The organism is Oceaniglobus indicus, assembly GCF_002751875.1.
Classification (GTDB): Bacteria; Pseudomonadota; Alphaproteobacteria; order Rhodobacterales; family Rhodobacteraceae; genus Oceaniglobus; species Oceaniglobus indicus.
This window is the reverse complement of the sequence record NZ_NMZM01000004.1, coordinates 54,679-280,958: the sequence shown is the minus strand read 5'-3', so window position 1 is coordinate 280,958 and position 226,280 is coordinate 54,679. Positions and strand designations below refer to the sequence as shown.

218 protein-coding genes, 2 tRNA genes, 1 other RNA gene and 1 pseudogene (2 of these 222 only partly in view) are annotated in these 226,280 nt (G+C 64.7%); 117 read left to right on the top strand and 105 right to left on the bottom strand.

Annotated features, from left to right (window positions below; translation table 11 throughout):
- Positions 1-757, bottom strand: partial view of a LysR family transcriptional regulator gene (locus CFP68_RS08460; RefSeq protein WP_158234147.1) — the 5' portion only. Its footprint begins 185 nt before the window's first position; only the first 757 of its 942 coding nucleotides appear in the window; the start codon lies at positions 755-757; its stop codon lies off the left edge, out of view.
- A gap of 153 nt (positions 758-910) precedes the next feature.
- Between CFP68_RS08460 and cuyA the strand changes: the two genes are divergently transcribed.
- From cuyA to CFP68_RS08425, 7 genes are all read left to right on the top strand, one after another.
- Complete coding sequence (gene cuyA, locus CFP68_RS08455) at positions 911-1,933, top strand: D-cysteate sulfo-lyase (RefSeq protein WP_099826471.1); 1,023 nt, start codon at positions 911-913, stop codon at positions 1,931-1,933.
- Between the two features lie 76 nt (positions 1,934-2,009).
- Positions 2,010-3,065: a TRAP transporter substrate-binding protein gene (locus CFP68_RS08450; protein WP_099826470.1), complete on the top strand. Its 1,056-nt coding sequence runs from the start codon at positions 2,010-2,012 to the stop codon at positions 3,063-3,065.
- 75 nt (positions 3,066-3,140) lie between these two features.
- A complete protein-coding gene (locus CFP68_RS08445) occupies positions 3,141-3,647 on the top strand; it encodes a TRAP transporter small permease subunit (RefSeq protein ID WP_158234146.1) in 507 nt (168 codons plus the stop codon).
- 2 nt (positions 3,648-3,649) lie between these two features.
- A complete protein-coding gene (locus tag CFP68_RS08440) occupies positions 3,650-4,972 on the top strand; it encodes a TRAP transporter large permease (RefSeq protein ID WP_099826468.1) in 1,323 nt (440 codons plus the stop codon).
- 14 nt (positions 4,973-4,986) lie between these two features.
- The gene (locus CFP68_RS08435) at positions 4,987-6,411 is read left to right on the top strand and encodes an amidohydrolase family protein (protein WP_099826467.1); all 1,425 of its coding nucleotides are present in this window, start codon (positions 4,987-4,989) and stop codon (positions 6,409-6,411) included.
- On the top strand, positions 6,408-7,193 hold the full coding sequence (locus tag CFP68_RS08430) for an alpha/beta fold hydrolase (protein WP_099826466.1): 786 nt from the start codon (positions 6,408-6,410) through the stop codon (positions 7,191-7,193). Before CFP68_RS08435 ends, CFP68_RS08430 begins: the two co-directional genes overlap by 4 nt.
- 69 nt (positions 7,194-7,262) lie before the next feature.
- Complete coding sequence (locus tag CFP68_RS08425; RefSeq protein WP_099826465.1) at positions 7,263-8,300, top strand: four-carbon acid sugar kinase family protein; 1,038 nt, start codon at positions 7,263-7,265, stop codon at positions 8,298-8,300.
- 21 nt (positions 8,301-8,321) lie between these two features.
- Here the strand turns inward: CFP68_RS08425 and pdxA are convergent, their stop codons facing one another.
- The 6 genes from pdxA to tgt all read right to left on the bottom strand — a co-directional run bounded on the left by pdxA (position 8,322) and on the right by tgt (position 15,165).
- A complete protein-coding gene (gene pdxA, locus CFP68_RS08420; RefSeq protein ID WP_099826464.1) occupies positions 8,322-9,302 on the bottom strand; it encodes a 4-hydroxythreonine-4-phosphate dehydrogenase PdxA in 981 nt (326 codons plus the stop codon).
- A gap of 206 nt (positions 9,303-9,508) precedes the next feature.
- Positions 9,509-10,096 carry a Stf0 family sulfotransferase gene (locus CFP68_RS08415; RefSeq protein WP_158234145.1) on the bottom strand — a complete coding sequence of 196 codons (588 nt, stop codon included), beginning with the start codon at positions 10,094-10,096 and terminating at the stop codon, positions 9,509-9,511.
- 634 nt (positions 10,097-10,730) lie between these two features.
- Positions 10,731-10,805 (bottom strand) — tRNA-Val (locus tag CFP68_RS08410).
- A gap of 12 nt (positions 10,806-10,817) precedes the next feature.
- Positions 10,818-11,174 (bottom strand): HU family DNA-binding protein, encoded by a 357-nt coding sequence (locus tag CFP68_RS08405; RefSeq protein WP_241524003.1) that lies wholly within the window; start codon positions 11,172-11,174, stop codon positions 10,818-10,820.
- Between the two features lie 203 nt (positions 11,175-11,377).
- On the bottom strand, positions 11,378-13,792 hold the full coding sequence (gene lon / locus CFP68_RS08400) for an endopeptidase La (RefSeq protein ID WP_099826462.1): 2,415 nt from the start codon (positions 13,790-13,792) through the stop codon (positions 11,378-11,380).
- Between the two features lie 242 nt (positions 13,793-14,034).
- Positions 14,035-15,165 (bottom strand): tRNA guanosine(34) transglycosylase Tgt, encoded by a 1,131-nt coding sequence (tgt, locus tag CFP68_RS08395; RefSeq protein ID WP_099826461.1) that lies wholly within the window; start codon positions 15,163-15,165, stop codon positions 14,035-14,037.
- A 113-nt stretch (positions 15,166-15,278) separates the two neighbouring features.
- On the opposite strand from tgt, the gene CFP68_RS08390 reads away from it, so the two are divergent.
- The 4 genes from CFP68_RS08390 to CFP68_RS08375 all read left to right on the top strand — a co-directional run bounded on the left by CFP68_RS08390 (position 15,279) and on the right by CFP68_RS08375 (position 19,219).
- Positions 15,279-16,646: a RimK family alpha-L-glutamate ligase gene (locus tag CFP68_RS08390; RefSeq protein ID WP_099826460.1), complete on the top strand. Its 1,368-nt coding sequence runs from the start codon at positions 15,279-15,281 to the stop codon at positions 16,644-16,646.
- Positions 16,643-18,289, top strand: a complete 1,647-nt coding sequence (locus CFP68_RS08385; RefSeq protein ID WP_099826459.1) for a mechanosensitive ion channel family protein — start codon at positions 16,643-16,645, stop codon at positions 18,287-18,289. Before CFP68_RS08390 ends, CFP68_RS08385 begins: the two co-directional genes overlap by 4 nt.
- A 65-nt stretch (positions 18,290-18,354) precedes the next feature.
- Positions 18,355-18,720 (top strand): SUF system Fe-S cluster assembly protein, encoded by a 366-nt coding sequence (locus tag CFP68_RS08380; RefSeq protein WP_099826458.1) that lies wholly within the window; start codon positions 18,355-18,357, stop codon positions 18,718-18,720.
- Between the two features lie 118 nt (positions 18,721-18,838).
- Complete coding sequence (locus CFP68_RS08375) at positions 18,839-19,219, top strand: HesB/IscA family protein (protein ID WP_099826457.1); 381 nt, start codon at positions 18,839-18,841, stop codon at positions 19,217-19,219.
- A 9-nt stretch (positions 19,220-19,228) separates the two neighbouring features.
- Here the strand turns inward: CFP68_RS08375 and pssA are convergent, their stop codons facing one another.
- Complete coding sequence (pssA, locus tag CFP68_RS08370; RefSeq protein WP_241524002.1) at positions 19,229-19,984, bottom strand: CDP-diacylglycerol--serine O-phosphatidyltransferase; 756 nt, start codon at positions 19,982-19,984, stop codon at positions 19,229-19,231.
- Positions 19,981-20,781, bottom strand: coding sequence for a phosphatidylserine decarboxylase (locus tag CFP68_RS08365; RefSeq protein WP_099826456.1), 801 nt, complete (start codon positions 20,779-20,781; stop codon positions 19,981-19,983). Before CFP68_RS08365 ends, pssA begins: the two co-directional genes overlap by 4 nt.
- Positions 20,782-20,840: 59 nt before the next feature.
- On the opposite strand from CFP68_RS08365, the gene tpiA reads away from it, so the two are divergent.
- Complete coding sequence (tpiA, locus tag CFP68_RS08360; RefSeq protein WP_099826455.1) at positions 20,841-21,593, top strand: triose-phosphate isomerase; 753 nt, start codon at positions 20,841-20,843, stop codon at positions 21,591-21,593.
- A 3-nt stretch (positions 21,594-21,596) separates the two neighbouring features.
- On the opposite strand, the gene CFP68_RS08355 is transcribed toward tpiA, so the two are convergent.
- Both CFP68_RS08355 and dksA read right to left on the bottom strand, forming a co-directional pair.
- On the bottom strand, positions 21,597-22,754 hold the full coding sequence (locus tag CFP68_RS08355; protein WP_099826454.1) for an FAD-dependent oxidoreductase: 1,158 nt from the start codon (positions 22,752-22,754) through the stop codon (positions 21,597-21,599).
- A gap of 110 nt (positions 22,755-22,864) precedes the next feature.
- Complete coding sequence (dksA, locus tag CFP68_RS08350) at positions 22,865-23,287, bottom strand: RNA polymerase-binding protein DksA (protein WP_099826453.1); 423 nt, start codon at positions 23,285-23,287, stop codon at positions 22,865-22,867.
- A gap of 170 nt (positions 23,288-23,457) precedes the next feature.
- On the opposite strand from dksA, the gene CFP68_RS08345 reads away from it, so the two are divergent.
- From CFP68_RS08345 to CFP68_RS08320, 6 genes are all read left to right on the top strand, one after another.
- The gene (locus tag CFP68_RS08345; RefSeq protein WP_099826452.1) at positions 23,458-24,297 is read left to right on the top strand and encodes an AAA family ATPase; all 840 of its coding nucleotides are present in this window, start codon (positions 23,458-23,460) and stop codon (positions 24,295-24,297) included.
- Positions 24,298-24,400: 103 nt separating this feature from the next.
- A complete protein-coding gene (locus CFP68_RS08340) occupies positions 24,401-25,300 on the top strand; it encodes an AEC family transporter (protein ID WP_099826451.1) in 900 nt (299 codons plus the stop codon).
- Complete coding sequence (locus tag CFP68_RS08335; RefSeq protein WP_099826450.1) at positions 25,297-25,743, top strand: GNAT family N-acetyltransferase; 447 nt, start codon at positions 25,297-25,299, stop codon at positions 25,741-25,743. Before CFP68_RS08340 ends, CFP68_RS08335 begins: the two co-directional genes overlap by 4 nt.
- Positions 25,740-27,113 carry a DUF2927 domain-containing protein gene (locus CFP68_RS08330; RefSeq protein ID WP_099826449.1) on the top strand — a complete coding sequence of 458 codons (1,374 nt, stop codon included), beginning with the start codon at positions 25,740-25,742 and terminating at the stop codon, positions 27,111-27,113. Before CFP68_RS08335 ends, CFP68_RS08330 begins: the two co-directional genes overlap by 4 nt.
- On the top strand, positions 27,110-27,274 hold the full coding sequence (locus CFP68_RS18200) for a hypothetical protein (RefSeq protein WP_099826448.1): 165 nt from the start codon (positions 27,110-27,112) through the stop codon (positions 27,272-27,274). Before CFP68_RS08330 ends, CFP68_RS18200 begins: the two co-directional genes overlap by 4 nt.
- A gap of 6 nt (positions 27,275-27,280) precedes the next feature.
- A complete protein-coding gene (locus tag CFP68_RS08320; protein ID WP_099826447.1) occupies positions 27,281-28,468 on the top strand; it encodes a vWA domain-containing protein in 1,188 nt (395 codons plus the stop codon).
- A gap of 55 nt (positions 28,469-28,523) precedes the next feature.
- Here CFP68_RS08320 and CFP68_RS08315 read toward each other — a convergent pair whose 3' ends face one another.
- Entirely contained in the window at positions 28,524-29,300 is a 777-nt protein-coding gene (locus CFP68_RS08315) for an SDR family oxidoreductase (RefSeq protein ID WP_099826446.1), read from the bottom strand.
- Positions 29,301-29,370: 70 nt separating this feature from the next.
- Between CFP68_RS08315 and CFP68_RS08310 the strand changes: the two genes are divergently transcribed.
- Together CFP68_RS08310 and rlmJ are read left to right on the top strand one after the other, a co-directional pair.
- Positions 29,371-29,664, top strand: a complete 294-nt coding sequence (locus tag CFP68_RS08310) for a DUF1330 domain-containing protein (RefSeq protein ID WP_099826571.1) — start codon at positions 29,371-29,373, stop codon at positions 29,662-29,664.
- A gap of 38 nt (positions 29,665-29,702) precedes the next feature.
- Complete coding sequence (rlmJ, locus tag CFP68_RS08305) at positions 29,703-30,482, top strand: 23S rRNA (adenine(2030)-N(6))-methyltransferase RlmJ (RefSeq protein ID WP_099826445.1); 780 nt, start codon at positions 29,703-29,705, stop codon at positions 30,480-30,482.
- A 21-nt stretch (positions 30,483-30,503) separates the two neighbouring features.
- Here rlmJ and CFP68_RS08300 read toward each other — a convergent pair whose 3' ends face one another.
- Entirely contained in the window at positions 30,504-31,340 is an 837-nt protein-coding gene (locus CFP68_RS08300) for a MipA/OmpV family protein (RefSeq protein ID WP_099826444.1), read from the bottom strand.
- A 170-nt stretch (positions 31,341-31,510) separates the two neighbouring features.
- Here CFP68_RS08300 and CFP68_RS08295 point away from each other — a divergent pair, with 170 nt between their 5' ends.
- The 6 genes from CFP68_RS08295 (at position 31,511) to CFP68_RS08270 (ending at position 36,814) form a co-directional block, all read left to right on the top strand.
- Entirely contained in the window at positions 31,511-31,954 is a 444-nt protein-coding gene (locus CFP68_RS08295) for a tellurite resistance TerB family protein (protein ID WP_099826443.1), read from the top strand.
- A gap of 174 nt (positions 31,955-32,128) precedes the next feature.
- Positions 32,129-32,908 carry an ABC transporter ATP-binding protein gene (locus CFP68_RS08290; RefSeq protein ID WP_277621456.1) on the top strand — a complete coding sequence of 260 codons (780 nt, stop codon included), beginning with the start codon at positions 32,129-32,131 and terminating at the stop codon, positions 32,906-32,908.
- Positions 32,909-32,948: 40 nt separating this feature from the next.
- Positions 32,949-33,668 carry a transporter substrate-binding domain-containing protein gene (locus tag CFP68_RS08285; RefSeq protein ID WP_099826441.1) on the top strand — a complete coding sequence of 240 codons (720 nt, stop codon included), beginning with the start codon at positions 32,949-32,951 and terminating at the stop codon, positions 33,666-33,668.
- A gap of 181 nt (positions 33,669-33,849) precedes the next feature.
- Positions 33,850-34,653, top strand: coding sequence for an ABC transporter permease (locus tag CFP68_RS08280; protein WP_241524000.1), 804 nt, complete (start codon positions 33,850-33,852; stop codon positions 34,651-34,653).
- Positions 34,650-35,489, top strand: coding sequence for an ABC transporter permease (locus CFP68_RS08275; protein ID WP_099826440.1), 840 nt, complete (start codon positions 34,650-34,652; stop codon positions 35,487-35,489). Before CFP68_RS08280 ends, CFP68_RS08275 begins: the two co-directional genes overlap by 4 nt.
- Complete coding sequence (locus CFP68_RS08270; RefSeq protein ID WP_099826439.1) at positions 35,486-36,814, top strand: glutamine synthetase family protein; 1,329 nt, start codon at positions 35,486-35,488, stop codon at positions 36,812-36,814. The genes CFP68_RS08275 and CFP68_RS08270 overlap by 4 nt, the downstream gene beginning before the upstream one ends.
- Positions 36,815-36,914: 100 nt before the next feature.
- Here CFP68_RS08270 and CFP68_RS08265 read toward each other — a convergent pair whose 3' ends face one another.
- The 3 genes from CFP68_RS08265 to CFP68_RS08255 form a co-directional block, all read right to left on the bottom strand.
- Positions 36,915-38,213: an NAD(P)/FAD-dependent oxidoreductase gene (locus tag CFP68_RS08265; RefSeq protein WP_099826438.1), complete on the bottom strand. Its 1,299-nt coding sequence runs from the start codon at positions 38,211-38,213 to the stop codon at positions 36,915-36,917.
- A gap of 81 nt (positions 38,214-38,294) precedes the next feature.
- Complete coding sequence (locus tag CFP68_RS08260; protein WP_099826437.1) at positions 38,295-39,665, bottom strand: glutamine synthetase family protein; 1,371 nt, start codon at positions 39,663-39,665, stop codon at positions 38,295-38,297.
- Positions 39,652-40,341, bottom strand: a complete 690-nt coding sequence (locus CFP68_RS08255; protein WP_099826436.1) for a type 1 glutamine amidotransferase — start codon at positions 40,339-40,341, stop codon at positions 39,652-39,654. The genes CFP68_RS08260 and CFP68_RS08255 overlap by 14 nt, the downstream gene beginning before the upstream one ends.
- A 202-nt stretch (positions 40,342-40,543) precedes the next feature.
- Between CFP68_RS08255 and CFP68_RS08250 the strand changes: the two genes are divergently transcribed.
- From CFP68_RS08250 to phaR, 3 genes are all read left to right on the top strand, one after another.
- Positions 40,544-41,767, top strand: coding sequence for a DegT/DnrJ/EryC1/StrS family aminotransferase (locus CFP68_RS08250; protein WP_099826435.1), 1,224 nt, complete (start codon positions 40,544-40,546; stop codon positions 41,765-41,767).
- Positions 41,768-41,883: 116 nt separating this feature from the next.
- Positions 41,884-43,248, top strand: a complete 1,365-nt coding sequence (locus tag CFP68_RS08245; protein WP_420915820.1) for an aminotransferase — start codon at positions 41,884-41,886, stop codon at positions 43,246-43,248.
- Between the two features lie 304 nt (positions 43,249-43,552).
- A complete protein-coding gene (phaR, locus tag CFP68_RS08240) occupies positions 43,553-44,104 on the top strand; it encodes a polyhydroxyalkanoate synthesis repressor PhaR (RefSeq protein ID WP_099826433.1) in 552 nt (183 codons plus the stop codon).
- A gap of 253 nt (positions 44,105-44,357) precedes the next feature.
- Here phaR and CFP68_RS08235 read toward each other — a convergent pair whose 3' ends face one another.
- Both CFP68_RS08235 and phaC read right to left on the bottom strand, forming a co-directional pair.
- Positions 44,358-44,810, bottom strand: coding sequence for a Phasin (locus tag CFP68_RS08235; RefSeq protein WP_099826432.1), 453 nt, complete (start codon positions 44,808-44,810; stop codon positions 44,358-44,360).
- Between the two features lie 113 nt (positions 44,811-44,923).
- A complete protein-coding gene (gene phaC / locus CFP68_RS08230; RefSeq protein ID WP_099826431.1) occupies positions 44,924-46,750 on the bottom strand; it encodes a class I poly(R)-hydroxyalkanoic acid synthase in 1,827 nt (608 codons plus the stop codon).
- A gap of 122 nt (positions 46,751-46,872) precedes the next feature.
- Between phaC and phaZ the strand changes: the two genes are divergently transcribed.
- Entirely contained in the window at positions 46,873-48,207 is a 1,335-nt protein-coding gene (gene phaZ / locus CFP68_RS08225; protein WP_099826430.1) for a polyhydroxyalkanoate depolymerase, read from the top strand.
- Positions 48,208-48,270: 63 nt separating this feature from the next.
- Here the strand turns inward: phaZ and CFP68_RS08220 are convergent, their stop codons facing one another.
- Entirely contained in the window at positions 48,271-49,005 is a 735-nt protein-coding gene (locus CFP68_RS08220; protein ID WP_099826429.1) for an alpha/beta fold hydrolase, read from the bottom strand.
- 195 nt (positions 49,006-49,200) lie between these two features.
- A complete protein-coding gene (locus CFP68_RS08215; protein WP_099826428.1) occupies positions 49,201-49,953 on the bottom strand; it encodes an alpha/beta fold hydrolase in 753 nt (250 codons plus the stop codon).
- A 176-nt stretch (positions 49,954-50,129) separates the two neighbouring features.
- Here CFP68_RS08215 and thrS point away from each other — a divergent pair, with 176 nt between their 5' ends.
- Positions 50,130-52,088 carry a threonine--tRNA ligase gene (gene thrS / locus CFP68_RS08210; RefSeq protein WP_099826427.1) on the top strand — a complete coding sequence of 653 codons (1,959 nt, stop codon included), beginning with the start codon at positions 50,130-50,132 and terminating at the stop codon, positions 52,086-52,088.
- A gap of 44 nt (positions 52,089-52,132) precedes the next feature.
- Here thrS and CFP68_RS18260 read toward each other — a convergent pair whose 3' ends face one another.
- The 9 genes from CFP68_RS18260 to gabT form a co-directional block, all read right to left on the bottom strand.
- On the bottom strand, positions 52,133-52,435 hold the full coding sequence (locus CFP68_RS18260) for a hypothetical protein (RefSeq protein ID WP_193825217.1): 303 nt from the start codon (positions 52,433-52,435) through the stop codon (positions 52,133-52,135).
- A gap of 265 nt (positions 52,436-52,700) precedes the next feature.
- On the bottom strand, positions 52,701-55,070 hold the full coding sequence (gene gghA / locus CFP68_RS08200) for a glucosylglycerol hydrolase (RefSeq protein WP_099826426.1): 2,370 nt from the start codon (positions 55,068-55,070) through the stop codon (positions 52,701-52,703).
- 98 nt (positions 55,071-55,168) lie between these two features.
- Positions 55,169-56,140, bottom strand: coding sequence for a C45 family autoproteolytic acyltransferase/hydrolase (locus tag CFP68_RS08195; protein WP_099826425.1), 972 nt, complete (start codon positions 56,138-56,140; stop codon positions 55,169-55,171).
- Between the two features lie 2 nt (positions 56,141-56,142).
- The gene (locus tag CFP68_RS08190) at positions 56,143-57,621 is read right to left on the bottom strand and encodes a biotin carboxylase (RefSeq protein ID WP_277621457.1); all 1,479 of its coding nucleotides are present in this window, start codon (positions 57,619-57,621) and stop codon (positions 56,143-56,145) included.
- A 5-nt stretch (positions 57,622-57,626) separates the two neighbouring features.
- Positions 57,627-60,365, bottom strand: coding sequence for an aminotransferase class I/II-fold pyridoxal phosphate-dependent enzyme (locus CFP68_RS08185; protein ID WP_099826423.1), 2,739 nt, complete (start codon positions 60,363-60,365; stop codon positions 57,627-57,629).
- Positions 60,366-60,398: 33 nt separating this feature from the next.
- The gene (locus tag CFP68_RS08180) at positions 60,399-61,445 is read right to left on the bottom strand and encodes a carbon-nitrogen hydrolase family protein (protein WP_099826422.1); all 1,047 of its coding nucleotides are present in this window, start codon (positions 61,443-61,445) and stop codon (positions 60,399-60,401) included.
- Between the two features lie 99 nt (positions 61,446-61,544).
- On the bottom strand, positions 61,545-64,319 hold the full coding sequence (locus CFP68_RS08175; RefSeq protein ID WP_099826421.1) for a TRAP transporter permease: 2,775 nt from the start codon (positions 64,317-64,319) through the stop codon (positions 61,545-61,547).
- A 115-nt stretch (positions 64,320-64,434) separates the two neighbouring features.
- On the bottom strand, positions 64,435-65,391 hold the full coding sequence (locus CFP68_RS08170) for a TAXI family TRAP transporter solute-binding subunit (RefSeq protein ID WP_099826420.1): 957 nt from the start codon (positions 65,389-65,391) through the stop codon (positions 64,435-64,437).
- Between the two features lie 360 nt (positions 65,392-65,751).
- Positions 65,752-67,080, bottom strand: a complete 1,329-nt coding sequence (gabT, locus tag CFP68_RS08165) for a 4-aminobutyrate--2-oxoglutarate transaminase (RefSeq protein ID WP_169961462.1) — start codon at positions 67,078-67,080, stop codon at positions 65,752-65,754.
- Positions 67,081-67,307: 227 nt separating this feature from the next.
- Here gabT and CFP68_RS08160 point away from each other — a divergent pair, with 227 nt between their 5' ends.
- The 4 genes from CFP68_RS08160 (at position 67,308) to CFP68_RS08145 (ending at position 71,528) form a co-directional block, all read left to right on the top strand.
- Positions 67,308-67,862, top strand: a complete 555-nt coding sequence (locus CFP68_RS08160; RefSeq protein WP_099826418.1) for a cupin domain-containing protein — start codon at positions 67,308-67,310, stop codon at positions 67,860-67,862.
- 87 nt (positions 67,863-67,949) lie between these two features.
- Positions 67,950-68,978, top strand: coding sequence for a hypothetical protein (locus CFP68_RS08155; protein ID WP_099826417.1), 1,029 nt, complete (start codon positions 67,950-67,952; stop codon positions 68,976-68,978).
- 93 nt (positions 68,979-69,071) lie between these two features.
- A complete protein-coding gene (locus tag CFP68_RS08150) occupies positions 69,072-70,361 on the top strand; it encodes an O-acetylhomoserine aminocarboxypropyltransferase/cysteine synthase family protein (protein WP_099826416.1) in 1,290 nt (429 codons plus the stop codon).
- Positions 70,362-70,490: 129 nt separating this feature from the next.
- Complete coding sequence (locus CFP68_RS08145) at positions 70,491-71,528, top strand: sensor histidine kinase (protein WP_099826415.1); 1,038 nt, start codon at positions 70,491-70,493, stop codon at positions 71,526-71,528.
- 21 nt (positions 71,529-71,549) lie between these two features.
- Here the strand turns inward: CFP68_RS08145 and CFP68_RS08140 are convergent, their stop codons facing one another.
- A complete protein-coding gene (locus CFP68_RS08140) occupies positions 71,550-72,278 on the bottom strand; it encodes an SIMPL domain-containing protein (protein ID WP_206601898.1) in 729 nt (242 codons plus the stop codon).
- Between the two features lie 161 nt (positions 72,279-72,439).
- On the opposite strand from CFP68_RS08140, the gene CFP68_RS08135 reads away from it, so the two are divergent.
- Positions 72,440-75,553: a hypothetical protein gene (locus CFP68_RS08135; RefSeq protein ID WP_099826413.1), complete on the top strand. Its 3,114-nt coding sequence runs from the start codon at positions 72,440-72,442 to the stop codon at positions 75,551-75,553.
- A 157-nt stretch (positions 75,554-75,710) separates the two neighbouring features.
- Positions 75,711-77,690 (top strand): cation:proton antiporter domain-containing protein, encoded by a 1,980-nt coding sequence (locus CFP68_RS08130; protein ID WP_099826412.1) that lies wholly within the window; start codon positions 75,711-75,713, stop codon positions 77,688-77,690.
- Between the two features lie 102 nt (positions 77,691-77,792).
- On the opposite strand, the gene cobT is transcribed toward CFP68_RS08130, so the two are convergent.
- Positions 77,793-78,809, bottom strand: coding sequence for a nicotinate-nucleotide--dimethylbenzimidazole phosphoribosyltransferase (gene cobT, locus CFP68_RS08125; protein WP_099826411.1), 1,017 nt, complete (start codon positions 78,807-78,809; stop codon positions 77,793-77,795).
- 77 nt (positions 78,810-78,886) lie between these two features.
- Between cobT and cobS the strand changes: the two genes are divergently transcribed.
- Positions 78,887-79,657 (top strand): adenosylcobinamide-GDP ribazoletransferase, encoded by a 771-nt coding sequence (cobS, locus tag CFP68_RS08120; protein ID WP_099826410.1) that lies wholly within the window; start codon positions 78,887-78,889, stop codon positions 79,655-79,657.
- A 63-nt stretch (positions 79,658-79,720) separates the two neighbouring features.
- Here the strand turns inward: cobS and CFP68_RS08115 are convergent, their stop codons facing one another.
- The 5 genes from CFP68_RS08115 to CFP68_RS08095 form a co-directional block, all read right to left on the bottom strand.
- Positions 79,721-80,236: a CarD family transcriptional regulator gene (locus CFP68_RS08115; RefSeq protein WP_099826409.1), complete on the bottom strand. Its 516-nt coding sequence runs from the start codon at positions 80,234-80,236 to the stop codon at positions 79,721-79,723.
- 292 nt (positions 80,237-80,528) lie between these two features.
- Positions 80,529-80,867 (bottom strand): ferredoxin FdxA, encoded by a 339-nt coding sequence (gene fdxA, locus CFP68_RS08110; RefSeq protein WP_099826408.1) that lies wholly within the window; start codon positions 80,865-80,867, stop codon positions 80,529-80,531.
- A gap of 48 nt (positions 80,868-80,915) precedes the next feature.
- Positions 80,916-81,305: an RNA-binding S4 domain-containing protein gene (locus CFP68_RS08105; RefSeq protein ID WP_099826407.1), complete on the bottom strand. Its 390-nt coding sequence runs from the start codon at positions 81,303-81,305 to the stop codon at positions 80,916-80,918.
- Position 81,306: 1 nt separating this feature from the next.
- Positions 81,307-84,456 (bottom strand): helicase-related protein, encoded by a 3,150-nt coding sequence (locus CFP68_RS08100; protein ID WP_099826406.1) that lies wholly within the window; start codon positions 84,454-84,456, stop codon positions 81,307-81,309.
- Positions 84,457-84,536: 80 nt separating this feature from the next.
- A complete protein-coding gene (locus CFP68_RS08095; protein ID WP_145953417.1) occupies positions 84,537-85,085 on the bottom strand; it encodes a tetratricopeptide repeat protein in 549 nt (182 codons plus the stop codon).
- 83 nt (positions 85,086-85,168) lie between these two features.
- Between CFP68_RS08095 and CFP68_RS08090 the strand changes: the two genes are divergently transcribed.
- The 3 genes from CFP68_RS08090 to CFP68_RS08080 are packed head-to-tail and all read left to right on the top strand — an operon-like array spanning position 85,169 to position 86,670.
- The gene (locus tag CFP68_RS08090; protein ID WP_099826405.1) at positions 85,169-85,453 is read left to right on the top strand and encodes an SCP2 sterol-binding domain-containing protein; all 285 of its coding nucleotides are present in this window, start codon (positions 85,169-85,171) and stop codon (positions 85,451-85,453) included.
- A 3-nt stretch (positions 85,454-85,456) separates the two neighbouring features.
- Entirely contained in the window at positions 85,457-86,389 is a 933-nt protein-coding gene (locus CFP68_RS08085; RefSeq protein ID WP_099826404.1) for an alpha/beta fold hydrolase, read from the top strand.
- A 2-nt stretch (positions 86,390-86,391) separates the two neighbouring features.
- Positions 86,392-86,670 (top strand): DUF1294 domain-containing protein, encoded by a 279-nt coding sequence (locus tag CFP68_RS08080; RefSeq protein ID WP_206601897.1) that lies wholly within the window; start codon positions 86,392-86,394, stop codon positions 86,668-86,670.
- Positions 86,671-86,672: 2 nt separating this feature from the next.
- On the opposite strand, the gene CFP68_RS08075 is transcribed toward CFP68_RS08080, so the two are convergent.
- Both CFP68_RS08075 and CFP68_RS08070 read right to left on the bottom strand, forming a co-directional pair.
- Positions 86,673-87,500 carry a fumarylacetoacetate hydrolase family protein gene (locus tag CFP68_RS08075; RefSeq protein WP_099826403.1) on the bottom strand — a complete coding sequence of 276 codons (828 nt, stop codon included), beginning with the start codon at positions 87,498-87,500 and terminating at the stop codon, positions 86,673-86,675.
- A 102-nt stretch (positions 87,501-87,602) separates the two neighbouring features.
- The gene (locus CFP68_RS08070; protein WP_099826567.1) at positions 87,603-88,328 is read right to left on the bottom strand and encodes a proteasome-type protease; all 726 of its coding nucleotides are present in this window, start codon (positions 88,326-88,328) and stop codon (positions 87,603-87,605) included.
- A 222-nt stretch (positions 88,329-88,550) separates the two neighbouring features.
- Here CFP68_RS08070 and CFP68_RS08065 point away from each other — a divergent pair, with 222 nt between their 5' ends.
- The 4 genes from CFP68_RS08065 (at position 88,551) to CFP68_RS08050 (ending at position 94,182) form a co-directional block, all read left to right on the top strand.
- Positions 88,551-89,561 (top strand): ligase-associated DNA damage response exonuclease, encoded by a 1,011-nt coding sequence (locus CFP68_RS08065; protein ID WP_099826402.1) that lies wholly within the window; start codon positions 88,551-88,553, stop codon positions 89,559-89,561.
- Positions 89,562-89,592: 31 nt separating this feature from the next.
- A complete protein-coding gene (locus CFP68_RS08060) occupies positions 89,593-91,185 on the top strand; it encodes an ATP-dependent DNA ligase (protein WP_099826566.1) in 1,593 nt (530 codons plus the stop codon).
- A gap of 106 nt (positions 91,186-91,291) precedes the next feature.
- The gene (locus CFP68_RS08055) at positions 91,292-93,103 is read left to right on the top strand and encodes a M3 family oligoendopeptidase (protein ID WP_099826401.1); all 1,812 of its coding nucleotides are present in this window, start codon (positions 91,292-91,294) and stop codon (positions 93,101-93,103) included.
- 110 nt (positions 93,104-93,213) lie between these two features.
- On the top strand, positions 93,214-94,182 hold the full coding sequence (locus CFP68_RS08050) for a calcium-binding protein (RefSeq protein ID WP_099826400.1): 969 nt from the start codon (positions 93,214-93,216) through the stop codon (positions 94,180-94,182).
- A 6-nt stretch (positions 94,183-94,188) separates the two neighbouring features.
- On the opposite strand, the gene CFP68_RS08045 is transcribed toward CFP68_RS08050, so the two are convergent.
- From CFP68_RS08045 to CFP68_RS08035, 3 genes are all read right to left on the bottom strand, one after another.
- Positions 94,189-95,151: a Gfo/Idh/MocA family protein gene (locus CFP68_RS08045; RefSeq protein ID WP_099826399.1), complete on the bottom strand. Its 963-nt coding sequence runs from the start codon at positions 95,149-95,151 to the stop codon at positions 94,189-94,191.
- Between the two features lie 127 nt (positions 95,152-95,278).
- Complete coding sequence (rpoH, locus tag CFP68_RS08040; RefSeq protein WP_099826398.1) at positions 95,279-96,175, bottom strand: RNA polymerase sigma factor RpoH; 897 nt, start codon at positions 96,173-96,175, stop codon at positions 95,279-95,281.
- Positions 96,176-96,315: 140 nt separating this feature from the next.
- Positions 96,316-97,353: an RluA family pseudouridine synthase gene (locus tag CFP68_RS08035; RefSeq protein ID WP_099826397.1), complete on the bottom strand. Its 1,038-nt coding sequence runs from the start codon at positions 97,351-97,353 to the stop codon at positions 96,316-96,318.
- Between CFP68_RS08035 and CFP68_RS08030 the strand changes: the two genes are divergently transcribed.
- The gene (locus tag CFP68_RS08030) at positions 97,352-97,660 is read left to right on the top strand and encodes a DUF6476 family protein (protein WP_099826396.1); all 309 of its coding nucleotides are present in this window, start codon (positions 97,352-97,354) and stop codon (positions 97,658-97,660) included. The genes CFP68_RS08035 and CFP68_RS08030 overlap by 2 nt on opposite strands.
- Before the next feature lie 96 nt (positions 97,661-97,756).
- On the opposite strand, the gene CFP68_RS08025 is transcribed toward CFP68_RS08030, so the two are convergent.
- Positions 97,757-97,833, bottom strand: a tRNA-His gene (locus tag CFP68_RS08025).
- 136 nt (positions 97,834-97,969) lie between these two features.
- On the opposite strand from CFP68_RS08025, the gene CFP68_RS08020 reads away from it, so the two are divergent.
- The 3 genes from CFP68_RS08020 (at position 97,970) to CFP68_RS08010 (ending at position 100,422) form a co-directional block, all read left to right on the top strand.
- Positions 97,970-98,170, top strand: coding sequence for a DUF6324 family protein (locus CFP68_RS08020; protein WP_099826395.1), 201 nt, complete (start codon positions 97,970-97,972; stop codon positions 98,168-98,170).
- A 101-nt stretch (positions 98,171-98,271) separates the two neighbouring features.
- On the top strand, positions 98,272-99,561 hold the full coding sequence (gene serS / locus CFP68_RS08015; RefSeq protein WP_099826394.1) for a serine--tRNA ligase: 1,290 nt from the start codon (positions 98,272-98,274) through the stop codon (positions 99,559-99,561).
- Positions 99,562-99,708: 147 nt separating this feature from the next.
- Positions 99,709-100,422, top strand: coding sequence for a TspO/MBR family protein (locus CFP68_RS08010; protein WP_099826393.1), 714 nt, complete (start codon positions 99,709-99,711; stop codon positions 100,420-100,422).
- A gap of 12 nt (positions 100,423-100,434) precedes the next feature.
- Here CFP68_RS08010 and der read toward each other — a convergent pair whose 3' ends face one another.
- Genes der through CFP68_RS07995 form a run of 3 tightly spaced genes read right to left on the bottom strand, consistent with a single transcriptional unit; the run spans position 100,435 to position 103,971 of the window.
- Positions 100,435-101,919 (bottom strand): ribosome biogenesis GTPase Der, encoded by a 1,485-nt coding sequence (gene der / locus CFP68_RS08005; protein ID WP_099826392.1) that lies wholly within the window; start codon positions 101,917-101,919, stop codon positions 100,435-100,437.
- Between the two features lie 48 nt (positions 101,920-101,967).
- Positions 101,968-103,284 carry an outer membrane protein assembly factor BamB family protein gene (locus CFP68_RS08000; protein ID WP_338152803.1) on the bottom strand — a complete coding sequence of 439 codons (1,317 nt, stop codon included), beginning with the start codon at positions 103,282-103,284 and terminating at the stop codon, positions 101,968-101,970.
- Positions 103,285-103,320: 36 nt separating this feature from the next.
- A complete protein-coding gene (locus tag CFP68_RS07995) occupies positions 103,321-103,971 on the bottom strand; it encodes a hypothetical protein (protein WP_099826391.1) in 651 nt (216 codons plus the stop codon).
- A gap of 231 nt (positions 103,972-104,202) precedes the next feature.
- Here CFP68_RS07995 and CFP68_RS07990 point away from each other — a divergent pair, with 231 nt between their 5' ends.
- The 9 genes from CFP68_RS07990 (at position 104,203) to CFP68_RS07950 (ending at position 116,787) form a co-directional block, all read left to right on the top strand.
- Entirely contained in the window at positions 104,203-105,420 is a 1,218-nt protein-coding gene (locus tag CFP68_RS07990; protein ID WP_099826390.1) for an efflux RND transporter periplasmic adaptor subunit, read from the top strand.
- Positions 105,417-108,992: an efflux RND transporter permease subunit gene (locus tag CFP68_RS07985; protein ID WP_099826389.1), complete on the top strand. Its 3,576-nt coding sequence runs from the start codon at positions 105,417-105,419 to the stop codon at positions 108,990-108,992. Before CFP68_RS07990 ends, CFP68_RS07985 begins: the two co-directional genes overlap by 4 nt.
- Before the next feature lie 196 nt (positions 108,993-109,188).
- Positions 109,189-110,226, top strand: coding sequence for a LacI family DNA-binding transcriptional regulator (locus CFP68_RS07980; protein WP_241523999.1), 1,038 nt, complete (start codon positions 109,189-109,191; stop codon positions 110,224-110,226).
- Positions 110,227-110,336: 110 nt separating this feature from the next.
- Positions 110,337-111,653, top strand: coding sequence for an ABC transporter substrate-binding protein (locus tag CFP68_RS07975; protein WP_099826387.1), 1,317 nt, complete (start codon positions 110,337-110,339; stop codon positions 111,651-111,653).
- Between the two features lie 120 nt (positions 111,654-111,773).
- Positions 111,774-112,640 carry a carbohydrate ABC transporter permease gene (locus CFP68_RS07970; RefSeq protein WP_099826386.1) on the top strand — a complete coding sequence of 289 codons (867 nt, stop codon included), beginning with the start codon at positions 111,774-111,776 and terminating at the stop codon, positions 112,638-112,640.
- 12 nt (positions 112,641-112,652) lie between these two features.
- The gene (locus tag CFP68_RS07965; protein WP_099826385.1) at positions 112,653-113,483 is read left to right on the top strand and encodes a carbohydrate ABC transporter permease; all 831 of its coding nucleotides are present in this window, start codon (positions 112,653-112,655) and stop codon (positions 113,481-113,483) included.
- Positions 113,484-113,493: 10 nt separating this feature from the next.
- On the top strand, positions 113,494-114,498 hold the full coding sequence (locus CFP68_RS07960) for an ABC transporter ATP-binding protein (protein WP_099826384.1): 1,005 nt from the start codon (positions 113,494-113,496) through the stop codon (positions 114,496-114,498).
- Positions 114,495-115,268, top strand: coding sequence for an L-iditol 2-dehydrogenase (locus CFP68_RS07955; RefSeq protein ID WP_099826383.1), 774 nt, complete (start codon positions 114,495-114,497; stop codon positions 115,266-115,268). Before CFP68_RS07960 ends, CFP68_RS07955 begins: the two co-directional genes overlap by 4 nt.
- Before the next feature lie 52 nt (positions 115,269-115,320).
- Positions 115,321-116,787: a mannitol dehydrogenase family protein gene (locus CFP68_RS07950; protein WP_099826382.1), complete on the top strand. Its 1,467-nt coding sequence runs from the start codon at positions 115,321-115,323 to the stop codon at positions 116,785-116,787.
- Between the two features lie 64 nt (positions 116,788-116,851).
- On the opposite strand, the gene CFP68_RS07945 is transcribed toward CFP68_RS07950, so the two are convergent.
- From CFP68_RS07945 to CFP68_RS07925, 5 genes are all read right to left on the bottom strand, one after another.
- On the bottom strand, positions 116,852-117,844 hold the full coding sequence (locus tag CFP68_RS07945; RefSeq protein WP_099826381.1) for a molybdopterin-binding protein: 993 nt from the start codon (positions 117,842-117,844) through the stop codon (positions 116,852-116,854).
- Positions 117,844-118,815, bottom strand: coding sequence for an XdhC family protein (locus CFP68_RS07940; protein WP_099826380.1), 972 nt, complete (start codon positions 118,813-118,815; stop codon positions 117,844-117,846). Before CFP68_RS07940 ends, CFP68_RS07945 begins: the two co-directional genes overlap by 1 nt.
- A gap of 136 nt (positions 118,816-118,951) precedes the next feature.
- On the bottom strand, positions 118,952-120,826 hold the full coding sequence (locus CFP68_RS07935; RefSeq protein WP_099826379.1) for an OmpA family protein: 1,875 nt from the start codon (positions 120,824-120,826) through the stop codon (positions 118,952-118,954).
- A gap of 49 nt (positions 120,827-120,875) precedes the next feature.
- Positions 120,876-122,177, bottom strand: a complete 1,302-nt coding sequence (locus CFP68_RS07930; RefSeq protein WP_099826378.1) for a vWA domain-containing protein — start codon at positions 122,175-122,177, stop codon at positions 120,876-120,878.
- Positions 122,178-122,262: 85 nt separating this feature from the next.
- The gene (locus tag CFP68_RS07925; protein WP_099826377.1) at positions 122,263-123,174 is read right to left on the bottom strand and encodes an AAA family ATPase; all 912 of its coding nucleotides are present in this window, start codon (positions 123,172-123,174) and stop codon (positions 122,263-122,265) included.
- Between the two features lie 125 nt (positions 123,175-123,299).
- On the opposite strand from CFP68_RS07925, the gene CFP68_RS07920 reads away from it, so the two are divergent.
- Genes CFP68_RS07920 through CFP68_RS07910 form a run of 3 tightly spaced genes read left to right on the top strand, consistent with a single transcriptional unit; the run spans position 123,300 to position 125,408 of the window.
- Positions 123,300-124,520 (top strand): acyl-CoA dehydrogenase, encoded by a 1,221-nt coding sequence (locus CFP68_RS07920; protein ID WP_099826376.1) that lies wholly within the window; start codon positions 123,300-123,302, stop codon positions 124,518-124,520.
- A gap of 8 nt (positions 124,521-124,528) precedes the next feature.
- Positions 124,529-124,870 carry a hypothetical protein gene (locus CFP68_RS07915; protein WP_099826375.1) on the top strand — a complete coding sequence of 114 codons (342 nt, stop codon included), beginning with the start codon at positions 124,529-124,531 and terminating at the stop codon, positions 124,868-124,870.
- A 58-nt stretch (positions 124,871-124,928) separates the two neighbouring features.
- Positions 124,929-125,408 carry a copper chaperone PCu(A)C gene (locus tag CFP68_RS07910; protein ID WP_241523998.1) on the top strand — a complete coding sequence of 160 codons (480 nt, stop codon included), beginning with the start codon at positions 124,929-124,931 and terminating at the stop codon, positions 125,406-125,408.
- A 128-nt stretch (positions 125,409-125,536) separates the two neighbouring features.
- On the opposite strand, the gene CFP68_RS07905 is transcribed toward CFP68_RS07910, so the two are convergent.
- Positions 125,537-125,998 carry an Lrp/AsnC family transcriptional regulator gene (locus CFP68_RS07905; RefSeq protein ID WP_099826374.1) on the bottom strand — a complete coding sequence of 154 codons (462 nt, stop codon included), beginning with the start codon at positions 125,996-125,998 and terminating at the stop codon, positions 125,537-125,539.
- Positions 125,999-126,132: 134 nt separating this feature from the next.
- Between CFP68_RS07905 and cysG the strand changes: the two genes are divergently transcribed.
- From cysG to CFP68_RS07865, 8 genes are all read left to right on the top strand, one after another.
- Positions 126,133-127,563, top strand: a complete 1,431-nt coding sequence (cysG, locus tag CFP68_RS07900; RefSeq protein WP_099826563.1) for a siroheme synthase CysG — start codon at positions 126,133-126,135, stop codon at positions 127,561-127,563.
- The gene (locus CFP68_RS07895) at positions 127,560-127,859 is read left to right on the top strand and encodes a DUF2849 domain-containing protein (protein ID WP_099826373.1); all 300 of its coding nucleotides are present in this window, start codon (positions 127,560-127,562) and stop codon (positions 127,857-127,859) included. The genes cysG and CFP68_RS07895 overlap by 4 nt, the downstream gene beginning before the upstream one ends.
- 57 nt (positions 127,860-127,916) lie before the next feature.
- On the top strand, positions 127,917-129,581 hold the full coding sequence (locus tag CFP68_RS07890; protein ID WP_099826372.1) for a nitrite/sulfite reductase: 1,665 nt from the start codon (positions 127,917-127,919) through the stop codon (positions 129,579-129,581).
- Positions 129,571-130,311, top strand: a complete 741-nt coding sequence (locus tag CFP68_RS07885) for a phosphoadenylyl-sulfate reductase (protein WP_099826371.1) — start codon at positions 129,571-129,573, stop codon at positions 130,309-130,311. The genes CFP68_RS07890 and CFP68_RS07885 overlap by 11 nt, the downstream gene beginning before the upstream one ends.
- 111 nt (positions 130,312-130,422) lie before the next feature.
- A complete protein-coding gene (locus CFP68_RS07880; RefSeq protein WP_099826370.1) occupies positions 130,423-130,827 on the top strand; it encodes a DUF934 domain-containing protein in 405 nt (134 codons plus the stop codon).
- 85 nt (positions 130,828-130,912) lie between these two features.
- Complete coding sequence (locus CFP68_RS07875; RefSeq protein WP_099826369.1) at positions 130,913-131,743, top strand: ferredoxin--NADP reductase; 831 nt, start codon at positions 130,913-130,915, stop codon at positions 131,741-131,743.
- 214 nt (positions 131,744-131,957) lie between these two features.
- Positions 131,958-132,512 (top strand): translation initiation factor IF-3, encoded by a 555-nt coding sequence (gene infC, locus CFP68_RS07870; protein WP_099826368.1) that lies wholly within the window; start codon positions 131,958-131,960, stop codon positions 132,510-132,512.
- 19 nt (positions 132,513-132,531) lie between these two features.
- On the top strand, positions 132,532-133,197 hold the full coding sequence (locus tag CFP68_RS07865; protein WP_099826367.1) for a DUF938 domain-containing protein: 666 nt from the start codon (positions 132,532-132,534) through the stop codon (positions 133,195-133,197).
- A 7-nt stretch (positions 133,198-133,204) separates the two neighbouring features.
- Here CFP68_RS07865 and CFP68_RS07860 read toward each other — a convergent pair whose 3' ends face one another.
- The 7 genes from CFP68_RS07860 to CFP68_RS07830 form a co-directional block, all read right to left on the bottom strand.
- Complete coding sequence (locus CFP68_RS07860; RefSeq protein WP_099826366.1) at positions 133,205-133,555, bottom strand: DUF1428 domain-containing protein; 351 nt, start codon at positions 133,553-133,555, stop codon at positions 133,205-133,207.
- 66 nt (positions 133,556-133,621) lie between these two features.
- Complete coding sequence (locus tag CFP68_RS07855; protein ID WP_099826365.1) at positions 133,622-134,977, bottom strand: FGGY-family carbohydrate kinase; 1,356 nt, start codon at positions 134,975-134,977, stop codon at positions 133,622-133,624.
- A gap of 40 nt (positions 134,978-135,017) precedes the next feature.
- The gene (locus CFP68_RS07850; protein ID WP_099826364.1) at positions 135,018-136,001 is read right to left on the bottom strand and encodes an ABC transporter permease; all 984 of its coding nucleotides are present in this window, start codon (positions 135,999-136,001) and stop codon (positions 135,018-135,020) included.
- Positions 135,998-136,984 (bottom strand): ABC transporter permease, encoded by a 987-nt coding sequence (locus CFP68_RS07845; RefSeq protein WP_206601896.1) that lies wholly within the window; start codon positions 136,982-136,984, stop codon positions 135,998-136,000. Before CFP68_RS07845 ends, CFP68_RS07850 begins: the two co-directional genes overlap by 4 nt.
- Entirely contained in the window at positions 136,981-138,483 is a 1,503-nt protein-coding gene (locus tag CFP68_RS07840; protein ID WP_099826363.1) for a sugar ABC transporter ATP-binding protein, read from the bottom strand. The genes CFP68_RS07845 and CFP68_RS07840 overlap by 4 nt, the downstream gene beginning before the upstream one ends.
- A gap of 64 nt (positions 138,484-138,547) precedes the next feature.
- A complete protein-coding gene (rhaS, locus tag CFP68_RS07835; protein ID WP_099826362.1) occupies positions 138,548-139,534 on the bottom strand; it encodes a rhamnose ABC transporter substrate-binding protein in 987 nt (328 codons plus the stop codon).
- A gap of 37 nt (positions 139,535-139,571) precedes the next feature.
- Positions 139,572-140,372 (bottom strand): DeoR/GlpR family DNA-binding transcription regulator, encoded by an 801-nt coding sequence (locus CFP68_RS07830; protein ID WP_099826361.1) that lies wholly within the window; start codon positions 140,370-140,372, stop codon positions 139,572-139,574.
- Positions 140,373-140,558: 186 nt separating this feature from the next.
- Here CFP68_RS07830 and CFP68_RS07825 point away from each other — a divergent pair, with 186 nt between their 5' ends.
- From CFP68_RS07825 to ubiG, 3 genes are all read left to right on the top strand, one after another.
- Positions 140,559-142,658 carry a bifunctional rhamnulose-1-phosphate aldolase/short-chain dehydrogenase gene (locus tag CFP68_RS07825; protein WP_099826561.1) on the top strand — a complete coding sequence of 700 codons (2,100 nt, stop codon included), beginning with the start codon at positions 140,559-140,561 and terminating at the stop codon, positions 142,656-142,658.
- A 10-nt stretch (positions 142,659-142,668) separates the two neighbouring features.
- Positions 142,669-143,943, top strand: a complete 1,275-nt coding sequence (rhaI, locus tag CFP68_RS07820; protein ID WP_099826360.1) for an L-rhamnose catabolism isomerase — start codon at positions 142,669-142,671, stop codon at positions 143,941-143,943.
- 87 nt (positions 143,944-144,030) lie between these two features.
- Complete coding sequence (ubiG, locus tag CFP68_RS07815; RefSeq protein WP_099826359.1) at positions 144,031-144,741, top strand: bifunctional 2-polyprenyl-6-hydroxyphenol methylase/3-demethylubiquinol 3-O-methyltransferase UbiG; 711 nt, start codon at positions 144,031-144,033, stop codon at positions 144,739-144,741.
- Here ubiG and CFP68_RS07810 read toward each other — a convergent pair whose 3' ends face one another.
- The 3 genes from CFP68_RS07810 to CFP68_RS07800 form a co-directional block, all read right to left on the bottom strand.
- Complete coding sequence (locus tag CFP68_RS07810) at positions 144,742-146,073, bottom strand: ABC1 kinase family protein (RefSeq protein WP_099826358.1); 1,332 nt, start codon at positions 146,071-146,073, stop codon at positions 144,742-144,744.
- A 3-nt stretch (positions 146,074-146,076) separates the two neighbouring features.
- Complete coding sequence (locus tag CFP68_RS07805; RefSeq protein ID WP_099826357.1) at positions 146,077-146,544, bottom strand: CIA30 family protein; 468 nt, start codon at positions 146,542-146,544, stop codon at positions 146,077-146,079.
- A gap of 76 nt (positions 146,545-146,620) precedes the next feature.
- Positions 146,621-146,899, bottom strand: coding sequence for a DUF3572 domain-containing protein (locus CFP68_RS07800; protein WP_099826356.1), 279 nt, complete (start codon positions 146,897-146,899; stop codon positions 146,621-146,623).
- Positions 146,900-146,992: 93 nt separating this feature from the next.
- Between CFP68_RS07800 and CFP68_RS07795 the strand changes: the two genes are divergently transcribed.
- Positions 146,993-148,471, top strand: a complete 1,479-nt coding sequence (locus CFP68_RS07795; protein ID WP_158234144.1) for a diguanylate cyclase — start codon at positions 146,993-146,995, stop codon at positions 148,469-148,471.
- Here the strand turns inward: CFP68_RS07795 and CFP68_RS07790 are convergent.
- The 4 genes from CFP68_RS07790 to CFP68_RS07775 form a co-directional block, all read right to left on the bottom strand.
- Entirely contained in the window at positions 148,417-148,905 is a 489-nt protein-coding gene (locus tag CFP68_RS07790) for a periplasmic heavy metal sensor (RefSeq protein ID WP_158234143.1), read from the bottom strand. The genes CFP68_RS07795 and CFP68_RS07790 overlap by 55 nt on opposite strands.
- A 2-nt stretch (positions 148,906-148,907) precedes the next feature.
- Positions 148,908-149,279: a dihydroorotate dehydrogenase gene (locus CFP68_RS07785; protein ID WP_099826353.1), complete on the bottom strand. Its 372-nt coding sequence runs from the start codon at positions 149,277-149,279 to the stop codon at positions 148,908-148,910.
- Positions 149,272-149,856, bottom strand: a complete 585-nt coding sequence (locus tag CFP68_RS07780) for an RNA polymerase sigma factor (protein ID WP_099826352.1) — start codon at positions 149,854-149,856, stop codon at positions 149,272-149,274. Before CFP68_RS07780 ends, CFP68_RS07785 begins: the two co-directional genes overlap by 8 nt.
- Positions 149,857-149,947: 91 nt before the next feature.
- Positions 149,948-150,469, bottom strand: a complete 522-nt coding sequence (locus CFP68_RS07775; protein ID WP_099826351.1) for an EF-hand domain-containing protein — start codon at positions 150,467-150,469, stop codon at positions 149,948-149,950.
- Positions 150,470-150,687: 218 nt separating this feature from the next.
- Here CFP68_RS07775 and CFP68_RS07770 point away from each other — a divergent pair, with 218 nt between their 5' ends.
- The 7 genes from CFP68_RS07770 (at position 150,688) to CFP68_RS07740 (ending at position 154,751) form a co-directional block, all read left to right on the top strand.
- On the top strand, positions 150,688-151,098 hold the full coding sequence (locus CFP68_RS07770) for a DUF983 domain-containing protein (protein WP_099826350.1): 411 nt from the start codon (positions 150,688-150,690) through the stop codon (positions 151,096-151,098).
- Between the two features lie 26 nt (positions 151,099-151,124).
- The gene (locus CFP68_RS07765; protein ID WP_099826349.1) at positions 151,125-151,814 is read left to right on the top strand and encodes an NUDIX hydrolase; all 690 of its coding nucleotides are present in this window, start codon (positions 151,125-151,127) and stop codon (positions 151,812-151,814) included.
- 82 nt (positions 151,815-151,896) lie between these two features.
- Positions 151,897-152,248: a transfer-messenger RNA gene (gene ssrA / locus CFP68_RS07760) on the top strand.
- A 191-nt stretch (positions 152,249-152,439) separates the two neighbouring features.
- Entirely contained in the window at positions 152,440-152,898 is a 459-nt protein-coding gene (locus tag CFP68_RS07755) for an SspB family protein (protein WP_099826348.1), read from the top strand.
- Between the two features lie 59 nt (positions 152,899-152,957).
- Positions 152,958-154,349 (top strand): class II fumarate hydratase, encoded by a 1,392-nt coding sequence (gene fumC / locus CFP68_RS07750; protein ID WP_099826347.1) that lies wholly within the window; start codon positions 152,958-152,960, stop codon positions 154,347-154,349.
- On the top strand, positions 154,346-154,528 hold the full coding sequence (locus CFP68_RS07745; protein WP_099826346.1) for a DUF4169 family protein: 183 nt from the start codon (positions 154,346-154,348) through the stop codon (positions 154,526-154,528). The genes fumC and CFP68_RS07745 overlap by 4 nt, the downstream gene beginning before the upstream one ends.
- The gene (locus CFP68_RS07740) at positions 154,521-154,751 is read left to right on the top strand and encodes a ribbon-helix-helix domain-containing protein (RefSeq protein ID WP_099826345.1); all 231 of its coding nucleotides are present in this window, start codon (positions 154,521-154,523) and stop codon (positions 154,749-154,751) included. The genes CFP68_RS07745 and CFP68_RS07740 overlap by 8 nt, the downstream gene beginning before the upstream one ends.
- Positions 154,752-154,843: 92 nt before the next feature.
- Here the strand turns inward: CFP68_RS07740 and CFP68_RS07735 are convergent, their stop codons facing one another.
- The 4 genes from CFP68_RS07735 to zwf all read right to left on the bottom strand — a co-directional run bounded on the left by CFP68_RS07735 (position 154,844) and on the right by zwf (position 159,027).
- A complete protein-coding gene (locus tag CFP68_RS07735; RefSeq protein WP_241523997.1) occupies positions 154,844-155,182 on the bottom strand; it encodes a cupin domain-containing protein in 339 nt (112 codons plus the stop codon).
- Positions 155,183-155,198: 16 nt separating this feature from the next.
- Entirely contained in the window at positions 155,199-156,800 is a 1,602-nt protein-coding gene (gene pgi, locus CFP68_RS07730) for a glucose-6-phosphate isomerase (RefSeq protein WP_099826343.1), read from the bottom strand.
- 33 nt (positions 156,801-156,833) lie between these two features.
- Positions 156,834-157,505, bottom strand: a complete 672-nt coding sequence (gene pgl / locus CFP68_RS07725) for a 6-phosphogluconolactonase (protein WP_099826342.1) — start codon at positions 157,503-157,505, stop codon at positions 156,834-156,836.
- A gap of 67 nt (positions 157,506-157,572) precedes the next feature.
- The gene (gene zwf / locus CFP68_RS07720) at positions 157,573-159,027 is read right to left on the bottom strand and encodes a glucose-6-phosphate dehydrogenase (protein ID WP_099826341.1); all 1,455 of its coding nucleotides are present in this window, start codon (positions 159,025-159,027) and stop codon (positions 157,573-157,575) included.
- Between the two features lie 191 nt (positions 159,028-159,218).
- Between zwf and CFP68_RS07715 the strand changes: the two genes are divergently transcribed.
- A complete protein-coding gene (locus tag CFP68_RS07715) occupies positions 159,219-160,169 on the top strand; it encodes a radical SAM protein (RefSeq protein WP_099826340.1) in 951 nt (316 codons plus the stop codon).
- An 82-nt stretch (positions 160,170-160,251) separates the two neighbouring features.
- Here CFP68_RS07715 and CFP68_RS07710 read toward each other — a convergent pair whose 3' ends face one another.
- Together CFP68_RS07710 and CFP68_RS07705 are read right to left on the bottom strand one after the other, a co-directional pair.
- Positions 160,252-160,527: a cupin domain-containing protein gene (locus CFP68_RS07710; RefSeq protein ID WP_099826339.1), complete on the bottom strand. Its 276-nt coding sequence runs from the start codon at positions 160,525-160,527 to the stop codon at positions 160,252-160,254.
- Between the two features lie 102 nt (positions 160,528-160,629).
- Positions 160,630-161,562, bottom strand: a complete 933-nt coding sequence (locus CFP68_RS07705; protein WP_099826338.1) for a LysR substrate-binding domain-containing protein — start codon at positions 161,560-161,562, stop codon at positions 160,630-160,632.
- 97 nt (positions 161,563-161,659) lie between these two features.
- Here CFP68_RS07705 and katG point away from each other — a divergent pair, with 97 nt between their 5' ends.
- Positions 161,660-163,876 carry a catalase/peroxidase HPI gene (gene katG / locus CFP68_RS07700; protein WP_099826337.1) on the top strand — a complete coding sequence of 739 codons (2,217 nt, stop codon included), beginning with the start codon at positions 161,660-161,662 and terminating at the stop codon, positions 163,874-163,876.
- Between the two features lie 55 nt (positions 163,877-163,931).
- Here katG and CFP68_RS07695 read toward each other — a convergent pair whose 3' ends face one another.
- From CFP68_RS07695 to CFP68_RS07680, 4 genes are all read right to left on the bottom strand, one after another.
- Complete coding sequence (locus tag CFP68_RS07695) at positions 163,932-164,330, bottom strand: DUF2177 family protein (protein WP_099826336.1); 399 nt, start codon at positions 164,328-164,330, stop codon at positions 163,932-163,934.
- 67 nt (positions 164,331-164,397) lie between these two features.
- A complete protein-coding gene (locus tag CFP68_RS07690) occupies positions 164,398-164,733 on the bottom strand; it encodes an arsenate reductase family protein (protein WP_099826335.1) in 336 nt (111 codons plus the stop codon).
- 81 nt (positions 164,734-164,814) lie between these two features.
- Positions 164,815-165,294 carry a dihydrofolate reductase gene (locus CFP68_RS07685; protein ID WP_099826334.1) on the bottom strand — a complete coding sequence of 160 codons (480 nt, stop codon included), beginning with the start codon at positions 165,292-165,294 and terminating at the stop codon, positions 164,815-164,817.
- Complete coding sequence (locus CFP68_RS07680) at positions 165,294-166,127, bottom strand: thymidylate synthase (RefSeq protein ID WP_099826333.1); 834 nt, start codon at positions 166,125-166,127, stop codon at positions 165,294-165,296. The genes CFP68_RS07685 and CFP68_RS07680 overlap by 1 nt, the downstream gene beginning before the upstream one ends.
- 187 nt (positions 166,128-166,314) lie before the next feature.
- Between CFP68_RS07680 and CFP68_RS07675 the strand changes: the two genes are divergently transcribed.
- From CFP68_RS07675 to CFP68_RS07665, 3 genes are all read left to right on the top strand, one after another.
- Positions 166,315-167,346 carry a hypothetical protein gene (locus tag CFP68_RS07675; protein WP_099826332.1) on the top strand — a complete coding sequence of 344 codons (1,032 nt, stop codon included), beginning with the start codon at positions 166,315-166,317 and terminating at the stop codon, positions 167,344-167,346.
- Positions 167,347-167,353: 7 nt separating this feature from the next.
- On the top strand, positions 167,354-168,709 hold the full coding sequence (locus CFP68_RS07670; RefSeq protein ID WP_099826331.1) for a porin family protein: 1,356 nt from the start codon (positions 167,354-167,356) through the stop codon (positions 168,707-168,709).
- 77 nt (positions 168,710-168,786) lie between these two features.
- Complete coding sequence (locus CFP68_RS07665; RefSeq protein WP_099826330.1) at positions 168,787-169,215, top strand: VOC family protein; 429 nt, start codon at positions 168,787-168,789, stop codon at positions 169,213-169,215.
- A gap of 75 nt (positions 169,216-169,290) precedes the next feature.
- Here CFP68_RS07665 and CFP68_RS07660 read toward each other — a convergent pair whose 3' ends face one another.
- The 3 genes from CFP68_RS07660 to CFP68_RS07650 form a co-directional block, all read right to left on the bottom strand.
- Positions 169,291-169,803: a MarR family winged helix-turn-helix transcriptional regulator gene (locus CFP68_RS07660; protein ID WP_420915817.1), complete on the bottom strand. Its 513-nt coding sequence runs from the start codon at positions 169,801-169,803 to the stop codon at positions 169,291-169,293.
- A 67-nt stretch (positions 169,804-169,870) separates the two neighbouring features.
- Positions 169,871-170,134 carry an FAD assembly factor SdhE gene (locus CFP68_RS07655; RefSeq protein ID WP_099826329.1) on the bottom strand — a complete coding sequence of 88 codons (264 nt, stop codon included), beginning with the start codon at positions 170,132-170,134 and terminating at the stop codon, positions 169,871-169,873.
- Positions 170,124-170,555: a helix-turn-helix domain-containing protein gene (locus CFP68_RS07650; protein ID WP_099826328.1), complete on the bottom strand. Its 432-nt coding sequence runs from the start codon at positions 170,553-170,555 to the stop codon at positions 170,124-170,126. Before CFP68_RS07650 ends, CFP68_RS07655 begins: the two co-directional genes overlap by 11 nt.
- A 109-nt stretch (positions 170,556-170,664) precedes the next feature.
- Here CFP68_RS07650 and CFP68_RS07645 point away from each other — a divergent pair, with 109 nt between their 5' ends.
- The gene (locus CFP68_RS07645) at positions 170,665-171,867 is read left to right on the top strand and encodes a pyridoxal phosphate-dependent aminotransferase (protein ID WP_099826327.1); all 1,203 of its coding nucleotides are present in this window, start codon (positions 170,665-170,667) and stop codon (positions 171,865-171,867) included.
- 7 nt (positions 171,868-171,874) lie between these two features.
- Complete coding sequence (locus tag CFP68_RS07640; protein ID WP_099826326.1) at positions 171,875-172,285, top strand: hypothetical protein; 411 nt, start codon at positions 171,875-171,877, stop codon at positions 172,283-172,285.
- An 80-nt stretch (positions 172,286-172,365) separates the two neighbouring features.
- On the opposite strand, the gene CFP68_RS07635 is transcribed toward CFP68_RS07640, so the two are convergent.
- Positions 172,366-173,490 (bottom strand): polysaccharide biosynthesis/export family protein, encoded by a 1,125-nt coding sequence (locus tag CFP68_RS07635; protein WP_241523996.1) that lies wholly within the window; start codon positions 173,488-173,490, stop codon positions 172,366-172,368.
- Positions 173,491-173,605: 115 nt separating this feature from the next.
- On the opposite strand from CFP68_RS07635, the gene CFP68_RS07630 reads away from it, so the two are divergent.
- Positions 173,606-174,457: an NAD-dependent epimerase/dehydratase family protein gene (locus tag CFP68_RS07630; RefSeq protein ID WP_158234142.1), complete on the top strand. Its 852-nt coding sequence runs from the start codon at positions 173,606-173,608 to the stop codon at positions 174,455-174,457.
- Positions 174,454-175,068, top strand: coding sequence for a sugar transferase (locus CFP68_RS07625; RefSeq protein ID WP_099826323.1), 615 nt, complete (start codon positions 174,454-174,456; stop codon positions 175,066-175,068). The genes CFP68_RS07630 and CFP68_RS07625 overlap by 4 nt, the downstream gene beginning before the upstream one ends.
- On the opposite strand, the gene CFP68_RS07620 is transcribed toward CFP68_RS07625, so the two are convergent.
- The 6 genes from CFP68_RS07620 to CFP68_RS07595 form a co-directional block, all read right to left on the bottom strand.
- Complete coding sequence (locus CFP68_RS07620) at positions 175,052-175,795, bottom strand: YjbF family lipoprotein (protein ID WP_145953415.1); 744 nt, start codon at positions 175,793-175,795, stop codon at positions 175,052-175,054. The two genes, CFP68_RS07625 and CFP68_RS07620, sit on opposite strands and share 17 nt — an antisense overlap.
- Positions 175,792-177,960 (bottom strand): YjbH domain-containing protein, encoded by a 2,169-nt coding sequence (locus CFP68_RS07615; RefSeq protein ID WP_099826321.1) that lies wholly within the window; start codon positions 177,958-177,960, stop codon positions 175,792-175,794. The genes CFP68_RS07620 and CFP68_RS07615 overlap by 4 nt, the downstream gene beginning before the upstream one ends.
- A 171-nt stretch (positions 177,961-178,131) precedes the next feature.
- The gene (locus CFP68_RS07610; protein ID WP_241523995.1) at positions 178,132-180,024 is read right to left on the bottom strand and encodes a polysaccharide biosynthesis protein; all 1,893 of its coding nucleotides are present in this window, start codon (positions 180,022-180,024) and stop codon (positions 178,132-178,134) included.
- A 334-nt stretch (positions 180,025-180,358) separates the two neighbouring features.
- Positions 180,359-180,880 carry a MarR family winged helix-turn-helix transcriptional regulator gene (locus CFP68_RS07605; RefSeq protein ID WP_099826319.1) on the bottom strand — a complete coding sequence of 174 codons (522 nt, stop codon included), beginning with the start codon at positions 180,878-180,880 and terminating at the stop codon, positions 180,359-180,361.
- Positions 180,881-181,040: 160 nt separating this feature from the next.
- Complete coding sequence (kdsA, locus tag CFP68_RS07600; protein WP_099826318.1) at positions 181,041-181,862, bottom strand: 3-deoxy-8-phosphooctulonate synthase; 822 nt, start codon at positions 181,860-181,862, stop codon at positions 181,041-181,043.
- On the bottom strand, positions 181,859-182,653 hold the full coding sequence (locus CFP68_RS07595; protein ID WP_099826317.1) for a 3-deoxy-manno-octulosonate cytidylyltransferase: 795 nt from the start codon (positions 182,651-182,653) through the stop codon (positions 181,859-181,861). Before CFP68_RS07595 ends, kdsA begins: the two co-directional genes overlap by 4 nt.
- Positions 182,654-182,765: 112 nt before the next feature.
- Here CFP68_RS07595 and CFP68_RS07590 point away from each other — a divergent pair, with 112 nt between their 5' ends.
- Both CFP68_RS07590 and CFP68_RS07585 read left to right on the top strand, forming a co-directional pair.
- A complete protein-coding gene (locus CFP68_RS07590) occupies positions 182,766-184,001 on the top strand; it encodes a putative DNA modification/repair radical SAM protein (protein WP_099826316.1) in 1,236 nt (411 codons plus the stop codon).
- Entirely contained in the window at positions 184,001-185,413 is a 1,413-nt protein-coding gene (locus CFP68_RS07585) for a UdgX family uracil-DNA binding protein (protein ID WP_099826315.1), read from the top strand. Before CFP68_RS07590 ends, CFP68_RS07585 begins: the two co-directional genes overlap by 1 nt.
- Positions 185,414-185,415: 2 nt before the next feature.
- Here the strand turns inward: CFP68_RS07585 and ychF are convergent, their stop codons facing one another.
- Positions 185,416-186,513, bottom strand: coding sequence for a redox-regulated ATPase YchF (gene ychF / locus CFP68_RS07580; RefSeq protein WP_099826314.1), 1,098 nt, complete (start codon positions 186,511-186,513; stop codon positions 185,416-185,418).
- Positions 186,514-186,597: 84 nt separating this feature from the next.
- Positions 186,598-186,789, bottom strand: a complete 192-nt coding sequence (locus tag CFP68_RS07575) for a hypothetical protein (protein ID WP_099826313.1) — start codon at positions 186,787-186,789, stop codon at positions 186,598-186,600.
- Between the two features lie 111 nt (positions 186,790-186,900).
- On the opposite strand from CFP68_RS07575, the gene trpA reads away from it, so the two are divergent.
- The gene (gene trpA, locus CFP68_RS07570) at positions 186,901-187,692 is read left to right on the top strand and encodes a tryptophan synthase subunit alpha (protein WP_099826559.1); all 792 of its coding nucleotides are present in this window, start codon (positions 186,901-186,903) and stop codon (positions 187,690-187,692) included.
- Between the two features lie 10 nt (positions 187,693-187,702).
- On the opposite strand, the gene CFP68_RS07565 is transcribed toward trpA, so the two are convergent.
- Positions 187,703-188,842, bottom strand: a complete 1,140-nt coding sequence (locus CFP68_RS07565) for a hypothetical protein (protein ID WP_145953414.1) — start codon at positions 188,840-188,842, stop codon at positions 187,703-187,705.
- Between the two features lie 588 nt (positions 188,843-189,430).
- Between CFP68_RS07565 and CFP68_RS07555 the strand changes: the two genes are divergently transcribed.
- Both CFP68_RS07555 and CFP68_RS07550 read left to right on the top strand, forming a co-directional pair.
- Entirely contained in the window at positions 189,431-190,600 is a 1,170-nt protein-coding gene (locus CFP68_RS07555; RefSeq protein ID WP_099826310.1) for an alpha-hydroxy acid oxidase, read from the top strand.
- 142 nt (positions 190,601-190,742) lie between these two features.
- Positions 190,743-191,270: a hypothetical protein gene (locus tag CFP68_RS07550; RefSeq protein ID WP_099826309.1), complete on the top strand. Its 528-nt coding sequence runs from the start codon at positions 190,743-190,745 to the stop codon at positions 191,268-191,270.
- A 137-nt stretch (positions 191,271-191,407) separates the two neighbouring features.
- Here CFP68_RS07550 and CFP68_RS07545 read toward each other — a convergent pair whose 3' ends face one another.
- Entirely contained in the window at positions 191,408-192,448 is a 1,041-nt protein-coding gene (locus tag CFP68_RS07545; protein ID WP_099826308.1) for an IS110 family RNA-guided transposase, read from the bottom strand.
- Positions 192,449-192,590: 142 nt separating this feature from the next.
- On the opposite strand from CFP68_RS07545, the gene CFP68_RS17880 reads away from it, so the two are divergent.
- Positions 192,591-194,522 carry a calcium-binding protein gene (locus CFP68_RS17880; protein WP_145953413.1) on the top strand — a complete coding sequence of 644 codons (1,932 nt, stop codon included), beginning with the start codon at positions 192,591-192,593 and terminating at the stop codon, positions 194,520-194,522.
- 43 nt (positions 194,523-194,565) lie between these two features.
- Here CFP68_RS17880 and CFP68_RS07535 read toward each other — a convergent pair whose 3' ends face one another.
- Positions 194,566-194,925, bottom strand: a complete 360-nt coding sequence (locus CFP68_RS07535) for a putative quinol monooxygenase (RefSeq protein WP_099826307.1) — start codon at positions 194,923-194,925, stop codon at positions 194,566-194,568.
- 129 nt (positions 194,926-195,054) lie between these two features.
- On the opposite strand from CFP68_RS07535, the gene CFP68_RS18430 reads away from it, so the two are divergent.
- The 5 genes from CFP68_RS18430 (at position 195,055) to CFP68_RS07515 (ending at position 198,934) form a co-directional block, all read left to right on the top strand.
- The gene (locus CFP68_RS18430; RefSeq protein WP_241523994.1) at positions 195,055-195,903 is read left to right on the top strand and encodes an alpha-amylase family glycosyl hydrolase; all 849 of its coding nucleotides are present in this window, start codon (positions 195,055-195,057) and stop codon (positions 195,901-195,903) included.
- 12 nt (positions 195,904-195,915) lie between these two features.
- Positions 195,916-196,956, top strand: a complete 1,041-nt coding sequence (locus CFP68_RS18425) for an alpha-amylase family protein (RefSeq protein ID WP_241523993.1) — start codon at positions 195,916-195,918, stop codon at positions 196,954-196,956.
- A 109-nt stretch (positions 196,957-197,065) separates the two neighbouring features.
- Complete coding sequence (locus tag CFP68_RS07525) at positions 197,066-197,719, top strand: 50S ribosomal protein L25/general stress protein Ctc (RefSeq protein WP_099826306.1); 654 nt, start codon at positions 197,066-197,068, stop codon at positions 197,717-197,719.
- 136 nt (positions 197,720-197,855) lie between these two features.
- Positions 197,856-198,542 carry an aminoacyl-tRNA hydrolase gene (pth, locus tag CFP68_RS07520; RefSeq protein WP_099826305.1) on the top strand — a complete coding sequence of 229 codons (687 nt, stop codon included), beginning with the start codon at positions 197,856-197,858 and terminating at the stop codon, positions 198,540-198,542.
- A gap of 14 nt (positions 198,543-198,556) precedes the next feature.
- Positions 198,557-198,934, top strand: a complete 378-nt coding sequence (locus tag CFP68_RS07515; RefSeq protein ID WP_099826304.1) for a DUF2237 family protein — start codon at positions 198,557-198,559, stop codon at positions 198,932-198,934.
- Positions 198,935-199,031: 97 nt separating this feature from the next.
- Here the strand turns inward: CFP68_RS07515 and CFP68_RS07510 are convergent, their stop codons facing one another.
- The 9 genes from CFP68_RS07510 to CFP68_RS07470 all read right to left on the bottom strand — a co-directional run bounded on the left by CFP68_RS07510 (position 199,032) and on the right by CFP68_RS07470 (position 206,975).
- Complete coding sequence (locus CFP68_RS07510) at positions 199,032-199,475, bottom strand: DUF7282 domain-containing protein (protein ID WP_099826303.1); 444 nt, start codon at positions 199,473-199,475, stop codon at positions 199,032-199,034.
- Positions 199,476-199,580: 105 nt separating this feature from the next.
- Positions 199,581-200,813: a tryptophan synthase subunit beta gene (trpB, locus tag CFP68_RS07505; RefSeq protein ID WP_099826302.1), complete on the bottom strand. Its 1,233-nt coding sequence runs from the start codon at positions 200,811-200,813 to the stop codon at positions 199,581-199,583.
- Positions 200,814-200,905: 92 nt separating this feature from the next.
- Positions 200,906-201,367: a GNAT family N-acetyltransferase gene (locus CFP68_RS07500; RefSeq protein WP_099826301.1), complete on the bottom strand. Its 462-nt coding sequence runs from the start codon at positions 201,365-201,367 to the stop codon at positions 200,906-200,908.
- A 77-nt stretch (positions 201,368-201,444) separates the two neighbouring features.
- Positions 201,445-202,089, bottom strand: coding sequence for a phosphoribosylanthranilate isomerase (locus CFP68_RS07495; protein WP_099826300.1), 645 nt, complete (start codon positions 202,087-202,089; stop codon positions 201,445-201,447).
- A gap of 24 nt (positions 202,090-202,113) precedes the next feature.
- Positions 202,114-202,452 (bottom strand): LapA family protein, encoded by a 339-nt coding sequence (locus CFP68_RS07490; protein WP_099826299.1) that lies wholly within the window; start codon positions 202,450-202,452, stop codon positions 202,114-202,116.
- An 8-nt stretch (positions 202,453-202,460) separates the two neighbouring features.
- Positions 202,461-202,742 (bottom strand): integration host factor subunit beta, encoded by a 282-nt coding sequence (ihfB, locus tag CFP68_RS07485; protein WP_099826298.1) that lies wholly within the window; start codon positions 202,740-202,742, stop codon positions 202,461-202,463.
- A 308-nt stretch (positions 202,743-203,050) separates the two neighbouring features.
- Complete coding sequence (gene rpsA / locus CFP68_RS07480) at positions 203,051-204,727, bottom strand: 30S ribosomal protein S1 (RefSeq protein WP_099826558.1); 1,677 nt, start codon at positions 204,725-204,727, stop codon at positions 203,051-203,053.
- Between the two features lie 302 nt (positions 204,728-205,029).
- Entirely contained in the window at positions 205,030-205,659 is a 630-nt protein-coding gene (locus tag CFP68_RS07475) for a (d)CMP kinase (protein ID WP_099826297.1), read from the bottom strand.
- A 68-nt stretch (positions 205,660-205,727) separates the two neighbouring features.
- A complete protein-coding gene (locus CFP68_RS07470; RefSeq protein WP_099826296.1) occupies positions 205,728-206,975 on the bottom strand; it encodes a urate hydroxylase PuuD in 1,248 nt (415 codons plus the stop codon).
- 97 nt (positions 206,976-207,072) lie between these two features.
- On the opposite strand from CFP68_RS07470, the gene CFP68_RS07465 reads away from it, so the two are divergent.
- The gene (locus tag CFP68_RS07465) at positions 207,073-207,981 is read left to right on the top strand and encodes a LysR family transcriptional regulator (protein ID WP_099826295.1); all 909 of its coding nucleotides are present in this window, start codon (positions 207,073-207,075) and stop codon (positions 207,979-207,981) included.
- On the opposite strand, the gene uraH is transcribed toward CFP68_RS07465, so the two are convergent.
- Complete coding sequence (gene uraH, locus CFP68_RS07460; RefSeq protein ID WP_099826294.1) at positions 207,978-208,331, bottom strand: hydroxyisourate hydrolase; 354 nt, start codon at positions 208,329-208,331, stop codon at positions 207,978-207,980. The two genes, CFP68_RS07465 and uraH, sit on opposite strands and share 4 nt — an antisense overlap.
- A 143-nt stretch (positions 208,332-208,474) precedes the next feature.
- On the opposite strand from uraH, the gene puuE reads away from it, so the two are divergent.
- Both puuE and CFP68_RS07450 read left to right on the top strand, forming a co-directional pair.
- Complete coding sequence (gene puuE / locus CFP68_RS07455) at positions 208,475-209,884, top strand: allantoinase PuuE (protein WP_099826293.1); 1,410 nt, start codon at positions 208,475-208,477, stop codon at positions 209,882-209,884.
- Complete coding sequence (locus tag CFP68_RS07450; protein ID WP_099826292.1) at positions 209,881-210,366, top strand: ureidoglycolate lyase; 486 nt, start codon at positions 209,881-209,883, stop codon at positions 210,364-210,366. Before puuE ends, CFP68_RS07450 begins: the two co-directional genes overlap by 4 nt.
- 128 nt (positions 210,367-210,494) lie before the next feature.
- Here the strand turns inward: CFP68_RS07450 and CFP68_RS07445 are convergent, their stop codons facing one another.
- From CFP68_RS07445 to aroA, 4 genes are all read right to left on the bottom strand, one after another.
- Positions 210,495-212,000, bottom strand: a complete 1,506-nt coding sequence (locus CFP68_RS07445) for a nucleobase:cation symporter-2 family protein (protein WP_099826291.1) — start codon at positions 211,998-212,000, stop codon at positions 210,495-210,497.
- Between the two features lie 102 nt (positions 212,001-212,102).
- Positions 212,103-212,936 carry a bifunctional allantoicase/(S)-ureidoglycine aminohydrolase gene (locus tag CFP68_RS07440; RefSeq protein ID WP_099826290.1) on the bottom strand — a complete coding sequence of 278 codons (834 nt, stop codon included), beginning with the start codon at positions 212,934-212,936 and terminating at the stop codon, positions 212,103-212,105.
- 117 nt (positions 212,937-213,053) lie between these two features.
- Complete coding sequence (locus CFP68_RS07435) at positions 213,054-213,800, bottom strand: sulfite exporter TauE/SafE family protein (RefSeq protein WP_099826289.1); 747 nt, start codon at positions 213,798-213,800, stop codon at positions 213,054-213,056.
- A 96-nt stretch (positions 213,801-213,896) separates the two neighbouring features.
- Positions 213,897-215,243: a 3-phosphoshikimate 1-carboxyvinyltransferase gene (aroA, locus tag CFP68_RS07430; protein ID WP_099826288.1), complete on the bottom strand. Its 1,347-nt coding sequence runs from the start codon at positions 215,241-215,243 to the stop codon at positions 213,897-213,899.
- 283 nt (positions 215,244-215,526) lie between these two features.
- On the opposite strand from aroA, the gene CFP68_RS07425 reads away from it, so the two are divergent.
- The 10 genes and pseudogenes from CFP68_RS07425 to CFP68_RS07380 all read left to right on the top strand — a co-directional run.
- Entirely contained in the window at positions 215,527-216,234 is a 708-nt protein-coding gene (locus CFP68_RS07425) for an ABC transporter permease (RefSeq protein ID WP_099826557.1), read from the top strand.
- The gene (locus tag CFP68_RS07420) at positions 216,227-216,982 is read left to right on the top strand and encodes an ATP-binding cassette domain-containing protein (RefSeq protein WP_099826287.1); all 756 of its coding nucleotides are present in this window, start codon (positions 216,227-216,229) and stop codon (positions 216,980-216,982) included. Before CFP68_RS07425 ends, CFP68_RS07420 begins: the two co-directional genes overlap by 8 nt.
- Positions 216,983-217,006: 24 nt before the next feature.
- Positions 217,007-217,825 (top strand): ABC transporter substrate-binding protein, encoded by an 819-nt coding sequence (locus CFP68_RS07415; protein WP_099826286.1) that lies wholly within the window; start codon positions 217,007-217,009, stop codon positions 217,823-217,825.
- Between the two features lie 54 nt (positions 217,826-217,879).
- Positions 217,880-218,779, top strand: coding sequence for a helix-turn-helix transcriptional regulator (locus tag CFP68_RS07410; protein WP_099826285.1), 900 nt, complete (start codon positions 217,880-217,882; stop codon positions 218,777-218,779).
- A gap of 265 nt (positions 218,780-219,044) precedes the next feature.
- Positions 219,045-219,341, top strand: a complete 297-nt coding sequence (locus CFP68_RS07405) for a PRC-barrel domain-containing protein (protein ID WP_099826284.1) — start codon at positions 219,045-219,047, stop codon at positions 219,339-219,341.
- Positions 219,342-219,617: 276 nt separating this feature from the next.
- Complete coding sequence (locus CFP68_RS07400; RefSeq protein WP_099826283.1) at positions 219,618-220,241, top strand: hypothetical protein; 624 nt, start codon at positions 219,618-219,620, stop codon at positions 220,239-220,241.
- A gap of 2 nt (positions 220,242-220,243) precedes the next feature.
- Complete coding sequence (locus tag CFP68_RS07395; protein WP_099826282.1) at positions 220,244-220,633, top strand: phage holin family protein; 390 nt, start codon at positions 220,244-220,246, stop codon at positions 220,631-220,633.
- Positions 220,626-221,876: a DUF3618 domain-containing protein gene (locus CFP68_RS07390; protein WP_099826281.1), complete on the top strand. Its 1,251-nt coding sequence runs from the start codon at positions 220,626-220,628 to the stop codon at positions 221,874-221,876. The genes CFP68_RS07395 and CFP68_RS07390 overlap by 8 nt, the downstream gene beginning before the upstream one ends.
- 74 nt (positions 221,877-221,950) lie before the next feature.
- Positions 221,951-222,895, top strand: coding sequence for a YihY/virulence factor BrkB family protein (locus CFP68_RS07385; RefSeq protein WP_099826280.1), 945 nt, complete (start codon positions 221,951-221,953; stop codon positions 222,893-222,895).
- A 101-nt stretch (positions 222,896-222,996) separates the two neighbouring features.
- Positions 222,997-223,089, top strand: a pseudogene (locus CFP68_RS07380) (IS5/IS1182 family transposase); the annotation flags it as partial.
- Positions 223,090-223,215: 126 nt separating this feature from the next.
- On the opposite strand, the gene CFP68_RS07375 reads toward CFP68_RS07380, so the two are convergent.
- Positions 223,216-223,698, bottom strand: a complete 483-nt coding sequence (locus CFP68_RS07375) for a MarR family winged helix-turn-helix transcriptional regulator (RefSeq protein WP_099826279.1) — start codon at positions 223,696-223,698, stop codon at positions 223,216-223,218.
- A gap of 196 nt (positions 223,699-223,894) precedes the next feature.
- Here CFP68_RS07375 and CFP68_RS07370 point away from each other — a divergent pair, with 196 nt between their 5' ends.
- From CFP68_RS07370 to CFP68_RS07355, 4 genes are all read left to right on the top strand, one after another.
- Positions 223,895-224,320, top strand: coding sequence for a VOC family protein (locus CFP68_RS07370; protein ID WP_099826278.1), 426 nt, complete (start codon positions 223,895-223,897; stop codon positions 224,318-224,320).
- Positions 224,321-224,392: 72 nt separating this feature from the next.
- Positions 224,393-225,187 (top strand): VOC family protein, encoded by a 795-nt coding sequence (locus tag CFP68_RS07365; RefSeq protein WP_099826277.1) that lies wholly within the window; start codon positions 224,393-224,395, stop codon positions 225,185-225,187.
- Entirely contained in the window at positions 225,184-225,666 is a 483-nt protein-coding gene (locus CFP68_RS07360; protein WP_241523992.1) for a VOC family protein, read from the top strand. The genes CFP68_RS07365 and CFP68_RS07360 overlap by 4 nt, the downstream gene beginning before the upstream one ends.
- Positions 225,666-226,280, top strand: the 5' portion of a protein-coding gene (locus CFP68_RS07355) for a glutathione S-transferase family protein (protein ID WP_099826275.1). 57 nt of this gene lie beyond the right edge of the window; only the first 615 of its 672 coding nucleotides appear in the window; the start codon lies at positions 225,666-225,668; its stop codon lies beyond the right edge, outside the window. The genes CFP68_RS07360 and CFP68_RS07355 overlap by 1 nt, the downstream gene beginning before the upstream one ends.

The following is a 226,280-nucleotide window of genomic DNA, read 5'->3' as shown; positions in this document are numbered from 1 at the left end:
CGATGACCATGCGTTCGGGCAGCCAGGCGATGCCTGCGCCGGCCAGACACATGCCCTTCACCGCCTCGGCAAAGGCATCCGTGTGCCGCGGCCGCAGCCACAACCGCCCCGGACCCGACGCCGCGATATGCGCCACCACCGATCCCAGGAAAGACGTCGGATCATAGGCCAGCAACGGCAGCGGGTCATGCGGCGTGCCGGGAAAGCGCCAGCCGTTTTGCCGCATCGCCGTCCGGGCCGCGACGGGCACCATCCGTTCGGTGCCGATATCGACACTTCTGAACAGGTCCGGATCCAGCCCCAGCGGCACCGGCTCATACCGGTAACAGACCAGCAGATCGCACACCCCCTGCGACAGCAGATCGAAGCACAGCGCGACGTTGTCGGAAAACACACGGGCCTGAAGCGTGGGATCCCGCCGGTAAAGCGGGGCCAGCCGATGGGCCAGATGATTCGAGGCGATCGAATGCGGCGCGGCGATGCGCAACACCCGGCCGCTCGGGCTGGCGCTGTCCCGGATGGCGTCGCGCGCCTGTTGCAGACCCGTGATCATCTGGCGCGCCACGGGCAGGAACGTCTCGCCCGCGTCGGTCAGTTGCACGGGATATCGGGTGCGGTCGATCAGCGGGGTGTCCAGCCACACCTCAAGCGCCTTGATCCGTCGGCTGAGGGCGGATTGCGTGATGTGGCGTTGCTGCGCGGCCTGGGTAAAGCTGCGCGTGGCCTCGAGGCAGATGAAATCCTGCAGCCAATTCATGTCCATGCCCGCTGTTAGCCAAGATCCTGACAACCCACAACTATGCACGTTCGGAATAAAACCATTCAAACTCGGAATTTGCGATGACCCGTGCAATCCCTATGCTGAAGCCCGAGCCGTTTGGAACGTGCCAAGAGTCATCGGGAGCCTTTCATGTATCTTTCACGCTTCGCACGGGTGCGCCTTGGGCATTTTCCGACCGCCCTTGAACGACTCGACAACCTGACCCGCCATCTGGGCGGCCCCGAGATCTGGATCAAGCGGGACGATTGTACCGGCCTGGCCACCGGCGGCAACAAGACCCGCAAGCTGGAATTCCTGGTCGGCGATGCCCTGGCCCAGGGGGCCGATACGCTGGTGACGCAGGGGGCGACCCAGTCGAACCACGTGCGCCAGACGGCGGCGGCGGCCTGCAAGACCGGCCTGCGCTGTCATGCCCTGCTGGAGCAGCGGGTGACAAACATGGGTGACGCCTATTCCACCTCGGGCAACGTCCTGATGGATGACATCATGGGCTGTGAATACGAAGAGCGCCCCGAAGGTCTGGACATGAACGCCGAGGGCGAGGCGTTGGCGGAAAAACTGCGAACGCAGGGGCGCAAGCCCTATTTCATTCCCGGCGGCGGATCGAACACCATCGGCGCGCTGGGCTATGTCGCCTGCGCCAATGAAATGGTCCAGCAGTTCGACGATGAACGCCTGACCGTCGATGCGATCGTCCACGCCACCGGCAGCACCGGCACCCAGGCGGGCTTGTTGGCCGGGCTGCACGCCATGAACGTCGACATTCCGGTGATGGGCGTTTCCGTGCGCGCGCCCGAAGACAAGCAGCGCGCGAACGTCCATCGCCTGGCCGTGGCCACCGCCGACCTCTTGGGCGCGCGCGGCGATCTGCCCCAGTCGCGTGTCGCGGTCGACGACACCGAGGTGGGCGGCGGATACGGCCAGCCGACCGATGCGATGGTCGACGCCATCGCGCTTCTTGCCCGCCAGGAAGGCATCCTTCTGGATCCCGTGTATTCCGGCAAGGGATTCGCCGGTTTGTTGTCTATGATCCGGCGCGGCGTATTGACCAAAGGTCAGCGGGTTGTTTTCATACATACCGGCGGTTCGTCGGCCCTGTTTGCCTACGGCCATCTGTTTTCGCGACAGACCGCACCCACACGCGCCATCTGAGCGCAGGACGCGAGCAACGATAGAAAGCCGGCGCCGAAAGCCAAGCCGGTGCATCCACACCAAGGAGGAGACCCCCATGACAATCTCGACACGAGTGTGCTTTACCGCACCCGCCCTTGCGGCCTGCGTCGCCCTTGCCATCGGCACCACCGGCGCCGCCGCGCAGAGCGTGACGCTGAGCTTTGCGACCAACACGGCGCCCAACAACATGCGCGGCGAGGCCGAGACCATCTTCATCGAAGAGCTGCAGAAGGCGTCGAACGGCGAAATCAATGTCGTTCCCTATTGGGGATCGTCGCTGATGGAGGGCGCCGAGATCCTGGGCGGCGTGCGCGACGGCGTGGCCGACATGGGCTTCATCAACATCAACTATTACCCCAACCAGCTGCTTCTCAACAGTGCCTACAACCTGTTCCCCAAGGGGCCGTCGACCTATGAGAACATCTCGTGGGCGTTCGACCAGATGTATGAACAGGTGCCCGAGCTGAGCGAGGAATTCGCCGGACAGGGCCAGCGCATCGTCTATAAATACGGCGTCACCCCCTATGCCGGTGCCTTCAAGTCGCCGGTCACCAAACTGGACGACATGAAGAACCTGCGCGTGCGGGCGGCAAGCCGCTGGTATCTGAACATGCTGGACGGTGCGGGCGCCACGCCGGTGTCGATGCCCTGGGGCGATGTCTATCAGGGGCTTCAGACGGGCGCCATCGACGGCGTGTTCACCAACATCGACGGCATCCACCGCGCCAGCCTGGACGAGGCGGCGCAGAACATCTTCTTCATGCCGGACCTGTGGCTTGCCATTCCGTTCATCATCACGATGAACGAGGACAAGTATCAGGCGCTGAGCGATGAACACAAAGAGGCGTTCGCCAAGGCCGACGCCGCCGCACGCGAACGCTTCAGCGCGGTGTGGGACAGCACCATCGCCGACATCCTGAAGGCCCAGGAAGACGCCGGATACACCATCGTCATGGCCTCGCCCGAGGACGTCGAAGCCTTCACCACCCTGCCGGACGTGCAGAAGAACCAGGAAATCTGGTCCGAAGAGGCGAAGGCCGCCGGTGTCGAGAACCCCGAGAAAATCCTCGAAGGGTTCGATTCGGTGATCTCGGAAGCCGTCAACCGCTGATCGGGCACCTGCCTGTTCAACATCCGCGCCGGACCCCCTGTCCGGCGCGGAACAGAGTCCGAAATGGAGCGCGTGATGATCGCCAGATCTATTGATTTCGCCACCAACATCCTGGCCGAACTCTGCGGCTGGTTCCTGCTTGTCGTGATGGGGTTGATCATCGTCGACCTGGTCAGCCGCGCCCTTGGCACGCCGATCTACGGCGTGTCGGAAAGCGCCATGTTCGTGATGATCGCCATCGTCTATCTTGGCCTGCCCTATGCCGAAAAGATGAAGGCACACGTGCGGGTCGAGCTGGTCCTCGACGCGCTGCCGGGCCGGCTGTCGGCGATCGTGGATCTGGCGATGTACCTGCTGGTGGTCGGCACGATGCTGGTCGTGTTCTACGCAGTCGTGATCAACGCCTGGGGGTCTTACGGCTCGCGCCAGGCCATTGCCGGGCCGACGCCGCTGGTCGTGTGGCCGGTCAAATTCGTGATGGTGGCAGGGCTGCTGCTCTATGTCGTGCAGATCGTCATCAATGTCGGACAGGCCGTCCGCACGATCATCCGGGCCGATGCCCCCACTGCCGGAGACGCCTGACTATGGATCTGTTCACACTGGTTGGCATCGGCGGCATTGTCGCGCTGTTGACGTTGCTCCTGCTGGGCATGCACCTTGCGGTGACGTTTCTTCTGGTCGGGCTGGGCGGCGTTGCCATCCTGCTGAACCAGAAGGCGGCGCTGTCGCTGATCGGCGAGACGATGTATTCCGCCATCGCCACGCCGACCTATACCGTTCTGCCGCTGTTCGTGCTGATGGGCGCCTTCGCCGCCGCCAGCGGCTTTGCCGAACAGGCCTATCGATCGATCCACAAGGCGGCGGCAGGGGTGCCCGGATCGCTGGCCATCGCCACGTCCTTCGGCAGCGCGGCCTTCGCCACCATCTGTGGCTCGTCCCTGGCCACGGCCAGCGTGTTCGGGCGCATCGCCTATCCCGAGATGCGCCGCTATGGCTATGACCGGGCGTTCGCCCTGGGCTCGATTGCCTGTTCCGGCACGTTCGCCAGCATGATCCCGCCCTCGGGCATGTTCATCCTGTTCGCGATCTTCACCGAAACGTCGGTCGGGCGGCTGTTCATGGCGGGGATCGTGCCGGGTGTGATCACCGCGACCGTCTATGCCATCTCGATGTATCTGCGCGCCCGCGCCAACCCGAAACTGGCCCCCATGGCACCCGAGGAAAAGGACGTCTCGCCCGTTGAACGGGTGCGCGCGCTGGGCGGTCTGTGGCAGATCGCACTGCTGGGCACCATCGTCATCGGCGGCATGTATGCCGGGTTCTTCACGGCGACCGAGGCGGGCGCCATCGGCGCCGTGGGCACGCTGCTGTTCGGTCTGGCCAACGGGCCCCTGCGCCGCTTTGCGACCTTCCGCGGCGCCCTGCGCGAATCGGCCGAGATCACGGCGATGCTGTTCTTCATCATCGTCGGTGCGCTGTTCTTCAGCCGCTTCCTCGGGCTGTCGCGGATCCCCTATAACCTGACCCTGTTCCTTGAAAGCTGGGACGTGCACCGGCATGTCATCCTGGCGCTGATCCTGGCGACCTGGTTCGTTCTGGGGATGCTGATCGTGCAGACGGCGGTGTTCGCGCTGACCCTGCCGATCCTGTTCCCCATCGTCGTCAACCTCGGGTATGATCCGATCTGGTTCTGCGTAATCGCGATGAAGATGAACGAGATCGCAGGGGTCACGCCCCCCGTGGGGCTGAACGCGTTCAGCCTGGCGGGATCGGCGGGCAAGGACGTGCGCGTCGATCACGTGTATCGCGGCGTCTTCCCCTTCATCCTGTGCGATCTGGTGGTTCTGCTGCTGCTGATCGCGGTTCCGGGGATCGTGACCTTCCTGCCCAACATGATGTTCGACTGAAACGGGAAAACCTAATGCAAACCGGATATGACGTCATTCTGCGGGGCGGCCTGGTGGTCGACCCGGCCAACGGTGTGAACCGCGTTGCCGATGTCGCGCTGAGCGGCGGCAAGGTGGCCGAGGTCGGCGAGGTCACGCGGCCGGCCAAGGCCGAGCGGGATTGCACCGGCCTGGTGGTCATGCCGGGGATCATCGATTCCCACGTGCACCTGTCACCGTGGCTGGGCGGCGCGCCGGGGCATCGGATGCTGGCGCTGGCGGGCGTGACGTTCGCGCTGGATCTGGCCGGGCCGATCGACGGCGTGACGCGGTTCGCCGCCAGCCATGGCTGCGGGCTGACCATCGGCTGCATCGACTATGTCCGGCCGGGGCATACCGTGTCGTCCGTCGATCCCCAGTCCGACGAATTGCGCGACACGCTGGCGCGGGCGCGCAAATCGGGCGCCATCGGGCTGAAGCTGCTGGGCGGGCATTTCCCGATGACGCCAGAAGCCTCGGGCCGGATCATCCAGGTCTGCGCCGATGCCGGTGCCTATGTCGCCTGTCACTCGGGCACCCTGAACACGCCGCAGAACATCGACGGGATGCGCGAATCCTGCGAGGCGGCGGCGGGCAACCCCCTGCACCTGGCGCATATCAACAGCTATACGCGCGGTCTGGACAAATCGGCCCTGGTCGAGGCGGAAGAGGCGATCGCCCTGATCAACGCCAACCCCAACATCTGGGCCGAATCCTATCTGGCGCCGATCAACGGCAACTCGGGCAAATGCGCCAACGGCATTCCCGAAAGCGTGGCAACCGAACGCAACCTGGAACGCGGCGGGTTCGCCCCCACCAAGGACGGCCTGGCCGACGCCATCGCCGCCGGATGGGCCATGGTCCACCTGCCCCGCGACGGTGTTCACGTCCTTCAGGGCGGCCCCGAGGGCCTGGCCGCGTGGCAGCAGGCCGAAACCGACATCGGGATCAGCTTCATGGCGAATCCGCCCGAACCGCGCCTGCACCTGGCGACCGCGAAACGCGCCGACGGCAGCTTTGCCATCGACGGGCTGGCGACGGACGGCGGCGGCATTCCGCGCAACGATCTGTGTTCGCGTGGCCTGGCCCTGGTGCATCTGGACGCGCTCAGCCTTGAAGGGTTCGTGATCAAGACCGCCGTCAATCCGGCGCGCGTGCTGGGGCTTTCGGCGCGCAAGGGGCATCTGGGCGTCGGCGCCGACGCGGATGTGACCGTGATCGACCTGGCGCGCCTGACCCCGGTGGCCAGCTATGGCGGCGGCAAACCGATCCTTGCCGACGGTCAGGTTGTCGGAACCGGCTGCACGATGATGGTGCCGCCCGAAGGCGCCGATCATGTGCGCGGTCTGGGGCTGAACGTGCTGATTGCCGAGGCGGGAACGATGATTCCCCGCCGCGCGGAGGCTGCACCGGCGCCATGACAGCGGGCGACGGCATGGCCGACGATATCGCCTATCGCGTCCATGGTGCCGGACCGAACCTGTTGCTGGTGTCCGGGCTGAACGGCCAGGGCCGGTTCTGGGACGCCGTGACGCCATCGCTTGCCGAACGCTTTCGCGTGCTGACCTATGATCAGCGGGGCTGTGGCGCCACGCCCGACGATGGCGCCGACTGGAGCATCGGAAGCCTCGCAACCGACGCCTTGGCCCTAGCCGATGCGATGTTCGGCGCGGCCCCCTTCGCGGTGATCGGCCATTCCACGGGTGGCGCCATTGCCCAGCACATGGCAGCCACCCATCCCGACCGCATCCGCGCGGTGGGCCTGTCGGGCACATGGATGCAGGCCGATGCCTATATGCATGCCCTGTTCGGGCTGAGGCAGGCGTTGCTGGCGCGCGCGCCCGATCTGGACCCTCTGCTCAGCAACATCCTGCGCCTGCCGCCCGAGGCGTTCCGCCCGCCGGACCCCCATGTTGCACTGGACCGCAGCGTCACGACCCGCCGCATCGACGCGCTGATCGCGCACCGGGGCGACCGGCTGGTCGGTCGGATCACCGCGCCCGCGCTGGTGATCGGCGCGCAGGATGACCGCATCGTGCCGCCGCATCTTTCGGTCGCGCTGCACAAGGCACTGGCGCGCAGCACGCTGTGCATGCTGGACGAAGGCGGACATTTCTTCGTCCAGACGCAACCGCAAGTTTTTGCCGGCCATGTTCTGAAGTGGCTGACACCGCTGTTGCATCCGCCTCACATCAACGGCTGAGCCGCGGTGATTTTCATCGCCCTTCCTTTGTGCGATACTGGACGCGCGTCTTTCCATGGTGCCTGATCGATGAAGATTTTCCTGATTGCCGACGATCTTACCGGCGCGCTCGATGCCTCGGTCGCCTTCGCCGCGCGGGGCATGTCGGTTTTGTGCGCCTGCACGCCCGACGCGCTGAGCGAGGCCGTCAGACAGGCCCCCGACGTCGTCGCCGTTTCGACCAACAGTCGGGATCTGGACCAGGGCCAGGCGGTTTCCCGCCTGAGCGACGTTCTGGAACAGGCACGCGCGACCCGCCACTGGCCCGATCTGATCGTGTTCAAGAAGGTGGATAGCCGGCTGAAGGGGCATATCGGCGCCGAGATGTCCGTTCTGGCGCGCCACAGGTCCGATGGGTTGATTTGTCCGGCGGTTCCGCGCCTCGGCCGGTTCGTGCGCAACGGCGCGGTCTGCGGCGCCGGGGTAGATGAACCAATTCCGGTCGCCGACAGGATCGGTGGGCACGCGGGCCGGATTCTGGATGCCGAGCGTCAGGAAGACCTGGACGCCGCGCTGGCCACGGCCGCGCTTTCGGCGCTGTATGTCGGCGCCGCAGGCCTGGCCGAGGCGTTGGCGCGGCGCATGACCGGGCGCGCCGATCCCGGGATGCCGCCCCGCGTGCGCCCCCCTGCCCTTCTGGCAATCGGCTCGCGCGATCCGGTGACTTTGGCGCAAATCGAGGGGTTCGATCCCTTTGTTGCTCCCAACGGTCAGGTTCCGCCATCCCCCGCCGACCCCGCCGCGATCCGGATGGTTCAGCTGGGCCCCGGCACCGGCCCCGTCCCGCCCGAGGTCGCGAGCGAGAGATTTGCCGACGGCCTGGCCACATGGGTCAGGCGACAGCAGCCCGCGACGCTGTTCGTGTGCGGTGGTGCGACCACCGCCGCGGTCTTGCGCGTGCTGAACTGCACATTGGTGCGCATCGCGGGTGAAATCCTGCCCGGCCTGCCGGTGTCGCGGATGGTGGACGGATGTCCGGGGCTTACCCTGATCACCAAATCCGGCGGCTTCGGCGCGCCGGACACCCTGCACCACCTGGCGCGCAAGCTGAACGCCGCTACGGATTGAGCCGCCAGCGGTCGGCCCGGCTCAGCGCGGACCGGCGACAAGCCGGCCGGCATAATCCAGCGCGGCCAGCATGTTGACGTGATTGGCCTTGCCGGTTCCGGCAATGTCGAAGGCCGTGCCGTGATCGACCGAACAGCGGTCGATCGGCAGCCCCAGCGACACGTTGACCGCGGTGTCAAACGCGATCAGCTTGATCGGGATATGCCCCTGATCGTGGTATTGCGCGATCACCAGGTCGAACGCGCCGGTGTTGGCGCGGTGATACACCGTGTCGGCCGGGATCGGGCCTTCGACGTTGATCCCCTCGGCCTTGGCCAGTTCCACGCCGGGCGCGATCTGGGTGTCGTCCTCGGTGCCGAAAAGGCCGTCTTCGCCGCAATGCGGGTTGATCCCGGCGACGGCGATGCGCGGGTTCTCGACGCCCATCCGCTGAAAGTGCCGGTGCCCGGTGCGAATCGTCTCAAGCACACGTTCGGGCGTCGCGCGTCCGATGGCATCGCGCAACGATACGTGGGTCGAGACATGCAACACGTTCAACGTCGGCGAAGCCAGCAACATCCAGCTGGATTTCGCACCGGTCAGATGGGCCAGCATGCCGGTATGACCGTCGTAATGGTGCCCGGCGGCATTCAGCGCCGCCTTGTTGATCGGTGCGGTGACGATACAGCCTGCCTCGCCCTGCATCGACATCCCGACGGCCCGTTCGATGAAACGGAACGCGGCCTCGCCACAGGCGGGCGACAGCGTGCCGAAGGTGCCGGGCAGGCCATCGACAGGCACATGGATCACCGAAAGCGCCCCATCCGGCGCCGCTGTGCCGAAATCGGCCAGCGCTAGATCCAGATCGCAGGCCGCCAGAGCCCGCTCAAGCGTCGGACGATCTCCGATCACCGCATAGCGCGCACGATCCGCGGCCGACAGGCTGGCCAGCGCCTTGACGGTCACCTCGGGCCCGACCCCCGAGGGATCGCCCATCGTGATGACGATTGGTTTGTCGGACATATCGCTTCCTGCCTTCGCTGATGTGACACCCGGGGTGATCTCACGGGTGATAACAGCCAATGACGGCGGCGTGAATACGGCGCGCCCGGGCTTCGCGCATGTTTCGCCCGGGTCGCGACCGTATCCGTTGGCATACCGTTCACACAATCGCGCGGCGGCCGCGCGATCATATGCACCCTTGCGTCATTCCCGCGCGTGGGACCCGATCACAGTTCCGGTTGCAACCATCCGGCGTTGCCCACGGCGGTGAAATAGTCCTTGATCGCCGCTGCGTTCTTGAAGCGGGACAGTATGTCATTGCTGCCTTGCTTGACCAAGGACGATGCCATTTGGTTGGATTGCGCCACGCCGAGGAAGGTGCACACCTCCGAGTTGAAATTTGAGCTGAACATATCCCGGTAAGAGATATGCATCGCCGGGTTGCGCAGACCCTTGAGCCAGTGCGTGAACAGATAGTCGGACGTTGCCATCTCACGGGCAACCTGTGCCACCCGGCGCGGGCCTGCTTCAATGGGCTCGCGGTCCACCTCGGATGCCTTTCTCGTGGCCCATTGTTTCGTCTGCACGGCCTTCATGTGCGAAGCGACCTGGGCCAGCTTGTTGTCCCGGCGCAAGCTGAGGATGCGGATGTCGGGGTTGTCCCGAATGTAGTCTAGGATCTCGGGGTGGTGGCCGATCATCCATTTCGCCCCTACAGCGGTCGCACCGCTGAACGTGTCCCACTTGTAGAACTCGTCGAGATAGTCCGCCGGAGCAATGTCCCGATCCAGAAGTGTCTTTGCCTCGCGGTTCACCCAGCCTATGCCGATTACGCCATGCGGAGCAACGCACATCGGCGTGGGAGTTCAGGAGCGTCATGAGATAAGTGGTGCCACTGCGCGGCAGCCCGGCAATTAGAAAACGTCGTGTCATGGTTACAAGTCCCAACAAGGTTACCGGTCGCCATCTGGCAGACCAGTGTTCGCAGCTGTCGCATGGATCATCGGACGCGATATTGTTCCGCAACGCGCGGCTCACCAAAGCGAAACCCATGGGGCTGACTGCGCGCGGCGCGCGCCGCGACCTGGCGCGCGCGCCAAGCCCCACACCATGGGACGGCCATGCGTGGAACACCAGCACGCTTATCGACGCTCGATACGATTTGCATGCGGCGCAAGGACACATGTCCGGTTCTCGTCCCGAACATGAAGGCGGAAGCAAAAATCCACACCTTTTCCGCCGGTTCGCCGGAATGGCGACAGCGGCTCGTCTCATGGGCAGGGGCACCCGGCAATGGCGGTGCCGAAGCCATCCTGAAAGCCGAAGCATGCGCACGTCACGACTGGAACAGGCCCACACGGCCCCTGCCACGACCCCTACGGCGCGACAAACCCAACACCGTTGCGCAGGCGGGGATCCGGAAGACCGCAAGTCAGCAAAGCGAGAGAATGGTGGGTGATGAGGGATTTGAACCCCCGACATCTTCGATGTGAACGAAGCGCTCTACCACTGAGCTAATCACCCGACGGGGTGGTGTTAAACGTCCTTTTCGGCCGACGCAAGAGGGTCATCGGGTTTTGGCATGGCCGAAGGCTGGCGGATGCGCGCGATGGTTACGGTGCCGTTGGATTTCACCTTGGTGCGGTTGACCGCGAGCTTGCCGAACGGCGGGAGGTTCATCTCTCGCCCGTCGGCAAGGGCTTGGCCCAGGGCGGCAAGCGTGGCTTCGACCGCGGCCTTGGCGTCTTTCTTCTTCAACCCCGAGGTCGCGGCGACCTGTTCGATCAGATCGGGCTTTTTCAGCGGCGCATCGGCCACCACCGGCGAAACCTCGGCCACCAGGGTCATGGGCGAGTCGGCTGTCGTGGCATCCGGATCGAATTCGTCTTGCATGGTTGCTGCCTCTTTCTTTGGTTTCGGGCAGCGTAAACCATAAAGTCCACCGTGTCAGGATCGTCCGGAGGAAGCGTCATCGCACCCTGTCACGAACGATCCATGGCCGGTTGAAACGTCAACTCACCCGGCCATGCGGCAGGCGCAAACGAAAAGGGCGGACGCATCGGTATCGCGCGTCCGCCCTGGTCTTGTGATCGCGATCAGTGGGCGACCGCACCTGCGCCGGACTCGCTCCGACGCTCAAGTGCGGCCTTCGCGGCCGCCGCTTCTTCGGCGGCCTCGTCCCATTCGATCGGCTCCGGCTTGCGCACCAGCGCGTGCTCCAGAACCTCGGACACGTGGGTGACCGGAATGATCGTCAGACCTTGCTTCACGTTGTCCGGGATCTCGGTCAGATCCTTGGCGTTTTCCTGCGGGATCAGGACCGTGGTGATTCCCCCCCTGAGGGCGGCCAGCAGTTTTTCCTTCAATCCGCCGATGGGCATCGCGTTGCCGCGCAGCGACACCTCGCCGGTCATGGCGATATCCTTCCTGACCGGAATCTTGGTCAGAACCGACACGATGCTGGTCACCATGGCCAGTCCCGCGCTCGGCCCGTCCTTGGGCGTCGCACCGTCAGGCACGTGAACGTGAATGTCAGTCGTGTCGAACTTGGTCGGCTTCACCCCGATGGTCGGGCTGATGGACCGCACATAGGACGACGCGGCGTCGATGCTTTCCTTCATCACATCGCCCAGCTTGCCGGTGGTCTTCATCCGACCCTTGCCGGGCAGGCGCAGCGCCTCGATCGACAGCAATTCACCGCCCACCGACGTCCAGGCCAGGCCGGTCACGACACCCACCTGATCCTCGGTTTCGGCCAGGCCATAGCGGTGCTTCTTGACCCCCAGGAAATCTTCCAGGTTCTCGGGCGTCACCACCACCTTGGTTTCGGACTTGCGCACGATCCGCGTCACCGCCTTACGTGCCAGCTTGGCGATTTCACGTTCGAGGTTCCGCACGCCCGCCTCGCGGGTGTAGGTGCGGATCACTTCCATCAACGCCTCGTCGGTGATCTCGAACTCGCCCTTCTTCAGGCCGTGGTTCTTGATCTGCTTGGCGATCAGGTGCCGTTTGGCGATCTCGGATTTCTCGTCCTCGGTGTAACCCGACAGCGGGATGATCTCCATCCGGTCCAGAAGCGGGCCCGGCATGTTGTAGGAGTTCGCCGTCGTCAGGAACATGACGTTGGACAGGTCATATTCGACCTCGAGATAGTGATCGACAAAGGTGCCGTTCTGTTCGGGATCAAGCACCTCAAGCATGGCCGACGCCGGATCGCCCCGGAAATCCTGACCCATCTTGTCGATTTCATCGAGCAGGATCAGCGGGTTGGTCGTCTTTGCCTTCTTCAGCGCCTGGATGATCTTGCCCGGCATCGACCCGATGTAGGTGCGTCGGTGGCCGCGAATTTCGGATTCGTCGCGCACCCCGCCCAGCGAGATGCGGATGAACTCGCGTCCCGTTGCCTTGGCCACGGATTTGCCAAGCGACGTCTTGCCGACACCCGGGGGGCCGACAAGGCACATGATCGGGCCTTTCAGCTTCTTGCTGCGCTGCTGCACCGCCAGGTATTCGACGATCCGTTCCTTGACCTTGTCGAGGCTGTAGTGGTCGTCATCCAGCACCTTCTGGGCATGGGTCAGATCCTTCTTGACGCGCGACTTCACGCCCCACGGGATCGACAGCATCCACTCGAGATAGTTGCGCACGACCGTTGCCTCGGCCGACATGGGCGACATGTTCTTCAGCTTCTTGATCTCGGCGTCGGCCTTTTCGCGGGCTTCCTTCGACAGTTTCGTCTCGGAAATCCGCTTTTCCAGTTCGGCAACTTCATTGCCGCCCTCTTCGCCGTCACCCAGTTCCTTCTGGATCGCCTTCATCTGTTCGTTCAGGTAATACTCGCGCTGGGTGCGCTCCATCTGCGATTTCACGCGGGTCTTGATCTTGCGCTCGACCTGAAGGACAGACATCTCGCCCTGCATCAGGCCAAAGATCTTCTCCAGCCGCTCGGACACTGCCAGCGTTTCCAGAAGATCCTGCTTCTGATTCACCTCGACGCCCAGATGGCCCGCGACCAGATCGGCCAGCTTGCCCGATTCGCGCGTCTCCGAAACGGAAGCCAGCGCTTCTTCGGGGATGTTCTTCTTGACCTTGGCGTAACGTTCGAATTCCTCGCCGACCGACCGCACCAGTGCCGCGGCGGCATCGGTGTCACCTTCGGTTTCTTCCAGAAGTTCGGCGTGGGCTTCGAAGAAGCGGTCGTTCTCGACATAGTCGGTGATCTTGACCCGCGACCGGCCTTCCACCAGAACCTTCACGGTTCCGTCGGGAAGTTTCAGCAATTGCAGGACGTTGGCAAGAACGCCGATCTGATAGATCCCGTCGGTCGTCGGGTCGTCGACGCCGGGGTCGATCTGTGACGACAGCAGGATCTGCTTGTCGTCGGCCATGACTTCCTCGAGGGCGCGCACGGATTTGTCGCGCCCGACGAACAAGGGCACGATCATGTGCGGAAACACCACGATGTCACGCAGGGGCAACACGGGGAAAGATTGGCTGAGTTGCTCGGTCATGTTTTTATCCTTGGTTGGCAAGAAGGCACCTGTCCCGCATCGCGGCAACATCGACCCTCTCCAGTCTCGCTGAATTATCTGGTATCTGAACCGGATAGTTCAACCTTGGCCCGTCAATCTAGGCCGACATATTGCATTTTGCAGGCCGCGCGGGCAAGGCGGATCGCCCTGCGGCACACCGGATTGGCCGGATCTCTGCTGATCCTGACCCGGATGCCCTTGCGTGATCGCGAACGGCGGTTTCAGATCGGATCGATGTCGCCGGCACGGCGCGCGGTGTGGAAATCGGCCTCCCAACTGGCAAAGGTTCCCGCGGCGATGGCGTCGCGCATGCCCTGCATGATGTCCTGGAAATACGTCAGGTTGTGCCAGGTCAGAAGCATGCCCGAAATCATCTCGCCCGCGCGGAACACGTGGTGCAGATAGGCGCGTGAATAGCCGCGGCAAGCGGGACAGCGGCATTCCTCGTCCAGGGGCCGCGGATCTTCCTGATGGCGCGCGTTCTTGATGTTCACGACGCCGTGACGGGTGAACGCCTGCCCCGTGCGCCCCGAACGTGACGGCAGAACGCAATCCATCATGTCGATGCCACGCTTGACCGCACCGACGATATCGTCGGGCTTGCCCACCCCCATCAGATAGCGTGGCTTGTCCACCGGAAGCACGCCGGTCGCGTGGTCGAGACAGCCGAACATCGCCTCCTGCCCCTCGCCCACCGCCAGACCGCCGACGGCATAGCCGTCAAACCCGATGTCGATCAGCGCGCGCGCACTTTCGGCGCGCAGATCGGGTTCCAGTCCGCCCTGCTGGATCCCGAACAATGCGTGACCGGGGCGGTCGCCAAAGGCGTCGCGCGACCGCTGCGCCCAGCGCATGGAAAGGGCCATCGACTCGGCGATCCGTTCGCGCGACGCGGGCAAGGCCGGACATTCATCGAAACACATCACGATGTCAGAGCCCAGCAGCCGCTGGATCTCCATGCTGCGTTCTGGGGTCAGCTCATGCTTCGATCCATCGATGTGCGAACGGAAGGTCACGCCCTTTTCCGTCAGCTTGCGCAGATCCGACAGGCTCATCACCTGAAAGCCGCCGGAATCGGTCAGGATCGGCCGGTCCCAGTTCATGAACCGGTGCAGCCCGCCCAGCCGCGCGATCCGTTCTGCTGTGGGCCGCAGCATCAGGTGATAGGTGTTGCCCAACAGGATATCGGCGCCGGTCTGGCGCACGCTTTCGGGCAACATGGCCTTGACCGTGGCGGCAGTGCCGACAGGCATGAAGGCGGGCGTGCGGATCTGGCCGCGCGGCGTGTCGATGACGCCGGTGCGCGAGGCGCCATCGGTGGCGTGCAGGGCGAAGGAAAATCGGTGTGTCATGATCTGTCTTCTACGCCGGGGCGGCGCAAACGCAAGGTCGGCGTATCGGCGGGTGGCAATGGCCCCGCGATCCGCGCTATGACCGGAGAGGCACCACAAACCGGAACCCACCGATGACCGACACGTCCGAAACGCCGTTCCGCCTTGGATGGGAAGAATGGTGCGCCCTGCCCGACCTGGGCCTGCCTGCGCTGAAGGCCAAGGTGGACACCGGGGCGCGCACCTCGGCGCTGCACGCCTTCGACGTCGAACCCTTCGGCCCGGCCGCGAAACCGAAGGTCCGGTTCACCGTGCGCCCGATTCCGGGCCGGCACGACCTGACCATCGCCTGTTCCGCACCGATCGCCGACCGGCGCGAGGTCACCTCCAGCAACGGCGAGACCGAGTTTCGCTATGTCATCGAAAGCCGCATCGCCATGGGCGGACGTGAATGGCCGGTGCAGCTGACGCTGACGGATCGTGGTGCGATGGCGTATCGGATGCTGCTGGGGCGACAGGCGATCGGCGCCGACATGGTGGTCGCGCCGGCCGAACGATTGTGCCAGCCGGAACTGGATTACAGCCCCTATCACACGGCCAAGGTGCGCGCGGCGGCCCCCGACCGCGCGCTGCGCCTTGCGATCCTGTCGCGCGAGGCGGCCAGCTTTACCGCGCGCCGACTGGTGGAAGAGGCGGAAAAACGCGGCCACGGGATCGAGGTGATCGACACCACCCGCTGTTACATGGCGATCAACGCCATCGCCCCCGAAGTGCATTACGACGGCAAGCGGCTGCCCCGGTATGATGCCGTGATCCCGCGCATCGGCCCGGCGATCACGCCCTATGGCACTGCCGTGATCCGGCAGTTCGAAACCATCGGCACCCACTGCGTCAACGGCTCGCAGGGGATCATGGCCTCGCGCGACCGGATCTTCGCCCAGCAGGTGCTGGCGCGCTATCATATCGGAATGCCCGCCACCGCCTTTGCCGCATCGCCCAAGGACAACGCGAACCTGATCGGCCTTGTCGGCCGGGCGCCACTGCTGATCAAGCTGCTGGATCCGGGCCAGGGCACATCGGTGCTGGCCGAAAGTCGCGCGGCCGCCACATCGGTGATCGACGCCTTCCGGGGCCTGCGGGCCAATTTCCTTGTTCAGGATTACCTCAAGGACGACGCGGCGGGTGCCATCCGCTGTCTCGTGCTGGCGGGCAAGGTCGTGGCGTCGATCCGCCGCCCCGATCCCGATACGCCCGCGACATCGATCAAACTGCGCCGCAGCGAACGCGACACCGCCGTGCGGGCGGTGCGCGCGTTCAAGCTGGGCTTCGCCACCGTGGATTTCCTGCGCACGTCAGACGGGCCGAAAGTGCTGGGCATCAACGCCACGCCGGGGCTGGAGCCGCTGGAGACGGCCAGCGGGCTGAACCTTGCCGCCGGCTTGATCGACGCGATCGAGAAACGCGTGCGCCCGGCGCCGGTGCGCAAGCGTCGGGGCGAATGATGCGCCGGTTCATCCTGATGCTGGCGGCACTTGCCGCCATCGCATGGGCCCCTGCGCGCGGTCTTGCCCAGGATCCGTGGTTCGAGATCGACAGCCTGAACCCGGGCCTGCCCCCCCCCGCCGAAACGGTGAACCGGCGGACGGCCTATTCCGCGATGGAAACCTTCATCGACAGCGTCGAGGCCGGACGCAGCATGGACGCCGCCCATGTCCTGAACCTTGCCGACGTTCCCGAAGAACGGCAGGCAACCGTCGGGCCCGAACTGGCCAACAGACTGGGTCGGCTGATGGACCGGAACGTGCTGATCCCGTGGCGCCGCCTTCTGGACCGGCCCGACAACCTGGACGCGCGGGCCAGTGGCGACAGCGCCACGGCCGGCAGCGCGCGGCAGTCGATCCTGATCTCGTATGTCGACGGCCCCCGGCGCGAAGTCGAAATCCGCCTGAACCGGGTCAAGCCGCCCAACGGCGATCCGGTCTGGGTGTTCTCGCGCGAAACGGTCAACCGGATCGACACGCTTTATGCCATCCACGGCCCGACCCGGCTGGAACGCATGCTGCCCGAGCATCTGCGCCGCGAGGCGATCTGGGGCCTGGCGTGGTGGGAGCTGATCGCGCTGCCGCTGTTGCTGGCACTGGCCGCGCTTGCGGGGTGGTCCAGCTATCGGATGTTCGAATGGCGCTCGCGCAAGGCCGACGGCGGCTGGCAGACGGCGGCGCTGCACGCCCTGCGCTGGCCGTCGGTAATCGCGGTGGTGACATCGGTGGTCTGGATCGCGACCGGTTCGCTGGTCGTCTTCTCGGGCCCGATTTCGGCGGTCATGAACCCGTTGATCGTGATCGGCTATGTCCTGGCCTTCATGTTGTTCGCGCTGCAGATGATCGACACCGCCATGCGACGGTTCGTCACGTTCGACATGGGCGAGCTGTCGGAACACGGCCGCGACGACAGCCGGACCCTGGCCACGGCGATGAGCGCGGCGCGCCGCGTTCTGGTGATCCTTGCCACCGTCGTCTCCGTCGGCATCGTCCTGTCAGCGGCCCAGCTTTCATCGCGTCTGGGCCTGTCGTTGCTGGCGTCGGCGGGTGCGCTGACGCTGATTCTGGGCTTTGCCGCGCGCCGGGTGCTGGGCAATATCCTGGCCTCGATGCAGATCATGCTGAACCGTTCGGCCCGGATCGGTGATCAGATCAACTTCGAAGGCCAATGGTGCACGGTGGAACGCATCCATTTCACCTTCGTGCAGCTCAAGGTGTGGAACGGTGACCGCCTTGTGGTGCCGGTCGAACGTTTCGTGTCCGACAGTTTCCTGAGCTATACGCTGGCCCAGACCAGCCAGGTGCGAACGATCCGCATCACCCTGGCCCATTCCGCCGATCTGGATGCCGTGCGCGAGGCGTTCAACGCCATCGTCCGCGATCATGACGGCGTCAGCGATCCGGACAACGCGCAGATGAAGATGGTCGATCAGGACGCCTTCGGCCCGGTCGCGCGCTTTCAGATTCCGGTGGAAAACCCCGATGTGGGCTGGGCCGCGGAATGCGAGGTGCGCGAGGCGTTGCTGAGCAAGCTGCAACAGATGGACCGCGACGCCGATCACCCGATCCTGCCCCGCGCCACCTTCGATGACGTGACGGGCTGAAACCACCACTGGACGCGCCAACGTCGAATCCTTATATATTCACTCAACTAATCGACGAGGATTCCATGACCGCAGAGAACGCCGCACCTATGGAAGGCGCACCATTGATCCGCCCGTCATCGACCGATCACCCGCTTTACGACCAGCTGGTCGAAGCCTGCCGATCCGTTTATGATCCCGAGATCCCCGTTAACATCTACGATCTGGGTCTGATTTACACCATCGAGATCAGCGCCGAGAACGATGTTCTGGTCCTGATGACCCTGACGGCGCCGGGCTGTCCCGTCGCCGGTGAGATGCCCGGTTGGGTGGCCGACGCGATCAGCCCGGTGCCCGGCGTCAAGTCCGTTGATGTCGAAATGGTCTGGGATCCGCCCTGGGGCATGGACATGATGTCGGATGAGGCCCGGCTTGAACTGGGCTTCATGTAGGGCGCATATCGGCGATCAGGCGTTCGATCGCCACCTTCGCCCGCTTTCGTGACCGGCGCATGTCTTGAGCCATGATGGCAAAGCCCCTAGATTGGGTAAAAGACCGAAAGGACGTGCAATGTTCGGAATACCCGGCAAGCAAGCCGTAAGCCTGACCCCCGCCGCGCAACGCCAGATCTCGCGCCTGATGGCCCGCGACAACCATCAGGGCCTGCGGATCGGCGTCAAGAAGGGCGGCTGCGCGGGCATGGAATACACCATGGATTACGTCACCGAGGTCGATCCCCACGACGAATTGGTCGAGGTCGATGGCGCCCGCGTGATGATCGCCCCGATGGCGCAGATGTTCCTGTTCGGCACCGAGATCGACTATGAAACATCGCTGCTGGAATCGGGCTTCAAGTTCCGCAATCCCAACGTCACGGACGCCTGCGGTTGTGGTGAATCGATCAAGTTCAAGGACGTGAGCGAGCTGGAAACCACCCCGCCCGACGCCTAGGCGCCACGCTCAGCCCTCGCGCCGTGCGGCGCGGGCGCTGAACGGGATCGACACGAGGTAAGCCAGCGTCACCACCGACAGCGTTACCCAGGTATACGTCAGCAGCGCGGCGATGAAGCCGATCACGGCAATCATCAGGTAACGCGCCCGTTCCCGCGCGATGGTCGTCTTCTTGATCGAATAGGTCGGGATCCGGCTGACCATCAGCAGGCCGACCGCGACGATCCAGGCGCTGATCGCCAGTTCGGGCAAGGGATCGTCGGGCGCGACCTCGAACGTGAAGAACAGATACATCGGCAACATGACCAGAACGGCACCTGCAGGCGCCGGGACGCCGACGAAGAAATCGCTGGGCCCGTCGTCGGCGCCGCTGCGGCTTCCGACGTTGAAGCGTGCCAGGCGGATAACGCAGCAGACGGCAAAGATCAGCAGCGCGATCCAGCCTTCGTTGCGCAATTCGGCCAGCCCCCAGAGATAAACCAGAAGCACCGGCGCCACGCCGAAATTGACGAAATCGGCCAGCGAATCCAGCTCGGCCCCGATTTCGCTTTCGCTTTTGAGCATCCGCGCGACGCGCCCGTCCAGCCCGTCCAGCACACCGGCGAGCAGGATCAGACGCACCGCACGCTCGAAATTGCCCTCGATCCCGAAGCGGATCGCCGACAGACCGGCGGCGATGGCCGCCAGCGTCAGCAGGTTCGGCAGAAGCTGAACGATAAGCATCTCGGATTTGGGCGATTTCTCGGGCGGCATCAGGTCGTTCATTGGACGTGTCCCCGGCGCGCGTCCTCGTCGCTGGTCAGATCCGCGATCACGGTTTCGCCCGCCACCATCGTCTGGCCGACCGCCACCAGCGGCGCGACGCCATCGGGCAGATAGACATCGACCCGGCTGCCGAAACGGATCAACCCGAACCGCTCGCCGGTGCCGAGGGTGGCGTTGGCCCCGGTGAAACAGACAATGCGCCGCGCCACCAGCCCGGCAATCTGCACCACCGCGATGCGTCGCCCGTCGGCGATTTCAAGACACATGGAATTGCGTTCGTTGTCCGACGATGCCTTGTCCAGCGAGGCGTTGAAGAACTTGCCGGGGCGATAGGCCACGGTTTCAACGCGCCCGGCGATGGGCGCGCGGTTCACGTGGCAGTTGAAGACGTTCATGAACACGCTGACCCGCGTCAGGGCCGCATCGCCCATGTCCAGCTCGGCCGGGGGCACGGCCGGTTCGATCAGCGAAATCAAGCCGTCCGCCGGGCTGACCAACAGGCCCTCGCGGCGCGGCGTCACGCGCTGTGGATCACGAAAGAAGTAATAGCACCAGACCGTTGCGCCGACGCCGATCCATCCCAGCGGCTCCCACAGAAAGAACAGGACCAGCGCGATGGCGGCGAATATGGCGACGAACCGCCGCCCCTCGGGGTGCATCGGTTTGACGAAGGTGGACATCATGTTCATGGCGCAGGTTTCCTTCCGCTTGCGGCGCGCGACAGGTCCGGCGCCGAAGTGGCGCGATATCTGCCAGAAACCGCGCGCTTTCACAATGGCGCAAAGCCCCGCGGGCATTTGCCCGCGCCCGTCATCCGGGGTATCCCTGTGGCAACGCAAACGCAAAGGATCACATCATGAGCGCACCCCGCAAGATCGCCGCCGGCAACTGGAAGATGAACGGAACCGCCGATGCCCTGGCCGAGGTCGAGGCCCTGCTGAAAGAGCACGCGAAACCCGGATGCGACATGGTGCTGTGTCCGCCCGCCACGTTGCTGCATCGCATGGCAGGTATCGCCGACAAGGGCGCGCTGGCGGTCGGCGGTCAGGATTGCCATGCCAGATCCTCGGGCGCGCACACCGGTGACATCTCGGCCGCGATGCTGCAGGACGCGGGCGCCACCCATGTCATCACCGGCCATTCCGAGCGCCGCACCGACCACGGCGAAACCGACGAAGACGTGCGGGCCAAGACCGAGGCCGCCCATGCCGCCGGATTGATCGCCATCGTCTGCATCGGCGAAACGCTGGAGCAGCGCGACGCCGGCACCACCCTGGACATCGTCGCCGCGCAACTGGGCGGATCGGTGCCCGATGGTGCGACCGCGGAAAACACCGTGATCGCCTATGAACCGGTCTGGGCCATCGGCACCGGCCGCGTGCCCGAGATCGACCAGATCGCCGAGGTGCATGATTTCCTGCGCGCGCGGCTGGAATCGCGGTTCGGCGAAAAGGGCGCGCTGATGTCGCTGCTTTACGGCGGATCGGTGAAACCCGCCAACGCGGCCGAGATCTTTGCCGTGACCAACGTGAACGGCGCATTGGTGGGCGGTGCATCACTGAAAGCGGCCGATTTCGGCGGCATCGTCGCGGCGTTGGGCAAATCCTGAGTCCTACCGCCCGGGGCCTGCCGTGACGTCGTGCTGATACAGCCAGTCGAACTTGCGCAGCATGGCCCCGGGCGCCACCTTGCCGATCCCGCGCAATCCGGCGTGGGCAATGCCGCGCACCAGCGGATTTGACAGGTGATAGTTGCGCGCATTGGCATTGGCCGCGGCGATCGCACGAATGACCCGCGGGCGGCGCAACGCCTGATACCGCGCCAGACCTTCGGGTTGCGCAAACCGATCCAGGCAATCGGCCAGCACCCAGGCATCTTCAAGCGCGAGGTTCGCGCCCTGGGCGAGAAACGGCAATGTCGGATGCGCGGCATCGCCCAGCAGGGCAAGCCGCCGCGAGTGCCATGTCGCCGCCACCGGATGGCGGAACAACCCCCACAGAAACCCGGTCTCCACTCGGCTCAGGGTGTCGCGCACGCCGGGACAGAACCCGGCAAAGGCGGCGCGGAACGCATCGGGATCCGCCGGGTGCGACCATCCCTCGGCCTGCCATTCCGCCTGCTCGACCACACCCACAAGATTGATCAGGGCCCCGTCGCGCAGGGGATAGCGCACCAGATGGCGGCCCGGTCCCATGAACACCTCGGCCCGCGCCGGTGGTTTGCCGGTCGCGCGCACCAGTGCGCGAAAGGCCGTCTGGCCGGTAAACGCAGGCGCACGGGCGCCGTTCAGCACACCGCGCACCACGGAATGCAGCCCGTCCGCCCCGATCGCCAGCGGCGCCGCACCCGACCCGCCCAGACTGACGCCGCCCGACGTCTCGCGCAGGGTCTCGACGGCCTGGCCCACCTGGATGTCGACACCAGCGGCCAACGTCGCCTTGGCCAGCATGTCGACCAGGTCACCGCGATGAACAAGGAAATACGCGCGGTCCGACAGGTCCATCGCCGCCACCCGCCGCCCGGTCGCGCCATCCCGCAACACGACCGCCTGATTGGCAATCCCGATGCGGCGCAGTTCATCGGCCAGGCCCAGTGCCGTCAGCACCGCAACTCCATTGGGTGAAATCTGAAGCCCGGCCCCGATGTCGCCGTCCAGGCGCGGCGCACGTTCCAGAACGCGCACCCGCGCGCCGCGCTGCGCCGCCGCCAATGCCACGCTCAGCCCCGCGATACCGCCACCGATGACCGTGATCCGACGCCCCGAGATCATTCCGCCGTCTCCCTGCCCTGAACGCAAAACACCGGAGCGTTCCCACCCCGGCGCAGACGTTCGCCTCGTCATGTCACCGCCGCCCGTGAACACCGGCGCGGCGGTCTGGATCAATCGTCGCGATGCACCTTCTCGCGCCGCTCATGACGTTCCTGCGCCTCGAGGCTCAGCGTGGCGATGGGTCGGGCGTCCAGACGCTTGAGCGAGATCGGCTCGCCGGTTTCTTCGCAATATCCGTATTCACCCTCTTCGATTCGCCGCAGCGCCGAATCGATCTTGGCGACCAGCTTGCGCTGACGATCCCGTGTGCGCAACTCGAGCGAGCGATCGGTTTCCTCGGATGCACGGTCCGCGACGTCGGGGATGTTGCGGGTGCCATCCTGAAGGCCCTGCACCGTGCTCTTGCTGTCGTCCAGAAGGTCATTGCGCCAGTTCAGAAGCTTGCGGCGGAAATATTCCACCTGCCGCGCGTTCATGAACGGTTCGTCCTCGGCAGGACGATAGTCGTCCGGCAGAAATGTCTCCACCTTCATGGAATCTCCCCTATGTTTCGCCGGCGATGTGTCGCTGTTCGGGTCAACCATCCCAGTGCTCCCTCGGCGGTGGGATAGACCAACAGACCTGCCTTGTCACTAGGCTTTGACGGGTTCATTGTGCCGCAGTGGGCAAGATGAAGCGCGCCAGACAGGGAATTGATAGATCAATGAAATTCACCGGCACCGATACCTATGTCGCGACGGGCGACCTGACTGTCGCGGTCAATGCCGCCGTGACCCTGCAACGCCCCCTGCTGGTCAAGGGCGAACCGGGCACCGGCAAGACCGAACTGGCCCGCCAGGTGGCCGGTGCCCTGGGCCTGGAAATGATTGAATGGCACGTCAAGTCGACGACGCGCGCGCAACAGGGCCTGTATGAATACGACGCCGTATCGCGGCTTCGCGACAGCCAGCTGGGTGATTCGCGAATCAACGACGTCGCCAACTACATCCGGCGCGGCAAGCTGTGGCAGGCGTTCACCAGCCCCGAACGCTGCGTGCTGCTGATCGACGAGGTCGACAAGGCCGACATCGAATTCCCGAACGACCTGTTGCAGGAACTCGACCGGATGGAGTTCCACGTCTACGAGACCGGCGAAACCGTCACCGCCCGCCACCGCCCCATCGTCATCATCACCTCCAACAACGAAAAGGAACTGCCCGACGCCTTCCTGCGCCGCTGTTTCTTTCACTATATCCGCTTTCCCGACCCCGAGACGCTGAAGAAGATCGTTCGCGTCCACCACCCCGACATCAAGGACGCGCTGCTGACCGCCGCCCTGACGCAGTTCTTCGAATTGCGCGAAACGCCGGGCCTGAAAAAGAAACCGTCAACCTCGGAAGTGCTGGACTGGCTGAAACTGCTGCTGGCCGAGGATCTGGATGCCGAAGACCTCAGGCGGGGCGGCGCCGACGCGCTGCCAAAGCTGCACGGCGCGCTGCTGAAGAACGAACAGGATGTGCATCTGTTCGAACGGCTGGCGTTCATGGCCCGCGGCAAACGATGACCCCGGCGCGGTCCGCCTTCGTGCGTGGCTGGCGGGCGGGCCGCTGCGCGGCACAGCCGCGCGGCCGGGGTGCACGACAGCACGCGCGACACGGTGAACGCTGATGCTGTATATCCTGACCCACGACATCCTGCCGGTCTTTGCCATGCTCGCGCTGGGGTTCGCCATGGGGCGCACCGGCAAGGCACAGCGCGGCGAAGCCGTCGCGTTGAACCGCATGGCCTTCCTCGTGCTGCAACCGCCGCTGCTGTTCCTGCTGATGATCGACATCGATCTGCCGTCGTTCGACGCGACCGCGCTGGGCCTTTATGCCTTGTGTGAAATCTCGGCCTTCAGCATCGCCTTCGCCGTTGCGCGCTTCGTTTTCCGGCGCGAAACGCTCGAGGCATTTCTGTTGGGCATGGCGGTGATCTTCGTCAACACCCTGCTCTACATCTGGCCCATCGCCGTGCTGATCCACGGCCCCGAGGGCGCGTTGCCCGTCACCGCCATCGTCGCCTGGGATTCGGCCGTCGCCTTTCCGTTCTTCATCATCGCGATGGAGATCTTCACCGGCAAGGGTCAGATCCGCGCCACCCTGGGCCGGATCGCCATGAACCCGGTGATCCTGGCCATCGTGATCGGCCTTTCGATCAACCTCTCGGGCGTTCCCGTCCCCGAACCGATCAAGACCGCGGCCGCGTTCGCCGGGGCCGCGGCGGCGCCGATCACTCTGTTCGCGCTTGGCGTGATCCTGTCGGGCCACCGGATCGCGCCGACCCCCGTCATTGCCGGCATCGCCGGCCTCAAGCTGCTGATGTTTCCGGCGTTCGTGTTCGGCGCGCTCAGCATGATGTCGGCCGGCAACGCCTGGGCTGACCTCTTCGTGATGACGGCGGCGGGGCCGTCGGGTGCCATGGCTTTCTCTCTCGCACTTCTTTACGGTGTGCGTACCGATGCCATCGCTCCGGTCATCATCTGGACCAGCACCCTGTCCCTCCTGTCCCTGGCCTATCTCGCATGAGCAACATCACGATCCGCCCCCTCGCCACCGACGATCGCGCCGAATGGTCCCGGCTTTGGCGCGCTTATCTTGCGTTCTACAACACGGAACTGCCGCCGCACATCTATGACAGCACCTTCGCGCGCCTGCTGGGCGACGATCCGCAGGATTTCAACGGCTTCATCGCGGAAATCGACGGCAGACCGGTGGGCCTGACGCATTACCTGTTCCATCGCCACGGCTGGAAGATCGAGAATACCTGCTATCTTCAAGATCTCTACGCCGATCCCGAGGTCCGCGGCCAAGGCGTTGGCCGGGCGCTGATCGAAGCGGTCTATGACGCCGCGGACGCTGCCGGGGCGCCTTCGGTCTATTGGCTGACCCAGGACTTCAACGCCGAGGCGCGGCAGCTCTATGACCGGATCGCCACGCTGACGCCCTTCGTGAAATACGCCCGCCCATGATCCGCACCGCGCTTGCCTGTCTGGCCCTTGTCGCGATGGCCGCCTGCGCGGCGCCACCCGGCGATCCGGCCTCGCGGCGCGACGCCACGGTGTCGCAACTGCCGCCGATGAAGGTGTTCACGACGCCGCGCGTCACACAACCGACGCGCTCGAACGCCTCGATCGCGGATGATTTCCTGAACCTGTCGTTTGTCCTGGAAAGCGGCCGCACCCTGCCCGTCTTCACCCGGTTCGAAGGCCCGGTGACGGTGCGCGTCACCGGCAGTGCACCGGCCAGCCTGTTTCGCGATCTCGACCGGCTGATCGGGCGCTTGCGCCAGGAAGCGGACATCGACATCTCGCGTGTGCGCCCGGATGCCGACGCCTCGATCACCATCGACATGATCCCGCGGCGCGATCTCCAGCGCGCCGTGCCGCAGGCGGCCTGTTTCGTCGTGCCGCGCGTCGATACCTGGCAGTCGTTCCGCCGCAACCGGCGGTCCGCCATGACCGACTGGACCACCCTGAAGGTGCGCGAGAAGATGGCGGTGTTCATTCCGGCCGACGTGTCGCCACAGGAAGTCCGCGATTGCCTGCACGAAGAACTGGCACAGGCCCTGGGTCCGCTCAACGACATGTATTCGCTGACGGATTCCGTGTTCAACGATGACAACTTCCATACCGTCCTGACCGGGTTCGACATGCTGATCCTGCGCGCCACCTATGACGACGCCCTGCAGTCGGGGATGGATCGAAACACCGTGGCGGCGCGTCTGCCCGCCATCCTGAACCGGCTGAATCCACGCGGCGCCGGCGTGCGCACCGCACCGCGTGCCGCCACCCCGCGCATCTGGATCGATCAGGTGGAAACCGCGCTGACCGCGCGCATCCCCACCGCCCGCCGCGCCACCGCGGCCAAGAATGCCGTCACGATCGCGCGGGCGGGAAACTGGAACGACAACCGGCTGGCGTTTTCCCTGTTCGCGCTCGGGCGGCTTTCGCTGGGGCGCGAGCCCGAACTGGCGCTGGCGTCGTTCCTGCAGGCAGGCAGCATCTATGGCGCCAATCCCGAAACCCGGATCCACGCGGCCCATATCGCCATGCAACTGGCCGCCTTCGCCATGTCGTCGGGGCAACCCGATATCGCCATCGAGATCGTCGATTTTCATGTCGACACGGTGCGGGACGCCGAAAACGCCGCCCTTCTGGCGACGCTGCTGCTGGTCAAGGCCGGCGCGCTGGATGCGATGGGCAAAACCGCCGCCGCGGCCCGGGTCCGGCGCGAAAGCCTTGGCTGGGCGCGTTACGGATTCGGGTCGGACGCCGAAGTCAGAAGCCGTGTCGCGGAAATCGCGGCTCTCATTCCACGCCGCCGGGAGGGCGCCTCTTGATCATCCTCATCTTCACGTTTCTGTCCGCGCTCTGGGGCGGTCTTCTGGCCCGGCGTCGCAAGGGCAACCGTCTGGATATCGCGCAATACGCCGCCGGGTTCGGCATCATCGGCGCGCTGATCGGTCTGTTCCTCACGATTATCCTGTCGCGCACCCTCTGAACGCCGATGTTCCTGCCGTTCTTCGATCAGTTGCGCGCCCACAAGGTTCCGGTGTCCCTGCGCGAATTCCTGGCGTTTCTCGAAGGGCTGCGCGCGGATCTGGTGACCTTCGATCCCGACGGCTTCTATCACCTGTCCCGCGCGATCATGGTCAAGGACGAACGCCACATCGACCGGTTCGATCGCGCCTTCGCGGCCAGCTTTCGCGGCCTTGAGGCGATCACCCCCGAACAGGTTCTGAACGCCATCGACCTGCCCGACGACTGGTTGCGCAAGATGGCCGAGAAACACCTGTCCGAGGCCGAAAAGTCCGAGATCGAGGCGCTTGGCGGGTTCGATGCCCTGATGGACACGTTGAGGAAACGGCTGGAGGAACAGAAGGGCCGCCATCAGGGCGGCAACAAGTGGATCGGCACCGCCGGCACGTCGCCGTTCGGCGCCTACGGCTACAACCCCGAAGGCATCAGGATCGGCCAGCCCGAATCGCGCCACCAGCGCGCGGTCAAGGTCTGGGACCGGCGCGAGTTTCGCGATTTCGACGATACGGTCGAACTGGGCACGCGCAACATCAAGGTTGCGCTGAAGCGGCTTCGCAAATGGGCGCGGGACGGCGCGAACGAGGAGGTCGATCTGCCCGGCACCATCCGTGCCACCGCCGAACAGGGCTGGCTGGACGTCAAGACCCGGCCCAAGCGGCGCAACGCCGTCAAGGTTCTTCTGTTTCTCGACGTCGGCGGCTCGATGGATCCGCACATCAAGGTGGTGGAAGAGCTGTTCTCGGCCGCGCGGGCCGAATTTCGCCATCTCGAACACTTCTATTTCCACAACTGCCTGTATGAAGGCGTCTGGCGCGACAATTCCCGCCGCTGGAACGCGCAGATCCCGACCCATGACGTGCTGCGCACCTATGGGTCGGACTACAAATGCATATTCGTCGGTGATGCGTCGATGTCACCCTATGAATTGCTGTATCCCGGCGGCGCCAACGAACACATGAACGCCGAACCCGGCCAGCTCTGGCTGCAACGCGCCCAGGACCAATGGCCCGACCACCTGTGGCTGAACCCCTTGCCGGAATCCCATTGGCGCCATACCCAGAGCCTGGCCATGATCCGCGATCAATTCGGTCACGACCGCATGGTCCCGATGACCCTTTCCGGCCTTGAACGCGGCATGAAGGTCTTGGCGCACTGAGCGACGGCGCCGCGCTCAGGCGCCGCCGGCCATCCAAGCGTTTCGCGCGAAAGCCTCAGGCCAGCATGCCGGTGTCGCCACAGACCGAAATCGCCTGGCCGGAAATGGTGCGCCCGCGATCCGAGGCCAGGAACAGGATCTGGTCGGCGATCTGTTCCGGCGTCACGTATTCCTTGATCGAGGTATAGGAAAACGCCGTCGCCTCGACCTCGTCGAAGCTGCGGCCCTGCTGCTGGGCCTTGGCCTCCATCACGCGGCGCTGACGATCCCCGGCGACCAGACCCGGCAGGATGGCGTTCGCGCGCACGCCATGGGGGCCGAGTTCGATGGACAACGACTTGGTAAAACCGATCACGCCCCATTTTGCGGCCGCATAGGGGGTGCGCAACCCGAACCCCACGCGGCCCGCCATGGACGACAGGTTGACGATGGATCCATTCGCGCTGGCCTTCAGCGCCTCGACCGCCAGGCGCGTGGTGTTGAACTGACCCGTCAGGCAGACCTGAACGCAGCGGTCCCAATCATCGGGTGCGATATCCTGCACCGCGCCGGTCGGCCCGGCGATGCCGGCGTTGTTCACCAGGCAATCCAGCCCGCCCAGATCGCCCAGTGCCGCCGCCATGAAATCGGACACCGATGCGCGGTCGGCGACATCGCAGCGGTGTGTCGTGATCTTCGGATCGCTGTCGCCCAACGCCTCAAGCGCGGCGGCGTCCATGTCGCAGATGACCACGCGCGCGCCTTCCGCAACGAAGGCCCGCGCAATGGCACGTCCGATCCCCGCGGCGCCCGCCGTCACGATCACCCGGTGCCCGCTCAATCCCAGATCCATGTCCCGCTCCCTTGTTCCGTGCCGCGGTATCGCTAGGATGGCGCGACCCTCGGACACCCGGAGCACCATCATGCCAAAAGGATACTGGATCGCCAACAACATCGTGCACGATCCCGAAACCTATGACCGATACAAGGCCGCGAACGGCGCCGTCTTCGCCCGCTACGGCGCGCGGTTCCTGGTGCGTGGGGGCCGGCAGAAAGGTGTCGAAGGCGACATCTTTCCGCGGACGGTGGTGATCGAATTTCCCAGCTATGCCGACGCGCTGGCGTGCTATGACGATCCCGGTTACGTGACCGCCAAGGCAATCCGCGATCCGGTGTCCGAAGCCCGGGTCGTAATCGTCGAAGGGTATGACGGCTGACCCTTCCCCTTTGCACTGGCACGCGGTAGCAGGGCGTCATGCTGTCCTATCAACATGGCTATCACGCGGGCAACGCGGCGGACGTGCATAAGCACGCGCTGCTGGCGGCCGTGCTGTCCTATATGACGCGCAAGGACAAGCCGCTGGGCTATACCGAAACCCATGCCGGGCGCGGCCTGTATGACCTGGGCGCCCCCGAGGCGGTCAAGACCGGCGAGGCCGCAGCGGGAATCGGGCGGGCGGAACATCTGTTGCCCGCCGATCATCCCTATCGCGCCAGCCTGGCGCGGATCCGCGCGAAACACGGCCAAACGGCCTATCCCGGATCGCCGCTGATCGCCGCCGACCTGCTGCGCCCCACCGACACGCTAACGCTGGCCGAACTGCACCCCGGCGAACACGCGGCGCTGTGCGACGCCATGGCTGGCCAGGGCGCCGTGATCAGCAAGATCGACGGTCTGGCGATGGCGCTGTCCAAGGCGCCGCCACGGCCGCGGCGCGGGCTGCTGTTGTGCGACCCGAGTTACGAGGTCAAGGCCGATTATGACGCCATCGCCCGCTGGCTGCCCCAGGTCCACGCGAAATGGAACGTCGGCGTCCTGATGCTGTGGTATCCGATCCTGACCGATGGGCGCCATCGCCCCATGGTGGCACAGATCCGCGCCCTGATTCCGGCGGCCAGCGTGCACGAAGTCGCTTTCGCGCCGGCCCGTCCCGGCCACGGGATGCGCGGCAGCGGGATGATCACCGTCAATGCGCCCTATGGAATGGAAAAAGAGACCGCCCTTCTGGACGATCTCTTCATGAAACTGCGCTGAGCGCGGAGCCGAAACCGCCGGTCAGAAATCCAGCGTGATGCGGCGGGTCAGGCCGATCCGCACGCCATATTGATCGCGATCTCCCTGACGCACGATCGGGCTGTCCGCGGCGTCGTTGGTGAAACGGTCCCAGGTGACCGCGCCCTCGACCCCCCAGTTGTCCGAGATGCGATATTTCGCGCCCAGCTCGACCCCCGCACTGATCACGCCGCCATCGGCGTTGAATGCGCCCAGCGCACCGCCACTGGCCAGGGATTCCGCAGCGGTCACACCGAAATACGTCGAGGCATACTTGTCCGACCCCAGGGTGACCCGCGGGCCGAGCGACAGCGACAGCCGGTCGGTCGGGTGCATCTTCACGTCGGCGCCCAGTTCGCCGACAAAGGCATTGTGCCCGATGACACCGTAACGCACGTCTGCGAACGCATCGAAATAGCGCGACTGGTATCCCAGCCCAAGGCCCAGTTCGACGCTGGCGTCGATGTCGCGCAGTCCGGTCAGTTCGCGGTAATCGCTGGCGTCACGCTCGCCGACATAGGCGAAGGCGCCGCGCAGGCCGAATCCCTCGGGCTGATACAGCGGATCGGTCGATCCGAACGTCCGCCCGCCCGGCAACTTCAGGAACCGCAAGCTCAGCCCGAAATCCGGACCCAGCCCGTAGTCGTCGGACCCGAAGTATTCGGGCCGCGCCGAAAGACCGCCACGCACCGAAAAGACCAGATCCGGGCTGCTGGCCACGGGCGCCGCATACTGCGGTGCAGGCTCGGCCGCCGGAATGGAAAGATCGCCCGCAGACGCCAGACCGGGCGCGAAGGCCGTCACGAAGGCAAGGAGAGCGGTACTGGCAGAACGGAACATGGCGAGTTGATTCCCTATGGGATGGTTGGCAGCTGACACGCTACATATAGCATTCTGCGCGTCGAGAAAGGGGGCGGCGCATAAACCTCACCAAGGTGACAAATTCGCCAGACCCGCCGGTGGCTGTTCCAACCCTTTTCCCGACGCCGCTGCCACTCTATATCAACGGGATGTTTGCTGATCTCATCCGCCGCCTCACCGATACCGGCCCCGCCCCCCTGCCCGACACCGACGCGCGCCTTGCGCTCGCCGCGCTGCTGGTGCGCATCGCACGCACCGACGGCGATTATTCGACCGTCGAAATCGACCGGATCGACCGGGTTCTGGCCAACCGCCACGGCCTGTCGCCCGCCGATGCCGCCGCGCTGCGGCGTGACGCCGAAGCCCTGGAACAGGAGGCGCCCGACACCGTGCGTTTCACCCGCGCCATCAAGCATGCCGTGCCGCTGGAAGACCGCACCGAGATTGTCGAATCGCTTTGGGAGATCGTTCTTGCCGACGGTCAGCGCGACGACGACGAAGATGCGCTGATGCGTCTCGTGGCGCCGATGCTGGGCCTGAACGACCGCGACAGCAACTTCGCGCGTCAGCGGGTGGAAAAGCGGCGCGGCTGAACGCATCACTGGCGCCCCCCGCCACGCCGCCATGGGTGTCGCCGGTCGCGCCCTGCCAGCCCTTTTCGGGCAATACGACCCGGTTTCCCTTGCGTCACGGCGCGATTGACAATTGCAATGCATGGAAAATTCCGCCCTTATCGCAGCCAAACCTGCGAAAGGCCCTGCATTCCCGTGACCGACACCGACCCGCCCGTCATCGAGATCCGCGACCTGCACAAAAGCTATGGCGCGCTGGAAGTGCTGAAGGGTATCGACATGGTGGCCCCGCGCGGTCACGTCGTCTCGCTGATCGGGTCGTCCGGTTCGGGCAAATCGACGCTGTTGCGCTGTGCCAACCTGCTGGAAGACAGCCAGCAGGGCGAAATCCTGTTCGAGGGCGAACCGATCCGCTGGAAGGGCACAGACATGGCCCGCCATCCGGCCGACCGCAAACAGGTGACGCGGATCCGCACCAATCTTTCGATGGTGTTCCAGCAATTCAACCTCTGGGCCCACATGACGATCCTGCAGAACGTCATGGAGGCACCGGTGACGGTGCTGAAACGCGACGTCGCCGAGGTCGAACAGAAGGCGCGTGAATACCTCGACAAGGTGGGAATCGGCGACAAGGCCGACGCCTATCCGGCGATGCTGTCGGGCGGCCAGCAACAGCGCGCCGCCATTGCGCGCGCCCTGTGCATGGAACCCCGCGCGCTGTTGTTCGACGAACCGACATCGGCGCTGGACCCCGAACTGGAGCAGGAAGTCGTGCGCGTCATCAAGGCGCTGGCCGATGAGGGGCGCACCATGCTTCTGGTCACCCACGACATGAACATGGCGCGCGACTGCTCGGATCAGGTCGTGTTCCTGCACCAAGGCCTGATCGAGGAACAGGGCACCCCCGAACGCCTGTTCGGGGCGCCGGAAACGGACCGCCTGCGCCAGTTTCTGAACGTCACCGGCGCGACGTAAACCACCGAAAGCCACTCAAGAACCATCAAGGGAGACGACAATGAAAACACTCATCCTGACGACCGCTGCCCTCGCGCTCAGCGCCGGCCTTGCCAGCGCACAGACCGTGCGCCTGGGAACCGAGGGCGCCTACCCCCCCTACAACTTCATCAACGACGCCGGCGAAGTCGCGGGCTTCGAGCGTGAATTGGGCGACAAACTGTGCGAGTTGGCGGAAAAGACCTGTGAATGGGTCACCAACGACTGGGATTCGATCATCCCCAACCTCGTCTCGGGCAACTACGACGCGATCATCGCCGGGATGAGCATCACCCCCGAACGCGAGGAAGTCGTGGCGTTCTCGCAGAACTATACCCCGCCCTCGCCTTCGGCCTATGCCGCCCTGTCGGCCGACGTCGATCTGGAAAACGGCGTGATCGCGGCGCAGACCGGCACGATCCAGGCCAACCACGTCGTCGACACCGGCGCCACCCTGCTGGAATTTCCCAACCCCGATGAAACCGTCGCCGCCGTGCGCAACGGCGAAGCCGACGCCGCCATGGCCGACAAGGATTTCCTGATCCCGGTCGTCGAAGGCGATCCCGACATGGTTTTCGTCGGCGAAGACATTCCGCTGGGCGGCGGCATCGGCATGGCGTTCCGCAAGTCCGACCCCGAACTGCGCGAGGCATTCACGGCCGCGATCCAGACCATGAAGGACGACGGCTCCCTGAACGAGCTGATCATCAAGTGGCTGGGCGAAGACAGCCCGCGCTTCTGATCCGAACCAGACGGCAGGGGCGGTACACCGCCGCCCCTGCTTCTTGCCGATCCAAATACTCCACGACACGGCCCGCCACCCACGCCACGCCGGAAGGGACGCAACCATCCTCAGCTGCACCGACCCCAAAACGCTCGAAGGGCTGCACTGGCTCGCATGCTACCTGACCACGGGCAAGCATATGGCCTTCTATGCCTCGTTCGGGACCGTGCTGTTGCTGCTGGCGGTGACGGCGCCGGTGGCCTTGGCGTTCGGCTTTGGCGGCGCCATGGCGGCACGCAGCCACTTCGCGCCGCTCAGGTGGTTCGGACAGGGCTATACCGCCATCGTGCGCGGCGTGCCCGATATCGCCTTCTTCCTGTTTTTCGTGATCGCGCTGGACCAGGCCATCGAATACCTGCGTCACAAGGTCAGATGCCCCGACTGGGATCAGCCGATCCGCCAGGGCAGCGATTTCGTCGTCTGCCAGGCGGCCAAGATGCCGCTGTCGACATCGCCCCAATGGGTGCATGAGACCTATGGTTTCGCAATCGCCGTCTTCACCTTCGCCATCGTCTTCGGCGCCTTCGCCGCCAACGTCCTCTATGGTGCCATGCGCGCCGTGCCCCATGGCCAGATCGAAACCGCCGAGGCCTATGGCATGTCCCAGCGCCAGAGCTTCTGGCGTGTCCTCGTGCCGCAGATGTGGATCTTCGCGCTTCCCGGACTGTCGAACCTGTGGATGATCCTCATCAAGGCCACGCCGCTTCTGTTCCTGCTCGGGGTCGAGGATATCGTCTATTGGGCGCGCGAGCTTGGGGGCTCGAAAACCGACATCTTCGAATATCCCCATCCCGATTGGCGCCTGTATTACTTCCTTGCGCTGCTGGTGTTCTATCTCGTGCTGACGCGGCTGTCCGAGATCGTGCTCAAGCGCATCACCCATCGGCTGTCGCGGGGGCAGGCCACTGCCTTGGGCGAAGCCCAGAGAAAGGCGGCGGCATGAGCTGCCTTGAAACCGTCCAGGCCTATGCCTTCCGGTCAATCGGGCTGGGCGAACGGCTTTTGCCGCGCTCGGATTTCACGCTGTGCGAACAGGTGACGCTGATCGGGTCGGGCCTGATCTGGAACATCTATTTCGGCGTTCTTGCCTTGGCCTTCGGGTTTTTCCTGGCCACCGCCATCGCATTGGCCAAGGCGGCCCGCAGCCCATGGCTGCGCAAGCCGGCCGAATGGTTCATCTTCATCTTCCGCGGCTCGCCCCTGTTCATCCAGTTCTTCCTGGCCTACGAAATGTTCGTTCTGCTGCCCAAGGTGGGCTTTCCCGTCAACCTCGGGTTTGTCGAAATCACCCTGGCCACATCCTTCCTGACCAAGGCCTGGGCCGGTGCGCTGATCGTGCTGTTCCTGAACACCGCCGCCTATTCCGCCGAGATCTTCCACGGTGCGCTCAACTCGATCCCGAAGGGCGATATCGAGGCCGCGGACGCCTATGGCTTCACCGGCTGGACGCGGTTTCGCAAGATCACCTGGCCGACGATGCTGCGCCTGGCCTGGCCCGCCTATACGAACGAGGCGATCTTCCTGTTCCACGCCACCACGCTGGTCTATTTTTCCGGCTTTCCGGCGTGGCAGCAGCGGGGCGATGCACTGTATTACGCCAGCTATTTCGCGGACAAGACGTTCAACCCGTTCATCCCCTATCCGATCCTGGCCGGTTATTTCATCCTGCTGACACTCTGCGTGATCACGATTTTCGGCCTTGTGAACAGCCGCCTGAACCGGCATCTGCCTGCCGAGCGACGGCAAAAACTGCGCGTGCGCCCACAGGTGATAAGATGAATCTGGAAGACCACCCCGAAATCAAGACGATCCGCGTCGCGGCCTCCGATCTGAACGGCCAGGCCCGCGGCAAGCGGATGCCGGCCCACCTGGCGCCGAAGGTGATGACAGACGGCACAAGGTTTCCGCTGTCGGTGATGTTCCTCGACATCTGGGGCGAGGATATCGACGACAGCCCGCTGGTGCACCATGCCGGCGATCCCGATGGCGTGCTGTTCCCCACCGAACGCGGCTTGGTGCCGATGCCCTGGCTGGAGGCCCCCACCGCGCTGTTGCCGCTGTGGATGTTCCACGAGGACGGAACACCCTTTGGCGGCGATCCGCGCCATGCGCTTGCCAACATCCAGAAACGGTTCAAGGACAAAGGGTTGACCCCGGTCGTTGCCACCGAACTTGAATTCTACCTGATTGACGATTCCGGCAAGGATCTGCGCGTGCCGCTGTCGCCCCGGTCGGGCAAGCGGCGCACCGGCGCCGAGATCCTGTCATTGCGGGCGCTGGATGCGTGGGATAGGTTTTTCACCGATCTCTATGACGCCTGCGAGGCGATGGACATTCCCGCGGAAACCGTGATCTCCGAAGCGGGACGGGGCCAGTTCGAGGTCAACCTGACCCATGTGGCCGACCCGTTGAAGGCCGCGGACGACGCCTTCCTGTTCAAGCTGCTGGTGCGCGGCATGGCCCGCAAGCACGGGTTCGCCGCGTCGTTCATGGCCAAACCCTATGCCGAACATTCGGGCAACGGGATGCACGTGCATTTCTCGGTTCTGAACGCGGCCGGCGAGAACATCTTCGACAACGGTGGCGCCGAAGGCACCGAGGCCTTGCACCACGCCATTGCCGGCTGCATGGCGGCGATGCCCGGATCGACCCTGCTGTTCGCGCCCCACGGCAACAGCTATGACCGGTTCGTGCCGGGCGCCCATGCCCCCACCGCCATCGCCTGGGGGTACGAGAACCGGACCGCCGCGATCCGCGTGCCCGGCGGCAATCACAAGGCGCGGCGCATCGAACACCGCGTGGCGGGCGGCGACGTGAACCCGTACCTGATGATCGCGGCGATTCTGGGCGCGGCGCTGAACGGCCTGGAAGACGGCAGGATGCCACCCCCCGCCATCACCGGCAACGCCTACACCATGGATCTGCCGCGGATGCCGACGACATGGGATGCGGCCATCGACGCCTTCGAAAAGGACCCCCATATTGCGCGGATCCTGCCCGCAGAGATGATTTCGAACTTCGTGATGACGAAGCGACAGGAGTTGTTCTATCTCGCCGAGTTGAGCGAGGACGAGAAGGTCGAACTGTATCTCGACACCGTCTAGAAACGGAGCGCCTGCGGCGCACGCGATTGTTTGCGTCGCGCTGCGCGCGCCGCGCCGCCTCCGGCGGGAGTATTTCGGTCGGTAAGAAGCCCCGGTGTGCCTAGAACCCCAGGCGGTCGCGCAGGCCGAACCAGGTCATCGCAAGCGCGAGGAGCGGCGCGCGCAGGGTCGGTCCGCCGGGAAAACGCGCGCCGGGCAACCGGGCCATCGCATCGAAGCGACCAGCGTCGCCCGCGATCGCGTCGGCCATCATGCGGCCCGCCATCGTGGCCATGGCGACACCGTGGCCCGAATAGCCGGACGCGGTATAGACGCCACGATCGCGCGCGAAATGCGGCATCCGGTTCATCGTGATGGCCAGCGTGCCGCCCCAGGCATGGGTCAGCGGGACGTCGGCCAGTTGCGGATAGATCTCCAGCATCGGTTTGCGCACCACCGCCCGGATGTCGCGCGGAAAGCGATAGCCATAGCTTTCGCCGCCTCCGAACAGCAGGCGGTTATCTTCGGACAAGCGCCAGTAGTTCACGACGAAGCGATCGTCCGCCACGGCGATGTCGCGCGCAAGGATGTCGCGTGCGCGCGCCCCGAGGGGTTCCGTCGCGACGATGAAGTTGTTGATCGGCATGACCCGTGCGGCGACGTTCCGCTCAAGTCCGCCAAGGTATCCGTTCGCCGCCAACACGACGTGATCGGCGGTGACGATCCCGGTTTCGGTCTCGACCCGGTGGCGAGCGCCGCGGCGAAGATGGGTCGCGCGCGTCGTCTCGCAGATCCTGACGCCGGCGGTTGCGGCCGCACGCGCCAGGCCCAGCGCGAAGCGCAGCGGGTGCAGATGCCCCGCGCCGTGGTCGAGTGATCCGCCGACGAAGGCGGTCGAGCCGATCAGATCGCGGATCGCGGCCCGGTCCAGCGGTTCGATCCCGTCATAGCCATAGATCCGCGCCAAACGGTCGGCATACCGGTGTTCGTGGTCGACATCGCGCGGACGGCGGAAGGCGTGGACGACACCGGGGCGCCATGCGGCGTCGATCCCGTGGTGCGCGATCAGGTGCTGCACCAGGGCCTTGGCATCCTCGGCGATGGTCCACAGCAGGCGCGCGTCGCCGGGGGCGTGGCGTTCCAGCCATGACTGGTCCTGGCGCTGGCCGCTGCCCACCTGTCCGCCATTGCGCCCCGACGCGCCGAAGCCGACGCGCTGCGCCTCGATCAGGATGACGGACAGGCCCGATTGCGCCAGGTGCAGCGCCGCCGACAGCCCCGTATAGCCGCCGCCGATGACGCAGACATCGGCGCGCGCGTCGCCCGAAAGCGGCGCGAAGGGCGCCAAGGGCGGCGCGGTTTCGGCATACCACGACGCGGGATAGACGCCGGAGCGATCGTTGGCGGTGAGAAGGTCCATCGCCCAGATATGCGCCGCGCGGGCGTCCGTGCCAAGCCCCGGCGCGTTGGGTCTGGCGACATCACCGCGCGTGCCGGGGCGCTAGACGTTCATCAGCAGGTGCTCGCGCTCCCAAGGCGAGATGACCTGAAGGAATTCGTCGATCTCGGTGCGTTTGACGATGGAATAGACACGGCCGAATTCGGGGCCCAGAAGCGCCTGCATCTCGTGCGCCTCGTCAAACAGGTCCAGCGCATCGAGCAGGCCGCGGGGGATATCCTCTTCCGCCGAATAGGCGTCGCCGCTGAATTCGGCGGTGGGATCGATGGCGTTGACCATGCCGAGATAGCCGCAGGCCAGCGAGGCGGCGATGGCCAGATAGGGATTGCAATCCATCCCCGCCAAGCGGTTTTCGATGCGCCGCGCGTCGGGGCCTGAGATCGGCACGCGCAGGCCCGTGGTGCGGTTGTCGCGGCCCCATTCCAGGTTGATCGGCGCGGCGTGATCCTTCACATACCGCCGATAGCTGTTGACGTAGGGCGCCAGCACCGCGATCACGCTGGGCAGATGGCGCTGCATCCCGCCGATGAAGTGGTGGAACATCGCGGTCTCGCCCCCCACGTCATCCGAGAACAACGTCTTGTCCGTTTCCAGATCCTCGACCGAATGGTGGATGTGCATCGCGCTGCCCGGTTCGCCCTCGATCGGCTTGGCCATGAAGGTGGCGAAGCAATCGTGGCGCAGGGCCGCCTCGCGGATCAGGCGTTTGAAATAGAAGATCTCGTCGGCCAGCTTGACCGGATCGCCATGGCGCAGGTTGATCTCAAGCTGTCCGGCGCCGCCTTCCTGGGTGATGCCGTCGATCTCGAACCCCTGAGCCTCGGCGAAATCGTAGATGTCGTCGATCACCGGGCCATATTCGTCCACCGCACTCATGGAATAGGCCTGGCGGGCGGCGGCGGGGCGGCCCGAGCGGCCCATCATCGGCTCGATCACCTTGGCCGGGTCGATGTTGCGCGCGACAAGGTAGAATTCCATTTCCGGCGCGATGACGGGCTTCCAGCCCTTGGCGTGATAGGCCGCCATCACCCGTTTCAGCACGTTGCGCGGCGCCATCGGCACCGGATCACCCGATTGCAGGAAGGCGTCGTGAATCACCTGCACCGTCCAGTCGGCGGTCCAGGGCGCAGCGCGGGCAGTGGAAAAGTCAGGCTTGAGGATCATGTCAGGCTCGGTGAAGCCTTCGGCCCCCGCCGCGTCGGCCCAGCTTCCGGTGATGGTCTGGAAGAAGATCGAATTGGGCAGGAAGAACTGCGTCTGGCGGGCGAACTTGGACGCCGGCATGGCCTTGCCGCGCGCGATGCCGCTGGTGTCCGAGATGATGCATTCGACTTCGTCCAGACGGCGATCTTCAAGGAAGTCACGGGTGGCGGCGGGGATCCTGGTGATCCAGTCGGCGTCAGGCTGCGACATGAGCGGCCTCGATCAGGAAACGGGCCAGACGATCGCCCATGGCCGCGTTGTCCAGCGGCTCGGACAGCCGCGCGCGGGCGCGTTCCAGCAGCGGGTCGGGCACCACGCCCTTGCCCCGTGTGTCGATCAGGGTTTCGATGGCGTTGGCGTCGAATTCGGGATGCGGCTGAACCGTCAGGATGGTGTCGCCATAGGCCAGCGCGGCATGGGCACAGAAATCGGACGCGCCGACGGTGCGCGCCGTATCGGGCGGCACGGTCACCTGGTCCTGGTGCCAGGCATTCAGGCGAAAGGGGGTGCCTTCGATGACATAGGGCACCTGCCCCACCGACCAGCCGCCGTTGAATTTCTCGACCTTGCCGCCGAGGGCCCGGGCGATGATCTGATGGCCGAAACAGATGCCGACCATCGGCCGGCCGGCGGCGTGGATGTCGCGGATCAAGGTTTCCAGCGGCGGGATCCACGGATGATCCTCGTACGCGCCGTGCTTGCTTCCGGTGATCAGCCAGCCGTCGGCGGCGTCGATGCCATCGGGGAACGCGCCGTCCACCACCCGCCATGTGGTGAACGTCAGCCCGTGACCATCGAGAAGGCGTGCGAACAGGTCGGGATAATCCCCTCCTTCCGCCTTGAGCGTATCCGGCGCGAGGCCGGTCTGTAGGATGCCGATATGCATGGATCACCGAAGATTGAGGAACGGCACGATCCTAGCCCACATCGCGGGCGCACGGAATGGGAATTGCGAGGCCCGCATATCATCGCACGCCGACCTGCGACAAACGCCGGGGGTCACGGCAATCGCTCTCGCCTCCGGGGTGCAGGTGGGGTAAAATGGGCGTGCAAACAGGTTTTGCAGACCCGACAGACAAGGCCCCGCCATGCGTGATACCGCCGACGCCCCTCCCGCCGCCACGTTGTCGGCCCATGACGCCGATCCGATTCCCGACGCGGCCCGCGCCGCCATCGGTGCGCTGCTGACCTCGGGCGATTTGTTTCGCTATACGGCGGATGCGAATGCGCCGGTAACGCTGCTTGAACGCGACTTCGCGGCGCTGATGGGATCGCGGTATGCGCTGGCCGTGGCTTCGTGTTCCGCGGCGCTGTTCCTCGCCATGCGCGCGCTGGATCTGCCGCGCGGAGCACGTGTTCTGACGCCGGCGTTCACCTTTGCCGCCGTGCCTTCGTCCATCCTCCACGCCGACTGCACGCCGGTGCTGATCGAATGCGGTGCCGATTACCGGATCGACCTGGCGGATTTCGAGGCCAAGCTGGCCGGCGCCGACGCGGTCCTGATCAGCCACATGCGCGGCCACACATCCGACATGGATGCGATCATGGCGCTGGCCGATGCGCGCGGCCTGCCGGTGATCGAGGATGCGGCCCATTCGCTGGGCACCACATGGCACGGGCGCAAGATCGGCACGATCGGGCGGATCGGCTGTTTCTCGTTCCAGTCCTACAAGATGGTGAACGCGGGCGAAGGCGGCATCCTGATCACCGACGACGCCGATCTGATCGCGCGCGCCGTGATCATGTCCGGCGCATACGAACACAACTGGAAGAAACACGCGCCCGATGCGGCATTGGCGGCCGCGTTTGCCCGCTGGCAGAACCGCCTGCCGCTCTACAACACGCGGATGTCGAACCTGTCGGCGGCCGTGGCCCACCCGCAACTGGCCGAACTGCCGGCGCGGATTGCGGCAGGGCGGCGCAATCATGACCGGCTGGCCGAACGGCTGGTGACGTCGCGCCACATCGGCGTGCCCGCCCCCCTGGTCGGCGAGGCGCGCGCACCTGATTCGATCCAGTTCAACCTGCACGACATGGACGCGGCACAGGTCGCGGCCTTCGTCGATGGGGCATCGGCCAATGGCGTCAAGGTTCAGGTCTTCGGCAGCTCGCGCGATAACGCGCGTGCCTTCTGGAACTGGGGATTTTTGGGGTCGCAGCCCGATCTGCCGATGACCCGCGCGATGCTGATGCGGGCCTGTGACGTGCGCCTGCCCGTCAGGCTGAGCGTGACCGAAATCGACGCCATCGCCGACGCGTTGCTGGATGCGGTGCAGATCGCCACGGCCCGCCCCCGGGCGTTCGGCACCTGAACCGCCCGCGCGACGCCACGGACCATCGCGTCCGGCGATAACGACGATTGATCCGGGCGGCGCGCAGGCGTAGCGTCGCGGCAACCCTGATGCGGAGACAAAAGATGCCCGACGACGTGAAAACCTTCGCCCCCAACAGCTGGGAAGCGCGCGCCGACGCCCATTCCTTCTATGGCTTTACCGACCTGCCTTCGGTCGAGCGGCGCGGCATGGTGGTGCTGACCCACGGCGAAGGTCCCTATGTGATCGACGTGCACGGCAACCGGTATCTGGATGGAAACGCGGGCCTGTGGAACATGGTCGCCGGCTTCGACCACCCGGAAATGGCGGCCGCCGCCAAGGCGCAGTACGATCGTTTTCCGGGGTATCATTCGTTCTTCGGGCGGATGTCGGACCAGACCGTGATGCTGAGCGAGAAGCTGATCGAGGTGTCGCCGTTCGAACGGGGCCGCGTGTTCTATACCAACTCGGGGTCCGAGGCGAACGACACCATGGTCAAGATGCTGTGGTTCCTGGGCCGTGCCGAAGGCAAGCCCCAGCGCACCAAGATCCTGACCCGCAAGAACGGATACCACGGGGTGACGGTGGTGGCATCATCGATGACCGGCAAACCCTATAACGAGGTTTTCGGCCTGCCCCTGCCCGGGTTCATCCATCTGACCTGTCCGCATTACTGGCGCGAGGGCCAGGATGGTGAAAGCGAGGCCGACTTCACCGCCCGCATGGCGCAGGAGCTGGAAGACACGATCGCGCGCGAAGGTGCCGACACCATCGCCGCCTTCGTCGCGGAACCCGTCATGGGTGCGGGCGGCGTGATCCCCCCGTCGGACGGGTATTTCCAGGCCGTTGCACCGATCCTGAAGAAACACGGCATCCCGCTGGTCGCGGACGAGGTGATCTGTGGCTTCGGGCGCACCGGCGAGATGTGGGGTTCGCAGACCTATGGATTCATGCCCGACGCGATCATCAGCTCCAAGGCGCTGACCGCGGGATATTTCCCCATGGGCGCGGTGATCCTTGGCCCCGACCTTTCGGACCGCCTTCAGGCGGCGGTCGAGGAGATCGAGGAATTTCCTCACGGCTTTACCGCATCGGGCCATCCGGTCGGATGCGCCATCGCATTGAAGGCGATCGACCTGATCGAGAACGGCCTGCTGGAACAGGCGCGCGGGCTGATCCCGCAGTTCGAGGCAGGGCTGAACCGGCTGGCCGAGATGGACAACATCGGCGAGGCGCGCGGCAAGGGGTTGATGGGCGCCCTGGAGGCGGTGAAGGACAAGGCCGACAAGACGCCGTTCGACGGCTCGCTGTCGGTGTCGGAACGCATCGCCAACACCTGCACGGATCACGGGCTGATCTGCCGGCCGCTGGGCCAGGCCATCGTCCTGTGCCCGGCCTTCGTGATGACACCTGCGCAGATGGACGAGATGTTCGAGCGTCTGGAAGTGTCGCTGAAAAAGGTCTTTGCCGAAGTCGCGTGAGGCGAGCGGCGGATGGGGGGCCAGCCCCCCGTCCCTTCGGGACACCCCCCGGAGTTGATGGGGCAAGAAAAAGCCGTGACAAGGCTGAGTCCGGGGGCTGCGGCAAGACATCTGGACAGATGGCTGGCCGCTTTGATTGCGGTGGTGATGGGGTGGGCGGCTGGTTGTTGGCCGATGGGGACGCCGGCGACCGAGCGGTGGCATGCAAAACTGAACGCAATGCCGCACCTGCGTGCCCGCCCTTTCTTTTTCTGCGGCACTGCCATACCCTCGCCGTGCCGCACCGCAAAATACGGAGAGTCCATTGGCCGATAACACCTCGCCGTTGCTGATAAAGCGGTATGCCAGCCGCCGTCTGTATAACACCGAGACCAGCGATTACGTCACGCTCGAGGATATCGCCCGCTTCATTCGCGCCGGGCGCGAGGTGCAGATCATCGATCTGAAGTCCGGCGACGATCTGACGCGCCAATACCTGCTTCAGATCATCGCCGAGCATGAGAGCCGGGGAGAAAACGTGCTGCCGCTGGGCGTGCTGACCGATCTGGTCCGCAGCTATACCAGCCAGGCGCAATCAGTGGTGCCGCAGTTCCTGGCGATGAGTTTCGACATGCTGCGCGACCGCCAGTCCAAGGTCATGGAAAACGTGATGAACCCGATGTCGGCCATGCCCGGTTACGAGGCAATGCGCGCGCAGCAAAGGGCATTCATCCAGGCCATGACCGGCGGCATGATCCCCCAGACGCCGGATCCGGATGACACCGAAAACGAGGCATCCGCCGACAAGGATGAATTGCGCGACATCCGCGCCCAATTGGCCGAGATGCAGGAAAAGCTGAGCAAGCTTGGAAAGTAGAAGCCGCGGTGCGTCGGCAGCGGCCGGACCTGCACACGAGGTTCGCGACGGCCGACGCCTGCGGCAAACGCAAAATGGGCGGCGATGATATCGCCGCCCAAGTGTTTGACTGTCGGTGTTTCCACGTCGCAGACCTGTTGCGTCCTGCGGGAAAGAACCATCGAAGATCTGTCACCAAACACGATGATGGTGCAGCCGACCCACCCTGCCGTCGAAGTGGCAGGGTGGTGGCGATGCATCATCCGTTCGCGCCTTACTTGGCGGTTGCGGTCGCTTTCTTGGCGGCGGCGGTCATGTCGTCGCTGGCCTTCTTGGCGGCGGCGGACATTTCCTGACCGGCGTCCTTGCCGGCGGCCATCATGATCTCGACGGTTTCCATCTGGACCTTCTTCGCGATCTCGGCGAAGGCGGCCATCGATTCGCTGGTCATCTCGGCCTGGGCCGACGCGAAATCCGAGATCGACTTCTGGTAGTCGGCCGGCTCGGCTTTCGACTTGGAGACGTCGCTCATCTTGGCGATGGTGCCCTTGGTCCAGGCGGTCGAGACTTCGGTCGACTTTTCGGCAGCTTCCAGCGCGACCTGCGACATCTTTTCGCCGAACGCCGTGTAGGATTTGAAGCTGTCCTGGAACGCGCTCATGTCCATCGGGAACGCCGACATCATGTCCTGCATGGTCTTGGTGTAGTCTTGGGTCTTCGTAGCCATGGTAATGCTCCTAGCCTTTTGCAGGGCGCACCCCGCGTTGTTCATGGAGCGTATATGCATGCCGCACCGCAGCATTTCAAGTGTTATTCTGCGCTGCAGCAAAAAAAGTTCCGCTAGGTCACCGCAGGGCCGGTGCGTGCCTCGGGCGCTGCCACCACATAGGTGCCCGGCGCCGGCGCCAGCACGCCATCGCCGCCGTCGCCCGGGGTGCGTGCCGCGACCAGGGTGCCGGACTTCTTTTTCAGCCAAGCCTCCCACCGGGGCCACCACGACCCTTCGTGGAACGTGGCAGCCGCCTGCCAGTCGGCAGGGTCCTGGGGCCAGGCGGTGTTGGTGTAATGGCCGTATTTCTTCTTGCTCGGCGGATTGACGATGCCGGCGATATGGCCGGATTGCGACAGGATGAATGTCTTCGACCGACTGCCCATGGACTTGATTCCGTCATAGCTCGACGTCCAGGCGGCGATGTGATCCGTCTCGCAGGCAATGGCGCAGAGCGGCACCTTGACGTCGGAAATATGCAGGGTTTCACCTAGCAGATCGAAACCGCCCGTGGCGAATTCGTTGCGCTGACAGAGGCCGCGCAGGTATTGCATCGCCATTTTCGCCGGCAGGTTCGTGCCATCGCCGTTCCAGTACAACAGATCGAAGGCCGGTGGAGCCTCGCCCATCATGTAGCTGCGAATAGCCGGCTGATAGATCAGGTCGTTGCTGCGCAGGTATGAGAACGTGCGCGCCATGTAGAAGGATTCGAGAATGCCCTTCTGCGTCACCTCCCGCTCCAATCCATCGACGAAATCGTCGTTCAGGAACACCCCGACCTCGCCCTGATCGGTGAAATCGGTGAGCGTGGTGAAGAAGGTGGCGGAATTGACCGAAGGATCGCCCCGCTTGTCCAACAGGCTGAGCGTCAGCGACAGCGTGGTGCCGGCGATGCAGTATCCGACGACGTTGATGCGGTCGACCGCGCAGATCGTTTTGACCTGATCGATGGCGGTCAGATAACCCTTCTCGATGTAATCCTCCAGGCCGGTGTCGGCGAAGGAGGCATCGGGATTCACCCATGAGACGACGAACAGGGTATATCCCTGTTCGACAATCCAGTTGATCAGCGAATTCTGCGGTTTCAGATCGAGAATGTAGAACTTGTTGATCCACGGCGGAAAGATCAGCAGCGGCGTCTTGCGCACCTTTTCGGTCTTCGGCGCGTATTGGATCAGCTCGAACAATTCGTTGCGAAAGACGACCGATCCTTCGGTCGTGGCGATATTCTCGCCGACCGTGAACGCCTTCTTGTCGGCAAGGCTGACCAAAAGCTCGCCCTCGGACGCCTCGATATCCCGCACAAGGTTTTCCAGGCCGTCGACCAGGCTCTGGCCTTCGGTTTCGACCGCCTTGGCCAGCGCATCGGGATTGGTGGCCAGGAAATTCGTCGGGCTGAACATGTCCACGATCTGCTGTGTGAAATATCTCACACGCTTGCGGTCGCGTTCATCCAGCCCGTCGAGTTCGTTCAGGGCGCCTGATATCGCCTCGGACGAGATCAGGTATTGCTGCTTGATATAGTTGAAATAGGGGTTGGTGTCCCACAGCGGGTTCTTGAACCGCCGGTCGCTGGGCCCCGTATCGGGTGGCGGCGCCAGCTTGCCCTGGGCCAGCGTCTGGTGCGCTTCGATGTAATGTTTCATGGCCTTGGACCAATAGGACACCTGGTGTTCCATCATCTTGGCCGGGTTCGCGATCATCTCGGTCATATAGGCGGTTGCGGTCTTGTGGATCAGGTCATCGCCGGGGCCCTGAAGGCTTTTGGGCACCTGACGCTTGTCCGACAGCGCCGCGACAAGACGGGCAGAAAGGGCCTCGACCTTGGCCAAATTCCGGTTCATCAATTCGGACGTAGCGGCAGTATCGAAGGTTTCACCGGATTCTTTTGTTGTCATGTGACCTGTTCCGCCCTATTTCGCTGCGCAGCAGCATTCGCACGTTTCCCCCAGCATAGCGTTTTCCACGCCTTGGGGCAAAGCGATGATTATTCGCCGGGATACCCGGTACAGGAGTCACGATGCGTTATATGGCGACCTACGACTTGATGGAGACCATGCGGAACACGAACCAGTGGTTGGGCGCAACCGCATCGGCCATCGGGCGAATCCCGTCCACCGGCCTGATCCCGCACCCCATGTTCGGAATGATGGCTGCCTGGGGTGATGTGACCGAACGCAGTTTCGCACGCATGACGACCAAGCCCGACTGGGGCATCCATTCGATGCTGGGCCTCGACGGGCGCGATCAGGTCGTGACCGTCAATGTCGAGCTCAAGCGCCCGTTCGGGGATCTGATCCGTTTCGACGTGTCGAACCGTCCGCCGCGCACGCGGCGCATCCTGCTGGTCGCGCCGATGTCGGGGCATTATGCGACGCTGGTACGCTCGACCGTCGTTTCGCTGCTGCCCGATGCCGACGTCTGGGTCACCGACTGGCACAATGCCCGCGACATCCCGGTCAGCCAGGGCAAGTTCGACGTCGAGGACTACACCCGCTATCTGGCCGATTTCATGCGTCACATGGGCCCCGATACCCATGTGATCGCCGTCTGTCAGCCCGCGCCGCTGGCCCTGGCCGCGACCGCCCTGCTGGCCGAAGAGGACCCCGACGCCCAGCCCAGCAGCCTGACCTTGATCGGCGGTCCGATCGACCCCGATGCCGCGGACACCGACGTCACCGATTTCGGCCGCCGCGTGACCATGGGACAGTTGGAAAAGTTCGTGATTCAGCGCGTCGGCTTCAACCACGCCGGCGCCGGGCGCATGGTGTATCCGGGCCTGTTGCAGCTGACCTCGTTCATCTCGATGAACCTCGAGACGCACGTTCAGGCCTTCGTTGACCAGATCATGCGCACCGCACAGGGGCAGGCCGGCGATTTCGACCGGCACAACAAGTTCTACGACGAATACCTCGCGGTCATGGACATGCCGGCGGAATTCTATCTGTCGACCGTCGAACGCGTGTTCAAACGGGGCGAGATCGCGAAAAACGAGTTTGTCGTCGATGGCAAGCCGGTCGATCTGGGCAAGATCACGACCGTCGCGGTCAAGACCGTCGAGGGTGAGAAGGATGATATCAGCGCGCCGGGCCAATGCGTCGCGGCGCTGGATCTGTTGACTGGTCTGCCCGACAGCAAGAAGGCGCGCCACCTGGAACCCGGTGCCGGCCATTACGGCATCTTCGCCGGCAAAAGCTGGCGCAACAATATCCGGCCGCTGGTTCTGGACTTCATCGACGCCAACAGCTTTGAAACCGCCCAGACCACACGCGCCCTGGCACAACGCAAATCCGTGCGCGGCACCCCCGAGGCGCCGGTGGCCCCCGAGGCCGACGACGCCCACACCGCCGTCTGAGACGCCCACAACGGCATGAACCGGCCTGCCCCTTCCGGGGTTGGGCCGGTCAGCCGGGGCGCATCACCTTTGACGCAACAGGTAAGTGTCGGGAACGCGCGTCATCCACCGCTCCAGCGTCGCGGTCAGATCGGCCGAGGCTTCGATCATCGGCAGGTGCCCCGCCCCTTCGATCACGACGAGATCGGCGCGCGGCACCAGGCCGGCCATGAATTCGTGCCGCCGCGGAAGGTGCAACCCGTCTTCGGCGCCACAACAGACCAGGACCGGCACCTTAATCTGGCGCATGATGCGCTGCTGGTCGGGCCGGCGTTGCAGGGCGCGCGCCTGGCGCAGATAGGTCTCGGCGCCCAGTTCAACCCCCATCGCCCGCAGAAACGCCGCGACGTCCCCGCGATAGGGGGTATCCGCCAGCGCACGCTCGGGAATCTCGCCCGCCAGGGCCTCGGCCAGGCGACCGGCCTTGGCCTGCACCATCCGCACCTCGCGTTCCGCCGCGGCGGGGGGTGTCTCGGACAGGCAATTCGTTGAAATCAGGGCCAGTCGTGACACCCGTTCAGGCGCCCGACGGAAAATTTCCATGGCGACCATGCCACCCAGGGAATGACCGGCCAGCGCGAACCGGGGTGGCGCGGTCAGAAGGACGGCATCGGCCATGTCCTCGACACTGTCGGCCGCGCCCCAATTGGCCAGATGCAAGGTATGCATCGCCGACATCGCCTCGATCTGGGCGCCCCAGATCCGCATGTCGGACATGAACCCGGGAAGAAGAACCAGAGGTTCGGTCTGATGTGCCATGGGGCGCGCCGTCCAGATGAAGGAAGAAGGGGTGCAAGCCATCTGACCGATGGTTCAATCCCCCAAGGGTAAGTGCGGACATCCCCCCGCACAACCCACGATCCCGTCACCGGCATGTTATGGCTCATATCATATCACGACATTATGGCCGATCTCGAGGCGTTTCAGAACGCGATAACAGCAAATATCCAACAATCAGGCGTCAGTCGCCGCGATCACCTCGGCAATCGCCGTCTCGATCAGCGACAGGCATTCGGGCGACGAAAAACGGTGGTCGGCGCCTTTCACGAGGGTCAGTCGCGCATCGGCCGCATCGATATGATCCAACAGGCGCAAGGCCACCGAGACGTCCACATCCACATCAGCCGTGCCCTGCAAAAGACGCACGGGACGCGACACCGCCAGTGGCGTGCGCAACACCAGGTTTTCGCGTCCGTCCTCGATCAGGCGGCGGGTGATGACATAGGGGCTGTCGGCATATTCCGACGGCAGTTCGACGCGCCCGGTGTCCGACAACGCGGCCTTCTGAGCGTCCGAAAACCCGGCCCACATGCTGTCTTCCGTAAAATCCGGCGCCGCGGCGATACCGACCAGCCCGGCAACCCTTTGCGGCATGTCACGCGCCACTAGGCACGCAATCCAGCCGCCCATGGACGACCCCACCAGAACCTGTGGCCCGTCTGTCAATCCCGCGATGGCCGCCTTGGCGTCGGTCGCCCAGTCACCGATGGCGCCATCCTCGAACGCACCCGACGACTGGCCGTGGCCGGAATAGTCGAACCGCAGAAAGGCGCGCCCGTTGGCCCGTGCCCATGCCTCGAGATGCACGGCCTTCGTGCCCTCCATGTCGGACTTGAATCCGCCCAGGAACACGACCCCCGGCCCCGCGCCTGCGCTGCGGTGATAGGCGATGCGCCGTCCGCTGTCGGTTTGCAGAAAATCGACCATGGTGTGCTCCGTCTGCTGATCCGTTCGCGTGATAGGACATCGCGCGCCACAGGAAAACCACCCACCGTGATCCACGGCGCCAAACGCTTGACACCCCCGGCCACGCGCCCTACCCCGACGCCATCAACCCGCAACCGGGCGCTTCGTAGGCGCCAAACCGACGAGGATCATGTGCGATGACACAGATTTCCCTGACCTTCCCCGATGGCAATTCGCGCGATTTCGACGCAGGCGTGACCGCCGCCGAGGTGGCCAAATCCATCTCGACCTCGCTGGGCAAGAAGGCGATCTCGGCCACCGTGAACGGGGCGCACTGGGATCTGGCCTGGCCCATCGAGACTGATTCCGCGATTGCAATCAACACCATGGCCGACGACGCTCCGGCGCTCGAGCTGATCCGCCACGACCTGGCCCACATCATGGCCCGCGCGGTCCAGCAGATCTGGCCGGACGTGAAGGTCACGATCGGCCCGGTGCGCGACAATGGCTGGTTCTACGACTTCGACCGCGCAGAACCCTTCACCCCCGAAGACCTGGGCCGGATCGAGGCGACGATGAAAGAGATCATCAACGCCCGCGATCCCGTGCGCACCGAAATCTGGGATCGCGACCGCGCCAAGGCCCATTACGAGGCCGCCGGAGAGCCGTTCAAGATCGAACTGATCGACCGCATTCCGGGTGATGAGCCGTTGCGGATGTATTGGCACGGCGACTGGCAGGATCTGTGCCGCGGCCCGCACCTGCAACATACCGGTCAGGTGCCTGCTGACGGGTTCAAGCTGATGAACGTCGCGGGCGCCTATTGGCTGGGCGATTCGTCGCGTCCGATGCTGCAGCGGATTTACGGCGTTGCGTTCCGCAACCGTCAGGACCTGAAGGCCCATCTGACGATGCTGGAAGAGGCGGCGCTGCGCGATCACCGCAAGCTGGGCCGTGAAATGGACCTGTTCCACTTTCAGGAGGAAGCGCCGGGCCGCGTCTTCTGGCACCCCAACGGCTGGCGGATCTATACGCAACTTCAGGACTACATGCGCCGACGCCAATATGGCGACGGCTATGTCGAGGTGAACACCCCCCAGGTTGTCGACCGCAAGCTTTGGGTCGAAAGTGGTCATTGGGACAATTACCAGGAACACATGTTCATCGTCGAGGTCGAGGAAGAGCACGCCCAGCAAAAGGCGATCAACGCGCTGAAGCCGATGAACTGTCCCTGTCACGTCCAGGTTTTCAACCAGGGTCTGAAATCATACCGCGACCTGCCGCTGCGCATGGCCGAATTCGGCGCGTGCAACCGATACGAACCCTCGGGCGCGCTGCACGGCCTGATGCGGGTGCGCGGTTTCACCCAGGACGACGCGCATATCTTCTGCACCGAGGAACAGATCGAGGCCGAGACGGCCAAGTTCATCACCCTGCTGGCATCGGTCTACAAGGATCTGGGGTTCGAAACCTTCGACATCAAACTGTCGACCCGACCGGAAAAGCGGGTGGGATCCGAGGAATCCTGGGATTACGTCGAGGCCGCGCTGGAGAACGCGATCAAGGCCACCGGCACCCCCTATGAGATCGATCCCGGCGAAGGCGCGTTCTATGGTCCCAAGCTGGATTTCAAGCTGACCGACGCCATCGGGCGCCAGTGGCAGTGCGGCACGTTCCAGGTCGACCCGAACCTGCCCGAGCGGCTGGATGCGACCTATATCGGTGCGGATTCGGCCAAACACCGGCCCTTCATGCTGCACCGCGCCATCCTTGGCAGTTTCGAACGGTTCATCGGCATCCTGATCGAGAACTTCGCCGGCCGCCTGCCCTTCTGGCTGGCGCCCCGCCAGGTGGTTGTCGCCTCGATCGTGTCGGACGCCGATGACTTCACCCACGAGGTCGCGGCCGCCCTGCGGGCCGTCGGCGTGCGGGCCGAAACCGACATCCGCAACGAGAAGATCAACTACAAGGTGCGCGAACACTCACTGGGCAAGGTGCCGGTGATCCTGGCCATCGGTGCGCGCGAGGTCGAGGAACGCACGGTCTCCATGCGCCGCCTGGGCCAGAAGCAGTCGCGCACGCTGTCATTGGACGCCGCGATCGACGAACTGCGTCAAGAGGCGCTGCCGCCCGACCTGCGAGACGCCGACCGCTGATCCACAAGACGAAAAGACCCGCATCCCGTGCGGGTCTTTTCACGTCAGTCGCCCAAACCCTTGCCGGTCGGGATGCCCTTCTGGGTCGGGATATATTCCCGATGCACCCGGCGCACCTTGTGCACCTTGCGTTTGACCGGATGCTGCATCGCCTGCTGATAGGTAATGTGCTGGTTCGGCACGCCACAGCAGATCGTGCCATCAATCGTGACCGGCTGAAGCCCCGGCGGACAGTAGTTCGCCGACGCAGCGTAGGGGTAAAGGGGCGGCCCGCCGGCGGCGGCCACCGTGGGTGCCGCCAGCATCACTGCCGCCAGTCCTGATCTCAGATATCGTCCGGTTCCCATGAATCCCCCCTTATGGTTTGACGGGCCCGGATATCCCGACAGGATAATCGCCCCGGCCACCAGCCTAGCCGCCTGATTTCGCGCGGTCAATTTCCGCGCCGCGTCAGCGGTTGGTTTGCGGCCCCGCAGATAGATCTTTTGATCATTTCGACAGCTCCCCGCACCGGCATCTCCCGGTGGACGGGCAGGATTTTGAGTATTTGAGGCAAGAAAAAACCTGATCTCTCACTGATCCAAATACTCATATCCCACCCGTTCCACGGGTTCATTGCTGACGGGTGAAGATCAGGCCCTGGCTGTCCTGCAACGTGATGGGGCCACCTTCATAGCCGGGATCGATCCCTGGCGTTTTGAGCGCCAGCGCCCAGCCCTCGCCATCAAACCCGGGAATCTCGAAGGCGAGCGGATCCATCTCGTTTGTGGGTTTGCCCTCCATGTGCAGAAGGGCGAAGATCTGTTCGCCGTCCGGGCCGGTGCGCAACGACCGGAACAGGGTGCGCCCGTCGATTGGTGTCATGTAATCGAAGTGGTCGCCTTTCCTGAAGGCATCGCGCAGCCATGGCCGATCGCGGCGGAAGTTCCGCAGATCGAGGCAGAACGAGGTCTGCGCCGGTGCCAGTTGCGAGAAATGCCCGGCGACGTTGCAATATTCGTGCATGTCGTCCATCCACGCACGCGCGCAGGTCTTGAGTTTTTCGACCGTATAGGGGTGCGGGCCGGCCAGTTCGGGTTCTGCCCTGTTCAGCAGGCGGGCGATTTCGTTCAAATCATATTCCGTGACGTCCACCAAGGCCGGCAGGAATTCGAAGAACCGGGCCAGATCCTCGCGCGTCTCGAAGCCCAGCGCCTTCAGTCGATGAAAGTTCGACGGCACGGAATAGCAATATTCATCGACCTGCCATTTCAGCGAGATCGCCTCTTCCGCAACCACCTTGACGCCGTAGGTGTCGTCCTGATTGCGGATGAAGCCCCAACTGGCGCGCGCTGTGGCGTTCAGGAAATCCATCGGCACGCCGGGCAGGACCGCATAGGTCAGGGCGTGGACCACGGGGTTGTCATAGGCCTTCGCGAGGATCTCCATCCGGGTCGAGCCCAGCCGCGTGTTCACGTTCGACTTGATCGACACTTGGGTGCCGCGGCGCAGGGTATCGTGGTTCGAGGTGCCCGAGATCCAGTTCTGTCCGACGCTGAGCATTTCGGACAGCCGCCAGTATTTCGACAGCCAATAGGTATAGAGGAACGGCGTGTTGTGCGCAAAGGTCAGTGGCCCCCACTGGAACACGTCATCGTCGCGCTGAACCTCGATCACCGACCGGTAGTCCGATGACAGCTCCCAGTCTTCGTCGGGCCAGGGGCGGCCATCCTCGAAAATGAACCACGGGCGATAGGTGGTGCCGCAGACCTGTTGTTCGACGTCGGCCATCTTTTGCAGGTAATCGTCGTCGTGCTTCAGCTTGTGGGCGCTGGGATCCCAGAACTTGAAATCCTGCGCCCCGTCCACGCGCACGCCATCGGCGCCGAAATTCACCTTGCGGCGCTGCATCTCCAGCAGGATCGCGCGCACCGCGGGGTTCTGGTAATCCAGATTCTGGCCATACATGTTCGGCCCGGCGAAATAGTGGGCATTCAGCGCCTCGAGCCCCTGGTTGTCGGAATGTCCGAACACCACGTCGAAGATCAGCTTCTTCTTGCGTTTGGGAAAGTTGTGCAGGACGGCCGCGAAATCCACCAATTCGTCCGGTCGTCCGCTTTCCAGCAGGATCGGATTCACCGTCGCCATGCCGGATATGACGATGTCGTATCCCCAGTTGGTCGTGTTGGGCCGGGTCAGCGATACGGTCACCGTCGCGTCGTCGGGCTCGGATTCCTGCCAGAACCCGGGGCCTGTTTCATAGACGGTGGTGGGTTCGACCGGCAGAAGCTGAACCGCCTCGTAGCCGAGGAAAAGCTGATCCGCCGGCTCGAGCGGCAGGCCATCGGCCACCCGCTGGGACAGGCGTTCATAGTGGCGTGTCAGACTGGCCAGCGTGCCGCCTGCCGTGGCGGTGGGCACATGGATCTGGAGGATGTTCATCGTCGGGCCGAACTTGTGCGGCTCGGGCCCCTGCGACGCGCGGTAATAATCGGCGTCGGCCCGCCCGGCGTGCATCGACGCGGTATCGTAGAGTTCGGCTGGGGCGAAGGCGCCATAGGGCAGAGATGCCGCCAGCGGATCGAAGATCCGCCGCCAACGGCCATCGGCGTCCTTCCAGACCAGGGAATAGAAATCGCCGACCCGGTCGCGCCGCCCGGCGATCATCCCGCGCACCACGGCAAAGGTGTGGGATTCGTATCGCACGGTCGGCACCAGAACCCGTTCGAACGTGACGTCCTGGTGCATCTGCGTCAGGTCCAGAGGCTCGTGCGATGACAGCACTTCGAGATAGACATCGCCCTCGGGGATCCGCTTTTCCAAGAGCTCCGGCGTCCAGAAGGCAAAGCTGGCCACGTCGCCGTCGATGTGTCCGCCCATGCGACGGGCGATCTGCTGTTCGGCGGCAAACACCGTCTCCGACCTCGTGGTCAGCTCAAGGCACTCGGCTGCAAGAGCCTGGGCCGCTTCGCCGTCGTGGCTTATCCGCTCGCTCAGGGGCATAGGTTGGTCTCCGGTGTCAACGCGTCGGTCAGGGCCAAGCTAAGCTGCCGTGGCACGGTGTCCACCCCCACCGGGCCGGCGGGGACAAAGAACTGCGCTCAGGCCGCGCCGGGAAAGCGGACGTTGCGCCCTTCTTCGCGGAAGTCGGCAAAGCCGAACGGCCAGACCACGCCGGGCCAGCGCAGCTCCATCTGGCCCAGACGCGGGCGATAGACGGCGGTGTAGAGCGTGCCGAACCCCTGATCGAACGCGGTGGAATACAACGGCGGTTTGAGAAAGGCGTTGATGAACTTGTCTTCGGGATCGCGGTGCAGCGCCATGCGGTGCAGCAGGAACCGCTCCCGTTCGACCGTGGCGGTGAACCGGGCATGGCTGACCCATTCCACCGATTCCTGGTGGTTGGTGGCCACGGCGGCGTTGCTGATCGCCGTCTCGCGGTCGGGCGACATATAGGCGGTCAGGTAATTGCGCGCCGCATCCAGCACGGTCACGTTATAGGACATATGCGTCGGGATCCGCGCCAGGACCTTGCCCGCCTGCGCGGCTGTGGTGCAGGTTTCCAGCACATAGCGAAGGATCAGCGGCACACCGAATCCCTGGCCGACGATCCGCCGCCCCCCGAAGGTCAGCGAAACAGCAAGGCCGGCATCATTCATCCCGTCGACCAGCCCCCATAACCCGTCCGAGGTGCCGATCACCCGACGGCCGGTCCAGGCCGTGGACAACGTCAATGAATCGAATGCCTTGTGGTTGTAGTCATAGTTGCGCACCAGCACCGGTTCCTGCCCCGACCACACGGCCTGGGAACAGGCCGAAAGATACGGCGGCGGATTGTAGAACGACAGGAAGCGCGCCGCCTGATCGCCGCCGCCGGCCAGTTCGCACAACCGGTCATAAAGCCCCAGGATTTCGGGCATGTGGCTGGCGATGGCCTGTCGGCATTCGGTGTATTTCGGGCGCGCGGCATCGCCGTCGGACGCCCACCAACGGTGATAGTCCGGCCAATATTCACGGAACAGCCCGGCCCATTTCGGGCCGGGCACCGGTTCGGAGAGCGCCCGCCAGAGCATGTTTACATGATCTTGAACGCCGGATCGGCCAGGGCCGGACCGGCCTGCGCCACCGGAAGCGCCTTGCCCGACACCGATCGCTTGATGCCATGGATCCACTTCTTCGCGCGTTCGTTGAGATCGAAACTCTTGGTCATCGACCGGCCGCGCGTCACCAGGATGCCGATATCGGCGCCCTCATAGCGGTAATCGCCCGGTTGCAGGATCCGCAGGAAGAACGCCTCGTTTTCCGACTCGACCGCGCGGCGGTGATAGTCGAAGCGGTCATAGACGACACGGCCGTCCTCCAGCATCTTGTAGATCCCGGTTTCCGGCGCCTCGGTGCAGATATCGACGCTGTCGTCAGTGTGCTTGATCACCATCTGCGACCATGAATCGATCATGTCGGGGTTGGCCCAGCGGTTGTTCAATTCGTCGACGTCCAAGCTGAACTTCTTCTTTGAGAACTCAAGCAGGTGGAACAGGAACAGCGGCGCATCGGCATGGGCGAACGCGGCGTGGTTGGTCATCGACGATGCGCCGGTGATGCGCGGGTTCAATTCGCCCAGCCACAGGTCGCCAGTCTTCTTGTCGATCAGGAAGTCCAGCTCGAAATATCCGCGATAACCTTCCTTGCGCAGTTGTTCACCGAACTTGAAGGTCAGGTCGCGCGCATGGTTGCGCACCTTCGGCGGGAACGCCGTGGACAGGATTTCGTTGCCGCACCAGCCGCCGCGATAGGGCGTCAGTTCCTTGAAGCCGACCAGTTCGGTCATCAGCGGGCCGACGATGGTGCCTTCCTTGGTGGCGCAAGCCTCGATCGCCGATCCGCGGCAGTCGATCCGCTTCATGATCTTGATCTCGCCCTCGCCGATGATTTCCGACTGGTGGCGGCGGAAATCCTCTTCGGACTTGATGAAGAACGTCGTGTGCCCGCTGTCACCGAACGCCGATTGCAGCACCAGATCGTGACCGATCCCGGCCTTCTCGGTGATCTCGCGCAGATGCTCATAGCTTTTGACTTCGGCCAGGGTGTTGGGCACCGATGGCACGCCGGCCTTGTTGCCGATGCGGACGGTTTCGATCTTGTTGTCCATGGCCTGGCGCAGCTTGGCCTTGGGGAACCAGACATCGGCGCCCAGTTCCTTGGACAGGCGTTCGGTCTCCTCGTCGAACATCAGGAACACGAACTTGGGCTTGCCACCGCGCCGCTTGATGAAGTCGATGACCTCCTTGTGCTGAAGCAGGTAGTTGTTGATGTCCTCGATGCTCTGGAACTCGGCGTGCGGCTGTTCGGACGGGCAGAACACGTTCGGATGCTTGCCGCCGTAACAGTCGATATAGCAGATGTATTTGAAATTCTTCACCCATTCGTCGATGCCAAGCAGGTTGAAGTTGGTCGCCGAGATGAAATAGATCGGATCCTCGTTGCGGTGAAAGAACCGCCGGATCTCCGAGATGTTGTTCAGCTGGGTTGTGGCCATGGTGTTTTCTCCCTGTATTTTCGTTATTCGGCGGCTGTCGAAAGACGCCCCTGCGCAACGGCGGCCAGCGCCTCGGACGTGAACACCCGCAGGCCCAGATCGGGGCGGTATCCGTGGATCTCGCTCACGTCGAGGGCGCGCATGAAGGCCAGGATCTCGTGGCTGATGACCTGCCCCGGCACGAGGATCGGAAAGCCGGGCGGATAAGGAATGATGAAGCTGGCCGAGACGATTTCGTGTCCCGCGTCCATCGCCGCCTTCAGCGACCCGTCGAGTTCCAGATAGTCGCAGTTGTTGTCGTCATAGGCCAGAAAGAACGCCGAGCGGATGTCGCCTTCGGGGGTCCTGTCGTCGGCGCGGAAGGAATCGTGAAACCGCGAGAAATCGGGCAGCGGTGGCAGATCCTCGCGCAGGTTCTTCACCCGCTTGTCGAACCCCTTGCGTTCCATCAGCGAGGCGTCGTCCAGCAGATCGTCAAGGCCGTTGGCGATCTCGACCAGCACTTCGATCAGATAGGCGACGGACGAGCGCGTGGTGCCGATGTTGGTCATGAACAACACCGTGTTGCGCGACGTCTTGTTGATCTGGATGCCGTATTTATCCATCAGGATCCGGGTCTTGAACGTATCGCCGTCCCATCCCGTGCCCCCCACGGCCAGCGTCACACGGGTCGGATCAAGGACGAATTCATCCTTCTGCCAGCTTTCCCACATGTCGGTCCAGCCCAGTTCACTGTCGTAATAGAACTGCACCCCGCTTTCGCGGTGGTTTTCGGGAATCATGTCACCCGCCGCCAGAACCTTGAAATACTTGTTCAAAAGCGGGTGGTCCGAAATCGCCCGGCGCATCGACATCGCCGCCTCGATCTGGCGCTGCACGAATTCGAACCCTTCCAGTTCGACCTGCCGTCGCCCCACATCCAGCGAGGCGATGATCTGATAGTTCGGCGAAGTCGACGTATGGGTCATGTAGGCTTCGCGGAACGACGCCTCGACCTCGCCCTTGAAGTCCTGGTCGTTGACGTGAATCATCGACCCTTGGCGCAGGGACGTCAGCGTTTTGTGTGTCGATTGCGTGGCATAGGCGCGCACGCGGGCGTCCGGCGACGGGATCAGCCGTGTGTTCAACAACGTTTCCGTGTCCGCGCCCTCAAGCTCGATCTGCTGCGCCTCGTAGGCGGCGACATGCTCGGGCGATTTCAGTCGCGGGCGCATCATGTTGGCGGCGTTCATGGCGGTGCGGCCGCGATAGGTCGGGTTGAAGCGCGCGAAGGCGAACCATGCCTCGTCCCACAGGAACACGAGGTCGGGCTTGATGGCCAGGCATTCCTCCATCACCCGTTCGACGTTATAGACCAGGCCATCGAAGGTGCAGTTCGTCAGCAACAGCATCCGCACGCGGTCAAGCTTGCCCTCGGCCTTCAGTTCCAGAAGCTGTTTCTTGATCTCGCGCAGCGGCACGGCGCCATACATCGAGTATTCGTTCAACGGATAGCTGTCGAGATAGCAGACCTGCGCCCCCGCCAGCACCATGCCGTAATGGTGCGACTTGTGGCAGTCGCGGTCGACCAGCACGATGTCGCCCGGCCGGATCAGCGCCTGCACCACGATCTTGTTGCAGGTGGACGTGCCGTTGGTGGCAAAGAATGTCTGTTTCGATCCGAACGCGCGCGAGGCAAGCTCCTGCGCCTCCTTGATCGGGCCGTGGGGTTCCAGAAGCGAATCCAGCCCGCCCGACGTGGCCGAGGTTTCGGCCAGAAAGATGTTGGGCCCGTAAAACGCACCCATGTCCTGAATCCAGTGGCTGCGCGTGATCGACTTGCCGCGCGAGATCGGCATCGCGTGAAAGACGCCGGTGGGCTGTTTGGAATATTCCACCAGCGCCGTGAAGAACGGCGTCTTGTTGCGGGCCTGAACGCCGCGCAGGATGTTCAGGTGCAGCTCCATGAAGTCTTCCTGATTGTAGAAGACCCGCCGGCAGATCCCCAGATCGAGCCCGGCAATTTCTTCAACCGACCGTTCGGTGACCAGGTAGGCGTCCAGTTCCGGGCGCACCTTGGCGATCATCCGGCACAGCTCGGGGCCATAGTTTTCGGGTTGCAGCGAATCGATGTATTCCGCGCCGCCCGCGCGCAGCAGGAAGCGGGCCAGAATGTCGTGATCCAGCTTGGATTTCAGGGCCAGGCCGGGGCGCACCACGATGGCCTGGATGTTGTGGTTGAACAGAACCGCCGTCAGCGCATCCTCGATGGACCGCACGACCACCGCTTCATAGACGAACGGATCTTCGGGGCGGCGCATGCGGGTGACGTTGGACTTGACCCACTTTTCCTGATGCTCGTTCACGTCATCGACGATCAGCACCTCGAAATAGGGCTTCAGCATCGCCCGCGCCTCGGGCGATTGCATCGCCTCGTCGTCCGCTTCGTCGGCGTCGCTCAGATCGCGGTCCAGCGGGATGTGACGGCGGCGATAGGCGCCGGTCGTCAGCGCGCGGGTCACCCGCTGGGTCGCGAAGGCCAGATCGCCAAGGCTGCCGTGTTCGAACTGGCGGCGCATGTGATCGAAGGCCGACATGCCGGGAAACGCCCAATAGGGTTCGATCACCGCAAGGCTGCGGAACAGCTCCTCGACCCGCCCGCGCAGCTTCTTGACGTCACGCGCGGACGGATCGCGGGACAGGGCGCCGGTGGCATCCCTCAGCGCGCTCCACCGGTCTGATCGCAGCTGGATCGCCGAATAGTAGTCGTTGACGGAATGCATCCTGTTTCTCCCTGTTGAACCTTGGCGGTTGCCTTACTTGCCGGGGCCCTTGCCTACGATGGTGCCGCCCGGAAATCCGGGCGCCACAGTGCCGATGGGCGCCGGCGACGTGGCTTCGCCGGGGCTTCCGACGACGGTGCCACCCGCGAAACCGGGCGCGACGGTGCCGGTTCCGGCCCCCGCAATCGTGTCGGCGGGCACATCGACGTGCAGGCCGGCGCGCGTTCCCTGGTGTGGTATCGCCAGCGGGCCCAGCGTGTGCAGATAGGCGTCGGTGCCGCTGGTGCGATCATAGACCGAGAAATCGGTCGATCGGTCGCGGAACGACTTCAGAACCTGCCCCAGGCCCTTCATGCCGGTTTCGCGCTGGCGGCGCACCATCGACAGATCGACCTCGATCGGGAACATGTCCTCCTGCCCTGCCGACTGGTGCAGGATCGTGCTGGCCGGATCGACCACGATGGACTTGCCGACGCCGCCCGCACCAAGACCGTTCACGGCAAAGACATAGCACTGGAACTGCGCCGCGGTGGCGCGCGCGATGGACAATTCGGCGTCGCGGTCGGTGGTGCCGGTAAGAACCGGGTTCAGCAGAACTTCGGCGCCCATCGAGGTCAGCATCCGCGTGGTTTCGGGGAACCAGATATCATAGCAGATCGACAGACCGAACCGACCCACATCGGGCACGTCGAAGACGCAGAATTCGGTGCCTGCGGCAATCCCGGCCTCGTAGGGGCGGAACGGGAACATCTTGGCATACCGACGGATGATCTCGCCCTCGGGGTTGATGACCACCGAGGTGTTGAAGATCTGGCCATCGGGCGCGGTCATGAACATCGATCCGGGGATCAGCCAGACGCGATGCTTGCGGGCGGCGGCACAGAACCGGTCCAGCGTTTCGTTCTCGGGCAGCTGCGAAAACTTGTCGAGCGGGCCAAACGGCGCAAGCTCGGAAAACAGGACCATCTGGGTCCAGGGAAAGCGCGCCATCAGGATGTCCAGACGCTGGATCATGCCGTCGACGTTGGGATGCAGGGCGTGGACGTGCATTTGCACGCCGGCGATCGCAAAGGGGGTCATTGTGTTTCGTCCTGAGCTGCGGCGGACCGATGGATCCGCCGCCAATATGGGGTTGCGCGCCGAGGGCAGCAGCCGGAACCTGACATTCCGGCCCGGCCCCTATGCGGCGCGTGCATCGGGCCGACGCGCGGCGTTGGCGGCGCGTCCGCGTTGCAGGAACACCACAAGCGCCAGAAGCGCAAGGGCCGGGATGAACATCAGGTACTTCGACGGCTGCGCTGTTGGCTTCAGCACGCGCACCACTTCCTGGTCCCAATCGAACCCGGCACCGGCCGCCGGGCTGCCATAGGTGACGTCGTCGATGATCATCTTGTCGCCATCCTCGCGGAAGGTCAGGCCCGCATTTTCCAGCTTTTCCTCACCCGTGGCGCCGGGACCGATGGGCAGGATCGCGACGAACTCCAGCGGATCGCCGAAGTCGCCGACACCCAGCACCCGGATGCGAAGCTCGCTCCCCGCGGGGGTCGCATCGGCGGCGGCCGCGATCTCGGACGGGTCGGCCTCGACGTAGGGGGGCGAGACGTAATCCATCCAGAAACCGGGCCGGAACAAGGTGAAAGCGATCAAAAGCAGCGCGATCGATTCATAGATCCGGTTGCGGGTCAGGAACCATCCCTGGGTCGCCGCCGCGAACAGCAGCATCGCCACCGTCGCGACAATGAAGACAAAGACGCCCTGCACGATCGTCACGTCGATCAGCAACAACTCGGTGTTGAAGATGAACAGGAACGGCAACGCGGCGGTGCGCAGCGAATAGAAGAACGCCACCAGACCTGTCTTGATCGGATCGCCCCCCGACACCGCCGCCGCCGCGAAACTGGCAAGGCCGACGGGCGGTGTGACATCCGCCATGATGCCGAAGTAGAACACGAAAAGGTGAACCGCGATCAGCGGCACGATCAGTCCGTTCTGCTGGCCCAGCGTCACGATGACCGGCGCCAGCAGGGCCGACACGACGATGTAGTTCGCCGTCGTCGGCAGCCCCATTCCAAGGATCAGCGACAGGATCGCCGTCAGGAACAGGATCGCCAGGATGTTGCCACCCGACAGCACCTCGACCACATCGGCCAGCGAGGCGCCGACCCCGGTCTGCGACACGACACCGACGATGATGCCCGCCGTCGCCGTGGCGATGCCGATGCCGATCATGTTGCGCGCGCCGGTGACCAGACCGTCGATCAGATCCATGAACCCGGCACGGAAATCCGATGCCATATGGCTGGTGCCACGCATCAGTTCCGTCAGCGGACGCTGGGTCAGCAGGATGAAGATCATGAACGCCGACGCCCAGAAGGCCGACAGGCCGGGCGACAGGCGGTCCACCATCAGCGCCCAGACCAGCACCACCACCGGCAGGATGAAGTGCAGACCGGCACGCGCTGTCGGACCCGGCAGCGGCAGCGATGTCACCTCGGCGTTGGGGTCGTCCATCTTCAGCGGCGCCTCGCGGCTGGCGACATACAGCAGCGCGACATAGACGACCGTCAGGAAGACAAAGACGATATAGCCGGCAGTCTGCGGGAACGCCGGGCGAAGCCAGCCCATGCCGTAATAGACGCCAAACGACAGCGCACAGATCACCGCAATGGCAAAGGCGATGCCGATCAGCCGCTGGACGATGGGTTTCGGTGTATAGGCGCGCGGCAGACCCTGCATCCCGGCCTTCATCGCCTCGAGATGCACGATATAGACCAGCGCGATATAGCTGATGACAGCGGGCAGGAAGGCGTGTTTGACCACGTCGAAATACGGGATCCCGACATATTCGACCATTAGGAACGCGGCCGCTCCCATGACGGGCGGCATGATCTGGCCGTTGACCGATGACGCAACCTCGACCGCGCCGGCCTTCTCGGAACTGAAGCCGACCTTTTTCATCAGCGGAATGGTGAACGTGCCGGTGGTCACGACGTTGGCGATGGACGAGCCCGAGATCAGGCCGGTCATGGCCGACGCGACGACCGCCGCCTTGGCCGGGCCGCCGCGCATGTGACCCATCAGCGAAAACGCCACCTGGATGAAGTAATTGCCCGCCCCGGCCTTGTCCAGAAGCGAGCCGAACAGCACGAACAGGAACACGAACGACGTCGACACTCCCAGCGCGATACCGAACACGCCTTCGGTGGTGATCCACTGGTGGTTGACGATTTCGGACAGGGAATTGCCCTTGTGGGCGATGATGCCAGGCATCTGCGGGCCCAGAACGGTATAGATCAGGAACACCGAGGCGACGATCATCAGCGCCGGCCCCAGGGCACGGCGCGTTGCTTCAAGCAGGATCAGCAGGCCGAAGACGGCGGCGACGAAATCCTGCGTGATCGGTGCGCCGACCCGGTTGGCAATGTCACGATAGAAGATCAGCAGGTAAAGCGCGCACAACGCCCCGACCAGCGCCAGCGCCCATTCCCAGATCGGCACCCGGTTCTTGGGCGATCCAAGCAGGACGGTGGCAACGACGAACAGCGCGGGGATCGGGATCCACCAAGTCGCGGTGCCGTCCTTGGCGCTGATCATGAACAGCGCGGCCAGCAACAGCGGCGCCACGATGCCCAGGGCAACCTGGAATTTCGTCCTAGCCGCCGGAAACGCCATGATGCCGAGAAAGACCGCAAAGCCGAGATGGATCGAGCGGGCAAGGGTGTCGTTGAACAGACCGAACGGTGACGCGATGTAAAGCTGGAACAACGACCACGCCAGCGCGACCAGCGTCAGGAACAGACCGATCGGGCCGGCAACGGCCCGCCCACCCGTGTCTGACGATGCCACCAGTTCGTCGAGTTCGTTCGCGCTCAATCCGCCCCGATCGCCCGTCGCCCCGAGTTCGACGGCGGCCGCCTGTTGCTGGTCCTGGTCCCGCTTTTCCGTGTCCGACATACATTTTTCCCCGTTGGCGCGCCCCGTTTTTCCGGTGACGTCAGCTTATTTGGTCGTCGTCTTTTCGCGCTCCCGGGGGGCGGCGCGACACCGCCCCCCGAAAGTTCGGCGCCGATTACATCAGGCCGGCTTCCTTGTAGTACTTCTCGGCCCCGGCGTGGAGCGGAGCGGAGTTGCCGTCGGCGATCATGCCCTCTTTGGTCAGGGTCTCGAACGCCGGGTGCAGCTTCTTGAAGCGGTCGAAGTTGTCGAATACCGCCTTGACGACTTCATAGACGACATCCTCGGGCACATCGGCCGAGGTCACGAACGTCGCCTTCACGCCGAAGGTCTGGGTATCCTCGGGCGATCCGGGATACATGCCGCCGGGGATGGTCGCCTTGGCGTAATAGGGGTTGTCGGCGATCAGCTTGTCGATCGCTTCCCCGTCCACGGTCACCAGGTTCGATTCGACGGTCGAGGCCGCTTCCTGGATCGAACCGTTGGGATGGCCGACGGTATAGGTGATCGCGTCGACCTTGTTGTCGCCCAATGCGGCGGCCTGTTCGGCCGGCTTCAGCTCGGACGCCAGCGAAAAGTCGCCCTTGGTCCATCCCTTGGCTTCCAGCACGACGTCCATCGTCGCCGCCGAACCGGAGCCCGGGTTGCCCACGTTGACGCGCTTGCCCTTCATGTCGTCGAAGTTGGCGATGTTGGCGTCCTGGCGGGCCATGATCGTGAACGGTTCGCCATGGACGGAAAACACCGCGCGCAGCTTGTCGAACTTGTCACCCTCGTATTCCGAGGTGCCGTTGTAGGCGTGGTATTGCCAGTCGGACTGGGCCACGCCCATGTCCATGTCGCCCGCCTTGATCGCGTTGATGTTGGCGATCGATCCGCCGGTGGACGGCGCGGTGCACTTCAGGCCGGATTCGGCGCTGTTGCGGTTCACCAGGCGACAGATCGACTGTCCGACCACGAAATAGACGCCGGTCTGACCACCGGTTCCGATGGTGATGAAGCGTTCCTGGGCGACAGCGGCGGTTCCCGCAAGCATCGCACCAACCATCGCGGTATATCTGAGCGTTTTCATTGATTTCTCCCGTTTCGAAACGCACGCCCCCGGTCGAGCCAGAGGCGCATTATATCCCCGCGGCCAGAGCCGCAGGTTTTTGAACGTCGCGGCCGGACGTTGAACGCCGGCCCCGACCTACCCTTCACCTCAAGTGGTTTTCCGGCGCGCGTCAACAGCTTAGTGCGGCAACACGCCCCGGCATCGGGGGTGCCTTGCAGCCTAGCCGCGTCTATTATTCTGCACAAGCGTTCTGGACGCATCGGTCGAAAGGACATGATGTGTCACCTGCAGTGCGCCGTCCAATATCCCGTTTTTCAAGCAAAAAGGGCGCCGGAAATATCCGGCGCCCTGATGAATTGGATCGATCCGAGTGGCTTATTATTTCGCCAATTCCGCCATCGCGTCGGCCAATGCCGCCTCGAACATGGCCATGCCTTCCGCCACGATAGCGTCCGGCGCCGTGATCGGCACCATGATGCGGATCGCGTTGCCGTGCATGCCACAGCCCAGCAGAATCAGTCCGCGCTTCAGGGCGTGGGCGATGATCGCCTTGGCCAGTCCGGCGTCCGGTGTGGCGCTTTCGAAGTCGGTGACGAATTCGACCGCCAGCATCGCGCCGAGGCCACGGATGTCCCACATCCGGTTCGGACACAGGCGCGCGCCCATCTCGGAGAACTGCGCGCGCAGCCGCTCGCCCAGCAGAGTCGAGCGCTCCAGCAGGTTCTCTTCCTCGATCACGTCGATGGCCGCCAGGGCTGCGGCACAGGCGACGGGGTTGCCGCCATAGGTGCCGCCCAGACCGCCGGGGGCCATGGCGTCCATGATCTCGGCGCGGCCGATCACGCCGGCCAGGGGATAGCCGCCGGCCATGGATTTCGCCACGGTGATCAGATCGGGCACGACGCCGGAATGTTCGATGGCGAACCATTTGCCGGTGCGCGCGAAACCCGACTGGATTTCGTCCGCGATCAGCAGGATGCCGTGCTTGTCACAGATTTCGCGCAGCGCGATCAGCATCTCGGCCGGAACCGGCACATATCCACCCTCGCCCAGCACGGGTTCGATGATGATGGCGGCCACGCGGTCGGGCTGTGCGTCGGTCAGGAACAGGTTTTCCAGACCCTTCAGCGCATCGGCGACGGTGATGCCGTCGCGCACCGACGGGAACGGCGCGCGGAAGATGTCGGCCGGGAACGGCCCGACGTCCTTCTTGTAAGGCGACACCTTGCCGGTCATGCCCAGCGTCATCAGCGTGCGGCCGTGATAGGCGCCGGTGAAGGCGATGACACCCGGGCGCCCGGTGGCGGCGCGGGCGATCTTGACCGCGTTTTCGACGGCTTCGGCGCCGGTGGTGACCAACAGCGTCTTGCGCGCCACATCGCCGGGGGCCAGCGCGTTCAGCCGTTCGGCCAGCGCGACATAGCCTTCATACTGCACGACCTGGAACGAGGTGTGGGTGAAATGCGCTTCCTGCTCCATCGCGGCGGCGATGACGCGGGGATGCCGGTGACCGGTGTTCAGCACCGCGATGCCGCCGACGAAATCGATATAGCGGTTGCCCTCGACGTCCCAGACTTCGGCGTTTTCGGCATGGGCGGCGAACACGGGCGCGGCGGATGCGACACCGCGCGGCACGGCGGCCTCGCGACGCGACAACAGGTCCGAATTGCTCTGGGTGGCAAAGGGTTCGGACGTCACCAGCTCCATCTTCGGAGCGGTATGGGCCGCTGCCTTGGTGCGGGACTTGCGGGGTGTCTTTGCAGTGGCCATGAACGTATCCTCTCGTCCGAAAAAACCTGAGCTGTTGAAAATCCTCATTACGCTGTCGATTATAGTTGTCAAATCAAATTGCGTTACGAGGGCAGATTCCCGCGCATCTTGATATTGCAATCGTAAGCGGTCAAACCCCGCGGCACCGTCAAAAGGGATATGGCATGGACATCGGCAGCAGACTTCAGGCGGTGCGCAAGCGCCACGGGCTGTCGCAACGCGAACTGGCGGCGCGCGCCGGGCTGACCAACGGCACCATCTCGCTGATCGAGAAGAACCGGACATCGCCCTCGGTCGCGTCGCTGAAAAGCCTGCTGGACGCCATCCCGATGAGCATGTCCGAGTTCTTTTCGTCGTTCGAGGAGGAAGCGCGCAACCGCCGCGTCTTCTTTCGCGCCGACGAATTCACCGAACTGGCCCCCGCCGGCGCCAACGGTCTGTCGCTGCGCCAGCTGGGGGATGCGACGCGCCATTCGCTTCAGGTGCTGCACGAAACCTACCCCCCCGGCGCCGACACCGGCCCCAAGGCGATCTCGCACACCGGCGAGGAAGCCGGGGTGGTCGTGCGCGGCCAGATCGAGGTGACTGTGGACGGCCAGACAAGCGTCCTGAGCCCCGGCGACGGCTACCTCTTCGACAGCACCCTGCCCCACCGGTTCAGGAACACGTCCGACGCCGTGTGCGAAATCATCAGCGCCTGCACACCGCCGACGTTCTGACGCAGCGGGTGCCGTGCGAACGGGCCGTCTTGACCCCCGCCACCATCCGCTTACTCAGGAGGGGGCACAGGTATCGGAGAGATCATCATGGGCAATCTTCGCGACGCCGCCGCCGATACGGCCGACCCGCCCCGCCATTTCAACATCTTCATCGTGGCCCAGGAGGGGCGGCTTGCCCATGAGGCCGCGCTGTTCGCCGCATCGCTGCGCGAAAGCGATCCTGGATTTACCGGCAAACTGATCATCGGCGAACCCCAGCCCGGCCCGCTGTGGCCCGATGATCCGCGCATCCGCAACGCCGACCTGCGCGCCCTGCTGACGGATCATTTCGGGGCCGAGATCCGGCCGTTCGAATCGCACCATTTCGGCGCCGGCTATCCGAACGGCAACAAGATCGAAGGCCTGTCCTGCCTGCCCGCGGGCGAACCCTTCGTCTTTTTCGACAGCGATACGTTGATCACCGGGCCGCTGTCACGCCTGCCGTTCGATTTCAACCGCCCGTCCGCGTCCATGCGTCGCGAAGGAACATGGCCCCGGATCGAGCTTTACGGCCCCGGATATACCGAGATCTGGAAATCGCTTCATGATCGGTTCGGGCTGGATTTCGCGTCGTCCTTGGACCTGTCGCAGCCGGACGAATACTGGCAACGGTATCTGTATTTCAACGCCGGCTGGTTCTTCCATTCCGACCCGGCGGCGTTCGGCGCGCGGTTCCTCGATTATGCGCTGACGATCCGCGATGATCCGCCGCGCGAATTGGTCTGCCAGCAGATGTTTCCCTGGCTGGATCAGGTGGCGCTGCCGCTGGTGGTGCATTCCTTCGGAGGCGGGCGCCATACCCTGCCCCAAGGCACGCTGGATGGCAGCCATTCATGCCATTACCGGATGCTGCCACTGCTTTACGCGCGCGAAAGCGACGCGGTGGTGGACCTGGTCGAGCGTATCGCCGCGCCGAACCGGGTCAAGAAGGTGCTGAAGGACTGGAAGCCGCTGCGCAAGATGGTGCTGCACGGCCAGGGGCGCAAGGTGCGCGCGCTGTTCGATCAAGACGACCTGCCGCGCCGCGAACAGGCGATCCGCAATCGGATTCGCAAGAACGGGTTCTGGATGCGCTAGCAGCGCGCGCTTTCCGCCGCGCTGTCGGGCGTCGTTGATCACCTGCGCCCTTTGCACTAAAGCCACGACAAACAATGAAAGGGATGCGTTCTCATGTCCGACACCACCTATGGCTTCGACACCTTGCAGATCCACGCCGGATCGCGGCCCGACCCGGCCACCGGCGCGCGCCAGACGCCGATCTATCAGACTACGGCCTATGTGTTCCGCGATGCCGATCACGCCGCCGCGCTGTTCAACCTGCAAGAGGTCGGATACATCTATTCGCGCCTGACCAACCCCACGGTCGCGGTATTGCAGGAACGGATCGCAACCCTGGAAGGCGGCGTCGGCGCGGTGTGCTGTTCGTCGGGTCACGCGGCCCAGATCATGGCGCTGTTCCCGCTGATGTCGCCGGGCAAGAACATCATCGCCTCCACGCGCCTCTATGGCGGAACGGTCACGCAATTCACCCAGACGATCAAACGCTTCGGCTGGTCCGCGACCTTTGTCGACTTCGACGACACCGATGCCGTCAAGGCCGCCATCAACGATGACACCCGCGCCATCTTCGGCGAAGCGATCGCCAACCCCGGCGGCTATATCATGGACGTGCGCGCCATTGCCGACATCGCCGATGCCGCCGGTATCCCGCTGATCGTCGACAACACCACGGCCACGCCATACCTGTGCCGCCCGTTCGATCACGGCGCGTCGCTGGTCGTGCACTCCACCACCAAGTACCTGACCGGCAACGGCACCGTCACCGGCGGCTGCATCGTCGATTCGGGCAAATTCGACTGGTCGGCATCGGACAAGTTCCCGTCGCTCAGCCAGCCGGAACCCGCCTATCACGGCCTCAAGTTCCACGAGACGTTCGGCCCCCTGGCCTATACCTTCCACGGCATCGCCATCGGGCTGCGCGACCTCGGCATGACGATGAACCCGCAGGCGGCGCATTACACGCTGATGGGGATCGAAACCCTGAGCCTGCGCATGGAACGCCACGTCGAGAACGCGGTGAAGGTGGCCAAGTGGCTCGAGGACGATCCGCGCGTCGAATACGTCACCTATGCCGGGCTGGAAAGCTCGCCCTATTACGAGCGGACGAAAACCGTCTGCCCGCGCGGCGCCGGCGGCCTGTTCACCTTTGCGGTCAAGGGCGGCTATGACGCCTGCGTGAAACTGATCGAGGCGCTCGAGATCTTCTCGCACGTGGCGAACCTTGGCGATACCCGGTCGCTGGTGATCCATTCGGCCTCGACCACCCACCGCCAGCTGGACGAAGCCCAGCAGCGCGCGGCCGGTGCGGCCCCGGAACTCGTGCGCCTGTCCATCGGCACCGAGAACGTCGAAGACCTGATCGCCGATCTGGATCAGGCCCTGGCCAAGGCCACCGCCTGACACGGGCGGTCGTGTGGTGCGGGCATCCGATACAGCCCCGCGCCACACGATCGGGGCATATCGGCTTCCCTCCCTTCGCGGGCCACTGTAATGCACGGGCCAACGACCAGCTTTTGAGTTTCGGCCGCCATGCCCAGAGATGCACACCCCAACAGCGAGCCCGAGATTCTCGAGTTCCTTGCGCTGTCCGACGATGCGTTCTGCATCTGTCGGATGGTCGATGATGCGGACGGGTCTGCGCCGGACTTCGTGATCACCCGGCCCAATCCCGCTTTTGCCCGCATCACCGGCATCGGCGACGCCGAGGGTCGCACCGCGCTTGAGCTGTTTTCGGGGGTGGATCCCGCGTTCATCGCCAAATGCGCCGAAATCGTCCAGGCGCGCAAACCGCACCGCTTCTGTCATTTCCAACCGGCATTCAAACGCGATTTCGACGTGTTCGTCGCGCCCCTGTCGGCCCCCGGCCATTTCGCGCTGACCTTTCGCGACATCAGCCGCGCCCGGCGTCTTGCCGCGCGCCGGGACAACGATCTGAAACGGGCCCGCGCGATGCTGGTCGAGCTGAACCACCGCGTGATGAACAGTCTCAGCATGATTTCCGGGATCGTCGCCATGGAAGCGCGCAAGCGCAGCAATCCCGACGTCACCCGCCCGCTGGTGAAGGTCCGCGACCGGGTTCATGCGCTTGCCGTGCTCTACAAGACCCTGAACAGCGCCGACACGGTGGACCGGGTGCAGGCCGACACCTATCTCGGCGCGGTGCTGGACGGTCTGGCGCAATCGGTGACCGATGCCTCACGCGTGATCCTCCGGCCGCATCTGGATGCCATCCCCCTCAGCACGCGCACGGCGGTGCCGCTGGGCCTGATCGTCAACGAACTGGTGACGAATGCGCTGAAATACGCGTTCACCGACAAGGCACAGGGCCGGATCGATGTCAGCCTGACGCGCGATGGCGCCAAGCTGCGCCTGCAGGTTGCCGACGACGGTGGCGGCATGGGCCACGGCCTTATCCTGGGCAGCGGTGCGGGCAGCAAGCTGACCGAGGCGTTCGTCACGCAGATCGACGGTGAAAGCCGGCTGGAAAGCTCGTCCGACGGCACCACCGTCACCGTCTGGTTTCCCGATTACCTGGACGGCCACGATCCCGACGGGGGCGACGCCTGACGCATCGCCCCGCGTTTTCGATCACGGCTGCGGCGAAAGCGCGAAGACGATCCGCACACCGGCCTGCACGTCCAGCGTGCCCTCGGCCGCCGGCATCGACCGCATGACGGACGCTTCCATCATCGGCATCGGGCCACCGCCGGTCTGCGTCTCGTCCATCTCGATCACGCCACCTATCGTTTGCCCCGCCGCGTCCGCGAACAGCGCGGCCTTGTCCTGTGCATCCTGCACCGCGGCGCGGCGCGCGGCATTTTCGGCCTCGTCCGGGTCGGACAAGGCAAAGCGCAGCCCGCCGAAACTGTTGCCGCCGGCCTTGGCTGCAGCGTCGATCACGGCGCCGAGCCGGTCAAGATCACGCACCCGCACGTTCAGATCGGACGACGCGCGATACATCGTCGGCGCGCGCGGCGCATCCTCGTACCGCTCGCCATAGACCGGCGACAGCGACAGGCCGCTGGTCTGCAGATCGCCAGCCTCGATCCCGCTGTCGCGCAGCGCCGCCAGAATCTTCTCCATCGTGGCGCTGGCCGCGTCGAATGCGGCCGTTGCCGCAGAATCCTCAGTCTGCACGCCCAGCGTCAGGATGGCCATGTCCGGCACCACCGAAACGCTGCCCTCGCCCATCACCGTCAGGCGCCCGGCGTCCGGCGTTGCAGCAGCGTCCTGCGCGCGCGCCGCCGTGCCAAGCGGCAGCGCGCACATCGCGCAGACCGCCAGGGCCGCTTTCCATCCCGCTCGTCCTTGCTCCATCCTCATCGTGAACCCTTTCCTTGGGATTTTCGGTTTGTTAACATTGATACTCGATTAACGGACCGAAAGCTGTTTTGTATTTTTCGGCGGAAAGCTGCTACAGATCCGCCTGAACCGGGCCGGGGACTCCCGCGCGCGTCGACACATGGTAGACCGCTGATATGAAGCCGAATTTCTCACTCGATCTTTCCCCGTCCGGAATCAGACTGTTCGATCTGACCCAGGAGCCGCCCGTCCTGCTGGGCGAGGTTTCACTGTCCGATCCCGATTTCGATACCAATATCACCGACCTGCGCAACCGCGCGGCCGAATCCAGCGACCTGCCGATGACCACCCAGGTGGTCATCCCGAATTCCGAAATCCTGTTCACGACGCTGGATCATCCCGAGGTGTCCGCTGGCACCGGGAACGGCCAGCGCAAGGCGGCCCGTGAAGCCGCCGTGCGCGACGAGTTGGACGGGATGACGCCCTATCCGCTGGATGATCTCGTCTATATCTGGCGTCTGAAGAACCGCAAGGAACTGTCGGTAGCGGCCGTCGCGCGGGAAACGCTGGCCGAAGCCGAAGCCTTCGCGGTGGGCAAATCGTTCAATCCGGTGCGATTCCTTGCCGTGCCCGAGGCCGGCAAATTCGGCGGGCCGATCAACTTCGGACCAACGGCATTGCTGCGCAGCCGACAAGCGGCCGAGGCCAAGGCGGAAGCCGAAGCCGCCGCATTGGAAGCCGCCGCCGAAGAACTGCGTGCCCACGACCTGGCAAACGCAGCGGCCGACGCGGCAAAATCGGAAACGGCAAACCCAGAGGTGCCCGCCCGCGCGGACAAGCAGGCGGAACCGGCCAGCGCGCCCAAGGACAAGGCAGAAAGCAAGCCTGCACCGGCTGAGGCCAAGGCGCCGGTCGTTGAACCCGTCCGCGAATCAGGCGGCGAAGAGGCCGTGGAATCGGCCACCGGCAGCCGCACGAAGGCGTCGGACCGCGGTGATGACACCGCGGTGAAAGGCGACAAACCGCCGAAGCCCGCCCCGGCCGCGGATGCCGAACCACGGAAAAAGCCGCCGCCCCCCGTGCCCGCGACGGCCGAGGTCCCCGCGCAAGCCGGCACCCCCGATGCACCGGTCAAGACGGCGGACGCCCCGTCCGTTCCTGCCAAGCGCCCGCCATCGGCGCCGCCAGGACGCGCGCCGCTGAACGCCGATACCGCAGCGGCGATGGAATTCGACGAGATTCCCCCTGTTCCGCTGTCGTTTTCCTCACGGCGCAAACCGGCGGCTACGCCGGCACCCGGTGCCGAGGGCAGCGAAAGCCGCCTCAGCCGACTGGCGGCGCGGTTCGGGGCCGGCCCCGACGGCCCGCCGGACGTGCCGGGCGCCGATGTTCCGCCGCCACCACCGCGTCGCGCCCCCCTGCCCGACCTGCCCGGACGAGCGCCCAAGCCCGCCACCGACGCCCGCGCCGATGGTTCCGCTGCGCCCCTGCGTGGCACCGCCGGCGAAACCCCGAAGCCCGGCGCACGCCGCCCCCTTGCAGGCGGACAGCCCCGCGTCACACCCACCGGCACGCCGCCCGCCGCCGAGCGCGCGGCCGAAAGCCTCAAGGCAGCGCCGTCCACCGTTGCGCCCCGATCGCGCCTGAACGAAGCCGAGGCGATGACGGTTTTCGGCGCCCGCAGCCAGACCAGAACATCGCGCGCCATCCTGCCGGTTGTGATCGGTCTTGTGGTCGCGGTGATCCTTGCCGTTGGCGTCTGGACCGCGTTTTTCGTGTTGGGCGACCGCGACGTGGTTGGCGACGATGGCAGCGAAACCGCAGCCGAGGTCGCGCGGCTTGCCGATCCGGTCTCCTCTGCCTCGCAAGACCCGGCGCCCGAAACCGCCGAGTCCGCAACGCCCGAACCCGCCCTGCCCGAGCAGGCGGCGACCGAGGCACCGGCATCCCCGGAAACCGAGATCGCGGCGCTGCCGGGCAACGCCATGGATTCGGCCGAAACGCCCGGCGCAAGTTCCGCGCCGGAACCCGATGCCCGGGTCGATACCGCCGCCCCCCGTGCACCCAGCGCACCGCCGGCCGCGGAAATCCAGCCGACGACCGAAACCGATGCACCGGCCCCCCTGCCTGCGCGTCCGTCGCCCGACCCGCTGCAGCGCGCCTTGGCCGAAACGCCGATGGACGGCGATTCCGTCGTCTCGCGCTATGCCACCACCGGAATCTGGAACCGCGCCCCGGACAATCCCGAAGCGCCGACCATTGATCGCATCGACGAACTTTATGCCGCTTCGGTGGACGACAGCATCGCCAGCCGCGATGTCGCGCGTCTGCCCGATCCCGCCGCACCCGCGCTGCCCGCATCGCCAACGCCCCCGGCACCGCCTGGACGCACCTTCGATCTGGACGACCGCGGCCTGGTTCAGGCCACCCCGGACGGCGCGGTGTCGCCCGAGGGGATCGTCGTGACCCAAGGGCCGCCGCCCATCACGCCACCCGACAGACCGGCGCGCCCCGCCTCTCTTGCGCCGACGCCCGCAACCCAGCCGGATCTGCCGCGCATCCGACCGCGGGATCGGCCCGCCGACGCCGCACCCGTCAACGAGCAGACCACGCTCGACACCGATCGGATCGCGCCGCAAGTCGAATTGCCGGGCATCACACCCCGTCCGCGACCCGAGAGCATCGCCGCCGCCGCGCCCTCGCCCGGAGACGCCGCGGCCGAAGCCACGCGCGCCGCGAGCCTGCTGGTCGCACGGGCCGCCGTTCCGCCCCGCGCGGCACCGGCCGATCTGGTGATCGACACCCCCGTCTCGTCGGACGCTGTCCGCGAAGCACTGGAACAGGCGCTGGAGCCCACGGAACCGGTCAGCCCGTTCGCGGTCGCACAGTCCCGAACGCCGCGGCAACGCCCGGCCGGTCTGGCTGCCGCCGCGGCGAAACGGCTCGCCGCAGCGCCCGCGCCCCAAGTCGCCACGCCAGCGCCCCGGACCGCCACGACCACCCAGGTCGCCAGCGCGGCCGCCGTCACCACACCGCGCATCCCGAGCAAGGCATCGGTCACACAGCGCGCCACGATCAAGAAGGCGATCAACCTGGGCAAGGTCAACCTGATCGGCGTCTACGGCAGCACATCGAACCGTCGGGCCCTCGTTCGCCTGCCTTCGGGGAAATTCGTCAAGGTCAAGGTCGGAGACAGCGTCGATGGCGGTCGCGTGGCCGCGATCGGTCAAAGCAACCTCAGCTATACCAAGCGGGGGCGCAACGTGACATTGTCCATGCCCAACGGCTAACCGGCACTTGGGCGGGCGCGCCTAGTGGCGCGCCCCCTTGGTCGGCAATGCGCACCGCGAACGCCACTCCTAGTGCCGGGCGCATGACTCCCGCTTCTTTGTTGATCTTCCGGCGGCACCCGGCGATTGTCTGACACCGCCCCCAAGAGACACCCTTATGGAATCCTTCCTCTATCAGGCTTCGATCTATCTGGCCGCCGCGGTTCTCGCGGTGCCGATCGCCGCACGTCTGGGGCTGGGATCGGTCCTCGGCTATCTCGCGGCGGGCATCATAATCGGCCCCGTGGTGCACCTGGTCGGCGCCGAGGCCACCGAATGGCAGCATTTCGCCGAATTCGGCGTCGTCATGATGCTGTTCGTGATCGGCCTCGAGCTTGAGCCGCGCGCGCTCTGGGCCATGCGCCATCGATTGATCGGTCTGGGCGGCCTTCAGGTGCTGTTGACCATGGGCCTGATCAGCGGGGCGGCCATCGCCCTGTCGATCCCGGTCAACCAGGCCGTCGCGATCGGCATGATCTTCGCGCTGTCCTCCACCGCCATCGTGCTGCAAACCCTGTCGGAAAAGGGGTTGATCCAGACGTCAGGGGGGCGTTCGATGTTTTCGGTCCTGCTGACCCAGGACGTGGCCGTCATCCCGATGCTGACCCTGCTTCCGCTGCTGGCGCTGCAAGGGGCGGCCGACGGCGTGGCTTCGGGGGGCCGGGGCGATGCGCCGGCACACCCGCCGGCTGTCCACGGCCAAACCCTCGATTCGGCCGCTGAAATCGTCGACGACGTCGGCGACGCCACACAGGTGATGACATCGGGCGAGCCGGCAAAAGCCGCCGAAGCGGCCGTCAGCCTGGTGCAAAGCCTGCCGGCCTGGGGGATCACGCTGGTCACCGTGGCGGCTGTCGGGCTGATCGTGATCTTCGGCGCCTTCGGCACCCGCCCGATCTTCCGCTTCGTGCACACCGCCCGCCTGCGCGAGCTTCACGTCGCGCTCGCATTGCTGATCGTGATCTCGATCGCGTTCCTGATGACCGTGGTCGGTCTCTCGCCTGCCCTCGGCACGTTTCTCGCCGGCGTCGTCCTGGCCAACTCCGAGTTCCGCCATCAGCTGGTCGCGGATATCGAGCCGTTCAAGGGCCTGTTGCTGGGGTTGTTCTTCATAACGGTGGGTGCGGGCGTCAACTTTACCGTGTTCTTCGCCGAACCCTTCGTGCTGCTGGGCCTGACCCTGGCCGTGATGGCGATCAAGGGCTGCGTGCTTTTCTTTCTTGCGCTCATCTTCCGGATCAGGGGGCGCGACCGCTGGCTTTTCACCCTCGGATTGGCGCAGGCCGGCGAATTCGGCTTCGTGCTGGTCTCGTTCTCGTTATCGACCAACGTCTTGCCGATGGAGCTGGCCCAGGAAATTCTGTTGGTGGTCGCCCTCTCGATGCTGCTGACACCCCTGTTCTTCATCGCCTACGAGGCGGTGTCCAAGCGCATCACCGACACCACCGACAACCCCGACCCGGACGAAATCGACGACCAGCAACCCATCATCATCGCCGGCGTCGGCCGCTTCGGCCAGGTGATCAACCGAATGATCCAGACCGCCGGGTTCAAGACCACGGTGCTGGATCACAACCTCACCACCATCCAGGTCATGCGCAAGTTCGGCTTCAAGGGCTTTTTCGGCGACCCGACCCGCCCCGAATTGCTCCACGCCGCGGGAATCGAAAACGCCCGCGTGCTGGTCGTCGCCATGGATGGCCGCCAGGCCGCGATCAACCTCGTCACCCATGCCCGGGCGGTCCGTCCCGACCTGCATATCGTCGCCCGCGCCTACGACCGCGTGCATGTCTATGAACTTTATGCCGCGGGCGCCAACGACATCGTGCGCGAGATGTTCGACAGCTCTCTGCGCGCGGGCCGCTATGTTCTCGAACACATGGGCATTCCCGACTATGAAGCTGTCGAAATGGAACACGAGTTCTTCAGGATGGATCGCCGGGCCATGCTGGAGCTGGCCGGCCTGTGGGAGCCGGGCAAGCCCGTCGAGGAAAACGAGGCCTATGTCGCCCGCGCGCGCGAGCTGAACAAGGATCTCGAAACCGCGCTCGTCCAACGCCTCCAGGAGCGGCGGGCCCGCACCGGCGACGATGATTGAGGCGCGCGGCCGTTGGCGCACGCTGTGGCTTCTTACTGACTGAAATACTCCCGCGCGGAGCGCACTGCGACGCTCACCACGCCATGCCGCAGGGGCGCATGATCACCCGTCCGCAACCCCGGCTTCGTCGAAGGTTGCCATGCCTGAATGACAGGCAAGCGCGCCCTTCAGCACACCGATTGCCAGCGCCGCCCCCGATGCCTCGCCCAGGCGCAGGCCAAGCGACAACAGCGGCAACTTGCCCAGTTTTTCAAGCAGCGCCCCATGGGCTCCTTCGGCCGACAGGTGTCCGGCAACGCAATGATCCAGCGCACCCGGCGCCATCAGCGCCAGCGGTGCAACGGCGGCCGTGCAGACGAACCCGTCCAGGATCACCGGGATCCGCCGGGCGCGCGCATGCATCACCGCGCCTGCGATGGCGGCCATCTCGCGCCCGCCGAACCGGCGCAGCGCCTCCAGCGGATCATCGCTCATCGGGCCGTGAAAGGCCAGTCCGGCATCGACCACGGCCCGCTTGCCGGCCAGCGCGGTATCGTCCACCCCGGTGCCGCGTCCGGTCCAGGCGGTCGCGCCGCCACCGAACAGGGCCGCGGATACGGCGGCGGCGGCTGTCGTGTTGCCGATGCCCATCTCGCCGACGACGATCAGATCCGCATCCGACGCCACCGCGTCCCATCCGGCCGACAGCGCGGCGTCGAATTCGACCGGGTCCATGGCGGGGGCCAGGGTGAAATCCGCGGTCGGCCGCTCCAGCGTCAGCGCGTGAATGTCGATGCGGGCGCCGAACGCGCGGGCCAGTTGATTGATTGCGGCGCCGCCGGTGCGGAAGTTCGCGACCATCTGCACCGTCACCTCGGGCGGAAACGCCGACACGCCGCGGGCGGCGACGCCGTGATTGCCGGCGAACACGATCACCTGGGGCCGCGCCAGCGTGGGGCGCGCGTCGCCCCGCCATCCGGCATACCATTGTGCGAGATCTTCGAGTCGGCCCAGGGCACCCGCGGGCTTCGTCAACCGGCTGTTGCGCGCTGCGGCGCCAGCGCGCGCCGTTTCGTCCGCGACGGACAAGTCGGCCAGGTGCGTGCGCAGGGCATCGCCGGTCAGGGAATGTTCGGTCATTGCATGTCGCCTCGTTCCGGTTCACCTGCCGGTCTGTTAGCGTTCGCCGTGTTGACATGACAGCCGGAAATCGTCCCATGCCCGACAAAACCGACCTGCCCCGCGCGGGTGACCTCCTGGCTGCGCTCGGCCTGCTGACCCGGCTTCCCCTGCCCGCCGCGGCACACGGTCATGGACAGCGTGGCGCGCGCGCGGCGTGGGCATGGCCTGTCGCCGGCGCGGTGGTGGGCACCCTGTCGGGCGCGATCGGCGCATTGGGGATGCAGGTCGGCATCTCGGCCACCTTTGCAGCCGGGCTGACCTTGGCCACCAGCGCGGCCATGACCGGGGCGCTTCACGAGGACGGGTTGGCCGATACGGTTGACGGGTTCTGGGGCGGCTCGACCCCGGAACGGCGTCTGGCGATCATGAAGGACAGCCAGATCGGCAGTTACGGCACCATCGCGCTGATCGTGTCATTCGGGTTGCGTTGGTCCGCCTTGGCGACGCTGTTCACGCTGGGCGCGGGGTGGGTCGCCGTGATTGCCGCCGGCGCGCTGTCCCGCGCGCCAATGGCCTTTGTCTCGCGCCACCTTGCGTCTGCCCGCCCCGGCGGGTTGTCGGTGTTGGTCGGCCGACCGTCGGCACGCGCGGCCCTTCTCGGCGCCTTGCTTGCCCTGACAGTCGCGCTGGTGTGCACGGGTGTCGCGGCTTTTGTGGCTCTTGCGGTCATTGCCCTGACCACCTGGGCGCTGGCCAAACTGGCCCGGCGCCGGATCGGCGGGCAGACCGGCGATGTTCTGGGCGCGGCCCAGCAACTGGCTGAAATCGGCGCGCTTGGCGTGTTCGCCGCCATGCTTGGTGGGTAACGACAAAAAAACGCCGCCCGGTGTGATCCGGACGGCAATGTCTTGCACTGTGATGTGGGAGCTTCAGGCCGCGGCGGCGCGGCTGATCAGGACGTCGCCGACCTGCTTCTGGGCCAGCGTTTCATCGCCGCCGCTGACGGCAGCCACTTCGCGGGTCAGACGCTCGAGCGCGGCTTCGTAAAGCTGACGCTCGGAATAGCTCTGTTCGCGCTGGTCGTCGCTGCGGTGCAGATCGCGCACCACTTCGGCGATGGCGATCAGGTCGCCCGAGTTGATCTTCTGTTCATATTCCTGCGCACGCCGCGACCACATGGCCTTCTTGACCTTGGCCTTGCCCTTCAGCGTCGTCATCGCCTGCGTCACGATATCGGGGGACGACAGCGAACGCATGCCCACTTCGGTTGCCTTGTGGGTCGGCACGCGCAACGTCATCTTGTCTTTCTCGAACGAAATCACGAACAGTTCCAGCGTCATGCCGGCGATATCCTGCTCTTCGATCGACACGATCTGGCCGACGCCGTGCGCCGGATAGACAACGTATTCGTTCGGGCGGAATTCCAGTTTCTTAGTCTTGCTCATTCGGACACTCTTTCCCATCTCGATCCCAGGTCGCAAAGCAGCCATCAACGGCGAGGGCGTCCACCCTCGACCGCAGATGGTCATTCCGATGTCAGGTCAAACCTTGTCGCGCAGCAGTGCGCGTCATCCCCAAATCGTATGCAGCAGCCTTCCATGTGCTTTGAACATAACACAAAAATCGCCATACGGGAAGATGCCGCAACTGCAGCGCCGAAACGTCATGAAAACATGACCGAATCCGGCAAACGGCGACGCTGCGCCGCAGCATGAAGTGCCGAATCGATTGCGCGGCTCAGCCGCCCTCGCCCGGCTTTTCCGAGAAATACTTGGCCATCTTGCCTTCCTCGCCATCGCGTTCCTCGGCCTCGGGCAGAGGATCCTTCTTGCTGATGATGACAGGCCAGGCTTCCGAGTATTTGCGATTGAACTCGACCCATTGATCCATGTCGGGTTCGGTGTCCGGACGGATCGCGTCGGCGGGGCATTCGGGTTCGCACACGCCACAGTCGATGCATTCGTCAGGATGGATCACCAGCATGTTTTCGCCTTCGTAAAAGCAATCCACCGGGCACACTTCGACGCAGTCGGTGTATTTGCAGGCAATGCAATTGTCGGTGACAATATAGGTCATTGGGCCGGTCCACTTCAGATTCGCCCTGACCTAGCCCAGCGATCCGGATCATTCAAGCGGCCCCTCGCGCATCCGCGCAACCTGTGCCGCCATGTCGCGCCGGGCCTTTCCCGTGGGTCGTCCGCCGCTTTCGCGGCGCACGACATCGGGGGTCACGATCTCGGTCGGGGTTCGGTCATGGTACAGAAGTTGCGCTTCGGGGGCCGGCCCCCGCCGTGTTCCGCAGTCGCAGACTTCCACCACGCGCACCACCTGCCCTTGTGGAAAGGTCAGAACGTCGCCCGGGCCGACGACGCGTGCAGGTTTTCCCGCACGCTCGCCGTTGATGCGCAGGTGCCCCGATGTCACCAGTTTGGCGGCGATCCCGCGCGTCTTGAAGAATCGCGCGAACCACAGCCACTTGTCGACCCGGATCGAGGACCGCTCGTCGCCGGTCACGTCACGATTTGTCCTTCAGTCCCATTAGCGCTGCGGCGAAGGGATTGTCGGGGTCGATCTGTTTCTCGCGCCGGGCCGGTCGGGCCTCGAACGACTTGGCCGGTTTCGTATCGGCGCCACCGCCACGGGCAGGCTTGCCACGGGGCGCCTTGTTGCGGCCCTGCTGAGGCTTGTCGCCGGCGCGCCCATCGGGACGGGTGCGCTTGTTCCTCGCGGCGCCGGGGCCTTCGCGCCGGTTGCCGCCCCAGCGGAAGGTATAGAAGACCTCGGTTTCGGTCGGTGCCGTTTCCGTCCCCGTTACCGACGCCTGCGTCATGTCATCGGGCAATCCGGTTTCCGGCTGCGCCGCGTCGGGCGATTCGCCGGGGCGGTCGACGTTCTGCTGTCCCGGCATGTTCTGACGCTGATCGGTGTCGAGTGCGGCGGCCAGATCCGGATCGCCGGGACGCTCCATCGCGATATCTGTCGCCAGGCTTTCGACGTCGACTTCGGCGGGATTGACGGGCATCTCCTCGGGTGCGGGCGCGCTGCCGGCGGGTGGGATCAGCGGTGCGTCGTCCGGCACGGTATCGGGGGCCTCGACCGGCGGCCCCTGAGGGGATTCGTCGGGCGCCTGACCCGGAAGTTCGGCAGGCGGTTCAGCCGGTGTTTCGGACGGCTGATCGCCCGGCGCTTCGTCAGGCGCGGGTGCCGGCGGATCCTGGGGCACGTCGGTCAGGGGCGTGTCTGCCGCCTTGGGCGCTGCCTTGACCTTGGGGCGTTCGCCCTTTTCGGCGCGGTAACCCAAACCCTGCATCAGTCCGGCGAATTGCTCCAGCGTCATGCCGGTGATCGACAGCATGTCGGCCTTCGCCTCGAACCCGGCACGGCTGTTTTCGCCGCGCAGCATGTCCGCCAGCCGCTCAAGCATGTCGATGCGAATCGCCCGTTCGCCCGCTGCGCGATACCCGGACATCAGGTGTGCGCCCTCGGGCAGGCTGGCATTCACCGGGATCGTCACCAGGCCCGGCGGCGGACTTTCGGGGAAATCGTCCAATCCCTTGGACAGCGACCACAGCACCAAGCGCAGGCGCGTCGGTGCAGGTTTCAGCAGCAGGGGCAGGAAAATCGTGAACTGGCCGAAGCGGATGCCATGCTTGCGCAACGACGCGCGCGCGTCCTGGTCCAGCTCCTTGACCTCTCCGGCGACAGACTCGCGGGGAAGAACCCCCATCGTCTCGATCATCCGGAAGGCAAAACCGCGCGCCAAGCCGGCCAACGTCTCGTCGCGCTGCATCGCCAGCAGCGGCTCGAACAGGGTCGAGACGCGCCGGTCGATGAAATGTTGCAACCGGCGCTGCACCTTCTGCGCCACCTCGGGTCCACCTTCGTCGTCCACGAAGGCTTCGACACCGGGCTTCATCGGATCCGAGCCGGCGACCAGCTTGCCCACCGCCATGTCGCCCCACATCAGGCCGCCCTGTTCGGTAAAGTCGATTTCCGTATCCGGAGCGTTATAGAACCGGTCGGCGCGCAAGTGGAACTCGGGCTTCAGCGCCGCGATTGCCGCCTGGCGCAGGGTTTTCGCCTCGTCAGGCGAGGCGGATTGGTCCTGGTGGAACCGGAAGCCCTGCAAGCGTCCCAATGCCTGACCTTCGACGGTCACTTCACCCTTATCGTTCACCTCGGCCACAAGGCTCTCCTTTTGCTTGAGCCGGCGCAACAGCACGGACGTGCGCCGGTCCACAAATCTCTGCGTCAGCGCACTGTGCAATGCGTCCGACAGACGGTCTTCTACGGCACGGGTTGCCCCGCGCCAATGGCTTTCGTCATCAACCCAACCCTTGCGCTGTGCAACATACGTCCACGTCCGGATAAAGGCCAATCGCTTGGACAACGCGTCTATGTCGCCATCGGTTCGATCGATCCGCTTAATTTGTCGTGCAAGCCAATCGTCGGGCACCCGACCCCATTCGCACAGGAACCCGAAGATGCGTTCCAGCATGTTGGCGTGCTCACCCTTCGAGATACCCCGGAAGTCGGGAATCCGGCACACATCCCACAACAGCCGCACCCCCCTGGCGTCGGTGCAGCGGGCTGCGACCTCGGGGATGTCGATCAGCGTCTTCAACGCGGTCAGATCGTCGGCTTCGCGCGCGCGCGCCAGCCAGTCGGCATCGCCCGGCTCAAGCAGGCCGGGTGTGTCGCAGGGCGCTTCGAGGCTGCGGATCAGGGCGTGCGCGGTGCCGAATTCCAGCCGCGCGTTGCGCCATTGCAGGCGTTTCAGCGGGGTGAACCGGTGGTCGGTGATCGCCTGGACCACGCCTTCGTCCAGCGGCGGCGCCTCGCCCGTCACGCCGAACGTGCCGTCGGTCATGTATCGGCCGGCCCGGCCCGCGATCTGCGCCAATTCGTTCGGCGCCAGCGTGCGCATCCGCCGGCCGTCGAACTTGGACAGGCCGGAAAAGGCCACATGCCCGATGTCCAGGTTCAGCCCCATGCCGATGGCGTCGGTGGCGACCAGGAAATCCACGTCGCCGTTCTGATACATCTCGACCTGCGCGTTGCGCGTGCGTGGCGACAGCGCGCCCATAACAACGGCCGCGCCACCCTTCTGGCGGCGAATCAGCTCGGCGATGGCATAAACGTTGTCGACCGAGAATCCGACGATGGCGCTGCGCGGTCGCATCCGCGAAATCTTCTTGGCTCCGGTATAGATGAGGGTCGAGAACCGCTCGCGGCGCAGGAACTGGGCCTTGGGCACCAGCGCCGCGATGGCGCCGCGCATGGTTTCGGCCCCCATGAACAACGTCTCGTGGGTGCCGCGACTGCGCAGCAGGCGGTCGGTGAACACGTGACCACGCTCGGGATCGGCGCACAGCTGGATTTCATCGATCGCCAGGAAATCGGCGCCCATCCCCTCGGGCATCGCCTCGACCGTGCAGACCCAGTATTGGGCGCGCTCGGGCACGATCCGTTCCTCGCCGGTGACAAGGGCCACCACCGACGGGCCGCGCGCCGCGACGATCTTGTCATAGACCTCGCGCGCAAGCAGGCGCAGCGGCAGGCCGATGATGCCCGTGCGATAGCCCAGCATCCGATCGATGGCATAATGCGTCTTGCCGGTGTTGGTGGGTCCGAGAACGGCGGTGATCCGCCCTGACGTGTCCATGGCTGTTCTTTCGATGGCCGCGTTCGGGGGCAACAGACAACAAAGTGCCGCCGCTCACAAGGCGGGGGAGCGGGGAATGTTCAGATCTGCACACCATCGGCCAGCGTGCCCAGGCGCAGCACGGCCTGTGCGGCGTGTTCATCGTTCGGGTTGATGTCCAGCACCCGCCGCCAGGTCGCCAGGGCGTCGGTCTGAAAGCCCAACTCCTCCTGTATCGATGCAAGGCCGGCCATGGCGCCGAAATGGCGCGGGTTCAGGGCAAGGGCGCTGCGGATATCGGCAAGCGACAGGCCATAACGGCCCAGCCGGAAATATGCCGTCGCCCGTGCATTGTATCCTTCGGCGAAGTGGGGCGCGTGGTCGATCAGCGCGCCGAAATGATCGGCGGCCTTGGCGAATTCCTCGGCCTCCATGCTGTCGCGGCCCCGTTTCAGCAGCAAATCCATCGCCGGCGAGCCGGATTTCGACCATTCGGTCCAGATCCGGTCGACGATGGCGGGCGCGGCATCCGCGTCCGCCGCTTTCAGCGTCTCGAACAGCGCGTCCAGATCGCCCTGTTGCGCCCGCAGGGGAAGTGCGGCGAAGATCGTGATCGCGAATGCCGCCACGGCACATTTGAGATATTGCATGAACCACCTCATATCAGGTTGGTATAATAGCGCAGAACGCCAGAAACACACCCCGTTTGCCATCACGATAAAGAGGATTTGACATGAGTGACCTGATCAACGACGCCGTCACAACCCTGAACGCGAAGATCGGCGACTTCGACGGATCGGCCAAGTTCGTCATCGAAGACGAAGGCTGCATCATGCTGGACAGCGATGGCGCGCGCGCCGGCGACGAACCGGCCGCAGTCACGATGAACGCCGACGCCGATACCTTCCGCGAGATCATCGAAGGCGATCTGAACCCGACAACGGCGTTCATGTCCGGCCGTCTGACGATCGACGGCGACATGGGCCAGGCGATGAAACTTGCCTCGGCTCTTGCCTGAAACATGAACGCGGCCCCCTTTTACGCCGACATCGCGGATGCACCCGACGGCCCGTCCTGTAACTGGATCACCACCAGCGACGGATTGCGGCTTCGCATGGCGGCCTGGAAGCCGGGGCCGCGCGGCACCGTGCTGCTGTTTCCCGGCCGCACCGAATATATCGAGAAATACGGCCGCACAGCGCGCGAATTTGCCGATCGCGGCTTTGCCATGGTGGCGGTGGACTGGCGCGGCCAGGGATTGTCGGACCGTATCCACGACGATCCCCACAGCGGCCATGTCGACCACTTCCCCGACTATCAGGCCGACGTCGCCGCCATCGTGAGGGCAGCCCGCGCAATGGACACGCCGCGCCCGTTCTATCTTGTCGCCCACTCCATGGGCGGCGCGATCGGCCTGCGCGCGCTCTATGAGGGGCTGGATGTGCCGGCCGTCGCGTTTTCGGCGCCGATGTGGGGCATCACCATGGCTGCGGGCCTGCGTCCGGTGGCATGGTCACTGTCGTGGGCGGGCCGGTCGCTGGGGTTTTCGAACCGCTATGCGCCGGGCACCAACGGCCGCGCCTATGTGTCCGACACCGGTTTCGCCGACAACCTGCTGACCCAGGATCCCGAGATGTGGACCTATATGCACCGCCAGATCGAGGCGCATCCCGACCTGATCATCGGTGGCCCGTCGCTGCATTGGCTGCACGAAGCGCTGAGCGAGACACGCGCGCTGGCCGCGCGCCCGTCGCCCGATGTGCCCGCGCTGACCTGGGTCGGCGACTGCGAGGCGATCGTCGATCGCACACGGATCGACGCGCGCATGGCGCACTGGAAGAACGGCACCCTGGAGGTGATCCCGACCGCCCGGCACGAGGTGATGATGGAGACGCCGGCGATTCGCGCCCGGTTCTTCGACGCCGCCGCCGCCCTGTTCACCGCCAACGGCTGAGCGTGACCCTTAGCGGCGTCATCGCGGTGTGGCTGATCCTGATCAACGGGATCACCGTCGCGGCATTCGGTATCGACAAGAGGCGCGCCGAGATGCGCGAATGGCGCATCCCGGAACATACGCTGCTGAAACTTGCACTGATTGGCGGCTCGCCCGGGGCGAAACTGGCGCAATGGCGGTTTCGCCACAAGACGCGCAAACGCCCGTTTGCCGGACGCCTGAACCTGATCGTCGCGCTTCAGATCGCGGCCCTTGCGGCATGGATCGCGCTGGGGTGGTGACCTCAGGGCGCGAACACTTCCTGGCGCTGGCGTCCCAGCACGCCCACCTCGGCCTCGACCACATCACCCGGCTTCAGATAGACCTGCGGACGCCGCCCCATGCCGACGCCGGAGGGTGATCCCGTGGCGATGATGTCGCCGGGATGCAGCGACATGAATTGCGAGACATAGGATATCAGCCGCACGACCGGAAAGATCATGTTCGAGGTGTGTCCGTCCTGCATGATCTTGCCGTTCACCCAGGTCCGCAGCGTCATGTTCTGGGGATCGCCCGCCTCGTCCGGCGTGACCAGCCAGGGGCCGACCGGCCCGAAGGTATCGGCGGATTTGCCCTTGGTCCACTGGCCCGCGCGTTCGATCTGAAACTCGCGATCGCTCAGGTCGTTGACGGTGACATAGCCGGCCACGTGGCTCAGCGCGTCGGCCTCGGTGATGTTCTTGCCGTGGCGGCCGATGACGACGCCCAGTTCGACTTCCCAATCCGCCTTCTGCGATCCTTTCGGCAGATCGATGCGATCGGTCGGACCGCACAACGCCGACGTCGCCTTCAGGAAGATGATCGGCTCGCGCGGGGGCTGCATGCCGTTTTCACGGGCGTGATCGGTATAGTTCATGCCGACGCAAATGTATTTGCCGACATGGGCCACCGGCATTCCCAGGCGCGGTGTGCCGTCCACCAGCGGAAACTGGCGCGGGTCGATTGCATCAAGCCGGTCCAGCGCGGCGCCCGCCAGGTCACCGACGGAATCCGAGATGTCGCGCAGGGCGCCGTTGTCGTCGAGAACGCCGGGCCGTTCTGACCCGACTGCACCGAACCGCAGAAAACGCATATCAATCTCCGAGACCAACGCGCGGACAAGACGGCAGGCACGCCGGAACGTCAAGTCATGGGCGCGCAAAATGCCACCGCGCGCCGCGCCGGGCCGATGGCGTCAAAGCCGGATTTCGTCGAACCCCCGATACAGCACCTCGGACCATGCCGCGCGCATCCGGTGGAACGCCGGATCGTCCGGCTCGATCCGGCGCTGCCGGGCGACCTTCATCTGGTCCGCCTCGATCACCACCAGGTCCAGCGGCATGCCGACAGACAGGTTCGAGCGGAGGGTCGAATCCATCGAAAGCAGAACCGCCTTCTGCGCGTCGACCAACGAGGTGTCCATGTTCACCACCCGATCGAGAATCGGCTTGCCGTACTTGTGCTCGCCCAGCTGAAGAAACGGGGTGTCCGATGTCGCTTCGATGAAATTGCCCTCGGGATAGACCAGGAACATGCGCATCGCACCACCGCGCCGCTGGCCCGCCACCAGCACCGTGGCCGCCGCATTCTGCGACATGGCGTTCATTCTGGCCGAGATGTCGCCGGCCGCGTCCGACAGGGTGTTCCCGACGATTTCGGCCACCTGCAACATCGTCTCGGCCTGCATGATCGACGGTCTTGCCGCCCCTTCGGCCGCGTCGATCCCGTCGCGCAGGCGCGCGATGACAGCTTGCGTCACCGACAGCGATCCGGCCGTCATGATCGCGACGACCCGTTCACCGGGCTCCTCGAACGTGAACATCTTGCGATAGGTCGAAACGTGATCCAACCCGGCATGGGTGCGCGTGTCCGACAACAGGACCATGCCCGCGTTCAGCAACATTCCCACGCAATAGGTCATCTCATCACCGCCGTCCTGATCCAAGCACGTGCCGCGCCCGGCGAACCCGGCTGCCAAGCGGTCGTGATGGATCACTGCACACCGCCCTTCCCAGGGCGTCAAGGCGATTGGCGCATCCGGGGCCCAGACGTCGGCGGCCCGAAACGTCATCGACAATACCCGGCGCCGGACAATCCCGCCGTCCCGCTGGCCGGGCGACGGGCGCGCCCTATCTGGCGTTTCATGGCCGACGCGCTTCTCACCTTTACCGATCGCGGTATCCACTGCCCCGCTGGCGATTTCCACATCGACCCGTGGCGTCCGGTCGATCGCGCGCTGATCACCCATGGCCACGCCGACCATGCCCGCCCCGGCCACGCGCGGTATCTGGCCACCGCCGCCGCGGCCCCCGTGATGCGTCACCGGCTGGGCGATATCCACCTTGAAACCGTGCGCTATGGCGAACGCATCATGTTCAACGATGTGGCCGTCTCGTTCCATCCCGCCGGCCATGTGCCCGGCTCGGCGCAGATCCGCGTCGAACGGGGCGGCGAAATCTGGGTCGCCTCCGGCGATTACAAGCTTGAGAACGACGGTTTGTCCGAACCATTCGAGCCGGTCAGATGCCACGCCTTCATCACCGAAAGCACCTTTGGCCTGCCGGTATTCAAGTGGAAGCCACAGGCCGAAACCGCCCGGGCGCTGAACGCGTGGTGGGCGGCCAACGCGGCGAACGGACAGGCGACGATCCTCGGCGCCTATGCGCTGGGCAAGGCGCAGCGCCTGCTGTCGTTGCTGGACCCCGACATCGGTCCGATCCTGACCCATGGCGCGGTCGAAAACACCAACGCGATCATGCGCGCCCAGGGAATTGCCCTGCCCGACACCACGCTGGTGACGCCCGATCTGAAGCCCAAGGATCATCCCGGCGCCCTGATCCTGGCCACGCCCTCGGCCCTCGGCACGCCTTGGGCGCGACGGTTCGCCCCCGCCTCCAGCGGTTTCGCAAGCGGCTGGATGGCGCTGCGCGGGGTGCGCCGCCGTCGTGCCGCCGACCGCGGCTTCGTGATGTCCGACCATGCCGATTGGAGCGGTCTGAACCAGGCGATCCGCGAAACCGGGGCCGAGCGGATTTTCGTCACCCATGGATACACCTCGATCTTCAGCCGCTGGCTGGCGGATCAGGGATACGACGCGGCGGTGGTGCAAACCGACTTCGGCGGTGAATCCCTCGATGGCGAGGATGCGGCATGAGCGCGCGCGCCACATCCGCGGGCGGCACCCCATGAACCGCTTTGCCGCCCTGTTCACCCGGCTGGATCAGACCACGAAGACAACGCTGAAGGTCGCCGCCCTGGCGGATTACCTGACCGAGGCGCCCGAGGATGACCGCCTGTGGACCATCGCGCTTTTGTCCGGACGCCGGCCAAAACGCACCGTCACCACGGGCCTGCTGCGCACCTGGGCCGCCGAACGCGCGTCGATCCCCCTGTGGCTGTTCGAGGAATCCTATCCCATCGTCGGCGACCTGGCCGAAACCATCGCCCTGATCCTGCCGCCCCCGTCCCATGCGACGGACCTGTCGCTGAGCCACTGGATCGGCGTGATCCGCGGACTGTCGGCACTGGACGAACCGGCGCGAAAGCGCGCCGTTCTCGCCGCATGGGACCAGATGGAAACGACCCAGCGCTTTGTTTTCAACAAGCTCATCACCGGCGGCTTCCGCATGGGCGTGTCGCAGAAGCTGATGACGCGCGCACTGTCCAAGGCCACCGGCATCGACGAGCCGGACCTTGCCCATCGCCTGATGGGAAACTGGACGCCCGAGACACAATCCTTCGAAAGCCTGGTGCTCACACCCGACCCCTCGGCCGACCTGTCTAAACCCTATCCGTTCTACCTCGCCTATCAGCTCGATGATCCGCCCGACGCCCTGGGCGACCCCGCGCAGTGGGCTGCCGAATGGAAATGGGACGGCATCCGTGGGCAACTCATCGTGCGGCAGGGGCAATTCCACCTCTGGAGCCGGGGTGAGGAGCTGATCACCGACCGCTTTCCCGAATTCGCCCGCGCCGCCGATCACCTGCCCGACGGCACGGTGCTGGACGGCGAACTGCTGGCCTGGAAGGATGGAAAGCCGATGCCGTTCAACGCCTTGCAGAAACGTCTGGGGCGCAAGACGGTGCCGAAGAAACTGCTGGCCGAGGCGCCGGTGATCCTGCGTGCCTATGACCTGATCGAACACGGCGGCGAGGATATCCGCCAGACCCCCTTCATCGAACGTCGCCAGCGGCTGGAAACACTTGTCGGGTCCGTTCCGTCCGACGCGCCGCTGCGGCTGTCGGAACGCATTCCCTTCACGGATTGGTCGCACCTTGCAAGCCTGCGGCAAACCTCCCGTGACCGCCATGCCGAGGGGCTGATGCTGAAACGCAACGACAGCCCCTACCGCGACGGGCGCAAGAAGGGCGATTGGTGGAAGTGGAAGGTCGATCCGCTGACCATCGACGCCGTGATGATCTATGCCCAGCAGGGCCACGGCCGGCGCGCCAACCTGTTCACCGATTTCACCTTCGCCGTGCGCGACGGCGAAAATCTGGTCCCGTTCACCAAGGCTTACAGCGGCCTGACCGACGCCGAATTCAACCGTATCACCGCCTGGGTCCGCAAGAACACGCTGGAACGTTTCGGACCGGTGCGCCGGGTGAGACCCGAACATGTGTTCGAGATCGCCTTCGAAGGCATCCAGAAATCACCGCGGCACAAATCCGGCGTCGCGCTGCGCTTTCCGCGCATGTCGCGCTGGCGCCATGACAAACCCGTGTCCGAAGCGAACACCCTGGCCGATCTCAAGGACATGCTGGCCGCCTATGGCTGACGTCCCTGGCTTCTTGCCGACCGAAATACTCCCGCCGGAGGCGTCGACACTGGCAACCGGCGACCACGCCTCATATGTTCCCATCAACCCAAGCAAAGAGGCCCCCATGCAAACTCCCGTCTTCGACGCCAACGCGCCCCATGGTCAGGACTTCGGCGATCTTCCCGAGTGGGATCTGACCGATCTCTACCCGGCCGAGGATGCGCCCGAACTGACGCGCGATCTGGACTGGCTGGAAACCGCCTGCGCCGATTTCGCCGCCACATACGAAGGCAAGCTGGCGGATCTTGACGCCGCGGGGATGCTCGGGTGTGTTCACGCCTATGAAAAGATCGACGGCGTCGCCGGACGCATCATGTCGTTCGCGGGGTTGCGGTATTACCAGAACACCACCGATCCGCACCGGGCCAAGTTCATGTCCGACATGCAGGACAAGATCACCACGTTCACCACGCCGCTGGTGTTTTTCTCGCTCGAAATCAACCGCATCCCCGACGCCGATCTCGAAGCGCTGTTCACCGCGAACGGCGATCTGGCCCGCTATGAACCGGTGTTCGCGCGGCTGCGCGCCATGCGCCCCCACCAGTTGTCGGATGAGCTTGAGCGGTTCCTGCACGACCAGTCGACCGTCGGTGCCGCCGCCTGGAACCGTCTGTTCGACGAAACCATTGCCGGCCTGACCTTCGAGATCGACGGCGAGGATCTGGGCATCGAGGCCACGCTGAACCTGCTGACAGATCCCGACCGTGCCCGCCGCGAAATGGGCGCGCGCGAACTTGCCCGGGTGTTCGGCAAGAACATCGCGCTGTTCGCCCGGGTCCACAACACGTTGGCCAAGGAGAAGGAGATCGAGGATCGTTGGCGCAAGATGCCGACGCCCCAGACCGGGCGTCACCTTGCCAACCACGTCGAACCCGAAGTGGTCGAGGCGTTGCGCAACGCCGTCGTTGCCGCCTATCCCCGCCTGTCGCACCGCTATTACGAGCTGAAGCGAAAATGGCTGGGTCTCGACACGCTTGAGGTCTGGGACCGCAACGCCCCCCTGCCGCTGGAAGATCCCAAGACCGTCGGATGGGATCGCGCGCGCGAGATGGTGATGGATGCCTATGCGGATTTCTCGCCCGAAATGGCCGATCTGACGACGCCGTTCTTCGAAAAGGGCTGGATCGATGCGGGCGTGAAACCCGGCAAGGCCCCCGGTGCCTTTGCCCATCCAACCGTCACCGACGTGCACCCCTACGTGATGTTGAACTACCTTGGAAAACCGCGCGACGTGATGACACTGGCCCATGAACTGGGCCACGGCGTGCATCAGGTGCTGGCCGCCGATCAGGGCGAATTGCTGGCGTCGACCCCCCTCACGCTGGCCGAAACCGCCAGTGTGTTCGGCGAGATGCTGACCTTCCGCAAGCTGCTGGCCAGCGCGCAGACCAAGGCCGAGCGCAAGGTCCTGCTGGCCGGCAAGGTCGAGGACATGATCAACACCGTCGTGCGCCAGATCGCGTTCTACGATTTCGAATGCAAGCTGCACGAGGCGCGGCGCGGTGGCGAATTGACCCCCGATGACATCAACGCGCTGTGGATGTCGGTGCAGGGCGAATCGCTGGGCCCGGCGTTCAGCTTCATGGACGGATATGAAACCTTCTGGGCCTATGTGCCGCATTTCGTCCACTCGCCCTTCTACGTCTATGCCTATGCCTTCGGTGACGGGTTGGTGAACGCCCTTTATGCGGTTTATGAGGAAGGCAGCCCCGGCTTTCAGGAAAAGTATTTCGAGATGCTGAAAGCCGGCGGATCCAAGCACCACAAGGAACTTCTGGCGCCCTTTGGCCTCGATGCGTCGGACCCGGCGTTCTGGGACAAGGGGCTTTCGATGATCGAAGGTTTCATCGACGAATTGGAAGCCATGGAGGATTGATCCCCTGATGCATCCGGTGGCGTCCCAGGGCGCGCCGGATGCATCTTATTTATGCCAAATAGTCGCGTTAACCTTTCACCGTTGATCGAAAGCGGATCGGAGCGCGACCCATGGACCCCTTGTTTCTCGGAAATATCGCCGCGCTGATCGGATTGCTGTCGGCGTCTTTCCTGGATTTCGGATCGCTTCTGGGGGACGACGACGAGTCTGCCGACGATACCCCGCCCGACAACGCGCAACCGACGATCGTGCCGCTCGACTTTCCGGGGACCGAGGGCGCCGACAGCTTCACGTCGGTGTCCGATGCCGATGCCCGCTATGACCTGTTGGGCGGCGACGACAGTGTGGCGGCCGGGTTCGGCGACGACACGATCAATGCCGGCGCCGGCGACGACAGCGTGCAGGCGCGGGTGGGCGATGACCTTGTGACGCTGGGCGACGGGAATGACACGGCCGCCGGCGGTTTTGGCGACGACACCCTTGCCGGCGACGCGGGCAACGACAGCATCCTTGGCGACTCGGGCCGCGATTCGATCAGCGGTGGTTATGGCGACGACACGCTGGAAGGCGGTGACGACGACGATACGCTAAACGGTGACGCGGGCGACGATCTGCTTTACGGGGGGGCCGGGGCCGATCTGTTGCGCGGCGGTGCGGGCGACGACACGCTGAACGGCCTTTACGATGACACGACCCTGTCGCGCACCGTCGATCCCGATCTGGCCGACACGCTTGAGGGTGGCGACGGCGACGACCGTCTGATCCTCGGCGCCGCCGACACCGCGACCGGCGGCACCGGCAACGACCAGTTCGTCCTGGACGACGCCATCGGCCAACCCGACGCCGACGCCGACGCCGACACCGCCGGCCCCGCTGTCATCACCGATTTCGATGCCGACGACGACATGCTAGTGCTGGAATACGACGGCGACACGATGCCGGAGCTGACCATCGAAATGACGGCGGCCACCGACACGACCCAAGCGGCCGCCGTGATCCTGGCGAATGGTCAGGCGGTCGCGCAGCTGCCGGGCATCGAGGATCTGACCCTGGCACAGATCGAACTGGTGCGCGTCTGAGTCGGCTCAGCCTGCCGCGAACGCCATGTCGATCATCCGCTGCGTGCCACGGCTGAACTCCAGCGGACAGGGATAGGGCGTGCCGTCGCGCAAGGATCGCCCGAACGCCTCGACCTGCAGAACATACTGGTTCACGGCGGGAAAGCGATGGGTCGTCACTTCCATTGCCGCGTTCTCGATCTCCAGTTGCGCCTCGCAGAAGACCCCGGCGTTGAACGGCCCCTTCACCGTCATGCGCCCCTTGTCGCCATGGAACGTCATGCGCTGGCTGGGGAACATCCGGGTCGACACGACGCAGTTGTAGCGGAACCCCGGAAAATCAGCACCGATGTGCGCGAAGGTGTCAACGTCGTTCTCGAACGTCAGCCTTGCGTCGACGCCCGAAGGCTCGGCCCCCGTCACGAACCGCGCCGACCCGAAGGTATAGACCCCGATATCACGCAGTCCCCCACCCCCGGTTTCGGGACGGTTGCGGATATTCTCCATGTCGGTGTTGTTGTAGGCAAAGACACCATCGACATACATCAGCCGGCCGATCGCGCCTTCGGCATACAGCCGTTGCGCCAGTTGCCAGTTGGGATGGTGCACGATCATATAGGCTTCGGCCGCCAGCTTGCCGGCCGCATCCCGGGCCGCGATCAGATCGTCGAAGTCGGATTCGACCATGGCAATCGGCTTTTCGCACAATACATGCTTGCCCGCGGCCAGCGCCTTTTTCGTCCATTCCACGTGCAGATGGTTGGGCAGCGGAATGTAAACCGCATCGATTTCGTCATCCGCAAGAAGCGCATCATAGCTGTCATGAACGCGCAGGCGGGGCTGAAACGCGCGAAACCCGTCGGCCTTGTCGGGCGACGACGTGGCCAGCGCCACCAGATCCGCGCCCTTGGCGGCGTGAATCGCCGGACCCATGTGCTGACGCGCGAAGTTCGACGCCCCCAGTATGCCCCACCGAATGGCCTGTTCCATGCTGTCCTCCCAAACACCTTGACCACAGCCTAGGCATCCGCTGCGACGAAGGAAATGCCCGGGACAAAAAAGAAAACGCCGCCCCGATCCGATCGGGCCGGCGTCATCGAAACCATCGGTGGCGGGATCAGGCGGTCGCCATCATTCCCTTTTCGCGCGCCAGATCCTTCATGCGCTTTTGCAGCTTCTCGAACGCGCGCACCTCGATCTGGCGAATCCGCTCGCGGCTGACGTCGTATTGCCCGGACAGTTCTTCCAGCGTGACGGGCTGATCCTCCAGCCGGCGCTGCATCAGGATGTCTTTTTCGCGATCGTTCAGCACATCCATCGCTTCCAGCAACAGCGCACGGCGCGTCTCCAACTCATCGCGCTGCTCGTAATCCGTCGCCTGGTCGGCGTCCTCATCCTCGAGCCAGTCCTGCCACTGCGCGGCACCCTCGCCATCCTGCGAGATCGTGGCGTTCAACGACGCATCGCCCCCCGACAAACGCCGGTTCATCGAAATCACCTCGGCCTCGGTCACGCTGAGGTCGTGGGCGATCTTGGCCACGTGTTCGGGACGCAGGTCGCCGTCCTCCAGCGCGCCGATCCGCGCCTTCGCCTTGCGCAGGTTGAAGAACAGCTTTTTCTGCGCGCTGGTGGTGCCCAGCTTGACCATCGACCACGACCGCAGAACGTATTCCTGGATCGAGGCCCGGATCCACCACATCGCATAGGTGGCCAGGCGGAACCCCTTCTCGGGGTCGAATTTCTTGACCGCCTGCATCAGGCCGACGTTCGCCTCGGAAATCACCTCGGCCTGGGGCAAGCCATAGCCGCGGTATCCCATGGCGATCTTGGCCGCCAAACGCAGGTGCGACGTCACCATCTGGTGCGCGGCGTCGGTATCGCCGTCCTCGGCCCACCGCTTGGCAAGCATGTATTCCTCGTCAGGCTCAAGCATGGGGAACTTGCGGATCTCCTGAAGATACCGGTTCAACCCCTGCTCGGGAGACGGTGCGGGAAGATTTGCATAACTGGCCATGATAGAGTCCCTGTCCTTACCTCATGTTTCGAGGCTTAACATTGCAGATAGTAAACGATTCGGTTCACTTCAAGTGCAGCCCCCTTGTATCACGTTCAAACGTCCCAATGCTGCGTTCCGGTCCGTTCTGACACCGTTTGTCACGCGGATGTGACGGCATCACGCCCGCGCAGCACCGTCAGAAGTTCTGCGAAGTCCGTCGGCACCGGCGAGTCGAACATCATCTCGGCGCCACTGACAGGATGGCGAAACCCCAGCGACGCGGCGTGAAGCGCCTGACGCCCGAACCCATCGACAGCCGCGGCCACATCCGCCCCCAGCGCCTTGGCCGACGCCCGGCGCCGCCCGCCATAGGTCTGATCGCCGACCAGTGCATGACCGGCATGCGACATATGCACTCTGATCTGGTGCGTGCGCCCGGTTTCCAGGCGACAGGCGACAAGGGCCAGCGTGTCGAAGGTTTCGACCACCTCCACCCGGGTGACCGCGTGACGCCCGCCCTGGAACAAAACCGCCTGACGCTGGCGGTCGGTGCGGTGACGCGCCAGATGGGTGGTGATCTTCATCACCGCGCCGGCCTCGAAACTGACGCCGCGCGTGCCCCGCAAACGGGGATCGGCGGCATCGGGCACGCCGTGACACAACGCCAGATAAAGGCGCGCGGCGGTATGCGCCTCGAACTGCGCCGCCAGACCGTGATGCGCCGCGTCGCTCTTGGCCACGACCAGAAGGCCGCTGGTGTCCTTGTCGATGCGATGCACGATACCCGGCCGCTTCGCGCCCCCGACGCCTGACAATTCGCCACCGAAATGGTGCAACAGCGCGTTGACCAGGGTGCCGCCGGGCGTCCCGGGCGCCGGGTGAACAACCATGCCCGCCGGTTTGTCGATCACGATCAGATCGGCGTCCTCGTGCACGATGTTCAGCGCAATGTCTTCCGGGCCGATATGGCTGTCGCGCGCCTCGGGCAATGCGATCTCGACCACGTCGCCCGCCGCCACCCGCGCCTTCTGATCGCACACCATTGCCCCGTTGACGCGCACCGCGCCCTCGGCGATCAGGCGCGCCAGTCGCGACCGGCTCAGGTGCGCCGCCTCTGGCACGTCCCGCGCCAACGCCTTATCAAGACGCGGCGGCGGTGCTTCCGCGATGACGACACGCAGGGATTGGATCGACATGGACGACTCTCCGCTGGACCCCGGACTGAACCGGGGGCTGCACATGCTCAAATGGCTGGTGACCGGATTGACGGCCACCATGATGGCTGGGCTGATAGTGCTGATCTGGCTGTTTGTCACCCGCTTCCCCGATCGCGCCGACGTGCCGTTGCCGGATGCCGTGACGCTGCCGTCGGGCACCACGGTCACGGCCTTCACCCGCGGCCCCGACTGGTTTGCCGTGGTGACGGACGACGATCGCATCCTGATCCTCGATGCGTCCACCGGCACCGTCCGCCAGACCGTGACGATCACGCGCGACGACTAAGCCGGTTTTTTCTTGCTTGAAATACTCATGCGCGCAGCGCACCGCCGAAGGCGGAACAGGCCCGGATTGCCCGGATGCAAAACGATGAGAGGAAAATGGTACCACCTCCTGGTCTCGAACCAGGGACCTCTTGATCCACAATCAAGCGCTCTAACCAACTGAGCTAAGGCGGCACGGGCCTTCATTTAGCTTTCCCGGCCGCACGATGCAAGAGGCGGATTGTCGAAAATCACCTCCATATCAGCGCAAATGCCTTGTCACCGCCCGGTGCCTCGCGATACCCCGGATTGACCTTGAACGGAGGATCCCATGGGTATCAACAAGGAAAGCGACATCACCGCAAATCTTCAGATCGGCCCGACATCGGTCGGCACCGTGCGGCTGTTCGTCGAAGGCGATGGCATCGAAGTGCCGCTGGATTTCGATCCCGACGAAGCCGACGAGATCGCCGAGGAGATCCGCGCCGCCGCCACCCAGGCCCGTGCCTTGGCGGCCAAGCCGCGAAAGTGACCGCGCGCTGAGCCGCGCACCCCTTGGCCCAAGCCGCGTTTGCGGCTTCACGTCGCAAGAATTTTGCGCCATATCGCGGGCGCACCAACCCGGAGGTTCCCATGCACGACATTCGCGCGCTTCGCGACGATCCATCCGCATTCGATACGGCCATGGCCCGTCGCGGTTTGTCCGGCATGGCGGACCAGGTGCTGACGCTGGACGATGCACGCCGGGCCGCGATCCTGGCGGCCGAAACCGCCAAGGCGGATCAGAACGCCGCCAGCAAGCAGGTCGGCGCCGCCAAGGCCGCCGGTGACGACGCGACCTTCGAAACCCTGCGCGCCACCGTCGCCGCCAAGAAGGCCGAAGTGGCCGAGATGGAAACCGAGGCCAAGCGTCTCGATCGCGAGCTGAACGATCTTTTGCTGACCCTGCCCAACATCCTGGACACCGACGTGCCGCCGGGCCGGGATGAGGCCGACAACCTGGAAATCCACCGCTGGGGCACGCCGCGCAGCTTTGATTTCGCGCCGGTCGAACATTATCAACTGCCCGCCGCCCGCGGTCTGGATTTCGCCACCGCCGGCAAACTGTCGGGAAGCCGGTTCGTCGTGCTGCGCGGTGCCATGGCGCGCGTGCACCGCGCCCTGTCGCAGTTCATGCTGGACATCCACACCACCGAACACGGGCTGGAGGAAACCAACGCCCCCGTTCTGGTGCGCGACGAGGCGATGGTGGGCACCAACCAGCTGCCGAAGTTCGCCGAGGACAGCTATCGCACGACCAACGGCTGGTGGCTGATCCCGACCTCCGAGGTGACACTGACCAACTCGGTGCGCGAGACGACGCTGGACGCCGCCGACCTGCCGGTCCGGCTGACGGCCCACTCGCTGTGCTTTCGCTCCGAAGCGGGATCGGCCGGCAAGGACACATCGGGAATGCTGCGCCAGCACCAGTTCGAGAAGGTGGAAATGGTCAGCATCGTCGCGCCCGACGCATCCGAGGCCGAACATGACCGGATGACGGATTGTGCCAAGGCGATTCTCGAACGGTTGGGCCTGCCCTATCGCGTGATGCTGTTGTGCGAAGGCGATACGGGGTTCGGTGCGCGCCGCACCCATGACCTGGAAGTCTGGCTGCCGGGGCAGGACACCTACCGCGAAATCTCGTCCGTCTCGAACACCGGCGCCTTCCAGGCCCGCCGCATGAACGCCCGGTTCAAGCCGAAGGATGGCGCAAAGCCCGAATTCGTCCACACCCTGAACGGATCCGGCCTGGCCGTCGGCCGGTGCCTGATCGCGGTGCTGGAAAACGGGCAACAGGCCGATGGTTCGGTCGACCTGCCTGCCGCGCTGCACCCTTGGCTGGGTGGCAAGACCCGCATCACGGCCGAGGGCGCGCTGGCCTGACGGCGGATCATCCCGTCATGCGCTGTTCCGCACGCCCTTGGCGGCGCCGGGACAGCGCTTGAACCGCCCGGCGTTCACGACCGGCCCTTACTGCACGCGAAGCAAAAGGCAGTTGCCGGCGGGGATGCGTTCTGCCACCAATGCGCCATGAAAGCTGTTCTTGTCCTGATCGTTGCGATCGCCTTTGCCGTGTCGCCATTGCTGACCCCCGACTTCGGCGGGTTCGATCCCGACCTTTATCCGGTGCCACAGTCGGATCCACCCGTGCAACCGGCAGGATACGCGTTTTCGATCTGGGGGCCGATCTATCTGTGGCTTCTGGTCCACGCCGCGTTCGGCGTCTGGAAGCGACGCGAGGCCGCCGATTGGGACCGCACGCGCCTTCCGCTGACGGTTTCGCTTGCCGTAGGGGCGGCCTGGCTGCCTGTTGCGCTGGTCAGCCCCTTGGCGGCGACCGCGATGATCTGGGTGATGCTGATCACGGCGCTGGTCGCGCTTGTTGCCGCGCCGCGCCGCGATCGCTGGTTGGCGCGCGCGCCACTGGGCCTTTATGCCGGATGGCTGACCGCGGCCAGTTGCGTGTCGATCGGATTGGTTCTGGCCGGTTGGGGCTGGACGTCGCAAAGCGTCGCGGCGTGGATTTCGCTGCTGGTGGCGCTGGCGCTGGGTGCCGCGATGCTGCGCGCCCGCCCGGCCCCGGGGTATGGCCTGGCGCTGGTCTGGGCGCTGATCGCCGTGGCGGTGCAGAACTGGAACCGCAACGCCGACCTGGTCGCGCTGGCCGCGGTCGGCGCCATCCTGATTGCCGGTCTCACCGTCGTCGGGATGCGCGCACAGCGCAAGGCCAGGCCGGCCGCCTGACCGTCGCCGGCTTCAACTGTCGGCGCGCCCCTTTCCCAGATGCTTGCGCAACCGTGACGGGGTCGATTTCGTGCGGTTCTTGTAGGGGTTTTCATCCCCCTGCCCGCGAAACCACAATCGGATCGGCGTGCCTGGCATATCGAAATCCAGCCGCAATCCGTTGACCAGATACCGTGAATAGCTGGCCGGCATCTTGTCGGGATAGGAACACATCACCACGAACCCCGGCGGCCGCGTCTTGGCCTGGGTCATATACCGCAGCTTGATGCGCCGCCCGCCCGGTGCGGGGGGCGGATGCGCCTCCATCATGCCGGTCAGCCAGCGGTTCAGATGCGCGGTGGTCACGCGTCGGTTCCAGACCTCGTGCGCCTTGATCACCGCCGCCTGCAACCGGTCCAGCCCGCGCCCGGTCTTGGCCGAGACAGTCACCAGCGGCGCACCCTTGAGTTGCGGCAGAAGGCGTTCGAACTCTTCGCGCAACAGCTTGATCTTGTTCGACTTGTCGTCCTCAAGATCCCACTTGTTGACAGCGATCACCACCGCCCGCCCCTCGCGTTCGGCCAGATCCGCGATGCGCAGGTCCTGCTGCTCGAACGGCACTTCGACGTCCAGCAGGACGATCACGACCTCGGCGAATTTCACCGCCCGCAGGCCGTCGGAGACCGACAGCTTTTCCAGCTTTTCCTGAACCCGCGCCTTCTTGCGCATGCCTGCGGTGTCGAACAGGCGCACGGGCACCGGTCCGTCGGGCCCGGGCCAGTCCATGTTGACCGAGATCGCGTCCCGGGTGATGCCCGCCTCGGGGCCGGTCAGCATCCGTTCCTCGCCCAGGAACTCGTTCACCAGCGTCGATTTTCCGGCGTTCGGACGGCCGACGATGGCCACCTGAAGCGGTTTCGCGCGGGTGGGCACGCGGGGGCCGTCGCTTTCGCCGTCCTCGTCCACGTCGATGTCGGTTTCCGGCGTGTCCGTCGCCGTCGCGGTTTTCAGCGCGGCGTCGAACTGGTCCGACAGGGGGCGCAATTGTTCATAGAGGTCGTTCAGCCCTTCGCCATGTTCCGCCGACAGGCGGATCGGTTCACCCAGGCCCAGCGAATAGGCCTCGATCACGCCACCGTCCGCCGCGCGGCCCTCGGCCTTGTTGGCGGCCAGGATGACGTGGCTGTTCTTCTTGCGCAGGATTTCGGCAAAGACCTGGTCCGCGGGAAGGATCCCGACCCGCGCGTCGATCAGGAACAGGCAGACATCGGCCAGCTCCACCGCCCGCTCGGTCAGGCGGCGCATCCGGCCCTGAAGGCTGTCGTCGGTCGCTTCCTCCAAGCCGGCGGAATCGATCACGGTGAAGCGCAGATCGCCCAGCCGCGCCTCGCCCTCGCGCAGATCGCGGGTGACACCGGGCTGATCATCGACCAGCGCCAGGCGCTTGCCGACCAGGCGGTTGAACAGGGTGGATTTGCCCACGTTGGGGCGGCCGACGATGGCCAGGGTAAAGCTCATGATGCCCTCACGGCGAAGTGGAAGCCCGCGCCATATACCCTAAGGCGCCTAACGGAAAGCGTGAAGATCACCGTCCCGCGACACGACATAGAGTGTCCGGCCTGCAACGACCGGGTTGGTCGCCGCACCACCGGGCAAGGTCACGGTCGAGGTCAGCAGCCCGGTTTCCGGCGAGAACGCGCGCAGAACACCGTCGCCCGACGCGACCCAAAGCTGTCCGCCGGCCAGAACCGGGCCATAGTTGCCCACCACCGCCTTGCGTTTCTTTGCCGACGGCTTGACGAAGAACGGCAACGGCGTGCCCCAGATGCGTTCGCCGGTTTCCGCGTCAAGGCGGATCAGCTCGCCGATGTCGGACACCGCAAAGACCGACCCGCCGGCGACCACCACCGGGCTCATCGCGCCTTCGGGCGCCGACCAGACCTGTGCGCCGCCCGACAGCTCGAACGCGGCGATGCGCCCGGACGAGCTGCCGACATAGACGCGCGATCCGACGATGACCGGATCGCCGCTGATGTCGCGGATCCGGGCATAGACGCGGCCCTTGCGGGTGCCCGCCACGGTGCCGCCCCAGATCTTCGCGCCGCCCTGACGCAACACGCCCGCAACTTCGCCCGTGGCGAAGGGAAAGATCGCCAGCCGGTCGTTCACGGCCGGTGCGGCGCCGCCGACGACACCCAGATCGCTGGGCAGTCCCGACATGGTCCAGCGCACGCGCCCGTTCGACGTGTCGATGGCCCAGCCGACGCTGTCGCGGGTGGCGACATAGACGAAATCGCCGACCACTGTGGGGGCACCGGCAGGCGCGGCGCCCAGTTCCTGGGTCCAGCGTTCACGCCCGGTCGCGACGTCCAGCGCGACCAGATCGCCAAAGTTGGTGGTGACGAACAACGTATCGCCCGCCACGGCCAGGCCCGCGCCCGAGGCATCGCCCGGATTGTCGCCCGGCGGGGTCAGGTCGACCGACCACGCCAACGCGCCGTTCAAGCCGTGGGCGGTGACCCGGGCCATGCTGTCGACCGTGAAGATCCGCCCGCCCGCGACGACGGGATCGGCGCTGATCCGGTGGCGGCGTCCGTCGCCTTCGCCAATCTTCGCGGTCCAGATCCGGCCAACGCTCGGCGCCAGCGCGGGATGGGCGATGGAATGGGTCGCGCTGCCGGCTTTCTGGGTCCAGCTGTCGTTCACCTGTGGTGCGGGCAGCGCGATCGCGCGCGACACATCGGGCGCCGCTTCGGCGGCATCGCCGCTCAGATCCGCGCGCAGGTCCAGGCGTTCGCCGGTCAGGATGACTTCGGGTTCGGCACAGGCGCCGAGCAGCGCGAGTACGCTCAGCGCGGCAAGAACCGGTTTCACTTGCATCATCACTCCGCTCTCCCGCCCTTGATCACCGCGCCACTCTCAGGTGGCGTCCAGCGTTCCGCCCAGCGCCACAATCAACTGTGACGCCCTGCGACGCAAGCCTTCGCTGACGCGGTCCGCGGCCAGGATGCCTTTCAGCCGCTCGATGGCCTGGTCGGTCTGGCCCTGCGCCACCTCGGCGATGGCCGTCTGTTCCAGCGCCAGCAAACGGTAAGGCGCGCCCGGTGTCGTCAACGCCGCCAGCCGTTCGACCCGCGCAGCGGGATCCAACGCGTCACCCTCGGCGATCACCGCCTTGAGGGCGGCCAGATCGCGATACACCGCATCCAGATCGGCCCGTGCCGCCACGGCGTTCAGTGTCTCGGCGTCGGCGGTGGTCGCGTCCGCACCCGCGTCGGCGGCATACATCGCGATGATGGCAGCCTGGGACGGGTTCGCCGGGGCGATTCCGGCCAGCGCGGTCTTGCGCGCCTCGGGGTCTTCGTTTTCCAGCGCCGCCAACAGCAAATCGCCGAACGCGCGCGCGGCTTCGGTCTGCTGCGCCTTGCGCCATTCGGAAAACGCTGCGGCGCCGACCAGCAGCAGCACAAGCGCCACGGCGATCCAGCCATAGCGACGCATCATCGCGAACAGGCGGTCGCGGCGGACCTCCTCGTTGACCTCTTCGATGAAACTGTCGTTGTTGCTCACCGGCGCTCTCCCTGATTTCGCGCCTCTCTTACCCCCAAGGACGCCCGAGGGACAAGGGCGGCGCCATGCATGGTTGCCAAGCATCGCTTGCGGCCACAACAGAAAAAGTCTAATCTGAACCCCCCGGTTCAGCGTATCCCTATGACGAACGCGCGGGGTGCTGGGCAACAACCCGGACCATCGACCACATCACGCGCGGTGACCGTTGCCGATCCGCCCAATGGGAATACCATGCGCCTGTTTTCCGTCCTGACTGCCGTAGTGGTTGCCGTTACGCTTTACCTGCTGGTGTTCGAACGGGATGCCGTCCTGTCGTTCGCGGGCAACGACACATTGGCGGGCGCGGCGGCAGAGGACGCGCCGGACACCGACAACGCCGTGTCGGTGGTGGCGCTTCGCACGCAGGCACGCGACATCGACAGCGCGGTCCTGCTGCGCGGGCGCACCGAAGCGGCGCGCCAGGTCACGGTGTCGGCGGAAACCAGCGGGCGCATCATCTCGCCGCCCCTGCGCAAGGGGGCCTTTGTCGAAACCGGACAGCTTTTGTGCGAACTGGACCCCGGCGTGCGCAAGGCGCAACTGGCTGAGGCCGAAGCCCGGCTGGTCGAGGCCCGCGCCCGCGGCCCCGAGGCGACCGCCCGCATCGCCGAGGCCCAAGCCCGGCTGAGCGAGGCGGAAATCAACGACAACGCCGCATCCCGCCTGTCCGAAGGCGGCTTCGCCAGCCAGACCCGGGTGGCACAGACGGCGGCAGCGGTCGAATCGGCCCGCGCCGCCATCGAATCCGCGAAATCCGGTCTTAACGCTGTCGAATCGGGAATCCAGGCCGCCGAGGCTGCCGTGGCCGCCGCATCGCGCGAAATCGAAAAGCTGCGGATCCTCGCGCCGTTTTCCGGCCTGCTGGAAACCGATACGGCCGAGCTGGGCACGCTGATGCAGCCCGGCGCGCTGTGTGCCACCATCATCCAGCTGGATCCGATCAAGCTGATCGGGTTCGTCCCCGAAATGCAGGTTGATCGGGTCGAGGTGGGCGCACCCGCCGCGGCGCGCCTGGCCACCGGGCGCGCGATACAGGGGCGCGTCAGCTTCCTGTCGCGGGTGTCGGACGATGCGACCCGCACGTTCCGCGCCGAAATCGACGTGCCCAACCCCGACCTGACCCTGCGGGACGGGCAAACCGTCGAGATCATGATTTCCGCCGAAGGGACCAGCGCGCATCTTTTGCCGCAATCGGCGATGACGCTGAACGATGACGGCGATCTGGGGGTTCGGGTGGTGGACGGCGGCAACACCGCCCGGTTCCTGCCGATCACCATCGTTCGCGACACGCCCGAAGGGATCTGGATCACCGGCCTGCCCGACACCGCCGATGTGATCGTCGTCGGCCAGGAATACGTCATCGACGGCGTTGCGGTGAAACCGACCTATCGCAGCGGAGCCGGCGAATGACCGGCATCGTCGACTGGGCGGCATCGCGCGCACGCATGGTCATCGCCTTCATCGCGCTGTCGATCCTGGCCGGCGTCTTCGCCTATGTCTCGCTTCCCAAAGAGGGCGAGCCGGATATCGAGATCCCCGCCCTGTTCGTTTCGGTTCCCTTTCCCGGCATCAGCGCCGAGGACAGCGAGAAGCTGTTGGTCAAGCCGATGGAGACCGAGCTTTCCGATCTGGACGGGTTGAAGAAGATTACCGGCACCGCATCGGAAAACTATGCCGGTGTCGCACTGGAGTTCGAATTCGGCTGGGACAAGAGCAAGATCCTGGCCGACGTGCGCACCCGCATGAACACGGTCGAGGCAAAATTCCCGACGGGGGCCGAGAAATACTCGATCAACGAGATCAACTTTTCCGAATTTCCGATCATCATCGTCAACCTGACGGGGGATCTGCCCGAACGCACCCTGCTGCGCGTTGCCAAGGATCTTCAGGACCGGCTGGAATCGCTTGATCCCGTTCTGGAAGCGGCGTTGGCGGGCGAGCGCGACGAGATGCTGGAAGTGCTGATCGATCCGCTGCGTCTGGAAGCCTACAACGTTACGGCGAACGAGTTGATCGGCGTGGTGCAGAACAACAACCTGCTGATCGCTGCCGACAAGGTCGAAACCGAAACCGGCGCCTTCGCGGTGAAGATCCCGTCGTCCTTCGACGACCAGCGCGACATCTACAGCCTGCCGATCAAGGCCGACGGTGACCGCGTCGTCACCCTGGGCGAGTTGGCGGACATCCGGCTGACCTTCGAGGACCGCACCGGCACCGCCCGGTTCAACGGCGAAACCACGGTTGCGTTGCAGGTGGTCAAGCGCAAGGGGTTCAACCTGATCGACACCGCGGCGCTGGTGCGCGCCGAAGTCGAAAAGGCCCGCGCCGCCTGGCCCGCCGACCTGCGTCAGGCGATCAACGTCGGCACCTCGAACGACCAGTCGCGGCAGGTCAATTCCATGGTGCAACAGCTGGAAGGGTCGGTCCTGACCGCCATCGCGCTGGTGATGATCGTGGTGCTGGCGGCGCTGGGGCTGCGTTCGGCCCTGCTGGTCGGGTTCGCGATCCCCACGTCCTTCCTGCTGTGTTTCGTCCTGCTGGGCCTGATGGGCATCACCATTTCGAACATCGTGATGTTCGGGCTGATCCTGGCGGTGGGCATGCTGGTGGACGGCGCCATCGTGGTGGTCGAATACGCCGATCGACGCATCGACGAGGGCACCGGTCCCATGACCGCCTTCACCGAGGCGGCGAAGCGCATGTTCTGGCCCATCGTGTCGTCCACCGCCACGACGCTCTGCGCATTCCTGCCGATGCTGTTCTGGCCCGGCGTGCCGGGTGAGTTCATGGGCATGCTGCCGGTCACCCTGATTTTCGTTCTGTCCGCCTCGCTGGTTGTGGCGCTGGTGTACCTGCCGGTCATGGGCGGTGTCGCGGGCCGTATGTCGCGGATGTTCGGCGGCGCGTCCGATTTCCTGCGCGCGTCGTTGCCGTGGTGGCTGCGCGCGGCTCTGGTCCTGCCGGCGGCGGCGTTGCTGTTCGTAGCGGCAATGCAACTTCTGAACCCCGCCTACCTGTTTCCGGGCGGCAATCCCCTGCCCCCGGTGGCGCAGATCCTGCCAGGAGCGGCGCTGTTCCTGCTGGGCTGGGTGCTGATCACCATCACCATGGGCGCCGCCGCCATCCGCCGGGCGCCGAAACGTGTGACCGCGGGCCGTCGCCGCACCCTGTTTGGCCATTTCACGCAACTGATCGCGGGCAATCCGATCATGCCCGTCGTCGCCATCGGCGCCGTGATCTTCTTCGTGATCTCGGTGTTCGGCTATTTCGGTGCCAACAACAACGGGGTCGAGTTCTTCGTGGAAAGCGAACCGGAACAAGCGATCGTCTATGTCCAGGCGCGCGGCAACCTGTCACTGCCCGAAAAGGATGCCCTGCTGCGCGAGGTCGAGGATATCGTGCTGACCACCAAGGGCATCCAGAGCGCCTTTGCTTTTGCGGGCGAAGGCGGGCTGAATGCCAACACCGGCGGCGCCACCGGACCGCTGGACGCCATCGGCCAGGTCCAGATCGAACTGATCCCGTGGGAAGACCGACCCGCCTTTGCGCGCGCGCATCCCGACGATGTGGCGCTGGACGATCTGGACGGCAACACCGTGATCGCCAACCTTCAGGATCAGCTGGCGACCATTCCGGGCATCCGCACCGAGGTGATGAACCTGGCCATGGGACCGGCCTCGGCCAAACCGGTGCACCTGCGCCTGAAGGGCGACGATTTCGCGGCCCTGCGCGAGGCCGCGGCCATCGTTCGCGCCCGGTTCGAGGCCACCGAGGGGCTGATCGGCATCGAAGACACCCGCCCCCTGCCCGGCATCGACTGGCAGATCGACGTCGATGTGGAAAAGGCCGGGCGTTACGGCGCCGATGTGATGACCGTGGGCGGCATGGTGCAACTGGTGACGCGGGGCCTGCTGCTGGACACCATGCGCGTGCCATCGTCCGACGAAGAGATCGAGATCCGCGTGCGCCTGCCCGAACGCGACCGCGTGCTGTCGACGCTGGACAATCTCAAGGTGCGCACGTCGCTGGGGCTGGTGCCGCTGTCCAACTTCATCACCCGCGAACCGGTGCCGAAGCTGGGCCAGATCGACCGCATCGATCAGCAGCGTTTCTTCGACGTCAAGGCCGGCGTGACGGTGGGCCTGACCAAACCGGGCCCCGACGGCAAGGCCGTGCCGGTCAACCCGAACGAGCGTATCGAGACGCTGACCGAATGGCTGGAAGGCGAAACGCCCCTGCCCGATGGCGTGACTTGGGAATGGACCGGCGATCAGGAGGATCAGGCCGAATCCGGCGCCTTTCTGATGAAGGCCTTCGCCGGGGCGCTGGGCCTGATGTTCATCATCCTGCTGGCCCAATTCAACAGCTTCTACAACGCGGTCCTGGTGCTGCTGGCGGTGGTTCTGTCGACCGCCGGCTGCCTGATCGGGATGCTGGTGATGAACCAGCCGTTCTCGATCATCATGACCGGCACCGGGATCGTCGCGCTGGCCGGGATCGTGGTGAACAACAACATCGTGCTGATCGACACCTATCAGGATTACGCACGCTACATGCCCCGTACCGAAGCCGTGGTGCGCACCGCCGAAGACCGGATCCGCCCGGTCCTGCTGACCACCATTACCACCATGGCGGGCCTCGCGCCGATGATGTTCGGCCTGTCGCTGGATTTCATCGGCGGCGGCTATACCATCGACAGCCCCACGGCCCTGTGGTGGAAGCAACTGGCGACGGCGGTTGTTTTCGGCCTTGGCATCGCCACGGTCCTGACGCTGATCTTTACGCCGGCGATGTTGGCGGCGCGGATCTGGGCCGAACGGGGCGCCTATCGGTCGGTGCGGGCGCTGAAATCCCTGGGCAACCGCAGCGCCCGGCGCGATCTTGCGAACCTGCGTGCCGCGCGCAAGATCCAATCGCCGGAAATCCTTTGGGATGTCGAAACCCCGACGCCGGCCGCCGTGACCCTGCGCGCGGCCGAGTGAAGCCGGCACACCGCTGACTTGAACCGGGGGCGGCTGCGCCCCCCTGCCCGTCAATCCCCCGAAACCACGCCATTTTTCGCGCACCTTCTGTCCCATGCCGCGCAGTTTTTACCGCACGTCAACATTTCCGCTCTGACTTTTGCGAAAGTTTACCATACGGTCGCGCCAAACCGCATCCAAGCAAGCGAAGTGACCGATGACGAAGCCACAAATTCACACGATGGAAGAATTGTCCGCGGCCATAGGCGTGTCGCGCCCAACCCTGTCGCGCTATTTTCAGGACCCCGCCAAGGTCAGCCGGTCGTCGGTCGAGCGGATCAGGCGCGGGCTGGAAAAGGTCGATTACACGCCGAACTTTTTCGCGACCCGCATGAACCGGAAGACGACCGGCATGATCGGCGTGATCATCCCCTACCTCAACGACCTGTTCTTCACCCGGCTTCTGGAATCGATCGAGCGGGCGGCGATGAGCGCCGGTTACACCGTCATCACCCAATGCTCGCATTCCGACCCCAAGATCGAGATGCGCGCCGCCGAGACATTTCTGTCGATGAGCGTCGATGGCGCGATCGTCGCGCCGTTGGGCAACCACAGCGATCTGGGAGTCTATGAACGACTGAACGCGCGGCTGCCGTTCGTGCTGATGGATTCACGCCCCAAGTCATTGACAGACGTAGACTTTATCGGAACGGACCACGTTCAGAGCACGGGCATGATCACCGAATACCTGTGCCGTGTCGGCGGCCCGCCCGTGTTTCTTGCCATGCCGCGCGTCAACTTTAACGCGCGGGAACGCGAGAATGCCTATATCGCCAAGATGCAGGAACTGGGCTTTGAGCCGGTGGTGATCGGAACCGAAGAAATCCGGCCCGACTGGCATTTCGAGGCGCATGGCCGGGCCGTTCTGGATCAGCACTTCTCGAAGGGGCAGTTGATCGAGTCGTCGATCCTGTGCGCCAACGACCGTGTCGCCATCGGCGCCCTGCGGGCCGCCGCACAGCACGGGCTGGAACCCGGCGCCCGGCGCCGGGGCGGATTGCGAATCGCAGGCCACGACGATTATCCCCTGTGCCCCTTCACAACCCCCGCCTTGACGACCATCGCCCAGGACGTGACCGAGATCGGCCAGGCAGCCGTGGACCGGCTGCTGGAAAAGTTGCGCGCGGAAAACACGACCGAGAATCAGGTCATTATGCTGATCGATGGCACACTTAAAATACGAGAATCGGCCTGAGGCGCATCGCTTACTGCGCCACAACATCAGTTTTTGAAATTAAAAGTTGACGCAAGGCAATCTCCTCCTCTAAGTTTAACGCATGTAAAAATACTTTAGGGAGGTCTAGGATGAACACGAAGCGGATATTGCGCGGCACCACCGTCGGACTGGGACTGATTGCCGGTCTCGCCTCGGTTGCGGTTGCGGAAGAAATCACCATCGCAACGGTGAACAACGGCGACATGGTGCGCATGCAGGCCCTGTCGTCGAACTGGGAAGAAGCCACCGGCAACACGATCAACTGGGTCGTGCTGGAAGAAAACGTGCTGCGCCAGAACGTGACCACCGACATTTCCACCGGCGGCGGTCAATACGACGTCATGACGATCGGCACCTACGAGGCGCCGATCTGGGGTCGCAACGATTGGCTGGTTTCGCTGAACGAGGGCATGGCCGACGACTGGAATGCCGATGATCTGCTGCCCGCGATCCGGGGCGGCCTGACCGTGGACGGCACCCTGTATGCCGCGCCGTTCTATGGCGAAAGCTCGATGGTGATGTATCGCACCGACCTGATGGAAAAGGCCGGCATGGAAATGCCCGATGCGCCGACCTGGGACTTCATCCGTGAAGCCGCCGCCGCGATGACCGACCGCGACAACGAAATCAACGGTATCTGTGCCCGCGGCAAGGCCGGCTGGGGCGAGAACATGGCGTTCCTGACCGCCATGTCCAATTCGTTCGGCGCGCGCTGGTTCGACATGGACTGGAAACCCCAGTTCGACAGCCAGGAATGGGCCGATACGATCGACTTCTACCTGGGCATGATGAAGGAATCCGGCCCCGCCGGTGCCGCCAACAACGGCTTCAACGAAAACCTGACGCTGTTCCAGCAGGGCAAGTGCGGCATGTGGATCGACGCCACCGTGGCCGCATCCTTCGTGACCAACCCCGAGGATTCCACCGTCGCCGACAAGGTCGGCTTTGCCCTGGCCCCCGACAACGGGCTTGGCAAGCGTGGCAACTGGCTGTGGGCGTGGTCGCTGGCGATCCCCGCCTCGTCACAGAAGGTCGACGTGGCCAAGGATTTCGTCAGCTGGGCAACCAGCCAAGGCTATACCGAACTGGTGGCCGAGAACGAAGGCTGGGCGAACGTGCCCCCGGGCACCCGCACGTCGCTGTATGAGAACCAGGCGTATCTGGATGCGGCGCCGTTCGCCGAGATGACCCTGCAGTCGATCAATTCCGCCGACCCGCAGAACCCCACCGTTCAGGACGTGCCCTATACCGGCATCCAGTTCGTCGCGATCCCGGAATTCGCAGGGATTGCAAACCAGGTCGGCCAGCAACTCTCGAACGCCCTCGCCGGCAACCAGACCGGCGAAGAAGCGCTGAAAAATGCCCAGGCGCTGACGGTCGAGGAAATGGAAGCCGCCGGCTACTGAGCCGTCGAACATCGTCCGGGGGCGGCTTCGCCCGCCCCCGGAACGCCCGTTCGGGGCTTTTCGCGGCGCGCTTTCGCGATCTCCGAAAGATCCCGGTCATTCTGTGGGGAGGAGCCAGACATGGCGACAGAACATTCCAGGTCATCCGCACGCATCATGATTGCCCCAGCAGTCTTCGTGCTACTGGTGTGGATGCTGGTGCCGCTGTGCATGACGCTTTACTTTTCATTCGCCGACTACCGCCCGATGCGCGCGACGTTCGATGCCTGGATCGGGTTCGACAACTATGTGTCGTTCCTGACGTCGTCATCGTTCCTGTCCTCGCTGGGCACGACCCTGTTGATGGTCGGCGGCATCCTGATCATCACGATCACCGGCGGCATCGGTCTGGCCCTGCTGCTGGATCAGCCGATGTTCGGCCAGGGGATCGTGCGGATCCTTGTAATCGCGCCGTTCTTCGTCATGCCGACGGTGTCGGCGCTGGTCTGGAAGAACATGTTCTTCAACGTCGACAACGGGCTGTTTTCCTATCTGTTCAAGTTCTTCGGCGCACAGCCCTATGATTTCCTGTCGCAATCGCCACTGTTGTCGATTGTCGTCATCGTGGCGTGGCAGTGGTTGCCCTTCGCGACGCTGATCCTGCTGACGGCGGTGCAATCGCTGTCCAGCGAACAGCTGGAAGCGGCGGAAATGGACGGCGCGCCACCGATCGCACGCTTCTGGTACATGATCCTGCCGCACCTCAGCCGCGCCATCACCGTCGTGATCCTGATCCAGACGATCTTCCTGCTGTCGATCTTCGCGGAAATCTTCGTCACCACCAACGGCGCCTTCGGCACCCGCACGCTGACCTACCTGGTCTATCAGCGCGTACTGGAAAGCCAGAACATCGGTCTCGGCTCTGCCGGGGGGATCGTCGCCGTCATCCTTGCCAATATCGTTGCCATCTTCCTGATGCGCATCGTCGGCAAGAACCTCGACAATTGAAGGGGCCCGGAAATGGCACGCGCAATCACACCCCGCAAGAAGATCATGTGGACGGCCCTGTCCTGGGGCATCGGGCTTCTGATCTTCTTTCCCATCCTCTGGACCTTCCTGACCAGCTTCAAATCCGAAGCGACAGCGATCTCGGATCCGCCGGTCTGGTTCTTGTTCGACTGGACGACCGAAAACTATACCACGGTTCTGGAACGCTCGAACTATCCGCTGGCGCTGATGAACTCGATCGTCATCGCCGTGGGGTCCACCATCCTGGGCATCATCATCGCGGTGCCCGCCGCCTGGGCCATGGCCTTTGTTCCCGGCAAGCGCACCAAGGACGTGTTGCTGTGGATGCTGTCGACCAAGATGCTGCCTGCGGTCGGCGTTCTGTATCCGCTGGTCCTGATCGCCAAGTATTTCGGCATCATGGACAGCCGGATCCTGCTGGTGATGATCCTGATGCTGATCAACCTGCCGATCATCGTCTGGATGCTCTACACCTACTTCCGCGAGATTCCGGGCGAGATCCTTGAAGCGGCGCGGATGGACGGTGCCAGCCTGAAGAACGAGATCATCTATGTGCTGACGCCCATGGCGGTTCCGGGCATCGCCTCGACCATCCTTCTGAACATCATCCTGGCCTGGAACGAGGCGTTCTGGACCATCATCCTGACCACCGTGAACGCGGCACCGCTGACCAAGTTCATCGCCAGTTTCTCGGCCCCCGAGGGATTGTTCTACGCCAAGCTTTCCGCCGCCTCGATCATGGCCATCGCGCCGATCCTCATCATGGGCTGGTTCAGCCAGAAACAACTCGTCCGGGGCCTGACCTTCGGCGCGGTCAAATAGGGAGACCACCATGGGACGCATTACACTCGACAAGGTGCAAAAGAAATTCCGCGACGTCGAAGTCATTCCGCCACTGGACCTGACCGTGGAAGACGGGGAGTTCGTGGTCTTCGTCGGCCCCTCGGGGTGCGGCAAGTCCACCCTGCTGCGCCTGATCGCCGGGCTTGAGGATGTGTCGGGCGGCGAAATCCGCATCGACGGCAAGCCCGCCACCGACCTGCCCCCCGCCAAGCGGGGCCTCGCGATGGTGTTCCAATCCTATGCGCTCTATCCGCATATGTCGGTGCGCAAGAACATCGCCTTCCCGATGAAGATGGCGGGCATGGATCAGGCCGAACAGGACCGCCGCATCGCCAAGGCGGCCGAGGCGCTGAACCTGACCGATTACCTCGACCGCCGCCCCGGCCAGCTTTCGGGCGGCCAGCGTCAGCGCGTCGCCATCGGCCGCGCCATCGTGCGTGAACCCGCGGCCTTCCTGTTCGACGAACCGCTGTCGAACCTCGATGCCGCCCTGCGCGTCGGCATGCGCATGGAAATCAGCGAACTGCACAGCACGCTGAAGACCACGATGATCTATGTCACCCATGACCAGGTCGAAGCGATGACCATGGCCGACAAGATCGTCGTCCTGCGTGCGGGCAACATCGAACAGGTCGGCTCGCCGCTGGAACTGTATCGCGCGCCGCGCAATACCTTCGTGGCCGGCTTCATCGGCAGCCCCAAGATGAACCTGATGCACGGCGCCGCGGCGGCGCGGCATGATGCCACCACCATCGGCATCCGCCCCGAGCATCTGGATGTCGTCGAAACCGGCGGCACCTTCACGTGCAAGGTCGGCGTTTCCGAACATCTGGGGTCCGACACGTTCTTCCACGTCCATATCCCCGAAATGGACGAACCGATGACCGTGCGCGCGGGGGGCGAGGTCGGCCTGCGCCATGGCGACACGATCCACCTTGAACCGCAAGCCGACAAGATTCACCGTTTTGACGCAAGAGGACTGAGAATCGCATGACCCGCCTGACCAACAAATCGGCCCTGATCACCGGCTCTGCCCGCGGCATCGGTCGCGGCTTTGCCGAACGTTTCGTCGCCGAAGGCGCGCAGGTGGCCATCGGCGACATCAACCTCGAGGCAGCCAAGGCCACCGCCGCCGAACTGGGCGAAGGCGCCTATGCGGTGCAGTTGGACGTCACCGATCAGGCCAGCATCGACGCGGCCATCGCCAGAGTCGTCGCCCAGACCGGCAAGCTGGACATCCTGATCAACAATGCGGCCCTGTTCGACGCCGCCGAAACCGTCGACATCACGCGCGACTCGTTCGACCGTCTCTATGCCGTCAACGTCGCGGGCACCCTGTTCACCATGCAGGCCGCCGCGAGGCAGATGATTGCCCAGGGCCACGGTGGCAAGATCATCAACATGGCGTCGCAGGCGGGACGGCGCGGCGAACCCCTGGTCCTGGTCTATTGCTCGACCAAGGCCGCCGTGATCTCGATGACGCAATCGGCCGGGCTGAACCTGATAAAACACGGCATCAACGTGAACGCCATCGCGCCCGGCGTGGTGGACGGCGAACACTGGGAACACGTCGATGCGACCTTCGCGCGGCTGGAAGGCAAGAAGCCCGGCCAGAAAAAGGCCGAAGTCGCCGCCGGCGTGCCCGCCGGACGGTTCGCGGTGCCCGCCGATCTGACCGGCATGGCGGTGTTCCTGGCTTCGTCCGAGGCCGATTACATCGTCTCGCAAACCTACAACGTCGATGGCGGCCAGTGGATGAGCTGAGCCTTCGCCCGCCGCACCGTCCCGTCACCCAACCCTGAAGGAAGCCCCGGCCATGGCCACGCCCCTGTCCCTTGCCACCCTGCCCGACCTGCCCGACAGCGTGCGCGTGCCATCCTATGCGCGCGACGACCTGACGGCGGGTATCGTCCATATCGGCCTTGGCAACTTTCACCGCGCCCACCAGGCGTGGTATCTGCACCGGCTGATGGACGCGGGTCTGGCCCACGACTGGGCAATCCTGGGGGCCGGGGTGCGCCCCGCGGATGCGGCCCAGCGCCAGCGGATGCTGGCTCAGGATTGCCTGACGACGCTGATCGAACTCGATCCCTCGGGCAAATCGGCCGAGGTGACGGGATCGATGATCGGCTTTGTCCCGGTCGAAGACGGCAACGCGCCCCTGATCGCGCACATGGCACAGCCCTCGATCCGCATCGTTTCGCTGACAGTGACCGAAGGCGGCTATTACCAGACCGGCGCGGGCGGCTTTGACGCCGGCCATGCCGACATGGTGCATGATGCGGCCAACCCCGACACCCCGCGCAGCGCCTTCGGCGCGATGGTCGCGGCACTGCGCCTGCGCCGCGATACGGACGCCGGGCCGTTCACCTGCCAAAGCTGCGACAACCTGCAAGGCAACGGCGACATCCTGCGCCAGACCGTGGTCGGCCTTGCCCGCCTGTCCGATGCCACGCTGGCCGACTGGATCGACGCGCATTGCACATTCCCGAACGCGATGGTCGATTGCATCGTCCCCGCCACCGGCCCGTCCGAACTGGAACTGGCGCGCGCTTTCGGCGTCGCCGACACCGTGCCCGTCACCCACGAGAACTTCCGCCAATGGGTGATCGAAGACCGCTTCTGCGCCGGGCGGCCGGATTGGGACAAGGTCGGCGCGACCTTCACCGATGACGTCCACAGTTTCGAGACGATGAAGATCCGGCTGCTGAACGGCGGCCACCAGGTGATCGCCAACGCCGGCGAGATCCTGTCGGTGGAAACGATTGCCGATTGCATGGCGCATCCCCTGATCCACGGCCTGCTGCGTCGCGTCGAACAGGACGAGATCGTGCCCCACGTCGCCGCCGTTCCGGGCATGACCCCGCTGGCGTATGTCGACCTGATCGACCGCCGCTTTGCCAACCCGCAGATCCGCGACACCACCCGCCGGGTGGCCTTTGACGGATCGTCGCGCCACACCGGCTTCATCGTGCCGACGATCCGCGACGGTTTGAAATCGGGCACGCCGGTCACCGGCCTCGCCCTGGTCGAGGCACTGTGGGCCCGCATGTGCGAAGGCACCCGCGAAGACGGAAGCACGATTGCGCCGAACGATCCGATCTGGGACGATCTGCAACAGGCCGCGCGGGCGGCGCGGGAACGTCCCATGGCATGGCTTGAGCAAGACCGCCTTTACGGCGACCTGGCGCAGGCGAAACCGTTTGCCGAGGCTTTCGACCGCTGGCTGACCATGATCTGGCGCGACGGAACGGAAGCCACCCTGCGGACCTACCTGGCCTGACGCTCCGCGGCGCCACCAAGCCACAGGCTGGCGCGTCCGGCGACGGACGGGCGTGGCGACGGCGTCACCCCTCGCGCGGACGCGGCCGGGTCGGGATCTCTTTCAGCAAGCCACCGACCCCCATGGCGGCGATATCGGCGTCGGTGATGGCGATGCCACAGACGACCCGCTGCAAGACCCAGTCGGCCCCGTTCAGCGCCGGCGAGCGGGCACAGCCGGGCAACCCGATCACCGGCCGCCCGCCAAGATCGCCGATGAACAGCAGGTTGCCGGGATCCACGGGCATCCCATAGCGATGCACATGCCCCCCCGCGCGCACCACCGCCATCGGTCCGACATCGCGAATGTCCGACGTGGCCGAGGCGGTCAGGATCAGCAGCAGATCGCCGCCGGCCCCCTTCAGCGCCGCGGCCAGGGGGGCTTCGTCGTGGGCCACCAGAACCTTGTCGCCCATCGTCAATCCGAGCGTCGCCATGCGCCCGGCCACGGCCCGGTCGCCCTTTGCCCCGTCATCGCCCGACGTCGTGGTCTGGATCAACGTGACGGTGGACAGGGCTGTCGGCGCCATGGCGATGGCCCCCTGCGCGACCGTCTCGGCCTGCGCCAGGGCCGCGCCCGGCGTGGCATAGGGGATGATCTTGATCGTCGCGACCATCCCGCCCTCGGCCGTGTGGTGCCATTCGGGAACCGTGGCCACGGTGATCGACGGGTCCATGCCGTTGATCGCGTTCACCGCCGCGCGGTCGATCCGCACGACGCCGCGCACGGTGGAATAGAGGTTCACCCGCCCCGTCGCCGCCTTCGACGCACGCAGGCCCGAGGCCGCCGGATCGTCCCCGATCAGCGCATCGGCCAGACGCGTTGCGGCCGCATCCTCGTGCACGTCGCCGGGGCCGGGTCGGGCCACGACGACCGATGCCACACCCGCCACCGTCAACTGTGCGATATGGTCCTCGCCCAGCGTCAGCCCCTTGCGCAGCCGCACCTCGGGCGTGCGCACGGAATGGGCCAGGATCGCACCAATGGCGCGCGCAACGGGGATCTCGCCGAAGTCCATCAGTTCTGCCGCAAACGTTGGGTGATCTCGGCCATCACCGCCACGGCGATTTCCGCCGGCGACCGCGCGCCGATGTTCAGGCCGACCGGCGCGTGGATCCGCCCGATGTCGTCGGCGCCGAACCCCTGCTCCTCCAGCCGAGCCACGCGTTTGGCATGGGTGCGGGTCGAGCCGAGGCAGCCCAGATAGAACACCGGCGCCCGCAGCGCCGTCACGATCGCCGGATCGTCCAGCTTGGGATCGTGGGTCAGGGTGACGACCGCCGTGCGCGCGTCGAGGCCGTATTCGGTCAGCGCCGCGTCCGGCCACTCGTGAATCAGCGTCTCGCCGGGGAAGCGCGCGGCCGACGCGAACGCCTCGCGCGGGTCCACCAGAACGGCATCGTATCCGGTCAGCCGCGCCAGTTGCATCAAGGGCTGGGCGATATGCACGCCACCGACGACGACCATGCGCAGCGGTGGATTGTGGATCGACACATAGGTCTCGCCGTCGTCCTCGAAGCCGGACCGATCCTGGCGGAAGCGGTCGGCGAACGCCGCGGCATCGGTCAGCTTTCGCGTCCAGCCTGTCGTGTTCACGACATAGGCCACCTGTTCGCGCACCGCCCGCCGCGCCACCAGATCGGCCAGCAGATCCTCGGGGATGTCGGTTCCGACGGGTTCCACCAGCACCCGGATGCGGCCGCCACAGGCCAGGCCGACCGCGAATGCCTCGTCATCGCTGACACCGAATTCCAGGATGCGCGCGCCGCCCTTTTCAACGGCGTCCAATGCCTCGGCCACGACCGCGCCTTCGACACAGCCCCCCGAGACCGAGCCGGCAATCTCGCCCGCGCCCGAAATGGCCAACTGGCTGCCCACCGGGCGTGGCGCCGATCCCCAGGTTTCGATCACGGTGGCCAGCACGGCGCCCTTGCCCGCGCGATGCCATGCCAAGGCGGTTTCGGGAATGTCGTCGAATCCGGGGGTCATGGGATGCTCCTTTGGGGCATCCTTTCCCACCACGGCGCCCCTGTCCAGAGCAGCGCCGCCGCGCCAGCATTCGGTGCGGCATGAAAAAGGGCCGCCCCGTTTCCGGAGCGGCCCACGATCATCTCACCAGCCAGCGTTACCTCGACGCGACCTGCAACAACGGCGTGATGCGGCGGAGTTCGGCGCGGCGGTTGGCGGCCTCGGCCGTGTCGGTCTCGACCTTCAGATCGCTTTCACCATAACCCTGCACCACCAGGTTTTCCGGCGGAACGTCGAAATATTCGGTCAGCGCCAAGGCCAGGCTCTCGGCGCGGCGGTCCGACAGGATCAGGTTGGTGGCGGCGGAACCGACGGCATCGGTGTGGCCTTCGACAAGGAAGATCTCGTTCGGGTTACGCTCGATCGCCTCGCGGATTTGAAGACCCAGATCGGCCAGCTTTTCCGCCTCTTCCGGGCGGATCGCTGCGGATCCGGTTTCAAACCTGATGCTTTCGACGGCAATCGAGGGGGCCAGATCGCGTACCTGCTTGATCTGGCGCACCTGCGCCAGCGTGAAGCGGCGATCGAATACGCCTTCACGCTCCAGCGCCGCACGCAATGCATCGTCGTTTCCGGCGCTCACCGTCTTGGCGGGTTCGGGAAGTTTCGAGACGTCGACCGGTTCGGCCGCCTGCGTGTCGTCGATCAGCATGACTTCTGTGCCATCCGTCCGCACCAAGGCACGGCGCACCACGCGCAGTTCGGGGTCACGCACGGTGATCACCTGGCTGCCGTCTTCGCGTGTCACGACCGAACGGGTCGAACCGTCGTCGAACGTGCGGGTCTGCACCTGATTGCCGGGCTGGCGCAAAAGGGCGTCATCGTCCTTGATCACCTGGTATTGTCCGTCCGAGGACGAGACAACCACACGGTCGGGCGATGTCGAGATGACTTCGCGGTTGCCGCGGATGATCGCGCCGACGCCCAGCGCGCCGACACCGACGGCAAGCGCCTTTTCGAACTTGGAAAGTCCGGCGAAACCGTCCTTGTCCTTTTTCGGGGCGGTGGCTTCGGCGTTGATCTGGCCTTCGAAGTCCTCGTCCGACGAGCGGGCGGTTTCCTCGGTCACCGTCTCTTCTTCGACTTCGCCCTCATTGGTGTCCATGGTGGCACCCAAGGCCGCTGCTGCGGTCGCCGCAAGGTCGGCAAGCGGATCGTTCTTTTCGCCAGACCCGTCCGCCGCCTGCTCGGCCGCGGAATCGGCTTCCTTCTTGGCGTTTGCCGCCTTCCGGGCCTCGCGCTCGGCCTTTTTCTGGGCCTTCATGGTCTTGGCGTTATCATCGCCGGCAGGATCGGTTGCGGCATCTGCCGCTGTGCCGGCATTCTCGGTTGCCTCCTTGGCGCCTTCCGTTGCCTTGCGGGCCGCCTCCATCGCGTCGGATTTGGCATCTTCGGCAGCTTTGCGAGCTTCGGCTTCGGCATTTTGCGCCTTGTCGGCGGCGTCGGCCTTGTTGGCCTTCATCTCGCCCTTGGCGTCCTGTTTCTTGTCAGCCTGCTTCTCGCCCTTGGCGTTCTGCTTCTTGTCAGCCTTCTGTTCGGCAGATTCGGCCTGCTTGGGCTTCTTGCGCGGCTTCTGTTCCACCTCGGCCGGCGCCAAATCCGATTCTGCTGCTGCAGACGCCTCCGGCGCTTCCTCGGCCTCGACTTTTGTTTCCGCCGCAGCCTCAGCCTCAGCCGGCTGCTGTTCCGCATCCGCTTCTGCCGATTGCTGCTCCGCCTCGGCCGGCTCCTGTTCCGCCTCCATTTCGGCCGGCTCGGCCTTGCTGTCTTCAGCCGCCTCGGCCTGGGCGTCTTGACCTGCAAGACCGTCCATCAAACCTTCGGCAAGGGCCTTGGGGTCGCAATTCTGGGGGTCGGCGGCACAGGCCTCGATCGCTTCCTTGTTCGCCGCGTTTTGTGCGGGAAGGATCGTGGGGGTTACCAGGGACAGGCCCGCCAAAAGGGCCGTCGTGGTTCTGAGCGAGGTTCGCATGGCAAAAGTCCTTCGGTCATTCGGATGAGATGCACATCTCTTGACCCCATCAACGCCATGACGCGGTGCCAGTTCCGTGCCCGCGGTCCATTGCCTGCACGGCGCGCATCATTCCGCCCAACCTGTTTGCGTCCGCCGCACCGGCCGGGCCGGCCAGGGCGCGCGCCAATGCCGCGATCGAATCGATGTTGTGCCCGGCCCGCAATGAATCGACATGGGGCAACATCGCCCGGATTCCGCCGGCACGGGGCGCAAACCCGTCGAAACGGAGCAGCGGGTTGACCCAGATCACCTGGCGCGCCGACAGATGCAGGCGTTCGCATTCGCGCGCCAGCATGGCCGGGTCGTCACGTTCAAGCCCGTCGGTGATCAGCACGACCACCGCGCCCTGCCCCAGCACCCGACGCGACCAGTCGCGGTTGAACGCGTGCAGGCAATCGCCGATCCGCGTGCCGCCCTCCCAATCCTGCGCCTCGGCCCCGGCCGCTGCCAGCGCGGCATCGACATCGCGACGCGCCAGGTGGCGGGTGATGTTGGTCAGGCGCGTGCCGAAGGTGAACGCATGGACCCGCGCCCAGCCCGCGCCCTTGTGGTTCGACACGGCGTGCAGGAAATGCAGCACGGCGCGCGAATAACTGCTCATCGAGCCGGAAATGTCGCAGAGCGCCACGAGGTTGGGCCAGCGTTCCCGCCGCGATTTGGTCGCGAACCCCTGCATCTCGCCACCCCGACGCATGGAGGCGCGCAGGGTGGCGCGCCAGTCCGCCATCGCGCCGTGCCGGTCGGCCATGGTGCGGCGCGACGGCAGCGGGCGCACCGGCAGCGACATCTGTGCGAGGATGCGCTTGGCCTCGGCCATCTCGGCGTTGCTCATCTGTTCGAAGTCAAGCGAGCGCAGGCGTTCTTCGGAGGACATGGTGCGAGAGGCGTCGATCTCGATCTCTTCGCCCTCGGGTTCGGGCAGGTGCGGCGCGTCCCGCGCGACCCCCTCAAGAAGCGCCTCGGCCGCGCGTTTTTCGCCCGGTTTGGCGCGCCGTTCCTCGTGGGTGCCGCGCACCGCCGGGGTCAGCAGCGACATCATGTGTTCCAGATAGCGCGGATCGCGCCAGTAGAGGCGGAAGATCTGGTCGAACACCGCCCGCTGTTCGGGGCGCGAGACGAAACACCCCGACAGCGTCCAGTAGAAATCGCGTCGGTCAGTGAACCCCGCCGCCGCGACGGCGCGGATCGCGTCCATCACGCGCCCCGGGCCGATGGGCAGACCGGCGTTGCGCAGCGCCCGCGCGAACCAGGTGATGTTGTGCGTCAGCCTGGGGTTTTCGGGCAGGTCGAGATCGGGAAGTTTCACCATCGCCGGTTTCGCCTTTGGCGGGCCGCCGGGGGCTGTCTGCCCCCGGACCCCCGAGAGTGTATCGGGCAAGACAAAGCCGGACGCGTCATGCCGGGAAAAGCTGGCTGCGGACCTCGTCCAGCAGGCGCGTGGCCTCGGCGCCCTGGATGCGCTGGATGTCGTCCTGATATTTCAGGATCGCACCCAGGGTGTCGGCGATGACCTCGGGAGAGAGTTCGATCATGTCGAGCGCCAGCAGGCATTTCGCCCAGTCGACGGTTTCGGCCACGCCCGGCTTCTTGAACAGGTCTTCGGTGCGCAGGGCCTGGATGAAGGCCACGACCTCGCGGCTGAGCGTTTCGGCGGCTTCCGGTGCGCGGGCCTGGAGGATCTCGATCTCGCGGGCGAAGTCGGGGTAGTCGACCCAGTGATACAGGCATCGGCGTTTCAGCGCATCGTGCACCTCGCGGGTGCGGTTGCTGGTCAGGATCACGATCGGGGGTTCGGGCGCCGTGATGGTGCCGAGTTCGGGGATTGTGACCGCGAAATCCGACAGCGCCTCGAGCAGGAACGCCTCGAACGGCTCGTCGGTGCGGTCCAGCTCGTCGATCAGCAAAACCGGCGCGCCGTTCGCATGGGGCCGCATGGCGCGCAGCAGCGGACGTTCGATCAGATAGTCTTCCGAGAACAGCTCGGCCTTCAGCGCCCCGCGATCGGCGGACCCGGCGGCTTCGGCGGTGCGGATCGCGATCATCTGTTCGGCGAAGTTCCATTCATAGACCGCCGAGGCCGCATCAAGACCCTCATAGCATTGCAGCCGGATCAGGTCGCGCCCGAGACCGGCCGCGATGGCCTTGGCGATCTCGGTCTTGCCGACGCCGGCCTCGCCTTCCAGGAACAGCGGCCGGCCCAGTTTCAGCGCGAGGAACGTGATCACTGCAAGCGGCCGGTCGCAGACGTAATCCTGCGCGCCCAGCATCTGTTGCACCGCGTCGATCGATCCAGGTATTTCGGTCATGCAGCCCCCTTCTTGTTGGGATCATAGCTGCATCTGGCCGCGGCGGCGTCAAGCCGCACCGCCCGCATTGCGCCGGTTTCGCCGGAGCGGTATAGTTTCGCCGACCGCCCGGAGGAGATTGCGCGATGAACCAGACCACCCCGATTGCCGCCAAGGACGCCCCAGACCTGTCGCGATTCACCTGGGACGATCCGCTGCTGATCGAAGAGCAGCTGACCGAAGACGAGCGGATGCTGCGCGATGCCGCCCGCGCCTTTGCCCAGGACGTGTTGCAGCCGCGCGTGATCGACGCCTATCGCGAGGAAACCAGCGATCCGGCGCTGTTCCCGAAAATGGGTGAAGCTGGCCTTCTGGGCGCCACCCTGCCCGAGGAATACGGCGGCCTTGGCGCAGGATACGTCACCTATGGCCTGATCGCGCGCGAGATCGAGCGGGTGGATTCCGGTTACAGGTCGATGATGTCGGTGCAATCGTCGTTGGTGATCTATCCGATCCACGCCTACGGCACCGAAGAGCAGCGTCGGAAATACCTGCCGGGCCTCTGCGACGGTTCGCTGATCGGCTGTTTCGGGCTGACCGAACCCGATGCCGGGTCTGATCCGGGCGGCATGAAGACGGTGGCCAAGAAGATTGACGGCGGCTATCGCATTTCCGGCGCGAAGATGTGGATCTCCAATTCGCCCTTCGCCGATGTCTTTGTCGTCTGGGCGAAATCCGAAGCCCACGGCGGAAAGATCAAGGGGTTCGTTCTGGAAAAAGGCATGAAGGGCCTGAGCGCGCCGACGATCAAGGGCAAGCTGTCGCTGCGCGCCTCGACCACCGGCGAGATCGTCATGGACGGCGTCGAGGTGGGCGAGGATGCGCTGCTGCCGAACGTCGAGGGCCTCAAGGGGCCGTTCGGGTGCCTGAACCGGGCGCGGTATGGCATTTCCTGGGGCGTCATGGGGGCGGCCGAATTCTGCTGGCACGGTGCGCGTCAATACGGGCTGGACCGCAAGCAGTTCGGCAAGCCGCTGGCCCAGACGCAACTGTTCCAGAAGAAGCTGGCCGACATGCAGACCGAAATCACGCTGGGGCTGCAAGGCTCGCTGCGGGTCGGACGGCTGATGGAAGAAGGCCGCGCCGCGCCCGAGATGATCTCGATGATGAAGCGCAACAACTGCGGCAAGGCGCTGGAGGTGGCGCGGCTTGCCCGCGACATGCACGGCGGCAACGGGATTTCCGAGGAATACCAGGTGATCCGCCACATGGTGAACCTTGAAACGGTCAACACCTATGAAGGCACCCACGATGTTCACGCCCTGATCCTGGGCCGTGCACAGACCGGGTTGCAGGCGTTCTTCTGACGCCGACGATGGCCTTGGTGCGTCCCCTGCTGGGTGTGCTCATCCTGCTGGCCCTCGCGGCCACGGGATTTGCGCATCAGCCGCCCAACGCGGGCCTTGAACGGTTCATCGCCGCGGGCGGTGATCGGTCGGCGATCTGTGCCGACACCGGCCGCACCGGCCACCTGCACGACGCGGGCCCCTGCGACGCCTGCCGCCTTGTCGGCGCCGCCGTGTTGCCCCCCCTGACCGCGGCCATGACCCGCACCCCGAAGACGTGGGCGGTTCGCGCCCGCGTCGCCCTTGGTTTCCTTCCTGTCCGCCCGCGTGATCCCGCGATCGGCCCCCGCGCGCCCCCGCCGGTGGCGTGAGTCGACCGACGATCACAGGACAATGGGCCCCCGCGCCCGACACAGGAAAGACACCCAGATGAACCCCATCCTTACCCGCGCCGCTGCGACGCTGTTTCTCATGACCGCGACGACCGGGGCGTTTGCCCATGACTACACGCTCGGCGATCTGGCGATCGCACACCCGATGGCCTATGCGACGACCCCGGTCAGCAAGACCACGGGTGGCTTCATGACCATCACCAACACCGGCGATACGGACGACACGCTGCTCGAGGTGCGCGGCGACGTGCCCCGTATCGAACTGCACACCACCGAAATGTCCGATGGCATCGCCAAGATGATGAAACAGGACGGGATCCGTATTCCGGCCGGCGAAACCGTCACCCTGGAACACGGCGGCTTTCATGTCATGTTCATGGGGCTCAACCAGCAACTGCACGAAGGTGAGAAGCTGCCGGTGACGTTGGTGTTCCAGAATGCCGGCACCATCGATATCGAATTCGACATCGAACCGCGCGACGGTGGCACCAGCGGCCATTCCGGCCACGGCAACTGATCGCAAAGCGATATGTCCTGCGCCAGGCACGCCGTGGCGCAGGTCCACCGATCACGGGGCTTGCCGGCTTGGCGTCCGGCCCTGTTTCTTACCGATACAAATACTCGAAAATCCTGCGCCAGCCCCCTTCACAACGGCAGCATGGTCGTCGATTTCAACTCTTCCATCGACAGCAACGCCGTGACGTTATGGATCTTCACCTCGGAGATCAGCGCCTGGTAGAAGACATCGTAGGCCCGCGCGTTCCTGACCCGCACCTTCAGGATATAGTCGATATCGCCGGCCAGGCGGTGCGCTTCCTGGACTTCGGGGCGCGCGCGCAGGGCCTCGAGAAACCGCGCCTGCCACTGGGCATCATGTTCGGACGTGCGGATCAGCACGAAAAAACACGCCTCGAACCCCAGGGCCTCGGCGTCCAGGCGCACGGTGTGCTGGCTGATCACGCCCGCCTCGCGCAGCTTGCGAATCCGGTTCCAGACCGGCGTCTTCGACGAGCCCACGATGCGGGCGATGTCGTCCATCGACCGGCTGGCATCCTGCTGAAGCGCGGACAGGATGCGCCGATCCATGTCATCGATGCGGACGGGCATTCGCGTTTCCTTTCCTGCTGATGCCAAATGTTCCAATATCCCCGTATTGCAGGACGTATGTCCTTATTGAAAGCGGAATATAGCCTTAGATCGGAATAATGTTCTATGTTTCCGTCAAGAAACAGGGAACGACCATGAAACATTTTCCGATTTTCCTTGCCGTCGAAGGCCGCCGGATCGTCCTGTCGGGGGGCGGTGACGCCGCGCTGGCCAAGTTGCGGCTGCTGATGAAGACCGAGGCGCGGCTGACCGTTTTCGCCACCGACCCCGCGCCGGACATCCGCGACTGGGCCGCCGCCGGTCGCCTGACCCTGATCGAACGGGCGATGCAACCCGGCGACGCGCTGTGCGCCGCGCTGTTCTATGGCGCCGACGAAGATCCGGCCGAGGATGCGCGCACCGCTGCCATTGCCCACGCCGATGGCGCGCTGGTCAACATCGTCGATAACCTGCACGACAGCCAGTTCATCACCCCCGCCATCGTCGATCGCGACCCCGTGGTCGTGGCGATCGGCACCGAAGGCGCGGCCCCGGTGCTGGCCCGCGCGATCAAGAAGGATCTGGAAGACCGCCTGCCCCCCGTGCTGGGCACCCTCGCCCGCATCGGCAAGGCATTTCGCGCCCGGGTCGAGGCGCTGCCGTTCGGCGCACCGCGCCGCGCCTTCTGGTCGGACTATTATTTCGCGGCCGGTCCTCGCGCGCTGAACACGGGCGGCGAAGGCGCACTGGACGACACGCTTGCCACCCTGTTGACCGATCACCTGAATGCGGCGCCGAAACCCGGCCGCGTCGAATTCGTCGGCGCCGGCCCGGGCGATCCAGAACTTCTGACCCTCAAGGCGCGGCGCGCGCTGCACGAGGCCGACGTGGTGATCCACGACCGCCTGGTCAGCGCCGAGATCCTGGAACTGGTCCGCCGCGAGGCGACCCTGATCGACGCCGGCAAGGAAGGGTTCGGAAAATCCATGGCCCAGGGCGACATCGACGCGCTGATCGTCGAACACGGAACCCGGGGCGCCCATGTCGTGCGGCTGAAATCCGGCGATCCCACGGTGTTCGGACGGCTCGACGAAGAGATCGAGGCGGTCGAGGCGGCGGGCCTTGCCTGGTCCATCGTGCCCGGCATCACCGCCGCCAGCGCGGCCGTCGCGGGCATCGGGCAAAGCCTGACACGGCGCGGCCGCAATGCCTCGGTCCGTTTCATCACCGGCCACGACACCAAGGGCTTCGCCGATCACGACTGGGCCACCCTGGCCCAGCCGGGCGAGGTGGCGGCGATCTATATGGGCAAACGGTCGGCTCGGTTCTTCCAGGGGCGCCTGCTGATGCACGGTGCCGATCCGGCCACGCCCGTCACGGTGATCGAAAACGCCTCGCGCCCCGATCAGCGCGTCATCGCGACAACGCTGTCAGAGCTTGAACCGACCTTGACGCGCGCCGCGCTGACCGGTCCCGCGCTGACCCTGTTCGGCCTGGCCCCGCGCGCTGCTGCAAAATTGAACGTCCTGCCGGATCACGGCGGGGAACACGAACCCGAAAAGTCCATTCAGGAGGCGTTCGCATGAGCCGTCAATTCACTCCGAAGGTCATCACCGCCAACGCCCTTCTCGAGGGCGACGCGATCTGGCTGACCGCCGAGGACACCTGGAGCCGCGACATCGCCGACGCCGAACTGATCGACGACGAGGCGCACGCCCAGCTGCGCCTGCTGTTCGCGCAATCGCAGAAGGATCGGGTGGTGGGCGCCTATCTGGCCGAGGCCCGCGCCGATGGCGGCATCCCGCAACCCGTGCATTTCCGCGAGAGGTTCCGCACCCGCGGGCCGTCCAACTATCGCCACGGAAAACAGCTCGCCTCCTAGGGCGCGCGCATCCCCCCGAACCATCCGCTGACCGACATTCCCGCAGGAGCCTTGCAGATGTATCGCTATACCGAATTCGACGACGCCTTCGTGCGGACCCGCGCCGCACAGTTCCGCCAGCAGGTCGCGCGCCGCATCGACGGCTCGCTCAGCGAGGATGAATTCCGGCCGCTGCGCCTGATGAACGGTCTTTATCTGCAACTGCACGCCTATATGCTGCGCGTCGCCATCCCCTATGGCACGCTGAACAGTGCCCAGATGCGGCAGTTGGCGATGATCGCCGAACGTTGGGACAAGGGGTATGGCCATTTCACCACCCGCCAGAACATCCAGTTCAACTGGCCTGCCCTGAAGGACGTGCCCGACATCATAGATGCGCTGGCGGATGTCGGGATGCATTCGATCCAGACCTCGGGCAACACGATCCGCAACGTCACCGCCGATCACTTTGCCGGCGCCACGGCGGACGAGATCGCCGATCCGCGCCCGGTGGCGGAATTGCTGCGCCAATGGTCCACCGACCATCCCGAATTCCAGTTCCTGCCGCGCAAGTTCAAGATCGCCGTGACCGGCGCCGAAGCCGACCGCGCGGTGATCCGCTCGCACGACATCGGCATCCAGATCGTGAGGAACGACGCCGGGGAAACGGGATACCGGATGATCGTCGGCGGTGGTCTGGGCCGCACGCCCATGGTGGGCAAGGTGATCCGCGACTTCCTGCCTGCGGCCGATCTGCTGCCCTATGCCGAGGCGATCGTTTCGGTCTACAACCAGCTGGGACGCCGCGACAACAAGTTCAAGGCGCGCGTCAAGATCACCGTGCACGAGCACGGGATCGACGCGATCCGCGCCCGGGTCGAGGACCGGTTCGCGCAGGTGAGGTCGCAGTTTTCGGGCGTTGATCAGCACCTGCTGCGCGATATCGAAGCCGCCTTCGCCCCCCCGGCCTGGAAGACTGCCGATACCGCGCCCTTCGACGCCGCGCAGGCCGATCCGCTGTTTCGCAGCTGGGCCGACACCAACCTGTCGCCCCACCGCAACCCGGACTATGCCATCGTTTCGGTATCGCTGAAGAAACCGGGCGCGACGCCGGGGGATGCGACGGCGGCGCAGATGCGCCTGCTGGCCGATCTGGCCGAAACCCTGGGCCACGACGAATTGCGCATCAGTCACGAGCAGAACGTGATCCTGCCCCATGTCCATAAATCCGACCTGCCGGCGCTGCACGCCGCGTTGCGCGCGGCGGATCTGGCGACGGCGAACATCGGGCTGATTTCGGACATCATCGCCTGCCCGGGCATGGATTACTGCGCCCTGGCCACCGCCCGTTCGATCCCCATCGCCCAGAAAATCGCGACCCGTTTCGACGATCTCAAGCTGGAACACGAGATCGGCGCGCTGAAGATCAAGATCTCGGGCTGCATCAACGCCTGTGGACACCACCACGTCGGCCATATCGGGATTCTCGGGCTGGACCGCGCCGGGGTCGAGAATTACCAGATCACGCTGGGCGGCGACGGCACCGAAACGACCGTGATCGGCGAACGCGCCGGCCCCGGATTTTCCGCCGATCAGATCGTTCCGGCGATCGAGCGGCTGATCCATGCCTATCTGGACCTGCGCGCCGGGCCGGTCGAGACGTTCCTGCAAACCTATCGCAGGCTGGGCCTGTCGCCGTTCAAGGCGGCGCTTTACCTGGAGGTGCGGGCCAATGCCGCTTGAGGCGCCGCTGGCCCCCGTCGCGGAACGTGTGGCGGACCTGAACCGCCGTTATGCGCACCATTCGGCCTCGGCCGTCCTAGAACACGCGCTGAGCGACCCGCAGGTCGGATCCATCGCCATGGTCTCGTCCTTCGGTGCCGAGTCGGTGGCATTGCTGCACATGGTCGCGGTCATCGACCGCAGCGTGCCGGTGCTTTTCCTCGACACCGAGATGCTGTTCCACGAAACGCTGGCCTATCAGCGCGACGTCGCGGAACGGCTGCGCTTGGGCGATGTGCGGGTGATCACGCCCGACCGCGATGCGCTGTTCCTGAACGATCCCGATGCGATCCTGCACCGCAGCGATCCCGACGCCTGCTGTGCGCTCCGCAAGACACGGCCGCTGCTGACGGCGCTGGCGCCGTTCGATGGCTGGATCACCGGACGCAAGAGGTATCAGGGCGCCACCCGCGCCGCCCTGGATTTTTTCGAGGTCGAGCCGGGAACGGAGCGCATCAAGGTCAACCCCCTGGCCCATTGGCACCGCGACGACGTGCAGGAATACATGATCAACAATCGCCTGCCCCGTCATCCGCTGGTGGCGCAGGGGTTCCGGTCGATCGGGTGCGCACCCTGCACCGCACCGGTGGCACAGGGCGAGGACGACCGCGCCGGACGCTGGCGCGGCCGCGCCAAGGACGAATGCGGCATCCACTTTGTCGAAGGTCGCCTGGTGCGCGGCGCAGCATGAGCGCGGCGCCGGTGCTGTCCCGACCGGCCATCGGTGCGCCGCCCGGACCGGTGCAATGAGTATTTGGATCAATGAGAAGCCCCGCCGCGGGTTTCACAAGCGAGGTATGAGATGAGCGTGATTGTAACCGATACGGGGTTCGGCCCCGAGACGCTGACCCGGGGCGCGAACGGCGCGGAACCTCTTGAGGTGACGGCGGACACCGATCCCGAAACCCTGTCGTTTGACGGGATCACGGCGATCGTGGTCGAATTCACGGGATTCAGCGACGGGCGCGGATTTACCATTGCCCGGCGGCTGCGACAGCGGGGATACACCGGGCGGCTGCGCGCGCGCGGGCATGTCATCGCGGATCAATACACCATGGCCCGGCGGTGCGGGTTCGACGAGGTCGAAATCGACGCGGCCCTGGCGGCGCGCCAACCCGAGGCCCAATGGCTGGCCCGGGCCGATTGGCGGGCGCATGATTATCAGTCGCGCTTGCGCGGCACCCGCGACAACCGGGCGCATCCCTGATGGCGCCGTGCCGAAACCCCATCGAACCGGGGCGGCGGCACTTTTCCGACCCTCATTTGTCTGCTAACGAACAACGGACCTCCCGATGAACGAGCATGTGACCGTGACTGTGACACCCACCCTTCCCGACGCCCAGACGGTGACCGACGTGCGCCACTGGACGGACCGCCTGTTTTCCTTCCGCGTGACCCGGCCCGCGTCGCTGCGGTTTCGGTCGGGGGAATTCGTGATGATCGGCCTGATGGGTGATCCGGATCCCAAGACCGGACGTCAGAAGCCGCTGTTGCGCGCCTATTCCATTGCCTCGCCGGCCTGGGATGACGAGTTGGAGTTTTATTCGATCAAGGTGCAGGACGGACCGCTGACCAGTCGCCTGCAACACATCAAGGCGGGCGATCAGATCATCCTGCGGCCCAAGCCGGTGGGCACCCTGGTGCATGATGCGTTGCTGCCCGGCAAGCGGCTGTGGTTTTTCGCCACCGGCACCGGAATCGCACCCTTCGCGTCGCTGATTCGCGAACCGCAGACCTATGAGGATTACGAAGACGTCATCCTCACCCACACCTGCCGCGATGTTGCCGAACTGGAATACGGGCGGCTTCTGGTCGAAGAGATCAAGTCCGACGAGATGATGCGCGAGCTGACCGAGGGCGGTGTCGACAAGCTGCGGTATTATCCGACCACGACGCGGGAACACAGTGCCCGGATGGGCCGGGTGACCGACAAGCTGCGCTCGGGCGAGATCTTTGCCGACCTCGGCGTGCCCCCCATGTCGCGCGAGACGGACCGCGCCATGGTCTGCGGCTCCATGGGGCTGAACATCGACATGAAAGAAATCCTCGAGGGGTTCGGCCTGCGCGAGGGGGCGAACAGCGAGCCGGCCGAGTATGTCGTCGAAAAGGCCTTTGTCGGCTGACGGGGGCGATTCGGCGGCGCGGCAGACGCGGATGGTGACGATTTCGATTGTCGACCGGTGAACGAGACCGCCGGAACGCCCGGCGTGCCCGCCGATCGGCCGCATTCGCGCTGATGCGTCGGGGATTTTCGCCCGACCGGCACCCGACATGTCAAAGGCAGCTTGAATAGCCCGCCCGTGGTGGCTATTTTCCGCCATAAGCAACAAAACAAGGATGACCACCATCGCTCGCAGACCTCACAACGCCCCGCCCCAGCGCGATACCGGCCCCCGCGTCAACGACCGTATCCGCGCGCCGGAGATTCGCCTGATCGGTGCGGAAGGCGAAAACATCGGTGTCGTGACACCGGAACGTGGTATGCAACTGGCCGAACAGGCCGGGCTGGATCTGGTCGAGATTTCGCCAAACGCCGCGCCCCCTGTCGTCAAGATCATGGACTTCGGCAAGTTCAAGTACGAGACGCAGAAGCGTGAGAACGAAGCACGCAAGAAGCAGAAGATCATCGACATCAAGGAGGTCAAGTTCCGCCCGAACACCGACACCCACGATTACGATGTGAAGATGCGCAACGTCGTCAAGTTCCTGGAAGGCGGCGACAAGGTGAAGGTGACCCTGCGTTTCCGCGGCCGCGAGATGGCCCACCAGAACCTGGGACGTGCGCTGCTCGAACGGATCGCGGAAGACACCAAGGAACTCGGCAAGGTCGAGAACTTTCCCAAGATCGAAGGCCGGCAGATGGTCATGCTGATCGGCCCCCTGAACAAATGATCCGGCCGGGCGCGGCGGCATGACCGGCGCGCCCACTTCGGGGCATACGTCGTGTTATATCCGGTCGCGCGAGCCGGACGCAGCGGACGACAGGTTGTTCTCGCGCGTCGTGGCACGCAATTCACCACCGACGATCGCGGCGTTGTCGCCCTGGCTGACCGGGTTGCACGGAACCGTTCTTGAAATCGGTTGCGGCACCGGACAGCATGCGGCGCAGTTCGCACTTGCGTTTCCCCACCTGACATGGCTGGCGAGCGATATCCATCCGGCGCATCGCGCATCGGCGCAGGCCTGGGCGCGCGAACTGGGCGTCGATATGCCACGACCCCTTGATCTGGACGCGGCCGCACAGTGGGGCGGAGCGGTCGGACGGCTGGCAGCGGTTGTTGCGATGAACGTGATCCATATCGCACCACCCGCCGTCATGCAGGGGATCATAGCGGGCGCGGGACAGGCGCTCGATCGTGGCGGTCTTCTGGTGTTTTACGGACCGTTCATCGAACCGGGCGTGGACACGGGCCCCGGCAACATCGCGTTCGATGCGGCGCTGCGGGCCGATGATCCGCGATGGGGTCTGCGCGACACCGGCGCGGTGCGCGCGCTGGGTCAGGCCGCGGGCCTGTCGTTCACCGCATTGATCGCGGTGCCGGCGAACAATCGCATCCTGATCCTGCGCCGCGACTGACCCCGGATCAGAGCGTCACGCAGGCGTCGAAGCCGCCGAAAATCATCCGCTTTCCATCGATCGGTGTGCTTTGCATCAGTTCCTCGGCGCGGGGGTTGCCCATGACCGCCCCCATGCAGGCATCGCGCGTCGCCTTGTCGGGATAGGTGATCACGCAGACCGCACAGGTTTCGTCCGCTTCCATCTTCACCGCCCGGGGAAACGACGTGAGTTCGCCCATCGGCACGTCCTGCCCCCAGCATTCGAGATATCCGAGGGCGCCGTTTCCGCGGAAGATCTCGCCCATTTCCGCGGATATGGCGACATAAGCCGCGCGTTCGGCGGTCTTCACCGCGGCCACCATGACATCGACATACATGGGCTGTCCTTTCGGGTTTTCGGGTCGCGCCCAGCATAGCGGCCACCGCCACCGCGTCATCGCATTTCAGGGCGTGATGCCGATCGCCCCGCGCCAGTCGCGAACATAGCGCGTCAGCGCCGGATCGGGCGGCACGGTTTGCGCGACCGCGTTGCCGGCCCCCCGGGGCGCGAACAACAGCGCCGCACCAAGGCTGGTTCCGGTGGCCGATTCGGTGGCCGAGACGGGTTTTCCGCAGGCCGTGGCCAACATGCGCAACCAATCGGCGTTGCGCGCGAAAGACCCCTCGACGACGATCGGCCCCCGTGCGCCGATCTGGTCCAGCGCGTTGGCCGTCAGCAATGCAAGGTAATAGGATACGGCAACCGCGCAGGTGCCCGAGCCAGGCGCGGGTGCTGGCCCCTGCCACCGGGGCGCGCGGGCCGTGAACGCGCCAGTGGCGTTCGGGTCCGGCAACAGCATGATCCGCTGATCCGACACGGCGCGGATGGCGGCGGCGTCGGGGACGCCGGTCATCCCCTGTGTCAGGGTTTCATAGGTGCGCCCGCCCATGAAACGCACCGACGGCGACGGATTGCCCATGGCATCGGTGTTGATCTGCGTGTCTTCCGCCGGCGCACGCTGTTCGGCGCCCACGGCCATGACGACGATCCAGGTGCCGGTGGACACCACCGAGAACGGCGCCGGTCGTGCCAGCAGATAGGGATAGAGCGACGCGTTCGAATCGTGGATGCCACAGACCACCGGCGTGTCGGCACTCAGCCCGCAACGCGCCGCGATTTCGGGAAGGACCGGGCCGAGGATGTCGTCCGGGCGACGCCGGGGCGCGATCTTGTGCTGGATTCCCAGCTGCGCGCACAGGGGCGACAATGCGCCCTGCCCCGGCAGCCACAGGTCGCTGTGACAGCCCAGCGATGTGACGTCGCAGGACCGCACGCCGGTCAGTCTGAACGCCCAGTATTGCGGATAGGTCAGAACCGTCGCCGTTCGCGCCGCCAGACCGGGATCGCGCGCGAACTGCCAGTGGATCTGCGCGCCCAGGTTCAATCCGCCCGGCAGGCGGGGTGTTCCAGTGTCGGCGAAATCGGGGCGCAGGCGATCATATTCCGCGGCCACGCTATCCGGCCCCGGATCCTCGTAATCCAGGATCGGCACGGCCAGGTTGCCCGCCGCGTCCAGCAATGCGCCGCTGGCGCCATGGGTCGTTACCGCGATGCCATCGACCCCGAACCGGCCCTGGAAAACCGCCAAACCGTCAAGGATGAACTGCCAATGCCCTTCGGTGTCGAAATGGCGATAGGGTGGCGCCGCGAGCGGCGTGTTGGGGCGGGTCAGCACCGCCAGTTCGCTGCCGCTGTCCAGACCGACCATCGCCAGTTTCACGTTGGTCTTGCCGATATCGATGACAGAAATCCGGCGCATGATACCTCCATCGCTCACGGGAAACAGGTGCGGCGCGCCCTCATGCCCGCCATTTCGACCAAAGCCGCGGCAGCGCGATCACCCCGATCAGCAGACAGCCGATCAGGATCGACATCACGATCCCCGGCACGTTCAGCAGGCCAAGCCCGAACGTCACCAGCCCCATCACGAAGGCGGCGATCACGACGCCGGGGATGGTGCCCGATCCGCCCAGGATCGACACGCCGCCCAGCACGACCATCGTCACCACCTCAAGCTCCATCCCGAAGGCGATCGACGGGCGTGTCGATCCCAGGCGCGAGGTCAAGCAGATCGCGGCGACCCCTGACATCAGCCCGGTCAGCAGGAACAGGATGAACTTGACGCGGCCCACCCGGATGCCGGAAAACATCGCCGCCGTGGGGTTGTTGCCGATGGCATAGACCGCGCGCCCGAAGTTGGTCTTGTGCAGCAAGACGCCGAAACCGACGGCCAGCACTGTGAAGAACACCATCTCCCAGGTGATCACCCACCAGACATAGCCTTGGCCGAACACCGCGAAGCCCGCCGGATAGCCGCCATAGGCGCCGTCGCCCAGGACGATATAGCTGATGCCGCGAAACAGGCTCATCGTGCCGATGGTCACGACGATGGACGGCAGGCCAAGGCCCGTGACCAGCGCACCGTTGAACGCGCCGCACGCCAGCCCCACCCCCAGACCGATCAGGGTCAGCGGCACAGGCCCCATCCCGACCTGCGCCGCCGCCCCCATGGCGGTGGACGCCAGTGCGATGATCGCGGCCACCGACAGGTCGATTTCGCCCGACACGATCAACAGCGCCATGGCGAAGGCGATCATCGCCTTTTCGGTAAAGTTGAACGTGGCATCCGACAGGTTCCAGGCGTTCAGGAAATACGGGCTGGCGAAACTGTTCAGGACGAAGATCGCCACCGCCACCAGCAACAACAGCGACTCCCAGCTTTTCAGGCGCGTCTCCAGCGGGCTTTTCAGGCGGTCGGGAATGTGGCGTTCGCTGATGCTCATGTCACGTGCTCCGCCGATTTCAGGATCACGCGGCCCCTCGTGCGGTTGGCCCGGGTGTTCAGCGCGACCGCGATCACGATGGCCGCGCCGGAAATCGCCAGCTGCCAGAACGGCGAGATGTCGACGACCGGCAACGCGTTCTTGATCACACCCAGAAACAGCGCCCCCAGAACCGCGCCCCCGACGGACCCGATACCGCCCGATATGGCGATACCCCCGATCACGCAGGCGGCAACGACGTCCAGCTCGAACCCAGACGCGATGTCGACATAGGCGACGGCATAGCGCGCGATCCAAAGGTATCCCGCGAGCCCGGCCAATGCACCCGCCAGGGTGAAGGCCCAGAATTGGGTGCGCCCCACATCGATCCCGGTATAGACCGCCGCGTTCGGATTGCCCCCCACGGCATAGAACGCCCGCCCCAGCGGCGTGCGCGTCAGGACCAGCGCCACCAGCGCGATCACGACGACAGCGATCCACGTCAGCATCGACACGCCCAGGAACGTGGCGCGGGGCAGCGCGCGGAAGGCGACCGTCATTTCATGGCTGTTCACCCAGGTGCCCCCCGACATCAGGAAGATCGTGCCACGATAGATCGTCATTGTGCCCAGCGTGACGACGATCGGCGGGATGTCCAGCTTCCAGACCAGAACACCGTTGATCGCGCCCAGGAAAGCCCCCAGCGCGACGGCAAAGGCCACGATCACGACCACCGGCACCCCGGGCATGGCCACGTTCAGCAACGCGCAGGCCATGCCGGTCAACGCCAGGTTGGCGGCCACCGACAGGTCGATGCAGCGGGTCAGGATCACCACCATCTGCCCCAGGGTCAGGATGATCAGAAGCGAGGTGTCGTTGAACACCCGCAACAGGTTGGCGGGCGCGACAAAGGCCGGAAATCGGATCGCGATCAGCGCCAGCAGCGCGACCAGCGCGCCCAGCAGGATCGCCTCGCGCGAGGCCAGGAAACGTGTGACGATCATGGGTCTTCTCCAATGCCCGCGGCGTGGCGCACCAGGGTTTCGGGCGTCAGCCCGTCGCCGTCCAACTCGGCCACAATGCGTCCTTCGCGCATGACGATGACCCGGTCCGACATGCCCAGGATCTCGGGGATTTCCGAGCTGACCATGATCACGGCCAGCCCCTCGGCCGCCAGTTCGGCCATGAACTCATGCACCGCCGCCTTCGATCCGATGTCGATCCCCTTGGTCGGCTCGTCGAGGATGATCACCTTGGGCCTTGTCGCCAGCCATTTGGCGATCACGACCTTCTGCTGGTTGCCCCCCGACAGGTTCCCCACCGCCTGATCCAACGATGCCGCGCGCAGATCCAGCCGTTCGGTGTATTGACGCGCCAGCCTGAACTCCTCGGCCAGGCGCAGGAAGCCGTTGTGCGACGTGACGTGCAGCGACGGCAGCGTGACGTTCTGAAAGATCGGCAGCGCGCGGATCGTGCCCTGGGCGCCGCGATCCTCGGGCACATAGACGATGCCGGCCGCCACCGCCTCGGCCGGCGATCGCAGCACACGCACCTTGCCGTCGATGCGCACCGCGCCCTTGGACGGTTTGGTGATGCCGAACAGCGCCTGCATGAATTCCGACCGCCCGGCCCCGACCAAGCCGTAAAAGCCCAGGATTTCGCCGCGATGCAGGGCAAAGTTGATGTCGGCGAATTCGGTCGGGTGGTCATAGCCGGCGACGCGCAGCACCTCGGTCCCGGCCAGCCGTTCCCGTTTGGGAAAGATCTGATCGACCGGGCGGCCGACCATCATCTGCACCAACGCGCCTTGATCGACATCGTCCATGGCGCCCTCGCCCACGAACTGCCCGTCGCGGAACACGGTATAACGGTCGGCAATGCGGAAGATCTCGTCAAACTTGTGGCTGATGAACAGGATCGCCTTGCCCTGCGCCTTGAGCTGGTCGACCAGATCGTAAAGCTCGGTGATTTCCTTGTGCGACAGGGCCGCGGTGGGTTCGTCCATGACCACGACACGGGCATCCACCGACAGCGCGCGGGCGATGGCGACCAGATGCTTCTTGGCGATGCCGAGGTCATGCAGCTTCAACCCCGGATCGAACGTGGCACCGATGTCGCGCAGGATCGCGCCCGACCGCTCCATCATCGCCGCGGTGTCGATCAGGCCGAAACGGGTGCGCGGAGCGTGGCCCAGAAAGATGTTTTCGGCCACCGAAAGATCGTCGAACAGCACGGTTTCCTGATGGATCGCCGTGATGCCCGCCGCGGCGGCGTGCTGGGCCGTGGGAAAATGCACCTCGGCCCCGTCCAGCAGGATCCGCCCGCCGTCGGGCTGATAGATGCCGGTCAGGATCTTGACCAGCGTGGACTTCCCGGCGCCGTTTTCTCCGATCAGGGCGGTCACCTGGCCCGCAAACAGGCGCAGCGTCACATCAGACAGCGCCCGGACCCCCGGGAACAGCTTGCTGACGCCCTCAAGCGCAAGGATTTCCGGATCTGACATGAAAACCGATCATTTCGAAGGTGGTCCGGCGCGGCATCCTGGACGCCGCGCCGGGACTGACGGATCAGAAGACCGACTTGAACTCGTCGATGTTGCTGGCGTCATAGGTGAACGGTTCGGACATGGCCGCTTCGTTGTTGTCGTCCAGCGTGATCGCGCCCATGCGCCCCATCTGGATTTCGGCGCCCGGCGCGGCTTCAGCGCCCTCGATCAGCTCATGCACCAGCATCGTGGCCGAATACCCGAGGTCGATGGGGTTCCAGATCGCGAACGACTTGGAAGCACCGGAATCGATGGCCCCGGCCATTTCCGACGGCAGGCCCAGACCGGTGACGTTGATTTCGCCGATCTTGCCCGCGTCCGCCACGGCCTGGGCCGCGGCGACGACACCGACCGACGTCGGCGCGATGATCGCGTCGAGATCGGGATAGGACTGCATCAAACCCTGCGCCTCGCGATAGGATTTGTCCGACAGGTCGTCGCCGTAAACGGTCGCGACCACCTCGATGTTCGGATAATCGCCCATCACCTTGTTCATCTCGGCGATCCACGAATTCTGGTTCGTCGCGGTCGAGGTGCCGGACAATACGGCAACCTTGCCGCCGTCGGGCAGATGATCGGCCGCCAGCTTGATGATGGTCTGGCCGATCAGCGCATCCGAGGACGGTGCAAGGTGCAGGTTCCGGCCGTCCTTGGCAACGCCGGAATCGAACGACACCACCTTGATGCCGCGCTGCATCGCCTTCTTCAGGGCGGGCACCAGCGCATCCTGGTCGTTGGCGGAAATCACGATGCCGTCGACCTGTTGCGCGATCAGCGAATTGATCATCTCGATCTGGCCTTCGGCCGTCGGGGCGGTGGGGCCGACATAGATGATCTCGACATCGCCCAGCTCGGCCGCGGCTTCCTCGGCGCCCTTGCCGGCCGCCTCAAAGAACCCGTTGCCCAGCGCCTTGACCACCATGGCGATACGCACGTCGGCGGCCTGTGCCCCCCCGGCAAACATCGCCGCCGCCGCGACACCGGTCATCATCGTTCTGAAAATACTCATGGTTTCCTCCCTGGAGTATGGTTGTCCTTCACGCCTTTCACGACGCTTCCTCGACTTGCGCGCCACCCACCGGCACCACGATCAGCCGAACATCCGCCGCCTCAAGGGCCGCCGCCATCATGTCCGGTATCCCCTCGTCGGTGATCAGCACGGCAATCCGCGCCAAGGCGCACAGCACCAGCGGCGAGCGGTTGGCGAACTTGGAACTGTCCGCCAGCACCACCAGATCATCGGCCTGGTCGATCAGCTTCTGTTCCGCCTGCACCAGCAAGGGATCGCTTTCCATCAGACCGAACGGGGCGATGCCATGGGCCCCCATGAACATGCGGCGCGCATGCACATGCTGGGTGCCGTCACCGTCGAACGGCGACAACACGATGTTCTGTTCGCGATAGATGGTTCCCGACGGCAGGCTGACCGTGTTCTTGGAATGCTTCAGCAGATGCTGCGCCATGGGAAACGAGTTGGTGAAGACGCTGACCCGGCGATTGACCAGCATGTGAACCATTTGAAACGTCGTCGTGCCGCCATTGATGATGATCGAATCGCCGTCGTCGCACAATTCGACGGCGGCCTGCGCGATCGCCTGTTTCTGGCGGATGTTGATCGTTTCGTTGACGGAAAACGGCCGCCCCACCAACCCCGTCTGCTGGGTCGGGTGCAGCGATTCCGCACCGCCCCGCACACGGCGCAGGCGTTTCTGGGTGTGCAGGGTGGCAATGTCGCGCCGGATCGTCGCCTCGGATGCGCCGGTAAGCTCGCACAGTTCGCCCACCTTCATGACGGGACGATCCTGAACCGCTGAGAGAATGATCCTGTGGCGTTCCTGTTCGTGCATTCGACCCTCCGACACCGGCACGATGCGAGGGGAGTCGGGGTCTGTCAATCACCAAAAATCAAAGCCGATCATATTGCGACCGCAAAAGACCGAAGTTGATTGTTCGTGATTGACAAAAGCCGGTGCCGCCACGCAGGATCCGCGCAACGGCACGCCCTGTGACGGGGCGCACGAATGGGGATGAACATGCTAGAACCGGCGCCCGCGCGGCTTGAAAACAAATGGGATGACGCGCGCGCAGAGCGGATGAGCGAGTCGGAAAAACTGCTGTATCGCTCGAACCTTCTGGGGTCGGACAAGCGCATCACCAACTATGGCGGCGGCAATACCTCGGCCAAGGTGCGCGAGCGTGATCCGCTGACCGGCGAGACGGTCGAGGTGCTGTGGGTCAAGGGATCGGGCGGCGATGTCGGGTCGATCAGGATGGACGGCTTCGCCACCCTCTACATGGACAAGCTGAACGCGCTGAAGGGGTTGTATCGCGGACCCGCGCATGAGGACGAAATGGTGGGATACCTGCCCCATTGCACCTTTGCGCTGAACCCGCGCGCTGCATCCATCGACACGCCCCTGCACGCCTATGTTCCGAAGAAACACGTCGATCACATGCACCCCGACGCGATCATCGCCATCGCGGCCGCCAGCGATTCAAGGGCCCTGACGGCCCAGATCTTTGGCGACCGCATCGGCTGGCTGCCGTGGAAGCGGCCGGGATACGAACTGGGCCTGTGGCTGGAGGAATTCTGTGCCGACAACCCCGACGCGCAGGGCGTGGTTCTGGAATCCCACGGCCTGTTTACCTGGCACGACGACGCGCGCGCCTGTTACGACCTGACGCTGGACGTGATCCAGACGGCGATGGATTGGTTCGCCGAAAAGACCGCCGACACACCGGCGTTCGGCGGCGCCGTCCATCAAAGCCCGGCACCGGATGACCGCCGCGCGACGGCCGCCCGCCTGATGCCGGCGATCCGCGGCATGGTATCGGGCAGCCAGAACATGGTTGGCCATTTCGACGACTCCGACGCGGTGCTGGAGTTCGTGAACGCGCGCGACATGGCCGACCTTGCCGCCCTTGGCACCTCGTGCCCCGATCATTTCCTGCGCACCAAGATCCGCCCGCTGGTGGTGGATTTCGACCCCGCCAACCCCGACGTGGACGCCACGCTGGACGGCCTGCCGGCGGCGGTCGCCGCCTATCGCGAGGATTACGCCGCCTATTACGAGCGCTGCAAACACGACAACAGCCCGCCGTTGCGCGACCCCAACGCGGTGGTCTATCTGGTGCCGGGCGTCGGCATGATCACCTTCGCCAAGGACAAGGCGACGGCGCGGATCTCGGCGGAATTCTATGTCAACGCGATCAACGTCATGCGCGGCGCGTCCGCCGTTTCACAATATCGCGGTCTTCCTGAACAGGAAGCCTTCGACATCGAATACTGGCTGTTGGAAGAGGCCAAGCTGCAACGCATGCCGGCGCCCAAATCGCTGGCGGGCCGGGTCGCGCTGATCACCGGCGGCGCCGGTGGAATCGGCACGGCAACGGCCGAACGTTACCTGCGCGAAGGCGCCTGCGTCATGTTGGCCGACATCGACAGGCCCGCGCTGGGTGCCGCCGCCGACCGGCTTGCCGACGCCTTCGGGCGCGACGTGGTGCGCCAGGTGATCATGGACGTCACGGATGAAGGCGCCGTCGCCGCCGCCTACCGCGACTTGTCCATCGAATACGGCGGCATCGATATCCTGGTGTCGAACGCCGGGATCGCATCCTCGGCCCCGATCGAGGACACGACGCTGGATCTGTGGAACCGCAACATGGACATCCTGTCGACCGGGTATTTCCTGGTCAGTCGCGCGGCCTTCCGCGTGATGCGCGTGCAGGATATCGGCGGTGCCATCGTGTTCGTCGCCTCGAAGAACGGGCTGGCCGCATCGCCCAACGCCGCCGCCTATTGCACCGCCAAGGCGGCCGAGATCCATCTGGCCCGCTGTCTGGCGCTGGAAGGGGCCGGGGCGGGCATCCGGGTCAACGTGGTGAACCCCGACGCGGTGCTGCGTGGATCCAAGATCTGGTCGGGCGACTGGCTGGACCAGCGGGCCGACACCTACAAGACCGACAAGGAGGGGCTGGAGGAGATGTATCGCGAACGGTCCTTGCTGAAACGGTCGGTCTTTCCCGAGGACATCGCCGAGGCCGCGTATTTCCTGGTTTCCGATGCCTCGTCCAAGTCCACGGGCAACATCATCAACGTGGATGCGGGCAACGTCCAGTCGTTCCCCCGATAGGAGAGCCGCCATGATCGAGCCGTCCGTCATCGAAGCAGAAAACGCGCGGGCCAAGGCAGATCTGCGCGCCGATTATGCCGCCCTCGGCGAACATCTGGACCGGCGCGGGATCGACATCGACGCCATCAAGACCCGCGTCGCCGCCTATGGCATCGCGGTGCCGTCCTGGGGTGTCGGCACCGGCGGCACCCGCTTTGCCCGCTTCCCCGGCCCGGGCGAGCCGCGCGACATCTTCGACAAGCTGGAAGATTGCGCCGTGATCCACCGGCTGGGGTGCGCGACGCCCTCGGTGTCGCTGCATATCCCGTGGGACCGGCAGCCGGCGGCGGATCTGAAATCCAAGGCCCAAGAGGTCGGCCTGACCTTCGATGCGATGAATTCCAACACCTTTCAGGATCACGAGGGCCAGGCGCAAAGCTATAAATTCGGCTCGCTCAGTCACACCGATCCGGCGACGCGCGCGCAGGCCGTCGAACACAACCTTGAATGCATCGAGATCGGCCGGGCCATCGGATCGAAGGCGCTGACCGTCTGGGTCGGCGACGGTTCGAACTTTCCCGGTCAGGTGCATTTCACCCGGCAATTCGAACGCTACCTCGACGCCGCCAAACAGATCTATGCCGCGCTGCCCGATGATTGGCGGCTGTTTTCCGAACACAAGATGTACGAACCCGCGTTCTATTCCACGGTGGTTCAGGACTGGGGCACCAACCTGATGATCGCGCAGGAGCTGGGCGACAAAGCGCACTGCCTGGTCGATCTGGGCCATCACGCGCCGAACGTGAACATCGAGATGATCGTCGCCCGCCTGATCCATGCGGGCAAGCTGGGCGGGTTCCACTTCAACGATTCGAAATACGGCGACGACGATCTGGACACCGCCGCCATCGACCCGTTCCGCCTGTTCCTGGTGTTCAACGAACTGGTCGACGCCGAAGACACCCCCGGCTTCGACCCCGCCCACATGCTGGACCAGAGCCACAACGTCACCGATCCCATCGAATCGCTGATGACATCCGCGAACGAGGTGCGCCGCGCCTATGCACAGGCGCTGTTGGTGGACCGCGCGGCCTTGGCGGGCTTTCAACAGGAAAACGACGCGATGATGGCGGCGCAATGTCTGAAGCGCGCGTTCCGCACCGATGTCGAGCCGATCCTGGCCATGGCGCGTCTGGAACAGGGCGGCGCAATCGACCCGGTCGCCACGTTCCGCGCCGCGGGCTATCGCGCACGGGTGGCGCAGGAACGTCCCGCGGTCAGCGGTGCGGGGGGCGGCATCGTCTGACGCGGCTGCACGCACCGCGATTTTATGCCGTGATGCATCGCCCCCGCCGATCCGTGCCTTATGTTGCGTTGCACAAGCGAGGGATCCATGGCCAACACGCACCGCAACGACCTGACCATATACGATGACGTCGCCGATCGGTGGTGGTCGGACGATATCCGCTGGGTCCGGACCTTGAAGAACATGGTGCCCGGCCGGCTGAAGTGGTTCGATCGCCACATCCACTGGAGCGGCAAGGACGTGCTGGACCTGGGCTGTGCCGGCGGGTTCGTGGCCGAAGCGCTGGACGATCGCGGCGCCATCGTCACCGGCATCGATCCGGCGAAGGATGCCATCGCCGCCGCACGCACCCATGCGGCCGCCAACGACCGCCAGATCGCCTATCACGTCGGTGTCGGCGAAGACCTGCCCTATCCCGACCAAGCCTTCGATGCCGTCGTGTCGGTCGATGTTCTCGAACATGTCGCGGATCTCGATCTCTGCCTGCGGCAGGTCGCCCGCGTCCTGCGGCCGGGGGGCCTGTTCCTGTTCGACACGATCAACCGCAACCCCCTGGCCCGTTTCGCCACGATCACCATGGCCGAGGACGTGCTGCGTCTGCTGCCCCAGGGCACCCACGATCCGGCCCTGTTCATCAAGCCCGCCGAATTGCGCGAAAGCCTGCGTGCGGCCGGCCTGAGCCCCGGCACCTTCACCGGCCTTGGCCCGCGCGGGATCAACCGGCGTGGCGACATGATCTTCGGGCGTCTGCCGACGACCGCGATCATCTATATGGGAACGGCGCGCCTGGCGGGTTGATCACGCCGAAAGATGGCGCGCGATCAGGTCACGCACCGCGACGCGCGCGCGCAACCGCGCGGCCAGCAGGAACATGCCGCCAAATTTGCGTTGCAGATACAGCACGTCGATGGGCAGCGGCGGCGGCACGAACCCTTCATCGGCAAGGCGCAAGGCGTCGGCCTGAAGGCGCCGCGCCAGATCCTCGGTCGCGAAATCAATGGGCGCCGGATCACGCAGGCGGGCAAAGACCATCCCGATCAGCCGCAAGACAAGATCGCGGTGCGCCGCACTGGTGGTGCTGTCGAACAGGCCCAGCGCCGCCGCGGCGGTGTGGATCCTGTCGCCATCGCCAGCCATCCCGGCGCACATCAGCGCACGATACCGCGCGACAACCTCTGGCGCGATGTCGCGCGTCGCCCCGAAATCCAGCAGCACGATCCGCTGGCCTTCGGGATCGTATCTGTAATTGGCGAAGTTCGGATCGCTCTGCACCGTGCCGTGGGTGAACAGTTCGGTCAGTGTCAGGTCGATCAGGTCACGGGCGATGGCGTCGCGACAGTCGGGCGGCTGATCGTCGAGCGTATCCATCGCGCGCCCGGGCATCCATGACATCGCCAGGATACGCGGCGTCGTCAGATCCGGCCGCACGTCTGCCACCGCGAACCGATGATCCCCGGCCAACAGCGCGGCATACCGCGCCTGCTGCCGGGCTTCGCGCAGGTAATCGGTTTCCTCATGCAACTGAAGGCGCGCCGCCTCCAGGTAGGGCGCAAGATCCAGGCCGCGCGGCACCAGCCCCGTCATGCGGATCAGCGCGCCGACATTCGCCACATCGCTGTCGATGCTCCGGGCGACACCGGGGTATTGCACCTTGATCGCCAGATCGGTGCCGTCGCGCAGGCGGGCACGGTGCACCTGCCCGATCGAGGCCGCCGCCACGGGGCGGACATCGAAGCGGGCGAAACGCGCCGTCCAATCCGCACCCCATTCGCCGCCCAGCACTTGTTTCAATTGCGACGGCGGCATGAAATCCGCATTCTCGCGCAGCCGCGCCATGATGGTGGCCAGTTCGGGTGGTAGAACATCGCCGCTGTCCATCGACAGCAGTTGGCCCACCTTCATCGCGGCGCCGCGCATCCGGGCCAGCCGGTCGGCGATGCGCGCGATATTGGCCGGCGTCATCAACAGCTCACGCGCGCTCTGCCGGCGCCCCTGACCCAGGGCGCGCAACTGCCCCAGCGCCATGTTTCCGGCCAGACCTGACGCCATGGAACCAAGGTGCGCAAGGCGGCCGATCCGCCCTGTGGGCACCCGGCGCCCGCCCGGCAGGTCGTCGTGATCCCGCGCCATGCCCTAGATCAGCCGCGCCGCGGCCACAGCCACATCCGCATGAAAGACCCGCCCGATGCCCAGTATGCCGATCCGCCGCAACGCCGCGGGATCGAAAGCGGCGTCGGTCTTGTGGGGGGCGAAGGCGGCAAACGGGAGACGCAGGCTCTGCCATTCAGGGGTGGCACGGAATTCGGTGCGGAACGATTGCCACGGACGCACAAGATCCGTGGTGCGCAGCCGCAGGTCATAGTGTTCGCCGTTGCCGATCACGTCGATCTCGACACCATCGAAGGCCGACGCGTCGAACGCGCCACCGTCCGGACACAGATCGAACGCCATCTGAACGAACCCACCGTCGTTCTCGAGCGAGACATCGCCGGTCAGACGATGGGCGGGTCGCCCTGACACGGGTTCATCCGTCAGACGACCCCGCGACACACCGCCCATGACGGTGTCGGCGACATATTCCCACTTCGCATCCAGCAGCATTCAAACCTCCGCCCGCATCCGCAATTTCGTCGGATGACCTAGCGCCGGATGGCGGATTGCAAGCGGCAGGCGCGGTCTAGGTCCAATGCATCTGCTGGCCACCGGGCAAGGCGGCACGCGCCGCCATCGGCACGTCGTATGGCAAACCGGCCGAGTCGCAGAACCCGATCACCCAATCGTCATCCTGCGTGAGAAAGTCGAGCACGGCCGCCAGAAACCCCGGATCGTTCATGCCATCCTTGACGCCGGCCAGCGATACACCGCTGGCGCCCAGGAAAACCGGCAGAAGTTCGTCGTTTTCGGCCAGCCAGGCCAGGACCTGCAACCCGACCGTTTCGGCGCGCTCCTGCTGCATCGCGAAATCCTTAATGGTCCACTAAGCATTTCTTAACACTTCCGGACCAAAGGTGAAGAACGAGGTGATAATTTTATGTGAATGGAGGCAGTCATGCCTGGGCGTATCTTGATTGCCGACGATGTCGCGACCAACCGGATCGTTTTGAAGGTCAAGCTTTCGACCGCCCATTACCGCGTGACCCAATGTTCCAGCGCCGCGGAAACCCGAAGGATCGCGCGCGCGCAACAGACCGATCTGATCGTCATGGCCGCCGGCCTGCCCGACTGCAACAGCGCCGTGCTGTGTCGTCAGCTCAAGGCGGATCCGGCAACCGCCCGGATCCCGCTGTTGGTGCTGTTCGATCACAAGGATGCCGCCGCCCGTCTGGAGGTGTTGAAGGCCGGGGCCGACGATGTGCTTTGTGCCCCGTTCGACGATACCGCGCTGCTGGCGCGGGTCCGGAACCTGCTGCGCGCGCGCGAAACCGATGACGAACTGGAACGCCGCGATTTGACGGCCTGTCAGATGGGATTCGCGGAAGCGGCCACACCGATGGAAACCCAGGGCCGCGTCGGGCTGATCGGCATGCGGGCCGAACAATCGCTGGGCTGGAAATCGGGGCTGCGCGGGCGGCTGTCGCACCGGGTCGAGGTGATGGATGCCGCCGCGGCCATGGCGCTGGACGATCCCGCCCGCTGTCCCGATCTGTTCTGCATCGCAACGGATCTGGGCGAGCCGGGCGGCGGGATGCGCCTGATGTCCGAATTGCGCAGCCGCCAGGCGACCCGTCACGCCGCGATCCTCATGGTGCATCCGGCGGGTGCGGCGGGCGATCAGATCACCGCGCTGGACCTGGGGGCGAACGGATTGCTGGAACAGGGGTTCGATCCGGCCGAGCTGGCGCTGCGGATCGATCGCCAGATGATGCGCAAGCGTCGGGTCGATCGGCTGCGCGCCTCGGTGGAAACCGGGTTGCGGATGGCCGCGACTGACCCGCTGACCGGGCTGTTCAACCGCCGCTATGCCGATCATCACCTGGGGCTTCTGGCGCGCCAGGCTGTCGCCGCAGGCACCGAGTTTGCCGTGATGATGGTGGATATCGATCACTTCAAGGGGGTGAACGACACCCTGGGCCATGCGGCCGGCGACCGGGTGCTGACCGCGGTGGCCGAGGCGCTGCGCGACAACCTGCGCGGTGTCGACCTGGTGGCGCGCTATGGCGGCGAGGAGTTCCTGATCGCTCTGCCCGAAAGTTCGCCCGAGGCCGCCGCGCGCACCGCGGATCGGCTGCGCCGGTGCGTCGCCGACCTGCGGCCGGCGATCCCCGGCCGCCCCCCGGCGCGCGTCACGGTCAGCATCGGTGTGGCGATTGCCGGAAGCGGGCCGATGGACCGCACCATGCACCGCGCCGATTGCGCGCTTTACCTGGCCAAGAGCAGCGGACGCAACCGGATCGAGATCGCACCCCCCGATGCCGAACCGCAGCATGGGCGAACCGCCGACGCCGCCCGCGCGCCCGTTGCGGCGAACAGCCCTCAGTCCCGCTTGCGCGGCCCCCTGTGCAGCGATCTGTCCAGCCGGTCAGTATAGGCGGCGCGCTGCGCGGGATCCATGGCCGCGATCTGTTCGACCAATGCCGCCTCGCCCAGGCGCTGACGGTCGAACAGCGCGGTGCGCTGCGCCTCGAGCAGGCGCAACAGGGCGTCGGGGTCGAACGGTTCGTTCCGCAGCACCTCCAGCGTCTGTTCGAACCGGGCGCGCACCTGGGCACGATTTTCGCGCAACGCGCTGTCGGGCAGCGCGGCCCGCTCGAGCAGGGCCGCACGATCCTGCGGCGTCAGCGCCATCACGAACGGCACGTTGCCGAACGCCCGGATCCGCGGATCCGGTCGTCCGTCGCGGCGCTTGTCATGGTGCCCGCCGCCGAAGATCAGCCCGAACGCCACCGCGCAGACAACCAGCAGGTTCAGCGCAAGCGATGCGATCAGCACCCACCGCAGCCATGGTCCTGGGCGATCGTCCATTGTCATCCCTCCGCTGAAAGGCTGTCGAAGCCGGGCATCAGGTCTTCCAGCTCATAGGATGCAACGGCCGCGCCTTCGAAGCCCAGACCGCTCTGCACCGCAATGAAGGCTGCCGGTTGCGCGATTCCGATCCAGACCCCGGCCAGCGCCGCAGCCGACAGGCCCGCCAGCGAAGGCCACCCCCCAAGCGCGCCCAGCACGCGACCCCAGGGTGAAACACGCCTTGCGGCAGCCACCCGTGCCGGTGTCGCCGCCACTGCATCGGCCATGATCCGCGCGAACAGGTCGTCCGACATCGCCGGTGCCGACCGGCGCGCGTTTTCGAACAGGGCGTCGAGGCCGGCGTCCGTGTGATCGTCTTTGGCGTCATTCATATCCCAGCTCCCCGCGTCGCGGCATCAGCATTGCCGTCAACGCCCGTTTGCCACGGGCGGTCAGACTTTCGACCGCTGCCGTGCCGATGTCCATCACTTCGGCGATTTCCGGGTTCGCCATCCCTTCGATGTGGCGCAGGACCACCGCCTGGCGCTGGCGATCCGGCAGGGCGCGCAGGGCCGCGTTCAACGCGTCCGCGCGATCCGCGTCCAGCATCCGTTCGGCCACGTCCGGCGCGTCGTCTTCCGGCTCGTCCACGGCGCCGATGTCCACGGCCCGGCCGGCACGGCGCAAGCGGTCGAGACACAGGTTGGTCGCGACCCTGAACACCCACGTCGACACCTTGGCGCGGTCCGGCTCCCAATCGGGGGCGATCCGCCACAGGCGCAGCATGGCCTCCTGCGTCACGTCCTCGGCTTCGGCCCGGTCGCCCCCCAGCATCCTTGTGCAATACCCCAGGACACGCGGCGCGATCCGCAGGGTCAGCACCCGCGCGGCACCCAGATCACCGGCCGCAAAGGCAGCCAGCAGCGCCGCGTCGCCGGACGCGGCTGGATCGGAAGCTGGGGTGGTCATCGCGGTGGTGGTATCCCATGGTGGTCTCGTCGGCAACGGCCATCGGCCTGGTCGGGCGGGAGCGCCGATCACCGCTCCCGCCCTCTCGGGGTCAGCCGCCCTTGTGCATGCGGTGGCCCTTGTCACGGCCGTGACGCTTGCCGTGGCGTTCGGCCATTTTCTCCATGGCGGCGTTGTACTCGGCCTCGGAGACCGAACCGTTTCCGTCGGTGTCGGCGCGTTCCAGCATCCGCCCGCCGCGATCACCCTTGCCGCGCATGCCGTCGAGTTCGCTGCGATCCAGGGCGCCATCGTCGTTGCGGTCCATCCGCTCGATCATCCGGGCGGCGCGATCCTGATTCCGGTCCTTCGCGCGCTGCATCATCTCGGCTTCCATCTCGGCCGCCGAAATCGCGCCGTTCCCGTCGGTATCGACCGCGTCGAAACGGGCCGCGGCATGGGCGTCAAGATCGCCCTGGTCGATGGCACCGTCGCCATTCACGTCCAGTTCGCTGAAGGTCGGCGGCGTCATCATCCGGCCCTTGGCCGCCGCCAGCGGCGCCGTGAGGCCCAGGGCCACCGTGCCTGCGGCGAGGATCATGAACGAGCGGGCGAAAACTGTTGTCGGTTTCATCGTGATATCCTTGGTTGGTTGTTCCGGCGGTCGGGTGTCGTCCGCCTTCCTGTTCTCTCAACGGACCAGCGGCAGGTTTCCGTCGCGATTTTTTTATTCTTTTCCAGCCGACGCAACGACACGGCCTTCGCGACATCCAGACGCGGCGACATTTTGGGGCTTACTTTCTATACCGGGCGCAATATCACTGACGCAGCGATTAGAAGTCTGGACAACCGATGTATGACAATCCCCCCTCCGACGACCGCGTGTTGCATTCCGACACGGCGTCGACGGACGAGCGAGACATGCGCTCGGCCCTCTTGCGCGGCTGGCGCCGGCGGTGTCCCTGTTGCGGCACCGGCCCCTTGCTCAAGGGATATCTGAAGCTGCGTGACCGGTGTGCGGTCTGCGCCCAGGACATGACCCACGCCCGCGCCGACGACGGACCCGCCTATCTGACGATCCTGATCGTCGGGCACATCATGGCACCGGCGCTGTTGTGGGTGTTCGTGGCGTTCCGCCCCGAACCGCTGATCCTCGCAACCCTGTTTTCGGTGGGCTGCGTGGCGCTGTCGCTGTATCTTCTGCCCCGATTGAAAGGGCTGATCGTGGGGGTGCAATGGGCCCGCCACATGCACGGTTTCTGACGCAACCACGGGACGGGATTCGGGCAATGGACAAGACGGCCGTGCGCGATGCCGCGACGATCATTCTGGTGCGCGATGCCGCCACCCACCCCCAGGTCCTGATGGGCCAGCGGGGGGCGGGTGCCGCCTTCATGCCATCCAAGTTCGTCTTTCCGGGCGGCGCGATCGATTCCACCGACACCGCCATTCCCATGGCCCGCGCGATGAACGGGCTGTGCAAGGCACGGCTGGCCGAGGGATCGGGGCGGCTTGACCCGCTGGCCATCGTCGCCGCCGCGATTCGCGAGTTGTGGGAGGAAACCGGCCTGATCCTGGGCCGGCCGCATCGCTGGCCCGGCAAACCGCCGCCGCCCTGGGTCGATTTCGCCGCCACCGGACACCTGCCGTCGCCGGCCGGGTTGCGGTTCGTGTTCCGGGCGCTGACCCCACCGGGGCGGCCGCGCCGTTTCGACGCCCGGTTCCTGTTGGCCGACGCCGCCATGATCTCGGGTGATCCCGACGACTTCTCGCGCGCCTCCGACGAGCTGTCGCATCTTCAATGGATCCCCCTGGCGCGCGCCCGCGAGTTCGATCTTCCCTTCATCACCGAAGTCGTCCTGGCCGAAGTCGCCGCCCGCCTGCCCGACCTGAACGCGCCCGAAACCGTGCCCTATTTCCGCAACGACGACGAAGAAAGCCTGTTCCTGCGCCTCGGGGGCACGGACGAGCCGCCATGAGACGACGCGACGCGGATCTCATGTGATGCGGTTTTGCCATCGCCATGGCCGCGCCGAAAATCTTGCCTGAAAATCGCGCTGACAGCTTGAAATGGCCGGGCGATCCGCATATCTTCCAGGGTGTCAGGGCAACCTGACTATGGTGATAAACGCGCAGGTAATACGCGGATTGGACCCGGGGGCGGTACCCGGCGGCTCCACCAAACATCCCTTATTGGGGGAATATGGGGCCGAAACAGGATCGACAAACGTCTAAAGCTGTGGCTTTCACTCGGTGAGCTACCACCGATATCGGTGCATATAGTATAGTTGCCAATAACAACCATGCTCCGGTCGCTGTCGCAGCGTAAGCTGTCACAAGACCGATTCTTAAGTCCCTAGGCCTTGCAGCTTAGGGCGGGGTCCGCAGGCACCTGGCAACAGAAGCCTGCACTAATTCCTCCCAGCCGGCTTGATATTTCCCCGATCCGCAGATTTTCGCGGGCGACAGCCTTTGCGCCTCGGGCGGCGTGATCGTGTCGTCTGCACCGGCGCACGCGACGACGGGCGAAAAAACCCGCCCCTTGCCCTTGGCTTCCCTCTCCAAACGGATATTGTATGGCCAACTTTGGCGAGGGACGACAGCATGTCGCGCAGGATCGATTACGGGAACCTGATGCACCGGGCGATGCGCGGGTTGATCCAGGAAGTGCTGAGCGGCGTCGCCGCCAACGGCCTTCCGGGCGAGCATCACTTTTTCATCACCTTCGACACCCTCCACCCCGACGTCGAGATCGCCGACTGGCTGTCCGACCGGTATCCCGAAGAGATGACCGTCGTCATGCAACATTGGTATGACAACCTGAATGTCACCGATGACGGCTTTGCCGTGACGCTGAATTTCGGCGACAACCCCGAACCGCTCTATATTCCCTATGACGCGATCCGCACCTTCGTCGACCCGTCGGTCGAATTCGGCCTGCGCTTCGAGACCCAGGAAAGCAGCGGCGAGGACGACACCCCCCCGGTCGAGGAAGACGCGCCCGACACCACGCAGGCACCGGCCGCGCAGGTTGTCAGCCTCGACAGCTTCCGCAAGACCTGAGCACAGGGCCGGGATGCCGCGACCGGACAGTTGAAAACCCCACCCCCATGGAGGTCAGAATGACCGCGACCCGCACCGAAACCGACAGCTTCGGCCCCCTTGAAGTGCCCGCAGACAAGTACTGGGGCGCCCAGACCCAACGGTCGATCCTGAATTTTCCGATCGGTTGGGAAAAACAGCCGGTCGCGATCGTCCGTGCGTTGGGCGTGATCAAACAGGCCTGTGCCATCGCCAACCGCGACCGCGGCGCGCTGGACGCGAAACTGGCCGAGCCGATCATTCAGGCCGCCTCGGAAGTCGTGGCGGGCAAGTTCGACGACAACTTCCCGCTGGTCGTCTGGCAGACCGGATCGGGCACCCAGAGCAACATGAACGCGAACGAAGTGATCGCAAACCGCGCCATCGAGATCCTCGGAGGCACCATCGGATCGAAGGATCCCGTGCACCCCAACGATCACTGCAACATGGGGCAGTCGTCGAACGACACCTTCCCGACCGCCATGCACATCGCAACCGCAACCACGGCCCGCGATGTCCTGATCCCGGGGCTGGAAAAGCTGCACGCGGCACTGGAAGCCAAGGTCAAGCAGTTTGACGGCATCATCAAGATCGGCCGTACCCACACGATGGACGCCACACCCCTGACCCTGGCGCAGGAGTTTTCCGGCTATACCCATCAGGTGGCCATGGGCATCAAGCGGGTGAAAGCCGCCCTGCCCCATATCCACGAACTGGCCCAGGGCGGCACAGCGGTCGGAACCGGGCTGAACACCCCCAAGGGCTGGGGCGAGACGGTGGCCGGTCATATGGCCGACATCACCGGCATCCCGTTCGTGACGGCCCCCAACAAGTTTGAAGCCCTGGCCGCCCACGACGCCATGGTGGAAATGTCCGGCGCGTTGAAAACCGTGGCCGCATCGCTGTTCAAGATCGCCAACGACATCCGGCTGCTGGGCTCGGGCCCGCGCTGCGGCCTCGGCGAATTGATGCTGCCCGAAAACGAGCCCGGATCGTCGATCATGCCCGGCAAGGTCAACCCGACCCAGTGCGAAGCGCTGACCCAGGTCTGTGCCCATGTCTTCGGCAATGACGCCGCCGTCGGCTTCGCCGGCTCGCAGGGACATTTCGAGCTGAACGTCTACAAGCCCATGATGGCCTACAACGTGTTGCAATCCATGCAGCTTCTGGGCGACGCCGCGACCGCTTTCACCGACAATTGCGTCACGGGGATCGAGGCGAATACCGATCGTATCACGAAAATCATGAACGAATCTCTGATGCTGGTCACCGCCCTGGCCCCCACCATCGGTTATGACAACGCCACGACGGTCGCCAAGACGGCACACAAGAACGGCACGACCCTGAAGGAAGAGGCGATCAACCTTGGGTTCGTCGACGCCGCCACCTTCGATCAGGTCGTGCGCCCGGAAAAGATGATCGGACCCAAGTGAGCGACAAGCCCGTCAACTTGAACCGCGCCCGCAAGCTGCGCGATCTGGCCGAACGCAAGGCGAAGGCCGATGCCAACGCCATCAAGCACGGCCGCACGAAGGGCCAGCGTGTGCTGGATGCGACACGCAACGCGCGGGCGCGCACGGTTCTCGACAGGCACCGGATCGAGGATGAATGACCGGCCGAAAAAGCACTCGCTGACACTGAAGGGCCATCGCACCTCGGTCTCGCTGGAAGACGATTTCTGGATCGCCTTCCGCGACATCGCCGCCGCTCAGGGGCGCCCGATCAACGATCTCGCGGCCGAGATCGACGCCGCCCGCGATCCCGAAACCGGTCTTGCGACGGCAATTCGGCTCCATGTCCTGCGGGCCTTGCGCGGCGCTGCAGCCAGGGATTGAGTATTTGAAGCAAGAAAAAGCCGAAAGACGATCCTTCTGGTTTTTTCTTGCCTTAAATACTCAGCGCGCAGCGCCCGGCCGACGGCCGGATATCATTCCAGGTCGGTCTGGACCCAGCAATCGCTCATGTGCACGTCGAGGGTGCGCAATCGGCCGGGGCCGAGGTTTCGAAAGCTGTGCGGGATCGTGGCAGGTCCGACCAGCACGTCGCCGGCATGGGCCGTCAGTTGCTGATCGCCGATGGTATAGGCCGCACTGCCTTCGAGGATGATGAAGATCTCGGCGTAGGGGTGCCAGTGCAGCTTCGGCCCTTTCCCGACTTCTTCGGTTTCAAAGAACAGCAGCGTGGCGTCGACCCCGAGGTCGACGCCTTCGACATGGCCGCGCCAGTCTTCGCCGGCCTTGCGGAAGGCAGACGCCAGAAGGTGCACCGCGCCGCTCTTGTCCTCAGGCCCCATGGTTTCGGATGAACGACACCAGCGCGCGGGTCGATCCGTCCTTGTCGGCGCCGTCTTCCTGGCCCGTCACCACCGGTTGCAGCGCGACGGCCAGTTCCTTACCCAACTCGACCCCCCACTGATCGAACGAGTTGATGCCCAGCAGCACACCTTCGACGAACACCCTATGTTCATAGAGCGCGATGATCTGGCCCAGGATGAACGGCGTGAGTTGCGGATAGACCAGTGTTGTCGACGGCCGGTTGCCCGGGAAAACCCGGTGGCGTGCCTGACGCTCCAGCTCGTCGCCGTCGAAACCCTTCTTCTGCATCAGGGCGCGTGCGGCTTCCAGCGTGCGGCCCCGCATCAGGGCTTCGGATTGGGCAAGGCAGTTGGCGATCAGCAATTCGTGATGGTGCGACAGTTCGTCTTCGAACCCCCTGGCGCCGACCATGAACTCGCACGGCACGACGCGGGTGCCCTGATGGATCAGCTGATAGAACGCGTGCTGGCCGTTGGTGCCCGGCTCGCCCCAGACGACGGGGCCGGTATCGACGGGCACCGGCGTGCCGTCCATCTGCACCGACTTGCCGTTGCTCTCCATCTCGAGCTGTTGAAGATAGGCCGGCAGGCGCAGCAGCCGCTGTTCATAGGGCAGCACGGCGCGGCTGGCATAGCCGCAGCCCTGGTTGTGCCAGATCCCAGTCAGGGCCAGAATGATCGGCATGTTGTCCAGCGGCGCCGCGGTGCGAAAATGGTTGTCCATCGCCTCGCCCCCGGCCAGGAACGCCCGGAACGCGTCGGGCCCGATGGCGATCATCAGCGGCAGGCCGATCGGCCCCCAGATCGAATAGCGCCCGCCGACCCAATCCTCGAAGCCGAAGACACGCTCGGGCGCGATGCCGAAATCGGCGGTCTTTTCGGCCGCCGTGGACAGCGCGGCGAACTGGGCGCCCGCGTCGGCGACCTTTTCCGACATCCAGGCCTTGGCGGTGGCGGCATTGGTCATCGTCTCGATCGTGGTGAACGTCTTTGAGGCCACGATCACCAGCGTCGTGGTCGCGTCCAGCCCCGCCAACGTGTCGGCGATATGGGCGCCGTCGACGTTGCTGACGTAATGCACCCGCGGCCCGCCGTGATAGGGCGCCAGGGCGAGCGTCGCCATGACCGGGCCGAGGTCGGATCCGCCGATGCCGATGTTCACCACGTCGGTGATCCGCCCGCCCTGCCCGGTGAAGCGGCCCGAGCGCACGGCATCGGCGAAATCACCCATGCGCGACAGCGTGTCCAGCACACCCGGCATCACGTCAGCGCCATCGACCGTCACCGGCGTGCCGGTCAGGTTGCGCAGGGCGGTATGCAGCACCGCGCGCCCTTCGGTGTCGTTGATCGGCTGGCCCGAGAACATCGCATCCCGCTTGTCCGCAAGGCCGGCCTTGTCGCACAGGCCGATCAGCAGATCGCGGGTTTCCGCGTCGATGTTGGTCTTGGAATAATCGAACAGCATGTCGCCCGCCCGCACCGAAAACGCCTCGGCCCGGTCGTCGTCGAACAGATCGAGGATCTGGCGGTCGGCCACCTCGGCGGCCTTCGATTTCAGGTCTTTCCACATGGTCGGGCTCCGTCGGTCAGATAAGGAAATGGCTCAGGGTGCCCAATGCACGGTCGCGTCGTTCAGCACCACGTTCACCGGCGCCTCGCGGGTCGACAGGCCGCGGGCCTTGTCCAGCGCCGCGCGCTTGGCGTCGCCGGTGATGACGATATGGATCGACATGGCGCCCGACAGCACCGGCGCGGTCAGGGTGATACGGGGTTCCGGCGCGCCGTCAGCCCGCATCGCCATGAGGGGCGGCGCGTTCGATGCCAGCGCATCGTCCAACCGGTCGGCACCGGGAAACAGCGACGCGATGTGCATATCGGTTCCCATGCCCAGCAGCAGAACCGACAGGGGCAGTTCCGGCGTGACACCTTCTGCCAGCCGATCGAGGCACTCTTCCGGCGTTTCGCAATCGTCGTAGAGCGGCACATATCGCGCCGCCGCCGCCTTCTCGGTCAGCAGGCGCTGGCGCAACAGCCGGGTGTTCGAGCGTTCCGAGCTTTCGGGCACCCAGCGTTCATCGGTCAGCATGACACTGACGCGGTCCCAATCCAGGCTGGTCGCGGCCAGCGTGTCGAACACCGGCCCCGGCGTGGTGCCTCCGGGCACGGCGAACGACACCCGGTCGTGGGTCGACAACGCCTGATTGAGCTTGCTGGCCAGTTTGTCGGCCAGCTGCATCATCATCATCTCGGCGTCTTTGTATTCGATCAGTTCCATCGCTCAGCCTCGCTTTATCGTCTCAACCCGAAGGATACGACAACGGCGCGTCCGCGTCACGCTGTTGTCATTCCTTGATTTCGCGCCATTTCCGGCCGTCCCGCATCAACAGCATCTGCGCGTCCTCGGGTCCGGAGGTGCCGGGCTCGTAAGGTTTCGGCGCCTCGCCCCTCTGCTCCCACCCTTCGATGATCGGATCGGTCCAGGCCCAGGCCGCCTCGACCTCGTCACCGCGCATGAACAGGGTCTGGTTGCCCCGGATCACGTCCATGATCAGCCGTTCGTAGGCATCGCGCACCTCTTCCGCTTCCGGCCCCAACGCATCGGCGAACGTCATGTCCAACGGCACATCGACCAAGCGCATGCCCCCCGGCCCCGGTTCCTTGATCGTCACGCCCAGGTTGATCCCCTCGTTGGGTTGCAGGCGGATCGTCAGGATGTTGCGGTGGGTGCCGGCCTTCTGGCCGAAGATCGCGTGCGGTGCGTCCTTGAACACCACCGCGATTTCGCTTTGCCGCGCCTTCAGCTTCTTGCCGGTGCGAATGAAGAACGGGGTGTCGGCCCAGCGCCAGTTCGACACATGCACCCGCATGGCGATGAAGCTTTCGCTCAGCGACCGGGGGTTTTCGACGTCGTCACGATAGGACGGCTCGCCGGATTTCGCCTCGTATTGACCACGCACGATGTGGTGGCTGGGCACCGGTTCCAGCGCGCGGATCACCTTCAGCTTTTCGTCACGCACCGAATCGGGCGAAAACCGCGACGGCGGCTCCATCGCGATCAGGCACAACAGCTGCATCAGGTGATTCTGCACCATGTCCCGCATGGCACCCGATTTGTCGTAATAGGTGCCGCGCCCGCCCACGCCGACCGTTTCGGCGACGGTGATCTGGATGTGATCGACGTATTGCGCGTTCCACAGGGGTTCGAACAGCACGTTGGCAAACCGGACGGCCATCAGGTTCTGCACCGTCTCCTTGCCCAGGTAGTGGTCGATCCGATAGATCTGCGTTTCATCGAAATGTTCGGCCAGCGTCGCGTTCAGCGCCCTGGCACTTTCCAGGTCGCGGCCGAACGGCTTTTCCACGACGATCCGCGTGTTCTCGTGCGCGATGCCGTGTTCGTGCAGGCGTTCCGCCAAGGCGCCGAACAGGCTGGGCGCGACCGAGAAGTAAAAGGCGTTGATCACGTCCTTGCGCACCGTCTTTGCCAGCTTCTTCCAGCCGCCGGTGCCCATGGCGTCGATCGTGACGAAATGCACCAGGTTCAGGAAGCCGTCGACCTGCTGGGGGTCCAGCTCGGCCTTGGTGACGAACTCCTCCAGCGCGTCGCGAACGATGGCGCGGTATTCGTCGTCACTGTGCTCGGATCGTGAGGCGCCGATCACGCGCGCGTCGTCGGTCATCTGGCCGGCGGCGAAACGCCGGAACAGACCAGGCAGGATCTTGCGGCGGGCCAGATCGCCGGTTCCGCCAAAAATGACCAGATCGAACGCGTCGACCGGAATGACTCGTGAGACCATGGTTCACCTCGTGTGTTCCTGCGCCAGCTTTCCGTTAGCGCTAACCGTTTTCCATTCGCGTCATACTGCCCGCATTGCGTCCTGTCTAGCAGGGCCAATCGGCTTCACAACCACGTCATGGCCGTTTGCCGGGGTTTTCGACACGGACGCTGCGGGTTAACTGAACCGGATCAATTGCCCGGAGCGTCCCGATGAAAGACAATGTCCCGACCCTGGATCCGGCAAAATTCCGTGATCCCGCCATCACCGCAACGGGCCAGCCCCGCGCGACCGTGGCCCTCAGCAATCCGCAAACACTCTGGTTCAACACGGGAACGCTCTGCAACATCGAATGCGCCAATTGCTATATCGCCAGCTCGCCGACCAACGATGCGCTGGTCTATATCACCGCGGCAGAGGTGGCCGATTACCTCGACCAGCTCGAACAGCGGCGCTGGAATGTGCGCGAGATCGCGTTTACCGGGGGCGAACCCTTCATGAACCCCGACATGATCGCCATGGCCCGGACCGCGTTGGATCGCGGCTATGACGTTCTGATCCTGACCAACGCCATGCGCCCGATGATGCGCAAGTCGGTGCGCGCCGGATTGGCGGCCCTGAACGATGATTTCCCCGGCCGCTTGACGCTGCGTATCTCGGTCGATCACCACAGCGCGGCCCTGCATGACGATGAACGCGGCGCGGGTGCGTTCGCGAAAACCATCGACGGCATGATCTGGCTGCGCGATGCGGCCATCCCCATGGCCGTGGCCGGACGCACCGTCTGGGGCGACACCGACGCCGACAGCCGCGCGGGATATGCGGCGCTGTTCGCCGAACACGGCTTTGCCATCGATGCCTACAACCCCGCCATGACGGTGCTGTTCCCGGAAATGGACGAAAACGTCGATGTTCCCGAAATCACGACCGCCTGCTGGGACATCCTGAACCTGTCGCCCGACTCGGTGATGTGCGCGTCGTCCCGCATGGTGGTGAAACGACGCGGGGCCGAACGGCCGGCCGTGCTGGCCTGCACGCTGCTGCCTTATTCGCCGGAGTTCGAGCTCGGTGCGACCCTGGCCGAGGCCGAACGCGACGTTGCGCTGAACCACCCGCATTGCGCCAAGTTCTGTGTCCTCGGCGGGGCCAGCTGTTCGGGCTGACACGGCCCGATGCGGGACGGTGGGTGGGGCGTCGGCGCAGCCGCGCGTCACCCCGTCCCACCGAAGCATCGCCAGTGCACCCCTACTTCAGCTCGATCTCGATAAAGCTCATCGTCTCGCTTCCGCGGTTGATGACGTTGTGCTCGACCCCCTCGCTCTTGCGATAGGCGGTTCCGGCCGGAACATCGGTTTCCTGAACGCCGTCAGCCGTCTCCAGCCGCATCATGCACCGGGTCAGCGTGGTGATGACGTAATCGTGCCCATGGCGATGCCAGCCCGTCTCGGCGCCCGGCTCGAAATCGAACCGTGTGACGATGACCCGTTCATCCTCGATCAATTTTGTAGCTGTGCACGACATATCGAATTCCCTTCCGCCTGTGGTCCACGACCCTGTTGCTTGCCCAAGCGTAACAGACGGCCTGTCACGCAGCCACTGCATACGCGCGGCCCATCTTCCACGTTACACAGACCGTTGTCGCAGAATCGCGTCGGCCTGCTCTGCGCATTCGACGCCGACGGCGCGCACGGCCTCGACCAGTTCCTCCAGTTGGGCGGTCAGGACGGTCGCGTTGCGCCGGATCAGGCCGATCGCCCGCACCGGTTCGGGTGCGGCGAAACGCACGGCGCACACCGGCGCCGATCTGACCTCGATCGGAACCGCCATCTGCGGGATCAGCGTCGCACCGACCCCCGCGCCGACCATCTGAACCAGCGTCGACAGGGATGATCCGTCCAGTTCTCCGCGCCGGCCCGATGCCGCGATGTTGCAGAACGACAGCGCCCGGTCGCGAAAACAATGCCCGTCCTCCAGCAGCAGCAGCCGCATGTTCACCAGATGCTCGGCCCGCGGCACCGGATTGGCTTCCACCTCGGCATGGCGCACCAGAAGCAGGGGTTCGTCGAACAGATGCGTCTCGATCAATCCCGCCTGCCCGACCGGCAGCGCGACGATCGCCGCGTCGATCCGCCCCTCGTCCAGTTCCTGAACCAGACGCGACGTGAGCGTTTCGCGCACGTGGATGTCCACCCCCGCGTCCGATGCACGCAGGCGCGCCAGCAGCGCAGGCAGCAGATACGGCGCGATGGTCGGAATCACCCCCAGCCGCAAGCGCGTCGATCGACCATCCTCGGCCATGGCCGCCAGCTCTTTCAAGCCATCGACGGCGCGCAGGATGTCGCGAACCCGCTCGACCATGTCCGCCCCAAGCGCCGTCAGCCGCACCTGGCGCGAATCCCGCTCGAACAGCTTGTGACCCAGGATGTCTTCCAGCCGCGCGATCTGAACCGACAGGGCCGGTTGCGAAATCGCGCAGGCTTCGGCGGCATGGCCGAACTGTCGATGGCGCGCCAGCGCATCGAAATACCGCAACTGGCGCAGGGTCAGACCATCCATAATCAAATCCTATCGTTACCATCCGAAAATACAACTTAAACTAATCATTGGTCCGTGCCAGAACCTTCCCACTCAACCGTGGTCAAAGGAGAGCGAAATGGACGGCAATCAGGGTGATATCGCGAAATGCCCCGTCATGCATGGCGGAACCAGCCACACACGGCACGGCGCCCGGTCGAACCGCGACTGGTGGCCGAACCAGTTGAACCTGAAGATCCTGCACCAGAACACGCCGGCGGCGAATCCCCTGTCCGATTTCGACTATCGTGCCGCCTTCAACGGCTTGGACCTGCCGGCGATCAAGGCCGACCTGACCGCCCTGATGACCGACAGCCAGGACTGGTGGCCGGCGGATTATGGCCATTATGGCCCATTCTTCATCCGCATGGCCTGGCATTCCGCCGGCACCTATCGCACCGGTGACGGGCGTGGCGGGTCGACCAGCGGCAGTCAGCGTTTCGCGCCGCTGAATTCGTGGCCCGACAACGGCAACCTGGACAAGGCGCGCCGCCTGCTCTGGCCGATCAAGCAGAAATACGGCGATGCGATCTCGTGGGCCGATCTCTACATCCTCACCGGCAACGTCGCGCTGGAATCCATGGGCTTCAAGACCTTCGGCTTCGGCGGCGGGCGCGAGGACATCTTCGAGCCCGAAGAAGACATCTACTGGGGCATGGAAGACGAATGGCTGGGCACCCGTGATGTCCGCTATGACAAGGGGGCCGACGGCCAGGGGCGTTACCTGGAAAACCCGCTGGCCGCCGTGCAGATGGGCCTGATCTATGTCAATCCCGAAGGGCCCAACGGCAACCCGGATCCGCAGCTGTCGGCCAATGACATCCGCGACACGTTCGCCCGCATGGCCATGAACGACGAAGAAACCGTTGCACTGACCGCCGGCGGCCACACCTTCGGCAAGTGCCACGGCGCCGGTGACGCCGCGCACGTCGGGGCGGAACCCGAAGGCGCGGCAATCAACGAGATGGGCCTCGGCTGGAAGAACTCTTGGGAATCGGGGATGGGCGTGCACACCATCACCTCGGGCCTTGAAGGGGCCTGGACCGCGACACCGACCAGGTGGGACAACAGCTATTTCGAGACGCTGCTGGGCAACGAATGGGAGCTGACGAAATCCCCCGCCGGCGCGCAGCAGTGGAAACCGGTCGGCGATGCGGCCGCCGGCACCGTGCCCGATGCCCACGATCCGTCGCGCCGTCATCAGCCGATGATGACGACGGCGGACATGGCAATGAAGGTCGATCCGGCGTATCGCAGGATCTCCGAGCGTTTCCACGCGAACCCCGAAGAATTCGCCGATGCCTTCGCGCGCGCGTGGTTCAAGCTCTGTCACCGCGACATGGGGCCGAAGGTGCGGTATCTGGGCGCCGAGGTGCCCGACGAAGACCTGATCTGGCAGGATCCGGTGCCGGCGGTCGATCATCCATTGATCGACGCGTCGGACATCGCGGACCTGAAGGCAAGGATCCTTGGCTCGGGGCTGACGGTTTCCGAACTGGTGTTCACCGCATGGTCGTCGGCCTCGACGTTCCGGGGATCGGACCGGCGCGGCGGTGCCAACGGCGCGCGCATCCGCCTTGCGCCGCAGAAGGATTGGGAGGTCAACCGCCCGGCGCAACTGGCGCGCGTGCTGGACGTGTTCGAATCGATCAGGTCCGACTTCGAATCCGGCGGCAAGAGGGTATCTCTGGCCGATCTGATCGTTCTGGGCGGAACGGCCGCGGTGGAAAAGGCCGCGCGCGATGCGGGTCACGCCGTCGACGTGCCCTTCACACCCGGCCGCACCGATGCCACGGACGAACAGACCGACGCCGAAAGCTTCGAACCGCTGGAGCCCCAGGCCGATGGTTTCCGCAACTTCCTCAGGTCGAACCTGTCGGTGTCGGCCGAGGAATTGCTGGTGGACCGTGCGCAACTTCTGACGCTCAGCGCGCCGGAAATGACCGTTCTGGTGGGCGGCCTGCGCGTGCTGGAGACAAACACCGGCGACAACCGGCACGGCATTTTCACCGACCGGCCCGGCGTCCTGAGCAACGATTTCTTCAGCAATCTGCTGGATATGCGCACAGGCTGGAGCGACATCGACGGGTCGGACGCCGAATTCGAAGGCCGCGACCGCGCCACGGGCGAGGTCAAGTGGACCGCGACGCGCGCCGACCTGGTGTTCGGATCGAACTCGCAACTGCGGGCGATCTGTGAGGTCTACGGCGCGGCCGACAGCGAACAGCGGTTCGTGCGCGATTTCGTCGCCGCCTGGACCAAGGTCATGATGCTGGATCGTTTCGACCTGGCCTGATCGACCGCCCGAGAGATGGAAACGCCCCGGCCCGCGCCGGGGTGTTTCATTCCGTTCAGCCGACCGCACGTGCGGCCAGAACGCCGACCCAGACGCTGACCCCGGTCAGGACCGTGCCCCAGAGTCCATCGATCGCCACCTGTTGCAGCGACCAGTCGCGCATCACCGAATAGCTGGTGAATTCGTACGTGCCATAGGCGATCGCACCCAGCAGCATGCCGTTCAACAGCGCCGCCGTGGGATCATTGGCGCGCAGCGCCGGGATCGATACCAGCCACAGGGCGCCTGCGACATAGAACAGGTAAAACACCACAGCGGCCCCCAAACGCGGCGATTCGAGCACGGCGTCCCCCAGGTGTTTGACGAACAGCGGCTTCATCACTGTGCGCAGCATGACTGCGTCAGCCGCCAGGAAAACGGCGCTGGTGACGATATAGAGAACGGCGATCTGCATGGGGATACTCCGGCTTTGGGTTCCGAGTATCTACGCGGCAACCGCCGATCCGGTTGCAATTTAGACGTTATTCCAGGAACGCGGCCTGAACGCCGCTGTCCCATCCGAGGTAAAGCCGCTCTTCGGTTTCGATCACCGGGCGCTTCATAAGGGTCGGATGGGCGGCCAGTTGCTCTTCCGCGTCCGACGCCTTCATCCAGTCCGACAGCCCCCGATAGGTGGTCGAGGCGCGGTTGACCAGACGGTCACCGAACTGGCCGATGAACCGGTCCCATTCGGACGCGCTCAGCGGATCGGCGCGGATATCGCGGAACGTCACATCGTGCCCTGCCCCCTCCAGCGCCTTGATCGCTTTCTTGCAGGTGTCGCATGTGGGAATGCCGTAAACAGTGAGGGTCGTCATCGGGTCTGGCCATGATTAAGGAACGATGTCGTGATCATGACGTGAATGCACGGGATTGTCATCCTGTCAGTTCGCCGCGATTCACCGCCGCAGCCATTCGTGCAGGACACACGCAGGGTCGTCAGCGCGCAGCTTCTGCGAGCCGAGACTGCGCCAATGCGACAGGTCCACGTCGGGAAAATACGCGTCGGCATCGGGCACCACGGTGTCGACCTCGGTGATCAAAAGCCGATCCGCCGCAGCCATCAGAGCGGCGTAGATGCGCGCGCCGCCGATGCCATAGATCCGCCGGTGCCCCTGTGTTTCGGCAAAGGCGACGGCTGCCATCGGATCGGCAAAGACGTGTTCGGCATCCAGCGCCGTCGAGGACGAAACGACAAGGTTCAACCGGTTCTTCAGCGGCTTCACCGGCAGGCTTTCCCAGGTTCGCCGCCCCATGATCAACGCGCCGCCCGTCGTCTCGCGCTGGAAGAACGCCAGATCCTCGGGTGCGCGCCACGGAATGGCGCCGTTTTTCCCGATCGCCCCATCCCGGGCGCGGGCGACCACCAGCGACAGCATCAGACCGCCACCGGCGCGCGGATCGCCGGATCGGGATCGTAATCCAGCACCTCGAAATCATCATAGGTGAAATCGAAGATCGACGGCACGTCACGCCGGATATTCAGGCGCGGCAGCGGCTTGGGCGTGCGTGCCAGTTGTGTTGCCACCTGCTCCATGTGGTTGGAATAGATATGCGCATCGCCAATCGAGTGGATGAAATCGCCGGGCACATAGCCGGTGACATGGGCCAGCATGTGGGTCAGCAGCGCATAGGACGCGATGTTGAACGGCACGCCCAGAAACATGTCGGCAGACCGTTGATAGAGTTGCAGGTGCAGCGTCCCGTTCAATACCCGCACCTGCCACAGCGTATGGCACGGCGGCAGCGCCATGTCCGGCACCTCGCCCGGGTTCCACGCCGACACGATCAACCGGCGACTGTCGGGCGTCTTGCGGATCGCATCGACCAGATCGGCGATCTGATCGATGGTGCGCGCCCGATACAGCGCGCCCTCATCGTCCGATGTTCCTGTCGGCACCAGCGCCGGGAAATGCCGCCACTGCGCGCCGTAAACCGGCCCGAGGTCGCCATTCGCATCGGCCCATTCATTCCAGATCGAGACGCCGTTCTCGTTCAGATAACGGATGTTGGTATCGCCCGACAGGAACCACAGAAGTTCGTGGATGATCGACCGCAGATGCACCTTTTTCGTCGTGACCAGAGGAAATCCGTCGGCCAGCCGATACCGCTGCTGCATTCCGAAACACGACAGGGTGCCGGTGCCGGTGCGGTCGTCGGACGGCGTTCCGTGCTCCAGGATATGACGCAAGGCGGAATGATATTGTTGCATGGCGCGAATCCTCGCCTGTCGGGAATCAGGGCGACGGCCTTGTCGCCGTCCCGCACTTGGACCACGAAAATGGTGTAGCTTTCAACACACGGCAGACCGCAAAAGGCCAAGCGATCACACCGTTGCTTGACACATCAGCGGACCCGCTGCGACAAATCGGCAAAACAAAGCAGTGGACAGGCACACCATGATCCCCAGATACATCGCCCTCGGGGCCTTCCTTGCGCTTGCCGCATGCGGAAGCGACGCGAACAACCCCTTCGATCCGACCGATGGCAATGACGGATCCGAGAATGGCGGCGCGGGTGACGATGGCACTCCGATTTCGCGCGAAGGTCTGCCGCCGGGCACCGCCAGTCCCACACCCGACAACTCGATTTTCCGGCGCGAAGCGCTGACAGAAGACGGCAACGGATTCGCCCGCGATATCTCGTACGACGGCACAACCGACACGTTCACCGTGAACAATCTGGCATTCGATGGCGATACCGAAGGGCGTAGCGATTACATCCGCGCCTCGGCGGTCAGCAGCCTTGGACCCTTCGCCGTCTATGAAAACACCGATCCTGCCGTCGACCTGATAAACGGTCGGCCGGTCAGCCAATTCGCGTACCGCGCCATCTACGGCGTATCTACCAGTGGCAATTCCGAATTCGCCATCGTGCGGACCGGCAGCTACATACCCTATGGTTTCGGCGGCTTCATCTACCAGCGCGACGGCGGGGTGACCCTGCCGACAACCGGACAAGGGTCGTATGAAGGCTCCTATGCCGGCCTGCGCGATTTCAACAGCAGGGGCGGACTGGAATACACCTCGGCTGACGCCGCCATCGAGGTCGATTTCGAAGATTTCAACAGCGGTCAGGGCGTCCGGGCGGCGTTCACCAACCGGCGGATCTTCGACATTCTGGGCCAGGACGTAACCCAGGACGTCATCGCCGCATATAACGCCGACAATCCCGACGGGCGAATCGGAGCCTTGCCGATGATCCAGTTCCGGGTCGGTGCCGGCACCACCGATCCGAACGGCGAGATCCTGGGCGATGCCTATTCGATCCTGGGCAATAGCGAGTTCGAAAGCGGCAATTACTATGCGGTGGTATCGGGCCAGGACGCGGCAGAGATCACCGGTGTCGTTGTCATCACCTCGACCGATCCGCGTCCGGATTTCGGGACGGTTCGCGAAACCGGCGGCTTCATCGTCTACCGTAATCCCTGAGGCCCGAATGCTGCGTTCCGCCTGCCTGGCCATGTCCCTGGTCCTGTGCCCAGTATCGCTGGCGCAGGCCCAGACGCTGACCCCGAACGACATGCGCGCGGCCGCGATCCGCGCCGTGGGGGTGGGCGATGCGCGCGCGGCGCTGACGCTGACCGACGCATTGCTGGCGCGTGACGCCGGCGATTCGGTGGCGCTGAACGTCCGCTCGCGGGCATTGCGCAACCTTGGGCAGTATGCGGCCGCCGAAAAGGCCGGGCGGCAAGCGTGGAGCATTGCGGACACACCGGCCGAAAAGTTCAGCGCGGCCACCCTGGTGGCGCAGGCCCTGGCCTCGGACGGCAAGAAGACGCGCGCGCAGTTCTGGTTGCGCCGCGCGGCCCACAACGCGCCGAGCGAGAACCGCCGCCGCCAGGCCATCCGCGATTTTCGCTATGTGCAGGCGTCGAACCCGCTGCAGACCAGCCTCAGCTTCAACATCTCGCCGACGTCGAACGCAAACAACGGATCGACAACCGACACGTTCAACTGGTTCGGCCTGCCGCTGACCCTGAACGGCACCGCCCGCGCGCTTTCGGGGGTGCAGTATTCCGCCTCGGGCGCCTTCCGGTATCGTCTGAAGGAAAGCGCGACGGCGAAAACCGACCTGACGCTCAGCCTGCAGCATCAGACCTATTCGCTGTCGAGCGAAGCCAAATCCATCGCCCCGGATGCCAAGGGGTCGGATTTCGCTTTTACCGCCGCACAGCTGACCTTGGGGCGTGAATGGATCACGGGCCGCGGCGCAAAGAAGCGGTTCACCGGCACGCGGCTGACGCTTGGCAAAAACTGGTATGGCGGCGATGCGTTGACCGACTATGCCCGGATCGGCGCCTACACCCGGTTTCAGGTGAGCCCGACTTCGATAGCGCAGGTCGGGTTGGACCTGGAAACCCAGAAACGCCACGACGGCGGCGGCGACACCGCCAATGCGGTGGCGCTGGACGGAACGCTGTATCGCACGCTTGCAAACGGGGCGCGCGTCAGCTTTGGCGGCAATTTGCGCCGTTCCGTGTCAGACCGCGACGATCTCGATTTCACCTTCGGGAGCGTGGTGGCAAGCTATCAATTGCCGAAACCGGTGCTTGGGGCCTTCGTGACCCTGCGCGGCGAACTTGCGGTGCGCGAATTCGATGACAGCCCGTACACGATCGACGGACGACGCGATGTCACGAAAGGTTTGGGCCTGGAGTTGTTCTTTGCCGAAACCGATTTCTACGGCTTTGCACCGACCGTCTCGCTGAACGGAAACACGCGGGATTCGGACGTCGATCTGTATGACACCCGCAACCTTGGTGTCGAGGTCGGATTTCGCTCGGTCTTCTGAGGCCGGCGGCGCGGAAACGACCCCTGTCAAACCGGTGCCAAATCACTATGCTGCCACCGGCAAGACAGGAGGCATCTATGAAAATCAAGTATCTGCATACCATGGTCCGGGTGAAGGACCTCGAGAAATCCAAGGCGTTCTATGAACTGCTGGGCCTCGTCGAGACGCGCCGCAAGGACAGCGAAAGCGGGCGGTTCTCGCTGGTGTTCATGTCACCGCCGGGTCAGGAAGACGCCGCGGTCGAGATGACGTGGAACTGGGACGGCGACGATGGCCTGCCCAGCGACAGCAGGCACTTCGGTCATCTGGCCTATAGCGTCGAGAATATCTATGACATCTGCCAACACCTGATGGACAACGGCGTGACCATTAACCGCCCGCCCCGCGACGGGCACATGGCGTTCGTCCGCTCGCCCGACAACATCTCGGTCGAACTGCTGCAGATGGGCGATCCGCTTGAAAAGCAGGAACCCTGGGCAAGCATGGAAAACACCGGCCACTGGTGAGCGGTAAGGGCGGGATGGGCAACACCCTTCCCGCCCGCGCCGTCGGTTCGGCCCCGGGGGCCGGATGGCCGCCCGCTAATAGATATAGCGGATCTGGTCGGTCCAATACCGTTCGACGCGGCGCAGGGACGCATTGATGACTTCGATCCCATCCGCGCCCAGCACGCCGCGCGATTGCAGGCCGTCGGCATGGCGCGCGAACAGCTTGTGCACCACGTCATGCACCGCGCGCCCCTTCGGGGTCAGCTTCACGCGGACCGCGCGCCGGTCGATACCGCACCGCTGGTGATGCATGTATTCCATCTCGACCAGCTTCTTGAGATTGTAGGACACGTTCGAGCCCTGGTAATAGCCGCGGCTCTTGAGCTCGCCCGCCGTGACCTCGTGATCACCGACGTTGAACAGCAACAGCGCCTGCACGGGATTGATCTCGAGCACGCCCATCCGTTCGAATTCGTCTTTCAGAACGTCCAGCAGCAAACGATGCAGGCGTTCGACAAGAGAAAGACAATCCAGGTATTCGGACATGAAACCGCGATCGCCGACGCTGTCCAAACGTTCATGCACACTCATCATTCTCTCCGCCATCAACTGTTCCGGGGTCCAGCTTTGACGCAGAAAACTTAATTAAACGCAAACTTCAGGATGATCCGCCTCAACGGGCGCCGGCGTGGCGCGCGATATCCGAAATCAGCGCGTCATAATGGGCCGGTACCGGCGTCTGGCCGGTGACCCATTGATAGAGATCGTGATCGTTTTCCGACAACAGGGCGTCGTAAAGATCCAGATCGCCCGGCGTCAGCCGGTCCAGCCCGGCGTCGGAATAGGCGCCCAGGATCAGGTCCATCTCCTTGATCCCACGGCGCATGCTGCGCATGGCCAACCGCTTCAGGCGATGCTCGCGGCTTTCATGATCCATCGGCAACACCCGTGCGCACAGCGGTCTTGAGCCGCTTTTCCAGCCGGCCGATACGGTCCGCCATGCGCGTCAGATCACTTTGGGTCTGGCGCAGGTCGGTCAGGATATCCTTGATATCGGCAGGCATTTCCTGGGTTTCGTCCGGATTGGGCAGGCCCTCGCCCTCACCAGTCAACAACCAGCGCAACGATACGTTCAGCAATCCCGACAGCATCGCCAGACGGTTCGCGCGCGGTTCGGACAGGTCGTTCTCCCACGCCGCAAGGGTCTTCAGCTTGACACCGACGCGGCGCGCCAGGTCTTCCTGGCTCATCCCCACGAAACCACGCGCATCGGCCAGGCGATCGCCGAAGGTGGCCGTGTCGTTCGAATACCAGTTCCGCGCGTCGTCGGCGTCCGGATCGGTCGCGGTTGCGCTCATCACATTCTCCCTGATTTCGGCTTTGCCCGGCCGGATCCGTGATTGGGCTTGATCCGGTATCGCAACAATCCTAGGACAAACCAACCAGATTTGCCACCGGGAGACGACCATGGACTTCCTGTCCGCGACATTGAACCGCGTCAAGCCCAGCCCGACGATCGCCGTCTCCACCAAGGCGGCCGAGTTGAAGGCCGCCGGCCGGGACGTCATCGGCCTGGGCGCTGGCGAGCCGGATTTCGACACGCCCGACAACATCAAGGAAGCCGCGAAAGCGGCCATCGATGCGGGCAAGACGAAATACACCGCCGTCGACGGCATCGCCGAGCTGAAACAGGCGATCTGTGCCAAGTTCAAGCGCGAGAACGGGCTGGACTACACCCCGGCACAGGTCAGTGTGGGCACCGGCGGCAAGCAGATCCTGTATAACGCGCTGATGGCGACACTGAATCCGGGCGACGAGGTGGTGATCCCCGCCCCCTATTGGGTCAGCTATCCCGACATGGTCCTGTTGGCCGGGGGCACGCCGGTGTTCGCCGAAGCATCGATGCAGACCGGTTTCAAGCTGACCGCCGATCAACTGGAATCGGCGATCACGGACAAGACGAAATGGCTGATCTTCAATTCGCCGTCCAACCCCACCGGGGCGGGCTATACCCGTGACGAGTTGAAGGCGCTGACCGACGTGCTGCTGCGCCATCCCCATGTCTGGGTGATGACCGACGACATGTATGAACACCTGACGTTCGGCGATTTCACGTTCTGCACCCCGGCCGAGGTCGAACCGAAGCTGTATGACCGCACGCTGACCTGCAACGGCGTGTCGAAAGCCTATGCCATGACCGGATGGCGCATCGGCTATGCCGCCGGGCCGGAACATCTGATCCGGGCCATGCGCAAGATCCAGTCGCAAAGCACATCGAACCCCAGTTCAATCAGCCAGTGGGCCGCGGTCGAGGCGCTGAACGGGCCACAGGATTTCCTGGCCGAGAACCGCGCGGTCTTTGAACGCCGCCGCGATCTGGTGGTGTCGATGCTGAACGACGCCGAAGGGTTGCGATGCCCCGTTCCCGACGGCGCCTTCTATGTCTATCCGTCCATCTCGGGCTGCATCGGCAAGACATCGGCCGGCGGCGTAAAGATCGTGGACGACGAAACCTTCGCCACCGCCCTGCTGGAAGAGACCGGCGTCGCGGTGGTGTTCGGCGCCGCCTTCGGCCTGTCACCCTATTTCCGCGTCAGCTATGCCACGTCGGACGACGCACTGCGCGAGGCCTGCACGCGGATTCAGACGTTCTGTGCCGGCCTGACCTAGGCGCATCATGTCCGCTGACCTGCCCGACTATTACTTTCGTATCCGTGACAACGGCGCGTTCGTGTTCAGGGTCGAACAGGATCCGCGCCAGCGGCGGATCGAGACGAACCAGATTGCGGTGGTCAACATCCGCAACAACGAGGTCAAGCCCCACGGCAGCCACGCCCTGACGCCCGAGGATCTGGCCGCCATCGAAGACTGGATGATCCGTCGCCGCGAAACTCTGGCACGGCGCGAGGTCGACGATATCCACCGCGCGGTGGATTTCCTGAACACCACCACCCACTGGCTGCAAAGCCGCGCCACCGACGATCAGATCGATGCGGTCACCGACGATCTGCTGCTGGCCATGCACGATCTGCGCAGTGTTCTGGTGCGCAAGAAGGCCGAACGCGCCATGCGGGACGTCGCCGACTGAGGCTTGGCCTTAGCAACGTTTCACGCGCAGCATGGCCGTGAACGGAGCATCGCGAGGGGATCACGATGCTCCGATAAAAATTACTCGGACAGGTTTTCAGCCACGTTGAGAAGCCCGAAACCGGCACCGATCAGGGCCAGCACGGTGCGCACACGCACCACCGGGCTTTCGGTCGCAAGAACGACATCGCCCGGCTGAATTTCCATGTTGCGCGCACTGAACAGACCGTCAGTCGTTGTCATGTCGATGGCAAAAACCACCCGTTCCTCGCGCGGGCCAAGCTGCCCCGCCGCAAGGGCAGCCCGCGGATATTCCCGCAGGACCAGAACACCCTGCGCATCGGCCCGGCTGTCGGCCAGACCACCGATCATGGAAATCGCCTCGAGCGCGGTAATGCGATCGCGATTGAAATAGACGATTTCCTCCTTGCCGGACGCGCCAAGAGACATGAAGAACCGATCGTCCTCTTCGACGATCACCTTGTCGCCGCCGGTCAAGACGGCATCAAGGCCGGGATTCTCGTAAAGCCGCTCGACCGTGGTCAGATAGGTTTGCGACCCCCGCTGCAGACGCACCCGCGGGTTGCGCAACGTCGGCGGAATACCCCCGCCTTGCGAGATCAGCGACAACACCGAAAAATTGCGATCCGGCAAGGGGAAGCTGCCCGGATTGCTGACGCCGGCCACCAGATCAACCGTGTTCTGGCGTCCCGCCTCCAGCGACAACTGAACCTGCGCCGATGGTGAAATCGGCCCAAGCTGCCCCTGGATCGCCTCGCGCGCGCGGTCCGGTGACATTCCTGCGATGCGGATGTCGCCGACATAGGGAATGAAGACCCGCCCCGACGGCGATACCTTCATCGCGCCAAGCGATGCGACCCGATCACCGCTGGACAGCAGAAGCGAATTGTCCTGGTTGTCCCAGATCTGGATGTTGACGGTATCGCCGGCCTGAATCAGCTGGCCGCTCGATCCCTTCGAGGCGCGCGGCCAGCCGTGGGAATACTCGGGGTTGACGTCGGGCCAGGCCTGGAGCGTCGGTAGAAGCGACCGATTGACGGTGTAGAAGGCAAAGCCCGCCGGATCGGTGTCGGACTTCGACGTGATTTCGGAACGCAACGCCGAACCTTGCGGCAATCCCCCGCAGGCGGACAGCGCAAGGGTCAGACCCAACGACAAAACGAATCCCGTTTTCATAACCGGCATGATATCTCCCCGAGGCAATCCGGCGTCGTCAACCGGATCTGGCAGTCTGCAACCGGTTCCCCGGCCTTGGAAAACTGGTTACATCACGAGCGCAGCAGGTGACAGGAATATTGAGATGGATGAGCCGGTTTTTCTGGGCGGACAGGCCCGGGTGGCCCGATTGGCGGTTTTTCGCTGGCCCGGACGCCGCCCGCTGACGTTTGCGCGACGTCCCGGACCCGGCATCGACACCGTCTGGAACATGGAAGACCCGCCACCACCGGCGCAGGCGGCATCGGTCGTCGTGAACTTTGCCGGCGTCACGCCGGGCCCGGACGCGCCGCTGGCGCGCAACACCGATCTGGCACTTGCGGGGCTGGCCGCGGCGCGGGCCTGGGGTGCGCGACACTATTTCGTGATGTCGTCCTCGGCCGTGTACGGCGATACCGGGCCCGAACCGGCCGCCGAATCCCGCGCACCGCACCCGGTGAACGCCTATGGGGCGGCGAAACTGGCCATGGAACAGGCCGTGCTGGACGCGGCTGGCGCCACGGACGGCCCCAAGGTCACCATCCTGCGGCTGGCGAATGTCGCCGGTGCCGGCCAACCCTTCGATGCGGCGTGCGCGGCGGCGGGGGCGCCCATATCGCTGCACCGCTTCGCGGACGGGCGCGGCCCCAGCCGCAGCTTTATCGGGCCCCTGACCCTGGCGCGCTGTCTGCATGCGCTGTGCAACCGCGCCGCCGCGCGTGATCCGATACCGGCAGTTTTGAACGTGGCCGCGTCCCCGCCCGCGGCCATGTCCGACATCCTCACCGCGCTGGGAACGCCGTTCGACTGGGTCGACGCGCCGCCCGGCGCGCTGCAACATGTGCATCTGGATACCCGCCTTCTGGCGACGCTTTGTGCGGACATCGACATGGATGGCGGCGCCGCGAGAACGCTGGTAAGCGAGGCCGACACATCACAAGCCGGGGATCCGACATGACACGACGCAAACGCATTTTCGACCTTGCGTTGGCCGCCCTGTTGATCGTTCTGCTCGGACCGCTGTTCGTTGTGCTTGTCGTGCTGCTGATGCTGGCCGGGCACAGACCGCTGTTTTACGGCTCGGAGCGTATGTCGACGCCGACACAGGCCTTCACCCTTTGGAAGCTGCGCACCATGCGCGTCAACACCGGCGCCGAGACGGGCGTCTCGGGCGGCGACAAGACGGCGCGAATCACGCGGATCGGCCGCCTGCTGCGCCGCACCCGCCTGGACGAGCTTCCGCAGATCTGGAACATCCTGCGCGGCGACATGAGCTTTGTCGGCCCCCGCCCGCCGTTGCGCGAATATGTCGAACGCTTTCCCGACATCTATGGTGACGTTCTGAAATCACCCCCGGGGGTGACCGGGCTTGCCACGCTTCGGTTTCACCGTCACGAAGAACGTCTGTTGGCCAACTGCACCAGCGCCGCTGAAACCGACGCGGTCTATGCCCGGCGCTGCGTGCCGCGCAAGGCCGCCATCGACTTGATTTACCAGAGAAATCAATCGATGTGCTACGATCTCAAGCTGATCGGCCAGACCTTCAGCCGGCTTATTCCGAAATCGTGACACCCGCCACCGGCGTGGCCGCCGGTACATTCGCGCGGCGCCCCTGGGGCACTGTTTCGATCTGGAAAGCGCCGCGTTCGGGATTGATCCACTGAACGGACTTCCGGATCGTGCCGTCAGCCTCGATCCAATACCGGTTCTCGAAGGCGGCATCTTCGCCGGCGCAGGTTTCCACCACCAGGCGTGCCGAGCTGGCGACACCGGTGACAACCACGCGGTTCTGCCCTGCGTCGGCCAGGGTGCAGAAATAGCGCGCCCGCTGGATCAGTTCATTGCCGCCGAGATAATAGTGATCACGCACCACCGATCCGCGGTCGCGGCGCACATCCGGCACCTCGGCCGACATCAGGTCATCCCCATAGCCACGGGTCGCCACGACCACCCCCTCGCGCAAGGTCAGCGTGATGCCGTCGGCCGAGCGCCAGATCACGTTGCCATTGCGGTCGGACACGATGCCGATCACCGCGTCGCTCTTCGTGCCCAGATCCGTCAGGACCAGAAGAGGCCTGCCGAAAGACCGCAACTCGGCATCGGTGGCCGTCACACCGCCGGTCTTGGCGGCCCGGCTGGCCGCGATGGATCCGATCGCCGCCCGCCCCAGGTCGGTCACGTCGTTGCCGCCGCTGTCGCTTCCGCCGGTGCATCCCGCAAGCAGGGCCGCGGCGGCCATCATCAGCGGCGCAACCCGCCTGCCGGCTTTCCGCCCCACGCCAAACCCGGTTTTCATCGCCACACGCGCCCCCACTGGTCTTCCATCGCGGGGCGGTGATAGCCGCGCACCTTTTCATAAAGCCGACCACCCACGTTCAGCTTCGCGCCGCCGTCCCGCGTGACGGGTCGGATCGTCGTGCCGAGGGTGTAGGTATCGGGCGTGCCAAGGAACCAGGACACGGGAATTTCCAGGCGGATCCCCTTGTCGAACGACCCCTCGCCAAAGTCTTCGGACGAGACATCGGTCAGCGTGGCGAAGGCCCCGACCTTCCAGCCGTTGCGGAATTCGCGGTCGAGATACAGCGTCGCACCGTAATCGCCGGCCAGATAGCGGCCCACATCGACCTGCGCGTGATAGCCGTTTTCGAACGAGTAATAGGCCGACATATGGCCGGTCACGACGTCATAGTCACGAAACCCGAACATCAGGTCGAAATCGCGCTGGCGGACGTAGTTCAGCTCGGCCCCAAGGGCGAAGCGGCTGCTGACCGGCTTCCACAGCAGTTCACCCGATACCCCGCCGAACATCCGTTCGAGATAGCCCAGCGAAACACGTCCATACAGGTCATGGCCGGGCTTGAAGTAATATGCCGCCTGAAGGTTCTCGATCGACGGATCGCCTTCGCGGGCATAGGCCACGCCCTCGGTCCGCACCCCGGGCAGGCGCGAATTGGCCGTGCGGGTGGCATCGCCGATGTTGCCCACCGCCTGCTTGCGCACCGCGCCCGAAAAGATCAGCCCCGGCGTCGGTTCATAGGACGCCTTGAGTTCGGCGCCGAATTCGTAGCGGACAGGTTCGGACGGATCGAAATAGCTGAACCGCGTATAGGGGCCCAACGACCACTGGAAGCGCGGCACGAATTCCGTGTTGATGACCGACCCGGCGGGGCGTTGCCCGGCGTCGGAAAACCCGGCGACCGCCAGCAGGCGGTTCGATCCGTTCGGCGCGCTTTCCAGCGCCTCGACATCGGACCGGCGCAGGGTCACCGCCGAGGCGGGCAAGCCATCCACGACCGGCACGATGCGGAAGGTTTCGACCGATGCCGGCATGGCTGCGGTCAGCGCCCGCATGACCCGGCCGACAAACTGGGCCGACGCATCGTAACGGCTGTTGCGCACCCTTATATCGACGCTGTCCTCATCGACGGCCATGGATTCGATCGTTATCCCCTCGGGTTCCAGCAGGGATTGCGTGACCGTCAACAGGTTCTTCGTGGCCTTGGGCGACCGGGTCCATTGCGTGCCGAAGGCGTCGGGGTCGGACCCGCGCGACGGGCGGGCGATGACCGGCTGCGGCGCGGCGGCGCGACTGCCGTTGATGGCGGGGTTGTAGGGGTTGAACGACAGGTTGACGTTCACGCCCAGTTCCGAGCCATACATGTAGTACCCGCCCACGGTCAGGGCATCGCTGTAACGATAATCGAACCCGAAGTTCAGGGGCGACTTGCGTTCGAGGATGGCGGTGCCGCGCCCGGCCGGATCCCGGCCGGTTTCGATGGTATAGGCGTCCGATGAATATTCGGCCATCAGGGTCAGGTTGTCGTTCACCTTGTATTCAACGCCGGCAAACGGCGCCGCGGGACCGCGAAACCACTGGTCATAGTTCGGTTTGCCGCCCGTTCCGATGAAGAAGAACGGCCGGTCGCCAAACGGCGAGCCGATGTCGTTGTAGGATCCCAGACGCCCCCATCCCAGGCCGCCCGAGACCCGAAGCTTCGGTGACAGGGTCTTGGTCGCAACGACATATTCGCCCGACAGCAGTCCGGTGCCGACAAAATCCTGAAGGCCGATCTTGACGGCGGGAAGATACCTGCTTTCGTCCAGCACCCGCAGCGAGATGTCGAAGCTGCGGTCGTAGTAATCCTCGAACCCGACGTAGTTCAGTCCGCCGAAGCGTGAATACCGAAAGCTGCCTTCGACCCGGGGCAGCATCTGGAACGACAGCGTCGATCGCGTGACGCCGCCAAAGGACGATACAGTCACCGAAAGCTGCCCGTCCGGCTGGCTGATGGCACTGGGAGTGTCGATCAGGCCGGTTACGCCGTAGAAGTTCAACCCCGGCCGGTCGGCGAAGCCCGCGTCGTTCTGGGCTTGGACAACATTCCACCCCACCAGCGACAGGGTCGCCCCAAGCGTTCCGGCGACAATTGCACGGCGCGAAGATGTCGAACGTTGCGTCACGGGCGATTTCCTGGCTCAGACGGATGCATCGACGCAGTCCGACAATCGGCGGTATTGTAACGCCTCATGGGGTGGTGCTGCAATCGGTAGGATAGGGATTTCGCGCGGCAGCCGATGCGCGCGCAAGGATGTGCCTTTATTCCAACGGCAAGGACGCGCGATGCCGGGATGTCAGGCGCTGTCGGACGCCGCGGCCGACCGCGATTCCTCGTATCCTTCGACCCAGCGTTGGGCGACGGCCAGCGCGGCCATTTCGTTGCCCGTAGCCATCGCCTCGCGCAGGGCGCGGATGGCCGAGGCGACCTCGATCTCGGACAGGTGGGCCTCGTGGGCGGCAAAGATCTTTTCATGGGCGGTGGTGACGTGCCCTTCGCCGATCAACAGTTCTTCGTGCAGCTTTTCACCCGGCCGCAAGCCGACTTCCCGGATCTCGATATCGCCTTCGGGATTGTTTTCGTCGCGCACGGTATATCCGGCCTGCTGGATCACGCTTTGCGCCATGTCCCAAATGCGGCGCGACTTGCCCATGTCCAGGACGAAGACCTCGCCGCCCTTGGCGAAAGATCCCGCCATCAGGACCAGGCTGACCGCCTCTTCGATGGTCATGAAGAACCGGGTGACGTCCCGGTGCGTGACGGTCACGGGCCCGCCGCGCGCGATCTGCTCCTGAAACAAGGGCACGACCGATCCCGACGATCCCAGCACGTTGCCGAACCGCACCATCGCGAACACCGTGTCGGGGGATCTTGCGGCCAGGTCCTGGACCACCAGTTCGGCCAGCCGCTTGGAGGCGCCCATCACGTTGGTCGGACGCACGGCCTTGTCCGACGAGATCAGGATGAAACGTTCGACACCCGCCTCGCGGGCTTCGCGGGCCATGGTCCATGTGCCCAGGACGTTGTTGGCAAGACCGACCAGCGGATTGTCCTCGACGATCGGAACGTGCTTGTAGGCCGCGGCATGCATCACGACCTTGATGTCGTGCTCCTGCAACACGCGGCGGACAAGCCGCGGTTCGGTGACCGAACCGAGGACCGAGATGATCTGGGTTCCGACCTTTTCCGCCAGGGGCCGCAGGTTCTTCTCGACTTCGTAAAGCGCGTATTCGCTGATTTCGAAGATCACCAGCTTGGCGGGCTTGCACCACAACACCTGGCGACACAGTTCGGACCCGATGGAGCCGCCACCGCCCGTGACCATGACGTTGCGCCCGGCCACATGGGTGCACCCGGCGTTCAGGCTGCGATCGAACGGCTTGCGCCCCAGGAACCGCGAAGGCGGCACCGGGACCAGTTTGTCGACGATGTTCTCCTCTTCACCGATCAGCTGTGAAAAGCTGGGCAAGGCCTGGACCTCAAGCCCCATCTGTTCCAGCCGCCACGCGATCTGCGTCCGCTTGGGATGCGCCAGCGACGGCATGGCCAACAGGATGCGATCGACCGATTTCAGACGCACGATGTTGGCGATGTTGATCGGCGCAAGCACGGGAAGGCCGCTCATCGTCAGGCCCTGAAGCGCGGTGTTGTCATCGACGAAGGCGACCGGATCGATCGTCTCGTGGACACTCAGCGCACGCGCCAGTTGCCGCCCCGTGTGACCGGCCCCATAGATCAGAACCCGGCACCGCGCGTTCATCCGCCGATAGATCGCTTTCAGCGTCTCCAGCATGATCACCCGCGTGCTGGCTGAAAACACCAGATACACGATGCCGAAAACGACATAGGTTCCGATGGACACCGACAAGCCCGAAATCTGGTGCAACGCCGCACTGCACAAGGCCACCAACAGCGACAACAGCGACAGCCGGCCCATGCAGGACAGGTCGAAATCCTTCAGGCGGATGCGGGGAATGCGCAGGAACGTCGAAATCGCCCCGGTCAGGATGACCAGCAACGCAATAAGCAACAGGCTTTGCGAACCGATGGCGAACGTGCGCCCGCTCTCATACTGAACGGCAAGTGTGAACAGATAGGCCAACGGTACAAGGGCAAGGTCGACACCAAGAAGCACGATCCGCTTCTGATAGGGTGACAGAGAGATCAGGTGCTTCTTGATACGATCCATGACTGGCAGTCCCAAAATCGACATAAAAAAAATATCTTCATGGGCGGCCGTGCGACCCCCCCGCAATATCGTCCAAATGTTGCCTGTAATCGAAAGCAGCCCCCGATGCCTTGTTATACGCCCGTTCACTTTTTTACGACAATACCATTTTTCTGCGTGTGCGAAATATCGCCCACGCGCCGATGATCTTACAATCTCATTAGATATCAGCGTGTTACGGCATAAACCTACCACCCTTGGCAGACTCGATACGTGCCAGGAGGCGACAGCGCGCACAGCGACGCGCCGCCAGACCCGGATCGAATCGCCCGCGCTGCCCCTTCGGTCGCCGCGATCAGCGAACGGCCTTGAGACCGGCGTGGGTCAGAATCTTGTTGCGGTCAAGTTCGGCGATGGCGTCCAGCTTGTCGAGAACGGCCAGAAATGTCTCGAGTTCATGGCGATCCAGCGCGTTCAGCAAGGCGTCATGCCGGGCCTTCATGTGCGGGATCATCGCCGCAAGCACCTTGCGGCCGGCCGGCGTGACCTCGATCATCAGGATACGGCGGTCGTTCAGGTTGTTCGACAACTCCAGAAGGCCCGATTTGCGCATGTTATGCAGTGCGCGCGAGATTTGCGCCGGATCGTAGCCGGTCTTTTCCGCCAGTTTGCGGGATGAGTCGATGTCCTCGACCCAAATCGCTGACAGCACCCGCCAATTGCTGAGGCTGATGTCGAACTGCGACAGGATCGCCGTCGCCTGGACGCTCAGCGCCTGATGCAACCTCGCAACCCGGTGGCTTATGATCCGCTCCAGATCCTCGACACCGCCCCGCTCGTCGGCCAAAACACCGACCACCTCGATCTCATACCCCATGCCGCTCGCCCTTAACGTGTAATAAAACGTCGCGCATCGCCCCCATACGCTGACACCTCTTTGCCACGGGTTCCTTGAGATGTCAAAAAGGGGGCTTTCAAATGCGGGTTTTTCCGCCGACAGCGGTTTCTGGCCCTAACGTCGGCGAATGGTCGCCGGCTCAGCGGCGGCCCTTGCGCAGATCGTCGAAGGCGCGCAACTCGGCGATCAGGGCCGGCATCGCGTCCAGTGGGATCATGTTCGGCCCGTCGCTGGGCGCGGTATCGGGATCTTGGTGGGTTTCGATGAACAGCCCCGCGACCCCGACGGCGCAGGCGGCCCGTGCCAGGACCGGCGCGAACTCGCGCTGTCCGCCCGACGAACCGCCCTGCCCGCTCGGCTGCTGCACCGAATGGGTGGCGTCGAAGATCACTGGATAGCCGGTTTCGGCCATGATCGGCAGGGCGCGGAAATCGGTGACGAGCGCATTGTATCCAAACGACGCCCCCCGTTCGCACAGCATGATCCGGTCGTTCCCGGTCGAGGCGATCTTGGCCGCCACGCGCGTCATGTCCCACGGGGCCAGGAATTGGCCCTTCTTCACGTTCACCGCCCGCCCGGTGTGCCCGGCGGCCAGCAACAGGTCGGTCTGGCGGCACAGGAACGCGGGGATCTGCAAGACGTCGACCACATTCCCCGCCGCGCGCACCTGTTCCACATCATGCACATCGGTGATGACAGGACAGCCGAAATCGTCTCGCACCCTTTCCAGAATCCGCAATCCCGCGTCGATCCCGACGCCCCGTTCGGCGTTCAGCGACGTGCGGTTGGCCTTGTCGAAGCTGGCCTTGAAGATGAACCGCGTGCCGGTCGCCGCGCAGGCGCGCGCGATGCCCTCGGCCATCATCAGGCTGTGATCCAGCGATTCGATCTGGCATGGCCCGGCAATCAGGACGAACGGCGCGTCGCCGCCCACATCGATGTCGTCGATCCGCACGCTCATGCCATCCCCCGCAACACGGTTTCGATCCGGGCCACGTCGTTGGGGTTGTTCAACTCCCAGAACACCCGGCCCCGCGCTTCGACGATCACGCAGCGCACCGCGCGCCCGTTTTCGAGGAACCGCAACTGCTCCAGCCCTTCCAGCCGCTCCATCCGGCCGGTCGGCCAGCCGACATAGGCGGCCAGCGCGGCGGGGCGATAGGCATAGATGCCGACATGGTGATAGACCGGCAGATCGTCGGACATCCGCTTGCCCGGATCGATATAGGGCAGGACTTCCTTGCTGAAATACATCGCGTGCTGCTTGGCGTCGAAAACGGCGGTGGTGCCGCCGACACGTCCGGCCTGTCGGTCCTCGATGAAATGGCCATAGGTCAGCGCATCGCAATGCACCACCGGTGTTGCGACCTCGGCCGCCTGGTCCACGCGCATCGCCTCGATCAGATCCTCGACGAACCATGGCGGGGTCAGGGGCGCGTCGCCCTGCACGTTGACGATCAGGTCGGCGTCGATGCCGTGGCGCGTCAGCGCGTCGGCACAGCGCTCGGTGCCGTTCTCGCAGGTGTCCGAAGTCATCAGCACCGACGCGCCGAACGCTTCGGCCGCGTCGCGGATGCGATCGTCATCGGTCACGACATGCACCCCATCGACCCCGCGCACCGCCAGCGCGGCCTCCCACGTCAGGTGGATCAGGCTTTTGCGCGTGCCATCGGGCAAGGTCAGCATCGCCAGGGGTTTGCCCGGATACCGGGTCGAGGCATAGCGCGCGGGGATCAGGATGACGGTCTTCATGGCGGCCCTTTCCGTTTGCGCGCGACCCTAGTGAAGCCTGCGCGCCAAGACCACGCCAAAACGCCGCAGCGTCGCCCCTTGTGCGCGCGGCGCCAGAACGTATAGTGAACACATGACACAGCGCACCCTACAGGAAAAGCTGGCGATCCTGTCGGACGCCGCCAAATACGACGCCTCCTGCGCGTCCAGCGGGACCGACCGGCGCAACTCGCGCGATGGTTCGGGACTCGGCAGCAGCGGGGGGTCGGGCATCTGCCATGCCTACACCCCCGACGGGCGCTGCATCTCGCTGCTCAAGATCCTGATGACGAATTTCTGCATCTTCGACTGCGCGTATTGCGTGAATCGCGTGTCGTCGAACGTGGAACGCGCCCGCTTCACCCCCGAGGAGGTGGTGAGTCTGACGCTGGAATTCTATCGTCGCAATTATATCGAAGGGTTGTTCCTGTCGTCCGGCATCATCCGCTCGCCGGACGTGACCATGGCCGACATGGTGCGCATCGCCCGCACCCTGCGAATCGAGCACAACTTTCGCGGCTACATTCATCTGAAAACCATTCCCGATGCCGATCCCGACCTGATCGCCGAGGCGGGGCTGCACGCCGACCGCCTGTCGATCAATGTCGAACTGCCGACCGATGCGGCGGTGAAATCCTTTGCCCCCGAAAAGAACCCCGAGGGGATCCGCCGCGCCATGGCCGATGTGCGCCTGCGCAAGGACGCCAGCAAGGAGCGCAGCCATACCGGCAAGCGGCCGCCGCGATTCGCTCCGGCCGGGCAAAGCACGCAGATGATTGTCGGCGCTGACGGGTCGACCGACGCGACCGTTCTGGGCCAGACGACGCGGCTCTATTCCAGTTACAAGCTGAAGCGGGTGTATTATTCGGCGTTTTCGCCGATCCCGGATTCGTCCTCTAAACTGCCGCTGATCCGCCCGCCGCTCGCGCGCGAACACCGGCTGTATCAGGCCGATTGGCTGCTGCGGTTCTATGGCTTCGACGTGGCCGAGATCACGGGAGCGACCACCGATGGCAATCTTGATCTCGACATCGATCCGAAACTGGCCTGGGCCCTGGCCAATCGCCATCATTTCCCGGTCGACGTGAATCGCGCGGCGCGCGAGATGCTGTTGCGGGTGCCGGGGTTCGGCACCAAGACCGTGGCACGCATCCTGACCACCCGCCGCCACCGCACCCTGCGCCACGGCGATCTGCAACGCATGGGCGCCAGCCTGAAGAAGGCGCGCCCGTTCATCACGCTGGTCGACTGGTCGCCGGGCGCGGTTCTGGACAGCGCCGGGTTGCGCGCCCGCTTTGCGCCGCCGCCGGAACAGCTTTCGTTGTTCTGATGCACGCCGTCACCCTGCCCCTGCAAGGCACGGATCATGGGTTTCGTGATGCCGCGCGCCGGCTGATCGGGGCTGCGGTCGCACCCGATCAGGTGTCATGGCACCACGGCAGCGCCGCACCCGACCTGTTCGGCGGATCGCAGGCCCTGCCGGCGACCGGCGCGCCGATCAACGTGCCGCGCGCCTTCGTCGAGTTGATGAACGCGGTGGTCTGGCATTCCGACCCCGAACGCTTCGCCCGGCTTTACGCGCTTTTGTGGCGGTTGCGCGATACGCCCGGCGCGTTGCAGGACCGCGCCGACCCGGCCATGGCACGACTGCGCAAGCTGGAAAAGGAGGTGCGCCGCGACAAGCACAAGATGACCGCCTTCGTGCGCTTTCGCGAGTTGGACGCCGACGGACCCCGACGCGCGTTTGCCGCGTGGTTCGAGCCGACGCATTTCATCACCGAACCCACCGCGCCATTCTTTGCGCGCCGGTTTGGCGACATGGACTGGATCATTCAGACCCCGCACCTGACCGCGCATTTCGAGAACGGCACGCTGCGGTTTTCAGACGGCGCGCCGAAACCGCCCCTGCCCGACGATGCGACCGAAGATCTGTGGCGGACGTATTTCACCAACATCTTCAATCCCGCCCGCCTGAAGGTGAAGGCGATGCAGTCGGAAATGCCCAAGAAATACTGGAAGAACCTGCCCGAGGCCGATCTGATCCCCGGCCTGATCGCCAACGCTCAGTCGCGCGCCCGCGCCATGCAGGACGCCGCGCCGACGCTGCCGCCGGTGTTCAGCGATCGCATCCTGTCGCGCCCCAAGCCGCCCGACACCCGGCCCGAGCTTCACCGACAGCTTTCCGCCTGCACACGCTGCCCGCTGCACGCCGATGCGACCCAGGCGGTGCCGGGCGAAGGGCCGCTGGATGCGCCCCTGATGATCGTCGGCGAACAGCCGGGCGACGAAGAGGATCTGACCGGTCGTCCCTTCACCGGCCCCGCCGGCCAGTTGTTCGACCGGATCGCGCGCGAGGCGGGTCTGGACCGCTCGGCCGCTTACGTCACCAATGCGGTGAAACACTTCAAGTTCACGCCACGCGGCAAGCGGCGCATTCACCAGCGGCCGAACAATGACGAGGTTCAGGCCTGCCGATGGTGGCTGGATGCGGAACGCGCGCTGATCGAACCCCGGCTGATCCTGGCGCTGGGGGCCACCGCCGCCGGAACGCTGACCGGCAACGGCAAGGCGATCACGACGCGGCGGGGCACTGTCGAGGCAACAACGGACGGCACGCCGGTGTTCCTGACCGTGCACCCTTCCTATCTGTTGCGCCTGCCCGACGCCGCGCTGCGCGCCCAGGAAACCGCGCGGTTCCGGGAAGATCTGCGAACGGTGGCGGCGATGATCGCCGCCCCCTGACGTCAGGTGTTGAACAGGAAGTGCAGCACATCGCCGTCCTTGACGGTGTATCCCTTGCCCTCGACCCGCATCTTGCCCGCGTCCTTGGCCGCCGTTTCACCGCCCAGGGTGACAAAATCGTCGAAGGCGATGGTTTCGGCGCGGATGAAGCCCTTTTCGAAATCGCCGTGGATCACCCCCGCCGCGCGGGGGGCCAGGGTGCCTTCACGGATGGTCCAGGCGCGGGCTTCCTTCGGGCCGACGGTGAAATAGGTCTGAAGCCCCAGCAACTCGTATCCCGCCTGAATCAGACGATCCAGACCGGCCTGCTCCAGCCCCAGTTCGGTCAAGAACATTTCAGCCTCTTCGGGGTCAAGCTGGCTGATCTCCTCCTCGATCCGGGCAGAGATCACGACCGTTCCGGCCCCTTCGGCCGCGGCCCGTTCGACCACCTTGTCCGACAGGGCGTTGCCCGTGGCCGCGTCGTCCTCGGACACGTTGCAGACGTAAAGGATCGGCTTGGCCGTCAGCAACTGCAACAGCCGCCAGGCGCGCTGATCGTCTTCGGCCACCTCGACCGTGCGCGCAGGCTTGCCCGCTTCCAGGACCGCAAGCGCGTCCTTCAGCAGCCGCTCCTGCTGCACCGCTTCCTTGTCACCGCCGCGCACCTTGCGCGACAGCCCGGCAAGGCGGCGTTCGACAGAATCCAGATCGGCCAGCATCAGTTCCGTTTCGATGGTATCGGCGTCGGCCATGGGATCGACGCGGTTTTCCACATGGGTCACGTCGCCATCCTCGAAACAGCGCAACACATGGGCCACCGCGTCACATTCGCGGATGTTCGCCAAAAACTGGTTGCCCAGTCCCTCGCCCTTGCTGGCGCCTTTCACCAGACCGGCGATGTCGACAAACGTCATGCGCGTCGGGATGACCTGTTTCGATCCGGCAATCTGGGCCAGCTTGTCCAGCCGTGCGTCGGGCACTGCCACCTCGCCCACGTTGGGTTCGATGGTGCAGAACGGAAAATTCGCAGCCTGCGCCGCCGCCGTGCGGGTCAGCGCGTTGAACAGGGTGGATTTGCCGACGTTCGGCAGACCCACGATCCCCATCTTGAAACCCATCGACGCTCTCCTTTTCGACGCGCCCCAAGGCGCCTGCAATCCGCAGGGTGTCTAGGGCGGCGCGGCGTGCTGTGCAAGCGGGCGTCAGGCGCCACGGCGATCCGCGTGGGCCTGATAAATCAGCACCCAGGCCAGCAGGATGAAGATCGGATGGCCAAGACCGCCCGATATGATGATCGACGGCAGCCAGATCACGAAAACGATGATCGACAGGAAGATGCGGCCGATCAGCAGGATCGACAGCGGCGGCAGAAACAGGGCAAGGACATAATTCATGATCCAACAGATAGGCGTGCGATGCGCAAATGGAAGACCCCGGCCCGCGATGACGATTGCAAAATGCCGCGCCCGCCGTCACAAGGATTGCCGGGACCGAAGGAGACAGACATGACACGGATCGACGCCAAATTTGCCGAACTCAGGGCCGCCGGGCGCAAGGCCTTCGTATCCTACATCATGGCGGGCGATCCCGACTTCGACACCTCGCTGGCGCTGGTGCGCGGACTGCCCGACGCGGGGGTCGACATCATCGAACTGGGCGTGCCGTTCACCGACCCGATGGCCGACGGCGGCACGATCCAGGTGGCCGGACAACGCGCGCTTGCCGCCGGCATGACCCTGCAGCGCACGCTGGACCTGGCGCGCGCCTTCCGCGAAGACGACGACACGACGCCGATCGTGCTGATGGGATATTACAATCCGATCTATTCGCGCGGGGTCGATCGGTTCCTGGAAGACGCCAAATCGGCCGGGATCGACGGGCTGATCGTGGTCGACCTGCCCCCCGAGGAAGACGATGAACTGTGCATTCCGGCGCAAAAGGCCGGCCTGAACTTCATCCGCCTGGCCACCCCCACCACCGATGACGCACGCCTCCCCAAGGTTCTGACCAATACCAGCGGCTTCGTCTATTACGTCTCGATCATCGGCATCACCGGCGCCGCCGCACCCGAAGCCACCGACGTCGCGCCCGAGGTCGCCCGCATCAAGGCCAGGACCGACCTGCCCGTGATCGTCGGCTTCGGCATCCGCACCCCCGAGGCCAGCGAGGCCATCGCAGGCATCGCCGACGGCTGCGTCGTCGGCTCGGCCATTGTCGGTGAACTGGCCAAGGGTCGCCCCGTCGATGAAGTGCTGAGCTTCGTTCGCGGACTGGCCGAAGGCGCACACCGGGCCTGAGCGGCGGTGTTCAGGCCGCTGCGGGAAGGATCAGAACCGGCTGATCCTTCTCGTCGGCGGCCCGCTCGATATATTCGCGACCATTGACGCCAAGCTCGACAAGCCGTTGGCCCAAAGACGGGATCGAGGCCATGCGCAACCGCGTTTCCGATGCCAGTGCCGCGATGCGCGCCGCCCCCTCATTGCCGGAAGACAGGCGCTTGGCCATCTCGTCGCGCGGCATGTCGAACGCAAGCCTGCGCAAATGGTCGGTCTGCCGCACGGCCCTGTCGCGCGCGGTCGTCTTGTGGTCCAACCAGAACAGGGCGCGCGTCTGCGCCGTGCCGCACAGCGAGATTGCCGTCAGCAATGCGTGCAACAGCGCCTCGTCCACCTTGGCGGCGATGACCAGTTTGCGCGTGCCCTCGGTGAGATGCCCGAATTTCTCGTGCAGCACGCTTTCGGCAGCCGTGACCACCTGCACCGCGTCTCTGCGGTGGGGGGCTTCGGTCAGGCGGTCGAGCTGCGTTTCCACGTCGGTGATCGTCTTTTCCAGATCGATCTCGCGCAGTTTCGCCGGAAGACCGTCAATGCGCGTTGCAATATCCTGGACGTCGCGGCGGATGGCCGCCATGCGGTTCAGCATGATGGCCGTGCTTGCAACCGTCACGCCGATGCCGGCGACCGAGGTCACGAGGGATGCGATCTGGACGGTTTGCAGGCTTCCCATCATCTCCTGCATCACGTCGATTTTTTTCTTGATCTGCTGGTTTTGAACAAGGTTCGCCACCGCGCCGCCCACCTGCGCCGCCGCGCTGACAGGCCCCAAGGGTACGGCCGTGGCGTTGCTCAGAAGCGATTGCAGCATGCCGGTTTCCTGAAGATGTCCGACGATGCGGCCCGTTTCGGCACTTTTCAGGATCGAGCCATAACGCTGGATCGCTCCCGCTGCATAATCAAACGCCAATTCATTGGGTATGCCAAAAGGTATCGCGCCAATGGTCATTGCACGGCCTCCATACGAGTTTTTGCGATACGGTCTATGTGGGAGCGCATGACCGACAGGGTCGATGCGTCGTTCGATAAATCCACGATCTGCGTCCGCAGCCAGCCTTCGATCCGGTCCTGAATGCGGGTTCTTGCACGACGTCGCCCCCCACTCATCCGCCAAGGCCCGGTCGCAGCGAGCACGACCACGCTAACGACGGGTGCGAGAAACCGGAAACGGGCGGACGTGGTGGTCGCTATCGTCTTCGTCGAAGCAGCAACCCCGAGAGAGCCGACCGACACCGCGCCCCCACCAAAGAACGACGCCGAATCCAGAAGGGACGGCTCGACGTGCTCAAGTGATCCTTCCAGTCGTTCCATCGAGACATCGGCAGACTCCTGAAGCGTTGCGGCAATGCGTCGGTTGAAACCATCGACATCCGCGGCAATCTGTTTGCGGATCTTTGATCTGCGCGATGAAAACGGCAGCATCAGGTCGGGATCCGTCAGGTTTTCAATCAATTCGTTGGCGTTCAACAGAAGCCATGCCAGCATCGCGTTGCATTCGGTCTGCACGCGGACGCGTTCGCCCTCCCACCAATCCGTGATCTCACAGAGAACGATTTCGTTATGATAATCCAAGGCGCCACCACAATTTCCGATCCCTCGATCGTGCATCGCGTTCGAGAAATTACAAGCGCAAACAACGTTGAGTTCGCCGGCGGTCAGCGCTAATCATTCCTGACCACGCCCATCCCGGAAAGGCCCCGCCATGCCCGTCATCACCGAAATCGAGGATCTCAAGCGCATCTACAGGCGGCGTGTGCCCAAGATGTTCTATGATTACTGCGAAAGCGGCTCGTGGACCGAACAGACGTTTCGCGACAACGTGTCGGACTTCGACCTGCTGCGCCTGCGTCAGAGGGTTGCCGTGGACATGGCGGGCCGGTCGACCAAGACGCAGATGATCGGCGAGGACGTGTCGATGCCCGTCGCCCTGGCACCCGTCGGCATGACCGGGATGCAGCACGCCGACGGCGAGATCCTAGCGGCCAAGGCGGCCGAGAAAAAGGGCGTGCCGTTCACCCTGTCCACCATGTCGATCTGTTCGATCGAGGACGTCGCGCGCCACACGACCAAGCCGTTCTGGTTCCAGGTCTATACCCTGAAGGACACCGATTTCATGGAGCGGCTGTTCCAGCGCGCCCATGCCGCCAAGTGTTCGGCCATCGTCATCACGGTCGATCTGCAAATCCTCGGCCAGCGGCACAAGGACATCCGCAACGGGTTGTCAGCGCCGCCAAAGCTGACGCCGAAATCGGTGGCCAACATGATGACCAAGGTGCCATGGGGCCTTGAGATGCTGCGCACCGAACGCCGACAGTTCGGCAATATCGTCGGCCATGCCAAGGGGGTCAGCGATCCCTCGTCGCTGTCCTCGTGGACGGCTGAGGCGTTCGATCCGTCGCTGGATTGGGACCGCATCGCCGAATTCAAGCGGATGTGGGGCGGCAAGGTGATCCTGAAAGGCATCCTTGACGCCGATGACGCGCGCCGCGCCGTCGACGTGGGGGCCGATGCCATCATCGTCTCGAACCACGGCGGGCGACAGTTGGACGGCGCGCTGAGTTCGATCCGCACCCTGCCCGAGATCGTGGCGGCCGTGGGCGATCAGGTGGAAATCCATCTGGATTCGGGCATCCGGTCGGGTCAGGACGTGCTGAAGGCGGTCGCCATGGGCGCCAAGGGCACCTATATCGGGCGCGCCTTCGTCTATGGCCTGGGAGCCATGGGCCAGCAGGGCGTGGAAACCGCGCTGGACGTGATCCACAAGGAGCTGGACATCACGATGGCCCTGTGCGGCAAGAAGGACATCAACGACGTCGACCGCGATATCCTGTTGATCGACGACGAATTCCACCGCTGGCGGCGCAACATCTGACCTTGCCCGGCGACACGGGCAGGCGAAAGTCCGCCAAAGCGGACGTGCCATGGCATATGACCCGTCGCCGGGTGAAAAATGTTCCTGACAGCACCGATGGGCCGATCTATGTATCGGTCCGGTTCAGTGCGGAGAATTCACATTGGGGCAGGCATTCCGGGTCAACGGCTATCAGAACAACTGGCAGCGTAATCCTGTCGTCACCACGTTCGACGATGGCGGTTTTCTGATCGTTTACGAAAGCTACATCAACGACTACGGCGACGGCCCCGTCGCGACGGCGATCCTGGCACAACGCTATGACAGCGACGGGGAACCGGTGGGATTCGAAACCCTGGTCTTCGGGGCTGACGGCACCAGTGCGACCGATGCCGGTGTCGCCACGCTTGACGATGGCGGATACGTGGTGACCTGGGTCTATGATGACTACGACGACATTCTCACGATCCGGGAGCGAGTGTTTGTCCGGGCGTTCGATGCCGACGGAACACCGCGCACCGAAATACTGCGTGTGGACACCGTCCCGGCAGACGACGCCGGCGCGCCCGAGGTTTTCGCGACCGCAAACGGTTCTCTGTTTGCGGCCTTGTCAAGCGGGGTTGCGATCTGTCCGTTCGGGGTCATGGTTCTCTCCGAGGTCGCATTCATCGTGTTTGTCCGCGCCTCATGATGGTTTTCGGTGGTGGATCGTCTCCAATGTGGTTTGCGGATTGCGCGGCAACCGCCACGTCCCAACCGTTTGTACGAGATCGATCAACCTCCGTCCCGTCGGGACGTCTCTTCCCGCCCGTCCGGCGAGAATTCAGTTCAGGCAGTGGCCTCCTGTGTCCATTGATAGTCGTTTCCTGACTTCCAGAGTGTCAGCATCAGCACAGCGATCTTGCGTGCCGTGGCGACGGCGGCTTTGCGGAACCCGCGCCGCCCGGCCAATCGAACCGCCCAGGATTTCAACGTCGAGAAGCGTTTTACCTGTCTGATGACGCAGGACCCCGCTTCAAACAGAAGCCCGCGCATCGTGGCATCACCGCACTTGGAGACACGGCCTGACCAATCCATTTCACCTGATTGGTGTCGCCTCGGCGTCAGGCCAAGGAATACCCCTACATCAGAGGTTTTGCTGAACCGACTGGGATCATCGACAAGTGCGACGAAGCTGAGTGACACAATTGGGCCGACACCTGGGATGGTCATCAGGCGGCACGTGATCGGGTTGCTCTTGGATTTTGCCTTTAACGCGCGATCAAAGTCGGCGGTCGCCTTGCAGAGCGTGATGTGGGCAGCGATGAACCCGTCTGCGATGGTGCGCAGCACCGGATCGGTCTCGCCAGCGGCGGCCAGTTGATCACGGAACCCCTGTCTTTGCTGCGTCTGGCCGATCCCGGTCATGCGGATGCCAAAGGTCTTCAGGACGCCTCGGATGTGCCCTTCCAGATCCTTGCGCAACCGGATCAAACGTTCCCGCCCTCCGACCAAGGCACGCAACCGATCGGATTCTTCGCTGCGGATGTGAACCGGGGTGAACCAGTTCATTCGAGCGAGTTGCGCGAGGCCTTCTGCATCGGCGCTGTCCGACTTGTTCAGCCGCGCGGACAAACTCTTATGAGCCTTGCGGGCATCGATGCAGATTGCGGGCAAACCCAGTTGCACCATTCCACGTTGAAGCCAGATCGAAAGCTGCCCGCTTTCATGCACGATCCGCTTGGGCGCCAGAGATCGGTTCCTGAGCCAACCTGCCACCCCTTCCGGATCAGCCGGCGCGGTGCCCTGCGCCACAACCTCCCCATCGTCATCAACAACACAGATCGAAACTTCTTTGAGTGATACGTCTAATCCTGCATAATTAGTCATGGTCGTTCTCCTCAAGGCTGGTTTCCATGAGGCCAGTATACCGGACCTCGCTCGCCACTGGAGAGCGGCCGCCGCAATCACACCATGTGGTTTCAAAGTCATCTACAGCGCCGACGACAGCGCCAGCAATCAGCAGGACGAGTTGTTCACACAGCAATTCGCCGCCGACGGCACGCCTGTGGGCGCCAATACGCTGCTCAACATCAACGAACGCCAGTTTGATCAGCTTTTCACCCGTGTCGCGCCTCTCAGCGGCGGAAACACAATCACGATCTGGAACAGCGAAGGCAGCTTCCCGACGCCCGGCGATCTGGACAGCAACGAGGTGCGCGGCACGATCACCGACCCGAACGGCAACACGATCAGGGCGGATTTCAGCCTGACGATGAACTTCGGCACCGTCGGAAGCGTGTTCAACAGCACCGGCGGCGGAATCGACGTGGCCGCGTTACAGGACGGTGGCTTCGTCGTAACGAACAAGAACTACGACTGGGAACTGGGGTTCGATACCGAAGACACCTCGTATTACACCATGCTTCGGTTCTTCGACGCCGCGGGCAACCAGACCGGCCCGGCCACAATCGTCGATGCCAGCGATGATTTGCCGGGATCGACCCGGGTGGTACAGCTCAAGACAGGGGAAATCGTCGTCGTCTGGGATCAGGACGACGATACGCCCGGCTTTGTCGGCGATACCGTCTATGGCCGGATGTTCACGGCGACCGGACAGGCCCTGACCGGCAGGTTCGATGTCGCGCCAAGCGTTCCAAGTTTCTTTACCCAGGAAGATCCCGAAATCGAGGCACTGGCAGGCGGCGGTTTCATCGTCGCGTTCATGTCCGAATACATCGACGACGACGACGACGGGGTTGCCGCGCGGATCTTCGGACGTGCGACCACCGGCGACGATCGGCTGGGCGTGGATGCCACCGGTCAGATGCTCGGGCTTGCGGGCAACGACCATCTGACCGGTGACGGGCGCGCTAACCGTCTTGGCGGTGGCCTTGGCAACGACACGATGGATGGGCTGGGCAACGCCGATACGCTGGACGGTGGCAGCGGTGACGACCTGCTGCGCGGCGGCGACGGTGACGATCTGCTGATCTTCGGCCTGGGACGCGACACGGTCGCGGGCGGCGGTGGAAACGATCTGTTCGCCGCACGCGGTGACACGCAGACGACCGGCGGCATGCTGAACGGCGGCGCGGGTATCGACACACTGGATCTTTCGGCGGTTACCGCCCCCGGTGGCGTGGTCGTTTCCCTGGGTGGCGGCGGGTTCAGCATCGCCGGTCCGACCGACAGGATTTGGGGCGTCGAGAACGTGATCGGCTCGGACGGCGCGGACAGCGTCAGCGGCACGGGTGCGAACAACCTGATGCTGGGGGGCGGCGGCGGCGACACGCTGCGCGGGTTCATGGGCGATGACACCCTGTCCGGCGGCACCGGCGACGATACGCTTGTCGGGGCGGCCGGCGATGACCGGCTGCGCGGCGAAGGCGGGCGCGACGATCTGAACGGCGGCGGCGGCAACGACGCGCTGTTCGGGGGCATCCACGACGACACGCTGACCGGCGGCAACGGCGGCGATACCCTTCTGGGCGAGGGCGGTGATGACACGCTCTTTGCAGGCGGCGGCGCGGATCGGGCATTTGGCGGCAATGGCGCCGATCTTCTGATCGGTGGTGCGGGCGACGACCTTCTGGTCGGCGGAAATGGCGCCGACCGGCTGATCGGCGGGGGTGGCAACGACGTGCACATCGGCGGTTCGGGCGACGACACGCTGGCGGGTGGTGGCGGCAACGACCGGATGATCGGCGGAGCGGGACGCGATACGTTCATCTTCCGGCCGGGCGACGGCATGGACACCATTGTCGGGTTCGACGCCGGAGCCGACACCCTGCGCCTCGCGTCGGGTTTCTGGGGCGGCGGTCTGACGGTGTCACAGGTGATCGCCACCTACGCCACCGCGTCGGGCGCCGGCGTGACCTTCACCTTCGACGATGCCGAGCGCGTGTTTCTGAGCGGCGTAACGGGTCTTCAGGATCTGGCGGGCGGCATCGACATCTTTTGACCCTGCGGGTCTTGATGCCGACGGTCCCCCGCCGCCCGGGGGTTCAGCGGCTGAAACCTGCCGTCCGGCTTTCATGGGTGGCACCAAGCTGCGCCAGCGCCTCGCGCACCTGATCGCTGGCAGGGCCGTAGACCGTGAAGCTGACCGGCTTGAAACAGGCAAAGAACCGTTCGGCGTAAAGCGACGCGAAATTGGCCAGGTGTTTCATCACCGCATCGGAATCCTCGTATCTCTCCAAGGACGTGCAGCGGGTTTCGTCGGCGTTCATGTAGTATTCATAATGCAAGGCGCCGGGTTCGTCCGCTTCGGTCGTCTCGACCATCTCGTCCAGCAAGGGCCGGGCGTGATCCGCCTTGCCTGCCCGAATATCCATCACCATGACCCACTCAACGTTGTCGCTCATCTTCGTCCCTTTTGATAAATCCTCGCGGGACGCTATGCGCCGGGGCGGTCCGGGTCAACGCCGCAAAGCCGTTGCCGCACCCGCGCCGGGCGCGTATTGCAACCGCCAGCTCCGAGCCGGAGACCGAACATGACCGCGACCATCACCACCGTTGACGACGACACCCTGTTCGGGCTGCGCTGGGATCGGGGAGTCGAAGACCTTCTCGGCCCGCTCGACCGGCTTTACGGGCATGTCACCGGGATGGAGGGTTTCACCGCCCGCCTGCGCGCCCTGCTGGAGGAAAAATGGCGGGCGCGCCCGGCCGATCTGCGCGCGCTGGACCTGGCGCGCGACATCGACCCCGGCTGGTTCCTGAGCCAGCGGATGATCGGATACGTCTTCTATGTCGATCGCTTCGCCGGCAACCTGCGCGCGGTGCCCGAAACGATCCCGTATCTGCAAAGCCTTGGCGTAACCTACGCCCACTTCATGCCCTGCCTCAAGCCGCGCCCGGGTGCCAATGACGGTGGCTATGCTGTGATGGACTACGGCGCCATCGACCCGCGGCTGGGCACGATGCAGGACTTTCGCACCACGACCAGGGCCATGCGCGACGCGGGGATCTCGACCTGCATCGACATGGTCTTGAACCACACGGCGAAGGAACACGCCTGGGATGTGAAGGCGCGGGCCGGTGATCCGTTCCATCAGGCGTTCTATCGGATGTTCGATACCGACCTGATCCCGCGTCAGTATGAACAAACCCTGCTGGACGTGTTTCCCGATCAGGCTCCGGGCAATTTCACCTGGTATCCGGAAATCGGAAAATGGGTCTGGACCACGTTCAACGAATACCAATGGGATCTGAACTGGGAAAATCCCGAGGTGTTTCTGGCCGTTCTCGGCATCATCCTGGATCTGGCCAACAACGGCGCCGAGGTGATGCGCCTGGACGCGGTCGCCTTCATGTGGAAACGCATGGGCACCACCTGTTAGAACCTGCCCGAGGTGCATGACCTGCTGCAGGCCATCGTCCAAGCCACCCGCATCGCCGCGCCCGCCGTGATTCACAAGGCCGAGGCCATCGTGGCGCCCCACGACCTGGTCCCCTACCTGGGTCAGGGCCGCCATACAGGGCGCGAAAGCAATCTGGCCTATCACAACAGCCTGATGGTGCAGTTCTGGTCGTCGCTGGCCAGCGGCGACACCGCGATGATGACCGACGTGCTGGACCGTCATTTCCCGGCGTCGTTCCGCCGCGCACAATGGGCGACCTATATCCGGTGCCACGACGACATCGGCTGGGCCATCACCGAAGACGATGCCGAACGCCATCCACCCCTAACCGGGCCCGGCCACCGGACATTCCTGACCGATTTCTACACCGGCCACTGCCCCGGCAGTTTCGCGCGCGGGCAGGATTTCCAGGTGAACGAGACGACCGGGGATCGGCGCACCAACGGCACCTTCGCGTCGCTTGCTGGTCTCGAAATCGCGATAGAGCGGGGCGATCCGGGCCTGATCAGCCTGGCCGTGGACCGGATCCTCATGGGGCATGCCCTGATCGCGGCGTTCGGGGGGATGCCGCTGATCTATATGGGGGACGAGATCGGGATGCTGAACGACCGGTCATACCTCGACGATCCCGACCTGGCGCCCGACAGCCGCTGGATGCAGCGTCCGGTGATGGATTGGGCCACCGCGCGCACGGCCGCGCGCGCCGATACGCCCCAGGGCTGGATCTGGCGCGGGGTGCGGCACATCATGGCGCGGCGCAAGGTGACGCCGCAACTGGCCGGCGGTGTCGCGACCGAAATCCTGCCCCTGGCCAACCGCGCGCTGTTCGCCCTGCGTCGCCCCGGTGACGTGGCCGCGCTGACCGCCGTCTTCAACTTTTCCGGCCACTGGCAGACGGTTCGCGGAGCTGACCTGGGGTTGCACACCGGCACCCCCTATTTCGACACGCTGGCGGGGCAGCCCGCGATGGATGGCGGGGGCCTGCTGTCGCTGCCGCCCCATGGCCGTGTCTGGTTGGTTCCTGAAAGCTGACGGCCGACGTTTGAGGCTTTTCAAAGGATCCGATCCGTTCTATACGCGCGCGTTCATGGGCGGACACCCTTGGAGGCCGCCTTTCATTCTTATCTCAGGAGATCGACACATGGCTGGACAAATCCCAGACATTACAGCGATGCCGCGCGCGGGGACAGGCAAGGGGGCCGCCCGCACCGCACGTCGCGAGGGCATGGTGCCCGGCGTAGTCTACGGCGGCGGCGAAGATCCGGTTGCCATCAACCTGCCCTTCAACGCGCTGATGAAGAACCTCAAGGCCGGACGCTTCCTGGCCCAGTTGTTCAACCTCAAGCTGGAAGGCCACGACGACGTGCGCGTCATCTGCCGCTCGGTTCAGCGCCATGTCGTCAAGGATCTGCCGATCCACGTCGATTTCATGCGCCTGCGCCGCACCAGCCGTGTGTCGCTGTTCATCCCCGTCGAAGTGGTGGGCGAAGACGAATGCCCGGCCCTGCGCAAGGGCGGCGTGCTGACCATGGTGCGCCCCGAGGTCGAACTGCGCTGCACCGCCGGCGACATCCCGGAAAAGATCACGATCTCGATCGCGGGTCTGGAGATCGGCGATACCGTCACGATCAAATCCGTCACCCTGCCCGAGGGCACGCGCCCGACGATCGACCGTGATTTCGTCATCGCGAACCTGTCGGCACCGGCCGGCCTGCTGTCGTCGGAAGACGAAGATGACAACGACGCGCCCGAGGCGGACGAAGTTCCGACCACCGGCGACGACGCCGAAAGCTGATCGTCTTCGCGTCCTGCGGGACCGGCGGCAAAATCGGACGGGGTGCGGTAATCCGCGCCCCGTTTTCATGTCGGCCACGTTGCACCGGGCGACGCCCCACCGTAGGCTGAGGGTTCAAAAACGGAGAGACGCAGCCATGCGCCTGCTTGTCGGCCTGGGGAACCCCGGCCCGAAATATGCCCGCAACCGGCACAACATCGGCTTTCTGGCGCTGGATCAGATCGCCGCGGATCACGGCTTTGCGCCGTTTCGTGCCAAGTTCCAGGGCCGGGTCAGCGAGGGCAGCATCAAGGGTGAAAAGGTCGTGTTGCTGAAGCCCGAGACATTCATGAACGAATCCGGCCGTTCGGTCGGCGAGGCGATGCGTTTTTACAAGCTCTCCCCGGCCGATATCGCCGTCTTTCACGACGAGATCGACCTTGCCCCCGGCAAGATCCGGGTGAAACAGGGGGGCGGACATGCCGGGCACAACGGTCTGCGATCGCTGCACGCCCATATCGGCCCCGAATATCAGCGTGTGCGCATGGGGGTCGGACATCCGGGCCACAAGGATGCCGTGCCCGGATACGTCCTGCGCGATTTCCCGAAAGCCGACGAAGGTTGGCTGGACGATGTCCTGCGCGGTGTCGGTGACGGTGCCGGGGCATTGGTGACGGGTGACGCACCGGGCTTCATGAACGCGGTCGCGCGGCGTCTGAACCCGCCGCGCCCGTCGACAGGCACCGCGCCGAAGGCGGCAGAGCCGAAGACCGAAAGACCCCAAGATGCCGCGCCCGATGTTCAGCGTTCACCGTTGCAACGTCTGGCCGACCGCTTTCGCTGAGTAACGGAGTTCCCATGAAACAAGAGCCATCCGTCAACGTTCTGGGCGGCGACCTGGAACCCTGTTCGACCGCGCCCATGACCGGGTTCTTCCGCGACGGCCATTGCAACACCTGTGCCCAGGACAGTGGCAGCCACACGGTCTGTGCCGTCATGACAGCCGAGTTTCTGGCCTTCTCGAAATACCTCGGCAATGACCTGAGCACGCCGCGGCCCGAATTCGGATTTGCCGGCCTTTGCCCCGGCGACCGCTGGTGCCTGTGCGCTGGCCGCTTTCTTCAGGCCCATGACGAGGGGTGCGCGCCCCGGGTTGCATTGCAGGCAACACACCTGCGCGCGTTGGACATCGTTCCGCTGGGTGTCCTGCAGGAGTATGCGATCACCGACCGCTGACCCTGTGAGCGGCCGGCCGCGACACCGGACCCTGACAGCATGAAAACGCCGCCCCCGGAAACCGGAGGCGGCGCGAAGTGATGACAGTGCAGATCGTTTACTGCGCGGTGAACGTCATGAAGATCGGATCACCTTCGTCACGTGCCGGGCTGTCGACTTCGGCTTGGCCCATGTTGCCTTCGAACACCTCGTTGTCGTTCGTCTCGGTGTAGATCTGGGCGACGTACGACTGGCCGGGCACCAGAGGCTTCTGGAGCATCACCTGGATGTCCGAGTTCGGGCCGGCCATCAGCGGCGCATAGCCGATGTGGGCGCCGGTGATCGCGACGTTCTGATCGTCGACCTCGTGAATGACCAAATAACCTTTCTGCGCGGCTTGGACGCCGGCGAACGTCGCCGTGTCGCCCGAGGCGACGACGCCTTCTTCAAACACCGATGGCGCGGTTGCACCCTGTGCGAAGGCGGCACCGGAGGTTCCCAGCGCCAGCATCGAGACAAGAGCGACGGACAGAAGCTTTTGTTTTTTCAGTTCGTTACGCATTGTGTGCTCCTTTGTAGCAAAGTTACACAGTGAACGTCCCCTCGCCGCTTTCGTTCCAGCGTTCCCGTCGCGATTCTCGGTTTGCCGATCACTTAAGGGTGAGTTTCAGGTCGCACCCGACATGTCCCAGCCAAGGTGATTTGCCACGGTGAAGATATCCTTGTCGCCGCGACCGCACATGTTCATGCAAATGATGTGATCTTTCGGCAGATCCGGCGCGATCTTCATCACATGGGCCAAGGCATGGGACGGCTCCAGCGCGGGAATGATCCCTTCCATCGCACAGGACAACTGGAACGCCTCCAGCGCCTCATCGTCGGTGATCGCGACATATTGCGCCCGCCCGATGTCATGCAGCCAGGCGTGTTCCGGGCCGATCCCCGGATAATCCAGCCCCGCCGAAATCGAGAAGCCCTCGAGGATCTGGCCGTCGTCGTCCTGCAGCAGATAGGTCCGGTTGCCGTGCAGCACGCCGGGACGTCCGCCGGCCAGCGATGCACAATGCTCCATCTTCATGTTCACGCCCTTGCCGCCGGCTTCGACGCCGATGATCGCGACCTCCTTGTCGTCGAGGAAGGGATAGAACAGGCCCATGGCGTTGGACCCGCCGCCGATCGCCGCGATCACGGTGTCGGGCAGACGGTTTTCGGCGGCCATCATCTGTTCGCGCACCTCCTTGCCGATGATCGACTGGAAATCGCGCACCATCGCCGGATAGGGATGCGGCCCCGCCACCGTGCCGATGCAATAGAACGTGTCGCGCACGTTGGTCACCCAGTCGCGCAACGCATCGTTCATCGCGTCCTTCAGCGTGCCACGCCCCGACGTCACCGGCACGACCTCGGCCCCGAGCAGCTTCATGCGGAACACGTTGGGCGATTGCCGCTTGACGTCGTGGGCGCCCATGTAGACGACGCATTGCAAGCCGAACTTGGCACAGACGGTGGCCGTGGCGACGCCGTGCTGGCCTGCTCCGGTTTCCGCGATGATCCGCGTCTTGCCCATGCGCCGCGCCAACAGGATCTGGCCCAGCACGTTATTGATCTTGTGCGCGCCGGTGTGGTTCAACTCATCCCGCTTGAGATACACCTTGGCCCCGCCAAGATGCTGCGTCAGCCGTTCGGCGAAATACAGCGGACTGGGACGGCCCACGTAATGGGTCCACAGATCGTTCATCTCGGCCCAGAAGGCATCATCGGTCTTGGCCTTGTCATATTCGGCCTCGAGACTGAGGATGAGGGGCATCAGCGTTTCGGATACGAACCGGCCGCCGAAATCTCCGAAACGGCCGTTCTCGTCAGGGCCGTTCATGAAGCTGTTGAACAGATCGTCTGCCATTGGGATCTCCGCGAAAATGAGGCCCCCCTTCCTATCGCGGGCGCGGCGCACGGTAAAGCGATCCCCATCGCCCGACCATATCATTCCGGTGGTCAGGGCGTGTCGGCCGTCAGAAGCTTCTTGAAACCGACGTGGGACGGCACGAACCCGAGATCGGCGTAAAAGGCATGCGCCCGATCGCGCCGCGCGTCGCTGGTGAACTGAAGCAGGCCACATCCGGCCGCCCGCGCCCGACCCTCCGCGTCGCGCATCAATGCGCCACCGATCCCCTGGCCGCGCAACGCCGAGGCCACGCGCACGCCTTCGATCTGCGCGCGGCGGGTGGCCGTCCGCGAAAGCCCGCGAATGAACGTGATATGATAGGTCGCCACAATCCGATCCGCGCGGCGGCCGACGATCAGATGGTTCGCGGCCTCGTCCGCCATCAGGCGAAATGCCGCCTCGTAATGTGCAAGGTCGTCGCCTTCGCGTGCCGTGCCCAACCCATCGTCCGTCAGAAGGTCGACAATGGCCGCGACATCCCCGAAATCGGCATCGGTCCAGGTCAGCTCCATCGACGTTCTCTCCAAGAGCGGTATGTTCGGATCCTCAATGAAGTTCGGTCGGGATATCTTCGACGCCAGCCGAACGATCAGGCGTCCCGCAGCGCCGCCACGAACGCCTGCATCAGCGCGGGATCCTTCACGCCGGGGGCGCTTTCGATGCCGGACGACACATCGACCTGGCGTGCGCCGGTCATGCGAACGGCCGTTGCAACCGTCTGCGGCGTCAGGCCACCGGCCAGCATCCATGGAACGGGCCAGCGACGCCCCGCCAGAAGCGACCAGTCGAAGGCCAGGCCGTTGCCGCCCGGAAGGACCGCGCCGGGATCCGGCTTGGCGTCGACCAGAAGCTGATCGGCAACGCGGCCATAGGTATCGAGCGCCGCAAGATCTGCTTTTCCGGCCACTCCGACCGCCTTCATCACGGGCAGGCCGAAGCGTGCGCGCACCTCCGTCACCCGATCGGGCGACTCGCGCCCATGCAGTTGCAGCATGTCGATGGGCACGGTGTCCAGGATGTGATCCAGCGCGGCATCGTCGGCATCGACGGTCAGCGCGACCTTGCAGATCCCGGCCGGCACCTCCAGCGCCAGGCCGGCGGCCTGCGCCGGATCCACGTTGCGCGGCGATCGCGGGAAAAACACGAACCCCACATAGGTGGCACCCGCCTCGGCCGCCGCGACGATATCGGCGGGGCGGGACAGGCCACAGAACTTGGCCCGCACCTCAGCCATGGCGGGCAAACCGGCCGTGTCCGATCATTCCAACAGCGCCAGAACGTCGTCGCCGCGGCCCGAGGGGCTTTTCATGCGCGACACCTCGGACTTCAGGGCTTCGGCCTCGCGCCGTTTGCGGGCCGCTTCGGCGCGGTACTTGTGTTCGCGCAGCCATTCCCAGACGAAACCGACCAGGACACCGAACGCGACACTGAGAAGGATCACCATGAACAACGGCAGGCTGACCGACCGGTGCCAGCCCAGATAGGCCCCCACGTCGGCGGGGATCAGTTGAAGCGTGACGATTTCGCGGTTGGCCAGGGCCACGACCACGAGGATGACCATGAGGACAATCAACACGGCATAGCGGAGATAACGCATTCGGTTTCCTATTTCTCGTTCAGGCGATCACGCAGCAGCTTGCCGGTCTTGAAGAACGGCACATGTTTTTCTTCAACGGGAACGGCTTCACCGGTGCGCGGGTTGCGTCCGATCCTTGCGTCGCGCTTCTTGACCGAAAAGGCGCCGAAGCCGCGCAACTCGACCCGGTCGCCGCGCGCCATGGCGCCGATGATTTCCTCGAAGATCGTGTTCACGATCTTTTCGACATCCCGCTGGTATAAATGAGGATTGTCGTCGGCGATCTTCTGGATCAATTCCGAGCGGATCATCAGTTTTCCCCCTATGTCGACGTCCCACGGTCGTTTCTCGCCGGGCTTGTGGCGGAAGTATAGAAGAAATAATTGCGACGCGAAACTGCCGAGACCGGCTTCGATCCAGCTATCTTTTCGCCAAACTTCTGTTTTTCTGTGGCAAATCGAACCGAACCATGCCTCGGCCCGCATACGGCGTTAGCGCAATCGCCGCCGCGCCCGGGCATTTATGGGCAATGATTCGCCGGCATGGAGAACCGCCAGACGAAAACACCCCCGCATCCTGCGATGCGGGGGTGTTTGTGCAACCTGTGTCGGGCTGCGGATCAGTTGTCGCCCTTCAGCGCCGCGCCAAGGATATCGCCCAGCGACGCGCCCGAGTCGGACGAGCCGTATTGTTCGACGGCTTCCTTTTCTTCGGCGATCTCGCGGGCCTTGATCGACAGGCCCAGACGGCGGGTCTTCTGATCGACGTTCGTGACGCGAACGTCGACCTTGTCACCGACCTGGAACCGCTCGGGGCGCTGTTCGGCACGATCGCGCGACAGGTCCGAACGACGGATGAAGGATTTGGCGCCCTCATACTCGACCTCGATGCCGCCATCCTCGATCGACGTCACGGTCACCGTGATGATCGAACCGCGACGCACACCTTCGGTGGCACCGGTGAACGAATCGTCCAGCGCCTTGATCGAAAGCGAGATCCGCTCCTTCTCGACGTCCACTTCGGTGACCACGGCCTGAACCACGTCGCCCTTCTGATAGGACTGGATGGCTTCTTCGCCACGCTGGTCCCAGGACAGGTCGGACAGGTGCACCATGCCGTCGATGTCGTTGTCCAGACCGACGAACAGACCGAATTCGGTGATGTTCTTGACGTCGCCCTCGACCTGCGTGCCCTCGGGATGGGTTTCGGCGAACACTTCCCACGGGTTGCGCATGGTCTGCTTCAGACCCAGCGACACGCGGCGCTTGGCCGGATCGATCTCCAGAACCATGACCTCGACCTCTTGCGAGGTGGACACGATCTTGCCCGGGTGGACGTTCTTCTTGGTCCAGGACATCTCGGACACGTGCACAAGGCCCTCGACGCCCGGCTCCAGCTCGACGAACGCACCATAGTCGGTGATGTTGGTCACGCGGCCGGTGTGCGACGATTCGATCGGGAACTTGATCTCGACCGAATCCCACGGATCCGCCTGCAGCTGCTTCATGCCAAGGCTGATGCGGTGGGTTTCCTTGTTGATCTTGATGACCTGCACCTTGACGGTCTCGCCGATCGACAGGATCTCGGACGGGTGGTTGACCCGGCGCCATGCCATGTCGGTGACGTGCAACAGGCCGTCGACACCGCCCAGATCCACGAATGCACCATATTCGGTGATGTTCTTGACCACACCGTCCACGGCCTGGCCTTCGGTCAGGTTGCCGATGACCTCGGCACGCTGCTCGGCGCGGCTTTCTTCCAGGATGGCGCGACGCGACACGACGATGTTGCCCCGGCGGCGGTCCATCTTGAGGATCTGGAACGGCTGCTTCAGACCCATCAGCGGGCCGGCATCGCGCACGGGGCGCACATCGACCTGCGAACCGGGCAGGAACGCAACGGCGCCGCCCAGATCGACGGTGAAGCCGCCCTTGACACGACCAAAGATCGCGCCTTCGACGCGGTTCTCGTCGGCATAGGCCTTTTCCAAGCGGTCCCAGGCTTCCTCGCGGCGGGCCATTTCACGGGAAATGACGGCTTCGCCCTTGGCGTTCTCGACCTGGCGCAGGAAGACTTCGACTTCGTCGCCGACGTTCACGTTGGGCTGTTCGCCCGGCTCTGCGAATTCCTTCAGCTCGACGCGGCCTTCCATCTTGTAGCCGACGTCGATGATGGCCTGGCCCGCCTCGATGGCGATGACCCGGCCCTTGACGACAGAACCCTCGTCGGGGGTATCGATCTCGAAGCTTTCGTTCAGGAGGGCTTCGAATTCCTCCATGGATGCGGATGCGCTCATGTGGCGGTATCGTCCTTTTTCATCGTTTTCTGGCCGTGCGGTTGTCTCCGCCGGTCTTTCGGTTTCCATTGGTCGCGGGCCCGGGCCGGGCGGGAAAAAAACGAGGGCCGGCTGAACCGACCCTGCATCCCCCGTCACCGAAGCTGTTTCCGCCCCTTCGACAGCCGCGCGTATACGTCACATAAGCACCAAAGACAAGGGCGGCAGCGCAATGCAACCTGCACGGCCCGATACCGCTCCATCCTGCTTTTTCTTGCCCTAAATACTCACGGCGCCACGCCTCCACGCGCGCGACGCCGGTTTCACGACGTGCCGTTGCCGCGGGCGTCCATGGTGCGTCGGATCACGGTGCAGGCGGCCTCGATGGCGTCGTCGATGCCCATCGACGAGGTGTCGATCAGAACCGCGTCGTCGGCGGGCTTCATCGGTGCGCTTGCGCGGGCGGCATCGCGGGTGTCGCGCTGGCGCAGATCGGCCAGCACCTGCGCCAGCGTCACGGTATCGCCCCGCGCGCACAACTCGGCGTGGCGACGCCCGGCGCGCACGGCATCGCTGGCGGTGATGAACAGCTTGGTGTCGGCGTCGGGGCAGATCACGGTGCCGATGTCGCGCCCGTCCAGCACCGCGCCCCCGCTGCGCCGCGCGAAGGCGTGCTGAAAGTCCAGCAGGGCGGCGCGCACCTTCGGATCGACGGCAACCCGGCTGGCGGCCTGCGCCACGTCACCACCGCGCAGATCGGGACGGTCCAGATCGCTGGCCCGCAGGTTCCGCGCAGCCTCAAGCGGATCCTCGCCGTCCATCATCCGCCGCCCCGTCGCCCGGTACAGCAGGCCGGTATCCAGATGCGCAAAGCCGAAGCGTTCGGCCACGGCCCGCGCGATCGTGCCCTTGCCGCTGGCCGCCGGGCCATCGATTGCTACTGTAAATGCCATGCGTCCCCGCCCCATTCGTGGACATTCAGGTTAAACCGCGCACCGGGCGAAGAAAAGCGGCAACCGTCCTATTCGGCGCTGGCGACGTCGTCGCGCCCGGCGTTGCGGAACCAGCGCACGATCTTCTTGCGGTCCTCGTCGGGCAGTTCGGTGATGTTGGCCGGCGGCATGGCGTGCGACACGCCCGATTGCAGATAGATCTGGCGCGCTTCGCGGGCAATGTCGTTGGCGGTTTCCAGATAGACGCCCTTGGGCGCCCACCGGATCCCGTCCCAGCCGGGTTCGCGGGCGTGGCACATGGAACAGCGCCCCATCACGATATCGCTCACCTCCTCAAAACCCGCGGCGCTGGCATAGACCTGCTCGTGCGCCGTCATCTCCTGCGCGTCCAGCGCGTCGTAATCGCCGTCCCATGTGTTCGCGGTCGACAGCCAGGCCAGCACGATGAACAGGATGACGGTCCCCGCCCATGTCCAGGTCGGCACCGGTTTGCGCATGTGCATCGTGTTGAAGTAATGCCGGATCAGCACGCCGATCAAAAACACCAGCGACGCGATGATCCAGGTGTATTCCGTCGCGAACGCCAGCGGATAGTGGTTCGACAGCATCAAAAACAGCACCGGCAGTGTCAGGTAATTGTTGTGGGTGCTGCGCAGCTTGGCGATCTTGCCGTATTTCGGATCCGGCGTGCGCCCGGCCTTCAGGTCGTCGACGACGATCCGCTGGTTCGGCATGATGATGAAGAACACGTTGGCCGTCATGATCGTCGCGGTGAAGGCGCCAAGGTGCAGCATCGCGGCGCGGCCCGTGAAGATCTGGTTATACCCCCACGACATGGCCACCAGGATGACGAACAGCAACAGCATCAGGACCGTCGGTTTTTCCCCCAGAGGCGATTTGCAAAGGAAATCATAGGCGATCCAGCCGATGGTCAGCGATCCGGCGGAAATCGCGATCGCCTGCCACACGGCCAGGTCCGCCTTGGCCGGATCGATCAGGAACAACTCGGCCCCGACCCAATAGACGATCATCAGCATCGCCGCGCCCGAAATCCAGGTCCAGTAGCTTTCCCATTTGAACCAGGTCAGGTGTTCGGGCATTGCCGCCGGCGCGACCAGGTATTTCTGGATATGATAGAAGCCGCCGCCATGCACCTGCCATTCCTCGCCGTCGGCCGGGCCGTTGATGTTGCGGTTCAGACCAAGGTCGAGCGCGACGAAATAGAACGACGATCCGATCCACGCGATCGCGGTGATGACATGCAGCCAGCGCACCGCGAAGGCGAACCAGTCCCACATGATGGCGAAATCGTACATTGGCGGTTTCCTCCCTGCTTGTGGATCGACCCTATCGCACGGACGAATTTTCAACCATGTTCGGCGTGGAACAAGCAGCGTCAAATAAAACCGAAGAATGTCCTATCTCGACAACATCCGCACCTTCGTCAGGGTCTATGAACTGGGCAGCATGTCGGCGGCCGCGCGCGACCAGCGGATTTCGCCCGCCGTCGCCTCGGCCCGGATGACCCAGCTGGAACATCATCTGGGCGTGCGCCTGTTTCAGCGCACAACGCGCAGTCTGTCGCCCACCGAACAGGGCACGATCTTTTACGAAGGCGCCTGTGCGATCCTCGAATCGGTGGAACAGGCCGAAGCGGGCGTCGCCGATATCACCGAAAACCCCCGCGGCACGTTGCACATCGCGGCACCCCTGGGGTTGGGCCGGCGGCTGATCGCGCCGCACATCCCGGACTTTTCAACGAAATATCCCGACGTGACGGTGCGCCTGCGGCTGAGCGATCGCAAGATCGACCTGACCGCCGAGGGGCTGGACGTCGCCTTCATCCTGGGCCGTCCCGAGGATTCGACCCTCAGGATCCGCAAGATCGCGGATTGCGACCGCGTGCTGTGCGCCAGCCCCGATTATATTGCGCGCCACGGCCACCCGATGTCGGGCGGCGAGATCGACAAGGGCCAGCACAACTGCCTGAACCTGCGGTTTCCCGGGGCGCCCGAATTTCAGTGGGAGCTGAAGACGCCGAGCGGGGCCGCGCGGTTCGAGGTGCGCGGCCGGTTCGAATCCGACGACGGCGACGTTCTGACCGCCTGGGCGCTGGCTGGCGCGGGAATCGTGATGAAACCCACGTTCGAGATCGCCGATCACCTGCAAAGCGGCGCGTTGATCCGGGTGGCCGAAGACACGCCGCCCTTGCCCGTGCAACTGGCCTGCCTCTATGCCCATCGGCGCCATCAGGATCCGAAGGCGCGATTGTTCATGGAATTCATGATCGCCCGGATGACCGCGGCACTGCGCGCGCCCTAGCTGCCGCGATAGGTCGAATAGCCGAACGGCGACAGCAGCAGCGGCACATGGTAGTGGCTGGCCTCGGACATCCCGAACCGCAACGGGATCAGGTCAAGGAACCGGGGATCTTCCGCCGGAACGCCGCAGGCATCCAGATATGCGCCCGCGTGAAACACCAGCTCATAGGTGCCGGTTTCGAACTCGGCTTCGGGCAGGATCTGGCTGTCGGTGCGCCCGTCGGCGTTGGTGGTCAGTGCGCGCAGGTGGGTGCGGGTGTCGCCGTCAATTCGATAGAGGTCGATCTTCAACCCTTCGGCGGGGCAGCCGCGGGCGGTGTCCAGAACATGGGTGGTCAGGTATCCGGGCATCGTGCGTCCTCTTGCTGTTTCACCCACCCTGCCCCGGCACGGGCACGGACGGAAGCGGGCCTGCGCGCATGGGTGCTTTCGATATTAATTGATAATCCGCGCCCCCGTTGCGCAGTATCGTGGCGCGACAAAGGAGATCCGAAATGAACCGCTATCCCCGCGACTTGCAAGGTTACGGCGCCAACCCGCCCGATCCGAAATGGCCGAACGACGCGAAGATCGCCGTTCAGATCGTGCTGAACTATGAAGAGGGCGGCGAGAACAACATCCTGCACGGCGATCCCGCGTCCGAGGCGTTCCTGTCGGAAATCGTCGGGGCGGCGCAATGGCCGGGTCAGCGTCACGCGAACATGGAATCGATCTATGAATACGGGGCGCGCGCCGGGTTCTGGCGGCTGCACCGGATGCTGAAGGACCTGCCGATCACGGTTTACGGCGTCGCCAGCGCATTGGCCCGCTCGCCCGAGCAGGTAGCCGCAATGATCGCGGCGGATTGGGAGATGGCGTCGCACGGTCTGAAATGGATCGAACACAAGGACATGCCCGAGGATCAGGAACGCGCCGCCATCGCCGAGGCGATCGCCCTGCACACCGAAGTCACCGGCACGCCGCCGCGGGGCTGGTATTGCGGACGCTCGTCCGGCAACACCATTCGACTGGCCGCCGAAACCGGGCAATTCGCCTATGTCGCCGACGCCTATGCCGACGACCTGCCTTACTGGCAGGAATACGGCGACCGGGATCAGTTGATCGTGCCCTATACGCTCGATTGCAACGACATGCGCTTTGCGACGCCGCAGGGGTTCAACTCGGGCGATCAGTTCTTCTGCTATCTGCGCGATTCCTTCGACACGCTGTATCGTGAAGGCTGTGACGGGGCGCCGAAGATGCTGTCGGTCGGTCTGCATTGCCGCCTGGTTGGCCGTCCCGGCCGGGCCGAGGCGCTGCGCCGGTTCCTCGACCATGCCCGCGGCCATGATGGCGTCTGGTTCGCCACCCGCGCACAGATCGCCGATCACTGGGCCAAGGTGCATCCCCATGTGCGCCATGTTCGGCCCAGCGCGATGGATCGTGAGACATTCGTGGCGAAATACGGCAGCATTTTCGAACATTCGCCCTGGATCGCAGAAGCGGCGCATGACGGCGAACTGGGCGCGGCCAACGACACGGCGATTGGATTGCACAATGCCTTGGCCCGCGTGTTCCGCCGCGCAGATGCCGATCAGCGGCTGGGCGTGCTGACGGCCCACCCCGACCTGGCGGGCAAGCTGGCAGCGGCACGGCAACTGACCGCGGAATCGACGGCCGAACAGGCCGGTGCCGGTCTGGACCTGCTGAGCGACGAGGAACGCGCGACATTCACCCGCCTGAACGACGCCTATGTGGCCAGGAACGGGTTCCCCTTCATCATCGCCGTGCGCGACCATGACAAGGCCAGCATCCTGTCGGCCTTCCAGCGGCGGCTGGAACAGGACCGCGACACCGAATTCGCCGAGGCCTGCCGCCAGGTCGAACGCATTGCGCTGCACCGCTTGAAAGGAATCCTGCCATGAGCCGCGAGATCAAGGCCGAACCGCTGACCGCTGCCGCCTTCGCCCCCTACGGCGATGTGCTGGAGGTGTCGGGCAACCCCGACAAGATGATCAACGCCGGGCTGTGTGGCCGCCACCACGACCGCGCCACGCTGGATTTCGGCGACGGGCGCGCGGGGATCAGCATCTTCGACGCACAGGCGCGCGCCCTGCCCCACACCCTGGACCTGGTCGAACGTCACCCCGACGGATCCCAGGCCTTCGTGCCGATGCACCGGAACGAATGGCTGGTGGTCGTGGCCCCCGATGAGGGCGGCAAACCCGGCACGCCGGTGGCGTTCATCGCCGCGCCGGGTCAGGGGGTGAACTTTCACCGGGGCACATGGCACGGCGTTCTGACGCCGCTGCACGCGCCCGGCCTGTTCGCCGTGATCGACCGGATCGGTGATGGCGCGAACCTTGAGGAGGTGCCGCTGGATCCGGTCTGGACCATCACCGCCTGACGTCAGGCTGACGAAACGCGAAACGCCCGCCGGATCGCTCCGGCGGGCGTTTTTTCATGTCGGTGTCGTGAAAACCCGCTTACGTTTCGCGCGCCGATCGGCCCGGCTTTTGCGCCGGGCCGCGGGTTTCAGTGCGCGCCGTCCGAAGCCAGCGCCGCCTTGCGCGCCTCGTCTTCCGCATCGACGGTGGTGCCGTTCAGCAGCGCATTCAGCGCCACGGCCCAGATCGACGCCAGCAGGATGCCGCTTTCGATCAGCGGGTGCCAGGCGTGGGGCAGATGGATCTTGAAGTCGGGCGCGATCAGCGGGATCATTCCGGCGCCCAGCGAGATGGCGACGATCAGACCGTTGAACTTGTTGGTCTTGAAATCGACACCGCCGAGGATGCGAACCCCGGTGGCCGCCACCATGCCGAACATGACAAGGCCCGCACCGCCCAGCACGGCAACCGGCAGCGCCTCGACCACCGCGCCCATCTTGGGGATCAGGCCCAGCACGATCATGATCGCGCCGCCCATGACACAGACATAGCGTGACCGGATGCCGGTCACCCCCACCAGGCCGACGTTCTGGCTGAACGAGGTATAGGGGAAGGTATTGAACACACCGCCGATCAGCGTGCCCAAGCCATCAGTGCGCAACCCGGCGGACAATGTCGTGCGCTCAAGCTTGGTGCCGCACATTTCGGACAGGGCCAGGAACATGCCCGTGGATTCGATCATCACGACGATCATGACCAGCGTCATGGTGATGATCATGACCGGATCGAAGATGGGCAGACCGAAATGGAACGGTGTGATCAGCGCGAACCACTTGGCGGTGCCGACATGGTCGAAATGCATCATGCCCATGACCGATGCCGCGATGGCACCGACGATGATGCCCAGCAGGACCGCGATGTTCGCCCAGAACCCGCGTGCGAATTTCATCACGGCGATGATGGTGAACAGCACCAAGAATGCGATGGCCATGCTGGGGATCGTCGCATAGTTCGGATTCTCGATCGACGGGGCAACCCTCAGCCCGTCGGGAATGGCCGGGATTACGCCCGCGTCCAGCATCCCCCCGACCTTTTCCAGCCAGGCCAGATGTTCGGGGTCGATGATCTTGGGCGCGGTCGGACCCACCGGCAGGCCGAAGATCCAGTTGATGCCGATCCGCATCAGGGTGACGCCGATGACCAGGATGATCGTGCCGGTCACGACCGGCGGAAAGAACCGCAGCATCCGGCTGACCAGCGGCGCGATCAGCATGGCGATGATGCCCGCGCCGATGATCGCGCCAAAGATCATGCGCGCGCCTTCGGTGCCCGGATTGGCGGCGCCGATGGCGACCATGGGGCCGACCGAGGCGAAGGTGACGCCCATCATGACCGGCAGCTTGACGCCGAAATACTTGGACGCGCCCAGCGACTGGATGATCGTGACGACGCCGCAGACGAACAGATCGGCGGAAATCAGGAACGCGACCTCGGCCGGTTGCAGGCCAAGAACCCGCCCGACGATCAGCGGCACGGCAATCGCCCCCGCATACATCACCAGAACGTGCTGAAGACCCAGCGTGAACAGCTTTGGCGCCGCGATGCGTTCATTGACCGCATCGGGCGGGATCGTGGGGGTCTGGGTAACGGACATCTAAAGGTTTCCTCCCTTGAATTACTCCCGGTGCCACCGATGGCTTTCGATCATCGGCGGCCGGCAAATTGGTGTCGGGCCGCACTGCGGCCCGGCCGCCCGTCAGCCCCGCGCCAGCGGCAGCGCGGCGTGGCGGTTCACGTCCTTGTACAGCAGATAGCGGAACGGCCCCGGCCCGCCGGCGTAACAGGCCTGCGGGCAGAAGGCGCGCAGCCACATGAAATCGCCGGCCTCGACCTCGACCCAGTCGCGGTTCAGCGCATAGACGGCCTTGCCCTCCAGCACATACAGGCCGTGTTCCATCACGTGGGTCTCCAGGAACGGGATCACCCCGCCCGGTTGCAGCGTGACGATTGTCACGTGCATGTCATGGCGCAGGTCGGCCGGATCGACAAAGCGTGTCGTGGCCCATGCACCGTTGGTGTCGGGCATGACCGTCGGCGCGATGTCGCCTTCGTTCAGGATCAGCGGATCGGGCCGGTCGATGCCCTCGGCGGCGACATAGGCCTTGCGGATCCAGTGAAACCGCGTGATCGCATCCTTGCCGTTCATCAGGCTCCAGTCCGCGCCTGCCGGAATATAGGCATATCCGCCTTCGGCCATGTCGTGCGCCGTGCCCTCGATCGTCAGGGTGAAACCGCCCTCGACGACGAACAGCACGCCTTGCGCCCCGGCGTCCGCCTCGGGGCGGGTCGATCCTCCGCCCGGCTGCACTTCCATGATGTATTGCGAAAACGTCTCGGCAAAGCCGGTCATCGGGCGCGCGATGACCCACAGGCGCGTGGCGTCCCAATGGGGCAGGAAACTGGTGGTGATGTCGCGCATGGTGCCGTGCGGAATGACGGCATAGGCATCGGTGAACACCGCCCGCCCGGTCAGCAGTTCGGTTTGCGGCGGGTGGCCGCCGTGGGGGGCGAAATATCTGGGTGCGGTCATCACATTCTCCGGCAATCAGGTCTGGGCCCGATCATCCGGCATGGCGTGTTGGTGCGGAAGCCGCACAATCGCTAAGGTTCTATCGCCATTTATTGAAGATCGCGGGGGATCCCACACTCAGCGCAGGAAGAACAGCACCGTCATCACCGCCCCCACGGCCACCACGAAACCGCGCAGAAGGTCGGTGCGCACGATGCGGCGGCTGACCTTGGCACCGATGTATCCACCCGTCGCCGTGGCCAGCGCCAGGATCAGCGCGACATCCCAGGCGATCAGGTCGGCGACGATGAACATCACCGCCGATACCACAGACAGGATCGCCGACATCAGGCTTTTCAGCCCGTTCATCCCGTGAATATCGACGAACCCGATCAACCCGAAGGTCGCCAGCAGCATGATGCCGAGGCCACCGTTGAAATAACCGCCATAGACCGACACCGCCAGAACCGCGCCCCCCGACACAAGCGGACCGGCCCCCGCCCGCCCGGACGCGCGCAGTCGCTGCAACAGCGCGGGCCCGACTGCGAACAACAGTGTCGCAATCCCGAGAAGCCACGGCACCACACCGGCGAACACCGCGCCGGGGGTCACCATCAGCAGCAGCGCACCCACCGCACCGCCGGCCACGGCGATCTGCATCAGCGTGCGCAGCCGCAGCGCCCCTTCGGCCCGCACATCACGCCGGAAGGCCCAGGCGCTCAGAACATAGCCGGGCACCGCGGTCAGGGTTGCCGTGGCATTGGCCGAGATCGGCGCGATCCCCAGCCAGACCAGCGCCGGGAAGGTAACGAACGTGCCACCGCCGGCGACCGCGTTCAGCGCCCCGGCAAACAGCCCGGCGAGGATCAGCACCAGCATGTCCATCGTGTCGTGTCCCCGTGATTGTCGAAGGTGCGGCGCCGGACAACGGCCGACGCGCAAGGCGCGACCGGCCGCGATGGGCGGCGCCGTGCCGGATCGTCAGTCGCGCCGCAGATCTGCGCCCAGCGCGCCCATCAACGGCTCGAAGATCGGGAAGGACGTGGTGATCGGCCCGGCGTCGTCCACCGTGACCGCCGCCTGTGCCGCCATCCCCGCGATCAGGAACGACATCGCGATCCGGTGATCCAGACGCGACGCACAGGTCGCGCCACCGGGCAAGCCGCCCGGACCCATGCCGGTGACGCGCCACCAATCCTCGCCCTCGTCCACAATCGCCCCGCAGGCCCGCAGCCCCTGGGCCATGGCGTCGATCCGGTCGCTTTCCTTGACGCGCAGCTCTTTCACCCCCTGCATGTCGGTCACGCCTTCGGCAAAACAGGCGACAACCGACAGGATCGGGTATTCGTCGATCATGCTGGCCGCGCGCTCGGGCGGCACGGCGATGCCCTTCATGTCGGGCGAGAAGCGCGCGCGCAGGTCGGCCACAGGCTCGCCACCCTCGGTGCGCTCGTTCTCATAGGTCAGATCGGCGCCCATCTCGCGCAAGGTGGTGAACAGGCCGGCGCGCGTGGGGTTCAGACCGATCCCCGGCACCAGCACGTCGGACCCTTCGACGATCAGCGCCGCGCAGACGGGAAATGCCGCGGAACTGGGATCGCGCGGCACGGCAATCTCCTGGGGTTGCAGTTCCGGCTGGCCGGTCAGGGTGATGACGTGGCCTTCGTGCGTCTCCTCGACCTCGATCTTCGCGCCAAAGCCGGCCAGCATCCGTTCGGTATGATCGCGCGTCGCCTCGCGCTCGATCACCACGGTGTCGCCACGCACGTTCAACCCGGCCAGCAGGATCGCCGATTTCACCTGCGCCGACGGCACCGGCGTGGCATAGCGCACGGCGACCGGGTCGGCCGCACCCACCAGGGTCATCGGCAACCGCCCGCCGCGCCGGCCGTAAGCCGCCGTGCCGAACAACGCCAACGGGTCGGTCACCCGCCCCATGGGCCGCCCGTTCAGCGACGCATCGCCGGTGAAGGTCGCCGTGATCGGTGTCGTCGCCATGGCCCCCATGATCAGACGCACGCCGGTGCCCGAGTTGCCGCAATCGATGACGTCGTCGGGTTCCCCGAAACCGCCGACGCCGACGCCATGCACGGACCACGCGCCGCCGCCGTGATCGGTGACCTCGGCCCCGAAGGCCCGCATGGCGCGCGCGGTGTCCAGCACGTCCTGCCCTTCCAGCAGGCCGGTGATGCGCGTCTCGCCCACCGCCATGGCGCCCAGGATCAGCGACCGGTGCGAGATCGACTTGTCCCCCGGCACCTCGGCCACACCGTGCAGGGGCGCACCCGAACGCGCGGTCATCGGAATCGGTTTGCCATGGGCGGACATACCCGCGCCTCCTTCTGCGTCTTGGGAAATCGCGCGGATACTACGCAAGACACCGCCGCGCGCAATGGCCGAGTGGTCCCAGCGGCCCGCCGTAAAAGCCACGCCCCACGAAGTTACCGCGCCAATCTGGAAATTATGCAGTGCAGAGCGGGCGCGCATGGGAGGTGCGAACGCATAGAACGCGAATATATCCCGCAATGGCGCGCTCAAACGGCAGGCTTGAACTCTGCCATGCATTCCGCGTAGCGTGATCTTCGGGAAATTATGCACGTTGGAGGGAATCTTGCAGAGCATTGGCGACTCCCTTGGCCTGGCGTTTGCATTGGTTCTGTCCGGTGATGCGGATCTGCTCGAGATCGTGCTGCTGTCGCTGCGGGTCAGCCTGACGGCGACGTTCGTGGCCTGCGTGATCGGGCTGCCGATCGGCGCGCTGGTTGCCATCGGCCGGTTCCGCGGGCGCGCCTTCGTGCTGATCGTGATGAACGCCCTGATGGGTCTGCCGCCCGTGGTGGTGGGTCTGTTGGTGTATCTGCACTTTTCACGCTCCGGCCCGCTGGGGTTCCTGGGGCTGCTGTACACGCCCACCGCGATGATCGTGGCGCAGACGATCCTGATCGCGCCCATCGTCGCCGCGTTGTCGCGGCAGGTTCTGGAAGATCTGCACACCGAATACGCCGAACAATTCAGATCGCTGTGCCTGACGCGCTTGCAGACGGTGCGCGCGCTGCTGTGGGACGCGCGTTATTCGCTGCTGACGGTCGGCCTGGCCGGGTTCGGGCGCGCGGTGGCCGAGGTCGGCGCGGTGATCATCGTGGGCGGCAACATCGACCACCTGACGCGTGTGATGACCACCGCCATCGCGCTGGAGACATCCAAGGGAGACTTGGCGCTGGCGCTGGCGCTGGGGATCATCCTGCTGGTCATCGCACTGGGTGTGAACGCCGCCGTGCAATCTGTGCGCATGACGGCGGCGCGGTATGCCTATGTCTGACGCGATGATCCTTCCGTCGGTGTGCGCCGCGAACACGGCCCGGGGCGCGCTGATCCTGCCCTTGACGGTGCGTGGCCTGGCGCTGCGTTTTGGTGACACGCGGGTTCTGGAGGGGCTGGACCTTGACCTGGGACCGACCGGCTGCACCATGGTCATGGGGCCGAACGGTGCCGGGAAAAGCCTGCTGCTGAAGCTTCTGCACGGGCTGATGCCGCCCAGTGCGGGGCGCATCGACTGGGCCGGACACGCGCCCGCGACCGTCACCATGCGCCAGGCGCTGGTGTTTCAAAAGCCGGTCCTGCTGCGCCGGTCGGTGGCGGCCAACCTCGATTTCGTGCTGAAGGCGCGCGGGCGCCGTGCCTTCGGGCGCGCCGCCCTGCTGGAGCGTATCGGGCTGAGCCACAAGGCCGATCAGCCCGCCCGCCTGTTGTCGGGCGGCGAGGCCCAGCGCCTTGCCCTGGCGCGTGCCCTTGCCACCGAACCCGACGTTCTGTTCCTGGACGAACCCACGGCCAGCCTGGATCCCGCCTCGGTGCTGGCCATCGAGGGGATCGTCGCCGAGGCGCAGGCCCGCGGCGTGCGCATCATCTTCGTCACCCACGATGTCGGACAGGCGCGCCGCCTGGCGGATGACGTCGTCTTTCTGCACGGCGGACGCGTGGTGGAACACAGCCGCGCCGCCGACTTCTTTCCCGAACCGCAGTCGGATGCGGCGCGGGATTACCTGAACGGCAGGATTGTCGTCTGAACACGCAAGGAAGGGAGACACCAAATGCTTGCAAGAACACTCGGGGCGGCCACCGTCGCATTGCTTCTCGGGGGGGCCGCGTGGGCGCAGGACCAGTCGATCATCGTCCAGTCCACCACATCCACCGCCAATTCCGGCCTCTATGATTACCTCCTGCCGATCTTTCAGCAGGACACCGGCATCCAGGTCAACGTCGTGGCGGTCGGCACGGGCCAAGCGATCAAGAATGCCGAAAACTGCGACGGCGACGTGCTTCTGGTGCATGCGAAGCCATCGGAGGAGGCGTTCGTCAAGGCGGGCTTCGGCACCGATCGCACCGACCTGATGTACAATGATTTCGTCATCGTCGGCGCAGGCGACGATCCGGCGGGCGTGGGCGGCATGACCGACGTTCAGGCCGCCTTGGGCAAGATCGCCGAACAGGGCGCGTTGTTCGCCTCACGCGGGGACGACAGCGGCACCCACAAGAAGGAGATGGCGCTGTGGAAGGACAGCGGCGTCGATCCGACCACCGCTTCGGGCGATTGGTATCGCGAAACCGGCTCGGGCATGGGGGCCACGCTGAACGCGGGGATCGGCATGGGCGCTTATGTCATGACCGATCGCGCCACCTGGATCAGCTTCGACAACAAGCAGGATTACGCGATCCACGTCGAGGGTGACGAGGACATGTTCAACCAGTATGGCGTGATCCCGGTAAACCCGGAAAAATGCCCGTCGGTCAACGCCGAGGCCGCGCGCACCTTTGCCGACTGGCTGATCTCGGACAAGGGACAGGACACGATCGCGGGCTTCAAGATCGCCGATCAGCAGTTGTTCTTTCCAAACGCACCGGACAATTGATAGGCTTGTTGGGGCGGTGCCGTTGCCCTGCCCCGACAAACCGAACGGATCGCAATGCCAGACCCTGCCGTGCCGGACCACGAATATCTGACCGTCAGGGAACTGGCCGAACTGTTGCGCCTGAAAGAACGCAAGGTCTACGACCTGGCGGCGTCGGGGGCTGTTCCCTGCTCGAAAGCCACCGGCAAGCTGCTGTTCCCGGCCGCCGAGATCCGGCAGTGGATCGCACAGGGCCAGTCGGGCGGCCCCTCGGTCGCCGCCGCGCGTCCCCTTGCCCGTCCGCCGATCGTGTTGGGAAGCCACGATCCCCTTCTTGATTGGGCGATCCGGCAATCGCGCTGTGGGCTTGCCACCTTCTACGACGGCTCGCTCGACGGACTGGCGCGTTTCGTCCGGGGCGAAGGCGTAATCACCGGTCTGCACATCCACGACGCGGCTTCGGACCGCTGGAACACGGCGGCCGCGGCGCGTGTCGCCGCCGACCAGAACGCGGTCCTGATCTCGTTCGCCAGGCGGCGGCGTGGCCTGGTCTATCGGGCCGGGGAAAAGGCGCTGGCGCGGCTGTCCGACCTGGCGGGCCGCCGCGTCGTCCCGCGCCAGGCGGAATCCGGCACCGACGCATTGTTCCGCGAATTGGCCGGCAAGGAAAACCTCGCGCTTTCGGACCTGGAGTTCAGCGAAGTGGCCCGCACGGAAGACGCCGCCGTCGAGGCGGTTAGGCGCGGCCACGCCGATGCGGCATTCGGCCTGGAAGCGGTGGCGCACAGTTATGGCCTGGAATTCGCGCCGATCATCGAAGAGGAATTCGCCCTGCTGATCGATCGCAAGTCATGGTTCGACACACCGGTGCAGACCCTCGTCGCGTTTTGTTCGGATCGGCAATTCGCCGCCCGCGCAAAGGAATACGGCGGTTATGACATCGGCGTATTTGGCGAAGTCGGGTGGAACGCCTGACGGAATATATCGGAATCGCTTGCTGCCTTCGGTGAATGACCGGCACGGATCCGATCACGCGGGACAAGCGCCATTGCATCGCACGAGAACGCCAATTCCGTTTATTCAGGTTATCATACATTCGGGCATCGATGGTTCGAATTAGCCACCCGCCTTAAATGCGGCGATGTCCCGCCCAAACATCACGTGATGATCCGACAACCGGAACTTTGGCGCATGGCGGAGGTTGTAGCTGCAACCGACACACAACCGAAAGGAGGTTGCCATGGATCATTCGAAACATACGCCGCTTGGCACGCATGAGCTGAATGCTGCAACCGTCACCGACGCCGACGTCTACGGCCCTGACGACAACAACATCGGAACGGTCTCCCACCTTCACGGAACCGGAGCCGCCGCACAGGTGGTGGTCGATGTGGGTGGTTTTCTGGGATTGGGCGCCAAGCCGGTGGCCCTGCCGGCAAGCAGCCTGAATTTCATGCGCGACGAAAACGGTAAGGTCCACGCCACGACCACGATGACGAAGGACCAACTGAAGGATCTTCCCGAACACAAGGATTGATCCCGATCCGCAAATACCACTGTTTTTCTGAAACCCCGCCCGTTTCCACGTGCGGGGTTTTTGGCATGAAACGCACCCTGCGGCGGGGCGAAGTGTTTCCAGCCCACGCGCGCAGAAAACCCGGAACATATCACGACATCGTCAGTTAGTTTCCATGAAACAGCAGCAGGCATGTCGAGAGGACAAGACCATGAACGGACTCATCTATCTGATTGGCCTCGTCGTGATCGTCGTCGCCATCCTCAGCCTTATTGCATAACCGAAAGGACCGTCCACATGACCCCTTCCAACACGACACCCGGATCGACGACGGACGAAGCCATCGCCGATACCAAAGACGCCGCGTCGAACGTGGCCGAAACCCTGAAATCCGATGCGCAGGAAATGGTCGGCAAGGCGACCGGCGAAGCATCCCGCGCCGCCCACAAGATGCAGCACGACGCCGCCGGCGAGGTCAAGGACGTCGCGTCGGCCCTGCGCACTGCCGCAGACGAGCTGCGCAGTGGATCGCCGCAGGAACGCACGTTCAGCCAGATGGCCGATGGCCTGGCCGAAGTGTCGGAAACGCTGCGCGACAAGGACTTCGGTGAAATGATGAGCGACGTGAACAGCTTCGCCCGTCGCAACCCGATGATTTTCCTCGGAGGTGCCGCATTGCTTGGCTTCGCCGCCACCCGGTTCGCCAAGGCCAGCGCATCCGACGCCCGGGGATCAGCCACCTCCGGTTCTAGAACGTCAGGTGCCCGTGCACCCGCCAGCCGCGCATCCGACCCGGTCCGGCCCGCGCCCGCCGGCGTTACGGCAACGCCATCGGCGGCCCCCTCTTCGGCCGCGTTCCGCGCAACCGATCCGACGACGCCGTCTTCCGGCGGCGCCACCACGAACAAGACCGGAGCCTGAACATGACCACCGAAAAATCCACAGGTAATCTTCTGAGTGATGCATTGACCCAGGTCAGCAGCCTCGTGCGCAACGAGGTCGATCTGGCCCGGGCCGAAATCAACGAGAACCTCAACCAGGCCGCCGTGGCCCTGGGCATGATCGTCGGCGCCGTCGTCGTCTTTCTGACCGCCCTGAACGTGCTGTCGGCGGCCGTCGTCGCGGGCCTGACCGAAGCGGGAATTCCCGGCGGCTGGTCGGCCCTGATCGTCGGCGTGATCTTCGCCGTCATCGGTTACGGCATGCTGAAGAAGGGCACCAATGACCTCAAGCTCAGCTCGCTCGCTCCCACCCGGACCGCCAAGAACGTGAAGCGCGACGCCAACGCTGTAAAGGAAACCTACAATGACTGATCACCGCTCCCCCGAAGAGATCGAACGCGACATCGAACGTCAGCGCGCCGGTCTGACCGACACCCTTGACGATCTTCAGGACCGCTTTTCCATTGATGGCATCGTGCGCCAGGTCGGCGACCAGTTCCGTGAACATGGCGGCGACATCGGCGCATCCATCTCGCGATCCGTGCGCGAAAACCCCATGGCGCTGGCGCTGACCGGGGTCGGTCTGGCCTGGATGATTTTCGGCAACCGCGACGGCGCCGAAAGTGGCCGCGATCGCGCCCCTGCACGCCCCCACCGGACGGTCAGCCACACGCGGCGCCGGGTGGATTACGGCCGGCAGGATCCGTTCGAGAACGAGCCCAGCCACGACAGCCGCCCCGGCCGCGCACGTGGCATCGCAGGGCCCGGCAATACGCCGGCCTGGTTGCGCGACGATGACGACGATCACGATCTGCACGGCCGTTACCACGACCAAGACGACGATCACAGCCTTGGGGACCAGGTGCGCGCAGCCCGCGAAAAGGCCGGACAGCGCGTCACCTCGGCCGCCGGTTCCGTCTCGGACAGCGCATCGGCGGCTGCCGGTGCCGTATCCGGCGCCACGTCGGATGCCGCCGACAAGGCACGCGGTGCAGGCGAACGGGTGGCAGCCGGCGTCAAGGATGTCGGCGCCCGCGCGGGTGAGGCCGCCAGCCATGCCGCAGACCGCGCAGCACACCTGCGCGACCGCCTGTCCGAAGGCACCGAAAGCCTGAGCGAAGAGGCCCGTGAACGGGTGATCGCGGCCCGCCAACGCGCCATCGAAGCGCGCGACGCGGCAGCCGGCTATGCCCGGCAGGGGCGTGATCGCGCGGCAGACCTGTTCGATGAACAACCGCTGATCGGCGGTGCTCTGGCGCTTGCCCTTGGTGCGGCCATCGGTGCGGCCCTGCCCCGCACCCGCATGGAAGACGCCTATATGGGCGAGACCAGCGATGAGTTGATCGACGAGGCCGAACGCATCTATGCGGAAGAGCGCGACAAGGCCACGAAGGTCGCCCGCGCCGCCATGGACGAGGTCCGCGATGTCGCCAGGGAAGCCTCGGCCGAGGTCAAGCAGAAGGCCGCGGACGCCAAGGCCGAAGCTGACGACAAGGCGCCGGCCGACACCGCCGCCCAGGCCGTCGCCGACCGTGCCAAGGAGGCTGGCCAGCGCGTCGCGGACGCGGCAAGCGCCGAGGCCGACAAGCAGGATCTGGGCAAGCCCCGGACCTGAGCTTTCGACCAAGCCAGCGGCCCGCCCGGATCCGGGTGGGCCGTCATGCAATCCAGCCGGAGAAATACCCTTCCATGACACGCGGACGCGACGCCGAAACCCCCAATGAAATTCCCAAGCCGGGTTGGAAGGATATCCTTCTGCGGGTCAAGGACGAGATCGCGAAGGATCACGTGGGACTGATCGCCGCCGGCGTCGCTTTCTATGGCCTGCTGGCCCTGTTCCCGGCCATCACCGCCCTGATGGCGCTGGCCGGCCTGGTGCTTGAGCCCTCCGAAGTCACGGCGCAAATCGAAAGCCTCGCCACCGTCATCCCGGACCAGGCCGCCGACATCATAATCGGCCAGGCGGTCGAGGTTGCGGGCTCGCAGAACGGCGGTCTTGGTCTTGCGCTTCTGCTCGGCCTCGGGCTTGCCCTCTATTCCGCATCGAAGGGCGTCGGCAGCCTGATGGAGGGTCTTAACGTCGCCTATGACGAAGACGAAAGCCGCGGTTTCATCAAGCTCACGCTGGTCAAGCTGGGGCTGACGCTGTTGCTGATCGTCGGGCTGGTGGCCGGTCTTGGCGCGACACTGGCCCTGCCCGCCGTGCTGTCGTTCCTCAACCTGCCGGATTGGTTGAACACGGTGCTGGGCCTTGCGCGCTGGGTGATCTTGGGGGTGCTGACCCTCGGCGGGCTGGGCGCGCTTTACCGCTGGGGTCCGTCGCGCGAGGATGCACAGTGGAAATGGCTTGCTCCCGGCACCTTGGCGGCCTGTGCGCTCTGGCTCATCGGCTCGCTCGCGTTCTCGGTCTATGTCGCGAATTTCGCCAGCTACAATGAAAGTTTCGGCAGCATGGCGGGGGTCATCATCCTGCTGATGTGGCTGTGGCTGTCGGCCTATGTCGTGCTGATGGGGGCCGAGTTGAACGCCGAAATCGAAGCCCAGACCGCCCGCGACACGACAACCGGCACGCGCGAACCGATGGGCGCGCGCGGCGCCGAGAAAGCGGACCGGCTGGGCGAAACCAGCGCATGAACATGACCCCGGCCTGACCGCGGGGCGAACGATATGTGCCAGGTGAACCTTCTTCGGTGCACTAGGCATGGATGATTCACCAGTTACAGCACAAGCCCAGCGACTGGCGGCGTGGGGCAACCCGATACGACAGATGCCTTGGGGTGTTCTTGTCTGCCATCGCTCTCGCCGCCATCGTCATGTTCTGGCTATGAACCAGGAACGAGCCCGGACCCTTAACAAGTCCGCTCTGATCATTTTATAATTCAATCAAGGTGTTCCTTTTATTCGGGCGGTCAATCTGGTCGCGCGGTGCAGTCTTCGACGGCATTTCGCCACGCTCACGATCGCTTTTCAGGTTCGCTGCCCGCAACCTTTGTCAGGGCGTTCAGGTCTTGCCGAAGGGCATCTGTATCGCCCTCCAGCCTGCGCTCGATTTCATCGTGGGTCGCGATCCAGATCGGAATGGCCTGTTCCAGCAAGGACAGGCCATCGTCGGTCAGGGTCAAACGGCGGGCACGGCGGTCCCTTGCGTCGGGTGTGACCCGCAGCAATCCGCGACGCTCCAGCGGTTTGAGGTTCGCCGTCAGCGTCGTGCGATCCATCGCCAGCAGGTCGGCGACCGATCCGACCGTCGGCGGTTCGGGCCGGTTCAAGGATATCAGGATCGAGAATTGCCCGCTGCGCAGCCCGACAGGGCGCAGCGCCTCATCGAAACGGCGCGCGACGGCACGGGCCGCGCGTTGCGCGTGCAGGCACAGGCAACTGTCCCGCACGCGCAATGTCATGCCGAAAGTGGCGTGTTTGGAAACGGGATTTGACATGACGCGATTTACCTTGATATCAACTTAATAGTCAAACGACTCGCGGATCGGGGATGGCGACAGGCCGATCCGGGCGCGGATCAAGCTGTGAGGTCGAAAGACCATTCTGCGCGACACTGACCCGAACGGCGGGGCCGGTCGGTATCCGACACTTTGATGCCAGACGTTTCATGCTGCCGACGGAAAAGGAAACGCCATGACCCAGATGATCTTCATCAACCTTCCGGTTGCAGATGTTGACGCCTCCGCGCGTTTTTACGAGGCGGTCGGCGCAACGAGAAACGACACCTTCTCGGACGAGAGTTGCGCGAGCATGTTGATCAGCGACACCATCACCGCCATGCTGCTGTCGCACGGCCGTTGGCGCGATTTCACGTCGAAGCAGATACCGGATGCCAAGACATCCGCGCAGGTGTTGCTGTGTCTTTCGATGGAAAGCCGCGCGGCCTGCGACGCGGCAGTTGACGCCGTGGTCAAGGCCGGCGGCGTTGCCGACCCCGTCCCGAAACAGGATCACGGCTTCATGTATGGCCGGTCCTACGAGGATCCTGACGGACACATCTGGGAGGTGATGTGGATGGATCGCGCGGGGATGGAAAGGTCCATGGCCGCCGAACGCTGAATGTCCCGAGGCACCCGGGTGCGACAACGTCCTTTGCGAGATAAAGCATTTTGAAAACAAGGAAGAACGTCCATGGCCAACCGCGACGGAACCCCGATCTGGTATGAGTTGATGACCGACGCGCCGGATGCGGCGCAGGATTTTTATGGCAGCGTCATGGGCTGGAAATTCCGGAAACCGCCCGGCGGGTTGGATCGGGATTACCGCATCTTTTCCACACCGGATGGCGAAGGCGTCGGCGGCGTGATGCGCACGCCAGATCATGCGAAGGGACGGCCCGCCAAATGGGACGTCTATTTCGGCGTGGCGGACGTGGACGCCATGTCAACCAAGGTCAAGAAACTGGGCGGCCGCATCCACATGGAGCCGCAGGACATCCCCGGCGTCGGCCGTTTTGCCTTTGTCTCCGACCCCCGGGGCGCCACGTTCTATCTGATGCGGGGCGACAGCGACGGCCAAAGCACCGCCTTTGCGCCGATGAAGGTCGGGCATTGCAGCTGGAACGAACTGGTCACCTCCGACCAGGTGGCGGCGCTGGAGTTCTATGGCAAGCTTTTCGGCTGGAAAAAGACCGGCGCGATGCCGATGGGGCCGAACGGAGATTATACGTTCTTCGGGCAAGATAATATCGACATGATCGGCGCGATGATGAACGCGGAAAAAGTGGGCGAAGCGCCGTTCTGGAACTTTGCCTTCAACGTGCCCGACATCGACACGGCGAAAGCGGCGGTCGAGACGGGCGGCGGCATCGTCACCCATGGGCCGATGGAGTTGCCGGGCGACGAAGGTGACTGGCTGATCCAGACGAACGATCCGCAGGGGGCCAAGGCGATGTTCGTCGGCAAGCGCAATCAAGGAGCCGAATGATGGACAAGATCAGCACTTTCCTGTGGTTCGACGGGCAAGCCGAGGCGGCGGCGGAATTCTATACCGGCCTGTTTCCCGACAGCCGCATCGACCAGACGACCCGTTCACCGATGGATTATCCCGGCGGCAATGAAGGTGATGTGATTACCGTCGACTTCACGTTATCGGGCCGCAGTTTCATCGCCATGAACGGCGGCCCTGACCATCCCTTCACCGACGCGATTTCGCTTTCCATCGACTGTGCCGATCAGGCCGAAGTCGATCGCTACTGGGGCGCGCTGGCCGAGGGCGGTGAGCCGGTGATGTGCGGCTGGATCAGGGACCGTTTCGGCCTCTCCTGGCAGGTCACGCCCCGAATACTGCCGCAACTTCTGGCCGATCCGGACCGGGCAAAGGCGAAGCGGGTGATGGAGGCGATGGGCCAGATGGTGAAGATCGATGTGGCCGCGATCGAGGCAGCCGCAAACGGAGACGCGTGATGAAGGACAGCAACCTCACCGTCACGGCCTACGACTGGGTGCCCCATTTTGCACAGGGCCACGTGCGCGACCTGCGTGTCCGGTGGGCACTGGAGGAGGCAGGGTTTTCCTACAACGTCGAAGTCATGCCGCAAGGGACACAGAAGAAGCCTCCACATCTGAAGCGACAACCGTTCGGGCAAATCCCCACACTTGAAATCGATGGTCGCAGCATGTTCGAAAGCGGCGCGATCGTCTGGCGTATCGCCGAGGCAAGCTCTGCCCTGCTGCCGGGCGATGGTGCGGCCAGGGACCAGGTGCTTTCGTGGGTTTTCGCCGGCCTCAACACGATCGAGCCGCCGATCGCGATGCTTGCAACGCTGGAATTGTTCGTGACCGACAAGGATGCCGCCGCGCGGCTGCGCCCGGAAATCGCGGCCATGGTCGCCGGCGTTCTGAACAGGTTCGTCGCCGCCCTGGCAGACGCGCCACATATCGTCGGCGATTTCTCGGTCGCCGATATCGTGCTGACGACGGTGCTGCGCGATGTGCCCGCCGATCTGCTGAACGAACGTCCATCACTGCACGCCTATGTCGAGCGGCACACATCCCGGCCGGCATTCAAGACAGCATTG

Excerpts from the sequence above, each read along its gene's own strand:
- cuyA (WP_099826471.1), top strand. The coding sequence starts at position 911 with ATGTATCTTTCACGCTTCGCACGGGTGCGCCTTGGGCATTTTCCGACC.
- CFP68_RS08450 (WP_099826470.1), top strand. The coding sequence starts at position 2,010 with ATGACAATCTCGACACGAGTGTGCTTTACCGCACCCGCCCTTGCGGCC.
- CFP68_RS08445 (WP_158234146.1), top strand. The coding sequence starts at position 3,141 with ATGATCGCCAGATCTATTGATTTCGCCACCAACATCCTGGCCGAACTC.
- CFP68_RS08440 (WP_099826468.1), top strand. The coding sequence starts at position 3,650 with ATGGATCTGTTCACACTGGTTGGCATCGGCGGCATTGTCGCGCTGTTG.
- CFP68_RS08435 (WP_099826467.1), top strand. The coding sequence starts at position 4,987 with ATGCAAACCGGATATGACGTCATTCTGCGGGGCGGCCTGGTGGTCGAC.
- CFP68_RS08430 (WP_099826466.1), top strand. The coding sequence starts at position 6,408 with ATGACAGCGGGCGACGGCATGGCCGACGATATCGCCTATCGCGTCCAT.
- CFP68_RS08425 (WP_099826465.1), top strand. The coding sequence starts at position 7,263 with ATGAAGATTTTCCTGATTGCCGACGATCTTACCGGCGCGCTCGATGCC.
- pdxA (WP_099826464.1), bottom strand. The coding sequence starts at position 9,302 with ATGTCCGACAAACCAATCGTCATCACGATGGGCGATCCCTCGGGGGTC.
- CFP68_RS08405 (WP_241524003.1), bottom strand. The coding sequence starts at position 11,174 with ATGCAAGACGAATTCGATCCGGATGCCACGACAGCCGACTCGCCCATG.
- lon (WP_099826462.1), bottom strand. The coding sequence starts at position 13,792 with ATGACCGAGCAACTCAGCCAATCTTTCCCCGTGTTGCCCCTGCGTGAC.
- tgt (WP_099826461.1), bottom strand. The coding sequence starts at position 15,165 with ATGACACACCGATTTTCCTTCGCCCTGCACGCCACCGATGGCGCCTCG.
- CFP68_RS08390 (WP_099826460.1), top strand. The coding sequence starts at position 15,279 with ATGACCGACACGTCCGAAACGCCGTTCCGCCTTGGATGGGAAGAATGG.
- CFP68_RS08385 (WP_099826459.1), top strand. The coding sequence starts at position 16,643 with ATGATGCGCCGGTTCATCCTGATGCTGGCGGCACTTGCCGCCATCGCA.
- CFP68_RS08380 (WP_099826458.1), top strand. The coding sequence starts at position 18,355 with ATGACCGCAGAGAACGCCGCACCTATGGAAGGCGCACCATTGATCCGC.
- CFP68_RS08375 (WP_099826457.1), top strand. The coding sequence starts at position 18,839 with ATGTTCGGAATACCCGGCAAGCAAGCCGTAAGCCTGACCCCCGCCGCG.
- pssA (WP_241524002.1), bottom strand. The coding sequence starts at position 19,984 with ATGAACGACCTGATGCCGCCCGAGAAATCGCCCAAATCCGAGATGCTT.
- CFP68_RS08365 (WP_099826456.1), bottom strand. The coding sequence starts at position 20,781 with ATGCCCGCGGGGCTTTGCGCCATTGTGAAAGCGCGCGGTTTCTGGCAG.
- tpiA (WP_099826455.1), top strand. The coding sequence starts at position 20,841 with ATGAGCGCACCCCGCAAGATCGCCGCCGGCAACTGGAAGATGAACGGA.
- CFP68_RS08355 (WP_099826454.1), bottom strand. The coding sequence starts at position 22,754 with ATGATCTCGGGGCGTCGGATCACGGTCATCGGTGGCGGTATCGCGGGG.
- dksA (WP_099826453.1), bottom strand. The coding sequence starts at position 23,287 with ATGAAGGTGGAGACATTTCTGCCGGACGACTATCGTCCTGCCGAGGAC.
- CFP68_RS08345 (WP_099826452.1), top strand. The coding sequence starts at position 23,458 with ATGAAATTCACCGGCACCGATACCTATGTCGCGACGGGCGACCTGACT.
- CFP68_RS08340 (WP_099826451.1), top strand. The coding sequence starts at position 24,401 with ATGCTGTATATCCTGACCCACGACATCCTGCCGGTCTTTGCCATGCTC.
- CFP68_RS08335 (WP_099826450.1), top strand. The coding sequence starts at position 25,297 with ATGAGCAACATCACGATCCGCCCCCTCGCCACCGACGATCGCGCCGAA.
- CFP68_RS08330 (WP_099826449.1), top strand. The coding sequence starts at position 25,740 with ATGATCCGCACCGCGCTTGCCTGTCTGGCCCTTGTCGCGATGGCCGCC.
- CFP68_RS08320 (WP_099826447.1), top strand. The coding sequence starts at position 27,281 with ATGTTCCTGCCGTTCTTCGATCAGTTGCGCGCCCACAAGGTTCCGGTG.
- CFP68_RS08315 (WP_099826446.1), bottom strand. The coding sequence starts at position 29,300 with ATGGATCTGGGATTGAGCGGGCACCGGGTGATCGTGACGGCGGGCGCC.
- CFP68_RS08310 (WP_099826571.1), top strand. The coding sequence starts at position 29,371 with ATGCCAAAAGGATACTGGATCGCCAACAACATCGTGCACGATCCCGAA.
- rlmJ (WP_099826445.1), top strand. The coding sequence starts at position 29,703 with ATGCTGTCCTATCAACATGGCTATCACGCGGGCAACGCGGCGGACGTG.
- CFP68_RS08300 (WP_099826444.1), bottom strand. The coding sequence starts at position 31,340 with ATGTTCCGTTCTGCCAGTACCGCTCTCCTTGCCTTCGTGACGGCCTTC.
- CFP68_RS08295 (WP_099826443.1), top strand. The coding sequence starts at position 31,511 with ATGTTTGCTGATCTCATCCGCCGCCTCACCGATACCGGCCCCGCCCCC.
- CFP68_RS08285 (WP_099826441.1), top strand. The coding sequence starts at position 32,949 with ATGAAAACACTCATCCTGACGACCGCTGCCCTCGCGCTCAGCGCCGGC.
- CFP68_RS08280 (WP_241524000.1), top strand. The coding sequence starts at position 33,850 with ATGGCCTTCTATGCCTCGTTCGGGACCGTGCTGTTGCTGCTGGCGGTG.
- CFP68_RS08275 (WP_099826440.1), top strand. The coding sequence starts at position 34,650 with ATGAGCTGCCTTGAAACCGTCCAGGCCTATGCCTTCCGGTCAATCGGG.
- CFP68_RS08270 (WP_099826439.1), top strand. The coding sequence starts at position 35,486 with ATGAATCTGGAAGACCACCCCGAAATCAAGACGATCCGCGTCGCGGCC.
- CFP68_RS08265 (WP_099826438.1), bottom strand. The coding sequence starts at position 38,213 with ATGGACCTTCTCACCGCCAACGATCGCTCCGGCGTCTATCCCGCGTCG.
- CFP68_RS08260 (WP_099826437.1), bottom strand. The coding sequence starts at position 39,665 with ATGTCGCAGCCTGACGCCGACTGGATCACCAGGATCCCCGCCGCCACC.
- CFP68_RS08255 (WP_099826436.1), bottom strand. The coding sequence starts at position 40,341 with ATGCATATCGGCATCCTACAGACCGGCCTCGCGCCGGATACGCTCAAG.
- CFP68_RS08250 (WP_099826435.1), top strand. The coding sequence starts at position 40,544 with ATGCGTGATACCGCCGACGCCCCTCCCGCCGCCACGTTGTCGGCCCAT.
- CFP68_RS08235 (WP_099826432.1), bottom strand. The coding sequence starts at position 44,810 with ATGGCTACGAAGACCCAAGACTACACCAAGACCATGCAGGACATGATG.
- phaC (WP_099826431.1), bottom strand. The coding sequence starts at position 46,750 with ATGACAACAAAAGAATCCGGTGAAACCTTCGATACTGCCGCTACGTCC.
- phaZ (WP_099826430.1), top strand. The coding sequence starts at position 46,873 with ATGCGTTATATGGCGACCTACGACTTGATGGAGACCATGCGGAACACG.
- CFP68_RS08220 (WP_099826429.1), bottom strand. The coding sequence starts at position 49,005 with ATGGCACATCAGACCGAACCTCTGGTTCTTCTTCCCGGGTTCATGTCC.
- CFP68_RS08215 (WP_099826428.1), bottom strand. The coding sequence starts at position 49,953 with ATGGTCGATTTTCTGCAAACCGACAGCGGACGGCGCATCGCCTATCAC.
- thrS (WP_099826427.1), top strand. The coding sequence starts at position 50,130 with ATGACACAGATTTCCCTGACCTTCCCCGATGGCAATTCGCGCGATTTC.
- CFP68_RS18260 (WP_193825217.1), bottom strand. The coding sequence starts at position 52,435 with ATGGGAACCGGACGATATCTGAGATCAGGACTGGCGGCAGTGATGCTG.
- gghA (WP_099826426.1), bottom strand. The coding sequence starts at position 55,070 with ATGCCCCTGAGCGAGCGGATAAGCCACGACGGCGAAGCGGCCCAGGCT.
- CFP68_RS08195 (WP_099826425.1), bottom strand. The coding sequence starts at position 56,140 with ATGCTCTGGCGGGCGCTCTCCGAACCGGTGCCCGGCCCGAAATGGGCC.
- CFP68_RS08185 (WP_099826423.1), bottom strand. The coding sequence starts at position 60,365 with ATGCATTCCGTCAACGACTACTATTCGGCGATCCAGCTGCGATCAGAC.
- CFP68_RS08180 (WP_099826422.1), bottom strand. The coding sequence starts at position 61,445 with ATGACCCCCTTTGCGATCGCCGGCGTGCAAATGCACGTCCACGCCCTG.
- CFP68_RS08175 (WP_099826421.1), bottom strand. The coding sequence starts at position 64,319 with ATGTCGGACACGGAAAAGCGGGACCAGGACCAGCAACAGGCGGCCGCC.
- CFP68_RS08170 (WP_099826420.1), bottom strand. The coding sequence starts at position 65,391 with ATGAAAACGCTCAGATATACCGCGATGGTTGGTGCGATGCTTGCGGGA.
- gabT (WP_169961462.1), bottom strand. The coding sequence starts at position 67,080 with ATGGAGCTGGTGACGTCCGAACCCTTTGCCACCCAGAGCAATTCGGAC.
- CFP68_RS08160 (WP_099826418.1), top strand. The coding sequence starts at position 67,308 with ATGGACATCGGCAGCAGACTTCAGGCGGTGCGCAAGCGCCACGGGCTG.
- CFP68_RS08155 (WP_099826417.1), top strand. The coding sequence starts at position 67,950 with ATGGGCAATCTTCGCGACGCCGCCGCCGATACGGCCGACCCGCCCCGC.
- CFP68_RS08150 (WP_099826416.1), top strand. The coding sequence starts at position 69,072 with ATGTCCGACACCACCTATGGCTTCGACACCTTGCAGATCCACGCCGGA.
- CFP68_RS08145 (WP_099826415.1), top strand. The coding sequence starts at position 70,491 with ATGCCCAGAGATGCACACCCCAACAGCGAGCCCGAGATTCTCGAGTTC.
- CFP68_RS08140 (WP_206601898.1), bottom strand. The coding sequence starts at position 72,278 with ATGGAGCAAGGACGAGCGGGATGGAAAGCGGCCCTGGCGGTCTGCGCG.
- CFP68_RS08135 (WP_099826413.1), top strand. The coding sequence starts at position 72,440 with ATGAAGCCGAATTTCTCACTCGATCTTTCCCCGTCCGGAATCAGACTG.
- CFP68_RS08130 (WP_099826412.1), top strand. The coding sequence starts at position 75,711 with ATGGAATCCTTCCTCTATCAGGCTTCGATCTATCTGGCCGCCGCGGTT.
- cobT (WP_099826411.1), bottom strand. The coding sequence starts at position 78,809 with ATGACCGAACATTCCCTGACCGGCGATGCCCTGCGCACGCACCTGGCC.
- cobS (WP_099826410.1), top strand. The coding sequence starts at position 78,887 with ATGCCCGACAAAACCGACCTGCCCCGCGCGGGTGACCTCCTGGCTGCG.
- CFP68_RS08115 (WP_099826409.1), bottom strand. The coding sequence starts at position 80,236 with ATGAGCAAGACTAAGAAACTGGAATTCCGCCCGAACGAATACGTTGTC.
- fdxA (WP_099826408.1), bottom strand. The coding sequence starts at position 80,867 with ATGACCTATATTGTCACCGACAATTGCATTGCCTGCAAATACACCGAC.
- CFP68_RS08100 (WP_099826406.1), bottom strand. The coding sequence starts at position 84,456 with ATGGACACGTCAGGGCGGATCACCGCCGTTCTCGGACCCACCAACACC.
- CFP68_RS08095 (WP_145953417.1), bottom strand. The coding sequence starts at position 85,085 with ATGCAATATCTCAAATGTGCCGTGGCGGCATTCGCGATCACGATCTTC.
- CFP68_RS08090 (WP_099826405.1), top strand. The coding sequence starts at position 85,169 with ATGAGTGACCTGATCAACGACGCCGTCACAACCCTGAACGCGAAGATC.
- CFP68_RS08085 (WP_099826404.1), top strand. The coding sequence starts at position 85,457 with ATGAACGCGGCCCCCTTTTACGCCGACATCGCGGATGCACCCGACGGC.
- CFP68_RS08075 (WP_099826403.1), bottom strand. The coding sequence starts at position 87,500 with ATGCGTTTTCTGCGGTTCGGTGCAGTCGGGTCAGAACGGCCCGGCGTT.
- CFP68_RS08070 (WP_099826567.1), bottom strand. The coding sequence starts at position 88,328 with ATGACCTATTGCGTGGGAATGTTGCTGAACGCGGGCATGGTCCTGTTG.
- CFP68_RS08065 (WP_099826402.1), top strand. The coding sequence starts at position 88,551 with ATGGCCGACGCGCTTCTCACCTTTACCGATCGCGGTATCCACTGCCCC.
- CFP68_RS08060 (WP_099826566.1), top strand. The coding sequence starts at position 89,593 with ATGAACCGCTTTGCCGCCCTGTTCACCCGGCTGGATCAGACCACGAAG.
- CFP68_RS08055 (WP_099826401.1), top strand. The coding sequence starts at position 91,292 with ATGCAAACTCCCGTCTTCGACGCCAACGCGCCCCATGGTCAGGACTTC.
- CFP68_RS08050 (WP_099826400.1), top strand. The coding sequence starts at position 93,214 with ATGGACCCCTTGTTTCTCGGAAATATCGCCGCGCTGATCGGATTGCTG.
- CFP68_RS08045 (WP_099826399.1), bottom strand. The coding sequence starts at position 95,151 with ATGGAACAGGCCATTCGGTGGGGCATACTGGGGGCGTCGAACTTCGCG.
- rpoH (WP_099826398.1), bottom strand. The coding sequence starts at position 96,175 with ATGGCCAGTTATGCAAATCTTCCCGCACCGTCTCCCGAGCAGGGGTTG.
- CFP68_RS08030 (WP_099826396.1), top strand. The coding sequence starts at position 97,352 with ATGGACGACTCTCCGCTGGACCCCGGACTGAACCGGGGGCTGCACATG.
- CFP68_RS08035 (WP_099826397.1), bottom strand. The coding sequence starts at position 97,353 with ATGTCGATCCAATCCCTGCGTGTCGTCATCGCGGAAGCACCGCCGCCG.
- CFP68_RS08020 (WP_099826395.1), top strand. The coding sequence starts at position 97,970 with ATGGGTATCAACAAGGAAAGCGACATCACCGCAAATCTTCAGATCGGC.
- serS (WP_099826394.1), top strand. The coding sequence starts at position 98,272 with ATGCACGACATTCGCGCGCTTCGCGACGATCCATCCGCATTCGATACG.
- CFP68_RS08010 (WP_099826393.1), top strand. The coding sequence starts at position 99,709 with ATGAAAGCTGTTCTTGTCCTGATCGTTGCGATCGCCTTTGCCGTGTCG.
- der (WP_099826392.1), bottom strand. The coding sequence starts at position 101,919 with ATGAGCTTTACCCTGGCCATCGTCGGCCGCCCCAACGTGGGCAAATCC.
- CFP68_RS08000 (WP_338152803.1), bottom strand. The coding sequence starts at position 103,284 with ATGATGCAAGTGAAACCGGTTCTTGCCGCGCTGAGCGTACTCGCGCTG.
- CFP68_RS07990 (WP_099826390.1), top strand. The coding sequence starts at position 104,203 with ATGCGCCTGTTTTCCGTCCTGACTGCCGTAGTGGTTGCCGTTACGCTT.
- CFP68_RS07985 (WP_099826389.1), top strand. The coding sequence starts at position 105,417 with ATGACCGGCATCGTCGACTGGGCGGCATCGCGCGCACGCATGGTCATC.
- CFP68_RS07980 (WP_241523999.1), top strand. The coding sequence starts at position 109,189 with ATGACGAAGCCACAAATTCACACGATGGAAGAATTGTCCGCGGCCATA.
- CFP68_RS07975 (WP_099826387.1), top strand. The coding sequence starts at position 110,337 with ATGAACACGAAGCGGATATTGCGCGGCACCACCGTCGGACTGGGACTG.
- CFP68_RS07970 (WP_099826386.1), top strand. The coding sequence starts at position 111,774 with ATGGCGACAGAACATTCCAGGTCATCCGCACGCATCATGATTGCCCCA.
- CFP68_RS07965 (WP_099826385.1), top strand. The coding sequence starts at position 112,653 with ATGGCACGCGCAATCACACCCCGCAAGAAGATCATGTGGACGGCCCTG.
- CFP68_RS07960 (WP_099826384.1), top strand. The coding sequence starts at position 113,494 with ATGGGACGCATTACACTCGACAAGGTGCAAAAGAAATTCCGCGACGTC.
- CFP68_RS07955 (WP_099826383.1), top strand. The coding sequence starts at position 114,495 with ATGACCCGCCTGACCAACAAATCGGCCCTGATCACCGGCTCTGCCCGC.
- CFP68_RS07950 (WP_099826382.1), top strand. The coding sequence starts at position 115,321 with ATGGCCACGCCCCTGTCCCTTGCCACCCTGCCCGACCTGCCCGACAGC.
- CFP68_RS07945 (WP_099826381.1), bottom strand. The coding sequence starts at position 117,844 with ATGGACTTCGGCGAGATCCCCGTTGCGCGCGCCATTGGTGCGATCCTG.
- CFP68_RS07940 (WP_099826380.1), bottom strand. The coding sequence starts at position 118,815 with ATGACCCCCGGATTCGACGACATTCCCGAAACCGCCTTGGCATGGCAT.
- CFP68_RS07935 (WP_099826379.1), bottom strand. The coding sequence starts at position 120,826 with ATGCGAACCTCGCTCAGAACCACGACGGCCCTTTTGGCGGGCCTGTCC.
- CFP68_RS07930 (WP_099826378.1), bottom strand. The coding sequence starts at position 122,177 with ATGGTGAAACTTCCCGATCTCGACCTGCCCGAAAACCCCAGGCTGACG.
- CFP68_RS07925 (WP_099826377.1), bottom strand. The coding sequence starts at position 123,174 with ATGACCGAAATACCTGGATCGATCGACGCGGTGCAACAGATGCTGGGC.
- CFP68_RS07920 (WP_099826376.1), top strand. The coding sequence starts at position 123,300 with ATGAACCAGACCACCCCGATTGCCGCCAAGGACGCCCCAGACCTGTCG.
- CFP68_RS07915 (WP_099826375.1), top strand. The coding sequence starts at position 124,529 with ATGGCCTTGGTGCGTCCCCTGCTGGGTGTGCTCATCCTGCTGGCCCTC.
- CFP68_RS07910 (WP_241523998.1), top strand. The coding sequence starts at position 124,929 with ATGAACCCCATCCTTACCCGCGCCGCTGCGACGCTGTTTCTCATGACC.
- CFP68_RS07905 (WP_099826374.1), bottom strand. The coding sequence starts at position 125,998 with ATGCCCGTCCGCATCGATGACATGGATCGGCGCATCCTGTCCGCGCTT.
- cysG (WP_099826563.1), top strand. The coding sequence starts at position 126,133 with ATGAAACATTTTCCGATTTTCCTTGCCGTCGAAGGCCGCCGGATCGTC.
- CFP68_RS07895 (WP_099826373.1), top strand. The coding sequence starts at position 127,560 with ATGAGCCGTCAATTCACTCCGAAGGTCATCACCGCCAACGCCCTTCTC.
- CFP68_RS07890 (WP_099826372.1), top strand. The coding sequence starts at position 127,917 with ATGTATCGCTATACCGAATTCGACGACGCCTTCGTGCGGACCCGCGCC.
- CFP68_RS07885 (WP_099826371.1), top strand. The coding sequence starts at position 129,571 with ATGCCGCTTGAGGCGCCGCTGGCCCCCGTCGCGGAACGTGTGGCGGAC.
- CFP68_RS07880 (WP_099826370.1), top strand. The coding sequence starts at position 130,423 with ATGAGCGTGATTGTAACCGATACGGGGTTCGGCCCCGAGACGCTGACC.
- CFP68_RS07875 (WP_099826369.1), top strand. The coding sequence starts at position 130,913 with ATGAACGAGCATGTGACCGTGACTGTGACACCCACCCTTCCCGACGCC.
- infC (WP_099826368.1), top strand. The coding sequence starts at position 131,958 with ATGACCACCATCGCTCGCAGACCTCACAACGCCCCGCCCCAGCGCGAT.
- CFP68_RS07865 (WP_099826367.1), top strand. The coding sequence starts at position 132,532 with ATGACCGGCGCGCCCACTTCGGGGCATACGTCGTGTTATATCCGGTCG.
- CFP68_RS07860 (WP_099826366.1), bottom strand. The coding sequence starts at position 133,555 with ATGTATGTCGATGTCATGGTGGCCGCGGTGAAGACCGCCGAACGCGCG.
- CFP68_RS07855 (WP_099826365.1), bottom strand. The coding sequence starts at position 134,977 with ATGCGCCGGATTTCTGTCATCGATATCGGCAAGACCAACGTGAAACTG.
- CFP68_RS07850 (WP_099826364.1), bottom strand. The coding sequence starts at position 136,001 with ATGAGCATCAGCGAACGCCACATTCCCGACCGCCTGAAAAGCCCGCTG.
- CFP68_RS07845 (WP_206601896.1), bottom strand. The coding sequence starts at position 136,984 with ATGATCGTCACACGTTTCCTGGCCTCGCGCGAGGCGATCCTGCTGGGC.
- CFP68_RS07840 (WP_099826363.1), bottom strand. The coding sequence starts at position 138,483 with ATGTCAGATCCGGAAATCCTTGCGCTTGAGGGCGTCAGCAAGCTGTTC.
- rhaS (WP_099826362.1), bottom strand. The coding sequence starts at position 139,534 with ATGAGTATTTTCAGAACGATGATGACCGGTGTCGCGGCGGCGGCGATG.
- CFP68_RS07830 (WP_099826361.1), bottom strand. The coding sequence starts at position 140,372 with ATGCACGAACAGGAACGCCACAGGATCATTCTCTCAGCGGTTCAGGAT.
- CFP68_RS07825 (WP_099826561.1), top strand. The coding sequence starts at position 140,559 with ATGCTAGAACCGGCGCCCGCGCGGCTTGAAAACAAATGGGATGACGCG.
- rhaI (WP_099826360.1), top strand. The coding sequence starts at position 142,669 with ATGATCGAGCCGTCCGTCATCGAAGCAGAAAACGCGCGGGCCAAGGCA.
- ubiG (WP_099826359.1), top strand. The coding sequence starts at position 144,031 with ATGGCCAACACGCACCGCAACGACCTGACCATATACGATGACGTCGCC.
- CFP68_RS07810 (WP_099826358.1), bottom strand. The coding sequence starts at position 146,073 with ATGGCGCGGGATCACGACGACCTGCCGGGCGGGCGCCGGGTGCCCACA.
- CFP68_RS07805 (WP_099826357.1), bottom strand. The coding sequence starts at position 146,544 with ATGCTGCTGGATGCGAAGTGGGAATATGTCGCCGACACCGTCATGGGC.
- CFP68_RS07800 (WP_099826356.1), bottom strand. The coding sequence starts at position 146,899 with ATGCAGCAGGAGCGCGCCGAAACGGTCGGGTTGCAGGTCCTGGCCTGG.
- CFP68_RS07795 (WP_158234144.1), top strand. The coding sequence starts at position 146,993 with ATGCCTGGGCGTATCTTGATTGCCGACGATGTCGCGACCAACCGGATC.
- CFP68_RS07790 (WP_158234143.1), bottom strand. The coding sequence starts at position 148,905 with ATGGACGATCGCCCAGGACCATGGCTGCGGTGGGTGCTGATCGCATCG.
- CFP68_RS07785 (WP_099826353.1), bottom strand. The coding sequence starts at position 149,279 with ATGAATGACGCCAAAGACGATCACACGGACGCCGGCCTCGACGCCCTG.
- CFP68_RS07780 (WP_099826352.1), bottom strand. The coding sequence starts at position 149,856 with ATGACCACCCCAGCTTCCGATCCAGCCGCGTCCGGCGACGCGGCGCTG.
- CFP68_RS07775 (WP_099826351.1), bottom strand. The coding sequence starts at position 150,469 with ATGAAACCGACAACAGTTTTCGCCCGCTCGTTCATGATCCTCGCCGCA.
- CFP68_RS07770 (WP_099826350.1), top strand. The coding sequence starts at position 150,688 with ATGTATGACAATCCCCCCTCCGACGACCGCGTGTTGCATTCCGACACG.
- CFP68_RS07765 (WP_099826349.1), top strand. The coding sequence starts at position 151,125 with ATGGACAAGACGGCCGTGCGCGATGCCGCGACGATCATTCTGGTGCGC.
- CFP68_RS07755 (WP_099826348.1), top strand. The coding sequence starts at position 152,440 with ATGTCGCGCAGGATCGATTACGGGAACCTGATGCACCGGGCGATGCGC.
- fumC (WP_099826347.1), top strand. The coding sequence starts at position 152,958 with ATGACCGCGACCCGCACCGAAACCGACAGCTTCGGCCCCCTTGAAGTG.
- CFP68_RS07740 (WP_099826345.1), top strand. The coding sequence starts at position 154,521 with ATGAATGACCGGCCGAAAAAGCACTCGCTGACACTGAAGGGCCATCGC.
- pgi (WP_099826343.1), bottom strand. The coding sequence starts at position 156,800 with ATGTGGAAAGACCTGAAATCGAAGGCCGCCGAGGTGGCCGACCGCCAG.
- pgl (WP_099826342.1), bottom strand. The coding sequence starts at position 157,505 with ATGGAACTGATCGAATACAAAGACGCCGAGATGATGATGATGCAGCTG.
- zwf (WP_099826341.1), bottom strand. The coding sequence starts at position 159,027 with ATGGTCTCACGAGTCATTCCGGTCGACGCGTTCGATCTGGTCATTTTT.
- CFP68_RS07715 (WP_099826340.1), top strand. The coding sequence starts at position 159,219 with ATGAAAGACAATGTCCCGACCCTGGATCCGGCAAAATTCCGTGATCCC.
- CFP68_RS07710 (WP_099826339.1), bottom strand. The coding sequence starts at position 160,527 with ATGTCGTGCACAGCTACAAAATTGATCGAGGATGAACGGGTCATCGTC.
- CFP68_RS07705 (WP_099826338.1), bottom strand. The coding sequence starts at position 161,562 with ATGGATGGTCTGACCCTGCGCCAGTTGCGGTATTTCGATGCGCTGGCG.
- katG (WP_099826337.1), top strand. The coding sequence starts at position 161,660 with ATGGACGGCAATCAGGGTGATATCGCGAAATGCCCCGTCATGCATGGC.
- CFP68_RS07695 (WP_099826336.1), bottom strand. The coding sequence starts at position 164,330 with ATGCAGATCGCCGTTCTCTATATCGTCACCAGCGCCGTTTTCCTGGCG.
- CFP68_RS07690 (WP_099826335.1), bottom strand. The coding sequence starts at position 164,733 with ATGACGACCCTCACTGTTTACGGCATTCCCACATGCGACACCTGCAAG.
- CFP68_RS07685 (WP_099826334.1), bottom strand. The coding sequence starts at position 165,294 with ATGCTGTCGCTGGTGGTCGCCCGCGCCCGGGATGGGGCGATCGGGAAA.
- CFP68_RS07680 (WP_099826333.1), bottom strand. The coding sequence starts at position 166,127 with ATGCAACAATATCATTCCGCCTTGCGTCATATCCTGGAGCACGGAACG.
- CFP68_RS07675 (WP_099826332.1), top strand. The coding sequence starts at position 166,315 with ATGATCCCCAGATACATCGCCCTCGGGGCCTTCCTTGCGCTTGCCGCA.
- CFP68_RS07670 (WP_099826331.1), top strand. The coding sequence starts at position 167,354 with ATGCTGCGTTCCGCCTGCCTGGCCATGTCCCTGGTCCTGTGCCCAGTA.
- CFP68_RS07665 (WP_099826330.1), top strand. The coding sequence starts at position 168,787 with ATGAAAATCAAGTATCTGCATACCATGGTCCGGGTGAAGGACCTCGAG.
- CFP68_RS07660 (WP_420915817.1), bottom strand. The coding sequence starts at position 169,803 with ATGGCGGAGAGAATGATGAGTGTGCATGAACGTTTGGACAGCGTCGGC.
- CFP68_RS07655 (WP_099826329.1), bottom strand. The coding sequence starts at position 170,134 with ATGGATCATGAAAGCCGCGAGCATCGCCTGAAGCGGTTGGCCATGCGC.
- CFP68_RS07650 (WP_099826328.1), bottom strand. The coding sequence starts at position 170,555 with ATGAGCGCAACCGCGACCGATCCGGACGCCGACGACGCGCGGAACTGG.
- CFP68_RS07645 (WP_099826327.1), top strand. The coding sequence starts at position 170,665 with ATGGACTTCCTGTCCGCGACATTGAACCGCGTCAAGCCCAGCCCGACG.
- CFP68_RS07640 (WP_099826326.1), top strand. The coding sequence starts at position 171,875 with ATGTCCGCTGACCTGCCCGACTATTACTTTCGTATCCGTGACAACGGC.
- CFP68_RS07635 (WP_241523996.1), bottom strand. The coding sequence starts at position 173,490 with ATGCCGGTTATGAAAACGGGATTCGTTTTGTCGTTGGGTCTGACCCTT.
- CFP68_RS07630 (WP_158234142.1), top strand. The coding sequence starts at position 173,606 with ATGGATGAGCCGGTTTTTCTGGGCGGACAGGCCCGGGTGGCCCGATTG.
- CFP68_RS07625 (WP_099826323.1), top strand. The coding sequence starts at position 174,454 with ATGACACGACGCAAACGCATTTTCGACCTTGCGTTGGCCGCCCTGTTG.
- CFP68_RS07620 (WP_145953415.1), bottom strand. The coding sequence starts at position 175,795 with ATGAAAACCGGGTTTGGCGTGGGGCGGAAAGCCGGCAGGCGGGTTGCG.
- CFP68_RS07610 (WP_241523995.1), bottom strand. The coding sequence starts at position 180,024 with ATGGATCGTATCAAGAAGCACCTGATCTCTCTGTCACCCTATCAGAAG.
- CFP68_RS07605 (WP_099826319.1), bottom strand. The coding sequence starts at position 180,880 with ATGGGGTATGAGATCGAGGTGGTCGGTGTTTTGGCCGACGAGCGGGGC.
- kdsA (WP_099826318.1), bottom strand. The coding sequence starts at position 181,862 with ATGAGCGTGCGGATCGACGACATCGATGTGGGCGGCGACGCGCCGTTC.
- CFP68_RS07595 (WP_099826317.1), bottom strand. The coding sequence starts at position 182,653 with ATGAAGACCGTCATCCTGATCCCCGCGCGCTATGCCTCGACCCGGTAT.
- CFP68_RS07590 (WP_099826316.1), top strand. The coding sequence starts at position 182,766 with ATGACACAGCGCACCCTACAGGAAAAGCTGGCGATCCTGTCGGACGCC.
- CFP68_RS07585 (WP_099826315.1), top strand. The coding sequence starts at position 184,001 with ATGCACGCCGTCACCCTGCCCCTGCAAGGCACGGATCATGGGTTTCGT.
- ychF (WP_099826314.1), bottom strand. The coding sequence starts at position 186,513 with ATGGGTTTCAAGATGGGGATCGTGGGTCTGCCGAACGTCGGCAAATCC.
- CFP68_RS07575 (WP_099826313.1), bottom strand. The coding sequence starts at position 186,789 with ATGAATTATGTCCTTGCCCTGTTTCTGCCGCCGCTGTCGATCCTGCTG.
- trpA (WP_099826559.1), top strand. The coding sequence starts at position 186,901 with ATGACACGGATCGACGCCAAATTTGCCGAACTCAGGGCCGCCGGGCGC.
- CFP68_RS07555 (WP_099826310.1), top strand. The coding sequence starts at position 189,431 with ATGCCCGTCATCACCGAAATCGAGGATCTCAAGCGCATCTACAGGCGG.
- CFP68_RS07545 (WP_099826308.1), bottom strand. The coding sequence starts at position 192,448 with ATGACTAATTATGCAGGATTAGACGTATCACTCAAAGAAGTTTCGATC.
- CFP68_RS07535 (WP_099826307.1), bottom strand. The coding sequence starts at position 194,925 with ATGAGCGACAACGTTGAGTGGGTCATGGTGATGGATATTCGGGCAGGC.
- CFP68_RS18430 (WP_241523994.1), top strand. The coding sequence starts at position 195,055 with ATGACCGCGACCATCACCACCGTTGACGACGACACCCTGTTCGGGCTG.
- CFP68_RS07525 (WP_099826306.1), top strand. The coding sequence starts at position 197,066 with ATGGCTGGACAAATCCCAGACATTACAGCGATGCCGCGCGCGGGGACA.
- pth (WP_099826305.1), top strand. The coding sequence starts at position 197,856 with ATGCGCCTGCTTGTCGGCCTGGGGAACCCCGGCCCGAAATATGCCCGC.
- CFP68_RS07515 (WP_099826304.1), top strand. The coding sequence starts at position 198,557 with ATGAAACAAGAGCCATCCGTCAACGTTCTGGGCGGCGACCTGGAACCC.
- CFP68_RS07510 (WP_099826303.1), bottom strand. The coding sequence starts at position 199,475 with ATGCGTAACGAACTGAAAAAACAAAAGCTTCTGTCCGTCGCTCTTGTC.
- trpB (WP_099826302.1), bottom strand. The coding sequence starts at position 200,813 with ATGGCAGACGATCTGTTCAACAGCTTCATGAACGGCCCTGACGAGAAC.
- CFP68_RS07500 (WP_099826301.1), bottom strand. The coding sequence starts at position 201,367 with ATGGAGCTGACCTGGACCGATGCCGATTTCGGGGATGTCGCGGCCATT.
- CFP68_RS07495 (WP_099826300.1), bottom strand. The coding sequence starts at position 202,089 with ATGGCTGAGGTGCGGGCCAAGTTCTGTGGCCTGTCCCGCCCCGCCGAT.
- CFP68_RS07490 (WP_099826299.1), bottom strand. The coding sequence starts at position 202,452 with ATGCGTTATCTCCGCTATGCCGTGTTGATTGTCCTCATGGTCATCCTC.
- ihfB (WP_099826298.1), bottom strand. The coding sequence starts at position 202,742 with ATGATCCGCTCGGAATTGATCCAGAAGATCGCCGACGACAATCCTCAT.
- rpsA (WP_099826558.1), bottom strand. The coding sequence starts at position 204,727 with ATGAGCGCATCCGCATCCATGGAGGAATTCGAAGCCCTCCTGAACGAA.
- CFP68_RS07475 (WP_099826297.1), bottom strand. The coding sequence starts at position 205,659 with ATGGCATTTACAGTAGCAATCGATGGCCCGGCGGCCAGCGGCAAGGGC.
- CFP68_RS07470 (WP_099826296.1), bottom strand. The coding sequence starts at position 206,975 with ATGTACGATTTCGCCATCATGTGGGACTGGTTCGCCTTCGCGGTGCGC.
- CFP68_RS07465 (WP_099826295.1), top strand. The coding sequence starts at position 207,073 with ATGTCCTATCTCGACAACATCCGCACCTTCGTCAGGGTCTATGAACTG.
- uraH (WP_099826294.1), bottom strand. The coding sequence starts at position 208,331 with ATGCCCGGATACCTGACCACCCATGTTCTGGACACCGCCCGCGGCTGC.
- puuE (WP_099826293.1), top strand. The coding sequence starts at position 208,475 with ATGAACCGCTATCCCCGCGACTTGCAAGGTTACGGCGCCAACCCGCCC.
- CFP68_RS07450 (WP_099826292.1), top strand. The coding sequence starts at position 209,881 with ATGAGCCGCGAGATCAAGGCCGAACCGCTGACCGCTGCCGCCTTCGCC.
- CFP68_RS07445 (WP_099826291.1), bottom strand. The coding sequence starts at position 212,000 with ATGTCCGTTACCCAGACCCCCACGATCCCGCCCGATGCGGTCAATGAA.
- CFP68_RS07440 (WP_099826290.1), bottom strand. The coding sequence starts at position 212,936 with ATGACCGCACCCAGATATTTCGCCCCCCACGGCGGCCACCCGCCGCAA.
- CFP68_RS07435 (WP_099826289.1), bottom strand. The coding sequence starts at position 213,800 with ATGGACATGCTGGTGCTGATCCTCGCCGGGCTGTTTGCCGGGGCGCTG.
- aroA (WP_099826288.1), bottom strand. The coding sequence starts at position 215,243 with ATGTCCGCCCATGGCAAACCGATTCCGATGACCGCGCGTTCGGGTGCG.
- CFP68_RS07420 (WP_099826287.1), top strand. The coding sequence starts at position 216,227 with ATGTCTGACGCGATGATCCTTCCGTCGGTGTGCGCCGCGAACACGGCC.
- CFP68_RS07415 (WP_099826286.1), top strand. The coding sequence starts at position 217,007 with ATGCTTGCAAGAACACTCGGGGCGGCCACCGTCGCATTGCTTCTCGGG.
- CFP68_RS07410 (WP_099826285.1), top strand. The coding sequence starts at position 217,880 with ATGCCAGACCCTGCCGTGCCGGACCACGAATATCTGACCGTCAGGGAA.
- CFP68_RS07405 (WP_099826284.1), top strand. The coding sequence starts at position 219,045 with ATGGATCATTCGAAACATACGCCGCTTGGCACGCATGAGCTGAATGCT.
- CFP68_RS07400 (WP_099826283.1), top strand. The coding sequence starts at position 219,618 with ATGACCCCTTCCAACACGACACCCGGATCGACGACGGACGAAGCCATC.
- CFP68_RS07395 (WP_099826282.1), top strand. The coding sequence starts at position 220,244 with ATGACCACCGAAAAATCCACAGGTAATCTTCTGAGTGATGCATTGACC.
- CFP68_RS07390 (WP_099826281.1), top strand. The coding sequence starts at position 220,626 with ATGACTGATCACCGCTCCCCCGAAGAGATCGAACGCGACATCGAACGT.
- CFP68_RS07385 (WP_099826280.1), top strand. The coding sequence starts at position 221,951 with ATGACACGCGGACGCGACGCCGAAACCCCCAATGAAATTCCCAAGCCG.
- CFP68_RS07375 (WP_099826279.1), bottom strand. The coding sequence starts at position 223,698 with ATGTCAAATCCCGTTTCCAAACACGCCACTTTCGGCATGACATTGCGC.
- CFP68_RS07370 (WP_099826278.1), top strand. The coding sequence starts at position 223,895 with ATGACCCAGATGATCTTCATCAACCTTCCGGTTGCAGATGTTGACGCC.
- CFP68_RS07365 (WP_099826277.1), top strand. The coding sequence starts at position 224,393 with ATGGCCAACCGCGACGGAACCCCGATCTGGTATGAGTTGATGACCGAC.
- CFP68_RS07360 (WP_241523992.1), top strand. The coding sequence starts at position 225,184 with ATGATGGACAAGATCAGCACTTTCCTGTGGTTCGACGGGCAAGCCGAG.